210 protein-coding genes, 2 other RNA genes, 2 pseudogenes and 1 riboswitch (1 of these 215 cut by a window edge) are annotated in these 225,642 nt (G+C 64.5%); of the genes and pseudogenes, 96 read left to right on the plus strand and 118 right to left on the minus strand.

Annotated features, from left to right (window positions below; translation table 11 throughout):
• Positions 1 to 728, plus strand: partial view of a GMC family oxidoreductase gene (locus tag KUF59_RS10795; protein ID WP_258769431.1) — the 3' portion only. The gene continues 919 nt to the left of window position 1, outside the view; only the last 728 of its 1,647 coding nucleotides appear in the window; the start codon falls outside the window, past its left edge; the stop codon is at positions 726 to 728.
• Positions 729 to 859: 131 nt separating this feature from the next.
• Here the strand turns inward: KUF59_RS10795 and KUF59_RS10800 are convergent, their stop codons facing one another.
• The 4 genes from KUF59_RS10800 to KUF59_RS10815 form a co-directional block, all read right to left on the minus strand.
• Complete coding sequence (locus KUF59_RS10800; protein ID WP_212462069.1) at positions 860 to 1,483, minus strand: hypothetical protein; 624 nt, start codon at positions 1,481 to 1,483, stop codon at positions 860 to 862.
• Between the two features lie 69 nt (positions 1,484 to 1,552).
• On the minus strand, positions 1,553 to 2,206 hold the full coding sequence (locus tag KUF59_RS10805) for a hypothetical protein (RefSeq protein ID WP_212462070.1): 654 nt from the start codon (positions 2,204 to 2,206) through the stop codon (positions 1,553 to 1,555).
• A 377-nt stretch (positions 2,207 to 2,583) separates the two neighbouring features.
• Positions 2,584 to 3,426: an AAA family ATPase gene (locus tag KUF59_RS10810; protein WP_027522430.1), complete on the minus strand. Its 843-nt coding sequence runs from the start codon at positions 3,424 to 3,426 to the stop codon at positions 2,584 to 2,586.
• Positions 3,427 to 3,543: 117 nt separating this feature from the next.
• A complete protein-coding gene (locus KUF59_RS10815; RefSeq protein ID WP_212402725.1) occupies positions 3,544 to 3,789 on the minus strand; it encodes a GlsB/YeaQ/YmgE family stress response membrane protein in 246 nt (81 codons plus the stop codon).
• Between the two features lie 122 nt (positions 3,790 to 3,911).
• On the opposite strand from KUF59_RS10815, the gene KUF59_RS10820 reads away from it, so the two are divergent.
• The 3 genes from KUF59_RS10820 to sseA all read left to right on the plus strand — a co-directional run bounded on the left by KUF59_RS10820 (position 3,912) and on the right by sseA (position 6,635).
• Positions 3,912 to 5,087: a vWA domain-containing protein gene (locus KUF59_RS10820; protein ID WP_212462071.1), complete on the plus strand. Its 1,176-nt coding sequence runs from the start codon at positions 3,912 to 3,914 to the stop codon at positions 5,085 to 5,087.
• Positions 5,088 to 5,219: 132 nt separating this feature from the next.
• Positions 5,220 to 5,633 carry a rhodanese-like domain-containing protein gene (locus KUF59_RS10825; RefSeq protein ID WP_212462072.1) on the plus strand — a complete coding sequence of 138 codons (414 nt, stop codon included), beginning with the start codon at positions 5,220 to 5,222 and terminating at the stop codon, positions 5,631 to 5,633.
• Between the two features lie 141 nt (positions 5,634 to 5,774).
• A complete protein-coding gene (gene sseA, locus KUF59_RS10830) occupies positions 5,775 to 6,635 on the plus strand; it encodes a 3-mercaptopyruvate sulfurtransferase (RefSeq protein ID WP_212462073.1) in 861 nt (286 codons plus the stop codon).
• A gap of 9 nt (positions 6,636 to 6,644) precedes the next feature.
• Here sseA and KUF59_RS10835 read toward each other — a convergent pair whose 3' ends face one another.
• A complete protein-coding gene (locus KUF59_RS10835) occupies positions 6,645 to 7,481 on the minus strand; it encodes a hypothetical protein (protein ID WP_212462074.1) in 837 nt (278 codons plus the stop codon).
• 362 nt (positions 7,482 to 7,843) lie between these two features.
• Here KUF59_RS10835 and KUF59_RS10840 point away from each other — a divergent pair, with 362 nt between their 5' ends.
• Complete coding sequence (locus KUF59_RS10840) at positions 7,844 to 9,091, plus strand: L,D-transpeptidase family protein (protein WP_212462075.1); 1,248 nt, start codon at positions 7,844 to 7,846, stop codon at positions 9,089 to 9,091.
• A gap of 161 nt (positions 9,092 to 9,252) precedes the next feature.
• Positions 9,253 to 9,594, plus strand: coding sequence for a hypothetical protein (locus tag KUF59_RS10845; RefSeq protein WP_212462076.1), 342 nt, complete (start codon positions 9,253 to 9,255; stop codon positions 9,592 to 9,594).
• A gap of 53 nt (positions 9,595 to 9,647) precedes the next feature.
• Here the strand turns inward: KUF59_RS10845 and KUF59_RS10850 are convergent, their stop codons facing one another.
• Both KUF59_RS10850 and KUF59_RS10855 read right to left on the minus strand, forming a co-directional pair.
• Positions 9,648 to 10,607 (minus strand): D-2-hydroxyacid dehydrogenase family protein, encoded by a 960-nt coding sequence (locus KUF59_RS10850; protein WP_212462077.1) that lies wholly within the window; start codon positions 10,605 to 10,607, stop codon positions 9,648 to 9,650.
• 128 nt (positions 10,608 to 10,735) lie between these two features.
• Positions 10,736 to 10,948 (minus strand): hypothetical protein, encoded by a 213-nt coding sequence (locus KUF59_RS10855; protein ID WP_212462078.1) that lies wholly within the window; start codon positions 10,946 to 10,948, stop codon positions 10,736 to 10,738.
• Positions 10,949 to 11,186: 238 nt separating this feature from the next.
• Between KUF59_RS10855 and ettA the strand changes: the two genes are divergently transcribed.
• Positions 11,187 to 12,836 carry an energy-dependent translational throttle protein EttA gene (gene ettA / locus KUF59_RS10860; RefSeq protein ID WP_212462079.1) on the plus strand — a complete coding sequence of 550 codons (1,650 nt, stop codon included), beginning with the start codon at positions 11,187 to 11,189 and terminating at the stop codon, positions 12,834 to 12,836.
• Between the two features lie 7 nt (positions 12,837 to 12,843).
• A complete protein-coding gene (locus tag KUF59_RS10865) occupies positions 12,844 to 14,070 on the plus strand; it encodes a lytic murein transglycosylase (RefSeq protein ID WP_212462080.1) in 1,227 nt (408 codons plus the stop codon).
• 108 nt (positions 14,071 to 14,178) lie between these two features.
• Here the strand turns inward: KUF59_RS10865 and KUF59_RS10870 are convergent, their stop codons facing one another.
• Together KUF59_RS10870 and KUF59_RS10875 are read right to left on the minus strand one after the other, a co-directional pair.
• A complete protein-coding gene (locus KUF59_RS10870) occupies positions 14,179 to 14,460 on the minus strand; it encodes a hypothetical protein (protein ID WP_212402735.1) in 282 nt (93 codons plus the stop codon).
• A gap of 231 nt (positions 14,461 to 14,691) precedes the next feature.
• Positions 14,692 to 15,021 (minus strand): hypothetical protein, encoded by a 330-nt coding sequence (locus tag KUF59_RS10875; RefSeq protein WP_212462081.1) that lies wholly within the window; start codon positions 15,019 to 15,021, stop codon positions 14,692 to 14,694.
• Between the two features lie 143 nt (positions 15,022 to 15,164).
• On the opposite strand from KUF59_RS10875, the gene KUF59_RS10880 reads away from it, so the two are divergent.
• The 3 genes from KUF59_RS10880 (at position 15,165) to bfr (ending at position 16,555) form a co-directional block, all read left to right on the plus strand.
• Complete coding sequence (locus tag KUF59_RS10880; RefSeq protein WP_249140853.1) at positions 15,165 to 15,488, plus strand: hypothetical protein; 324 nt, start codon at positions 15,165 to 15,167, stop codon at positions 15,486 to 15,488.
• A 168-nt stretch (positions 15,489 to 15,656) separates the two neighbouring features.
• Positions 15,657 to 15,926 (plus strand): (2Fe-2S)-binding protein, encoded by a 270-nt coding sequence (locus tag KUF59_RS10885; protein ID WP_212462111.1) that lies wholly within the window; start codon positions 15,657 to 15,659, stop codon positions 15,924 to 15,926.
• Between the two features lie 140 nt (positions 15,927 to 16,066).
• On the plus strand, positions 16,067 to 16,555 hold the full coding sequence (gene bfr, locus KUF59_RS10890) for a bacterioferritin (protein ID WP_212462083.1): 489 nt from the start codon (positions 16,067 to 16,069) through the stop codon (positions 16,553 to 16,555).
• Between the two features lie 178 nt (positions 16,556 to 16,733).
• On the opposite strand, the gene KUF59_RS10895 is transcribed toward bfr, so the two are convergent.
• From KUF59_RS10895 to KUF59_RS10905, 3 genes are all read right to left on the minus strand, one after another.
• Positions 16,734 to 17,339, minus strand: a complete 606-nt coding sequence (locus KUF59_RS10895) for a pyridoxamine 5'-phosphate oxidase family protein (protein ID WP_212462084.1) — start codon at positions 17,337 to 17,339, stop codon at positions 16,734 to 16,736.
• Between the two features lie 123 nt (positions 17,340 to 17,462).
• Complete coding sequence (locus tag KUF59_RS10900) at positions 17,463 to 17,810, minus strand: MmcQ/YjbR family DNA-binding protein (RefSeq protein WP_212462085.1); 348 nt, start codon at positions 17,808 to 17,810, stop codon at positions 17,463 to 17,465.
• 15 nt (positions 17,811 to 17,825) lie between these two features.
• Positions 17,826 to 18,887, minus strand: coding sequence for an alpha/beta fold hydrolase (locus KUF59_RS10905; RefSeq protein ID WP_212462086.1), 1,062 nt, complete (start codon positions 18,885 to 18,887; stop codon positions 17,826 to 17,828).
• A 234-nt stretch (positions 18,888 to 19,121) separates the two neighbouring features.
• Here KUF59_RS10905 and KUF59_RS10910 point away from each other — a divergent pair, with 234 nt between their 5' ends.
• Both KUF59_RS10910 and KUF59_RS10915 read left to right on the plus strand, forming a co-directional pair.
• Positions 19,122 to 19,388: a DUF2277 domain-containing protein gene (locus KUF59_RS10910; RefSeq protein WP_212462087.1), complete on the plus strand. Its 267-nt coding sequence runs from the start codon at positions 19,122 to 19,124 to the stop codon at positions 19,386 to 19,388.
• An 81-nt stretch (positions 19,389 to 19,469) separates the two neighbouring features.
• Complete coding sequence (locus tag KUF59_RS10915; RefSeq protein ID WP_212462088.1) at positions 19,470 to 19,688, plus strand: hypothetical protein; 219 nt, start codon at positions 19,470 to 19,472, stop codon at positions 19,686 to 19,688.
• Positions 19,689 to 19,694: 6 nt separating this feature from the next.
• On the opposite strand, the gene KUF59_RS10920 is transcribed toward KUF59_RS10915, so the two are convergent.
• The 3 genes from KUF59_RS10920 to KUF59_RS10930 form a co-directional block, all read right to left on the minus strand.
• A complete protein-coding gene (locus KUF59_RS10920; protein WP_212462089.1) occupies positions 19,695 to 20,177 on the minus strand; it encodes a collagen-like protein in 483 nt (160 codons plus the stop codon).
• Positions 20,178 to 20,294: 117 nt separating this feature from the next.
• Entirely contained in the window at positions 20,295 to 20,543 is a 249-nt protein-coding gene (locus tag KUF59_RS10925; RefSeq protein WP_212462090.1) for a helix-turn-helix domain-containing protein, read from the minus strand.
• A gap of 193 nt (positions 20,544 to 20,736) precedes the next feature.
• Entirely contained in the window at positions 20,737 to 21,504 is a 768-nt protein-coding gene (locus tag KUF59_RS10930; protein WP_212462091.1) for an SDR family NAD(P)-dependent oxidoreductase, read from the minus strand.
• A gap of 113 nt (positions 21,505 to 21,617) precedes the next feature.
• Here KUF59_RS10930 and KUF59_RS10935 point away from each other — a divergent pair, with 113 nt between their 5' ends.
• Positions 21,618 to 21,920 carry a hypothetical protein gene (locus tag KUF59_RS10935; RefSeq protein ID WP_258769432.1) on the plus strand — a complete coding sequence of 101 codons (303 nt, stop codon included), beginning with the start codon at positions 21,618 to 21,620 and terminating at the stop codon, positions 21,918 to 21,920.
• Positions 21,921 to 22,013: 93 nt separating this feature from the next.
• On the opposite strand, the gene KUF59_RS10940 is transcribed toward KUF59_RS10935, so the two are convergent.
• Positions 22,014 to 22,706 carry a glutathione S-transferase C-terminal domain-containing protein gene (locus KUF59_RS10940; RefSeq protein ID WP_258769433.1) on the minus strand — a complete coding sequence of 231 codons (693 nt, stop codon included), beginning with the start codon at positions 22,704 to 22,706 and terminating at the stop codon, positions 22,014 to 22,016.
• 151 nt (positions 22,707 to 22,857) lie between these two features.
• On the opposite strand from KUF59_RS10940, the gene KUF59_RS10945 reads away from it, so the two are divergent.
• Positions 22,858 to 23,346, plus strand: coding sequence for a J domain-containing protein (locus KUF59_RS10945; RefSeq protein ID WP_212462094.1), 489 nt, complete (start codon positions 22,858 to 22,860; stop codon positions 23,344 to 23,346).
• A gap of 2 nt (positions 23,347 to 23,348) precedes the next feature.
• On the opposite strand, the gene KUF59_RS10950 is transcribed toward KUF59_RS10945, so the two are convergent.
• The 4 genes from KUF59_RS10950 to KUF59_RS10965 all read right to left on the minus strand — a co-directional run bounded on the left by KUF59_RS10950 (position 23,349) and on the right by KUF59_RS10965 (position 25,295).
• Positions 23,349 to 23,981 carry a hypothetical protein gene (locus KUF59_RS10950; protein ID WP_258769435.1) on the minus strand — a complete coding sequence of 211 codons (633 nt, stop codon included), beginning with the start codon at positions 23,979 to 23,981 and terminating at the stop codon, positions 23,349 to 23,351.
• 103 nt (positions 23,982 to 24,084) lie between these two features.
• On the minus strand, positions 24,085 to 24,336 hold the full coding sequence (locus KUF59_RS10955) for a hypothetical protein (protein ID WP_212462096.1): 252 nt from the start codon (positions 24,334 to 24,336) through the stop codon (positions 24,085 to 24,087).
• 198 nt (positions 24,337 to 24,534) lie between these two features.
• Positions 24,535 to 24,792 carry a hypothetical protein gene (locus KUF59_RS10960; RefSeq protein ID WP_212462097.1) on the minus strand — a complete coding sequence of 86 codons (258 nt, stop codon included), beginning with the start codon at positions 24,790 to 24,792 and terminating at the stop codon, positions 24,535 to 24,537.
• Positions 24,793 to 24,911: 119 nt separating this feature from the next.
• Entirely contained in the window at positions 24,912 to 25,295 is a 384-nt protein-coding gene (locus KUF59_RS10965) for a RidA family protein (protein WP_212462098.1), read from the minus strand.
• A 341-nt stretch (positions 25,296 to 25,636) separates the two neighbouring features.
• Here KUF59_RS10965 and KUF59_RS10970 point away from each other — a divergent pair, with 341 nt between their 5' ends.
• A complete protein-coding gene (locus KUF59_RS10970; protein WP_258769436.1) occupies positions 25,637 to 26,071 on the plus strand; it encodes a hypothetical protein in 435 nt (144 codons plus the stop codon).
• 129 nt (positions 26,072 to 26,200) lie between these two features.
• Here KUF59_RS10970 and KUF59_RS10975 read toward each other — a convergent pair whose 3' ends face one another.
• The 4 genes from KUF59_RS10975 to KUF59_RS10990 form a co-directional block, all read right to left on the minus strand.
• A complete protein-coding gene (locus KUF59_RS10975) occupies positions 26,201 to 26,656 on the minus strand; it encodes a HEAT repeat domain-containing protein (RefSeq protein ID WP_212462100.1) in 456 nt (151 codons plus the stop codon).
• Positions 26,657 to 26,665: 9 nt separating this feature from the next.
• The gene (locus KUF59_RS10980) at positions 26,666 to 28,198 is read right to left on the minus strand and encodes a PLL family lectin (RefSeq protein WP_212462101.1); all 1,533 of its coding nucleotides are present in this window, start codon (positions 28,196 to 28,198) and stop codon (positions 26,666 to 26,668) included.
• Positions 28,199 to 28,648: 450 nt separating this feature from the next.
• Complete coding sequence (locus tag KUF59_RS10985) at positions 28,649 to 29,245, minus strand: DUF6647 family protein (RefSeq protein WP_212462102.1); 597 nt, start codon at positions 29,243 to 29,245, stop codon at positions 28,649 to 28,651.
• 309 nt (positions 29,246 to 29,554) lie between these two features.
• Entirely contained in the window at positions 29,555 to 30,067 is a 513-nt protein-coding gene (locus KUF59_RS10990; RefSeq protein ID WP_212462103.1) for a mismatch-specific DNA-glycosylase, read from the minus strand.
• Positions 30,068 to 30,115: 48 nt separating this feature from the next.
• On the opposite strand from KUF59_RS10990, the gene KUF59_RS10995 reads away from it, so the two are divergent.
• Entirely contained in the window at positions 30,116 to 30,661 is a 546-nt protein-coding gene (locus KUF59_RS10995; RefSeq protein ID WP_212462104.1) for an HD domain-containing protein, read from the plus strand.
• A gap of 265 nt (positions 30,662 to 30,926) precedes the next feature.
• Here the strand turns inward: KUF59_RS10995 and KUF59_RS11000 are convergent, their stop codons facing one another.
• A complete protein-coding gene (locus KUF59_RS11000; RefSeq protein ID WP_212457421.1) occupies positions 30,927 to 31,895 on the minus strand; it encodes an IS110 family RNA-guided transposase in 969 nt (322 codons plus the stop codon).
• A 405-nt stretch (positions 31,896 to 32,300) separates the two neighbouring features.
• The gene (locus tag KUF59_RS11005; protein WP_212457420.1) at positions 32,301 to 32,693 is read right to left on the minus strand and encodes a hypothetical protein; all 393 of its coding nucleotides are present in this window, start codon (positions 32,691 to 32,693) and stop codon (positions 32,301 to 32,303) included.
• 391 nt (positions 32,694 to 33,084) lie between these two features.
• On the opposite strand from KUF59_RS11005, the gene KUF59_RS11010 reads away from it, so the two are divergent.
• Complete coding sequence (locus KUF59_RS11010; RefSeq protein ID WP_212457419.1) at positions 33,085 to 33,840, plus strand: FRG domain-containing protein; 756 nt, start codon at positions 33,085 to 33,087, stop codon at positions 33,838 to 33,840.
• Positions 33,841 to 33,860: 20 nt separating this feature from the next.
• Here the strand turns inward: KUF59_RS11010 and KUF59_RS11015 are convergent.
• The 8 genes and pseudogenes from KUF59_RS11015 to KUF59_RS11050 all read right to left on the minus strand — a co-directional run bounded on the left by KUF59_RS11015 (position 33,861) and on the right by KUF59_RS11050 (position 41,309).
• Positions 33,861 to 34,350 (minus strand): annotated as a pseudogene (locus KUF59_RS11015) (mismatch-specific DNA-glycosylase).
• Positions 34,351 to 34,408: 58 nt separating this feature from the next.
• The gene (locus KUF59_RS11020; protein ID WP_212457417.1) at positions 34,409 to 35,590 is read right to left on the minus strand and encodes an HNH endonuclease; all 1,182 of its coding nucleotides are present in this window, start codon (positions 35,588 to 35,590) and stop codon (positions 34,409 to 34,411) included.
• A gap of 98 nt (positions 35,591 to 35,688) precedes the next feature.
• Complete coding sequence (gene thiC, locus KUF59_RS11025; protein WP_212457416.1) at positions 35,689 to 37,587, minus strand: phosphomethylpyrimidine synthase ThiC; 1,899 nt, start codon at positions 37,585 to 37,587, stop codon at positions 35,689 to 35,691.
• Positions 37,588 to 37,766: 179 nt separating this feature from the next.
• A complete protein-coding gene (locus tag KUF59_RS11030; RefSeq protein ID WP_212457415.1) occupies positions 37,767 to 38,393 on the minus strand; it encodes a thiamine phosphate synthase in 627 nt (208 codons plus the stop codon).
• Complete coding sequence (locus KUF59_RS11035; protein WP_212457414.1) at positions 38,380 to 39,162, minus strand: thiazole synthase; 783 nt, start codon at positions 39,160 to 39,162, stop codon at positions 38,380 to 38,382. The genes KUF59_RS11030 and KUF59_RS11035 overlap by 14 nt, the downstream gene beginning before the upstream one ends.
• A gap of 154 nt (positions 39,163 to 39,316) precedes the next feature.
• On the minus strand, positions 39,317 to 39,514 hold the full coding sequence (thiS, locus tag KUF59_RS11040) for a sulfur carrier protein ThiS (protein ID WP_212457413.1): 198 nt from the start codon (positions 39,512 to 39,514) through the stop codon (positions 39,317 to 39,319).
• Entirely contained in the window at positions 39,505 to 40,530 is a 1,026-nt protein-coding gene (locus KUF59_RS11045) for an FAD-dependent oxidoreductase (RefSeq protein ID WP_212457412.1), read from the minus strand. Before KUF59_RS11045 ends, thiS begins: the two co-directional genes overlap by 10 nt.
• Positions 40,518 to 40,646: riboswitch (TPP riboswitch) on the minus strand. Its footprint overlaps the gene before it by 13 nt.
• Before the next feature lie 126 nt (positions 40,647 to 40,772).
• A complete protein-coding gene (locus KUF59_RS11050) occupies positions 40,773 to 41,309 on the minus strand; it encodes a lytic transglycosylase domain-containing protein (RefSeq protein ID WP_212457411.1) in 537 nt (178 codons plus the stop codon).
• A 236-nt stretch (positions 41,310 to 41,545) separates the two neighbouring features.
• On the opposite strand from KUF59_RS11050, the gene KUF59_RS11055 reads away from it, so the two are divergent.
• Positions 41,546 to 41,761 (plus strand): hypothetical protein, encoded by a 216-nt coding sequence (locus tag KUF59_RS11055; protein WP_212457410.1) that lies wholly within the window; start codon positions 41,546 to 41,548, stop codon positions 41,759 to 41,761.
• A gap of 12 nt (positions 41,762 to 41,773) precedes the next feature.
• On the opposite strand, the gene KUF59_RS11060 is transcribed toward KUF59_RS11055, so the two are convergent.
• Both KUF59_RS11060 and KUF59_RS11065 read right to left on the minus strand, forming a co-directional pair.
• A complete protein-coding gene (locus tag KUF59_RS11060; RefSeq protein WP_212457409.1) occupies positions 41,774 to 43,102 on the minus strand; it encodes an ATP-binding protein in 1,329 nt (442 codons plus the stop codon).
• 1 nt (position 43,103) lies between these two features.
• Positions 43,104 to 43,844, minus strand: coding sequence for a response regulator (locus tag KUF59_RS11065; RefSeq protein ID WP_258769437.1), 741 nt, complete (start codon positions 43,842 to 43,844; stop codon positions 43,104 to 43,106).
• A gap of 180 nt (positions 43,845 to 44,024) precedes the next feature.
• Here KUF59_RS11065 and KUF59_RS11070 point away from each other — a divergent pair, with 180 nt between their 5' ends.
• Positions 44,025 to 44,594 (plus strand): hypothetical protein, encoded by a 570-nt coding sequence (locus tag KUF59_RS11070; protein WP_258769438.1) that lies wholly within the window; start codon positions 44,025 to 44,027, stop codon positions 44,592 to 44,594.
• Positions 44,595 to 44,853: 259 nt separating this feature from the next.
• Complete coding sequence (locus tag KUF59_RS11075) at positions 44,854 to 45,384, plus strand: PRC-barrel domain-containing protein (RefSeq protein ID WP_258769439.1); 531 nt, start codon at positions 44,854 to 44,856, stop codon at positions 45,382 to 45,384.
• A gap of 68 nt (positions 45,385 to 45,452) precedes the next feature.
• Here the strand turns inward: KUF59_RS11075 and KUF59_RS11080 are convergent, their stop codons facing one another.
• The 11 genes from KUF59_RS11080 to KUF59_RS11130 form a co-directional block, all read right to left on the minus strand.
• A complete protein-coding gene (locus tag KUF59_RS11080) occupies positions 45,453 to 46,283 on the minus strand; it encodes an ABC transporter permease (protein ID WP_258769440.1) in 831 nt (276 codons plus the stop codon).
• Positions 46,280 to 47,542, minus strand: coding sequence for an ABC transporter permease (locus KUF59_RS11085; protein WP_258769441.1), 1,263 nt, complete (start codon positions 47,540 to 47,542; stop codon positions 46,280 to 46,282). Before KUF59_RS11085 ends, KUF59_RS11080 begins: the two co-directional genes overlap by 4 nt.
• A 46-nt stretch (positions 47,543 to 47,588) precedes the next feature.
• Positions 47,589 to 48,638 carry an ABC transporter substrate-binding protein gene (locus KUF59_RS11090; RefSeq protein WP_212457398.1) on the minus strand — a complete coding sequence of 350 codons (1,050 nt, stop codon included), beginning with the start codon at positions 48,636 to 48,638 and terminating at the stop codon, positions 47,589 to 47,591.
• A 70-nt stretch (positions 48,639 to 48,708) separates the two neighbouring features.
• On the minus strand, positions 48,709 to 49,845 hold the full coding sequence (locus KUF59_RS11095) for an ABC transporter ATP-binding protein (protein WP_258769442.1): 1,137 nt from the start codon (positions 49,843 to 49,845) through the stop codon (positions 48,709 to 48,711).
• 228 nt (positions 49,846 to 50,073) lie between these two features.
• Positions 50,074 to 51,642, minus strand: a complete 1,569-nt coding sequence (locus KUF59_RS11100) for a DUF4403 family protein (RefSeq protein WP_212457396.1) — start codon at positions 51,640 to 51,642, stop codon at positions 50,074 to 50,076.
• Positions 51,643 to 51,749: 107 nt separating this feature from the next.
• Positions 51,750 to 52,598 carry an SMP-30/gluconolactonase/LRE family protein gene (locus KUF59_RS11105; RefSeq protein WP_258769444.1) on the minus strand — a complete coding sequence of 283 codons (849 nt, stop codon included), beginning with the start codon at positions 52,596 to 52,598 and terminating at the stop codon, positions 51,750 to 51,752.
• Positions 52,595 to 53,116 carry a GNAT family N-acetyltransferase gene (locus KUF59_RS11110; protein WP_258769445.1) on the minus strand — a complete coding sequence of 174 codons (522 nt, stop codon included), beginning with the start codon at positions 53,114 to 53,116 and terminating at the stop codon, positions 52,595 to 52,597. The genes KUF59_RS11105 and KUF59_RS11110 overlap by 4 nt, the downstream gene beginning before the upstream one ends.
• Positions 53,117 to 53,134: 18 nt before the next feature.
• Positions 53,135 to 53,863, minus strand: coding sequence for a dienelactone hydrolase family protein (locus tag KUF59_RS11115; protein WP_258769446.1), 729 nt, complete (start codon positions 53,861 to 53,863; stop codon positions 53,135 to 53,137).
• A gap of 90 nt (positions 53,864 to 53,953) precedes the next feature.
• Positions 53,954 to 54,346 carry a c-type cytochrome gene (locus tag KUF59_RS11120; protein WP_212457392.1) on the minus strand — a complete coding sequence of 131 codons (393 nt, stop codon included), beginning with the start codon at positions 54,344 to 54,346 and terminating at the stop codon, positions 53,954 to 53,956.
• Positions 54,347 to 54,500: 154 nt separating this feature from the next.
• Entirely contained in the window at positions 54,501 to 54,851 is a 351-nt protein-coding gene (locus tag KUF59_RS11125) for a hypothetical protein (RefSeq protein ID WP_258769447.1), read from the minus strand.
• Positions 54,852 to 54,945: 94 nt separating this feature from the next.
• Positions 54,946 to 55,674, minus strand: coding sequence for a L,D-transpeptidase (locus tag KUF59_RS11130; RefSeq protein WP_258769448.1), 729 nt, complete (start codon positions 55,672 to 55,674; stop codon positions 54,946 to 54,948).
• 271 nt (positions 55,675 to 55,945) lie between these two features.
• On the opposite strand from KUF59_RS11130, the gene KUF59_RS11135 reads away from it, so the two are divergent.
• The 3 genes from KUF59_RS11135 to KUF59_RS11145 all read left to right on the plus strand — a co-directional run bounded on the left by KUF59_RS11135 (position 55,946) and on the right by KUF59_RS11145 (position 58,505).
• Positions 55,946 to 56,998, plus strand: coding sequence for a glycosyltransferase family 4 protein (locus tag KUF59_RS11135; protein WP_258769449.1), 1,053 nt, complete (start codon positions 55,946 to 55,948; stop codon positions 56,996 to 56,998).
• Positions 56,999 to 57,033: 35 nt separating this feature from the next.
• On the plus strand, positions 57,034 to 57,723 hold the full coding sequence (locus KUF59_RS11140; RefSeq protein ID WP_212457388.1) for a class I SAM-dependent methyltransferase: 690 nt from the start codon (positions 57,034 to 57,036) through the stop codon (positions 57,721 to 57,723).
• A 122-nt stretch (positions 57,724 to 57,845) separates the two neighbouring features.
• Positions 57,846 to 58,505: a hypothetical protein gene (locus KUF59_RS11145; RefSeq protein ID WP_258769450.1), complete on the plus strand. Its 660-nt coding sequence runs from the start codon at positions 57,846 to 57,848 to the stop codon at positions 58,503 to 58,505.
• A 214-nt stretch (positions 58,506 to 58,719) separates the two neighbouring features.
• Here the strand turns inward: KUF59_RS11145 and KUF59_RS11150 are convergent, their stop codons facing one another.
• Positions 58,720 to 60,384 (minus strand): aminotransferase class III-fold pyridoxal phosphate-dependent enzyme, encoded by a 1,665-nt coding sequence (locus tag KUF59_RS11150; RefSeq protein WP_258769451.1) that lies wholly within the window; start codon positions 60,382 to 60,384, stop codon positions 58,720 to 58,722.
• Positions 60,385 to 60,419: 35 nt separating this feature from the next.
• Between KUF59_RS11150 and asd the strand changes: the two genes are divergently transcribed.
• Both asd and KUF59_RS11160 read left to right on the plus strand, forming a co-directional pair.
• Entirely contained in the window at positions 60,420 to 61,283 is an 864-nt protein-coding gene (gene asd, locus KUF59_RS11155) for an archaetidylserine decarboxylase (protein WP_212457385.1), read from the plus strand.
• Positions 61,284 to 61,346: 63 nt separating this feature from the next.
• The gene (locus KUF59_RS11160) at positions 61,347 to 61,916 is read left to right on the plus strand and encodes an NUDIX hydrolase (protein WP_212457384.1); all 570 of its coding nucleotides are present in this window, start codon (positions 61,347 to 61,349) and stop codon (positions 61,914 to 61,916) included.
• Positions 61,917 to 61,954: 38 nt separating this feature from the next.
• Here the strand turns inward: KUF59_RS11160 and KUF59_RS11165 are convergent, their stop codons facing one another.
• From KUF59_RS11165 to KUF59_RS11180, 4 genes are all read right to left on the minus strand, one after another.
• Complete coding sequence (locus tag KUF59_RS11165) at positions 61,955 to 62,386, minus strand: DUF3551 domain-containing protein (RefSeq protein WP_212457383.1); 432 nt, start codon at positions 62,384 to 62,386, stop codon at positions 61,955 to 61,957.
• A 316-nt stretch (positions 62,387 to 62,702) separates the two neighbouring features.
• On the minus strand, positions 62,703 to 64,166 hold the full coding sequence (locus tag KUF59_RS11170) for a FecR family protein (protein WP_212457451.1): 1,464 nt from the start codon (positions 64,164 to 64,166) through the stop codon (positions 62,703 to 62,705).
• Between the two features lie 164 nt (positions 64,167 to 64,330).
• Complete coding sequence (locus KUF59_RS11175) at positions 64,331 to 64,645, minus strand: hypothetical protein (RefSeq protein ID WP_249140182.1); 315 nt, start codon at positions 64,643 to 64,645, stop codon at positions 64,331 to 64,333.
• Positions 64,646 to 64,912: 267 nt separating this feature from the next.
• Positions 64,913 to 65,695, minus strand: coding sequence for a DUF2147 domain-containing protein (locus KUF59_RS11180; RefSeq protein ID WP_212457382.1), 783 nt, complete (start codon positions 65,693 to 65,695; stop codon positions 64,913 to 64,915).
• Positions 65,696 to 65,912: 217 nt separating this feature from the next.
• On the opposite strand from KUF59_RS11180, the gene KUF59_RS11185 reads away from it, so the two are divergent.
• From KUF59_RS11185 to KUF59_RS11195, 3 genes are all read left to right on the plus strand, one after another.
• A complete protein-coding gene (locus KUF59_RS11185) occupies positions 65,913 to 66,770 on the plus strand; it encodes a DUF2147 domain-containing protein (RefSeq protein ID WP_212457381.1) in 858 nt (285 codons plus the stop codon).
• A 264-nt stretch (positions 66,771 to 67,034) separates the two neighbouring features.
• Complete coding sequence (locus tag KUF59_RS11190) at positions 67,035 to 67,367, plus strand: hypothetical protein (RefSeq protein WP_212457380.1); 333 nt, start codon at positions 67,035 to 67,037, stop codon at positions 67,365 to 67,367.
• A 335-nt stretch (positions 67,368 to 67,702) separates the two neighbouring features.
• The gene (locus KUF59_RS11195) at positions 67,703 to 68,896 is read left to right on the plus strand and encodes an extensin-like domain-containing protein (protein ID WP_212457379.1); all 1,194 of its coding nucleotides are present in this window, start codon (positions 67,703 to 67,705) and stop codon (positions 68,894 to 68,896) included.
• Positions 68,897 to 69,049: 153 nt separating this feature from the next.
• On the opposite strand, the gene KUF59_RS11200 is transcribed toward KUF59_RS11195, so the two are convergent.
• Both KUF59_RS11200 and KUF59_RS11205 read right to left on the minus strand, forming a co-directional pair.
• Positions 69,050 to 69,391: a DUF6665 family protein gene (locus KUF59_RS11200; RefSeq protein ID WP_212457378.1), complete on the minus strand. Its 342-nt coding sequence runs from the start codon at positions 69,389 to 69,391 to the stop codon at positions 69,050 to 69,052.
• A 63-nt stretch (positions 69,392 to 69,454) separates the two neighbouring features.
• Positions 69,455 to 70,090 (minus strand): TetR/AcrR family transcriptional regulator, encoded by a 636-nt coding sequence (locus KUF59_RS11205; protein ID WP_212457377.1) that lies wholly within the window; start codon positions 70,088 to 70,090, stop codon positions 69,455 to 69,457.
• 187 nt (positions 70,091 to 70,277) lie between these two features.
• On the opposite strand from KUF59_RS11205, the gene KUF59_RS11210 reads away from it, so the two are divergent.
• The 5 genes from KUF59_RS11210 to KUF59_RS11230 all read left to right on the plus strand — a co-directional run bounded on the left by KUF59_RS11210 (position 70,278) and on the right by KUF59_RS11230 (position 78,258).
• Entirely contained in the window at positions 70,278 to 71,570 is a 1,293-nt protein-coding gene (locus KUF59_RS11210; protein WP_212457376.1) for an HlyD family secretion protein, read from the plus strand.
• Positions 71,571 to 71,595: 25 nt separating this feature from the next.
• Positions 71,596 to 73,179, plus strand: a complete 1,584-nt coding sequence (locus KUF59_RS11215) for a DHA2 family efflux MFS transporter permease subunit (RefSeq protein ID WP_212457375.1) — start codon at positions 71,596 to 71,598, stop codon at positions 73,177 to 73,179.
• 477 nt (positions 73,180 to 73,656) lie between these two features.
• Positions 73,657 to 75,456, plus strand: coding sequence for an ABC transporter ATP-binding protein (locus KUF59_RS11220; RefSeq protein WP_212457374.1), 1,800 nt, complete (start codon positions 73,657 to 73,659; stop codon positions 75,454 to 75,456).
• A gap of 63 nt (positions 75,457 to 75,519) precedes the next feature.
• Positions 75,520 to 76,926 carry an MATE family efflux transporter gene (locus KUF59_RS11225; protein ID WP_212457373.1) on the plus strand — a complete coding sequence of 469 codons (1,407 nt, stop codon included), beginning with the start codon at positions 75,520 to 75,522 and terminating at the stop codon, positions 76,924 to 76,926.
• Between the two features lie 69 nt (positions 76,927 to 76,995).
• Entirely contained in the window at positions 76,996 to 78,258 is a 1,263-nt protein-coding gene (locus KUF59_RS11230; RefSeq protein ID WP_212457372.1) for an O-antigen ligase family protein, read from the plus strand.
• On the opposite strand, the gene KUF59_RS11235 is transcribed toward KUF59_RS11230, so the two are convergent.
• A complete protein-coding gene (locus KUF59_RS11235; RefSeq protein ID WP_212457371.1) occupies positions 78,255 to 78,998 on the minus strand; it encodes a sulfite exporter TauE/SafE family protein in 744 nt (247 codons plus the stop codon). The two genes, KUF59_RS11230 and KUF59_RS11235, sit on opposite strands and share 4 nt — an antisense overlap.
• Before the next feature lie 350 nt (positions 78,999 to 79,348).
• A complete protein-coding gene (locus KUF59_RS11240) occupies positions 79,349 to 80,725 on the minus strand; it encodes an aminotransferase-like domain-containing protein (RefSeq protein ID WP_212457370.1) in 1,377 nt (458 codons plus the stop codon).
• An 87-nt stretch (positions 80,726 to 80,812) separates the two neighbouring features.
• Between KUF59_RS11240 and KUF59_RS11245 the strand changes: the two genes are divergently transcribed.
• The gene (locus KUF59_RS11245) at positions 80,813 to 81,250 is read left to right on the plus strand and encodes a DUF983 domain-containing protein (RefSeq protein WP_212457369.1); all 438 of its coding nucleotides are present in this window, start codon (positions 80,813 to 80,815) and stop codon (positions 81,248 to 81,250) included.
• A 67-nt stretch (positions 81,251 to 81,317) separates the two neighbouring features.
• Positions 81,318 to 82,046 carry an alpha/beta hydrolase gene (locus KUF59_RS11250; protein ID WP_212457368.1) on the plus strand — a complete coding sequence of 243 codons (729 nt, stop codon included), beginning with the start codon at positions 81,318 to 81,320 and terminating at the stop codon, positions 82,044 to 82,046.
• Positions 82,047 to 82,200: 154 nt separating this feature from the next.
• On the opposite strand, the gene rnpB is transcribed toward KUF59_RS11250, so the two are convergent.
• Positions 82,201 to 82,679, minus strand: an RNA gene (gene rnpB, locus KUF59_RS11255) — RNase P RNA component class A.
• Between the two features lie 150 nt (positions 82,680 to 82,829).
• On the opposite strand from rnpB, the gene KUF59_RS11260 reads away from it, so the two are divergent.
• Positions 82,830 to 83,183: a YciI family protein gene (locus KUF59_RS11260; protein ID WP_212457367.1), complete on the plus strand. Its 354-nt coding sequence runs from the start codon at positions 82,830 to 82,832 to the stop codon at positions 83,181 to 83,183.
• A 22-nt stretch (positions 83,184 to 83,205) separates the two neighbouring features.
• Positions 83,206 to 84,438 (plus strand): RNA polymerase sigma factor, encoded by a 1,233-nt coding sequence (locus KUF59_RS11265; protein ID WP_212457366.1) that lies wholly within the window; start codon positions 83,206 to 83,208, stop codon positions 84,436 to 84,438.
• A 175-nt stretch (positions 84,439 to 84,613) separates the two neighbouring features.
• Here the strand turns inward: KUF59_RS11265 and KUF59_RS11270 are convergent, their stop codons facing one another.
• Positions 84,614 to 85,396: an N-acetylmuramoyl-L-alanine amidase gene (locus KUF59_RS11270; RefSeq protein WP_249140181.1), complete on the minus strand. Its 783-nt coding sequence runs from the start codon at positions 85,394 to 85,396 to the stop codon at positions 84,614 to 84,616.
• Positions 85,397 to 85,917: 521 nt separating this feature from the next.
• Between KUF59_RS11270 and rsmH the strand changes: the two genes are divergently transcribed.
• The 19 genes from rsmH to recN all read left to right on the plus strand — a co-directional run bounded on the left by rsmH (position 85,918) and on the right by recN (position 110,103).
• Entirely contained in the window at positions 85,918 to 86,907 is a 990-nt protein-coding gene (gene rsmH, locus KUF59_RS11275) for a 16S rRNA (cytosine(1402)-N(4))-methyltransferase RsmH (RefSeq protein WP_212457364.1), read from the plus strand.
• A gap of 3 nt (positions 86,908 to 86,910) precedes the next feature.
• On the plus strand, positions 86,911 to 87,303 hold the full coding sequence (ftsL, locus tag KUF59_RS11280) for a cell division protein FtsL (RefSeq protein ID WP_212457363.1): 393 nt from the start codon (positions 86,911 to 86,913) through the stop codon (positions 87,301 to 87,303).
• On the plus strand, positions 87,300 to 89,066 hold the full coding sequence (locus KUF59_RS11285) for a peptidoglycan D,D-transpeptidase FtsI family protein (RefSeq protein ID WP_212457362.1): 1,767 nt from the start codon (positions 87,300 to 87,302) through the stop codon (positions 89,064 to 89,066). Before ftsL ends, KUF59_RS11285 begins: the two co-directional genes overlap by 4 nt.
• Before the next feature lie 67 nt (positions 89,067 to 89,133).
• On the plus strand, positions 89,134 to 90,606 hold the full coding sequence (locus tag KUF59_RS11290; protein ID WP_212457361.1) for a UDP-N-acetylmuramoyl-L-alanyl-D-glutamate--2,6-diaminopimelate ligase: 1,473 nt from the start codon (positions 89,134 to 89,136) through the stop codon (positions 90,604 to 90,606).
• Positions 90,603 to 91,982 carry a UDP-N-acetylmuramoyl-tripeptide--D-alanyl-D-alanine ligase gene (locus tag KUF59_RS11295; RefSeq protein ID WP_212457360.1) on the plus strand — a complete coding sequence of 460 codons (1,380 nt, stop codon included), beginning with the start codon at positions 90,603 to 90,605 and terminating at the stop codon, positions 91,980 to 91,982. Before KUF59_RS11290 ends, KUF59_RS11295 begins: the two co-directional genes overlap by 4 nt.
• 157 nt (positions 91,983 to 92,139) lie before the next feature.
• Positions 92,140 to 93,243, plus strand: a complete 1,104-nt coding sequence (gene mraY, locus KUF59_RS11300; protein ID WP_212457359.1) for a phospho-N-acetylmuramoyl-pentapeptide-transferase — start codon at positions 92,140 to 92,142, stop codon at positions 93,241 to 93,243.
• A 133-nt stretch (positions 93,244 to 93,376) separates the two neighbouring features.
• Positions 93,377 to 94,777 (plus strand): UDP-N-acetylmuramoyl-L-alanine--D-glutamate ligase, encoded by a 1,401-nt coding sequence (murD, locus tag KUF59_RS11305; RefSeq protein WP_212457358.1) that lies wholly within the window; start codon positions 93,377 to 93,379, stop codon positions 94,775 to 94,777.
• Positions 94,778 to 94,779: 2 nt separating this feature from the next.
• Positions 94,780 to 95,223: a DUF4279 domain-containing protein gene (locus KUF59_RS11310; protein ID WP_212457357.1), complete on the plus strand. Its 444-nt coding sequence runs from the start codon at positions 94,780 to 94,782 to the stop codon at positions 95,221 to 95,223.
• Between the two features lie 72 nt (positions 95,224 to 95,295).
• Positions 95,296 to 96,447: a putative lipid II flippase FtsW gene (gene ftsW, locus KUF59_RS11315; RefSeq protein WP_212457356.1), complete on the plus strand. Its 1,152-nt coding sequence runs from the start codon at positions 95,296 to 95,298 to the stop codon at positions 96,445 to 96,447.
• A 113-nt stretch (positions 96,448 to 96,560) separates the two neighbouring features.
• Positions 96,561 to 97,661 (plus strand): undecaprenyldiphospho-muramoylpentapeptide beta-N-acetylglucosaminyltransferase, encoded by a 1,101-nt coding sequence (gene murG, locus KUF59_RS11320; RefSeq protein ID WP_212457355.1) that lies wholly within the window; start codon positions 96,561 to 96,563, stop codon positions 97,659 to 97,661.
• Positions 97,662 to 97,890: 229 nt separating this feature from the next.
• Complete coding sequence (gene murC / locus KUF59_RS11325) at positions 97,891 to 99,294, plus strand: UDP-N-acetylmuramate--L-alanine ligase (protein ID WP_212457354.1); 1,404 nt, start codon at positions 97,891 to 97,893, stop codon at positions 99,292 to 99,294.
• A gap of 5 nt (positions 99,295 to 99,299) precedes the next feature.
• Positions 99,300 to 100,220: a UDP-N-acetylmuramate dehydrogenase gene (gene murB, locus KUF59_RS11330; protein WP_212457353.1), complete on the plus strand. Its 921-nt coding sequence runs from the start codon at positions 99,300 to 99,302 to the stop codon at positions 100,218 to 100,220.
• A gap of 140 nt (positions 100,221 to 100,360) precedes the next feature.
• Positions 100,361 to 101,347, plus strand: coding sequence for a D-alanine--D-alanine ligase family protein (locus KUF59_RS11335; RefSeq protein WP_212457352.1), 987 nt, complete (start codon positions 100,361 to 100,363; stop codon positions 101,345 to 101,347).
• A 351-nt stretch (positions 101,348 to 101,698) separates the two neighbouring features.
• The gene (locus KUF59_RS11340) at positions 101,699 to 102,724 is read left to right on the plus strand and encodes a cell division protein FtsQ/DivIB (protein ID WP_212457351.1); all 1,026 of its coding nucleotides are present in this window, start codon (positions 101,699 to 101,701) and stop codon (positions 102,722 to 102,724) included.
• On the plus strand, positions 102,721 to 104,040 hold the full coding sequence (ftsA, locus tag KUF59_RS11345) for a cell division protein FtsA (RefSeq protein ID WP_212457350.1): 1,320 nt from the start codon (positions 102,721 to 102,723) through the stop codon (positions 104,038 to 104,040). The genes KUF59_RS11340 and ftsA overlap by 4 nt, the downstream gene beginning before the upstream one ends.
• 87 nt (positions 104,041 to 104,127) lie before the next feature.
• On the plus strand, positions 104,128 to 105,930 hold the full coding sequence (gene ftsZ, locus KUF59_RS11350) for a cell division protein FtsZ (RefSeq protein ID WP_212457349.1): 1,803 nt from the start codon (positions 104,128 to 104,130) through the stop codon (positions 105,928 to 105,930).
• Positions 105,931 to 106,281: 351 nt separating this feature from the next.
• The gene (gene lpxC, locus KUF59_RS11355) at positions 106,282 to 107,244 is read left to right on the plus strand and encodes a UDP-3-O-acyl-N-acetylglucosamine deacetylase (protein WP_212457348.1); all 963 of its coding nucleotides are present in this window, start codon (positions 106,282 to 106,284) and stop codon (positions 107,242 to 107,244) included.
• A 267-nt stretch (positions 107,245 to 107,511) separates the two neighbouring features.
• Complete coding sequence (locus tag KUF59_RS11360; protein ID WP_212457347.1) at positions 107,512 to 108,405, plus strand: outer membrane protein assembly factor BamD; 894 nt, start codon at positions 107,512 to 107,514, stop codon at positions 108,403 to 108,405.
• Between the two features lie 24 nt (positions 108,406 to 108,429).
• A complete protein-coding gene (recN, locus tag KUF59_RS11365; RefSeq protein WP_212457346.1) occupies positions 108,430 to 110,103 on the plus strand; it encodes a DNA repair protein RecN in 1,674 nt (557 codons plus the stop codon).
• 109 nt (positions 110,104 to 110,212) lie between these two features.
• Here recN and KUF59_RS11370 read toward each other — a convergent pair whose 3' ends face one another.
• Complete coding sequence (locus tag KUF59_RS11370) at positions 110,213 to 110,500, minus strand: GIY-YIG nuclease family protein (RefSeq protein ID WP_212457450.1); 288 nt, start codon at positions 110,498 to 110,500, stop codon at positions 110,213 to 110,215.
• A gap of 142 nt (positions 110,501 to 110,642) precedes the next feature.
• On the opposite strand from KUF59_RS11370, the gene ligA reads away from it, so the two are divergent.
• Positions 110,643 to 112,793, plus strand: coding sequence for an NAD-dependent DNA ligase LigA (gene ligA / locus KUF59_RS11375; protein WP_212457449.1), 2,151 nt, complete (start codon positions 110,643 to 110,645; stop codon positions 112,791 to 112,793).
• 207 nt (positions 112,794 to 113,000) lie between these two features.
• Here the strand turns inward: ligA and KUF59_RS11380 are convergent, their stop codons facing one another.
• Together KUF59_RS11380 and KUF59_RS11385 are read right to left on the minus strand one after the other, a co-directional pair.
• Positions 113,001 to 114,281, minus strand: a complete 1,281-nt coding sequence (locus KUF59_RS11380) for a multidrug effflux MFS transporter (RefSeq protein ID WP_212457345.1) — start codon at positions 114,279 to 114,281, stop codon at positions 113,001 to 113,003.
• A gap of 301 nt (positions 114,282 to 114,582) precedes the next feature.
• Positions 114,583 to 116,409 carry an aminopeptidase P family protein gene (locus tag KUF59_RS11385; protein ID WP_212457344.1) on the minus strand — a complete coding sequence of 609 codons (1,827 nt, stop codon included), beginning with the start codon at positions 116,407 to 116,409 and terminating at the stop codon, positions 114,583 to 114,585.
• Between the two features lie 185 nt (positions 116,410 to 116,594).
• Here KUF59_RS11385 and KUF59_RS11390 point away from each other — a divergent pair, with 185 nt between their 5' ends.
• Positions 116,595 to 116,780, plus strand: a complete 186-nt coding sequence (locus tag KUF59_RS11390) for a hypothetical protein (RefSeq protein ID WP_212457343.1) — start codon at positions 116,595 to 116,597, stop codon at positions 116,778 to 116,780.
• A gap of 17 nt (positions 116,781 to 116,797) precedes the next feature.
• Here KUF59_RS11390 and KUF59_RS11395 read toward each other — a convergent pair whose 3' ends face one another.
• The gene (locus KUF59_RS11395) at positions 116,798 to 117,685 is read right to left on the minus strand and encodes a 50S ribosomal protein L11 methyltransferase (RefSeq protein ID WP_212457342.1); all 888 of its coding nucleotides are present in this window, start codon (positions 117,683 to 117,685) and stop codon (positions 116,798 to 116,800) included.
• A 160-nt stretch (positions 117,686 to 117,845) separates the two neighbouring features.
• Here KUF59_RS11395 and KUF59_RS11400 point away from each other — a divergent pair, with 160 nt between their 5' ends.
• A complete protein-coding gene (locus KUF59_RS11400; protein ID WP_408918115.1) occupies positions 117,846 to 118,001 on the plus strand; it encodes a Flp family type IVb pilin in 156 nt (51 codons plus the stop codon).
• A gap of 493 nt (positions 118,002 to 118,494) precedes the next feature.
• On the plus strand, positions 118,495 to 118,665 hold the full coding sequence (locus tag KUF59_RS11405) for a hypothetical protein (RefSeq protein ID WP_212457340.1): 171 nt from the start codon (positions 118,495 to 118,497) through the stop codon (positions 118,663 to 118,665).
• Between the two features lie 86 nt (positions 118,666 to 118,751).
• On the opposite strand, the gene KUF59_RS11410 is transcribed toward KUF59_RS11405, so the two are convergent.
• The 3 genes from KUF59_RS11410 to KUF59_RS11420 all read right to left on the minus strand — a co-directional run bounded on the left by KUF59_RS11410 (position 118,752) and on the right by KUF59_RS11420 (position 123,234).
• Positions 118,752 to 119,111: a hypothetical protein gene (locus KUF59_RS11410; protein ID WP_212457339.1), complete on the minus strand. Its 360-nt coding sequence runs from the start codon at positions 119,109 to 119,111 to the stop codon at positions 118,752 to 118,754.
• A gap of 3 nt (positions 119,112 to 119,114) precedes the next feature.
• Entirely contained in the window at positions 119,115 to 121,529 is a 2,415-nt protein-coding gene (locus KUF59_RS11415; RefSeq protein ID WP_212457338.1) for a YadA family autotransporter adhesin, read from the minus strand.
• A 103-nt stretch (positions 121,530 to 121,632) separates the two neighbouring features.
• A complete protein-coding gene (locus tag KUF59_RS11420; RefSeq protein ID WP_212457337.1) occupies positions 121,633 to 123,234 on the minus strand; it encodes a phytoene desaturase family protein in 1,602 nt (533 codons plus the stop codon).
• Positions 123,235 to 123,438: 204 nt separating this feature from the next.
• Here KUF59_RS11420 and KUF59_RS11425 point away from each other — a divergent pair, with 204 nt between their 5' ends.
• Positions 123,439 to 125,718: a spermidine synthase gene (locus tag KUF59_RS11425; protein ID WP_212457336.1), complete on the plus strand. Its 2,280-nt coding sequence runs from the start codon at positions 123,439 to 123,441 to the stop codon at positions 125,716 to 125,718.
• A 5-nt stretch (positions 125,719 to 125,723) separates the two neighbouring features.
• Here KUF59_RS11425 and KUF59_RS11430 read toward each other — a convergent pair whose 3' ends face one another.
• From KUF59_RS11430 to KUF59_RS11445, 4 genes are all read right to left on the minus strand, one after another.
• Complete coding sequence (locus tag KUF59_RS11430) at positions 125,724 to 126,656, minus strand: glycerophosphodiester phosphodiesterase (protein ID WP_249140178.1); 933 nt, start codon at positions 126,654 to 126,656, stop codon at positions 125,724 to 125,726.
• Positions 126,657 to 126,817: 161 nt separating this feature from the next.
• Complete coding sequence (locus KUF59_RS11435; RefSeq protein ID WP_212457334.1) at positions 126,818 to 127,597, minus strand: L,D-transpeptidase; 780 nt, start codon at positions 127,595 to 127,597, stop codon at positions 126,818 to 126,820.
• A gap of 290 nt (positions 127,598 to 127,887) precedes the next feature.
• Positions 127,888 to 128,649: an ABC transporter permease gene (locus KUF59_RS11440; protein WP_212457333.1), complete on the minus strand. Its 762-nt coding sequence runs from the start codon at positions 128,647 to 128,649 to the stop codon at positions 127,888 to 127,890.
• A complete protein-coding gene (locus KUF59_RS11445) occupies positions 128,646 to 129,569 on the minus strand; it encodes an ABC transporter ATP-binding protein (RefSeq protein ID WP_212457332.1) in 924 nt (307 codons plus the stop codon). Before KUF59_RS11445 ends, KUF59_RS11440 begins: the two co-directional genes overlap by 4 nt.
• Positions 129,570 to 129,840: 271 nt before the next feature.
• Here KUF59_RS11445 and KUF59_RS11450 point away from each other — a divergent pair, with 271 nt between their 5' ends.
• Positions 129,841 to 130,557: a hypothetical protein gene (locus KUF59_RS11450; RefSeq protein ID WP_212457331.1), complete on the plus strand. Its 717-nt coding sequence runs from the start codon at positions 129,841 to 129,843 to the stop codon at positions 130,555 to 130,557.
• A gap of 341 nt (positions 130,558 to 130,898) precedes the next feature.
• Here the strand turns inward: KUF59_RS11450 and KUF59_RS11455 are convergent, their stop codons facing one another.
• From KUF59_RS11455 to KUF59_RS11465, 3 genes are all read right to left on the minus strand, one after another.
• Positions 130,899 to 132,026 carry a threonine synthase gene (locus KUF59_RS11455; RefSeq protein ID WP_212457330.1) on the minus strand — a complete coding sequence of 376 codons (1,128 nt, stop codon included), beginning with the start codon at positions 132,024 to 132,026 and terminating at the stop codon, positions 130,899 to 130,901.
• A 97-nt stretch (positions 132,027 to 132,123) separates the two neighbouring features.
• Positions 132,124 to 133,302: a cytochrome P450 gene (locus KUF59_RS11460; protein WP_212457329.1), complete on the minus strand. Its 1,179-nt coding sequence runs from the start codon at positions 133,300 to 133,302 to the stop codon at positions 132,124 to 132,126.
• A gap of 19 nt (positions 133,303 to 133,321) precedes the next feature.
• Positions 133,322 to 134,527: an ABC transporter substrate-binding protein gene (locus tag KUF59_RS11465; protein WP_212457328.1), complete on the minus strand. Its 1,206-nt coding sequence runs from the start codon at positions 134,525 to 134,527 to the stop codon at positions 133,322 to 133,324.
• 143 nt (positions 134,528 to 134,670) lie between these two features.
• Here KUF59_RS11465 and KUF59_RS11470 point away from each other — a divergent pair, with 143 nt between their 5' ends.
• Together KUF59_RS11470 and KUF59_RS11475 are read left to right on the plus strand one after the other, a co-directional pair.
• A complete protein-coding gene (locus KUF59_RS11470) occupies positions 134,671 to 135,138 on the plus strand; it encodes a MarR family winged helix-turn-helix transcriptional regulator (RefSeq protein ID WP_258769453.1) in 468 nt (155 codons plus the stop codon).
• A gap of 117 nt (positions 135,139 to 135,255) precedes the next feature.
• Positions 135,256 to 136,212 (plus strand): LysM peptidoglycan-binding domain-containing protein, encoded by a 957-nt coding sequence (locus KUF59_RS11475; protein WP_212457327.1) that lies wholly within the window; start codon positions 135,256 to 135,258, stop codon positions 136,210 to 136,212.
• 93 nt (positions 136,213 to 136,305) lie between these two features.
• On the opposite strand, the gene pyk is transcribed toward KUF59_RS11475, so the two are convergent.
• From pyk to KUF59_RS11495, 4 genes and pseudogenes are all read right to left on the minus strand, one after another.
• Positions 136,306 to 137,730: a pyruvate kinase gene (gene pyk / locus KUF59_RS11480; RefSeq protein WP_212457326.1), complete on the minus strand. Its 1,425-nt coding sequence runs from the start codon at positions 137,728 to 137,730 to the stop codon at positions 136,306 to 136,308.
• 3 nt (positions 137,731 to 137,733) lie between these two features.
• Positions 137,734 to 139,028, minus strand: a pseudogene (locus KUF59_RS11485) (glycerate kinase type-2 family protein).
• 6 nt (positions 139,029 to 139,034) lie between these two features.
• Positions 139,035 to 140,108 carry a tartrate dehydrogenase gene (locus KUF59_RS11490; protein ID WP_258769454.1) on the minus strand — a complete coding sequence of 358 codons (1,074 nt, stop codon included), beginning with the start codon at positions 140,106 to 140,108 and terminating at the stop codon, positions 139,035 to 139,037.
• Between the two features lie 18 nt (positions 140,109 to 140,126).
• On the minus strand, positions 140,127 to 141,425 hold the full coding sequence (locus KUF59_RS11495) for an MFS transporter (protein ID WP_212457324.1): 1,299 nt from the start codon (positions 141,423 to 141,425) through the stop codon (positions 140,127 to 140,129).
• A gap of 154 nt (positions 141,426 to 141,579) precedes the next feature.
• Between KUF59_RS11495 and KUF59_RS11500 the strand changes: the two genes are divergently transcribed.
• On the plus strand, positions 141,580 to 142,497 hold the full coding sequence (locus tag KUF59_RS11500) for a LysR family transcriptional regulator (RefSeq protein WP_212457323.1): 918 nt from the start codon (positions 141,580 to 141,582) through the stop codon (positions 142,495 to 142,497).
• Between the two features lie 63 nt (positions 142,498 to 142,560).
• Here the strand turns inward: KUF59_RS11500 and KUF59_RS11505 are convergent, their stop codons facing one another.
• Complete coding sequence (locus KUF59_RS11505) at positions 142,561 to 143,100, minus strand: VOC family protein (protein WP_212457322.1); 540 nt, start codon at positions 143,098 to 143,100, stop codon at positions 142,561 to 142,563.
• 87 nt (positions 143,101 to 143,187) lie between these two features.
• On the opposite strand from KUF59_RS11505, the gene KUF59_RS11510 reads away from it, so the two are divergent.
• Entirely contained in the window at positions 143,188 to 143,745 is a 558-nt protein-coding gene (locus KUF59_RS11510; protein ID WP_212457321.1) for a carboxymuconolactone decarboxylase family protein, read from the plus strand.
• 1 nt (position 143,746) lies between these two features.
• Positions 143,747 to 144,601, plus strand: coding sequence for an SDR family NAD(P)-dependent oxidoreductase (locus KUF59_RS11515; protein WP_249140176.1), 855 nt, complete (start codon positions 143,747 to 143,749; stop codon positions 144,599 to 144,601).
• A gap of 85 nt (positions 144,602 to 144,686) precedes the next feature.
• Here the strand turns inward: KUF59_RS11515 and KUF59_RS11520 are convergent, their stop codons facing one another.
• From KUF59_RS11520 to KUF59_RS11530, 3 genes are all read right to left on the minus strand, one after another.
• Positions 144,687 to 145,172 carry a flavin reductase family protein gene (locus KUF59_RS11520; protein WP_212457319.1) on the minus strand — a complete coding sequence of 162 codons (486 nt, stop codon included), beginning with the start codon at positions 145,170 to 145,172 and terminating at the stop codon, positions 144,687 to 144,689.
• A gap of 56 nt (positions 145,173 to 145,228) precedes the next feature.
• Positions 145,229 to 146,815: a 4-hydroxyphenylacetate 3-hydroxylase N-terminal domain-containing protein gene (locus KUF59_RS11525; RefSeq protein WP_249140175.1), complete on the minus strand. Its 1,587-nt coding sequence runs from the start codon at positions 146,813 to 146,815 to the stop codon at positions 145,229 to 145,231.
• Positions 146,816 to 146,921: 106 nt separating this feature from the next.
• Entirely contained in the window at positions 146,922 to 147,752 is an 831-nt protein-coding gene (locus KUF59_RS11530; RefSeq protein ID WP_212457318.1) for an IclR family transcriptional regulator domain-containing protein, read from the minus strand.
• 138 nt (positions 147,753 to 147,890) lie between these two features.
• Here KUF59_RS11530 and KUF59_RS11535 point away from each other — a divergent pair, with 138 nt between their 5' ends.
• Genes KUF59_RS11535 through KUF59_RS11555 form a run of 5 tightly spaced genes read left to right on the plus strand, consistent with a single transcriptional unit; the run spans position 147,891 to position 152,628 of the window.
• On the plus strand, positions 147,891 to 149,219 hold the full coding sequence (locus KUF59_RS11535) for an ABC transporter substrate-binding protein (protein ID WP_212457317.1): 1,329 nt from the start codon (positions 147,891 to 147,893) through the stop codon (positions 149,217 to 149,219).
• A gap of 22 nt (positions 149,220 to 149,241) precedes the next feature.
• Positions 149,242 to 149,958, plus strand: coding sequence for an ABC transporter ATP-binding protein (locus KUF59_RS11540; protein WP_212457316.1), 717 nt, complete (start codon positions 149,242 to 149,244; stop codon positions 149,956 to 149,958).
• A 3-nt stretch (positions 149,959 to 149,961) separates the two neighbouring features.
• Positions 149,962 to 150,663, plus strand: a complete 702-nt coding sequence (locus KUF59_RS11545; protein ID WP_212457315.1) for an ABC transporter ATP-binding protein — start codon at positions 149,962 to 149,964, stop codon at positions 150,661 to 150,663.
• 1 nt (position 150,664) lies between these two features.
• On the plus strand, positions 150,665 to 151,534 hold the full coding sequence (locus KUF59_RS11550) for a branched-chain amino acid ABC transporter permease (protein WP_258769455.1): 870 nt from the start codon (positions 150,665 to 150,667) through the stop codon (positions 151,532 to 151,534).
• A gap of 5 nt (positions 151,535 to 151,539) precedes the next feature.
• A complete protein-coding gene (locus tag KUF59_RS11555; RefSeq protein WP_258769456.1) occupies positions 151,540 to 152,628 on the plus strand; it encodes a branched-chain amino acid ABC transporter permease in 1,089 nt (362 codons plus the stop codon).
• On the opposite strand, the gene KUF59_RS11560 is transcribed toward KUF59_RS11555, so the two are convergent.
• Positions 152,618 to 153,223 carry a pyridoxamine 5'-phosphate oxidase family protein gene (locus KUF59_RS11560; protein ID WP_212457312.1) on the minus strand — a complete coding sequence of 202 codons (606 nt, stop codon included), beginning with the start codon at positions 153,221 to 153,223 and terminating at the stop codon, positions 152,618 to 152,620. The two genes, KUF59_RS11555 and KUF59_RS11560, sit on opposite strands and share 11 nt — an antisense overlap.
• 100 nt (positions 153,224 to 153,323) lie before the next feature.
• On the opposite strand from KUF59_RS11560, the gene KUF59_RS11565 reads away from it, so the two are divergent.
• Positions 153,324 to 153,935 (plus strand): glutathione S-transferase family protein, encoded by a 612-nt coding sequence (locus tag KUF59_RS11565; RefSeq protein ID WP_212457311.1) that lies wholly within the window; start codon positions 153,324 to 153,326, stop codon positions 153,933 to 153,935.
• 25 nt (positions 153,936 to 153,960) lie between these two features.
• Here KUF59_RS11565 and KUF59_RS11570 read toward each other — a convergent pair whose 3' ends face one another.
• From KUF59_RS11570 to KUF59_RS11580, 3 genes are read right to left on the minus strand one after another with little or no spacing between them, the layout of a single operon-like run.
• A complete protein-coding gene (locus tag KUF59_RS11570) occupies positions 153,961 to 155,415 on the minus strand; it encodes an HlyD family type I secretion periplasmic adaptor subunit (RefSeq protein WP_212457310.1) in 1,455 nt (484 codons plus the stop codon).
• A complete protein-coding gene (locus tag KUF59_RS11575; RefSeq protein WP_212457309.1) occupies positions 155,402 to 157,552 on the minus strand; it encodes a type I secretion system permease/ATPase in 2,151 nt (716 codons plus the stop codon). The genes KUF59_RS11570 and KUF59_RS11575 overlap by 14 nt, the downstream gene beginning before the upstream one ends.
• 30 nt (positions 157,553 to 157,582) lie before the next feature.
• Complete coding sequence (locus KUF59_RS11580; RefSeq protein WP_212457308.1) at positions 157,583 to 160,438, minus strand: calcium-binding protein; 2,856 nt, start codon at positions 160,436 to 160,438, stop codon at positions 157,583 to 157,585.
• A 327-nt stretch (positions 160,439 to 160,765) separates the two neighbouring features.
• On the opposite strand from KUF59_RS11580, the gene KUF59_RS11585 reads away from it, so the two are divergent.
• The gene (locus tag KUF59_RS11585; protein ID WP_212457307.1) at positions 160,766 to 161,587 is read left to right on the plus strand and encodes an aspartate dehydrogenase; all 822 of its coding nucleotides are present in this window, start codon (positions 160,766 to 160,768) and stop codon (positions 161,585 to 161,587) included.
• A 358-nt stretch (positions 161,588 to 161,945) separates the two neighbouring features.
• Here KUF59_RS11585 and KUF59_RS11590 read toward each other — a convergent pair whose 3' ends face one another.
• The 11 genes from KUF59_RS11590 to KUF59_RS11640 all read right to left on the minus strand — a co-directional run bounded on the left by KUF59_RS11590 (position 161,946) and on the right by KUF59_RS11640 (position 170,509).
• Positions 161,946 to 163,247: a PQQ-dependent sugar dehydrogenase gene (locus KUF59_RS11590; RefSeq protein ID WP_212457306.1), complete on the minus strand. Its 1,302-nt coding sequence runs from the start codon at positions 163,245 to 163,247 to the stop codon at positions 161,946 to 161,948.
• Positions 163,248 to 163,551: 304 nt separating this feature from the next.
• A complete protein-coding gene (locus tag KUF59_RS11595; protein WP_212457305.1) occupies positions 163,552 to 164,850 on the minus strand; it encodes a hypothetical protein in 1,299 nt (432 codons plus the stop codon).
• A 202-nt stretch (positions 164,851 to 165,052) separates the two neighbouring features.
• Positions 165,053 to 165,610: a cytochrome b/b6 domain-containing protein gene (locus tag KUF59_RS11600; protein WP_249140210.1), complete on the minus strand. Its 558-nt coding sequence runs from the start codon at positions 165,608 to 165,610 to the stop codon at positions 165,053 to 165,055.
• 43 nt (positions 165,611 to 165,653) lie between these two features.
• Positions 165,654 to 165,935: a PepSY domain-containing protein gene (locus tag KUF59_RS11605; RefSeq protein ID WP_212457303.1), complete on the minus strand. Its 282-nt coding sequence runs from the start codon at positions 165,933 to 165,935 to the stop codon at positions 165,654 to 165,656.
• Between the two features lie 271 nt (positions 165,936 to 166,206).
• Positions 166,207 to 166,371, minus strand: a complete 165-nt coding sequence (locus KUF59_RS11610; RefSeq protein ID WP_212457302.1) for a Flp family type IVb pilin — start codon at positions 166,369 to 166,371, stop codon at positions 166,207 to 166,209.
• 265 nt (positions 166,372 to 166,636) lie between these two features.
• The gene (locus KUF59_RS11615; protein ID WP_212457301.1) at positions 166,637 to 167,263 is read right to left on the minus strand and encodes a methyltransferase family protein; all 627 of its coding nucleotides are present in this window, start codon (positions 167,261 to 167,263) and stop codon (positions 166,637 to 166,639) included.
• A gap of 33 nt (positions 167,264 to 167,296) precedes the next feature.
• A complete protein-coding gene (locus KUF59_RS11620; protein WP_212457300.1) occupies positions 167,297 to 168,328 on the minus strand; it encodes an NAD-dependent epimerase/dehydratase family protein in 1,032 nt (343 codons plus the stop codon).
• A gap of 27 nt (positions 168,329 to 168,355) precedes the next feature.
• Entirely contained in the window at positions 168,356 to 168,874 is a 519-nt protein-coding gene (locus tag KUF59_RS11625; protein WP_212457299.1) for an Mpo1 family 2-hydroxy fatty acid dioxygenase, read from the minus strand.
• Positions 168,875 to 169,044: 170 nt separating this feature from the next.
• On the minus strand, positions 169,045 to 169,713 hold the full coding sequence (locus tag KUF59_RS11630; protein WP_212457298.1) for an OmpA family protein: 669 nt from the start codon (positions 169,711 to 169,713) through the stop codon (positions 169,045 to 169,047).
• A complete protein-coding gene (locus tag KUF59_RS11635; protein WP_212457446.1) occupies positions 169,713 to 170,129 on the minus strand; it encodes a hypothetical protein in 417 nt (138 codons plus the stop codon). Before KUF59_RS11635 ends, KUF59_RS11630 begins: the two co-directional genes overlap by 1 nt.
• Before the next feature lie 89 nt (positions 170,130 to 170,218).
• Positions 170,219 to 170,509 (minus strand): type II toxin-antitoxin system HicB family antitoxin, encoded by a 291-nt coding sequence (locus KUF59_RS11640; RefSeq protein ID WP_212457297.1) that lies wholly within the window; start codon positions 170,507 to 170,509, stop codon positions 170,219 to 170,221.
• Positions 170,510 to 170,586: 77 nt separating this feature from the next.
• On the opposite strand from KUF59_RS11640, the gene KUF59_RS11645 reads away from it, so the two are divergent.
• Complete coding sequence (locus KUF59_RS11645; protein WP_212457296.1) at positions 170,587 to 171,414, plus strand: hypothetical protein; 828 nt, start codon at positions 170,587 to 170,589, stop codon at positions 171,412 to 171,414.
• Positions 171,415 to 171,441: 27 nt separating this feature from the next.
• On the opposite strand, the gene KUF59_RS11650 is transcribed toward KUF59_RS11645, so the two are convergent.
• Positions 171,442 to 174,045, minus strand: a complete 2,604-nt coding sequence (locus KUF59_RS11650; RefSeq protein ID WP_212457295.1) for an ATP-dependent helicase — start codon at positions 174,043 to 174,045, stop codon at positions 171,442 to 171,444.
• 264 nt (positions 174,046 to 174,309) lie between these two features.
• Here KUF59_RS11650 and KUF59_RS11655 point away from each other — a divergent pair, with 264 nt between their 5' ends.
• Positions 174,310 to 174,483, plus strand: coding sequence for a DUF1328 domain-containing protein (locus KUF59_RS11655; protein WP_212457294.1), 174 nt, complete (start codon positions 174,310 to 174,312; stop codon positions 174,481 to 174,483).
• Positions 174,484 to 174,496: 13 nt separating this feature from the next.
• Here KUF59_RS11655 and KUF59_RS11660 read toward each other — a convergent pair whose 3' ends face one another.
• The gene (locus tag KUF59_RS11660; protein ID WP_212457293.1) at positions 174,497 to 175,006 is read right to left on the minus strand and encodes a thioesterase family protein; all 510 of its coding nucleotides are present in this window, start codon (positions 175,004 to 175,006) and stop codon (positions 174,497 to 174,499) included.
• 84 nt (positions 175,007 to 175,090) lie between these two features.
• Here KUF59_RS11660 and KUF59_RS11665 point away from each other — a divergent pair, with 84 nt between their 5' ends.
• The 3 genes from KUF59_RS11665 (at position 175,091) to KUF59_RS11675 (ending at position 178,466) form a co-directional block, all read left to right on the plus strand.
• The gene (locus tag KUF59_RS11665) at positions 175,091 to 176,515 is read left to right on the plus strand and encodes an FAD-binding oxidoreductase (RefSeq protein ID WP_212457292.1); all 1,425 of its coding nucleotides are present in this window, start codon (positions 175,091 to 175,093) and stop codon (positions 176,513 to 176,515) included.
• Between the two features lie 116 nt (positions 176,516 to 176,631).
• Positions 176,632 to 177,966 carry a Spy/CpxP family protein refolding chaperone gene (locus KUF59_RS11670; protein WP_212457291.1) on the plus strand — a complete coding sequence of 445 codons (1,335 nt, stop codon included), beginning with the start codon at positions 176,632 to 176,634 and terminating at the stop codon, positions 177,964 to 177,966.
• Positions 177,967 to 178,073: 107 nt separating this feature from the next.
• Positions 178,074 to 178,466, plus strand: coding sequence for a hypothetical protein (locus tag KUF59_RS11675; protein WP_212457445.1), 393 nt, complete (start codon positions 178,074 to 178,076; stop codon positions 178,464 to 178,466).
• Between the two features lie 99 nt (positions 178,467 to 178,565).
• Here KUF59_RS11675 and KUF59_RS11680 read toward each other — a convergent pair whose 3' ends face one another.
• The 3 genes from KUF59_RS11680 to KUF59_RS11690 form a co-directional block, all read right to left on the minus strand.
• On the minus strand, positions 178,566 to 180,245 hold the full coding sequence (locus KUF59_RS11680) for a SulP family inorganic anion transporter (RefSeq protein WP_212457290.1): 1,680 nt from the start codon (positions 180,243 to 180,245) through the stop codon (positions 178,566 to 178,568).
• 136 nt (positions 180,246 to 180,381) lie between these two features.
• Complete coding sequence (locus KUF59_RS11685) at positions 180,382 to 181,842, minus strand: caspase family protein (protein WP_212457289.1); 1,461 nt, start codon at positions 181,840 to 181,842, stop codon at positions 180,382 to 180,384.
• 123 nt (positions 181,843 to 181,965) lie between these two features.
• Positions 181,966 to 182,886 (minus strand): LysR family transcriptional regulator, encoded by a 921-nt coding sequence (locus tag KUF59_RS11690; protein WP_212457288.1) that lies wholly within the window; start codon positions 182,884 to 182,886, stop codon positions 181,966 to 181,968.
• Between the two features lie 97 nt (positions 182,887 to 182,983).
• Between KUF59_RS11690 and KUF59_RS11695 the strand changes: the two genes are divergently transcribed.
• The 5 genes from KUF59_RS11695 to KUF59_RS11715 all read left to right on the plus strand — a co-directional run bounded on the left by KUF59_RS11695 (position 182,984) and on the right by KUF59_RS11715 (position 189,574).
• Entirely contained in the window at positions 182,984 to 183,427 is a 444-nt protein-coding gene (locus KUF59_RS11695) for a DoxX family protein (RefSeq protein ID WP_212457287.1), read from the plus strand.
• Positions 183,428 to 183,808: 381 nt separating this feature from the next.
• Complete coding sequence (locus tag KUF59_RS11700) at positions 183,809 to 184,840, plus strand: TRAP transporter substrate-binding protein (protein WP_212457286.1); 1,032 nt, start codon at positions 183,809 to 183,811, stop codon at positions 184,838 to 184,840.
• 8 nt (positions 184,841 to 184,848) lie between these two features.
• Positions 184,849 to 186,702, plus strand: coding sequence for a TRAP transporter large permease (locus tag KUF59_RS11705; RefSeq protein WP_258769458.1), 1,854 nt, complete (start codon positions 184,849 to 184,851; stop codon positions 186,700 to 186,702).
• 14 nt (positions 186,703 to 186,716) lie between these two features.
• Positions 186,717 to 187,694: an NAD(P)-dependent oxidoreductase gene (locus KUF59_RS11710; RefSeq protein ID WP_212457284.1), complete on the plus strand. Its 978-nt coding sequence runs from the start codon at positions 186,717 to 186,719 to the stop codon at positions 187,692 to 187,694.
• Between the two features lie 524 nt (positions 187,695 to 188,218).
• A complete protein-coding gene (locus tag KUF59_RS11715) occupies positions 188,219 to 189,574 on the plus strand; it encodes a DUF3300 domain-containing protein (RefSeq protein WP_309500971.1) in 1,356 nt (451 codons plus the stop codon).
• A gap of 247 nt (positions 189,575 to 189,821) precedes the next feature.
• Here the strand turns inward: KUF59_RS11715 and KUF59_RS11720 are convergent, their stop codons facing one another.
• Positions 189,822 to 190,991 (minus strand): ABC transporter substrate-binding protein, encoded by a 1,170-nt coding sequence (locus KUF59_RS11720; RefSeq protein WP_212457282.1) that lies wholly within the window; start codon positions 190,989 to 190,991, stop codon positions 189,822 to 189,824.
• Positions 190,992 to 191,276: 285 nt separating this feature from the next.
• On the opposite strand from KUF59_RS11720, the gene KUF59_RS11725 reads away from it, so the two are divergent.
• A complete protein-coding gene (locus KUF59_RS11725; protein ID WP_258769460.1) occupies positions 191,277 to 193,709 on the plus strand; it encodes a bifunctional diguanylate cyclase/phosphodiesterase in 2,433 nt (810 codons plus the stop codon).
• 145 nt (positions 193,710 to 193,854) lie between these two features.
• Entirely contained in the window at positions 193,855 to 196,956 is a 3,102-nt protein-coding gene (locus KUF59_RS11730) for an ATP-binding protein (protein WP_212457280.1), read from the plus strand.
• Here the strand turns inward: KUF59_RS11730 and KUF59_RS11735 are convergent.
• Together KUF59_RS11735 and KUF59_RS11740 are read right to left on the minus strand one after the other, a co-directional pair.
• On the minus strand, positions 196,874 to 197,554 hold the full coding sequence (locus KUF59_RS11735; RefSeq protein WP_212457279.1) for a class I SAM-dependent methyltransferase: 681 nt from the start codon (positions 197,552 to 197,554) through the stop codon (positions 196,874 to 196,876). The genes KUF59_RS11730 and KUF59_RS11735 overlap by 83 nt on opposite strands.
• A gap of 3 nt (positions 197,555 to 197,557) precedes the next feature.
• Positions 197,558 to 198,025, minus strand: a complete 468-nt coding sequence (locus tag KUF59_RS11740; RefSeq protein WP_212457278.1) for a hypothetical protein — start codon at positions 198,023 to 198,025, stop codon at positions 197,558 to 197,560.
• A gap of 238 nt (positions 198,026 to 198,263) precedes the next feature.
• Between KUF59_RS11740 and KUF59_RS11745 the strand changes: the two genes are divergently transcribed.
• Together KUF59_RS11745 and KUF59_RS11750 are read left to right on the plus strand one after the other, a co-directional pair.
• Positions 198,264 to 199,565, plus strand: a complete 1,302-nt coding sequence (locus KUF59_RS11745) for an MFS transporter (protein WP_212457277.1) — start codon at positions 198,264 to 198,266, stop codon at positions 199,563 to 199,565.
• A gap of 174 nt (positions 199,566 to 199,739) precedes the next feature.
• The gene (locus KUF59_RS11750; RefSeq protein WP_212457276.1) at positions 199,740 to 202,322 is read left to right on the plus strand and encodes an EAL domain-containing protein; all 2,583 of its coding nucleotides are present in this window, start codon (positions 199,740 to 199,742) and stop codon (positions 202,320 to 202,322) included.
• Here the strand turns inward: KUF59_RS11750 and KUF59_RS11755 are convergent.
• Positions 202,319 to 202,930 (minus strand): TetR/AcrR family transcriptional regulator, encoded by a 612-nt coding sequence (locus KUF59_RS11755; RefSeq protein WP_212457275.1) that lies wholly within the window; start codon positions 202,928 to 202,930, stop codon positions 202,319 to 202,321. The genes KUF59_RS11750 and KUF59_RS11755 overlap by 4 nt on opposite strands.
• A 134-nt stretch (positions 202,931 to 203,064) precedes the next feature.
• Here KUF59_RS11755 and KUF59_RS11760 point away from each other — a divergent pair, with 134 nt between their 5' ends.
• The 5 genes from KUF59_RS11760 to KUF59_RS11780 all read left to right on the plus strand — a co-directional run bounded on the left by KUF59_RS11760 (position 203,065) and on the right by KUF59_RS11780 (position 210,291).
• A complete protein-coding gene (locus KUF59_RS11760) occupies positions 203,065 to 204,297 on the plus strand; it encodes a cytochrome P450 (protein WP_258769463.1) in 1,233 nt (410 codons plus the stop codon).
• 168 nt (positions 204,298 to 204,465) lie between these two features.
• Positions 204,466 to 208,107 carry an AsmA family protein gene (locus KUF59_RS11765; protein WP_212457273.1) on the plus strand — a complete coding sequence of 1,214 codons (3,642 nt, stop codon included), beginning with the start codon at positions 204,466 to 204,468 and terminating at the stop codon, positions 208,105 to 208,107.
• A gap of 295 nt (positions 208,108 to 208,402) precedes the next feature.
• Complete coding sequence (locus KUF59_RS11770; protein WP_258769465.1) at positions 208,403 to 209,524, plus strand: DUF2336 domain-containing protein; 1,122 nt, start codon at positions 208,403 to 208,405, stop codon at positions 209,522 to 209,524.
• A gap of 26 nt (positions 209,525 to 209,550) precedes the next feature.
• Positions 209,551 to 209,790, plus strand: a complete 240-nt coding sequence (locus tag KUF59_RS11775; protein WP_212457271.1) for a hypothetical protein — start codon at positions 209,551 to 209,553, stop codon at positions 209,788 to 209,790.
• A gap of 45 nt (positions 209,791 to 209,835) precedes the next feature.
• Entirely contained in the window at positions 209,836 to 210,291 is a 456-nt protein-coding gene (locus KUF59_RS11780) for a hypothetical protein (RefSeq protein WP_212457270.1), read from the plus strand.
• Positions 210,292 to 210,335: 44 nt separating this feature from the next.
• Here KUF59_RS11780 and KUF59_RS11785 read toward each other — a convergent pair whose 3' ends face one another.
• Positions 210,336 to 211,328, minus strand: coding sequence for an ABC transporter substrate-binding protein (locus KUF59_RS11785; protein WP_212457269.1), 993 nt, complete (start codon positions 211,326 to 211,328; stop codon positions 210,336 to 210,338).
• A gap of 87 nt (positions 211,329 to 211,415) precedes the next feature.
• Positions 211,416 to 211,940, minus strand: a complete 525-nt coding sequence (locus tag KUF59_RS11790) for a GNAT family N-acetyltransferase (protein WP_258769999.1) — start codon at positions 211,938 to 211,940, stop codon at positions 211,416 to 211,418.
• Positions 211,941 to 212,128: 188 nt separating this feature from the next.
• On the opposite strand from KUF59_RS11790, the gene KUF59_RS11795 reads away from it, so the two are divergent.
• The gene (locus tag KUF59_RS11795; protein WP_212457268.1) at positions 212,129 to 213,406 is read left to right on the plus strand and encodes an MFS transporter; all 1,278 of its coding nucleotides are present in this window, start codon (positions 212,129 to 212,131) and stop codon (positions 213,404 to 213,406) included.
• 251 nt (positions 213,407 to 213,657) lie between these two features.
• Here the strand turns inward: KUF59_RS11795 and KUF59_RS11800 are convergent, their stop codons facing one another.
• The 4 genes from KUF59_RS11800 to KUF59_RS11815 all read right to left on the minus strand — a co-directional run bounded on the left by KUF59_RS11800 (position 213,658) and on the right by KUF59_RS11815 (position 218,156).
• On the minus strand, positions 213,658 to 214,803 hold the full coding sequence (locus KUF59_RS11800; RefSeq protein WP_258769467.1) for an FAD-dependent oxidoreductase: 1,146 nt from the start codon (positions 214,801 to 214,803) through the stop codon (positions 213,658 to 213,660).
• Positions 214,804 to 214,947: 144 nt separating this feature from the next.
• Entirely contained in the window at positions 214,948 to 216,597 is a 1,650-nt protein-coding gene (locus KUF59_RS11805) for a M23 family metallopeptidase (protein WP_258769469.1), read from the minus strand.
• 23 nt (positions 216,598 to 216,620) lie between these two features.
• A complete protein-coding gene (locus KUF59_RS11810) occupies positions 216,621 to 217,328 on the minus strand; it encodes a gamma-glutamyl-gamma-aminobutyrate hydrolase family protein (protein ID WP_258769470.1) in 708 nt (235 codons plus the stop codon).
• Positions 217,329 to 217,337: 9 nt separating this feature from the next.
• A complete protein-coding gene (locus KUF59_RS11815) occupies positions 217,338 to 218,156 on the minus strand; it encodes a hypothetical protein (protein WP_258769471.1) in 819 nt (272 codons plus the stop codon).
• A 214-nt stretch (positions 218,157 to 218,370) separates the two neighbouring features.
• On the opposite strand from KUF59_RS11815, the gene KUF59_RS11820 reads away from it, so the two are divergent.
• On the plus strand, positions 218,371 to 219,051 hold the full coding sequence (locus KUF59_RS11820) for an adenylate/guanylate cyclase domain-containing protein (RefSeq protein WP_258769472.1): 681 nt from the start codon (positions 218,371 to 218,373) through the stop codon (positions 219,049 to 219,051).
• Between the two features lie 41 nt (positions 219,052 to 219,092).
• Here the strand turns inward: KUF59_RS11820 and KUF59_RS11825 are convergent, their stop codons facing one another.
• From KUF59_RS11825 to ssrA, 8 genes are all read right to left on the minus strand, one after another.
• Positions 219,093 to 219,722, minus strand: coding sequence for a glutathione S-transferase family protein (locus KUF59_RS11825; RefSeq protein ID WP_258769473.1), 630 nt, complete (start codon positions 219,720 to 219,722; stop codon positions 219,093 to 219,095).
• Positions 219,723 to 220,071: 349 nt separating this feature from the next.
• Positions 220,072 to 221,943: a ferrous iron transporter B gene (feoB, locus tag KUF59_RS11830; protein WP_258769474.1), complete on the minus strand. Its 1,872-nt coding sequence runs from the start codon at positions 221,941 to 221,943 to the stop codon at positions 220,072 to 220,074.
• An 18-nt stretch (positions 221,944 to 221,961) separates the two neighbouring features.
• The gene (locus tag KUF59_RS11835) at positions 221,962 to 222,249 is read right to left on the minus strand and encodes a FeoA family protein (protein WP_212457260.1); all 288 of its coding nucleotides are present in this window, start codon (positions 222,247 to 222,249) and stop codon (positions 221,962 to 221,964) included.
• 117 nt (positions 222,250 to 222,366) lie between these two features.
• A complete protein-coding gene (locus KUF59_RS11840; RefSeq protein ID WP_212405073.1) occupies positions 222,367 to 222,621 on the minus strand; it encodes a ribbon-helix-helix domain-containing protein in 255 nt (84 codons plus the stop codon).
• Positions 222,618 to 222,806, minus strand: coding sequence for a DUF4169 family protein (locus tag KUF59_RS11845; RefSeq protein ID WP_212457259.1), 189 nt, complete (start codon positions 222,804 to 222,806; stop codon positions 222,618 to 222,620). Before KUF59_RS11845 ends, KUF59_RS11840 begins: the two co-directional genes overlap by 4 nt.
• A gap of 269 nt (positions 222,807 to 223,075) precedes the next feature.
• Positions 223,076 to 224,506, minus strand: coding sequence for a class II fumarate hydratase (gene fumC, locus KUF59_RS11850; protein WP_212457258.1), 1,431 nt, complete (start codon positions 224,504 to 224,506; stop codon positions 223,076 to 223,078).
• An 83-nt stretch (positions 224,507 to 224,589) separates the two neighbouring features.
• Positions 224,590 to 225,111 carry an SspB family protein gene (locus KUF59_RS11855; RefSeq protein WP_212457257.1) on the minus strand — a complete coding sequence of 174 codons (522 nt, stop codon included), beginning with the start codon at positions 225,109 to 225,111 and terminating at the stop codon, positions 224,590 to 224,592.
• Between the two features lie 129 nt (positions 225,112 to 225,240).
• Positions 225,241 to 225,615: a transfer-messenger RNA gene (gene ssrA / locus KUF59_RS11860) on the minus strand.
• Positions 225,616 to 225,642: the final 27 nt, after the last annotated feature.

Consider the following 225,642-nt stretch of genomic DNA (forward strand, 5'->3'; position numbering starts at 1 on the left):
ACATCAAGACCATCAACGAGCTCAGGCGCGGCTTCTCGCTCTGGATCGAGGCGCTGAAATGGGCCACGCAGCGGCGCGGCCTGCTGTCGCTGTCGCCGACCATGGTCTATTGCTTCTGGTATTCCGGCGAGAGCCCCGACCGCTCCGACCTGCAGCTCACCTTCACGCCGGCCAGCTACAAGGAAGGCGTGCAGGGCCAGCTCGAGGACCAGCCCGGCATGACGGTTGCCTCCTGGCAGCAGCGCCCCGAAAGCCGCGGCTATGTCCGCATCCGCTCCAAGGATCCGTTCGCGCCGCCGATCATCCAGACCAACTATCTCGACGCCGAGCTCGACCGCCGCGTCGTCGTCGGCGGCATGAAGCTCGCGCGACGCCTGCTCAAGTCCGCGCCGCTGTCGCCTTACTACGCCTACGAGGACTTCCCCGGCCCCGACGTCAACACCGACGACGAATTTTTGAAGGCCGTCACCGAGCGCGGCACCACGACCTTCCACCCGGGGTGCACCTGCCGCATGGGCCCGGTGGAATCCACCTGGGCGGTCGTGGACGACCAGCTTCGTGTCCATGGGATGGAAGGTTTGCGCGTCGTCGACGCCTCCGTCATGCCGCGCATGATCTCGGCGAACCTGAACGCATCAGCGATGATGATCGCGGATCGCGCGTCGGATTTGATCCGCGGCAAGAAGCCGATGGAAGCGGCGAATGTGCCGGAAAGCGCGGTGGCATGAGCGCTTCTTCGTAGGGTGGGTTAGCCCCGCGGCTGCGCGAAGCGCAGTCCGCTCGGCGTAACCCACCTCTTTGCTCTCCGCTTCTCGCAGAATTGGTGGGTTACGCTGACGCTAACCCACCCTACGATTCCTTACGGGATCATCGTCATCGGATCGAACTTGGTCTTGATGTCGTCGAGAACGGGCTCCGCCGTCTTGCCGGTCATCCCGGTCATGAGCTGCGGGAAGTACACGCCATAGGTATGGGCCGTCTTGCCCGTCTTTTCGTTCACGGTGTCGCTCTCACCGTGAACTACGTCCAGCATACATGGACCAACGGCCTCTTTACCCGCCGATTTGAACTTGTAGCTATAGGTCGTGGTCGAGACGTCCGTGCTGCCATCCCCATAGACGGTCGAATGCGTGATGCTGTATTTGAGATCCGATCGACGATCGAACAGCCTTGGCATGCCTTCGACGGTGTACTTGATCTTTGAGGATTTGAACTTGCCGGCGTAGGCCGATGTGGTCTCGCCTGTGGCCAGGATGCCCGCAACGAAAACCCCCTTGGCGACAAACTTGCCGTCCAGGGTCTTGATCCAGACGACGGAATTCCCTGATTGGTCCCTGTAGACATGAGCGACGGACGAGTTGTCGCCGTCGTGATAGGTCAATTCCACCGGCGCCATCGTGTTCGCGATGGCGTCGCAGTCGACGGGCTCTGCGGCAGCAGCTGCGCTTGTCAGCAACGCCAGAGGCAAGACCACAAAACGCATCGTTGATCTCTCGAAATGAAAACAGGCAAGTCCTATCGATTTGCATTCGCTGACGTCAACGGTTCAGCCTTATCTGAGCCGATCGAGCTCGTCCGCTGCATCCGGCCCGGCCTGGTGATCGCCGGGTTTGCTGACCTTGTCGAACACATCCAGCCGCCCAAGCGCGGCGTAGCCCTTGTAGATGTCGTCGAACACGGCCTTGCCGTCCCGCACATGCCGCTCCCAGGCTGGCGCATCGACGGCCGCGTCCAGGAAGTGCGAATGATCATCCGCGCCGAGACCCATGACGGCAACCGTGCGGTCACCATTGGCCCAGAGATGGTTGTGCACCAGGGCAAATCCCGACTCGCGATCTCGCATGTAGCCGGCGAGGCCGCGTGCGACGACAAAGAAGAGCACGAGGTCGTTGAGGTTCTCGGAGAAGGTCAGCGTTCCGAAGGTGAAGCGCTGGGTGGCTTCGTCGTATGTGCAGCGGCCGAGCGCAGGTGCTTCGGAAAACGCCAGCACTTTTCGCACCGTGTGCCGATAGGAGGCGCCGAGCCATTCATCGACCCGGGCGAGCAGGTTTGGAAGATCGGCAGTCCAGGAAAAGCCGTACCATTGGCCACCGATCCGGGGCCAGTCCTTCCATTGCGCCGCCGACCTCGGCCGCGCGTCGAGATAACGGATCAGCGCGCCCCGCTCGATCGTCACCTGCGCAAGCGCTGCGAACGGCTCAGACATCGGCTCCCTCGGATGGCGGCCGCTCGTACAGGGATCAGCCGGCTCTGCGGTAGTCGCGGGCGCCAGCGCATCGGTTCATGCATCTGTTGTTCGAAGTGCAAGCTAGGAGCTCCGTCGTCACGCCTTGCTCCGTCATTGCGAGCGCAGCGAAGCAATCCAGAATCTCACCCGGGCAACAGTCTGGATTGCTTCGCTGCGCTCGCAATGACGGGTGGAGAGAGCAGGCAATGCTCTCGTGCCCCGGATGCAGCGCAGCGCTCCTTCAGCGGTGCGCTGCCGAGCCGGGGCCCATGTTGCAGCGATGCAATGTGTGGCCTCTGGGTCCCGGCTCTGCGCAGCAACGCTATGCGTTGCTGGGCGTCCGGGACACGAGAGCCTCAGACTTCCCTCCGGCTCAAAAACGCCAGCCGTTCGAACAGATGCACGTCCTGCTCGTTCTTCAGGAGCGCACCGTGCAGCGGCGGGATCAGCTTGCGCGGGTCGCGCTCGCGCAGTTGCTCCGGGGTCATCTCCTCGTTGAGGAGGAGCTTCAGCCAGTCGAGCAGTTCGGAGGTGGACGGCTTCTTCTTCAGGCCGGGCACCTCGCGCACCTCGAAGAAGATGCGCAGCGCCTCTTCGACCAGGCGCTTCTTGATGCCGGGGAAGTGCACGTCGACGATCCGGCCCATGGTCTCGGCGTCGGGGAACTTGATGTAGTGGAAGAAGCAGCGGCGCAGGAAGGCGTCCGGCAGCTCCTTCTCGTTGTTGGAGGTGATCATCATGATCGGGCGCTGCTTCGCCTTGATGGTCTCACCGGTCTCGTAGACATGGAATTCCATGCGGTCGAGCTCGAGCAACAGGTCGTTCGGGAATTCGATGTCGGCCTTGTCGATCTCGTCGATCAGCAGCACCGGGCGCTGCTCGGCGGTGAAGGCGTCCCACAGCTTGCCGCGCTTGATGTAGTTCTTGATGTCGGACACCCGCGCATCGCCGAGCTGGCTGTCGCGCAGACGCGACACGGCGTCATATTCGTAGAGGCCCTGCTGCGCCTTGGTGGTGGACTTGATGTGCCAGGTCAGCAGCGGCGCGTTCAGTGCCTTGGCCACTTCCTCCGCCAGCACCGTCTTGCCCGTGCCGGGCTCGCCCTTCACCAGGAGCGGGCGCTCGAGCACGATCGAGGCATTGACGGCGACCTTGAGGTCGTCGGTCGCAACATAGTCCTTGGTGCCGGTAAACTTCATCGCACGTCCTTGTTGGTCATCTTGCTTGTTTTTTCCTTGGGCGAGGCGAAGCGCGCCTCAGCCGAAACATGGAAACGGCCGCTCAAGCTGCGGCCGTCATGGATCAGGTCCAGGCTGTTAGGCCCGTTTTATCAGCGAAAGCACGACCAGCACAATGACCGCGCCGATGGTCCCGTTGATGATGTCACGGAACGTGCCGCTGCCGAGGCTGATGCCCAGTTGCGGCAACAGCCAGCTCGCGACCAGCGCGCCGATGATGCCGATCACGATGTTGCCGATCAGGCCAAATCCCGCGCCGCGGACAATTTGGCCGGCAAGCCAGCCAGCGATCGCGCCGATAACGAGTGCTGCAATAATCCCCATGGAAACCCCCTCCAGAAACGGTACAGGCGGGCGCAATTCTAGAGGAAAAACCCTCCCGGTCTAGGCCTCGGCCGGGCCCTCCGGCCCTTGACGAAGGCCACCCGAAAGGCAATCTGTCACCCATGTTCCTGCAATTCTTCACCTCATTGCGCGATGCGCAGGTCCCCGTGACGCTGCGCGAATACCTCACGCTGATGGAGGCGCTCGACGCCGACCTCGCGGACTACACGGTCGAGAATTTCTACTATCTGTCGCGCGCCTCGCTCGTGAAGGACGAGCGCAACCTCGACAAGTTCGACCGTGTCTTCGGCACCGTGTTCAAGGGGCTGGAAAGCCTGCTCGACGCCATGGAGAAGGCGGAAATTCCGGCGGAGTGGCTGAAGAAGCTCGCCGAAAAATACCTCACCGAGGAGGAGAAGAAGCAGATCGAGGCCATGGGCTGGGACAAGCTCATGGAGACCTTGAAGAAGCGTCTCGAGGAGCAGAAGGGCCGGCACCAGGGCGGCAGCAAGTGGATCGGCACGGCGGGCACGTCGCCGTTCGGCGCCCATGGCTACAATCCCGAAGGCGTGCGCATCGGCCAGGAGAAGAACCGCAACAACCGCGCCGTGAAGGTGTGGGACAAGCGCGAGTTCAAGGACCTCGACGGCAATGTCGAGCTTGGCATCCGCAACATCAAGGTGGCGCTGCGGCGCCTGCGTAAATTCGCCCGCACCGGCGCGCCGGACGAGCTCGATCTCGACAATACGATCCGCGAGACCGCCAACCACGGCTATCTCGACGTGGTCATGCGCCCCGAGCGGCGCAACGCGGTCAAGCTCTTGGTGTTCTTCGACATCGGCGGCTCGATGGATTCGCATATCGAGCAGGTCGAGGAGCTGTTCTCGGCGGCGAAGAGCGAATTCAAGCACATGGAATATTTCTACTTCCACAATTGCCTTTACGAGGGCGTGTGGAAGCAGAACAAGCGGCGCTTCACCGACCGCACGCCGACCTGGGACGTGCTGCATAAATATCCACACGACTACAAGGTCGTGTTCGTCGGTGACGCCTCGATGAGCCCTTACGAGATCATGGTGCCGGGTGGCTCGGTCGAGCATGTCAACGAGGAGCCGGGCTCGGTCTGGCTCGATCGCATCATTCGCACCTATCCGCATTCGGTGTGGCTCAATCCGGTGCAGCAGAAGCACTGGGATTATTCGGAATCGACCACCATCATCCGCCGCATCTTTGCCAACCGCATGTTCCCGATCACCATCGAGGGGCTGGAAGGCGCGATGAAGGAATTGACGCACTAGCACCCCCACGTCGTCATTCCGGGGCGCGACGAAGTCGCGAACCGGGAATCTCGGGATGGCGTGTGAGGATCGAGATTCCGGGCTCGATGCTGCGCATCGCCCCGGAATGACGAAAGAGAAGGGAGAAACAACATGCCCCAAAACATCACCCGCGGCATCAAGGCGCTGATCGACGAGGCCAACGCCGAGATCGAAACCCTGTCCGCTTCGCAGGCCATCGAGATCGCCAAGAACGGCGACGTCGTCATCGTCGATATCCGCGATCCCAGAGAGATCGAGCGAGACGGCCGCATCCCCGGCGCGTTTGCCTGCACGCGCGGCATGCTCGAATTCTGGATCGATCCGCAGAGCCCCTACGCAAAGCCGATCTTCCAGGAAGACAAGAAGTTCGTCTTCCACTGCGCCGGTGGCCTGCGCTCCGCGCTCGCTGCCAAGACCGCGCAGGACATGGGCCTGAAGCCCGTTGCCCACATCGCCGGCGGCTACGCCGCCTGGCGCGATGCCGGCGGCGCGACCGAGAAATGGGAGCCGAAGACGAAGGGGTGAGTTGGGCGCCCTGCGTACCACACGCTCCGTCATGCCCGGGCTTGTCCCGGGCATCCACGTCGAGCCGCATCGGCGGAGGCGCGTGGATGGCCGGGACAAGCCCGGCCATGACGACCGTAACAATTGCCGGAGACTGCTTCCATGACTGAGACCCCCACCGATCCTCTCGTCTCCACCGAATGGCTCGCCGCGCATATCAACGACGCCAACGTGAAGGTCGTCGATGCCAGCTTCAAGCTGCCGGGCGTGCTGCCGCTGCCGAAAGATGACTACCTCGCCGCGCATCTGCCGGGCGCGGTGTTCTTCGACGTCGATGCGGTCTCTGATCACACCAATCCGCTGCCGCATATGTTCCCAAGCGCAGAGCAGTTCGGCCGCGACGTTGGCAATCTCGGCATCGGCAATGCCGACACCGTGGTGCTCTATGATGCCGGCGGCTGGGTCGCGGCTCCGCGCGCCTGGTGGATGTTCTTGTCCTACGGCCACCCTAATGTGCGCATCCTCGACGGCGGCCTGAAGAAGTGGCGCGCCGAAGGACGGTCGATCGAGAGCGGTGAGGTCAAGCCAAGGCCTGCGAGCTTCAAGGCGAGCTACGACGCAAAGCGCGTGCGCAGCATCGAGCAGATGATCGCCAACGTCGAAAGCCGTGCCGAGCAGGTCATCGACGCGCGCGCCGCCGAACGTTTTGAGGGGCGCGCGCCGGAGCCGCGGGCGGGTATCCGCTCAGGTCATATCCCCGGCGCCCGCAACGTGCCCTACAATCTGCTGTTCGATGCCGCGACCGGCACGATGAGGCCGCTCGAGGATCTGCGCGCCGCCTTCGCTGGCGCCGGCGTCAAGCTCGATGCGCCGATCGTGACGAGCTGCGGCTCCGGCGTCTCGGCCGGCGTGCTGACGCTAGCGCTTTACCGGTTAGGAGTGACCGACACTGCGCTCTATGACGGCTCGTGGTCGGAATGGGGGCAGGCGAGCGGTCCGCCGATCGCGACGGGACCGGCCTGATCGATCGTCTCAGCGCGCACGCGCGGTGGACGCGGCTGCCATCGGCTGCTGTCGGAACGGATCGAAGGCCTGCTGCTGAACCTGCGCCGGCGGTGGCGGCGGGCTCCGCACGATCCGGCGTTTCTTGGCGCGATGCGCGCGTCGCTTGGTCGCCTTCTGCTCCGTCGCGCCGCTGTCCGCCTTGATATTGGCGACCGATTCCTTCTCCGTCGCAACGGAGGGGGCGTTCAGCGCGGCCATCCTGGCGACGGCCAGGTCGGACTCGGACAGGGTGCTCGCGGGCGCCTCGGTCGGGGCGGGCTCGCTCGTTGCGGCCGGCGCGGAAGCGTGGGTCGTCTCGGCGGCGACCTTGCTCTCAGAAACTTTGGCTTCAGAGACCTTGGGTTCAGAGACCTTGGGTTCAGAGATTTGGGGTTCGGAGATCTGCCCGGTCGTCTCCGCCGCAGCCGGCGTGGCCGGCACATCAGCCGGACTGGACGCGGTTGCTTCCGGCGGAGCGGGCTCGCTCGCTCGCGCCTCACCCGCGGGGGCGTCCGCCTCAAGTGCAAGCGCGGCTGTCTGCTCGGAGGCTGCGTCGGTCACGGGCATCGCGATGGTCGGGATCTGGTCCCGCACCGTGGGCTCGGCCTCCGAGGCCATCGGCTCGACGCGCAGAGCCGCCAGCACAGGCCGGACCGGCTCGGGGGCTTGCGCGAACACCTGCTCCTGAGGGCCGGAGCGCCAGGAGGGACTGCTGACGAACTGCTCATGGGTCGCCCGCAACAGCGCGGCTGCGCCGAGGGCGAACACCAGGAGCGAGGTTGAGATCAGGATCGCCGCAAACAGGAAGCGAACGCCGGGAAGCATCTTGTGGCGCGAATTTCCGCCTTGGCAGGTGCCTGCCGAAGGCCCTTGAGCCATCTGAACGCGGTGACGGTACTGGTTGCCGCATTCGCCGCACAGAAAAGAAGCTCAAAGCGGCGGCGAATCAGGCCGATTCGAGAATACCGCAACGCTCTCGCACGCGTTCCGTAAAAATCGGGGTGTTGGTGACAGCCGATATCAGGCAGAATGCGATTTCCGCTCCGTGATGCTCCGGAGCAACGGTGATCGGCGGATCACAAATCGGCAAATCGGGCGCAAATGGGCCTGAATTGTCTTGAATGCGCCGTGATCTTCGGTCATTTGCCGTTAACGGTCCGGTCGTGCCTGGGGTCTATACAAGAGCGATGATGATCAAGCATTTTCTGACGATTTGCACTGCCGCGACAGCCGCTGCGGCGGGAACCTCGCTCGTGCAGGCTCAGCAGAGCTACCAGGTGCAGCAGGCGCCGGGCTATTCGACGCAATATCCGCAGCAGCAGGGCTATCCGTCCGAATATCGTCCCGGCGATCGCGTGCCGAACTTTGACGCGTTTGACGACGATGACGACGCGATGCCGCCGCCGCAGCAGCCGCGCAATTCCGCCGGGCTGCCGCCGCCCGGCCCAAGCGGCCCCATCATGTCGCCCGACGATCCGCGCTACGGCCGTCCGGCCGGCGCGCCGGTGTACTCCAACGCGCCGCAGGGCCCGGTGGTGTCGCCGGATGATCCCCGTTATGGCCGCCCCGCGGGCGCGCCGGTCTATTCCAATGCGCCGCAGGGTCCCGTGATGTCGCCGGACGACCCGCGCTATGGTCGTCCCGCCGGTCCGCCGGCGGTGATCTATGCCGACCGTCCGCCGCAGCAGGGCGTCAATGACGGCCTGCGTCCGCCGGAGGCGGTTGGCGGTCCGACCGCAACCGGCGCGGTGCCGCAGCAGCAACAGCCCGCTATCGGCGCCGACGGCAAGCCGATGTCGATCGCGGCGCTTCCGCCCGAGGAGCAGCCCGACGCAGCCCCCGTGCAGTTGTCGCCGAACCTCCGCCGTCAGGAGGTCGCGTTCCAGACCAAGGAGCCCGCCGGCACGCTCGTGGTCGATACGCCCAACACCTATCTCTATTACGTGCTCGGAGGCGGCCGCGCGATCCGCTACGGCGTGCGCGTCGGCCGCGACGGTTTCACCTGGACCGGCGTGCAGAAGATCACCCGCAAGGCGGAGTGGCCGGATTGGCATCCGCCGACGGAAATGATCGAGCGCCAGCCCTATCTGCCGCGGTTCATGGCCGGCGGCCCCGGCAATCCGCTCGGCGCCCGCGCGATGTATCTCGGCTCGACCGTCTACCGCATCCACGGCACCAACCAGCCCTCGACGATCGGCAAGTTCGTCTCCTCCGGCTGTATCGGCATGCTGAACGAAGACGTCTCGGACCTGTTCGACCGCGTCAAGGTCGGCACCCGCGTGGTCGTGATGCCGGGCGGCCCGCCGCCGGGAACGGCGACGGCATCTGCCGCGCCGACGCCCGGTGGACCCGCTACCGCGCAGATGGCGCCTCCGGTCCCCGGCATGCAGCCCACGGTCGTTCCGCCACTGCCTGCGCCGGTGACGGTGCGCTAGGTCTCCTGTCTGGATACGGAGCGGTGTCCTGACCTGCTACGATAGGGCAGACCCAGGTGGCCGCAAATGGGATCACGCACCACGCCGCAAGGTCAAACGGCTCACCTTCGAACCAGGCCGCGAGAATATTGGTGGGCTGAAATGATCGCGTGGTTCGGTACGTGAAACGGACATCCCGCGCGCTATTGGCGGTTTTGTTTTCGCTGACGCCGTTAGCCTTTGCCCAGGATCTTGCATTCTCTTTGATGTTTGCAGGTTTTCCCGATAGCCATATTACCGAGTATGATACGGCGGTTGAACTTCCTCGACGGGTTTTGATCTGGGTAAGCTTCGCGGTAGCGCTCTATCTCATCTACCGCGCATTCCGTGCAAATGACCGGAGAGGCGTTGTCCATCTCGGGGTGATTCTGCTGTCGTACGTTTTGTTGTTCGTGTCGGCCAAACACGCTGTCGATTTCTATCTCAAGGACTATCTGCAACTCGACTTCGGGCAGGGCGGGTGACGGAATAGAAGAATACGTGGTTCTGTGAACCCGCCGGTGGTTGCCCATAACGCTCAGGCCAGCCGGCGCGGCGGCTCGCCCTTGAACCAGGCGTCGATCGTGTCGACCATCTGACCGTAATGGGTGCGTAGGCCATCCTCGGTGGCGTAGCCGAGATGCGGCGTCAGCACGAGATTGTCGAGCTTGCGGAACGGATGGTCCGTCGGCAGCGGCTCAATCGAGAACACGTCGATGCCGGCGCCCGCGATCTTGCGCTGCTGCAGGGCGGCAAGCAGCGCCGCTTCGTCGACGATCGGCGCGCGCGCGGTGTTGACGAGATAGCCCGTAGGCTTCATGCGGGCGATATCGGCCGCACTCACGAGCCCGCGCGAGCGCTCGCTCAGCACCACATGGATGGTGACGATGTCGGCCTTGGCAAACAGCTCTTCCTTGCTCGCATAGGTGACGCCGGCCTCATTGCATTTCTCGGCTGTGAGGTTCGGGCTCCAGGCGATCACGTTCATGCCGAACGTCTTCGCGATGCCTGCGACCTTGCTGCCGAGCTTGCCGAGTCCGACGATGCCGAGCGTGCGGCCTTCGATCTCGATGCCGGCAAAGGTCTGCCAGGGCTCGCCCGCATGCATGCGCGCGTTCTCGCGGCCGATGCCGCGGGTCAGTTCCAGAATCAGGCCCATGGTCAGGCCTGCCGTTGGATCGCGGCCATATTGCGTGCCGCAGATGACGACGCTGCGCGCTTTCGCGGCCTCCATGTCGATCGACGCGTTGCGCATGCCCGACGTCAGCAGCAGTTTCAACTTCGGCAGCGCTGCAAACAGGCTTTTTGGGAACGCGGTGCGCTCGCGCATGGCGCAGACGATCTCGAAGTCGGCGAGCGCGCTGGCCGCTGCCTGCTCGGAGGCGAAGGGATGGCTGAACACCGTCACGTCGACGCGGTCCGATATTTTCGACCAGTCGGCGACGTTGAGGGCGATGTTGAAATAGTCGTCGAGAATTGCACAGCGCAGCCGCGTCATCGGAAGGCGTCCATTCATGGCGAGAGGTGACGGCGCGAAGCCATCGTCGGAACCGGACCATGGTTGCGCGTAATCGGTGGCCCGCGCAAGCGGCCGCCATCTTCAAAACTTCGCCAGAGGAAGAAGCGTCAGAGGTCGCGGGGTTTGAGCCGGAACGGGGCGTCCATGCCGTGCTTGGCGCGCCAGGCGGGGCCGGGACCGCGCATGTAGTGCAGTTCCGGGCGGTAGGGATTGAAGGCCGTGGCGAAGAACCGAGCCCAAAACTCCTTCAGCTCGGTGAAGAAGCCTGCGTGGCCGGCTTCTGCCGGGGCGGCGATGCTGGTGGTTTCGATCATAGCCATGTTGGCCTCGCTGTTCTCCCCCGCCGGCTTCTGTCGGCGGGGTGGCGCTTTTTTCCGCGCCACGACGAGCTTTCGCCTGCTTTATTAAAAAATGGTTTCAATTGTCCGGATCGGTGGCTGGATGGTGTCCGTTCCGTATTCATCCGTGGTGAACGGAGGGAAAACGTTGCCCTTTGGGACCGGGGTCGCTACATCGGCGGCAAGCAAATTTCCTCAAATCGAAGGTTTTACGGGACCGATGGCGCGCCAGTTCGTCTACTTCATGCAAGGCCTGACCAAGAGCTACCCGACCCGCAAGGTGCTCGATAACGTCCATTTGAGCTTCTACCCGGACGCCAAGATCGGCGTGCTCGGCGTCAACGGCTCGGGCAAGTCGACGCTGCTCAAGATCATGGCAGGGCTCGACAAGGAGTATACCGGCGAGGCCTGGGTCGCCGAGGGTGCCCGCGTCGGCTATCTCGAGCAGGAGCCGCAGCTCGACCCCGCGCTCAGCGTGCGCGAGAACGTCATGCGGGGCGTCGCCAAGCAGAAGGCGATCCTCGATCGCTATAACGAACTGGCGATGAATTATTCCGACGAGACCGCCGACGAGATGACCAAGCTGCAGGACGAGATCGAGGCCCAGGGTCTCTGGGATCTCGACAGCAAGGTCGACCAGGCGATGGATGCGCTGCGCTGCCCGCCCGATGATGCCGACGTCACCAAGCTTTCGGGCGGTGAGCGCCGTCGCGTCGCGCTGTGCCGCCTGCTGCTCGATCAGCCGGAACTGCTGCTGCTGGACGAACCGACCAACCACCTCGACGCGGAGTCGGTGTCCTGGCTCGAAGGCCATCTGCGCAACTATCCCGGTGCGATCCTGATCGTCACCCACGACCGCTACTTCCTCGACAACGTCACCGGCTGGATCCTCGAGCTCGATCGCGGCCGCGGCATTCCCTATGAGGGCAACTACTCGTCCTGGCTGGTGCAGAAGCAGAAGCGGCTCGAGCAGGAGGGACGCGAGGACGCCGCGCACCAGAAGACGCTTGCCCGCGAGCAGGAATGGGTCGCGTCCTCGCCGAAGGCACGCCAGGCCAAGTCCAAGGCGCGCTACCAGCGCTACGAGGAGCTGCTCAAGAAGGCGAGCGAGAAGCAGACCCAGACTGCGCAGATCATCATTCCCGTCGCCGAGCGGTTAGGCGCCAATGTCGTCGACTTCGAAGGCCTCAGCAAAGGCTATGGCGATCGCCTGCTGATCGACGATCTCACCTTCAAGCTGCCGCCCGGCGGCATCGTCGGTGTGATCGGCGCCAACGGCGCCGGCAAGACCACGCTGTTCCGGATGATCACCAAGCAGGAACAGCCGGACAACGGCACGATCACGGTCGGCGAGACCGTACATCTCGGCTATGTCGACCAGTCGCGCGATGCGCTCGACGGCAAGAAGACCGTGTGGGAGGAAATCTCCGGCGGCAACGAGCTGATCCTGCTCGGCAAGAAGGAAGTGAACTCGCGCGGCTACTGCTCGGCGTTCAACTTCAAGGGTGCCGACCAGCAGAAGAAGGTCGGCGCGCTCTCAGGCGGTGAGCGCAACCGGGTGCATCTCGCCAAGATGCTGAAGTCCGGTTCGAACGTTCTGCTGCTCGACGAGCCGACCAACGATCTCGACGTCGACACGCTACGCGCGCTCGAAGAGGCGCTGGAGGATTTTGCCGGCTGCGCCGTCATCATCAGCCATGATCGCTGGTTCCTCGACCGCATCGCGACGCACATCCTGGCCTTCGAAGGCGACAGCCATGTCGAATGGTTCGAGGGCAACTTCCAGGACTACGAGAAGGACAAGATGCGCCGGCTCGGCCAGGACAGCATCATTCCGCATCGCGTGAAGTACAAGAAGCTGACGCGGTGATCTCGGCATGATGCGGCGGGCACTCATCGCTGCGGTGATCGCTGTCACCTGTGGCTGGTCGCCTGCCCGCGCCGCCGACGCCGCCTTCACCCAGTTCGTCGCCTCGCTCTGGCCAGAGGCGCACGCGGCCGGCGTGTCGCGCGCGACGTTCGACGAACAGACGCGCGGGCTCGAGCCCGACTACAAACTGCCCGACCTGATCCTGCCGGGCCGGCCCGCGACCGGAGCTGCGGCGCAGGCCGAGTTCGTGCAGGTGCCGGCTGATTACATCAAGGAAGCCTCGATCGCACGGCTTGCGGGCGAAGGGCAGCGTCTCCTGCAAAAATATCGCGCGGCGCTCACCGAGATCGAGAAGAGTTCTGGCGTGCCCGCCACCATCATGCTCGCGATCTGGGGCCGCGAGACCGACTATGGCCGTTACACGCTGCCCTACGATCTCGTGCGCGTGCTCGCCACGCAGGCCTATGTCGGCCGCCGCAAGGATACCTATCGCAACGAGTTCATCCTTTCGCTGAAGATCCTCGGCGAAGGGGCGGTGACGCGCAAGGAGATGCGCTCGTCCTGGGCCGGCGCCACCGGGCTCACGCAGTTTTTGCCGTCGGAGTACTACAAGCACGGCGTCGACTTCGACGGCGACGGCCGCGTCGACATCTGGCACTCTGTGCCGGACGCGCTGGCGTCGGCGGCGCAACAGCTCGTCAACAAGGGTTGGCAGAGTGGCGTGCGCTGGGCCTATGAGGTGCAGGCGCCTGCGAAGATTGATTGCACCCTCGGTGTGCCCGAGGTGACCAAGCCGATCAGCCAGTGGCTGCGCGACGGCTTTGTGCCGGTGCGCGGACAAAAACTGAGCGCGACGGAGCAGGCGCAGCCGGCTTCGCTGCTGCAGCCGGAAGGCATTTACGGTCCGTCATTCCTGACCACGAAGAACTACTTCGTGATCAAGGAATACAATTTCTCGGATCTCTACGTGCTGTTCGTCGGCCATCTCAGCGACCGCATGACGAGCCCGCAGGCATTCGCCACGCCGTGGTCGGCCTCGAAGCAGTTGCGCACCAAGGACGTGGAAGCGATGCAGCGCGGGCTGACGCAAATCGGGCTCTACAAGGACAAGATCGACGGCAAGGCCGGCATGCTGACGCGCTCAGCGCTCGGCGCCTATCAGAAGTCGGCCGGCCTCAAGGTCGATTGCTGGCCGAGCGAAGAGGTGCTGCGCTCGATCCAAACGGCGCGCTAGCGCCGGCAAAACAGAAGTGGCGCGCGAGGTCGGGGCAAAGAAAAAGGCCCGGCCGATGGTCTCGGCCGGGCCTTGATCGCGGCGCCGCGAGGCGCCGATCGGATCAACTCAGTAGCAGACGCGGACCGGGCGAACGACCCAGCCATAGCCGTCCCAATAGCGCTGGCGCTGCCAGTAGCAGGGCGGGGGCGGGGCGGGCTCGGCCACATAGACCGGACCGCCGTAAGCGGGACGGCTGGCTGCGATAGCGCCACCGACGATCGCACCGCCGATCAGGCCGGCAGCGATGCCGGCGCCAACGCCGTGTTCAGCCTTGGCGGGCGGCGTGGCGGTGACCAGCGAACCGGCGACCGTCGCAACCGTCAGGGCGGCAACAAAAGTCTTCTTCATAGTCTTGGCTCTCCTGGGAGAAGGCGCACCTCGGGGGGAAACGCCTGGGTTTGGAAGTCTCACGCAAACTCTGTTGGAATTGGCCGTGCGGCTAGGAAGCGCGCAAATGGTCAATCCGCGGTAAACGCACACGGAGCTGTGACCGGAAAAAGCGGTCTTTTTCAGGCCTTTCCCTTACGGGGACCTGTCAAAACCTTAGCCGTTCCGGCGCAATTTCGGTGGATGGCGCGATCAGCCGCAAACCCGGACGCGGCGGACGCGCCAGGCATAGCCGTCCCAGAAGCGCTGTCTCTGCCAAACGCAGCCGCCATAATAGTCGTCGGCGACATAGCCCGGACCCGGCGCGTAGTAGCGGGGCGCGTAACCGGGGCCATAATAGCCGTATCCGGGGCCAGGGCCGTAGTAATACGGGGAAGCCAGCGCGCCCCCGACGATGGCGCCGCCGATGATGCCGGCGGCCACGCCCGCGGCGACGCCGCGCTGCGCATGGGCCTGTTCGGGCGCCACGGCCGACACCGCCAGGGTGGCGACGGCGGCGAGTGCCAGGAGCGATTTCTTCATGGCTTTGACCTTTCAACACGGACTGGACGCGGACGGAGTTCCACCGCCTTAGTTCCATACTTCGCTTGAAGGATCAATGAACGGAAGGGTGGCCGCAGGCGACGAATGGGCGTCATGGACGCCAGCGGATGAGGAGCAGCGCGATGATGAACGTTCTGATCGCCATCGGGATCACCGGGATGATCGGCTATGCCCTGATGGCCCATCTGCAGAACCGCAGTCGGCGGCGGGCGCGCGCGGATAGCGGCTATGACGGCAGCAACTATTCGAGCTCGGACTACGGAAGTACGAGCAGCGGATTCTCGCTCGGAAGCTGGTTTTCCAGCGACCGTTCGGCCCTCGACAGTTCCGGCAACCCGGCTGATAGCGGCAGTTGCTCCGTCAGCAGCGATAATGGCAGCGGCAGCGATAGTGGCGGCGGCGATTGCGGAGGTGGCGGGGACGGCGGCGGCGGAGGCGGCGATTGAGCCGCCTGGCAGCGAAAATTGATCCAGCGCAAGATGGGATTTTAGACCCGTTCTAGGCTCTATCTGGGATCAGTTTGGAATTGCTTCAAACAGCGCTTTTTCCTTTTGCATCCGGCTGAGCCCTTAAATATCGATGATGGCGCATCACCGAAGGGCCTGCCGCTTTCCATGATTGTTTGTTCCTGCAACGTCATCAGCGACCACGATGTCCGAGCCGCCGTCGCTGACTCCGACGACGCTCTGCGTCACGCCAAGCAGGTTTATGGCTGCCTCGGCTGCAGCGCCGAATGCGGCCGCTGCGCCCGCACCATCAAGAACATCATCGAAGAAGCCCTCGGTCCCTGCGCCAAATCCTGCTGCTCAGGCTGCCCGCATAACGAGGTCGCGGCCAACGACGAAGAAACCGCGCCGGCCGAGTTCGCCCTCGCGGCCTGCTAAGATTCCCATCAAATCGGCTCTTTTTCCCCGGCTGCGCGCATGCGTCCGGTTGCCCTCGTCCTCAAACTATCTTAGAAGCGTTCTAAATTCGGTTTAGGGCCGAATTGGCCGCAAGAGCTGGCAAAGAGCTGGAGTGAATCATGCAGGGCGACGCAAAGGTCATCGAATATCTCAACAAGGCGCTGCGTCACGAGCTAACGGCAATCAATCAATACTGGCTGCACTACCGCTTCCTCGACAATTGGGGCCTTCGCGACATGGCCAAGGTCTGGCGCAAGGAGTCCATTGAGGAGATGGAGCACGCCGACAAGCTCACCGAGCGCATCCTGTTCTTCGATGGTTTCCCGAACATGCAGGTGCTCGACCCCCTGCGCATCGGCCAGAACGTCAAGGAGATCATCGATTGCGATCTGGCTGCCGAGATGAGCGCGCGCGCGCTCTACCAGGAGGCCGCCACCTATTGTCACAGCGTGAAGGACTACGTCACGCGCGACCTGTTCGAGAAGCTGATGAGCGACGAGGAGCACCACATCGACTTCCTCGAAACCCAGCTCGACCTCATCGCCCGCATCGGCCTCGAACTGTACACGCAGAAGCATGTCGGTGGTCTCGAGGGCGAGGGGCACTAAGCTCGCGCTTCAAGCCGCCACACACTCCAATGTCGTCCTGGCGAAAGCCAGGACCCATTACCCCAGGGAGAAGTTGTGGCGCGAACTAGCGACTATGAGCGCAAGCGCTCGCGCTGGGGTCATGGATCTGCGCTTCGCTGCGCTTGTCCAGGACGACGGTGTGATTGAAGGCTGCGCCTCAGAGCTGCGTCTTGTAGCGCTCCTCCACGATCTCCTGGGCATCGGGTTCGCCAAGACCGGTTTGATCGTGGATCACCTCGGTGATGCTCGGCATCACCGAGCGCTTCACCTGCACGTCCGGCGTCCACAGCTTCGAGCGCATCAGCGCCTTGCCGCAATGGAAATAGACCTCGCTGACCGCGATGCTCAGCACTGCGCGCGGCGGCTTGCCGAACTCGACCATCGAGGCGAGCAGATCCGGGTCGACCGAGACCTTGCCGGTGCCGCCGACGCGCAGCGTCTCGTCGATCCCCGGCACGAAGAACAACAGATGCACGAAGCCTGAGCCTTCGACGATGTTCTTGAAGCTGTCGATGCGGTTGTTGCCGGAACGATCCGGCATCAGGAGCTGGTTGGGGCCCGCGACGTGCACGAAGCCGACGCCGCCGCCGCGCGGCGAGGCGTCGACACTGCCGTCGGAGCCCGACGTCGCGAGCACGCAGAATGGCGACATCTCGATGAATTTTCGCGCATGCACGTCGATTTCGGGCCGAGCCTTCGCGATCACGCGCGGGGACGGCTTCGGATAGATGGTGGCGAGGTCTTCAGCGCAAAGGTCGGTCACCGGCGTGTCTCCGCAAAGAGTTCGACGCCAGATTACTCGATCGAAACGCCATCGGCCAACCCAATCCGGCATAGAACCTTGCTAGACCGCGTCCGCCGGCAAGAAGCAATTGGCGCCGCGTGATCAGCGCTTCGGTTTGTCGTGCAAGGCGAGGAGCGACTTGGGCGCGACGTTGCGCCACGCCATCGTCAGCGCACTCCGCAGCGTGACTTGATCGGCCTCCGCGACCAGCACATTCGTGCTGCCGTTCTTGCCCCATGCACCCGGCACTGGTCGAAAGACGCCGGGTTCAGCATCGATCAGCATCGTCTGCTGCTGAGGCGTCAGCTTCACCATGCCCCATTTGTCGTCGGGATAGCCCAGTGTCGCGAACACGCGCTTGCCGACGCGAAAGTCGGCCTTGCCGTGGTGCGAACCCTCGACGGCATTGGGCAGCGCGAGCGCAATTCGGCGGAAGCGACCGAGGGTCATTGCGCCCGCGCCGTATCACATCGTCCGCTGCGGCGCGCTCTGCAGCAATTGCCGGAGCTGCTCGACGTAGAATTTCGCGTTGCCCGTGGTGCCGTGGCCGCGCGTCTCGGTGCTGGCGGGGATGAGATACAGCTTGCCGTTCTTGACCCGCTTCATCGCAGCGTCGGTGATGCCCGTCTCGGGCGGGTTACGCTCGTCGTCGGCAGAATTGATCAGCAGCAGTGAGGCCTCGATCTGCTCGAGTTTGTCGCCGGCGTTGTAGTCTTCCGAGGAACTCCACTGGTAGAGGAAGTCGTTGGTGTCAGCCGTGATCGGAGCCGCCAGCCGGTCGTCGACGATCTTGTTCGCCTTGGACGCGGTCGGCGCCTGCTGCTGATAGGCCAGCGTGCCGCCGATGCTGGCGATACCGTAGGCGACGATGGCATATTTCATCATGCGCGGCTGTGCAGTGTAGTTGCCGCCGTTGTAGTCGGGGTCGTTGCGGATGGTGTCGAGCATGATCCGCCGCATCATCCAGTTGCGCGACGCCATTTCGGTCGGCTGCGAGGCCATCGGCACCAGCGCGTCCATCTCCTGCGGATACTTCTCGCCCCACAGCCAGGTTTGCATGCCGCCCATCGAGTTGCCGATCACGAGCCGCAGATGCTTGACGCCGAGGCCCTCCTTCACGAGGCGATGCTGTGCCTCGACCATGTCGTCGTAATTGTATTTCGGGAAGCTCGTCTTCATGCCGTCGGACGGTTTTGACGATTTGCCGTGGCCGATCGCGTCGGGAATGATGATGTAATATTTGGACGCGTCGAGCGGCTGGCCGGGGCCGAACAGCTCGCCGGCGAAAGCGGGCGACAGCATGCTCGCGCCCGAGCCGCCGGTGCCGTGCAGCACCAGCACGGGCTGGCCGGTCGGCTCTCCAACGGTGGTGTAGTGCAGCTTCAGCTCCGGCATGGTCTCGCCGGTGTGGAACTTGAAGTCTTTGGCGATCCAGTCGCCCTGCTTGGGCGCCGGATAGTCGGCGGCCAGCGCCGGCATCGAGATCGTCAGCAGGATCGCCGACAGCACCGCGCGTGAAGCTTTCATGTTGCTCTCCCCGATGCGGCCTCCTTCATCGGGCCGCTTTGGAATAGATCTTACCAGTCATCTATCTCGGATCGAGGCCGGAAGTGCCGCTGGCCTCAGAAACATTCTTGCAATGGTGCATCGCGCAATCGGAATATTGACCGGTCTGACAGGCGGCCGGATGCCATGTAGGATTTCGGCCTCGCGGATCGTCTTCCAGAGAGCCGTCGTCGCGATCGGCCACAGGAGCGCAGCATGTGTCGCAATATCAAGACCCTGCACAATTTCGAGCCGCCGGCGACGGACGCCGAGATCCACGCCTCGGCTTTGCAGTTCGTGCGAAAACTCTCCGGCTTCAACAAGCCGTCGCAGGCCAACGAGGCGGTGTTCGAGCGTGCGGTCGCCGAGGTCTCGGACGCGGCACGGCGCCTCTTGACCTCGCTGCATACGCATTCGCCGGCGCGTGATCGTGCGGTGGAGGCGGAGAAGGCGAAGGAGCGCTCGCGCTTGCGCTTCGGTTAGGGTTGCGTGACCTGGCTCACGGATTGCGGTACGCGATTGGGAGAGCATGGCACCTGGGTTTTGGAAGCCCGGAGCACAATCATGAACCGCCCCCTGATTTCCCTGAAAGCCGGCGCCATCATCTTTACGGTGCTGTGGACCGCCTGGATGATGTGGTGGAGCGGCACCTATAGCAGCGCCAATCTGGCGATCCTGACGGTCTGCGGCGCCATCGTCGGCTATGTCTGGTACCGCGCCATGCGCTGGCAGTTCGAGCGCATGGGCATGCTGCCGCGCAGCGACGACGCCTCGGCGAAATAGCTTCGGCTATTTTTGTTTCTTCTTTTTCTTCTTCTTCCTGTGACCGTCGCCATCGCTCTCATCGCTCATGTCGTCGACGATTGCGCCGCCGTCCTCTAGCACAGCTGCTTCCAGGGCCTGCTGTTCGAGAGCCTCCAGCTCGCGCTGGCGCCGCCGCTCGTCCCAGGCGTCGAAAATCTGCTCCAGCCAAGGGATGACCTGCTCGATCGAGGGCAGTTGACCCGGCGGGCCCGGTTCGCCACGCGGACCTTGTGGGCCAGCCGGCCCCTGCGGTCCTGCCTTGCCTTGCGGCCCTGGTTCGCCCTGCTTGCCTTGCGCGCCCGGCTTGCCGGCCGCCCCGGGCTTGCCCGCCGGACCAGGCTTGCCGCGTGTGCCGTCCGCTCCGCGCCGTCCGGGGTGTCCCTGCGGGCCCGGCCGTCCCGGCTCGCCCTGTCGTCCACGCGGACCCGGAGGTCCCTGTCGTCCTTGCCGGCCCTGATCGTCTGCCACGCCGCCACTCCCGCTGAAGAACGCTTTTTCTTAGCGGCGTTTGGCGACAGCAGCAATTGCGCGAGGGCGCGCGGCCCCGTGCGATCAACATCAAAGACGACGACGGGTCGTCATGCTCTAGTCATGATACGCCGGCACGTCGATGCCGTCGGCGACGTAGAGCCTGATCTTGTTGCGCAGCGTGCGCACCGACAGGCCGAGCACGCGCGCGGCGCGCGTCCGGTTGCCATCGCAGCGGGCAAGCGTCTGCACGACGAGTTCGCGCTCGACCTCGTCGATGGTCGAACCGATCAGCAGCGGAACGATCTGGTTGGGAGCAAGGGACTGCGCGACGGAGTAAGGCGCAGCGGCATGGACAGTGGTCATCGACAACCTCCCGATCAACGCCCGCTCCCAACGTTGGAAGCGGATCGAGAACAAAACGACCCCCAAGCCGTAGATCTACGGTGGGCGAAGACGGTTAATGAGTGGTTAACGGATGATGATACTCTCGAAGTGACCTCGGGATAGCCGCAAAGCGGCCGCGTTTGGCACTGAGTGCATATCGATCTGATGCCTATCAAACCGTCCGGTAGCCGCCGTCCACCATCACGATCGAGCCGGTGACGTAAGCCGACATGTCGGAGGCGAGGAAGATCGCTGGTCCCACGATGTCGTCGGCCTTGCCGGTGCGGCCGAGCGGGGTGTGATCGATGAAGGCCTGCACCAGCGCAGGATTGGTCGCGCGCACCTTGGCGTTGATATTGGTCTCGATGAAGCCGGGGCCAATCGCGTTGACGCGAACGCCTTCCTTGCCGAGTTCCGCGGCGAGCGCCTTGGTGAAGCCGAGCACGCCATGCTTGGAGGTGGTGTAGGCGGCCGAGCTCGGCGTGCGCAGATGTACGAAGGACTGGATCGATCCGATATTGACGATGCGGCCCTTGGCTGCGCGCAGCGGATCGAGGAACGCCTGCGTCATGTTGAACACGCCGTTGAGATTGAGCGCAATGATGTCCTGCCAGTCCTTGGCAACCGTGTCCTTCTCGGCAGTGAACGCATTGCGTCGCGTGATCCCGGCATTGTTGACGAGGATCGAGACCTGCCCGATCTTGTCGGCTACTTGCCTGGCCGCCGCAAAGCAGGCGTCGCGGTTGGTGACGTCGAGTACAAAACTCTCCGCCTTGCCGCCGGCGGCGCGGATCGCATTCGCGGTTTCCGCCGCGGCGCCGCCATCGATGTCGTACAGTACCACCTGCGCCCCCTCGCGCGCATAGCCCGTGGCGATCGCTCGGCCGATGCCGGAGCCTGCACCGGTGATGACAGCAATATGGTTGGCGAGTAGGGGCATGGCGTTTCCTCAGGGCACTGTTTGATGTTGCCGACAAGCTAATTCAAAACCGAACCAACCGAAACGCCAAGCCGTGTTTGCGCGTTGCTGTCATCCCCGTATGGATGACGCGCATGGATCCGCACATCGCACAATGGAAACTCGAGATCGAGCGCTGCTTGTCGGCGCCCGAGCCCGATTATGGCAAAATGGCACAGATTGTCGCCGACATCTCAGGTACGAGCCATGACGAGCCGCTGCGGCAGGCCGCGCTGCAGGTGCTGCCGAGCCTGCGCCACGCGGCGGCAAAGTCGGCCGGCCGCGGCACGCGGGAGATCGCCCGCCAGCGGCTGGGCATTGTCCAGGATGCCCTGCACGTGCTCTCCGCGCCGCGCTTCGGCAAGCGCAGCCATCATCAGCCGATCCGGCAGCATTGATGCATCACGGAGAGCATGATCCGGAAAAGTGTGCAGCGGTTTTCCGAAAGGATCATGCGCAAACAGAGAGCTAAAGTGCGATGCTATCGCGCTTTAGCTGACCATCGCGTGGATGGCGCGGCAGTGCCGGACGATGTTGTCATGCCCGGCCACGAACCGCTTTAGCGGCGTGTCGATATCATAGTAGTAGATGTTGGCGATGAAGCCGTAGATTCCGGCGTCAATGCTGGTCGGCGCCTCGCCATGCACGAAGCCGTCGTCGGCGGGGATCAGCGCGGCAATCGCCGAGAGATCGGCGAGGCCGCGTGCCATCGCGGCATCCGGATCGAAGCGGCCGATCCCCTGATAATAGTAGCGCTGCTCGTTGAAGGCCTTTGCCTTGACGAGGCCTTCCTCGGTGACGGTCGGGTGCTCCCGCAGCAGCGCGTCGCGGAAGGCGTGCCAGTAGCGCTCATCCTTCCAGCGCGAATACGACATCACCCAGTAGAGATCGTCCAGCATGCGCGTGGTCAGCAGGTTTTGCGTGCGCTGTAGCGGCGTCAGCGCGGCATCGATCGTGAGCGCATACCTTTGCGTGACGAATTGCAGAATCGTTTCGCTGTCGCCGACGACATCGTCGCCGTCGACGATGTAGGGCAACTGGCTGCGCGGCGCCTTCGAGGCATCGAAGATGTGCTCGTGGTGGAACGGCACGCCCGCGAGCTTCAGGAAGGCGAATACCTTGAGCCCGTAACCATTGTTGTCGGCAACGCCAAACAGCGTGGGATAGGAATAGAGCGTGAGCATGCGCGGCGCTCCGAAGATTGGGAAGAAACGGCAGGAAAGGTCGAATTTAGTCCCGGATTCATGTCGAAATGTCGCGAAAGGCTAACCCGAAATTAAGATGTCTGAAACGCCGAACTTGGCATAGTCGCATCTGTTGCTAAATGTGTATGGCATGATCGAACGCATCGAGTCCTGGAAGCTGGCTCTGGAACGGCTGCGGACGGCCCATTCCGTCGATTGGGACGAGGCCGGCCGGCTGGCCGCCGAGATCGCGCGCATGAGCCCGGAGGCGACGCTCCGTCAGGCCGCCGAGCAGGCGATCCCGATCTTGCGCCAGGCCGCAAGCAACGGCAACGATCACGACATCGTCGTCGCCGCACAGCGCCGTCTCGGCGTGATCCTCGATGTCGTCCACGGCCTGACCGCGCCGCGCTTCGGCCGCCGTGGCGCGCTGCCGAAGAAGCTGAGCAAGGAGGAAAGCGCGCGCAAAACGCTCGGCCTGCCGCTCGCCGTGCAGCTCACCTGCGACGACATCAACCAGGCCTACCGCCGCCTCGCCAAGACCATGCACCCGGACCTCGGCGGCAGCGAGCAGGCCTTCCTCGACCTCGCCGCCGCACGCGATATCCTGATCCATCCTGGCGCGCACAAGGACGCCTGAACTCAGCTCTTGTTCACGCAGCTCGGATAGGGCGCCTTCTCGCCCGCTACGATCGGGCAGAGATCGATCGGGCGTAGTTCGCGCAGGCGCGCGGTCCACTTTTCGTCGTCGACCTTCGGTTTGTCGCTCGCAGCACCACGTTCTGCCCACTGGATGGTGTAGTAGTCGGCCACGCCTTTCACGGTGACGAGGAGTGCGGTCTCGCTGTGCTTGGCCGGGCCGCTATCGACGTTGCCGCAGCCGATCACCGCGATGAAGGCATCAAAACTGCCGAGCTTGATGGTGCCGAGCCCCTTCGCGCCGAAGCTGTCGGGGCAGGCTGCCTTGAAGCCGCCGGCGATGTTGCCGGCGAATTTTTCCGGCGTGAGGCCGGGATTGCTTGATACGCCCTTCTCGCCGGTCACCGTGATCATCTGCGTCCAGGCCTGCGCGCTCTCGCCCCTCAGCACGGCTTCGCGGATGTAGTGGCCGCCCTTGGTATTCTCGAAGGCTGCGACGAAATTCGACGGCATCGAGAAGGTGACGAGCTGGCCGAAGATCGGCGAGATCACGCGGAAAGATTGCGGCGCTTGTGCCTGCGCCGGCGGGACAAGCGCGCCGAGCGCCAATGTGATGGCCGCCAGCCTGGATGTCATGATGCGCATCTCGTCGTCTCGTGATTTGAGTGTGGGCCGGACATGGAAGCGGGCAAGGACGACGGTGCGCCCTTGCCCGCATCTCGATCCGCCGATCGAAATCTTACCAGGTGCAGTGGCCGTTCTTCAGCGCGTGGTCCTTTAGGGCCAGCGCGTCGAGGAAGGTCGCGACCGTCGGACTTGCGCGGTGGGAGCCGGCGGGCCACGGCGTGGTCGGAATGCTCTCGTCCCAGATCTGGCACAGTCCGCTGTCCTGCCAGCGGATCAGGTGATAGCCGGCCTGGGCCGGGCTGGTCGCGACGAAGGCCGCAGCGGCAAGACCGACAGCAGCACACAGCTTGGAAAAACGACGCATGGATCAGCTCCTCAAATGAAAGTCGTGATGCGCCTCCCGGCAATGCTCGGGGAGGGGTGGTGCGGGGGTGCGGGGGAACAAGCGCCCCGGACACCAGGTGAGTAGGGCGGCGAGTGGAACAGGTTCAACAAAAAGCAGGGGCGGATGACGTTTTCCGCCATCCGCCCCCTCGAATTCAGGCCTCCGATCGGGCTCCTGTCAGAGCGTGCAGCGGCGCTCGGCGCGCATCTTGAGCTGCGCGCCATTGGCGGCGTCGAAGGTCGGCAACGGCTTGCTGACGACCTTGTAGGTCGACGGCCACTGCACCGGCTTGTAGTGCAGGTCCTCGTTCCAGATCTGGCAGATGCCGGTGTTGTCCCAGCGGATCACGTAGTAGCCGACCTTCGCGAAGGCCGGGACGGGGAGGGCCGAAGCAGCGATGCCGGCAGCGGCACAGAGGGTGAGGACGCGACGCATTCAATGTCTCCTGGCAGGCGTTTTGACGCCGAACTGGTGCTGCAAATGCGTAGGCCTTGCAAGCCGCAGCCGGGACCGTTCACGCAGATGTCAGGCGGGCGATCATCGAAAAACATCGCTCACTTCGCCAGCGACGCCACCGCCTCGATCTCGATCAGCATTTTTGGATCGGGCAGTGCCTGCACCACGCAGGTGGTGCGCGCCGGATAGGGCGGCGGGCCGAACACGCCGGCATAGAGCGCATTCATCGCCGGCACGTCGCTCGCGCGCGTCAAGAGCACGTTGACCTTGACGAGGTTGCGGAACGTGGCGCCGGCCTGGTCCAGGATGCGCTTGATGTTGACGACGACATTGCCGAACTGCGCGTCGAAGCCGTCAGGCAGGGCGCCGTTGGCGTCGAAGCCGGGAATGCCCGACACGAACACGAGATCGCCGACGCGGGTGGCGAAGGAGAGCGGCGGCGCCTTGACGTTCGGCGGCGGAGCAAAATGCTGGATGGGCATGGGTCACCTCGTCGGGGGACTGCGGGGTGCACAGCCTAGCCGCACGTCACGGACTTGCAACGGGTGGCACGGGACCGGCGCAGGCCCCGTTCCAACAAAAGGTCGAAACAACCCCATGCAAAGTAGAACGGCCGTGCCGGGATTTTGCTCGGCGACGCCGCGTAGCCGGTTGAGACGTCGAGGCAAATCGGCCGAACGGCGCAATTTTGGCGCTTGTGAGGGGCGCGCACTTCGCAAGCGGGGCGACGGGAATCTGGCTGGAACATTTTGCCGCCGCGATCCCTCGGATAAATTCGGCGCGACTGATTCGGACAATGCCTCAAGCCCCGGAGACTGCCCTCATGAAGATCTCATCCGCCTTTCGCGCCGCGCTCATTGCCCTTGCCGCCTTTGCCGGCCTCTCCACCGCGGCGCGGGCCGACAGCGGCTTCGTGACGCTCACGATCTACAAGGCAGGCTGGATCATCGGCGGCTCCGGCGGGTCGGGCGTGCTCAACTTCCGCGGCCGCGCCTATGGGCTGTCGACCGGCGGGCTCGACTACGGCCTGGTGTTCGGCGGCTCGAAGACGGTGCTGCGCGGTCGCGTCTCCAACATCAACCGTCCCTCCGATGTCGCCGGCGTCTACGGCGCCGCCGGTGCCGGCCTCGCGGTCGGCCGCGGCGCGCGTGCCATCGTCCTCACCAACCAGAAGGGCGCAGTGCTGGAGCTGACGGGCCAGCAGATCGGTCTGATGGCGAACGCGGATCTGAGCGGGCTTGCGATCACGATGCGCTGACAGCGCGTTGCAGCCGTAGTCGCGTAGGGTGGGCAAAGGCGCGAAGCGCCGTGCCCACCATCTTTCCACGATGCCAATAGAAGTGGTGGGCACGCTGCGCTTTGCCCACCCTACGGATGCCGCCACGCTCTACTGCCGCATGCGCTGATACGTGCTGGCGGCAAGACCCCGCACATGGGGATCGTGATCCTGCTCCGACATCGTCTTGACCTTTGCGGCGAGCGACGGCTCGTCGATGGTCGCGGCCGCCTTCATCGCGCGGATGCGCACGCCGGCGTCGGCATCGCCGAGCAGTTGTCCGGCGACCTTTGCCGCCTGTTGCGTCGGCAGCTTCGCGGCGGCCGCGGCCGCCGCCACCCGCACCACGTCGTGCCGGCTTTGCGCGGCCTGCGCCACGATCTCGTGCGAGGCGTCGGCCGAGATGATGCCGGCAAGATACGCCGCCTTGGGCGCGATCCGCGGCTCATCCTCGGCCACCAGCGTCTTCAGATGCGGCAGCACCGCAGGCCCCAGCGCGAGCGCCAGTTCGGGATAGTCGAGCTCGTCCTTGTCGAGTTCCTTGCGGACTTCGTCGAGCGTGGGCATTGACGCCTCCTATACGGTGAGCGGGCTTTCGAGCATCGTGTTGATCTCGGACTGGATCAGGTCCGGCGGTGGATTGGTGATGTTCCAGGTGCCGCCGCCCATCATCAGCCGGTTGGGATCGTCGACATGGGGAAGGCCGAGCACGTGCCCGCACTCATGCGCCATGGTCCAGGGCGAGGCGACGGAGGTGACGACCGCGCTCGGACGCCCCGCGGGGTGTGCCGCGCAGCCGTTCAGCGGCGGCACGGTGGAGCGGACGAAGTAGACGCAGATGTCGTTTCCACCCGCACTGTTGCGATGGCCGAACAGATCGTTCTGCTCCGCCGTGGTCGAGCCCACCACGCAGGTGCCGACGTCGAGGTCGTTCAGCGTAGGCAGATTGAGCGTTTCCTCGCTCGCAATCACGACGTCGATGCCGACGCTGGCATAGACGTCCCGCATCGACTGCATCATCGTCGCGCGCGCCACGGTGGTCGGTTCGCTCAGCACCTTCACATGCACGCGCAACTGTTCGGACTGGTGCCACCATGTCGAGTAGATGCGGCCGTCGGTGCCTGTGACGAAGAGATCGAGATGATCGGGGAAGCGCGCGATCGGTGTGATCGGCGATTTCAGCGCGGCGCGGCCGCCCGAGACGTTGAACCAGTTGGCCCAACCGCCGCTCGCATCCCACCAGGTGGAGTAGATGCGGCCGTCGGTGCCCGTCACGAACAGGTCGAGATGGTTGGGGTTGCGGGCGACCGCCGTGATCTCCGAGCCGAGTGCTGCCGCGCCTCCGGAGACGTTGAACCAGTTGGCCCAGCCGCCGCTCGCGTCCCACCACGTTGAATAGATGCGGCCGTCGGTGCCTGTCACGAACAGGTCGAGATGGTTGGGATTGCGCGCGACCGCCGTGATCGGCGATTTCAGCGCGGCCATGCCGCCGGAGACGTTGAACCAGTTGGCCCAGCCGCCGCTCGCGTCCCACCATGTCGAATAGATGCGGCCGTCGGTGCCGGTGACGAAGAGATCGAGATGGTTGGGATTGCGCGCGATCGCCTCGATCGGCGAGCCCAGCGCCGCCATGCCGCCTGACACGTTGAACCAGTTGGCCCAGCCGCTTGAGGCGTCCCACCATGTTGAATAGATGCGGCCGTCGGTTCCGGTGACGAAGAGATCGAGATGGTCGGGATTGCGCGCCACCGCCGTGATCTTCGAGCCGAGCGCGGCCATGCCGCCAGAGACGTTGAACCAGTTGGCCCATCCGCTCGATGCGTCCCACCATGTGGAGTAGATACGGCCGTCGGTGCCGGTGACGAAGAGATCGAGGTGATTGGGATTGCGCGCCACCGCCGTGATCGGCGAGCCCAGCGCCGCCATGCCGCCGGAGACGTTGAACCAGCTGGCCCAGCCGCTCGCCGCATCCCACCATGTGGAGTAGATGCGGCCGTCGGTTCCGGTGACGAAGAGATCGAGATGATTGGGGTTGCGCGCGATCGCCGTGATCGGCGATCTCAGCGCGGCCGCGCCGCCGGAAACGTTGAACCATGAATGCCAGCTCATGATGGGCTTCCTTTCATTGAAGAAGAAATCTTCGGTAGGAAACCTATCGCAGTGCAATCTAAGGAAGAGTAAGCCAGTTCACACTGGCGAAGATTTTTGCGCGGGTGTGCGGTGGTGTCGCAGTGCGCGCGCTGCGTGAAGTTCGCACTTGTTGCGTCATCAACCACCGCTGTCATTCCCCGCGAAGGCGGGGAATCCAGTACGCCGCGGCCTATCGAATCAATCACTGGCGTCTCGGCGTACTGGATCGCCCGATCAAGTCGGGCGATGACAGCAAGTGTGTGGTGCGCGCCCCAAGCACGGCGCCGCTGTGCACGATTGTCATGGAACGAGAGCGCTCGGCATCGGCCCCGTAGGCAGCGGGACAAAGGTGCCGGGTCGGCTTCGCACCATCGTGAGAAGTGCAAGCACAATCGCAGCTACTGCCAGAGATTTTGCCATGAAGTCCAATCAGTATATGCATGCAGAGGAAATCACGACCGTGAACATGTCGACATCAAATTCGTGCTCCAGGCTCAGGTCGAAGCGTTCCAGCCATTTGGCTTGGGCCAGGTAGGCCATCTTCTCACGCGCTCTGGGACATTCAAATTTGAGGCCGGCGACATTTTGCAGGTGATGGACCATTTCGTGGACGAGAACGGATTGATCCGCCGGCGAGGTCCCGGTCCAATCTTCAGAGAGCAGGATGGTCTTCGACTTGTTGTCGTACAGCGCCACGACCTGGCGCTGACTGAGCCCGTTGAGCAGATTGTTTCCCGCCGGGTTTTGCGAAGGGACTCCATCTGTAGCCCGCATCATTGCAAGTCGCATGTTTGACGCGAGTTCGATGGCCGGGTGCTCCTTGATGGCGGGCAGATCGAAGTTTTGGGAAAGCCAGGCGACGATTTCGTCCAGCAAATCCGCTGCGCGCCGCCTTGCATCGGATTCTTGCGCAAGTGAGATGGGGCGAGCAGAGAAGCTCGCTTCCAGATCCCGGCAGTGCGCCTCATAACCGGTCGGCAAAATGGAAGCTGCGACGGCTGCAATGGCAAGAAATTGTTTGAACATGAAATCCTCCTGAGAGGCTGTTCGAAACTGAAGATGCTTTGGAGCAAATGTCGGCCACTGAAGATTACCCCAATCGTAGTACTTGGGTTTGCGATGTGCGTGTGAACCCGTTCACATCCTGTTGCGCGATCTTTTCGTCGGGCAACGCAACGGGTGGTAGCACATACGCAGCGCTGCCTCGGTGGGGTAGCCGATCACAAGCGCGCTCGCTCACGCGCGACGACGCAAGGCGTAACCCACCACCTCCAGCGAACATCTTGGAGGCCAACGGGTTACGCCGCGCGGACTGCGCTTCGCGCAGCCGCGAGGCTAACCCAACGTAGCGATCCACGCCGCGAGTTCACGCCATGGCTGCAGCGTCCAATGGCCGGAGGCGGCGCCGGACGGGGAGGCGAGCACGAAGACGTCCGGAAACTCCCCGTCACCCGGCTGCCGCCCCAACGCGATTGCGCTCGACGGCCTGCCGTAGAACAGGCTCGCCGCCGTCTTGCTCGTGAACGCAATCGTCCTCGGCCGATATTTTTCGATCTTGGCCCTGAAGCCCGCAACATCGAACGACTGCCGGGCGATCTCACGATCCATCCCGGCGCCGGATTTTGAGAGATCGGTGAAGCCGATGCCGAGTTCGAGCAGCGACGCGAATTCGCCCGGCTGATAGCGCCGCGGCGTGATGCCGGCCTCAAACAGCGCGCGCCAGAAGCGGTTGCCGGGATGGGCGTAGTAGTGCCCGACAGCAGCCGACCGCGTGCTGGCCGCGGTGCCTACGAAGACGAGGCGGAGGTTTTCGCGGAGCTGGTCGGGGAGGCGGTGAGGGGTGGACATCCTGAGCGATGGCTACCATCTCCGCAGCGTTCATCCTATATCTCGGCGATGACCCGCGAAGAATTGTCCGCCGCCTATGCGGCGCCTGGCCGTCACTATCACAACCTCGCACATATCGAGGACTGCCTGGCCGCGCTCGCGCAGGTGGAGGGTCTCTCGGCCGTGGAACGCGACATCCTGACGGAAGCCATCTGGTGGCACGATGTCGTCTACGACCCGACCCGGTCGGACAATGAAGAGCTGAGCGCGCAATTGGCCGAGCAGCACGTCCGCGCCGACCTCCGGGCGGAGGTCGCCCGCCTGATCCGCCTCACCCGCACGCACGAGGTTTTGGCGGATGATCGCCTCGGTGCGATCCTGATCTCGATCGACCTCAGCATCCTCGGCGCGGAGGCCGCACGATACGACGCCTATGCCGCGGCGATCCGGCAGGAATTCATCCATGTCGGTGATGCCGACTATCGCGCCGGCCGCGCGGGCGTGCTTCGCAGGTTTGCCGCACGGTCTGTCATCTATCCGGATGCCGCCTTCGCCGCGAGGTATGACCGGCGTGCCCGTGACAACCTAGCGCGCGAGTTGGCTGCGCTGAGCTAAGCTGTCGCCGCCCCCCGCTTGCTGAGTGGGTTGGCGATCACGATGCGGTGGGGCGAGGTGCGTAGCAACCATTAAATGGCGGCTGTGCTTTACGCCGTTTGGATCGTCGGCGTCTGTCATGATGACGCCGTGCTCGCGTCCGTCAAGGCGTGGCCTGGCGGCAGATCGCGTGAAGTTGGGGCAAACGACGGCCATCCTTGACGGACGCTGCGCGCGACGTCGTGAGGGGCCGTAGGTCGGGACGAAGAAACGCGTCCCGGTCGAACTAAGAAACAGAGAATGATCCCGCCGGCGGTTCGCCGCACCATGGCGTGCCGCGAGCTACCACCGTGTTGGCGAAGATGAGCATCTTCCTGGCGCAGGCAACGAGCGCGCGCTTGTGTTCCTTTCCGGCTGCGGTCAGCCTCCGGTAGAGCTGGATGAGCTGCGGATTCCATCGAAACGATGCAGCCAGTGAAGCGGTATAAAGGGCGCGACGCAGCCGCTTTCGTCCGCCCTCGATATGCCGAACACCGACCTGGTCGCCGCTGTCGTCGTCATAGGGCGCAAGGCCGGCGAGAGCGACAGCTTGCTCCCGCGTGATCCGGCCGATCTCAGGCAGACGCACCAGGATGGCAACGGCGGTCGGCAGCCCGATGCCGGCGACGCTGTTGATCAGCGCGAGCCTCCTGGCAAGGTCGGGATGCTTGCAGATCGAGGCGACCAGAGCCTTGAGTGCGGCCTTCTCACGTTGCTCCAGGCGAGCGATATCCTCGTGCCAGAGCTGGTTAATCCTCACATTGCGGCAGCTCTCGATCCTGTTCTTGAGGCGCGCGATATCCTCGCCGATCTGATCGATCATGGTCAGTTGCTCGGCGAACGGCAGCAACCGAGGATCGGGAGCGGCATGGATCTTCCGCACCGCTGCGGTGCAGGCTGCGATAAGAGCGGCATCGATCTTATCGTTCTTGGCCCGCTGCAAGTGGAATTTGGCATAAGCCCGGACCTGGGCCGGCTGGAACACCACAACCACAAACCGCTTGCGCCGCAGTTCGGCGACGACCGGCTGTTCGTAACCGCCGCTCGCCTCGATGCCAATGCGTTTGACGCGATGCTGTCGCAGCCACGCCGACAAAGCCTCGTGACCTTCCGACGTGTTCTCCACCTGCAGCGGCTCGCGGCGGCCTTCGATCGCCACATCAAGCTTCCGTTTGCCGGTATCGATACCGGCACAGATCGTGATATGCTTGACCATCTTCGTCGATCCCTCCCTTGTTATGCGAACCTAAAGTTCGTTCAACCATTCGGGTCCCGATGAAGTGCCGGTCGCGATCTCGCTACGTCAGACAGCCCTCAAGGCTTCGATGGGTACCGATCCGATCGAACGGCGACCCAGCTCGGGCGGCCACCCGGGCTGGGCCATTCCTCACGGAACGGCTCAATATAAGCGATCGGGCTAATACAAGGGTGGGTTAGCCGATCCCATATGCGGTCGTTCCGCAAGCAATGGCGAGAGGCGTAACCCACCATGCCACAAGCGAGGATGAAGTTGCGGAAGCCAAGCGGTGGGTTACGCCGAGCGGACTGAGCTTCCGCCTTCGCTCTTCGAGCTTCGGCGGACAAGTCGCGCAGCCGCGGGGCTAACCCACCCTGCGAGCTGCTAGCGCGTCGGCTCCTTGATCCCTTCTTCGGTCGTGACCGCCTGCGCAGTTCTGGTCGCGCGGACCATCAGAAACGTTCCCGAGTAGCCCGGCAGCCGCCAGCGACCGTCGATCTCCGTCGCGTCGGCGTTCACCGTGCCCTCATAGACGACGGTGTCATAGCCGTAGCCGGGCGGCTCGTAACGCTTGACGAAGGAGACCCGGCTTCCGGACCGATGGCCCGCGATCGATGAGTTGTGAGTGCTCAGCGGGCAATCCCGCATCATGCAAGGCTCGGTCACGCTGCCTCCAAGCGCACCGCAGGCCTCGATAAGCGTCGCCGTGAACGTGACCATTCCCGCGCCCGGTTGAACGAAGGTGCCGTCCCAGACGCCGGTCAGATTGTCGGTCATTGCAATCCGGGTGAGTGCAGCAAGGCGTAGCCCGCATGAGCGTAGCGATATGCGGGCCGGATGCAACCCGGATGTCGATTCCGCCTTCGCCCTTCGAGCTACGGCGGACAAGTCGCTTATCCGGGCTACGCTTGCTACCAATTGCGTAGGGTGGGTTAGCCGATCACAAGCGCGATCGCTCCACAAGCGACGGCGCGAGGCCCAACCCACCACGACACGGCACGCTGTTCAAGAGAAGTGGTGGGTTACGCTGCGCTAACCCACCCCACGAGCTGTGATTTGCCCCATGGGCAACGCAAGGTCTGGCAGTCCATGGAGCGATACGGCAGTATTCCAGGATGTGTAGCGTGCGCCAACCGTGTAGGATCGGCCCGGTCGTTAGGGCAGGGAAATGATAAAGACCATTGAAAAGTTCATCGAGGCAGTACGCCAAGGTTCAGCGGGATGGCATTGCCAAGAACCGAAATGGTTCAGGGGGGAGCCGTTATGCGATACGCCCCTAATTCCGTCGCTTTACCGAAGTGCAAGCCGAGATCGTGAGAACGAGTTGCTTCAAATGTTTCGCGCCAGAGGAGCTGGCTACTCTGAATTTGCGCCACATCGTGATCACACGGACCAATGGCTTTTCCTCGCGCAGCATGTTGGGCTGCCTACTCGATTGCTTGATTGGTCCGAAGGCGCGTTGATTGCGCTGCACTTTGCCCTAAAGAAGCACACCTCTGCTGTGGTGTGGATGCTCAACCCGCTCGAGTTGAATGCTCTCTCGGCCGGTCAGCCGAAGCGGCCGGATGATTTGCCCAGGCAATTTCCTCTGCCTTGGTACGGAGATCAAAATCCTGCATTCAGGAATCTTCGCGCTGCATGGGAAGAGTCTGATGAGCTTGGGGTCGATCTTCCGATCGCTGTCTATCCGACCTATGTTCATCCCAGATTGCCAGGACAGCGAGCATGTTTCACCGTGCATGGCAAACGTAAGGAGGGCCTTGGCGCACTGGTTTCTGACGACAGAATTTTACAGTGCTTAGAACTTGATCCCGCTTACCATGATACGATGCGTCGAGAACTGAAACTTTTGGGCGTTACGGATTCAGTCTTATTCCCGGACTTGGACGGATTGGCCGAAGAGCTGAAACAGCGATTCTCGTGAGGCACTCGTGAGCCTGCAGGCTAGATCATCGAAGAACCATTGACGCGGCTGCCAACGACTAGAAGTCGTCCCGAGGGCACGAAGACGTCGGGAACCCCTTCGTCCAGCCTGCTGCCACCTCAGCGAGATCAAGCCGGACGGCCCGCCGTAGAACAGGCTCGCCGCCTTCTTGCTTGTAAAGGCAATCGTCTTCGGGCGATACCTTTCGATCTTGGCCCGGAAGCCCGCGACATCGAAGGATTGTCTGGCGATCTCGTGATCCATCCCGGTGCCGGGTTTGGAGAGGTCGGTGAAGCCGATCCCGAGCGCGAGCAGCGCTGTGAACTCGCCCGGTTGATAGCGCCGCAACGTGATGCCGGCCTCGTGCAGCGCGCGCCAGAAGCGGTTGCCGGGATGGGCGTAGTAGTGACCAAGCGCGGCCGAGTGCGTGCTGGCGGCGGTGCCGACGAAGAGAAGGCAGAGGTTTTCGCGGAGCTGGTCGGGGAAGCCGTTGAACGTGGTTTCGGGCAAATCACGCGTCCGCAGGCTTGTCAGTTCCGCAAAGTGGGTTGGCCAAACAGGCTGTGCTTCACGGACAATGAAACCCAAATCTCAGTCGGTGATGGCGGATGTTCTCTTCCGACGGGCGCTCGCTCTGTGGTTGCGATACTTCCCTTGTTCGCAGGAAATCGTATGTGGTATCTGAAAGCCTACTGCTGATTTCGACTCGGCTTCCATCCAGCGTCAGGGCAATCAGACCTTCATCGAAAAGCGCATGAACATCAGCCCGAAGCAAGAGTCCATTTCGTAGGTTATTATCGTCTTGCCCTTTTTCGACCTTGATATGGGCCGCTTCAAGCGCTTCGGCTGTGGTGCAGCCAGTAAACGCACATTTGCCTTGATAGGCTCGTCGAATCCTTACGCTAAACTTTGCCTGATCGGGGCGCAATGCCACGTTCCCGAGCCGCTTCAAGCGAGCAACTTCATTATGTCCATCGGCTTCGAAATCATGAGCGTCGAAGAGAGGCATTAGCCTGCCGACCTCATCACGTTCGATCCGCCTGATGCCGCGATGCGAGTATCCCTTTAGTTTTTCGTACAGGCTTGCCTCATAGACATCAGTTGAGTGTCTAAATTCATCGAGTTCTCGCGTCCCAAAAAGGGAAGACGTTTTACGTAGATCGGCAAGTTGGATGTGATAGTCGTTTGTGCGTTGCTTATCTAAGTTCCGTACTGAGCCGTACCACGTAATTCCTTGTCCGCCATCCTCTTCAAGCAGCCACACGAAGACTCGATCCCCCACAGAGATGTCACCTCCTTGCATCTTTGCGATCGGCCGTGCTTGAAGCGAGAGCAGTTTGCCACTTTGCTCGATGGAGTCAGTCTTGATAACAAAACCTCGTTGATCTTCGCTTTCCTCGTAGTCTTCTTCCAGCCAGACTGGGGGCGGGTCTGGGACAACGAACGTTGCGTCTCCCTCGTCTTGCCATTCGATGCGGCGCACGACCTTCCTTTCCGCCGTCTCAAATAGGATGCGGGTGACGCCCGGCCAGATCGATTTTGGGTCGTTGTTGCTCAGCCGATAAGTAAGCGTTGCAGTGTTTCCTTTAATCCGAATTATAGTTCTGACAGCAAAGGTTGAACCATTCGGCTTCCTTGTATCGTGCTCAATCTCCTTGTCCCCTACTTCCGCATCGAACAGGCTCGTGGGGATAAGGTCGACATAGTTCTTAGATTCTTTGTTCTTCCAATGAATTGCTAGAGTTGTCATTTGCAACGTCGCTTCTTGAAATGAGTTGAGAAAAAGGGGCCGAATTTTCGTTCGGCCCCTTGCATGCTCAAAGCGCTAGCGAAATGTGTCGCGAATTCTCACAGCACCCGATTACTCTCCTTCACCTTCTCCGCATCCAGATAGACGCTGCTTCCCATCTCCTTGAACTTCGCGCTCATCTGCTTCATGCCGTCCTCGACCGTCCCGCTCATCGACATGCCGACGCTGTTCGGATCATTCAGCGTTGCGGCGTAGTCGCGGACGTCCTGGGTGATCTTCATCGAGCAGAATTTTGGGCCGCACATCGAGCAGAAATGCGCGACCTTGTGGGCTTCCTTCGGCAGGGTCTCGTCGTGGAAGTTTTTCGCGGTGTCGGGGTCGAGGCCGAGGTTGAACTGGTCGGTCCAGCGGAAGTCGAAACGGGCGCGGGAGAGCGCGTCGTCGCGGAGCTGGGCGGCCGGGTGGCCCTTGGCGAGGTCGCTGGCGTGGGCGGCGATCTTGTAGGTGATGACGCCGACCTTGACGTCGTTGCGGTCGGGTAGCCCAAGATGCTCCTTCGGCGTGACGTAGCAGAGCATGGCGCAGCCGAACCAGCCGATCATGGCCGCACCGATCCCTGAGGTGATGTGGTCATAGCCCGGCGCGATGTCGGTCGTCAGCGGTCCGAGCGTGTAGAACGGCGCCTCGCCGCACTCCTTCAACTGCTTGTCCATGTTGATCTTGATCTTGTGCATCGGCACGTGGCCGGGGCCCTCGATCATGACCTGGCAGCCCTTGTCCCACGCGATCTTGGTGAGCTCGCCGAGCGTCTCCAGCTCCGCGAACTGCGCGCGGTCGTTGGCATCGGCAATCGAGCCCGGACGCAGGCCGTCGCCGAGCGAGAACGAGACGTCATACTTGCGCATGAGATCGCAGATCTCGTCGAAATGCGTGTAGAGGAAACTCTCCTTGTGATGCGCCAGGCACCACTTTGCCATGATCGAGCCGCCGCGCGAGACGATGCCGGTGACGCGGTTGGCGGTGAGGTGGATGTAGGGCAGGCGCACGCCGGCGTGGATCGTAAAGTAGTCGACGCCCTGTTCGCATTGCTCGATCAGCGTGTCCTTGTAGAGCTCCCACGTGAGCTTCACGGGATCGCCGTTGCACTTCTCCAGCGCCTGGTAGATCGGCACGGTGCCGATCGGCACCGGCGAGTTGCGCAGAATCCATTCGCGGGTGGTGTGGATGTTGCGGCCCGTCGAGAGGTCCATCACGGTGTCGGCGCCCCAGCGGATCGCCCACACCATCTTCTCGACCTCTTCCTCGACGGAGGACGTCACGGCGGAGTTGCCGATATTGGCGTTGATCTTGGTCAGGAAGTTGCGGCCGATGATCATCGGCTCGAGTTCGCTGTGGTTGATATTGGAGGGGATGATGGCGCGGCCGCGCGCGATCTCGGAGCGCACGAACTCCGGCGTGATGAAGGCGGGGACCGAGGCGCCGAAGCTTTCGCCGTCGGCAAGGGCTGCTTCCGCGCGCTCGAGCTGTTCTTTCCGGCCGAGATTCTCGCGCGCCGCGACGTAGATCATCTCCTTGGTGATGATGCCGGCACGCGCGAATTCGAGCTGCGTGATTTTGTGGCCGTCCAACCCGCGCAGCGGATTGTGGTAGGCGGAGAAGGCGCGCGCGGCGTTGTCAGCGGAGACACTGCCATTGTCCTCCGGCTTGATCTGGCGGCCCTCATATTCCTCGACGCCGCCACGCTCCAGCACCCAGGCCTTGCGGTTGCGGGCGAGGCCGGCGTTGACGTCGATGGTGACGGAGGGATCAGTGTAGGGGCCCGAGGTGTCGTAGACCGGCAGGTTCGGTTCGCCCGCACCTTCCGAGAGGATGATCTCGCGCAGCGGCACGCGCAGATCGGGCGCGGCGTCGGGGGAGGCGAAGATTTTTCGCGAGGAGGCGAGGGGGCCGGTCGTGACGGCGGGAACGGTCTTTTCGGGGTTGGAGCGAATGTTCATGGGGTCCTCCGTTTAATTCGTATGCGTGCTGTTGCTCTCGTCATCCTGAGGTGCGCGCCGTGCGGTGTAACCGCAGGGCGCGCCTCGAAGGATGAACGAGCCGGGCCGTCGCCCTTCGAGGGCCGCTGAAGAAGCGGCCACCTCAGGGTGACGGAGTGAAAAGGGAGCGAGGGGCAGCATCACGCGGCCTCCTTGCGGTAGCCGAGCCACTGGCGCACGCGGGCGTCAGGGTCGGCGTTCTGGGTGACGTCGCTGACGACAGCGATGGAATCGGCGCCGGCGGCAAAGATCTCCGCGGCGTGCTCGAACTTGATGCCGCCGATCGCGACCAGCGGAATGCTGCCGATGCGCTTCTTCCATTCGGTGATCTTTGGAATGCCCTGCGGCTCAAATCGCATCGATTTGAGCGTGGTGAAGAAGATCGGGCCGAGCGCGATGTAGTCCGGCTGGGCGGCGAGCGCGGTTTCGAGCTCTGCGTCGTCATGGGTGGAGATGCCGAAGGTCAGGCCGGCCTCGCGGATCGCGTTGAGGTCGGCATCGAGCAGATCCTCCTGGCCGAGATGCAGATGCTTGGCGCCGGCGACGATCGCCGCGCGCCAATAGTCGTTGACGACGACCTTGGCCTGCGTGCCCTGAACCGCGGCGAGCGCGTCGGTGACGATCTGCAGCGCTTCGGCGTCGTTCAAATCCTTGGCCCGCAACTGGATGGTGCCGACGCCGAGCTTTGCGAGGCGCGCGACCCAGTCGACGGTGTCGACGACGGCGTAGAAGGGATCAGGATACGCGTTGCGATCAGGATACGGCATGCCAGAACGGGGTCCCAACGACAGGGGTTGACGGGGAGGCGAAGTCACGGGCTTCCATCAGCCCGGCCTCATAAGCGGTGCGACCAGCCTCGACGCCGAGACGGAAAGCATTTGCCATCGCGACGGGATCGGCCGCCTTTGCGATCGCGGTGTTGAGCAGCACGGCGTCGTAGCCGAGCTCCAGCGCCTGCGCGGCGTGCGAGGGCGCGCCGAGACCGGCGTCGACCACCAGCGTGATATCGGGCAGCCGCTCGCGCAGCAGTTTTAGCGCGTCGCGGTTGGTGATGCCCTTCGCGCTGCCGATCGGCGCCGCCCAGGGCATCACGACCTTGCAGCCGGCATCGACGAGGCGCGTCGCGACCGAGAGATCCTCGGTGCAATAGGGGAACACCTCAAAGCCGTCCTTGATCAAAATGGCGGCGGCTTCGACCAGGCCGACGACGTCGGGCTGCAGCGTGTCGTTGTCGGCGATCACTTCGAGCTTGATCCAGGCGGTGCCGAACAGCTCGCGGGCGAGCTTTGCGGTCGTCACGGCCTCGCGCACGCTGCGGCAGCCGGCGGTGTTCGGCAGCACGGCGACGTCGAGCTCGCGGATCAGATTCCAGAACGCGTCGCCCGACTTGCCGCCGGCGGCCTCGCGCCGCAGCGACACGGTGACGATGCTCGCGCCGGATGCGCGGATCGCCGCCTGCATGATCGCGGGCGAAGGATACAGCGCGCTGCCGATCAGCAGGCGCGAGGGGAAGGTTTTGCCGTAGAAGGTCACCATGTCGGTGTTTCCTCAATTGACCCTGTCATCCCCGCGAAGGCGGGGATCCAGTATTCCAGAGGCCGTGCCGTGACACTGCGAGGCCGCGGCGTACTGGATCGCCCGGTCAAGCCGGGCGATGACAGCGGAGTGTGGGGCACGCGCGTCATCCCCATCACCCTCCCTGCCGCGGTGTGATGATCTCGATCTCGTCGCCGGCTTTCAGTTGCGTCTCGGCCCAGCGGCTTTTCGGCACCACGTCATAATTCACGGCAATCGCGAAATGCGTGCCCTCATAGTCGAGCTCGCTGAGCAGCGCGCTGACGCATCCTGCATTGATCTCGCGATGCTCGCCGTTCACGATCACGCGCATTGCATCACCTCATTGTCGATCTGGCCGCGCTCGACATAGGCGAGCGTCAGCTCGGCGAGCGCCGGCGCGATCAGGAAACCGTGGCGGTAGAGCCCGTTCACGCTGATCTTGCTGCCGCGGATGCCGATGCGCGGATGGTTGTCGGGGAAGGCGGGCCGCAGGCCCGAGCCGAACTCGACGATGCGGGCCTCGCCGAAGGCGGGGTGCACCGCATAGGCCGCGCCGAGCAATTCAAGCGCCGAGCGCACGCTGACGCCGGTGTCCTCGGCCTCGATCGAGGTCGCGCCGAGCATGAAGAGGTTGTCCTCGCGCGGGATCACGTAGAGCGGCCAGCGCGGATGGATGAGACGCACGGGGCGCGCAAGCTGCACCTCTGATGTCTCGATCAAAATCATCTCGCCCTTGACACCGCGCAGCTCCGGCTGCTCGTCGCGTGCGGAGAGGCCGCGGCAGTCGATCACGATGCCTTTGAAATCAAGGTCTGCGAGATCCTTTGCGGTGACGTCGCTATTGAACTTGATGGTGCCGCCGGCGGCACGGATGCGCTCATGCAGCTTGGGCAGCACGCGCCGCGGCTCGACATGGCCTTCGCTTGGGAAGAACAGCGCATCGCGGAAGCGGCCCTCCAGCGACGGTTCGAGCTGCGCGAGGCTCGCGGCATCGAGCCGCTGGTGCCCCTCGGTCATCCTGGCAAAGCGCTCAAAATCGTTGCGCTCGCGGGCATGGGCCACGACCAGGGAGCCGTTGAACGGCGTATCCGGCAATTCGCGCCGCCAGATATGAAGCGAGCGCTCGCCGAGCCGGCTGATGATGGGTTCGGCGACCTCGGCCTCACAATAGGGCGCGAGCATGCCGCCGGCCCAGTGGCTGGTGGCGTCGGTCATGTCAGCGTCACTGCGCTCGTGTAGCGTGACCGCGTGGCCCGCCTGAGCGAACAGCAGCGCCTGCCAAGCGCCTGCAATGCCTGCGCCGATGATGGATATCGCGGAATCCGGTCGTTTTGTCGTCTGGTACATCCCTGTCCCTTCGCCGGCATGACCCGGATCAGGTTCAAAGGGTCACCGCGGTCTTGGGCCTTCTGACCCATTTAGCGGTATCTCAGCTCCTCCTCGGAGCACCCCTCGGAACGGCTCTAATGTATGCCAGTGGCGGGATGTGTCAACGCATCGTCCACTGTCATTCCGGGATGGTCCGAAGGACCAGACCCGGAATCCTTGGATTCCGGGTTCGATGCTGACGCATCGCCCCGGAATGACGATCACCTTGATGGAACCTGCGCCCGCGCGTTCCGCACCCTCTGCGCCAGCTTTTTCCGCGGTGGCGCGCCAAACGCCGAGACCGGATTGCCGTTCGGCTCGAGCCAGGCCTGGTTCAAATCGCCCTGCTGGGCGATCTCCTGACGTTGACGCTTTGCGACGTAGTAATACCCGCCCGCATAATAACGAATGGCTCGGCCGTGATCGCCGTTCGCGGCATGGTAGGCGCCGGCAAGGTATTTCACGCCATAGGTGAGATTGGTGGCGGGATCGCGCAGGCCGGCGGCATCGCCGGTGTAACCGAGGCCGCGGGCGGTCGCGAGCTTGATCTGCATCAGCCCGATGGTGCCGCCACGGCCGACGAGATGCGGCTGATAACGGCTCTCGCGCATGATGACGCGGTGCACTAGCGCTTCCGGCACGCCGTTGGCGCGCGCCTGCGCGGCCGCCATTTCGGCATATTCGGTTTCGCCGGCGATGGCGGATTGCGGCAGTGCGAGTGCGGCCGCAACTGCGGCTGCGATGAGCAAAACTTTCATCAAATATCCTTTCGACGCTAGATAACCTGCGCCCGGGATGCGTTAGGCCAAGCGAACACGGCGATGATGTGGCCAAACGCCGCCATCAGCGATTTTGCGGCGCGGCGTCGTCTTTACGACTCAAAGCTCTCTTAGAGTTCACGCAAACGATCCGAGCGCGCTCGCGACAGAAGGCCTGTCCATTGGCGCTTGGAGCAAAAAGCGACTATCAGAAGGCCGCTACTCGGGAGGGTGCCATGACAAAATCTGACATGACCAGATCCGACATTGGCGAAATTCCCATGCAGAACCCGTGCGCACAATGCGGCACGCCGATCCCGCTGCCCGACTGGATCGAGCCGGGCGTGGGACGCATCTCCTATCTCTGGAAATGTCACGCCTGCGGCTATCGCTTCGAGGCGATCGCGATCTTCGATCACGCCGCCGACGAGCACCAGCCGCTCGCAGCTTAGCCTAAATCAGCATCACGCCGCGAGCCGCGGCTGCTGCCAGACTGGCAGTTGCATGCGCACGATCAATCCGTGCGGTGTGCGGTCGTGCAGCGACAGCTCGCCGCCATGAGCAAGTGCAATCGCGCGCGCGATCGAGAGGCCAAGGCCAAAGCCTGCGGTGTCGTCCATGTTGCGCGCGTCGTCGCCGCGCACGAACGGCTCCAGCATGGCTTCCTTGCGCTCGTCGGAGATGCCGGGACCGTCGTCCTCGACGTCGATCGTGAGCTTGGTGCCTGAGACGTCGAGGCGGATCGTCACCTCGGCGCCGAAGCGCACCGCGTTCTCCACGAGATTGGTGATGCCGCGATGCAGATCGTCGGGCCGCGCGACGGCGGTCGCCTGCGCCGGGCCCTCATAGTGCACGGTGTGGCCCATGTCGGCGAACTGGTCGGCGATCAGCTGCAGCGTGCTGGCGATGTCGACCAGCGTCACCGCCTCGACCTTACGGTCGTTGCGGAGCAGCGACAGCACGGATTCCAGCATCGTGCGCATCTGGTCGAGATCGATCAGCATGCGCCTGCGATTGGTCTCGTCCTCGATGAATTCGGCGCGCAGCCGCAGTCGCGTGATCGGCGTGCGCAGATCGTGGCTGATCGCCGCCAGCATCTTTGTGCGGTCCGACATCAGCCGCGCGATGCGCTCCTGCATGCGGTTGAGCGCGCGCGCCACCGAGCGGATCTCCTCAGGCCCACGCTCCGGCAGCGGCTCCGCGGTGCCGTCGAGGCTGAAACCTTCGGCGGCCCTGGCAAAGGACGACAGCGGCTTGGCGAGCGCGTAGGCCGCCCACAGGCCGAGCATGGTAACGCTGATCAGCACAAACAGCAGCGTCATCATCCATGGGCCGCCCCAGAACCGCGGCTGGCGCGGGCCCGGATCGACGCGGCCCGCGATCATGCTGCCGTCGGGCAGGGTGATGCCGACCCGGTGCGCGTCGGCGTTCGGCGCCAGTGCGGCGACCTTGTATTGATGGCCGAGACGCCAGCGCATGCCGTGGAGGTGCTGGCCGTCGCCGTCGTCGACGATTAAGGCCGCACCGGGCGCGAGCTCCTCGATCTCGAGCTTCGGGAAGGCGCGCTTGACGTCGGCGATCAGCCGCGGCCGTTCGCCTGGCTCGGCGCTGCCGAGCAAGAGCGCGGCGTTCGCCAGTTGGTGCGCGCCATCCGGCGGCGGCTCGACGCGATCCGGCCGGCTGATCAGGAAGCTCAAGGTGAGGATCAGATGCAGCGCGATGATCGACGCCACGACGAGGGCGGCGATCTGGCCGCCGATGCCCTTGAGGTGGAAGAACCCGAACAGCCTCATGTCAGCTACTCAAGGACGACGTCACTGCTTCCGTTCTCGGTGTGAACAGATAACCACCGGAGCGCACCGTCTTGATGATGGTGGGGTCCTGCGGGTTGGGCTCGATCTTGCGGCGGATGCGGCTCACCAGCACGTCGATCGAGCGCTCGAACGAACCGGTCGCGCGTCCCTGCGTGAGGTCGAGCAGGCTGTCGCGCGACAGCACGCGGCCGGGACGCTCGCAGAAGGTGCGCAAGAGGTCGAACTCGGCGCTGGTCACTGCGACACGCGCCCCTTCCGGATTGCGCAATTCGCGCAGGCGCAGGTCGATGCGCCAGCCCTCGAAGGCGAGCGTGCTCGCGCCCTCGATCGAACTCGCCGCGTTGGCGGCCTGCTGGCGGCGCAGCACCGCGTTGATGCGCGCGAGCAGCTCGCGCGGGTTGAACGGTTTTGGCAGGTAGTCGTCGGCGCCCATTTCGAGGCCGACGATGCGGTCGATGTCCTCGCCGCGCGCGGTTAGCATGATGATCGGCGTCTGCTGCTCCGCGCGCACCTTGCGGCACAGGCTCAAGCCGTCCTCGCCGGGCAGCATGACGTCGAGGATGAGCAGGTCCACGCGCTGGTCGGCCATGGCGCGCGCCATCTCGCGGCTGTCGCTGACGGCGGTGACGTTGCAGGCGTTGTTGCGCAGATACTTTGCAATCAACGTCCGGGTTTCGCGGTCGTCCTCGACGACCAGGATGTTGGGCGAGGGATTAGCCATGTGCTCTGTTTGTCGAAGATTCGGGCGAAACGGCGAAGATTTTTGTTTCCGAATGTTTCCGGCTGCCGGTCGGGCAACGTCCGGCAACAGCTGGAAAGGGTGTCGGCAAGGTCTCGTTAAGTCCGTTAACCATACCGTGGCGTGGTCTTTCAAGGAACCCCGCAAACCCACGGAGCCCACATGACCACGATCTCGGCGGCCTCCGCCGGCACCTACCAGTCGCCGCTGCAGCGCCTGCAGCAGGAATTGCAGTCCGAAGTCTCGGCCGGCACGATTTCGTCGTCGGATCAGTCGGCGCTGTCCACCGCGCTCACCGATATCGACACCGCGCTCCAGCAGAGCCGTGCCAGCGACCAGTCGAGCGGCACGCGGCCTTCGCCGGATGAGATGAAGTCGAAGATCGACGACCTCATCTCCAACGAGGTGTCTAATGGCACGCTGACCTCCGACCAGGCCGAGGAGCTCAAGGGCGTATTCAAGGCCGCCTTCGCCAACGGACCCGGCGGCGCCGGCGGGCCGGGCGGCCCGCCCCCGGGGCCTCCGCCCTCGGACGACAGTTCGTCGAGCACGTCATCCACGGATTCGGCGAGCAGCTCGAGCGACAGCACCACGGCAGAAATCCTCCAGCAGTTCCTCCAGGCGTTGCAGCAATCGCTGTCGTCGTCGACGTCCTACGGTTCGTCGGGCAATTCGACGAACGCGTCCAGCAGCTCGCAAATCTCCGCGCTTCTCATCGACTACAAGACCTGACCACGCAGGACCTGTTTCAAGGCGACGCAGGTCGGCACGTTCCTCGCGAGGTCAGCGCTTCTCCCAGGAAGCGCGAAGCTCGCGGGGAACTGTGTGCTTGTGCACGTAGCGATGCTTCGTGCGTAACGTGGTTCGCTGCGGAACTGCGAGCGCAGTGCAACGCATGCAAAACTCAGCGCAACGAAATTGCCGCAGCTTAGGAACTGCGGATGATCATCGCGGTTTTCTCCGTACGAGTCTTCGTCAAGGAGAGGACATCATGTTGATGAAATCGATCGCGGCCGGCCTGGCCGGTTCCGCGCTAATCGCGACTGTTGCGTTTGCGCAAACGCCGCCTGCTGCTACCGACAAGGCCCCGGCTGCTTCCACCACGACAACGACATCGGCCTCGGGTGAGTGGCGCGCGTCGAAGCTGGTCGGCCTGAAGATCTACAATGACGCCAACGAGAGCGTCGGTTCGATCAACGATCTCTTGATGGACAAGAGCGGTGACATCAAGATCGCGGTGATCGGCGTCGGCGGTTTCCTCGGCATGGGCGAGCATCTGGTTGCCGTGCCCTTCGACAAGTTGAAGTTCGTCAATGAGGCCGTCGCCTATAGCGGCGCAGCCACCACCCCGGCGAACCGTCCGGCGTCGACCACGACCACGGGCGCTGCGGCTGATCGCCCGACGACGATGAACGAGAAGACCACCACGACAACCACGACGTCGAAGTGGTATCCGGACCACGCCGTGTTCAACGCGACCAAGGACGATCTGAAGAAGATGCCGGAATTCAAGTACGACTAACGGACCTCGGATCGGCCAAGCGAGGCGCCCCGGTTTGTCGCCGGGCGCGCTGTCGTGCCTTTCTGGTGTCAGGCATTGCCGCCCTTGAGCCGTTCATTGCGACGGCGCAGGCCTTCCATGGTGGCGAGCAGGATGACCGAGACTGTCGTCAATATCACCGCCGCCGCCGTGATGGTCGGGCTGATGTTCTCGCGGATGCCGCTGAACATCTCGCGCGGCAGCGTGCGCTGCTCGGGACCCGCCATGAACAGCACGATCACGACCTCATCGAAGCTGGTCGCGAAGGCGAACAGCGCGCCCGAGGCCAGGCCGGGTAGGATCAGTGGCAGGATCACGCGGCGGAACGCGTAGAGCGGCGAGGCGCCGAGCGAGGCGGCGGCGCGCGCCAAATTGGTGTCAAAACTTTGCAGCGTCGCGCCGACCGTGATCACCACAAACGGCGTCGCCAGCGCGGTGTGGGCCAGGATCAGGCCGAGATAGCTGCCGGTCAGACCGATCGGCGCGAAGAAGAAATACAGGCCGACCGCGGTAATGACACCGGGTACGACGACCGGCGACAGCACGAAGGCCAGCACCAGTGGCTTGAGCCGGCTCTTCCACTGCGCCAGACCGAGTGCGGCCAGCGTGCCGAACACCATGGAGAGCAGCGTCGAGGCGACGCCGATGATCATGCTGTTCTTCAGCGAATTCATCCAGCGCGGCGAATTGATGAAGTCGTCGTACCAGCGCAAGGAGAGGCCGGGCAGCGGATAGGTCAAATAGGAGCCTGAGCTGAAGGACAGCGGCATGATCGCCAGGATTGGCGCGATCAGGAAGATGAACACCAGCGTCGAGACAATGATGGTCGCGGCCCACGCGATGCGCTGGCTGGGCGTGCGGAGGGAGGGATTGTCGCTCAATTCTTCATCCCTCCCGTGACCTGCTGTCCCTGCACCAGCTTTCCGTAGACGAGAGCCAGCAGAACGGTGGCGAGCAGCAGCACCGCCCCCAGCGCCGAGGCAAGGCCCCAGTTCGCGGTCTCGGTGGTGTAGAGCGCGATGAAGTAGCTGATCATCTGATCGGCGGCGCCGCCGACGAGTGCCGGCGTGATGTAATAGCCGAGCGCCAGGATGAAGACGAGCAGGCTTCCCGCGCCGATGCCGGGCAGCGTCTGCGGTAGGTAGATCCGCAGGAAGGCGGTGACCGGTGGCGCACCGAGCGAGGCGGCCGCCCGCATATAGGCGGGCGAGATCGCCTTCATGCTGCTGTACAGCGGCAGGATCATGAACGGCAGGAGCACGTGCGTCATCGCCACGCAGACGCCAAAACGGTTGTAGATCAGGCGCAGCGGCTCATCGATGATGCCGAGCCAGTGCAGGCTGTCGTTGACCACGCCCTTGCTCTGCAACAGCACGATCCAGGCGCAGGTGCGGACCAGAAGCGAGGTCCAGAACGGTAGCAGGACGAAGATCATGAGCAGGTTCGACCGGCCCGGCGGCAGCGTCGCGAGCAGATAGGCGACCGGGAAGCCGAGAATCAGGCAGAGCACCGTGACGCTGAGGCTGATGATGAAGGTGCGGGTGAATACGTTGCGGTAGATGGCCTGATCCGCCGGGGCCGCGACGACCGCGCCATCCACGTTCCTGACAAGGTCGAGCGCCCCCAGCAGGTAGAAGCCGGTCACCGGGCCACTGGCGTCCTTGATCGTCGCCCAGGTGGCGCGGTCGCGCCAGGCCGGGTTGATCTTGCCCAGCGTCTCCCTGGCCGTGCCGGGCTCAGGCACCGCCTTCAGATTGCGTGCGGTGCTGGTCAGGATCGTACGAAAACCGTTCAGGGCGTAGTTCAGCCGCTTGGCCGCAATCGCGATGGTGCCGGAGGTGCGCGCCGCCAAAATGTCGCCTGCCAGCGCCGCAAAGGCCTTTTCGTCCGGCAGGTCCTTGCCGTCCCAGTCGGCCAGAGCAGCAACCGTTTGCGGCAGGACCTGACGAACCTCCCGGTCGTCGACGGCACGCCAGAGCATGCCGGCGATCGGGCCTGCGAAGGTGAAGAGCAGGAAGACGAGAAGCGGCAGCACCAGCGCCAATGCCTTGACCTGGCGTGTCCGCTCCGCACGCCTCAATCGGCGCTTGAGCGGCACCTCGGTCGACGCATCGGCGCCGGTCAGAAGCGCATCCGTCATTGGTCGAGCCTTCGGTCGATCTTTGGGTCGAGCCTTGCGTGGCGCGTTATTTCGCGGCCCATTTGTTGAAGCGCTCGGTCAGGCGGTCGATGTTCTCGAGCCAGAAGGCAACGTTGATCTCGACCGCGTTCTTGATGTTGTCGGGCGCGGTCGGCAGATCCTTCAGAACGGCCGCCGGGATCAGGGCGGCGGCATCCTTGTTCGAGGTGCCGTAGGCAATGTTCTCCGACAGTTTTGACTGATTCTCTGCCTTGCCGGCGAAGTCGAGGAACTTGTAGGCCGCGTCCTTGTTGGGGCTACCCTTCAGGATGACCCAGCTATCGAGGGTGAAGAGCGCGCCGTCCCACACCATGCCAAAATTCTTCTTCTCCTTCTTGTTCGCGGTGTCGATGCGGCCATTGTAGACCGAGGTCATCGCCACCTCGCCGGAGGCGAGCAATTGCGGCGGCTGGGCGCCGGCCTTCCACCAGACGAGGTCACCCTTGATGGTGTCGAGCTTCTTGAACGCGCGCTCGACGCCCTCGTCGGTCGCCAGCACCTTGTAGACGTCCTTCGGCGCGACGCCGTCGGCCATGAGGGCAATCTCCAGCGTGGTCTTCGGACCCTGACGCAGGGCGCGCTTGCCCGGAATCTTCTTGGTGTCGAAGAAGTCAGCCCAACCATTGGGGGCGTCCTTCAGCTTGTCCTTGTCGTAGCCGAGAACGAAGTCGTACACGATGGCGCCGACGCCGCAAGGATTGACCGACGGCGGCATGTAGGCGGATTCGCCGCCGATCTTGGAATAGTCCAGCTTCTCGAACAGGCCTTCCTCGCAGCCCACGGCCAGTTCGTCGCTCTCGACCTGGACGAGGTCCCAGGTGGCGGCGCCACCCTGCACCTTGGCGCGCAGCACGCCGATGCCGCCGTCCCAGGACTCGTCGTTCATGGCAACGCCGGCCGCCTTCTTGAACGGCTCGAAATAGACCTTCTTCTGGGCGTCCTGATAGGCGCCACCCCACGATACGACGGTGAGGTCACGTGCCTGTGCGACCGTCACCAGCGCGGCGCTGGCGGTGAGCGCTGCGGCGAAACCCAGAACAATCTTGCGCTTCAGCATGGTCTTCGTTCCTTCTTGATGTGAGCTGCGTTGAGATCGATGTCCGCTTGCATTGGAAAAAGAGATTGGATCAGACCGGATCGAGAGCCAGGCAGTCCTCCGGGCGGAAGGTGATGAACACGCTTTCGCCATGTCTCATTCCGTCATGCGCACCCGGTTGAAGCTTGACCATGAACTCGGCGTTCCCAGCGACATCGAGCACGGCCAGCGCGTGGTCGCCGAGATAGATGGTGTTCTGCACCGTGGCCGGCAGGCGGTTCGGAGCGTGGCTGGCCGCGCCGTCCGTCAGGATGGAGACCCGCTCGGGCCGCACCGACAGGGAGGTGGCGGTGCCGATGCCGCCGATGTTGACCGCACGCGCCAGGACGGAGCCGCCCGCGGCAAGCGCGACGCGGCAATGATCCTTTTCGATCGTCTCGACCGTGCCGGCCAGCACGTTGTTCTCGCCGACGAAGTTGGCAACAAAACTGTTCACGGGATGCTCGTACAGCGCGTCGGGCTTGTCGATCTGCTGCACGATGCCGTCGTTGAACACGGCGATGCGGTCCGACATGGTGAGCGCTTCGCTCTGGTCGTGGGTGACGTAGACGACGGTGATGCCCATCGTCTCGTGCAGTTGCTTGATCTCCAGTTGCATCTGCTCCCGCAGGCGCTTGTCGAGCGCACCCAAGGGCTCGTCCATCAGCACAAGCTGCGGGTTGAAGACCAGCGCGCGGGCCAGCGCCACGCGCTGCTGCTGGCCGCCGGACAGTTGCCCGGGCCGCCGCTGCGCCAGGGTCTCCATCTTGATCATGCGCAGCGCCGCTTTGACGCGCTCCTGCGCTTCCGCCTTGTTGACCTTGCGAACGGAGAGCGGGAAGGCGACGTTCTCCTCGATCGTCAGGTGCGGAAACAGGGCATAATTCTGGAACACCATGCCGATGTCGCGCTTGTGCGGCGGCATGTTCTTGATCGGCCTGTCAGCGAGGTAGATCTCGCCATGGGTTGGCACCTCGAAGCCGGCCAGCATCATCAGCGTGGTCGTCTTGCCCGAGCCCGACGGTCCCAGCAGGGTGATGAACTCGCCCTTCCGGATGTCGAGATCGAGGTTCTTCACCACGAGGTGCTCGCCATCATAGGTCTTCTGGATGCCGGCAAAGCGCACCAGCGCCGGCGCGCCTATGCCGTCCTCGCGCCCCGTCGATGAGCTCCGACCCGGGACCAACATCAGCCTAAACACCAACGATGAACATCTGACACGGTCGAAACTTCTTTGCCGCCGCTCCTGTGCAGCGTCTTCGCCAAGGGTACGCCGAACAGCTTAGCACCCTCCGACGAGAATGCCAGCGGCGGAAGCCACCATGTGTTCGTTGCGGCGCTCTCTTCTCGTGTCGGGCCATGCAATATGCTGCTTCGTCAGCTCTCCCCAAAGCGGGAGAGGGAGAGAACTCACAACTCACATCCCCGACAGCTTCGTTACATGGACATTCAGCGTGCCGCCGGCTTCGGCGATAATGCGCAGGGTTTTGGAGTCGAAGGCGATGTCAGCGAGCGTCAGGCTGCTGATGTTGGCCTCGACGCGCAGGCCGTCCTCGTTTTTCTGGTAGTCGGCGATCGCGGCCGCGATCTTCTCGCGCGCATTGGCCGCGATCGGCTTCAGGTCGAGCGTCGCCTTTTGCACCAGCGCCTGCTGCATCTGGGGCACCACTGCGCGCGCCGCAGCGCCCAGGAGCCCGAATGCGGCCTCTGACTCCACCGCGAGCTGGATGTCGGCAAGCCGCAGCGTCTGCTGCGCCTGGTCGAGCATCGGCCGGCCCCAGATGTGCACGGTTGCTTCGGCGCCGAGCCCCAAAAAGCTCTTCCTCTCCTTGGCGCGCACCAGCAGCGAGATCAGGAGACGCTCGCCTGAGGGGACGATGTTGACGCTCTTGACGGTGACGTCCACCGGGCCGGAGCCGTCCTCGGGATAGGTGTGGCCGACCATCTGCGCGGCGACGAGCTTGTTGATCTCGGTGAAGGGCACGTCGATGGGAACGCCGATGCTGACGCCGGTTCCGCTCGGCGGCCCGATCGAGATTTTTTCGGGGAATGGGCAGTCGGGCTTGGTCGGCGTCGAGGTGACGCGGGTCTCCGCTTCGATGCCGAGCAGCAGCGTGACGGCGGCCGCATCGACGCGCGGCTGCGCCGCAATCGCCCGCACCGGCTTCAACTCCAGCCAGAGCGGCGGCAGCGCGGCGGAGGTGCCCGAGCCCTGCAACGGGATCGAGCGGCAGGCTTTTGCCCATTGTGCCTTGGCATTGTCACGCAGGCTCGGGTCGTTGCGAATGCGCTCGCCAACCGCATTGAGCTGTTCGCCGACCGTCTTGTCGATCAGCGGCTTGACCTGCGCCGGCACGTTCACCTTGGCGCCGGCGACGTTGACGTTGGTGTCGCCGAGATTGACCTGCGCGCCGAGATTGGGCTCGAGATGCCAGTTGGCCGCGAGCTTCGGCCGCGAGGTGATGACGACATTGCCCTTGATCTCGGCGCTGGCGTTCAGGTTCTTGATGTTGACGGCGCCGATCTGCTTGGCGGCGTTATTGCCGAGAACGCCGCCGAGCGCATCGCTGAGCGCGCCGGTGGCCTTCGACGACAGCGACCCCGTCACGTTCAGCTTGCCGGTCAATGGCGTCGACAGCGTCAGCACGTCCTTGTCGCCGCTGGCGGCAATCGGCCCGCGCGAGGCGGTCCAGCCGATATCGGCGTTCTGGAGGATTTGCGAGATCGGGTTATCGGCCTTGCCGGCAAAGTTGCGCGCCGCGCTCTTCTCCGCGGCTTCCCGGATCGCCGACAGCGTAATCGCCACAGGAGCGATCACGACCGAACTGCGCGCGGCCGGCGGCAGCGGCGGCAATTGCGCCACGGCCGGCGCAGGCCCCGTGCCGCGCGGCGACAGCCAATCCATCGCCTTCAGGCTGATGAAAAACGACACCGCGATCACGGCGGCCGCGATCGGCACAGTCTTCAAGTTCAACGTCAGACGCATCAATCCCCCGGCCGGCCCCAGCTCGCGATTTTACAGGGCGGGCGAGGGCGGCGCTAGAGCGCATGGATGGGGTGGAATTGGGGCGGGTTCGTTCACGTCTCGGGGACTTATGGATACCCCGATCCCGGCGTCTCGACTTCGGCGCCATCGAGGCGCGCGGATGATTTGCGCTGCCGCAGCTCTTCCGGAGAGGTGGCCGCGCTGATGCAGTACAGCGTCTTCCTGTCAGCGCCGCCGAACGCGCAGGCGATGCCGCGGCGGCCGGGGACGTGGATCCGCTGCCGCTCCTGTCCGTCGCGATCGATCCGGATGAAGGCGTCTTCGCCGTAGGATGCGACCCAGACCGCGCCGTCGCGGTCGAGGCAGATGCCGTCGGGCTCCTTGCCGCAGGCGAGCTTGCGGCAAAAGTGCAGGCTGCCGTCGTCGGCGACGTCATAATCGGCGAGGCATTCGCCGTCCATCTCGGCGACGACGAGCCGCTTGTGATCGGCGGACACCGCAATGCCGTTGGGAAAGCGCAAGCCCTCGGCAACGACGCGCTTCGCTCCGTCAGGCGTCACCAGAATGATGCGGCCGTCAGCGCCGCGGCCTGGCGGAGGCGGCAAGTTGAAGCCGAGATCGCCGACATAGGCGCGGCCGAGCCCGTCGACGATCATGTCGTCGATCGTGCCGGTCGCGATGTCGGAGAGGTCGGCATAAAGCGAAAGCTGCCCGTCGGCGAAGGCGAGCAACTGCTTGCGGAACATGGTCAGCACGATCAGCCGGCCGTCAGGCAGGATTCCGGTGCCGCAGGGCGTGTCGTCGAAGGTCGCGTGCTCCTGGCGGTCGCCCGCCGGGCCGATGCTGAGCAGCGTGCGCGCCATGCAGTCGACGAACCACAGCCGGCCCGCATGCCAGCGCGGCGCCTCGAAATATTTGCCGCCGTCGAGAACGGTCTTCAGTTGGGTTCGGCTCATGAGCGCTTCCCGGCGAGAAACATCGTCATCAATATCTCATCGAAGTAGCGGCCGTTCTGCTTGAGGCCTTGCACCTCGCGGCCATAGGCGACGAAGCCCGCGCTTTCGTAGAGACGCAACGCGCTGGCGTTCTCGCTGACGACGGTCAGTTGAAGCTGTTCGACGCGCGGGGCGGCATGCGCCACGACGGCCTCGACCAGCGATTTACCGACGCCGGCACCTCTCGCCGTGGGCTGCACGTACATGCCCCACAGCACGGCCTTGTGCGCGATCTTCGTCCCGTCCTGCCGGCGAAAGCCAGCGACGCCTACGAGGCGTTGCCCGATGAAGGCGCCGAACACCTCGGAGGTCGCAAGCCGCTCCTCGAACCAGGTGACAGGCATGTCGCGCTCGCGTTCGAGCGTGCTTCCGAAGGCTTCCGGATTCGCTGCGAGCGCTTCCAGCCGGATCTCCCGGTAGAGTGGGGCGTCGGCCTGCGTGAGGAGCCGGATGGTTGTGCTGTCGGGAGCTTGCGGCATGTCCGATTGCTTTTCACGTCAACGCAGCGTGACCGCAAAGACGTCTTCGAGCAGGCCGAGCATGGCGGCCCATGAGCGGCGGTCGGCGGCCTCGTGATAGGCGAGGTCCGGGAGCCCCGCGCCGATGAGCTCGGGATTGGTGAAGCCGTGCGCCGCGCCGCCATAGACATGGACTTGCCAGTCCACGCCGGTCCTGCCCATCTGCTGCTCGAAGGCGGCGAGTTGCGCCATCGTGACCAGCGAGTCCGCGGCGCCGTGACAGACCAGCACCTTTGCCTTGATGTTCGCGGCATCTTCAGGCCGTTCGCTCGTGAGCCCGCCGTGAAAGGCCACGACCGCAGCCAATGCTGCACCGGTTCGCGCCAGCTCCAGCGCCGTCGTTCCGCCGAAACAATAGCCGATCGCGGCGAGCCTCGAAGGATCGACCGCGTCGTGTTGCGCCAGCGCCTTGCGGGCGGCTTCTGCTCTTTCGCGCCAACGCGCGGTGTCGGCGCGTAAGCCGTTCATCAGCTCGCGAGCCTGCGGCACGTCGGGCGCCGTCCTGCCTTCGCCGTAGAGATCGGCCACGAGCACGACGAGGCCAAGCGCTGCCAACCGCTCTGCGCAGGCGATGGAATGGGTGCCGATGCCGCGTGCATCCGGAAACAGGATTACGCCGGGCCGCTTGCCGGAGGCGGCGTCAGTACTGACGAGGATGCCCTGGAGCGCGGTGACGCTGTCGCGATATCTAAGGATCGTCTTGTTCATTCTGTCGTCCTTCGCCGGACGAGCAGACCATAGGGTGTGTCTCGAAGCAACCTTCGATTGTCGCCCTGGCCCTTGCTCCCGCAATGGCGCTCAGGGCTGCCCGCTCGCGGATTGCAGATACGCGATGACCTTGCCGGCTTCATCGGCCGAGAGGCCGGTGTACGGCTTCATCCTGTTGCCGGAGACGACCTGATCCGGATTGGTGATGAATTGGGTGAGCTTGTCCTGGTCCCAGGCGAAGCCCGCGTCCTTCATGGCGGAAGAGTAGGCGTAGTCGGACAGCGAGCCGGCTTTCCTGCCGATGATCTTGTGCAGATTGGGGCCAAGGCGGTTGTCACCCTCTTTCACGGTATGACACGTCCGGCAAGAATTGTTGAAGGCTTGCTGCGGAGCGCCATCGGAGGTCGCTTGCTGGGCCAGTCCCGCGGACGCGGCGAGGATCAGCGCAAGTCCACTCGTGCCTGCTGTCAAAAGCCGTCGCATGTGCGTCTCCCTCGCGTCGCGCTCGCACCGTCAGGCGCAAGGTCGCCCACGCACGCTGCAAACGAAAGCGGCCCCGGCAGGTTCCGGAACCGTACGCGACACAATGCCCCTCGCAATCAGCGCGGCGGCCCCTCGCGTCCGGCCGGGCTTGTCGCTAGGGCGCGTCACAGAAGACGTCGATCTTCTGGGTCATGACATCAGTTGGATATTCCTGAATGTCGGACCCGCCGCAACTAATCCGGACGGAGAAGCCTTTCTTGCACTGCCATGTCGACAGGTCTGCGGACGCATAAAGCTGGGTTGGACCGACGCTGCACTGCGTCTTGCCTTCGCAGGATCGCTTCACGTGGGCAAGGAAATCCGATCTGATATTGGGTGGAGCCTTGTCGCAGCCCGCGATATCGGCCTTTAGCACCTTCTGGATCTTCTTCTCGGCGAATGCATCTCGAGTGGCTGCGGTCGTCGCAAGGACGATCGCAAGCGCAGAAATTAGAGCCCGTCGCATCAGCTTCTCCCGAATTCAAAAAAGCAAACGGCCCCGGCGAATGTCCGGGGCCGTTCGTATGACGATGTCTGTCTTTGCAGGCCTGCGCGTGAGGTCAGCGCGCGAGATCGGCGCGGCGATCGGTCATCGGCAGCACCACGACCTTGGTGCCGACGTTGACGCGCGAGTAGAGGTCGGTGACGTCCTCATTGGTCAGGCGGATGCAGCCGGAGGAGACGCGCTTGCCGATCGTGTCGGGGGCGTTGGTGCCGTGGATGCGGTAGATGGTGCCGCCGAGATACATGGCGCGGGCCCCTAACGGGTTGCCGGGGCCGCCGCTCATGTGACGCGGCAGATAGGGCTGGCGGGCGATCATCTCCGGCGGCGGGGTCCAATCCGGCCACTCGGCCTTCTTGGTCACCGACTGGACGCCGGACCAGGTGAAGCCGTCGCGGCCGACGCCGATGCCGTAGCGGATCGCCTGGCCGTTGCCGAGCACGTAATAGAGATAGGTGTTGGGCGTATCGATGACGATGGTGCCCGGCGCTTCGCGCGTGGCGTAGCTCACGGTCTGGCGGCGGAAGCGTGCCGGCATCTCGACCGAGTCCTGATCCTCCGACGGCGCAACCTGATAGGGCTGCTGGTAAGCCGGCTGATAGGGCTGCAGGGGTTGGAAGGGCTGAAACTGCGGCTGCGGCGCGGCGTAGCCGGGCGGCGGCGCGAAGAGCGGGAAGAGCTGCACGGGCGCGGCCTTGGCTTGACCTGCGAATGCGATCGCGGAAACCGCCACTGCGCCGAAGGCAAAGGCGCGCGAAAACGTCTTGAACGTGTCCAGATTGAACATTGATCGCCCCTGTATGGATCGGATTTTTGATCACCGCGGCCCGCGCGGTGTTCCGTTGCCTAAATCCCTAACGACAAAAAGTTTCGGGACGTTTGCGAGAGCCGGCGAAAAAGGTTTCGTCGCGGCAAGGATTGTTTCATGACGGTTTCATGGCTGGCCGGCCGCCGGGCCAACGAAAAAGCTGTGCCGACACTTATGTGACGTCACACGCCTGAAATATCCATGGTTGAACGTCCAAAACCGAGAATCATCAAACTCTCGGGATTTTCCCATGCGGGTATTAATCGCAACCGACGCCTGGCATCCGCAGGTCAACGGTGTCGTCCGGACGCTGACCTCGCTCGCCAAGGCCGCCAAGGCGCTCGACGTCGAGATCGACTTCCTGACGCCCGACGGCTTTCCGTCGCTGCCCTTGCCGACCTATCCGGGCCTGCGGTTCGCGCTGCCGAACCGCGGCGAGATCGCGCGGCGGATCGAGAAGGCCGCGCCCGAGGCCCTGCACATCGCGACCGAAGGCCCGATCGGCTGGGCCGCGCGCGGCTATTGCCGCCGGCACAAGCTCGCCTTCACCACCTCCTATACGACGCGCTTTCCAGAGTATGTGTCGGTCCGTACGGGCATTCCCGATAGCGTCGGCTACGCCGTGCTGCGGCACTTCCACGATGCCGCCGCGATGACCATGGTCGCAACGCCGTCGCTGCGGCAGGAGCTATCCGGCCGCGGCTTCAAGCGGCTCGGCTTCTGGACCCGCGGCGTCGACACGACGTTGTTTCACCCCGACGATCCAGCGCAGCTCGATCTGCCGCGGCCGATCTTCATGACGATGGGGCGCGTGGCGGTGGAGAAGAATCTCGACGCGTTTCTCTCGCTCGACCTGCCCGGCACCAAAGTCGTCGTCGGTGACGGGCCGCAGAAGGCGCAGCTCGAGAAAAAATATCCCGACGCCGCGTTCCTCGGCGAGAAGAAGGGCGCGGACCTGACCGCGCATCTCGCGGCTGCCGACGTCTTCGTGTTTCCGAGCCTCACCGACACCTTTGGCGTGGTGCAGCTCGAGGCGCTGGCCTGCGGCACGCCGGTTGCGGCATTTCCGGTCACGGGTCCCAAGGACGTCATCGCCGACCATCCGATCGGCGCGATCGACAATGACCTGCGCGCCGCGTGCCTGCGCGCGCTCACCATGTCGCGCGAGACCTGCCGCAATTTTGCGCTGGCGCGCTCCTGGGAGAACAGCGCGCGCCAGTTCGTCGGCAATCTCACCTCACTGCAGCCCAGCCGTGTGCTGCGCCCGGCACCCGTGCTGGCACGGCAGCCGGCGCGCGGCTGAAACCACTTAACCGAACCACAGCGAGAACCTCAGCGATGGCCAAGACCTTGAACCTTGACGGCACCCAGCAACTCGACCTCGACCGCGGCACGGTCGAGCAGGCCTATGACCGCTGGGCGCCCGTCTACGACCTCGTGTTCGGCGGCGTGTTCGCCAAGGGACGCCAGGCGGCGATTGCGGCCACCAACAAGATCGGCGGCCGCGTGCTCGAGGTCGGTGTCGGCACCGGCATCTCGCTGCCGATGTACGCGGGCAATGTCCGCGTCTTCGGCACCGACATCTCGGAAGCAATGCTCGACAAGGCGCGCCGCCGCGTCAGCGAGCTCAAGCTGAAGAACGTCGAGGGGCTTGCGGTGATGGACGCCGAAAAGCTCGAATTCCCAGAAAACTCGTTCGATGTCGTGATGGCGCAATATGTCGTCACCGCGGTGCCGAACCCCGAGATCGCGCTGGACGAGTTCGCCCGCGTGCTGCGGCCCGGCGGCGAGCTGATCATCCTGACCCGCGTCAGTGCCGATGCCGGCATGCGCCGCTTCATCGAACAGCGGCTGCAGCCTGTGGTGCGCCCGCTCGGCTTCCGTACCGCCGAGTTCGCATGGTCGCGCTATGCAAAATGGCTCGCCGGCGCCAATGGCATGGAGCTCGCCGAGCGCCGCCTGATTCCGCCGCTCGGCCATTTCTCGCTGGTTCGCTTCCGCAAAGTGGACGTCGCCAAGGCCGCGTGAGCCGCGTTGGCTGCGTGTGCGTCAGCGCGTCGCTGCAATCAGTCATATGACATGATGATGATGTCACACCAGCTACATCGAATCCCTGTAGTCCCGTACCCGAACCTGATTTGGGGGAGAGAATGATCAAGAATTACCTTGAGCAGTTGCGGATCCAGCGCTGGGACGACCATCGCTACTATCACCACAGCCGCATCAATCAGAGCCTGCACTTCATCAGCGCAGCCAGCTTCCTGTTCGCCTATGTCTGGCTGTTCATCGACCCGGTGGTGTCCGCGCTGGTCGGTTGGCTGGTGTCGATGACCTCGCGCCAGGCCGGTCATTTCTTCTTCGAGCCGAAGGGCTATGACCACGTCAACCAGGCGACCCATGAGCACAAGGAAGAGATCAAGGTCGGCTACAACCTGCAGCGCAAGGTGGTGCTGATGGCGATCTGGGCGCTGTCGCCGCTGGTGCTGTTCGCCGATCCCACGCTGTTCGGCCTGTTCACGCCCTGGGCTGGTGCCACCGACTTCATGCGTCAGGTTGCAAAAATCTGGCTCGTGGTCGGCGGCGGCGGTCTCCTGTTCCGCACGGTGCACCTGTTCTTCATCCGCGACGTCGAGACCGGGCTCGTCTGGATGACCAAGATCCTCACTGATCCCTTCCACGACCTGATGCTCTATCGCAAGGCCCCGCTCGCGCTGCTCCGCGGCGAGCTGATGGACCCCGGCCTGCATCTGATGCAAGAGCACACCCTCGGCATCATCCCCGAGCACGCGCTCGAAGAGCAGCACGCCTGAGCGCGTGCTGCACGATCAAAGTACTCCGATGTTCCATGGTTACGTCATGCCCGGGCTTGTCCCGGGCATCCACGTCTTGGGCGCCGCTATGTGCACCGTCATTCCGGGGCGGCTCGAAGAGCCGAACCCCAATTCGCAATTGCGAATTGTGGAATCTCGAGATTCCGGGTTCGATGCTTCGCATCGCCCCGGAATGACGGTGGAAGGAAACGCTTCAGCGCCCGAAGCGCTTGGCGAACATCTCCCACAAAATCTGCCGCTTGATCTGCTTGTTGGTGAGCGCGCCGTCGTGCCACCAGAAGCCATCGGCCTTCATCTTCTCGGCGGCGCGGACGAAGCGCTCGCTGACTTCGGCGAAGTCGGCATCGCTGTAGTTCAAGCTGAAGATCAGCCGTCCGGTGCCGACCCAGCTCAGCGACAAGCCTTCGGCGCGCAGATAATATTGCAGCATCCAGTTGTAGCGGGACGGGGTGGTGTATTTCACGGTCCAGATCGAAGAGAGGTTGGCGAACCGAACCGGCAGGTCGGCGTCGGTCATCATCTGGTTGAGCTTTTGCGCGCGGCCGTTCCAGGTCGCATCCAGCCCGTCATAGACTGCGCGAAAATTCGGGCTGGCCAGCCGGCTCAAGAACTCGTCCATCGCCGTCATGACATAGGGGTGCGAGTTGAAGGTGCCGCGGGCAAAGCAGATGTCGGCGGGACGGTCGTCGCGGAAGCGGCGCATCAGCTCCTTCCTGCCGCAGACGACGCCTACCGGAAGGCCGCCGGCAAGACTCTTGCCGTAGGTCACCATGTCGGCACGAACGCCGAAATATTCCTGCGCGCCGCCGGCGGCGAGGCGGAAGCCGACAAAGACTTCGTCGAAGATCAGCACGATGCCGCGCTCGGTGCAGACGTCACGCAACTGCTTCAGCCAGTCGGTGTAGGCCTGACGGTCGAACTTGCCGCCGCGCGACGAGTCCACCAGCGAGGAATCGCCGGGCGCGTTGGCGTTCGGATGCAGCGCCTGCAGCGGATTGACCAGCACGCAGGCGATGTCGCGGCGCGTCTTCAGGACGTGCAGCGTCTTCTCGGACATTTCGGCGAGCGTATAGGTCTCGTGCGCGGCGATGGGATTGCCGACGCCGGGCTGCACGTCGCCCCACCAGCCATGATAGGCGCCGGCGAAGCGGACGAGATGCGTGCGCTTCGTATGATAGCGCGCGAGCCGCACCGCCTGCATCACGGCCTCGGTGCCGGACATGTGGAAGGAGACTTCGTCGAGGCCCGAGATCTGGCAGAGCCGCGCAACGTTTTCGAGAATGACCGGATGATAGGGACCAAGTACCGGCCCCAGCGCATGCGCGCGCTTCTCGGCTCCCTCGATGCATTCCTTGTAGAAGTCGTTGCCAAAGATGTTGACGCCGTAGGAGCCGGTGAGGTCGTAGGAGACGTTGCCGTCGACGTCGGTCACGGTGACGCCGTCGGACGACTGCACGAAGGTCGAGGTGCCCAGATTTTCGCGCACCAGGCGCGAGAACTGGAACGGCACGCGGTAGCTCTCGGTGAAGTGCAGGTCGGAGATCTTTTCCGCCGCCTCCCTGGTCATCTCGCGGCCCTTCGGGTAGCGCTCCGCGTAGAGGCCTTTGAGCCGGAAGAAGCCGTCCTGGCGCTGCGCGGCGATGTTCGCCGGCGCGCCGTCGCAGGCGAAGTATTGGTCGCCCTCGAATTCGTAGAACGGGAGCAGTTTTGCCACCCGGCGCGACATCTTGGAATGCCCGGCGAGCGAGCGGTGCTTGGCGCGGGAGAGTTCGATCCGCGCTTTCAGCTTCGGGAAGGCGGCGGCGGCGGACGCTGCGGCGGCCACGGACAATGAGAGAATCGGGAGTGTCGTTTCCATGACAACAAGCGCTAACCCTGCGAGCTGACAGATTCATGACAGTCAAAGCCCTCATCGCCTCTTTCACCCAGCAGGAAGACCTCAATTTCCTGCTCACCAACCGCATCCCGCGCGCGGGCCTGACCCGCTTCATGGGCTGGTTTTCCAAGATCGAGAATCCATTCGTGCGGGATGCCTCGATCGCGCTGTGGAAATTGTTCTCCGACCTGGATTTGTCGGAGGCGCGCAAGACTGAATTCAAAAGCCTGCACGATTGCTTCACCCGCGAGCTCAAGCCGGGCCTGCGTCCCTTCGACATGGACCCAGGGATCGTCGCCAGCCCCTCGGACGGTATCGTCGGCGCTCACGGCAAGATCGCCGACACCGAGCTGTTTCAGGTCAAGGGCGCGCCGTACTCGCTGCTGGACCTCGTCGGCGATCCCGCATTGGTCGAGCAGCATCGTGACGGCACCTTCCTCACGGTACGGCTGACGTCGAGCATGTATCACCGCTTTCACGCGCCCTATGACGCGCATGTCGCGCGCGTGACGCTGATCCACGGCGATGTCTGGAACGTCAACCCGATCGCGCTGAAGCGGGTCGAGCGTCTGTTCTGCAAGAACGAGCGCGCGGTGATCCGCACGCATCTCAGCTCCGGCGAGGCCGTGACGCTGGTGCCGGTCGCGGCGATCCTGGTTGCCAGCATCCGGCTGCATTTCCTTGACATGGTGCTGAACTCGCAGACCCGGGGCCCGGTCAATTTTCCCTGCGACGTCAATGTGAAGAAGGGCGAGGAGCTCGGCTGGTTCGAGCACGGCTCGACCATCATCATCCTCGCGCCCGGCGATTTCGCCTTCTGCGACGGCATCGCGGAGGGCATGCGCATCCGCGCCGGTCAGCCGCTGCTTCGCCGAAGGTAGCCTTCATTCCGCCGCTTGGGCTGCCTATATCGTCGCGGGGACGATATTGCAGGACATCAAGCGATGGCGCGGGCGCCGGTTCTGGCGGCGGGTGGGATTGTGTTGCGGCGTGGTGCTGCGCCGCTGATCGCGGTCGTGCGTCAGCGCAAGCGCAATGAATGGGTCTTGCCCAAGGGCAAGCTCGACGACGGCGAGACGCCGAAGGAAGCCGCGCATCGCGAGGTGCTGGAAGAGACCGGCCATGACGTCGCCGTGCACGAGTTTGTGGGCACGCTGGCCTATCAGTCCGGCGGCCGCTCCAAGATCGTGCATTTCTGGCGCATGGAGGCCAATGGCGCGCCGATCCGCAAGCTGATGAACGACGTCAAGGCGGTGGATTGGCTGACGTTGGAGGAGGCGGTGAAGCGTCTCTCGCGCGAGTATGAGCGTGCGTTCCTCAGCAATGTCGGCCCGATCGCGCTCGCGGCTTCCGGCATCGCGCCCGCGATCGAGACCGAGGCAACGCCGCCGCTCGCGGCCGACGACGTCGACGCCGCCATGCAGACGCTGACGCCCGCCGAAGCCGCCTCCGTCGAGGAATTGCGGCACGGCCTGTTGCAGAAGGTCAAATCCTGGCTGCGCGGGGAGGCGTGAGCCTCAGTGAGACGAGCGTCGTTCTGCACCGGGTGCGTCTAGAGGCTTTGTCTCACACTTTGGAGAAATTGTTGTTTTTCGCCGGGCGCGTAACCTTGGGAAGCTCCATAATACGGTTCGTATTGATTGTACGGTGCGGCCCGATAGTGGATCGGCGGCTTAGGTGACGCGTACGATCGGATCTCAGCGTGCGCGGGCGATCTAGATCCGACTTGGCGAGAATAACGCCGATTGTCCCGTCTCGCCGGCGCCGTCGCACCAGCGTAATACGGGTTGAGGACGCACATCTGACCGTTGGCCGACGCCCTGCATTGGTCCATCGTCGTGTAGCTGCATCTATAGTAGGGGCTGGCTCCGAAAGAGACGACGTACAAGCAAACGGGAAAAGCCGGATCATATCTCTGAGCCAGGGCGTCCCCGGCTGTTAAGACGATACCCATTGTCAAAATCGTCATGGCCAATGTGCGCATTGGAACGTCCTCCAACTCGGCACAACACCGCTGCACTCAGCCCGTGGGCAGTATTGATCCAAGTCAATGTTCACGGAATAGGTTCATGCGCGTGCGCGGAGAGGCGTGAGGTCCTTCACCTCGCCCCGCGTGCGGGGAGAGGTCGAAATTCGCGCGAGCGCGAATTTCGGGTGAGGGGGAGTCTCCGCGAGCCGGTCTGTCACCGATTTTGCGGAAGCGGCCCCTCACCCCAACCCTCTCAGCGCGAGCGTAGCTCGTCGCGGCCCCGTAAGAACGGGGAGAGGGAGCGCACCGCCGCTGCGGATCTCGTTGATCGCTAACGCCGCTCCTTCTCCTTCGGCGCGGGCGCCGGCTTTCTTGGCGCAGTTGCCGGCCGTTGCGCAGCCGGCAGTCGCGGCTGCAATCCGGGCTGGCGCTGCATGCCGCCCTGTTGCGGCGGGAGGGCTGCCGGTGCGCCGGGTTGTCCGGGCTGCAATCCCGTGCGCGGTGTTTGCGGCGGAGGCGTCACGCTCGGCTGCGCCGGCGTGGTGCCGCCTTGTTGCGGCGGCGTCTGCCCGGTGCGCGGCGGTCCGCCCGCCGGCTGACCGGTGCCTTGCGGTTGCCCCTGACGTCCGCCTTGCTGCTGACCTTGTCCCGCGCGCGGCGCTCCCGGAGTTTGTCCCTGTCCCGCGCGCGGCGTGCCCGGCTGCACGGCGCCGCCCTGCCGCTGCGGGGGCTGAGCGCCTTGGCGGTTAGGCGTAACCGGCGGCGTCTGCTGACCCGGACGGTTCTGCCCCGGCTGGCCGTTCGGACGCTGCGGCTGTTGCGGCTGTCCCGGCACGGCGTTCGGGCGCTGTTGCTGCTGCGGCGGCTGACCCGGCTGACCCTGCCGCTGCGGGCGATTCGGGTTCAGCACGCCCGGATTGGCGCGGCGGAAATCGCGCTGCTCGGTGACGATCTGCCGTCCCGTGGTCTGGGCCAAATGCACCTGGCGGACAAAACCCTGGTCGCGCGCGATCTGCTGCGGCGGGATGGTGATGGGCACGGCGGCAAAGCGCATCCCTCCGGTGCCGGGGCGGATCGCAAAACCGCTGGAGGCCTGCGTCAGGAATCCGAGCCGGCCGCCGCTGGTGCGGTCGTTGACCTCGATGCGTCCAACCCGTCCGTCGGCGTCGGGATAGAGCTTGATGTTGACGTTGTTGGCCGCCGCAGCGCCGGCGCTCGTGCCTTCCGGCACCTCGACGACGCCGGTGGTGCCGCGGATGCCGAGCGTCGCGGTCGGCGTCGTGATCGTCATGTCGCCGGTCTTGGCCACCGCCGCGGCAACGAAGGCGACCGTGCCCTTGCCGACGTCGAAGATCGCCGCGTTCTGCTTGCCGCCGTCCTCATAGACGTAGTTGTCGATGGTGATCTTTGCGGACGCCGAGAGGTTGAACGTGGTGGAATCGTTGAAGGTGATGCTGAGCGACGAGCTCGACGCGGTCTGCACGGTGTCGTTGAGATAGATGTCGTCGCGGACTTTCAGCGAGATCGAGTTCTTGTTGCGGATCACGGTCGCGATCCCCGTGACCGCCGCGACGTTGCCGATCGGCTCCTCGACAGGCTCGGCCGCCGGCGTTGCTGGAGCCGGCGCTTGCGGCGCGGCCGGTGTTGCCTCAGGCGTCGGCTGCGCCTGCGGTTGGGCTTGTGCGAACTCGATTCGGTCGGACGCACGGGCATCGCTTGCGCCGGCCATGAGAGCAGTCAGCAATGGAAGCGCCAACAAGAGAAGCGCAGAGGCGCAGCGGCGCCAGGCCAGCATCAATGCCACGAGGGGAGTCCCGGTCGGAAACAGGCGAGGTCGTCGGATTTCAGCCGGGGCTGGCTGAATGGCGGATGAACACTTGTGTCACAAGCACCCATCACGAGCAAACGCCACGCCCCGATTTTCGGAGCGTGGCGTCATCATCAAACCAAAATCTTGGATCAGCCGCGCTTGTGCGGATTGATGTTCATCGGCTTCGAGGTCTTCGCCGGCGAATAGTTGGCGGGCGTCGCCGCGGGCTCGGGCCGGAAGACCGCCTTGCAGCCGTCGCTGAGCTGCGCGCGGTTGCGGATCATGCAGGCGGTGACGCGGTCGACGTCCGGGATCTCGGTGCTGCACAGGCGCATCGCATCACCGGTGCACATCTGCTCCTGCTCCTGCGTATAGGCGTAAGACGCCGTTGAGAGCGTACCCAGCACGAAGGTTGCGGCTGCGAGCATGGTGCAGTTGCGGATCGTCGATGCGATGAAAGTCATTTCCGTTGTCCCCTCAAGGAATGTCGTGAGCGCCGGAGTGGCGCGTCGTCGGGCGGGACAACTAGGGCAGGGTCGTTTCCGGAATTTGTCGTGCGAACCCAAAATGGTTTCGTCGCACGCGGGATTTGTTTCGTTAACTGTTTGTTTGTCATTCCGGGCGCGCGAAGCGCGACCCGGAATCTCGAGATTGTGTTGCGAGATCCCACATTGCGCACTTGCGCAATGGGGTTCGATGCTTCGCATCCCCCCGGGATGATGCCTTCGGCATCAGCTCACGCGCTTCCAGGTCTGGCCGCCGCAGAACATGCCGCCGAAGGCGCAGCCCTGCACGCGCAGCGCGTTCGGGCCCTTCATCGCGATCGTCGAGTCGTAGTTGCGGCCGGAGTCGGGGTCGTGAATGCGGCCGGTCCACTTGGCACCGTCAGGACGCATGTTGATCAAGATCTTCGCGTTGGTCTTCTCGGCGTAGCCGCACAGATTGGTACCGCACTGCTCGACGCGGACGTTGCCCTTGTTCTCTTCGGTCGCCCAGATGCCGATTGGCGTGGTCGGGGCCGGCGCAGGCGCGGCGGCAACCTGAGCCGGAGCGGGAGCGGTCACGGCGGGCGCAGCAACGGGGGCCGGAGCAGCGACGGGCGCAGTCGTCGTCGACGTGTCGAAGCCGACGCTGGGTGTCGCGGCGGCAACCGTGGTGGAGGGCGTGGCCGGCGCCGTCACGGTCGGCGCGACGGGAGCCGGCGCCTGAACCTGAGTCTGCGGCGCGGGTTGCGGAGCGGCCGGCGCGGGAGCGGGCGTCGTTGTCGTGGTGCTCGACGCAACGTCGTCGTTATCCTTGGAGCCAAAACCGTTGAGGTCGATGTTCTTCAGCGTGATCGGCTTGTTCGACAGGCCCGGCGCCACGATGGTGACGCAGTCCAGCGAGGCGCAATTCTTCGGCGCCTGGATGTGGATCTTCTGTCCTTCGATTTCGAAGGAGATCGCGCTGCCGGCATGCGCGACGGCGGTCGAGGCAAGGAAAAGAGCGGTGGCGGCGAGACAGAGCTTCTTCATGACAGCCTCCCAAGATGCTCGTGAATTCGATATGGCCTGAAGTCTGTGGAACCCTCAGCGTGGTTCGACCCTACGCCGTGCGGCGCGCGCCTTCTGTGATTGACGTCACGACGCTCGACTCGCATCCCTGAATGCAGGGTGAGCCAAGGGTGAGCAAAGTCACATTCAGCCTGCATGACGTTCTCGTAACGTTTGAGCCATCCTCTGGGAGGCTCCGATGAAACGACTTGGAATGCTCCTCGGATTGTTCATCGTCCCGATGGCGATCAGCTCGTCCGCCGAAGCCGGCTCCTACTCCTTTGTGATCGGTGGCCGGCACATCCATATCGAGGCGCCGCGAAACTGCAGGTCGAGCTCCTGCGTCTCGGTCTCGTCGTCCGGCGCGTTCGAGCGCAAGCGCGACTCGAGCGATGATGCGGTGACGGCGCCGGTCGCCGCGCCAGCGAGCCCGCCCGCGCCAGTCGCCGCACCCGCTCCGGCCTGCGCGCCTGCACCCGCTCCGGTCAAACCTCTCGCGCCGATCATTGCCGCAGCGCCACCGCCTCCGCCGCCGGCCGCGCCGGTGCTGGCGTCCACCGCTGCGCAAGATGTCGTGTTGCCGCCCTTGCCAAAGCTCGAGCCGCCGAAAATCGAGCTGCCGAAGACGTCATCCCTCGAGCCTCCGCCATCAGCCAAACCGGATATCACGCCGGTCCTGCAACGGACCGAGGATGATCCCGTCGACGCGCCGCTCGGCCAATGGGAAACCGAGGGCGGCAAGGGCACCGTCCGCATCGAGCGTTGCGGTATCGCGCTCTGCGGCTACGCGCTGACCGAAGCTGCGTCGGACAAGGGCGAGAGCGTGCTCGTCAACATGAAGCCGAAATCGGCGTCGGTCTGGAGCGGCAGCGTCTACAGCCGTGATACCGGCAACACCTATTATGCGACGATGACGCTGAAGAGCCAGAATAGGCTCCACGTCGAAGCCTGCGCCCTCGGCCGCTTCTTCTGCTCCGGCAACGACTGGACGCGGATCGAGGAGCCGCGAGGCAAGCTGCTGACGACACAACGGCAGGGGAGCGGCGCGCGGTCGTAGCCTCTTACCCTCCCCTGGAGGGGGAGGGTCGCTCGCGCGCAGCGCGAGCGGGGTGGGGTGATCTCTCAGCTCGGGCAGTGTGCAATTTGGAGAGACTGTCACCCCAACCCCGCCACGCATTCCGCTGCGCTTCATGCGTAGCGACCCTCCCCCTCCAGGGGAGGGTAAGAAATCTCTGTCCAATTTGTAATCGCCATTCATCGAACCGCTCCCTTCCTTGCGTGCGACCGATCATCGTGGGCGCATGCAAGAGGAGAGCGATTGATGAAACGTCTCAGCCTGATCGCCGCGCTGCTGATCTGCGGCACCGTCGCGGCGCATGCCGACACCGACATCTGGACCAACATGCTGAAGCAGCCGCGCGGCGACGACGCGCTGCACATGGACAGTGCGGTCTGCGACGCGCAGCTCGGCAAGCCGCAGAACGGCAGCGCGACATCGAGTGCCTACAAGCGCTGCATGCGGGCACACGGCTGGCGCTTCAGCCGCACCGTTCATGAAAAGGACGATGGCTATCCCGATCCCGACAATCCCGGCCTCGTGTGCCACGACTTCAAGATCGGCGGCATCACCGGATCGTCGTGCTCCAATTTCTGATCACAAAGCGAAACGCCCGGCTGCGGAACGAGCGGCGCGGCCGAGCGAACTGTCGATACGGCAATAACAATCTGGCTAGATCACGCCGAGCACGATTGCTCCGACAAAGGCCATTGCGAGGTAGGCGGTAACAACGCTCAGTCTGCTGCCGAACGTCATGCAAAGCTCCCTCTGTTGCGCGGCTTTCGCGCAATTCCGATGGTTAACAGAGAGTCTCTGTCCCAAAAAGCCAGCGTTGCTGTCGCGGGTTCCATTGCGGTGCAGCAAACGTGGTTAAAGAAGCGTGAAATCAACGCGTTGAAGAGTCCTTAAATAAATTCGCCGAACGTGCGTGCATGACGCGCGGAGTTCGTTTGTATCTCGTCGGCTCCATCGTCCTTGTATCGCTAGCGGGTTGTGGGCGCGGCCTCTTCCAGGCCGAGCGCGAGCCGTGGCGGGGCGAGGCGGAAGCCGCTTGCCTGAAATCGGGCGCGGTGAAAGAGAGCGCCGACATCGTCCGCATCGAGCCGATCTCCGGCCCCGGCATGTGCGGCGCGGACTATCCCTTCAAGGTTGCAGCGCTCGGCGAAGCCAGTGGCACGTTCGGCTTTGCCGACGAGACCCTGCGTCCGCCGGGCGCGATCGGCAATCAGCCACGCTGGCCGACGGCGCAGCCGCAATCCGCCTATCCGCGCACGTCGAACTATCCCGAAGCCGCGGTGCGCCAGCCGTCCGGTTACGGTAACTCGTCGGGCCCGATCTCGCTCAGCGCGCCCGGCGTCCCCCCGCAGGAGGACGAGATCGACCTGCCGGCTGACGGTACGGACGCTGCGGGCGCCGCGCGCTACATGAATGCGCCGAGCTATCCGACGCGTCCGGCCGCTTCGTCGCCGCCCTCCTATTCGCAACGTCCCGAGCAGCAGCCCTTGCCGCGCCTCGGTCCCGCGCAGGGCTCACCCGTCAGTGCGGTCGGGCCCGTCGCGATGAAGCCGACGGCGACGCTGGCCTGTCCGATCGTCTCGGAACTCGACCGCTGGCTGGCCGACACCGTGCAACCGTCGGCGATGCGCTGGCTTGGCCAGCGCGTGGTCGAGATCAAGCAGATTTCTGCCTATTCCTGCCGCGGCATGAACGGCAATCCGCACGCCCACATCTCCGAGCACGCCTTCGGCAACGCGCTCGACATCGCTGCTTTCACGCTCGCCGACGGCCGTCGTGTCACCGTCAAGGACGGCTGGCGCGGCATGCCGGAAGAGCAGGGGTTTTTGCGCGACATCCAGGCCGGGGCCTGCGCGCATTTCACCACCGTGCTCGCGCCGGGATCCAACGTCTATCACTACGATCACATCCACGTTGACCTGATGCGCCGCGCCAGCCGCCGCCTGATCTGCCAGCCGGCCGCCGTCTCCGGCGAAGAGGTCGCCGCGCGGGCAAACTCGCGCAATCCTTACGCTTCGCGCGCGCCCTACGTGACCGGCTCGCTCGGCCGCAAGGACACGCACCACAAGCGTGACCGGGTGAACGAGGAAGACGAGTTCGCGGACGATTGAGGCACTAATGTCGTCCTGGCGAAAGCCAGGACCCATTACCACCACTCTCTGCGATGATGCGTCGCTCTTGCTTCAGCTTGCTTCAATAATCTGCATTTGGGGTACTGGGTCCTGGCTTTCGCCAGGACGACACTGTGACCCGAACTCAACACATCACGTCGTGGCTCGCTTCGACGGCGAGGGGGCGAGCCCCATGCAGAGTTGCACCTCGCCTGGGACGTTGTAGGTGCGCATGATGTGACGGCTGTCGCGCAGGCCGGTCGCCTCGCGCTGAACCACGAACATCCAGAGCGCGTGCCCGGCTTCCAGCACCAGCTCGCGCCGGGCCGGCTGCGCCGATGCCGGCGTCTCCGAAGCTGCATGAGCGGCATCGAACTCGCGCAGACGCGCAAGCGCCTGCTCGAGCGCGCTGCCCATCCGTCCAAGCGCAGCGGCCTGTTCCTGGACGATCTCATAGTGGAGGATGTCGACGGGCGGGCGAAGGTCGCGGGACATGGCGTGAATATAGTGTCACTCGGTGCGCCTTCGCAACGCGTGGAGCCTGTTCCGGCGCTGCCGCTATTTTGCGCGATAGGTCGCCAAAAACATCCGCGTCGCGCTGTCGACCACGTTTGCGATGCGCTCTTCCGACGGTGCCGGCTCGGCCTGGAAGACGAAGGGCAGGAACAGCGTCGCCTTGCACACCTCCATGAACTGGGCGGCGGCAAGCCGGCAGTCGTCGATGGTGAGATCGCCGGGGGCGACATGCGCGCTGAGGTAATCCGCGAGGCGGCCAATGCTCTTGTCCAGCACGCGCTCGTAGTAGCGCCGGCCGACCTCGGGCATCCGCTCGGCAATCGCCATCACCGTCCGGATCGCGGATCCTCCGCCGGGCCGGCAGATCAGATGGACATAGGCCCGGCCAAACTCCTTCAGCGTGGTCTCGACGTCGCGCGCCGGATCGAAATTGAAGACGACCTGGCCGTGCTGCAGCGACTCCTCCTCGACGATGGCTTCGAACAGGGCGCATTTGTCGGCGAAGTAGACGTAGAGCGTGCCCTTGGACACGGCCGCCGCGCGCGCGATCTCACCCATGCTGGCGCCGTCGAAGCCGAGGTCCATGAACACCTTGCGGGCGCCGTCCATGATCTGGCGGCGCTTCGAGCTGTCCTCTTCCGAGACGACGTGGAGGGTGTGACGATCGGCTGCAACCATTGGTTTAGGTTTTCGAGAGGTTTTCAGGCGTGGAAACCCAAAGAAAGGAATCAGCCCCCTAGGGTCCGCTGGGGAACAATGTATATTGACCGAACCGTTCGGTCAATGATACTTCTGGGTTAGCGAGGGGGAGCGGCCGCCAGGTGCGGCCCGCTTCGGTTCGCGAGTTTTCAGCGGGGAGGCCGTAATGGCCGTATCGAGAGACCAGGCTGCGCGTGTCCTTCGCGAATCGACCGACGCGGAAGACGCGAGCGACAACGCAGCTTTGGGCGAGCAGCTTCGTTCGCACGTGGCTGAAGAGACCAAGCGCCGCACCAGTGAGGCGCCGGACAAGCCCGTGACCGATAAGCCCGCGCCCGGTGCGCCTCCCGCCGCGGCCGGCGCAGCAAAATCCGGCAAGCGCAAATTCGTCATGATGGGGATCGGCGTGCTGCTCGCGCTCGCGACGGCAAGCTATGCCGGCTACTACACGTTTGTCGGCCGCTTCTACGTCTCGACCGACGACGCCTATGTGCGCGCCAACAACACCATGCTCGGCGCGCGCGTCGCAGGCCACATCTCGTCGATCCTCGCCGGCGACAATACCGTGGTGCGCGCGGGCGACATCGTCTTCCGCATCGACGACGGCGACTACAAGATCGCGGTCGAGGCGGCCGCGACCCGGATCGCGACCCAGCAGGCGACCATCGATCGCATCGGCCGTCAGGTCGCAGCGCTCGAAAGCCAGGTTGGGCAATCCAAGGCGCAGCTCGTGTCCGCGGAAGCGGGATTGAAGCGCGCCGATCTCGATTTCGAGCGTCAGCAGGCGCTGAACACCAAGGGTTTTGCCTCGCGCGCCACCTACGAAGTGTCGGAAGCCGGACGCGACCAGGGCGCGGCTGCCGTCAAGGCCGCGCAGGCCGCGTATGACGCGGCGGTCAGCAATGTCGACGTCGCCAAGGCCCAGCAGGCGGAAGCCAAGGCGCAGCTTGCCGAGCTGAAGACCTCGCTGGCCAAGGCCGAGCGCGACCTCAACTTCACCTCGGTGCGCGCGCCGGTCGACGGCATCTTCTCCAACCGCCTCGTCAACACCGGCGACTTCGTCGCGGTGGGGCAGCGGCTCGGCAACATCGTGCCGCTCGACGAGGTCTATATCGACGCGAATTTCAAGGAAACCCAGTTGAAGCGCATCCGTCCCGGCCAACCGGTGACGATCAAGGTCGATGCCTACGGCATGCGCAAATTCTCAGGCGTCGTCGACAGCATCGCGGCGGGCGCTGGCTCGGTGTTCACGCTGCTGCCGCCGGACAATGCGACGGGCAACTTCACCAAGATCGTGCAGCGCGTGCCGGTCCGCATCCGCGTGCCGAAATCGGTCGCCAAGCAGAACCTGTTGCGTGCAGGCATGTCGGTCTACGCCACCGTCGACACCAACAAGGGTGCGGAGAACGCCGACAGCGACGTTGACCTCGACGACCCCACCATGATCCATCCGCAATAAGCCCGTCAGTGCCCGGGATCAGACGATGGCGAACGCCACGACCGCTCCATCAGCCATGATGGCGAACCCGGCCGATGAACGCATCGCGCCGAAGCGGCTCGCCGCGTTCATCATCATGGTGTTCGGGATGTTCATGTCCATCCTGGACATCCAGATCGTCTCGGCCTCGCTGAGCGAGATCCAGGCCGGTCTTTCGGCGAGCCAGAGCGAGGTCTCCTGGGTCCAGACCTCCTATCTGATCGCGGAGGTGATCGCGATTCCGCTGTCGGGATTCTTGTCGCGCGCGCTTGGCACGCGCTTGTTGTTCGCGATCTCGGCGGCCGGCTTCACCATTTCGAGCTTCCTGTGCGGCTTCGCCTCCACGATCGAGGAGATGATCCTCTGGCGTGCGTTCCAGGGATTTTTGGGCGCCGGCATGATCCCGACGGTGTTCGCCTCGGCCTATACCGTGTTTCCGCGCACCAAATTCCACATCGTCGGCCCGATCATCGGCCTCGTCGCGACGCTGGCGCCGACCATCGGGCCGACCGTCGGCGGCTACATCACCGACGCCACCTCGTGGCACTGGCTGTTCTTCATCAACATCGTGCCCGGCATCGGCATCACCATCGGCGTGCTGGCGCTGGTTGATTTCGACGAGCCGCATTTCGAGCTGCTCGACCGCTTCGACTGGTGGGGCCTCCTGTTCATGGCGGCGTTTCTCGGCACGCTCGAATATGTGCTCGAGGAAGGTCCGCAATATGAATGGCTCCAGGACACCTCGGTTGCGGTGTGCGCGTGGATCTGCGGCATTGCGGCAATCGCCTTCTTTTGGCGCGTGTTCACCGCGGCCGAACCGATCGTCAACCTTCGTACCTTCAGCAACCGCAACTTCGCCGTCGGCTGCGTGCTGCAATTCTGCATCGGCATCGGCCTCTACGGCCTGACCTACATCTATCCGCGCTACCTCGCGGAAGTGCGCGGCTACAGCGCGCTGATGATCGGCGAGACCATGTTCGTCTCCGGCGCCACCATGTTCCTGATCGCGCCGCTGGTCGGCCGGCTCATGCTCAAGATCGACATGCGCTACATGATCGCGTTCGGGCTGATCGTGTTCGCGATCGGCTCCTACCAGATGACCTGGATCACCCGCGACTACGATTTCTACGAGCTGCTCGTGCCGCAGATCCTGCGCGGCATCGGCATGATGTTCGCGATGGTGCCGACCAACAACATCGCGCTCGGCACGCTGGCGCCCGACCGGGTCAAGAACGCCTCGGGTCTGTTCAACCTGATGCGCAATCTCGGCGGCGCGGTCGGGCTTGCGGTCATCAACACCGTGCTCAACCAGCGCACCGACCTGCACATCACCCGGCTGCAGGAGCGCGTGAACTGGGGCAACGCCACGGCGACCGAGACGCTCAACATGTTCATGCAGAAATTCCAGGGCATGGGCGACGCTGCGCTGATGGCGATGAAGCAGCTCTCGCAGATCGTCCACCGCCAGGCCGTGGTCATGGGCTATGGCGACGCCTTCTTCATGCTGACGCTGTTCTATTTGAGCCTGAGCCTGCTGGTCATGCTGCTGAACAAGCCCGTTTCGATGACGGGTGGCGGCGACGCGCATTAAGACTCGGAGTCATCGCCCGGCTTGACCGGGCGATCCAGTATCCCAGAGGCCTGCGTTGGAGAGCTCGCTCTCACCATCGCCGCTGCGGCGTACTGGATGCCCCGGTCAAGCCGGGGCATGACAGTGGAGACCGGCGCGGCGACGCGCACTAATTTGCAACACTTGCGCGTGATCTGCGCGAGCCCCGTTGCAAATCGAAGGCGATACATCTATAAAGCGCGCCTTCATTGCTCGAACCGGGAGGGATTTGCATGATTTGGTCGCTTTCGCAAATCGCGCGCTCGCGTTCGATGTTTAAGCTCGGTGCGTGCTCGGCCGTATAAAGGCCACCTCCGACGGCTCCGCCCGGGCCTGATGCCCCGGTCGCTTCGCTTCCCAAGTCAAGATCAGTTTTAACGACGCCGCTTTCGGCTGTTTTGGCCGGCGTGCGTCCATCGATGGAGCCGGACCGCGCCCGAGGCGTGGCCGGATAACGCCATGACCGCACTATCAAAAAAGCCCGCCGCGATCCGCGTGGTGCTGCCCTTCGTCTTCCGCCACTGGCTGAACCAGCCGGCGCGCGGCCTCACGGTCGTGAGCGGCCTGTTGGGGGCGACGGTCGCCGATCTGTTCATGCCGGTCTATTCGGGCCACCTGATCGATGCGCTGACGCTGGGACCATCCGATCCGGCGGCACGTCGCGCCGCGCTGGTCGCGTTCGGTGCGATCGTCGCGCTCGGCGCGGTCTCGGTGGTGCTGCGGATGATCGGCCTTCAGGCGATCGTGCCATTCACGCTGAAGATCATGTCCGACGTCGCGCAGGACGCATTCATGCGCGTGCAGCGCTTCTCGACCGACTGGCACGCCAACTCTTTTGCCGGCTCCACCGTCCGCAAGGTCACCCGCGGCATGTGGGCGCTCGACCTGTTGGACGACACCATCCTGCTGGCGCTGCTGCCGTCGCTGGTGGTGCTGGTCGGCTCGACCGTGTTGCTGGGCGCGCACTGGGCCTCGCTGGGCCTGGTGATTGCGTTCGGCGCGATCGTCTATGTCGCGATGATGGTGGTGTTCTCCACGCGCTACATCGCGCCGGCGGCGCGTGTCTCCAACGCCTGGGACACCAAGGTCGGCGGCACGCTGGCGGACGCGCTGACCTGCAACGCGGTCGTGAAATCCTTCGGTGCTGAGACCCGCGAGGACGCGCGGCTGGCGCGTGTCGTTGGTCGCTGGCGCGTGCGCGTGCGGCGGACCTGGCTGCGCTACAACGCCACGGCGGCGACGCAGTTCGCGGTGCTGCTGTGCCTGCGCTCGTCCGTGATCGGCGGCTCGGTGCTGCTGTGGATGGCGGGACGCGCCTCGCCGGGCGACGTCACCTATGTGCTGACGAGCTATTACATCATCCACGCGTACCTGCGCGACGTTGGCATGCACATCAACAACCTGCAGCGTTCGGTGAACGACATGGAAGAGCTGGTGGCGATCCATGACGAGCCGATCGGCATTGCGGACGCGCCCGACGCATGGCCGATCGTGATCGAGGGCGGCCGGATCGAGTTCGACGATGTCACGTTCCATTACGGCGGCCATCGCGCGCCGCTGTATGAAGGACTGTCGATCGACATCCGCGCCGGCGAACGGGTCGGACTGGTCGGTCGCTCCGGCTCCGGCAAGACGACCTTCGTCAAGCTGGTGCAGCGGCTCTACGACGTCTCGGATGGCCGTATCCTGATCGATGGCCAGGACATCGCCGAGGCGACGCAGCAATCGCTGCGCAGCCAGATCGCGATCGTGCAGCAGGATCCGATCCTGTTCCATCGCTCGCTCGCCGAGAACATCGCCTATGGGCGGCCCGGCGCGAGCCTGGAGGCGATCGAGCAGGCGGCGCGGCTGGCGAATGCGCACGACTTCATCCTGCGCCTGCCCAAGGGCTACGGCACGCTGGTCGGCGAGCGCGGCGTAAAGCTGTCGGGTGGCGAGCGGCAGCGCGTCGCGCTGGCGCGCGCCTTCCTGGCCGACGCGCCGGTGCTGATCCTGGACGAGGCGACCTCGAGCCTCGACTCGGAGTCCGAGGCGCTGATCCAGCAGGCGATGGAGCGGCTGATGAAGGGACGCACCTCGATCGTGATCGCGCACCGCCTGTCGACGGTGCGCAGCCTCGATCGAATCCTGGTGTTCGACCGCGGCGAGATCGTCGAGCAGGGCACCCACAAGGCGTTGACGGCGCGACCGGGCGGCATCTATCGCGGACTGTTCGAGCGTCAGGTGATCGAGTTCGATCGCAGCGCCGCAGCAGGATGAGCAATGGCGCGTGGCTGCCGGACGAAGAATCCGGACAGCCACGTAGCCTGAGGATGGAATGACATGAAAGACCTGACACACGGCTCCATCGTGAGACACATCCTGGCCATGGCGCCGCCGATCATGCTCGGCATGGTCACGATCATGATCTGCCAGCTGGTCGATCTGTACTTCGTGTCCGGATTGGGCGATGCCGCTGTCGCGGGCGTGGCCGCGGCCGGTAATGCCGGCTTTCTCGTCAACGGACTGATGCAGGTGCTCGGCGTCGGCACGGTCGCGCTGATCGCGCATGCCGTCGGACGCAAGGACAGGCCTGATGCCAATCTGATCTTTAACCAGGCGATCGTGCTGTCGGTGCTGTTCGGCGTGCTGACCCTGGTCGCAGGCGCCGTGCTGTCAGGCCCCTACATGCGTTCGATTGCGGCGGATCAAGCTACGATCGATGCGGGGACAACCTATCTGCTGTGGTTCATGCCGGCGCTCGCGCTGGAGTTCGTTTTGCAAGTGACGGGGTCCGCGCTGCGCGCGACCGGCAGCGTGCAACCCGCCATGTTGGTGCGGGTGCTTGCGGTCGTCATCAACATTGCGTTGGCACCGGTGCTGATCTCGGGTTGGGGCACGGGCTACGCGCTCGGCGTTGCCGGCGCGGGGCTGGCGAGCACGATCGCGGTTGCGATCGGGGGTTTGGTGCTGCTTGCTTATTTTTGCAAGGTCGAACGCTATGTCGCCTTCGATCCGGCGCTGTGGCGTCCGCAGCCCGGCCACTTGAAGCGCATTCTCAACGTCGGTCTGCCGGCCGGTGGCGAATTCGCGATGATGTTCATCTTCATGGCGGTGGTCTATTACGTGCTGCGCGATTTCGGCGCGGCGGCGCAGGCGGGATTCGGAATCGGGCAGCGGGTGCTTGGCCTGATCCAGATGCCGGCACTCGCGATCGCGCTCGCCGCCGGCCCGATCGCCGGCCAGAATTTCGGCGCTGCGAACGGCGCGCGCGTCAAGGAGACCTTCGTCAAGGCGGCGCTGATTACCACCGCGGTGTCGATCGGCTTCATGCTGCTTGCACAGTTGAAGCCGGAGCTCCTGCTCGCCGGATTCTCGAACGACCAGGAGACCATGGCGATCGCCTTCCTGTTCCTGCGGATCATCTCGCTCAACATGGTGTCGCAGGGCCTGATCTTCACCTGCTCCAGCATGTTCCAGGGCCTCGGCAATACCAAGCCGGTGCTCTTGAGCTCGGCAACGCGCGTCTTCACCTATTCGCTGCCGGCGATCTGGCTGTCGACGCGTCCGGGTTTTCGCATCGAGTACGTCTGGTACATCTCGATCGCGGCGACCACGCTCCAGGCCGCGCTGAGCCTATGGCTGCTGCGCCGCGAGTTCAGAAAGCGTCTGGTGCCGCGGGAGGTCGCTGCAATACAGGTCGAACCTGAGCCGGAGGCGCCGTCCGCGCGCGCGGCAGCGGCGGAATAGGTTCATGCGCTTGTCCCTTGCCCACGGCTCGGGCTAGTTTGCATGAGCCGTGGGAAGGCGAGGGGCGGCATGAGCGAAACGTTGAACGGACGGGTGGCGTCATGGCTCTCCGCCATTTGGGCGGCGCGCTATCGTACTCCCGCCCGTTTCGTCGCGTTGGTCGCGCTGCTCCTGCCGTGGTCGACGACCGGCGTGATCTTCGCGCTCCTTGCCTGGCTGATCGCCTTCGCGTTCATCGACCTCAGGGAATTTCCGCGCTCGCTGCTGCGCCCGATCTGCCTGCTGCCGATTGCGCTGTTCGTCCTCGCCCTTGCTGGCACGCTGTGGTCGGATGCGCCCTGGCCGGTGCGGCTGCATGCGATCGCCCCAGCGGCGAAGCTCCTGGCGCTGCCGCTCCTGATCTACCAGTTCGAGCGCTGGCCCCATGGCAACTGGGTGTTCGCGGCGTTCCTCGTGTCCTGCGGGCTGTTGCTGCTAACGTCCTTTGCCGTCGCGATCGAGCCCAGCCTGTCGCTTAAACTCTATCTGTCGCGCGGACCCTACAAGGTCGAGAGCGGGATCGCCGTACGCAACTATATCGACCAGAGTCAGGAATTCGCGCTCTGCGCGCTCGCGCTGGCCTATCCGGTCGCCGCGCAGTTTCGCGCCGGCAAGCTTCGGATGGCGGCGCTGCTCGGGCTGCTCGCGCTCGCATTCCTCCTCAATATGATGTTCGTCGTGGTCTCCCGCACCGCGCTGGTCACTCTGCCAATCCTGATCGTCGTGTTCGCGCTCATTCATCTGCGCCTGCGTGCGACGCTGATGGTTGTCGGAGTGATCCTGCTCGTTGCCGGCGGCGCCTGGTCGGCTTCGCCGAATTTGCGCAGCACGGTGGACAAGTTCTTCGGGGATTACGAGGACACCTGGGTGGAGAACAAGGCGAGCGGCATGGGCTCGCGCCTGGAGTTTTGGCGAAAGTCCCTCACCTTCTGGGCGGCTGCGCCGCTGATCGGCAACGGCACTGGCTCTACGGGCGGGCTGTTCGAGGGGGCAGCGCAAGGCGAAACCGGCCTGCGCGCCGAAATCGTCGCCGATCCCCACAACCAGACCTTCGCTGTCGCCGTGCAGTGGGGCGCGTTCGGCGTCATCATCCTCTACGCCATGTGGCTGACGCATCTCCTGATGTTTCGCGGCGAAGGGCTTGCGAACTGGGTCGGCATGCTGGTCGTGGTGCAGAACATGCTGTCTTCGCTGTTCAACTCGCACCTTTTCGATTTCAGCGAGGGCTGGCTCTACGTGCTCGGTGTTGGCGTCGCCGGCGGGATGACGTTGGCCCGGAGACTCCAGAGCTAATGCGCGCCAACACTATTCCAGACGAGCGCTGCGCCTGACAGGAACAGAAGCCCGAGCACGACATCGCCAAAATGCTTGTCGTTCAGCGCGTGATAGACTCGCGCACCCAGCCAGGCGCCGATCAGCGTTCCCGGAAAGGCGATGAGCGCGAGCCAGATCACCCTGGTCTCGACGAGGCCGGAGGCCGTCTGCAGGACCAGTGCGGCCGCGAGCACGGTGAAATTGAAGAGCTGGAAGATGCCGCGGCGCTCGTGCTTGTTCCAGCCGCGGATGTTGGCCCACAGGATCGGAAGCGGGCCGGAGAGGCCGGCGAGGCCGCCCAAAATGCCGCCGGCGAATCCGATCGCGCCATCGGCTGCCTTGCCACCGAAGGTGACTTTGAGGGGACGCTTGTTGAGATAGAGCGCGGTTGAAAAGATCAGGATCAGGACGCCGACGCTGAGCTTGAACACTTTTGGATCGGCCGAGGCGACCATCATGGTGCCGAGCGGCACGCCGAGGAGGCCGCCGATCAGGAACGGCCAGACCAGCGTGAGATCAAAACGCTTCCACATCGAGGGCAGCGTCGATGCTTGCGCGATCACCGAACAGATCAGGACCAGCGGCACCGCGAGCGAGGGCGGCAGGACGTAGAGCCAGATGCCGAGCGCCATTAGCGCCGTGCCGAAGCCGGCGAGGCCCGAAACGAAGCCTCCGGCCAGCGCGCCAAAAAGCAGCAGCGCGTAGGTGAGCGTTTCCACCGATTATTCCTTGTCGTTGTCGGCGTGGCACCGGGCGATCCCTGATGTCGATCGCCTCGCACGGCATAGAACAGGCGCGGCGATTGAGGTCAATGCGTACCAAGCGCAGACGCGATCCATGCCTAGAGCATGATGGCGGTTTGTTCGCGGGACGCTTACCCTCCCCTGGAGGGGGAGGGTCGATCGCGCGCAGCGCGAGCGGGGTGGGGTGATCTCTCCACTCGGGCAGTGTTCGACGCGGAGGGACTTTCACCCCACCCCGTCTCACATTTCGCTACGCTCAATGCGAGCCGACCCTCCCCCTCCAGGGGAGGGTAAGACTCACGCCGCTAAATGGCGTTCGCGTCGCTCTAAACTATCTGCCTGGTGTCGGCGGGCTTTTGCAACGCGCCGACCACGATCTGTAACGCCTGCGTCAGCTCGGCGCGATTGCGGGCCGCACCGAGCGACAGGCGCGCGGCATGCGGTGCTCGTCCATCGGCGACGAACGCATCGCTCGCGATCACGGCGAGGCCATTGCGCAAGAGGTGCGCGGCGAGATCCTGCCGGCCCCAGCTCTCCGGTAGCCGCAGCCAGAGATGATGCGCGGCCGGCCTTGCCAGGAACGGAAATCCCTTGAGGACGCGTTGCGCGAGCTGCTGCCGTCCGACCGCTTCGTTGCGGATCGCGGCGATGATGCGATCGGCAATGCCGGTCTCGAGCCAATGCGTCACCAGCGCGACCATCAGCGGTGCGGGCATCTGCACCGCCGCCTGCAAATAGGTCCGCATCTGTTGTTGCGCGGTGTTGTCCGGCGTCACCAGATAGGCGACGCGCAGTGCCGGCGCGATGCATTTCGAGAACGTGGTCGCAAGCCAGGTTCGCTCCGGAATGAGGTTCGCGATCGGCGAGGCCGCGCGGTCGAGCAAGCCATAGGCGTCGTCCTCGATCAGCATGGTGTCGGCACCGCGCACGATTTTTGCGATGGCGCTGCGGCGCTCGGCCGAAAGCGTCGCGGTGGTCGGATTGTGCAGCGTCGGAATCAGATAGACGGCCTTCGGCCTGTGCTCGCGGCAAGCTTTTGCCAGCGCGTCCGGCAAAATGCCGCCCTCGTCCATGGCGACGCCGACCAGCCTGACGCCGAGGCGTGCGGCGACCGCCTTGATGCCGGGGAACGTGAGTGCCTCCGTCAGCACGACATCGCCGGGCTGCACGAGATAGGCGAGGAGGTTGAACAGGATCGTCTGCGTGCCTGGAAAGATCACGAGACGGTCGGGGCGAACATGCGGAACGCGGCCGCGCATCCACTTCGCGGCGATCTCCAGCTCGCGCGCGCTGCCGCCGGGTGGCTGATAATTCAGGAATGCCGTCAGCCCGGATTGCTGGCGCAGGGCCTCCATCCCGGAGAGGATGCGATCGTCGAGCTGCGCTTCCAGCGGATGCGGCGGCACGTTCATCGACAGGTCGATCGCGACGGGATGCGGCAGGTCGACGGCGCGCCGCGCTGATGTCTCCGAGACGAACGAGCCCTGGCCGACCCGCGCCTCCAAAATCCCGCGGCGGCGCGCCTCGCTATAGGCGCGCGTCACCGTGGTGAGGTCGATGCCGAGCGCCTTGGCGAGCGCGCGCTGCGTCGGCAATTGCTGTCCGCGCACCAGCCTCCCCGCGGCGATGTCGGCCTCCATGGCATCGACGATGCGCTGATAGCGGGGCCCCGAGAGCTCCGAGATTGTAGGAGTCCAATCCATGCAATTACGGTCCATATCCTTTGAATGTATGGATGCAAGATAGTATTGTATGGATCGTGAGGCAAGAACAGAGAAAGAGGTGCGGTCATGACGAACAACGGTTCGATTTCGCTGGCGAAGGCGATGTGGCGCGGCTTCCGCGGCAAGTGCCCGCATTGCGGCGAGGGCCATCTGTTCGCCCGCTTCCTGAAGGTCGCCGATCGCTGCGAGGCCTGCGGCGAAGAATTCTTCCACCACCGCGCCGACGATCTTCCGGCCTATCTCGTGATCGTCGTGGTCGGCCATCTCGTGGTGCCGGCGATCCTCGCGATCGAGACCGCCTATGCGCCGGCCGTGTGGTTGCAACTCGCGGTCTGGCTGCCGGTGACGTTGATCGCTTCGATCGCATTGCTGCAGCCCACCAAGGGCGCGGTCGTCGGGCTGCAATGGCAGGTCGGCATGCACGGCTTTGAGGACAGCAAGCATCGGCGCGAGGCAGGTGAGCTCGCGCTGGCCAGGGCCGGCACGACGGCACGCGCGGCCTAAAGGAGTTTTCCGCGGCGTTTACATCGCGCGTTCGGCGGCTACACTCCGGCGAACGCAACAAAAAAAGATGGAAACGCCGATGACCGCAAGCTCGCCGAAGACCTTCCTGCTTTGCCATGGCGCCTGGTCCGGCGGCTGGGCCTGGAAGAAGATGCATCCGCTGATGGCGCGGGCCGGCCACCGGCTGATCGCGCCGACCTATACCGGGCTCGGCGAGCGCTCGCATCTGGCCAATCCCTCTGTTGATCTCGATACGCATATCCAGGACATCCTCAACGTCATCAAGTATGAGGATCTCCACGACTTCGTGCTGCTCGGCCACAGCTATGGCGGCATGGTCGCAACCGGGGTCGCCGATCGCGCCCGCGAGCGCATCACGCAAATGATCTATCTCGACGCCTTCGTGCCGCGCGACGGCCAGTCGCTGTTCGATCTCAACGAGGGCGGGCGCGAGCCGATGCGCAAGGCGGCCACATCGGGCGACGGTTATCGCATCCCGCCCAATCCGCCGCCGCCGGACACGCCGCCGGCCGATCTCGACTGGCTCAACGCCCGCCGCGTCAACATGCCGATCAAATGCTTCGAGACGAGGTTGAAGCTCGAGCATGGCGAGCCGCAAATGCCGCGCAGCTATATCTATTGCGCGCGCATTCCGCCGGGCGATGTGTTCGGGCAGTTCGCCGGGCGCGCGAAGAGCGAGGCGGGCTGGGGCTATTTCGAGCTCGATGCGAGCCATGCGCCGAATGTGACGGCGCCGGAGGCGCTGATGCAGGTGCTGCAGGAGATCGTGGGATAGTCTCTCGGTCATTCCGGGGCGCGACGAAGTCGCGAACCCGGAATCCGGAGATTGCGGCGCGAGATTCCGGGTTCGCGCTAACGCGCGCCCCGGAATGACGGAGCGGGAAATGGTGAGGGGTCCGACGCGATCAACGTCGAACCCCTCGTTTGCAGATATCAGCCGGCCTGTAAGCCGGGTTCTGTAGGGCACCGCCCGTTTGCACGAACGATACGTGACGGCCATTCCTCTGGGACCATGTTTGCACATGGCCTCGAGCAACCTACCCGGACGGCGGGCCTGACATCGCCCCGCGGCGTTATCGCTTTCGCGAACAGCCCGCTTGTGCCGTCCCTATTCGGTTTTGCTCCCGGTGGGGTTTGCCATGCCGGCTCCGTTGCCGGAACCGCGGTGCGCTCTTACCGCACCTTTTCACCCTTACCTGCCTTCGCAGCTTGCGCTGCTACGGCACGGCAGGCCCGAGGGCTTGTCGCGCCGAAGCCCAAAGGGCGGAGGCGGGCGGTTCGTTCTCTGTGGCACTTTCCCTGAGGTTACCCTCGCCGGACGTTATCCGGCACCGCATGTCAAGGGAGCCCGGACTTTCCTCCCCGGCGGCCTTTCGACACTTGCAGGGGCGGCCGTCCGGCCGACTGACGCCTTAACGCATGGGCATTTATGACGCTTTCGTCAAGGCGATATCGCTCCCGCGGGACGTGCGAAAATAATTTATCCTGAAGATGTCGTTTGGTGCGGGCCCCGTTCGACTGGATGTCGGCGATCAAGCCAAAGCAACAGGAGTGAGCGATGCAATATTTGCTGCTGATCTACCAGAACGAGGCCGAGTACGCGAAGATTGACACGGGAACCACCCAGAAGATGTCGGCGGAGTATGAGACCTTCACACAATCCATCATCCAGAACGGCAATTTCAAGGCCGGCGACCGGCTGCGGCCGACCACGACAGCGACCACGGTGCGCGTGCGCGATGGCAAGACGCTGACGACCGACGGTCCGTTTGCGGAAACGCGCGAACAGCTCGGCGGCTACTATCTGGTGGAGGCCAAGGATCTCAACGCGGCGATCGAGATTGCGGCGCGGATCCCGAGCGCGCGCGTCGGTTCGATCGAGGTGCGGCCGATCTGGGTGTACGACAAGTGACGGCGACGCGCGCAGCCGCCGCATGACCCCGGCCGAGATCGAAAAGATCTTCCGCGACGAGGCGGGGCGGGCACTGGCCACGCTGATCCGCCTCGTCGGCGATTTCGATCTCGCCGAGGACGCGCTGCAGGACGCGTTTGCCGTGGCACTGGAGCGCTGGTCGCCGCGCGATGTTCCCGACAATCCGCGCGCCTGGCTCGTGAACGTCGGGCGCAACAAGGCGATCGACCGCATCCGCCGGCAGGCTGCCTTCCGCGGCAAGCTGCGAGAGCTCGTGCATGAGCTCGAGATGAACGCGCAGGCGGTGGACGAGCCGAGTGCCGTGCTCGACGACGACATGCTGCGGCTGATCTTCACCTGCTGCCATCCGGCGTTTGCAGCGGAAGTTCAGGTCGCACTTACGCTGCGCACGGTGTGCGGTCTCACCACCGCGCAGGTCGCGCGCGCCTTCCTCGTCAGCGAGGAAGCGATGGCGCAGCGGCTCGTGCGCGCCAAGCAGAAGATCAGGCTCGCCGGCATTCCCTATGAGGTGCCCGAGCGCGACGCGCTGGAGCCGCGGCTGCGCGGCGTGCTTGCCGTGATCTATCTCGTCTTCACCGAAGGTTATGTCGCAACATCAGGCGCGGATCTGATGCGACCCGATCTCGCGGTGGAGGCGATCAGGCTCGGCCGGCTGCTCGACCGCCTGATGCCGGATCGCGGCGAGATCAAGGGGCTGCTCGCCTTGATGCTGCTGCACGATGCGCGCCGTGCGGGCCGCGAAACGGCAGCCGGCGACATCGTGCTGCTGGAGGAGCAGGACCGCTCGCTGTGGGACCAAGCGCAGATCGAGGAGGGGCTTTGGCTTGTGGACGATGCGCTGCGCGTGCCCGGTCGGCCGCAACCCTACACGGTGCAGGCCGCGATCGCCGCGTTGCATGCGCGCGCGCCGAGCTACGATCAGACAGATTGGCCGCAGATCGCCGGCCTCTACCAGGTGCTGCTGCGCATCAGCCCGTCGCCGGTGATCGAGCTCAACCATGCCGCCGCCGTATCGATGGTCGACGGCCCCGCGCGCGCGCTCGATCTCGTCAACGCGATTGCCGCACGCGGCGGGCTCGATGGCTATGAGCTGCTGCCTGCGGTGCGGGCGGATTTGTTGCGAAGGCTGGGCCGGAAGGACGAAGCGCGCGCGGCCTACGTCACGGCAACGGCGGCGACGCAGCTCGAGCCGTTGCGGAGGCTGTATGCGCGGCGGATGAGAGAGATGGGATGAGCAGGAGAGCGTTGAGTCTCGACCCGTCATCCTGAGGTGCGAGCGGTGCGGCGCAAATGCGACGCGCGGCGAGCCTCGAAGGATGAACGGCCGGGATGCAGCCGGGCCGTCGCCCTTCGAGGGCCGCTGAAGAAGCGGCCACCTCAGGGTGACGGGGATGAAGTGGCTTTGGCCGTCACTTCGCCGCCACCGCCGTCGGCTCCTGCGGCAGGCTCGCCAGCAGCGCCTGCAGCGTCGACAGCGTCGAGTGATCCGCAACGCCATCGAGTCGCGCGGGGCGGAAGTGGCGCTGGAAGGCGGTGACGACTTCCATGGTTGCGGCGTCGTACTTGCCGGTGAGTGGCACGCCGTAGCCATATTTTGCGAGCGCCTGTTGCAGGCTCAGCACTTCGTCGCTGATGGTGCCGAGCATCAGGCTCTCGCCGCGCACGACGGGCGCCGGCGTCACCCAGTGACCGACGCCGGAGTTCGCCAGCGAATGCCACGGAAACTTCTCGCCGGGATCCTTCTTGCGCGCCGGCGCGACGTCGGAATGCGCCAGCACGCGATGCGGCGGCACTTTGCGGCGGAGCATGATGCCACGGCATAGCGCGATGACGGCCGCGATCTGGCGCAGCGGAAATTCCGGATAGCCCCAGTCATGGCCGCGGTTGACGATCTCGATGCCGATCGAGCAGGAATTGATGTCGTCCTCGCCGGCCCAGGAGGAGACGCCGGCGTGCCAGGCGCGCTTGGCCTCCTGCACGCATTGCACGATGCGCCCGTCTTCGAGCACGACGTAATGCGCCGACACTTCGGTACCGGCGGTGCACAGCCGCGCCAGCGCGCCCTCGACGTCAGGCATGCCGGTGTAATGCAGGACGATCATGTCCGGCAGCCGGCCCTTGTTGCGCTCGCCGTAATTCGGCGACGGGATGATGTCGGAGACGATGGAGGAATCGGGGTCGAACGTCCGCATGCTCGCCGCGGCCTTCGGAACCGGGAGGACGCGTTGGCGCTTCGAATCAGATCCAGGTGACGCGGGCGAACCGGACGACATAGGGCAGCTCGGGAACAGAGGACGATGGGCCCTTCAAGCCCTTATCTTTACTATTCCTTTACCCCTGCACCCGCGCAATCGCGCAACGTGCCTAACGGGTGCATTTTGGCCCGACTGTGTGGATGACGCATCACCACCTGGCGCCACTTGGCCGCCTTTTCGACTTGTAACCAAGCTATCAACGCTTTCTTAACGCTAAGGGCCGTTACTGAGTGGTGAAATGCCGACCCGTGTCCGGAGGCGGCTGAAAGCGCTTTTTTGCTCGAAATCCCATGGCTGCCCGACAAATTCCACTGGGAAAACAGGGTTTGCGGCCTGGGTTGCTCGGGCCAGGCAAGCGCGCTGTGCAGGGGTTGAGCCGTGGAACCGCCGCGACGCGGAGCTATTTTGGGCGTTGTGGGCTCGTCCGCCATCGGCTTCGTGTCGATCGGGCGTGGCGCATGACCTCGGCTGCCCATATTCCCGTTCTCGGCCGTGAAGCGGTCGACCATCTCGCGCCGCGCGCGGGCGGCGTTTATGTCGACGCGACCTTCGGCGCTGGCGGCTACAGCCGCGCCATCCTCGACATCCCGGGAACCCGCGTCATCGGCATCGACCGCGACCGCACGGCGATCGCCGGCGGATTCGATCTGGTCGATCGCTCCGAGGGGCGGCTGACGCTGGTCGAGGATCGCTTCTCGAATCTGGCCGAAATCTGCGCTGCGCAAGGGCTCGACGAAGTCGACGGCGTCGTCATGGATGTCGGCGTCTCCTCCATGCAGCTCGATCAGGCCGGCCGCGGCTTCTCTTTCCGTCTCGACGGTCCGCTCGACATGCGCATGGGGCAGTCCGGGCCGACGGCGGCGGACGTGGTTGCAACCGCGTCCGAAGGCGATCTCGCCGACGTCATCTATCTCCTCGGCGAGGAGCGCCATTCGCGCAAGGTGGCGCGCGCCATCGTCGCCGCGCGCAAGGACGCGCCGATTACGACCACGCGGGCACTCGCCGACATCGTTGCGCGCGTGGTGCGCGCCAAGCCCAACGAAATCCATCCGGCGACGCGAACGTTCCAGGCCCTGCGCATTCTCGTCAATGAAGAGCTCGACGAGCTCGAGAGCGCGCTTGCCGGCGCTGAGCGCATGCTCAGGCCCGGCGGCCGGCTCGTGGTGGTGTCGTTCCATTCGCTGGAAGACCGCATCGTCAAGAATTTCCTCAACGCACGCGCCAAGACCGGCGGCGGCTCGCGGCATCTGCCGGAGGTCGCGCAGGCAGCACCGAGCTTCCAGCTCCTGACGCGGCGGCCGGTCATCGCCGGCGAAGAAGAGGTCGCGCACAATCCGCGCGCGCGTTCGGCAAAGCTGCGCGCCGCCGAGCGAATCGCCGCGTCAGCGCATGCCGGCGGCGAAGAATCGTCCTGGCCTGGTCTCTCCGATGTCATGAGGGGCGGCTAGCGCATGCGCATCATCCACCTCCTGGTCATCGGCGCGCTGATCTTCGCCGCGGCCTATGTCTACCGGATCAAGATGGAATCCACAGCCCGCACCGAACGCGTGCTGCGCCTGCACGCGGAAATCCGCGAGCAGCGCGACGCGATCGCGGCGTTGCGCGCCGAATGGTCCAAGCTCGATGCGCCGCTGCGGCTGCAGGGGCTGGCCGAGCGGCATCTGCCGCTCAAGCCGCTCAACGGCACGCAATATGATCAGCTCAAGAACCTGCCGGAGCGCCCGCCGCGGCTGGTGAAGCCGGGCGAGCCCGATCCGATCGGCGCCATGATCAACACCATCGAAGCCGTGGTCAACTCCGATACCGTGACCGGATCCGTGCCTCAGCCGGGGAGCAAGCGATGAGCGCCAAGACTCCGGCCAACGCTCCGGCCAAGCGCACTGATAAGCCCACCGAGCCCTGGAAGCAGCGGCTGATCCGCAGCCTGCTCTACGGGCGCAACGTCGATCGCGCCGCGAAGGCGCGCGTGCGTGTCGGCTTTGCCATCCTCGCTTTCGCGGCGATCTATTCGGTGATCGGCGGCCGGCTCGTCATGTTCGCGATCGGCGCCGACAGCCACGGCGCACGCCGCGCCGCGTCGCAGGACGTGATCGCGACCGCGCGTCCCGACATCATCGATCGCAACGGCGAGATCCTCGCCACCGACGTCAAGGCATCGAGCCTGTTCGGCGAGCCGCGCCGCATCATCGACAAGGACGAGGCCATCGAGCTCTTGACCGCGACGGTGCCCGATCTCGACACCGGCGAGGTGCGCGAGCGGCTGTCGTCGCGAAAAGGCTTCGTGTGGCTGAAGCGCGAGATCACGCCGAAGCAGCAGCAGGACATCCACAAGCTCGGCATTCCCGGCATCGGCTTCCTGCGCGAGAACAAGCGCGTCTATCCGACCGGCAACGAGGTCGCCCACCTCATCGGTCTCGTCAACATCGACAACCAGGGCATCGCCGGCATGGAGAAGTGGCTCGACACCAACGGGCTCGCGGATCTCCACCGCGCCGGCTTTGCCACGGATCGCCTGCAAAAGCCGATCGAGCTGTCGGTCGATTTGCGCGTCGAGCATGCGCTGCGCGACGAATTGCTGCGAGCCAAGGAAAAGTACAAGGCGAAGGCGGCCTCCGGCCTCGTCTCCAACGTCAAGACCGGCGAGATCGTCGCGCTGGTGTCGCTGCCGGATTTCGATCCGAACAACCCGAAAGAGGCGCACGATCCCGATCGCATCAACCGTCTCACGACCGGCGTGTTCGAGATGGGCTCGACCTTCAAGACCCTGACGCTGGCGATGGCGCTGGACTCCGGCAAGGCCTCGCTCAACACGCTGTACGACGCACGCGGCGCGCTGCATTACGGCAAGTTCGCGATCCACGACACCCACCCGCTTGGACGCTCGATCTCGCTTGCGGAAGTGTTCACCTTCTCCTCCAACGTCGGTGCGGCGCGCGTTGCGCTGAGCCAGGGCGTCGAGGCACATCGCGCGTTCCTGAAGAAGGTCGGGCAGCTCGACCGCCTCCGCACAGAGCTGCCGGAGAGCGCTTCACCGATCGTGCCGAAACGCTGGGGCGAGCTCAACACCATCACCATCGCGTTCGGTCACGGTATCGCGGTGGCACCGCTGCAGGCGGTGATGGGCATCAATGCGATGGTCAATGGCGGCTATCTGATCCCGCCGACCTTCCTCAAGCGCTCCGAGGAAGACGCCAAGGCGGTGGCCAAGAAGGTGATCCGGCCCGAAACGTCGGAGAAGATCCGCTATCTGATGCGGCTCAACGCCGAGGTCGGAACCGCCAAGAAGGCTGACGTCGCCGGCTACTATATCGGCGGCAAGACCGGCACGTCCGAGAAGGTGGTCGGCGGCCGCTATTCCAAGAAGCAGGTGCTCAATTCCTTCACGGCGATCCTGCCGGCGGACAATCCGCAATTCCAGCTCCTGGTCATGCTGGACGAGCCGAAGGCGATCCCGGAGACCATGGGCTTCATCACCTCGGGCTGGAACGCGGTGCCGACGGGCGGCAAGGTGATTGCCCGGATTGCGCCGCTGCTCGGGATCGAGCCTCGCTTTAATCTGCCGCCGTCCGACCGCCTTATTCTTGCGACATCCAGGACAACCCAGTAAGCCGTAACGGTGCTGCCCTGAGTCGGTTTTCGCTGGATTTCCGGCTTGGCGTCCGGACTGGAAGACCATGAAACTGCGCGACCTCCTGGGTCAGGATTTTTTGGGCAATGATGCCGCAATCGAGCCTGCTGCCGCAGCGCTCGATGTGACGGGCATTGCGCTGGACAGCCGCGTGGTCAAGCCGGGCGATCTGTTTTTCGCGCTCGCAGGCCACAAGACCGACGGCGCGCGTTTCATCGAGGCTGCGATTGCGGCCGGCGCCGTTGCGGTGGTGGGTGATCATCCGCCACAGGGCGGCTGCAAGGTGCCGTTCATCGTGGTCTCCAATCCGCGCCGCGCGCTGGCGCTGGCGGCGGCCAAATTCTTCCCGCGCCAGCCCGCGACGATTGCGGCGGTGACCGGCACCAGCGGCAAGACGTCGGTCGCCGCCTTCACGCGGCAGATCTGGGAGCGGCTCGGGCACAACTCTGCGAGCATCGGCACCATCGGCCTCGTCTCGCCGAAACGCACGGTCTATGGCTCGCTGACGACGCCGGATCCGATCGCGCTGCATCGGCAGATCGACGAAATTGCGCGCGACGGCGTCACGCATCTGGCGTTTGAAGCATCCTCGCACGGGCTCGACCAGTATCGGCTCGACGGCGTACGCGTCTCCGCCGGCGGTTTCACGAACCTCACGCGCGATCACATGGATTATCATCCGACTGTCGCGCACTACCTTGCTGCCAAGCTTCGGCTGTTCCGCGATCTGATCCCGCAAGGTGGCGCAGCCGTGATCTCCGCCGATCATGAATGCTCGGCGGAAGCGATCAAGGCGGCACGCGCGAAGGGATTGCGCGTGATGGCGGTCGGCCGGAACGGCGATGCAGGCGAAGGCATTCGCCTTGTGAGTGCTGAAGTCGACGGCTTTGCGCAGAAGCTTGCTGTTGAGCATCGCGGCAAACGGTATTCGATCCGGCTGCCGTTGGTCGGCGAATTCCAAATCGAGAACGCGCTCGTGTCGGCCGGCCTTGCCGTCGGTACCGGCAGCGATGCGGCAAATGTGTTTGCGTGCCTCGAACATCTCGAAGGCGCCAAGGGCAGGCTGGAGCGCGTCGGAGAGCGCAATGGCGCGTCGATCTTCGTCGATTACGCCCACAAGCCCGATGCGCTCGCAAAAGCGCTTCAGGCGCTCCGACCCTATGCCAAGCGAAAGCTGATCGTCGTGTTCGGCGCGGGCGGGGATCGCGATGCCGGCAAGCGCCCGATCATGGGCGCGATCGCGGCCGAGAATGCCGACGGTGTCATCATCACCGACGACAATCCGCGCAGCGAGAAGCCGGAGGCCATTCGCGCCGCGATCCTCGCGGAAGCCAAGGGCGCCAAGGAAATCGGCGACCGCGCGGAGGCGATCCGCGCCGCAATCGATGATCTCCAGCCGGGCGATGCGCTGTTGATCGCCGGCAAGGGCCACGAGAGCGGGCAGATCGTCGGCGACCGCGTGCTGCCGTTCAGCGATCACGAGGCGGTCGCCGCCGCACTAACGACGAGGGGTGCATGAGCGCGCCATTGTGGACGGTTGCCGAGGTCGCGCGTGCGCTGGGGCTGACGGGATCCTTTCCGGACACGCCGATCGATTTCGTGACCCAGGACAGCCGCCTGGTGAAGCCGGGCAGCCTGTTCGTTGCGCTCAGCGGCACGCCGAGCGGCGGCTTCATCTCCAGCTTCGCCAGCGCGCGCGACGGCTGGGAGTTTGCCGACAAGGCGGAGGCGGCCGGTGCCGCCGCGATCATCGTCCCGCACGAGATCGCGGGCCTCCGCATTCCCCAGCTCATCGTCAAGGACACGCTGATCGACGGCCTCTGGGGCCTCGCGCGCGCCGCCCGCGCGCGCTTCAAGGGCGAGGTGATCGGTCTCACCGGCAGTGCCGGCAAGACCAGCACCAAGGAATATCTCGCGGCCTATCCGAACGCCTATGCGAGCCCGTCGAGCTTCAACAATTTCTGGGGCGTGCCGCTGACGCTGGTCAACGCAAGGCCCGACGCCAGCCTCTGGGTCGTCGAGATGGGCATGAACCAGACCGGCGAGATCGCGCGGCTCAGCGAGTTGACGCGGCCGACGGTCGCGCTGGTCGTCAATGTGCAGCCGGTGCATCTGGAAAAGCTCGGCTCGCTCGAAGCCATCAGGCGCGAGAAGGTCAGCATCGCGCAGGGCCTGCCGAAAGACGGCGTGCTGGTGCTGCCGGCGGATATCGCCGCACCCGAATGGAGCGGCAAGGTTGTGCGCTTCGGCGAGGGCACTGCGGTGCGCGAACTGACGCATACCCCTGAGGGTGAGAGCTGGCGCGTGAGCGCCGAAATTGCAGGCAAGACCATCGATTTCAGCCTCACGCCCGGCGCGCCGCATCGCGTCCAGAACGCACTTGCCGCGCTCGCCTCGATCCATGGCGCGAGCCTCGACGCATCAGTGCTTGCAGCGCGGCTCGACGGCGTCGGCATCATGACCGGACGCGGCGTCGAGCAGACCGTCGGCGGCGTCACCGTGATCGACGACAGCTTTAACGGCAATCCCGCCAGCATGGCGGCGGCGCTGGAAAGCCTGAAAGCGCGCCCGGTGACCGGCGGTCGCCGCATCGCAGTGCTCGGCGACATGCTCGAGCTCGGCAGCGATGCGCCGGCCTATCACAAGGAGCTCGCCAAATATCTTTCCGGGATTGACGGCGTCTACTGCGTCGGTCCCCTGATGCACAACCTCCATGGCCTGCTGCCGGCGGATAAGGACCTCGGCTGGCACGACGACCCTGCGACACTGAAGCCCCAGGCCGTAGCAGTGCTGCTGAAGGCAGGCGATGTCGTGGTTGTCAAGGGCAGCAAGAAGATGTTCTGGGTCAACAAGTTTGTGCCGGCCCTAGTGGCCGCGTTGCAGGCAAAGGCGTAAACTGCGTGTTGCGTCGCCGCCTGATCCTGCTTCCCGCAACGCCTGGTGCGGCGCGTTCGGTTTATTGGGGTCGCCTGACCGCCAGACCAAGATTGAACGATGCGCCGCGAGGCGCTTCCGAAATAGCCGCGAGCAGAAGCGGTATGGGACTGTTTGAATGTTTTACTGGTTGATCGAACTCTCCAACACGGTTCCTGGCTTTGGTGCGTTTCGCACGCTCCTGAACGTCTTCCGCTACATCACGTTCCGCACAGGTGGCGCCGTGGTCACCGGTGCGCTGTTCGTGTTCCTGTTCGGGCCCTGGATCATCGATCATTTGCGCATCCGCCAGGGCAAGGGTCAGCCGATCCGCACCGACGGCCCGCAATCGCATCTGGCCAAGAGGGGCACGCCCACCATGGGCGGGTTGATGATCCTGTCGGGTCTCACCGTCGGCACCGTGCTGTGGTGCAATCCGCTCAACCCCTATGTCTGGATCGTTCTCGCGGTGACGCTCGGTTTCGGCTTCGTCGGCTTCTATGACGATTACCTGAAGGTGACCAAGCAGACGTCGAGCGGTTTTGGCGGCAAGCTCCGCCTCTGCATCGAGGCCATCATCGCGCTGGTGGCCTGCTACGCCCTGGTGCGGTTGAACCGCGATCCCGCGTCCACCGCGCTGACAATTCCCTTCCTGAAAGACACCGTGCTGCATTTCGGCTGGTTCTTTGTCGTATTCGGCGCCTTCGTCATCGTCGGCGCCGGCAATGCGGTGAATCTCACCGACGGTCTCGACGGCCTCGCCATCGTGCCCGTGATGATCGCGACAGCGAGCTTTGCCATGATCGCCTATCTCGCCGGCAACGCCGTGTTCGCCGACTATCTCCAGATCAAATATGTCGCCGGCACCGGCGAGCTCGCCGTGCTGTGCGGAGCGCTATTGGGCGCGGGCCTCGGCTTCCTCTGGTTCAATGCGCCGCCGGCCTCGATCTTCATGGGCGACACCGGTTCGCTCGCGCTCGGCGGCATGCTGGGTGCGATCGCGGTCGCGGTGAAGCACGAGATCGTGCTCGCGGTCATCGGCGGCCTGTTCGTGCTGGAGGCCGTCTCCGTCATCGTGCAAGTCGTCTCGTTCAAGCTCACGGGAAAACGCATCTTCAAGATGGCCCCGATCCATCACCACTTTGAGCAACTGGGCTGGACCGAGCCGCAGATCGTGATCCGCTTCTGGATCATCTCGGTGATGCTGGCGCTCGCCGGCCTCTCCACGCTGAAGCTGCGGTGATGATGGCGATGGCCGCTGATTGCTGTCATTCCGGGGCTCGCGCAGCGAGAACCCCATTGCGCAATTGCGCAATGTGGAATCTCGAGATTCCGGATCGCCGCTTCGCGCCGTCCGGAATGACGGGTGTTGGGCCATGATCCCCGTCACGTCCTTCGCGGGCAAGACCGTCGCCGTCTTCGGCCTCGGTGGCTCGGGGCTCGCGTCATGCCACGCGCTCAAGGCCGGCGGCGCCGAAGTGATCGCCGGCGATGACAGTGCTGACAACGTCGCCAAGGCCGCGCGGGCGGGCTTCGTCACCGCGGATCTGCGCAGCGTGTCGTGGGCGAACTTTTCAGCCCTCGTGCTCGCGCCCGGGGTGCCGCTCACCCATCCGGCACCGCACTGGAGCGTGCTGAAGGCGCGCGAAGCCGGCGTCGAGGTGATCGGCGACATCGAATTGTTCTGCCGCGAGCGTCGGCGCCACGCGCCCGATGCGCCATTCGTCGCCATCACCGGCACTAACGGCAAGTCGACCACGACGGCGCTGATCGCGCATCTCACAAAGGTTGCCGGCTACGACACCCAGATGGGCGGCAATATCGGCACCGCGATCCTGTCGCTGGAGCCACCGCGGATGGGCCGCGTCCATGTCATCGAGATGTCGTCCTACCAGATCGACCTCACGCCCTCGCTCGATCCGTCCGTCGGCATCTTGCTCAATGTCAGCGAAGACCATATCGACCGCCACGGCACGCTTGCGCATTATGCCGCGGTGAAGGAGCGCCTCGTCGCCGCTGTGCAGGCACGGGGCACCTCAATCGTCGGCGTCGACGACGGTTTTTGCCGCGACATCGCCGATCGGCTGGACCGCGGCGGCAAGAATGTCGTGCGGATCTCCGTGAAGAATCCGCTCGCGAGCGGCATCTATGTCGAGCACGGCACCGTCGTGCGCGCCTCCGGCGGCGCGAAGAGCGAGGTCGCAAAGCTCGGCGGCATCGGCTCGCTGCGCGGCTTGCACAATGCGCAGAACGCAGCCTGCGCTGCCGCTGCCGCACTCGCGATGGGCATCGGCCTCGACGTCTTGCAAAACGGCCTGCGCAGTTTTCCGGGGCTTGCGCACCGCATGGAGCAGGTCGGTCGCCGCGACAACGTGCTGTTCGTCAACGATTCCAAGGGCACCAACGCGGATGCCGCCGCGCACGCGCTGTCATCCTTCGCCGACATCTTCTGGATCGCCGGCGGCAAGCCGAAGATGGGCGGCATCACCAGTCTCACCGGTTTCTTCCCGCGCATCCGAAAGGCCTATCTGATCGGCGAGGCCGCGCAGGAGTTTGCGGGCACGTTGGGCACGCAGGTCGCTCACGAGATCAGCCAGACGCTCGACGTTGCCGTCGAACACGCCGCGCGCGACGCGGAAGCGTCCGGCTTGCAGGAGGCAGTCGTGCTGTTGTCGCCGGCCTGCGCCTCCTTCGACCAGTACCGCAATTTCGAGATCCGCGGCGCGAAGTTTCGCGAGCTGGTGCAGGCGCTGCCGGGTGTGAAGCCGGCGGTGTAATCATGAACCGGTATCGAGCCCGGCTTCATCTCAGATTGAATCATCCGACGCGCGATCTATCGATCGTCTGCAATAGGCTGGGATTGAAGCCGGCGCGTATTTGGAAGAGGGGGGATGAGCGACGGACACCAAAGGGAAATTCACTCGGAGGTAGGCGGGCTAGCTCTTCCTGTGCGATTGATTTCGGGCCGACGTCGCGAAAAACCGTGGCCAAGCAGATCGCGGCCGCGCTGGAGCGGCTTGAGCCTCATCGCGCAATGCTCCGGAGGCTGTCATCCACGGGCGGGACGGCTAGCTTTTCTGTCGGCTGGTTCCTCGATGAAGATTCAGGCGAGACATTCAGCAGCGATTTGCTTAGAGCGATGACGCGCCTGCAAATTGCGTTGGATCTGCATGCATACCTCCCTGATGCCGTCGAGCCGCCAGAGGGGATTTTGGAAAGATAACGGTCCCATTAACCTCCCGTAAACCAACCTCGGCGACCAATGGTCTGACCTCTGTCCGAAGGCCGCCCGCCCATGCTCTCCCGCGAAGAACGCACCCCCTTTTCCGAGTGGTGGTGGACCGTCGACAAGCTGCTGCTCGGCGCCATCATGGCCCTGATGCTGTGCGGGGTCATCCTGTCGCTGGCGGCGAGCCCGCCGGTCGCGACCCGGATCGGGCTCGATCCGTTCCATTTCTTCAGCCGGCACGTGATGTTCCTGGCGCCGTCCTTCATGGTGCTGATCGGCGTCTCCTTCCTGTCGCCGCGTGCGATCCGTCGCTCTGCGCTGGTCATCTTTGCGGTCAGCATCGTCCTGATCGTGCTGACGCTCGCCATCGGCCCCGAGGTCAAGGGCTCGCGGCGCTGGATCACGCTACTCGGCGTCAACATCCAGGCCTCTGAAGCTGCAAAGCCATCGTTCGTCGTCATCGCGGCGTGGCTGTTTGCGGAGTCCACCAAGCGGCCGGAGATGCCGGCGACCTCGATGGCGATGGTGCTGCTGCTGATGCTGGTCTCGCTGCTGGTGATGGAGCCGGACTTCGGCCAGACCATGCTGATCCTGATGGTGTGGGGCGCGCTGTTCTTCATCGCGGGCATGCGCATGATCTGGGTGGCGGGCCTTGCCGGTGCGGCGGCAGCCGGCCTGTTCAGCGCCTATCTCTTCGTTCCCCACGTTGCGGGCCGCATCAAGCGCTTCATGAACCCGGCCTCCGGCGACACCTTTCAGGTCGATACCGCGATGGAAGCTTTCTACAACGGCGGCTGGCTAGGGCTGGGGCCGGGCGAGGGCATCGCAAAACGCAGCCTGCCGGACAGCCATACCGACTTCGTGTTCGCGGTCGCCGCCGAAGAGTTCGGCATCGTCCTGTGCCTTGCCATGCTGGCGCTGTTTGCCTTCGTCGTGATCCGCACGCTGTCGCGCGCCTATGCCAACGAGGACATGTTCTCGCGCTTTGCGGCCTCGGGCCTGGCGATCCTGTTCGGCGTGCAGGCCGCGATCAACATGTCGGTGAACTTGCAGCTCATCCCGGCGAAGGGCATGACGCTGCCCTTCATCTCCTACGGCGGCTCCTCCATCGTGTCGCTCGCCTATGGCGTCGGCATGATGCTGGCACTGACGCGGCTGCGACCGCGCACCGAGGTCGAGTCGATCGGCCGCGCCGAGGCGATGCGCAGCTACGCGTAGTTCTTCGTCATTGCGAGCGCAGCGAAGCAATCCAGGCTGTCCCCGCGGTGGGATTCTGGATTGCTTCGCTTCGCTCGCAATGACGGGGGATACCCTGTAAAAGGGGCCCCGCCATGGACACATCCCCCTTGATTCTTCTCGCCGCGGGCGGCACCGGCGGCCATCTGTTTCCGGCCGAGGCGCTCGGCGTCGAATTGATCCGCCGCGGCTTTCGCGTGCGGCTGGTGACGGACGAGCGTGCGCTCAAATACAGCGGACTGTTCACAAAGGACATGATCGACGTCGTGGCAAGCGAGACGGCGCGCGGCCGTAACCCGCTTCAGCTTGCGCATGCCGCCCTTACGCTTGCCACCGGCACCTTGTCCGCGTTCAACCTGATGCGCCGCCTGAAGCCGGTGGCGGTGATCGGTTTTGGCGGCTATCCGACCCTGCCTCCGTTGATCGCGGCGCGGCTCGCCGGGGTGCCCGGTATCATCCACGATGCGAACGCGGTGCTCGGTCGCGCCAATCGCTTCCTGTCGCGCCATGTGCGCGCCATCGCGACCTCCTTGCCGGGCGTGCTCGATCGCGATCCCGCCTTGGCCGGCAAGACCACGACGGTCGGCACGCCGATGCGGCCCGCGATCCTAGCCGCGGCTGCGGTGAAGTACGCGGCGCCCGAGACCGGCGGGCCGTTCCGGCTCCTCGTCGTCGGCGGCAGCCAGGGCGCGCGCATCATGGCCGACATCGTGCCAGGCGCGATCGAACGCCTCGAGCCAGTGCTGTGGAGCCGGCTGGTCCTGACCCAGCAGGTGCGCGAGGAGGACATGACGCGCGTCCGCGCCGTCTACGACAAGCTCAAGATCAAGGCCGAGCTTGCGCCGTTCTTCACCGATCTGCCGGCGCGGCTCGCTTCGAACCATCTGGTGGTGTCGCGCTCCGGCGCCGGCACGGTCGCCGAGCTCGCCGCCATCGGCCGGCCCTCCATCCTGGTGCCGCTGCCGGGCGCGATCGACCAGGACCAGTTCGCCAATGCCGGCGTGCTGTCGCAGGTGGGCGGCGCGCTGCGGATACCGCAGACCGAGTTCAGCTCCGACCGGTTGGCCGCCGAGATTTCCACATTGGCCGCCGAGCCGGCGCGCCTCGCCGCGATGGCGGAGGCCGCCCGCAGCGCCGGTCGGCTGGATGCCGCCGAGCGTCTGGCCGATCTGGTGGTCAAAGTCGCGGGAATCTGACGCGAAACCCGCAAATTCCGCACTTTTGCCGTCATGGCCGGGCTTGTCACACCAAGTCGGATTTATCCGACTTGGTTCTTTAAAAAATGACGGCACTCGGTATACCGAGTGCCTATGCATCCACGTCTTGCAAGAAGGACGCTGGGATTCGTGGATGCCCGGGGCGCCTTGCGCTAGGACGCGCTTCGCGCTTATGCCCGGGCATGACACCGGAACGACGGGATAGAGCATGAGACTGCCGCGCGAGATCGGACCCATCCACTTCGTCGGGATCGGCGGCATCGGCATGAGCGGCATCGCCGAGGTGCTGGCCAATCTCGGCTACACCGTGCAGGGCTCGGATGCCTCCGACAACTACAACCTCGATCGCCTGCGCAAGAAGGGCGCAAAAGTTTCGGTTGGCCACAAAGCGGAGAATGTCGACGGCGCCGACGTCGTCGTGGTGTCCTCCGCGATCAAGCGCGACAATCCGGAATTGATGGCTGCGCGCGAACGGCGCATTCCGGTGGTGCGCCGCGCCGAGATGCTGGCCGAGCTGATGCGGCTCAATAGTTGCGTCGCGATCGCCGGCACGCACGGCAAGACCACCACGACGACGATGGTCGCAACGCTGCTCGATGCCGGCGGGCTCGATCCGACGGTGATCAATGGCGGCATCATCAACGCCTATGGCTCCAACGCGCGGTTAGGGGCCGGCGACTGGATGGTGGTGGAGGCGGACGAGAGCGACGGTACGTTTTTGAAGCTGCCGACTGATGTCGCTGTTGTCACCAATGTCGACCCCGAGCATCTCGACCACTTCAAGACGTTCGAAGCCGTGCAGGACGCGTTCCGACTGTTCGTCGAGAACCTGCCGTTCTACGGCTTTGCCGTGATGTGCATCGATCATCCGACCGTGCAGACCCTGGTCGGGAAGATCGAGGACCGCCGCATCATCACCTATGGCGAGAACCCGCAGGCCGATGCGCGGCTGCTCGACCTCACGCCGATGGGCGGCGGATCGAAGTTCAAGGTCGCGATCCGCGATCGCAAGACCGGCCGGATGCACGAGATCGCAGACCTCATGCTGCCGATGCCCGGACGCCACAACGCCTCGAACGCGACGGCGGCGATTGCGGTCGCGCATGAGCTCGGCGTGTCAGACGAGGCGATCCGAAAATCGCTCGCGGGCTTTGGCGGCGTCAAGCGCCGCTTCACCAAGACCGGCGAGTGGAACGGCGTCACTGTCATCGACGACTACGGCCATCACCCTGTCGAGATCGCGGCCGTATTGAAGGCGGCGCGGGAATCCAGCAACGGCAAGATCATCGCCGTCGTGCAGCCGCATCGCTTCACCCGCCTGCAATCGCTGTTCGAGGAATTCTGCACCTGCTTCAACGACGCGGATGCGGTCGTCGTCGCGGAAGTCTATGCCGCGGGCGAAACGCCGATCGAAGGCATCGACCGCGATCACTTCGTCGCCGGCCTGCGCGCGCACGGCCATCGCGAGGTGGTCCCGCTGCCGCAGTCGTCGGAGCTCGCCGGCATCGTCAAGGGCCTCGCGAAGTCAGGCGATCTCGTCGTGTGCCTGGGTGCCGGCAACATCACGCAATGGGCCTACGCGCTGCCCGGCGAATTGAAGGCGCTGGGATGAGGGCGGTGAGCTTTCCCGACATCACGCCCGAGCTCAAAGCCGCGATGCCCGATCTGCGCGGGCGGTTGCTTGCAAACCAGTCGCTGGCGGAGCTGACCTGGTTTCGCGTCGGCGGGCCGGCACAGGTGCTGTTCACGCCGGCGGACGAAGACGATCTCGCTTACTTCCTCGCGCATCTTGCGCCCGATATCCCCGTCTATGTCGTCGGCGTCGGCTCCAACCTCATCGTGCGCGACGGCGGCATTGCGGGCGTGGTGATCCGCCTGTCGCCGCGCGCCTTTGGCGATGCAAGCGCAAGCGGCGATGTCGTGGCGGCAGGGGCTGCCGCGCTCGACAAGCGCGTGGCGGAGGTCGCGGCGAGCGCCAATATCGGCGGGCTCGAATTCTTCTTCGGCATTCCCGGTACGATCGGCGGTGCGCTGCGCATGAATGCCGGCGCCAATGGCGGCGAGACCAAGGACGTGCTGATCGAGGCGACCGGAATCGGCCGCGACGGCAGCAAGCACATCTTCTCAAACGCGGAGATGAAGTTCGTCTACCGCAACAGCGGCGTCGATCCCTCCATCATCTTCACCTCAGCGCGGTTTCGCGGGGCGATCAGGGATGGGGAGGCGATCCGCGCGCGGATGGCCGAGGTGCAAAGCCATCGCGAGACCGCGCAGCCGATCCGCGAGAAGACCGGCGGCTCGACCTTCAAGAACCCGCCCGGCAACAGCGCCTGGAAATTGATCGATGCCGCCGGCTGCCGCGGCCTGCGCGTCGGCGGCGCGCAGGTGTCGGAGATGCACTGCAATTTCCTGATCAACACGGGCGAGGCCACCGGCCACGACATCGAGACATTGGGCGAGACGGTGCGCGAGCGCGTGAAGGCGAATTCCGGAATTGAACTGCACTGGGAAATCAAGCGGATCGGGATTCCCATTTGATTGTCATTCCACATTGCGCAATTGCGCAATGGGGGGCGCGAAGCGCAACTACGATGCGCAATTGTGCATCTGAGAATCTCGAGATTCCGGGTCTGGTCCTTCGGACCATCCCGGAATGACGGAAGGCGAGGCAGCGAAGCATGCGCATCACCATTCTCTTCGGCGGCTCCAACAAGGAGCGTCTGGTCTCGGTCGCGTCAGCGCAGGCGCTGCATCAGGCGCTGCCCGAGGCAGACCTCTGGTTCTGGGACGTCGAGCACAACGTCCATGTCATCAAGTCAAAACAGCTTCTCGAGCATGCCCGCCCGTTCGAGGACGAGTTCGAGCCGGGCACGCGCGGCAAACCGCTCGCGCAGGCGCTCGACCAGGCCAGGGACGAAGACCGCGTGCTGGTGCTGGGGCTGCATGGTGGTCGCGCCGAGAACGGCGAATTGCAGGTGATGTGCGAATCGCGCGGCGTTCCTTTCACGGGCTCCGGCTCCGCCTCGTCGCATCTCGCCTTCGACAAGATTGCCGCCAAACGTTTTGTCGCGCTCGGCGGCGTGACGCCGCCGGACAACATCGCGCTGGAAAATCTCGACGACGCCTTCGCCGAGTACGGTCGCCTGATCGCAAAACCGGCACGCGACGGATCGAGCTACGGCCTGATCTTCGTCAACGCCAAGCAGGATCTCGTCGCGGTCCGCAACGCCGCAAAACTCGAAGAGTATGTCATCGAGCCCTTCATCGCGGGCGTGGAGGCGACCTGCGGCGTGCTGGAACGGTCCGACGGCTCGATGATGTCGCTGCCGCCGATCGAGATCATTCCGGGCGAGGGCAACTTTGACTACGCCGCGAAATACCTGTTGAAGTCGACGCAGGAGATCTGCCCCGGCCGGTTCTCGCCTGATGTGACCGCGGCGCTGCAGGAACAAGCGATGCGCGCGCATCGCGCGATGTCCTGCACCGGCTATTCGCGCTCGGACTTCATCGTCTCCGCCAAGGGCCTCGTCTATCTCGAGACCAACACCTTGCCAGGACTCACGAAATCCTCGCTCTACCCCAAGGCGCTGAAGGCGGAGGGGATCGAATTCGTCGACTTCCTGCGCGACCTGATCGTGCTGGCGGGGCGGCGGGCGCGGAAATAGTTGGCGGTGGTTAACGGCCGGACGCGCGAAACAGCCCGTTTTGGAACCAAAACCGGTAAAATGCCGGGGATTGCGGCATAAATACCTCACAGCACGGGGCAAAAAGCGCCGGCCGTTAACGAAGTTTACCTTTTGTTTACCAGGAAGTCCGAAGGTTAACGCTGGCGGCGCATATGGCGTTTTGGCTGCCGGCGCGTGAGCTGTCGCGGATGTTCCCGCGGCAAACCCTGCGCCCGTTGAAGGGGAGAGGCTTCTTCTGCTGAAGACCAGGACCCGGCCCGGCAAGTCCAAGACGTCATGGGCGCCAGACCCCGCGCGATTTCGCGGGCAAACTGTTGACGAGCTCGTGCAATGGATGGTGAAGGCAGCCTCGTTCGATCGGCACAGCGATCGCTGAGGCCCCAAGCTGATCTGAAGGCGGCCGCTATTGGAGCGGTCGTGCTTCTGCGCGAGTGGTTCGAACAGAAGCGTGACGAGACACGCGCCCGCGCCGAGAGCAAGGCCAAGAGCAGGGCAAAGGCCGTTCCCGAGCGTGAGCCGCCGCCGCGTGTCGTCGCGCTGGTCGAGCGCTATCTGCCGCGCCGCGTCGGCATCAGCATGACGTTGCTCCTGCTCGTCGCGAGCGCCGGTTTTGGCGTCGTCAAGGGCGGCCATCTCCAGGATTTCATCGTAGCCGTCAGCGACGCCCGCAACGCGCTGGCCAATTCCGCGGGTTTTCGCATCACCACGGTTGCGATCAACGGCCGCAAGCAGCTGACGCAGGACGAGATCCTCGCGATCGGCGGCGTCAGCGGCCGCTCCTCGCTGCTGTTCCTCGATGCCGACGGCGTTCGCGATCGCCTCAAGGCCAATCCCTGGATCGCGGACGCCACCGTGCTGAAACTCTATCCGGGCCAGCTCCAGATCGACATCACCGAGCGCACGGCATTCGCGCTGTGGCAGGCGGCCGGCCGGCTCTCCGTCATCGCCGACGACGGCGCCGTGCTCGAACCCTATGTCTCGCGCCGTTTCCTCAACCTGCCGCTCGTGGTCGGCAAGGGCGCCGATACCCGCGCGCGCGATTTCCTGGCGCTACTGGCGCGCTATCCGCAGGTGCAGTCGGTGACCAAGGCCGCGATCCTGATCGGCGAGCGGCGCTGGAATCTGAGGCTCAAGGACGGGCTCGACGTCCGCCTGCCGGAGCAGGACGTCGGCAACGCGCTCGCTGCGCTCTCCAAGCTCGACAAGGACGAAAGGCTGTTCTCCCGCGACATCATCGCGGTCGACATGCGCCTGCCGGATCGCCTGGTGGTGCAATTGTCCGACGAGGCGGCCAAGGCCCGCGAAGAGCTGTTCAAGGACAAGAAGTCCAAGAAGAAGTCCGGTGAACCCGCATGACCGGCCTCGATCGCAACCAGACCCCGAAGACGCGCCAGATGCCGCATAAGCGCGGCGGCCTCGTCGCGTGTCTCGACATCGGCACCAGCAAGATCGCCTGCATGATCGCGCGGCTGAAACCGTCGCAGCCGAGCGAGGCGTTGCGCGGCCGTACCCATGCGGTCGAGTTGATCGGCTACAGCCAGATCCAGTCGCGCGGCATGAAGGGCGGCGCGGTGATCGATCTCGCCCAATGCGAGCAGGCAGTGCGCCAGGCCGTTGGTCTTGCCGAGAAGATGGCCAAGGTGCGGGTCGAATCCGTGCTGCTGTCGGTCTCCGGCGGCAGGCTTGCGGGCCAGCTCGTCGAGGCCGCTGCCGACATCCGCGGCGGCGCCGTGACGCCGGCCGACGTCTCCCGCGTCACCTCCACCGGCATGCACCACGCCACCGGCGAAGGCCGCACCGTGCTGCATGCACTGCCGGTCGGCTACACGCTCGACGGCGTCAAGGGCATCCGCGATCCCCGCGGCATGGTCGCGCGCCAGTTCGGCGTCGACATGAACGTCGTCACCTGCGATGCGACGGTCGCGCGCAATTTGATGCTGGCGGTGGAGCGCTGCCACCTCAACGTCGAAGCGATGGCCGCGAGCCCTTATGTCGCGGGCCTCTCGGTGCTCACCGACGACGAAGCCGATCTCGGCGCCGCCGTCGTCGAGATGGGCGCGGGCACCACGACGATGGCGATCTACTCCGCCGGCCGGTTCGTCCACGCCTCGGGCTTTGCCGTCGGCGGCCAGCACATCACGATGGATCTCGCGCGCGGCCTGTCCGCCACCATTGCGGACGCCGAGCGCATCAAGACGCTGTACGGCACGGTGATCACCGGCGGCTCCGACTCGCGCGAGCTGATGTCGGTGCCGACTGCGGGCGACGAGCAGGATCTTCCGCAGATCGTGTCGCGTGCCACCATCGCCAACATCGTCAAGCACCGCGCCGAGGAAATCTTCGAAATGGTGCGCGACCGCCTGAAGGACTCGCCCTTCGCGGCCGAGCCCAAGGGCCGCGTCGTGCTCTCAGGCGGCGCCTCGCAGCTCACCGGGCTCGTCGAACTCGGAACGCAAATTCTCGGCCGGCCTGTGCGGATCGGACGTCCGCTCGGCTTCGGCCGTTTGCCCAATGAGGCGAAGAACGCCGCCTTCGCGGTGCCCGCCGGACTCCTTGTCTACCCGCAATATGTTCACCTCGAACATGTCGAACCGCGGCATACGCGGCAGGTCAAGACAGGGACCGGCGGCTATTTCGGAAAGGTCGGACGATGGCTTCGCGAGGGCTTTTGATGACTCATTTCCGCAATCCCCGAATTTCACCAACTCCCGCGGCCGCCGGCCGGGGCGAAACCACGCGCGCGTGATCGAGAGGCAACCATGACCATCAGCATCAATGTTCCTGACATTCACGAATTGAAGCCGCGGATCACCGTATTTGGCGTCGGCGGCGCCGGCGGCAACGCCGTCAACAACATGATCACGGCGGGCCTGCAGGGCGTCGACTTCGTGGTCGCCAACACCGACGCGCAGGCGCTGACGATGTCGAAGGCGCAGCGCATCGTGCAGATGGGCACGGCGGTGACGCAAGGGCTGGGCGCCGGCTCGCAGCCGAACGTCGGCGCAGCGGCGGCCGAAGAGGTCATCGACGAGCTGCGCGATCATCTCTCGGGCGCCAACATGGTGTTCGTCACCGCCGGCATGGGCGGCGGCACCGGCACCGGTGCTGCTCCCGTCATCGCCAAGACCGCGCGCGAGATGGGCATCCTCACCGTCGGCGTCGTGACCAAGCCCTTCCACTTCGAAGGCGGCCGCCGCATGCGCACCGCCGAGGCCGGCATCAACGAGCTGCACAAGGTCGTCGACACGCTGCTGATCATCCCGAACCAGAACCTGTTCCGGGTCGCGAACGAGAAGACCACCTTCGCCGACGCCTTCGCGATGGCGGACCAGGTGCTCTATTCGGGCGTCGCCTGCATCACCGACCTGATGGTCAAGGAAGGCCTCATCAACCTCGACTTCGCCGACGTCCGCGCCGTCATGCGCGAGATGGGCAAGGCGATGATGGGCACGGGCGAAGCCTCCGGCGACAAGCGCGCGCTGACCGCAGCAGAGGCTGCGATCGCCAACCCGCTGATCGACGATAGCTCGATGAAGGGCGCCAAGGGCCTGCTGATCTCGATCACCGGCGGCAAGGATCTCACCCTGTTCGAGGTCGACGAAGCCGCGACCCGCATCCGCGAGGAAGTCGACCAGGACGCCAACATCATCGTCGGCGCGACGTTCGACGAGGCGCTCGACGGCCTGATCCGCGTCTCGGTCGTGGCGACCGGCATCGAGCAGGCTGCGATCGCCCGCAACAGCCAGGCGACCAGCACGCCGGTGGCTGCCGTCGCGGCCCCGCCGCAGGCTCCCGCCGCGGTCGCGGAAACCCGCCTTGCCGATCTCACCGCACGCCTGCGTGCCGACAATCAGCGTCTCGCCGAGCGCGCCCAGAAGCTGGAAGCGCAGGGGGCTCCTGCCGCGCTCGCGCCGGTCGCTGCCGCCCCGGTTGCGGCGCCGCGCGCCAACGTCGAGCGTGCCGCGCTGGCGGCGATTGCCGCGGCCGTTGCCCCCGACGTGCCGCAGGCGCACGCGCCGTTGCAGCCCGCCTCCTATGGCGACGTCACCGTGCGTCCGATCGCGCAGAAGCCCACGCTGTTCCCGGAACCGGAAGCAGCGCCGGTGGCGATGAACGAGCCGATGATGCCCGAAACCTTCATCCCGCCGCAGCCTGATCGCCCGCCGGTACGCGCGCCGCGGATGCCGAATTTCGAGGACCTGCCGATGACGGCCCAGGCCGAGATCCGCCAGGCCCGCGGTGAGACGGAGGAGGAGACCCCGCAGAAGCGCCTGTCGCTGCTGCAGCGGCTCGCCAATGTCGGCCTCGGCCGCCGCGACGAGGAGCATGAGGCGCCGATCGCAGCCCGCGCTGCGGGTCCCGCGATGCCGCCGCTGCCCGACCGCAAGCCGCAGCGCTCCGTCGCCCAGCAGATCGCAGCGCACGATCCGGTATCAGAGTATGCTCGCCGGCCCGCGCCGCAAGGCTTGGACGCCCACGGCCGTCCCGCACCTGTTGCGCCGACGCCACAGGGTGACGACCATCTTGATATCCCGGCCTTCCTGCGGCGGCAGGCGACCTGACGATTGTTACAATTGCGGTTGTGGATAAGGTCCCGGCGAGACGATCGTCGGGACCTTTTCTTTTGCCCCCGTACAATCCCGGATCGTTGCTCCAACCAACTGATTTTAAACGATTAATTATGGGCTTGGTGGTGGAATAAAGTTACCAAAAACCGCCTCGACCGCGGCGCAATTTGGTTAAGCCTTGGCGCGAATGCGGCAGAGTTGGGGTAACAATCGGTAAAAAAGCGTGAGTTGGCGCTGTTTGGGGCAGTGACTATGGTCTGCCGTGACTTGGGGATACAGAGATTCGAACGGGCGATCTCGGTCGGTTAGTTGAGTCCTGTATAAGTCGTAGTGGGGCAGTTCCTGATGAAATTCAGCCGGCAAACAACGCTTCGCGCGCAGGCCAGTGTGGCTGGCGTCGGCGTTCATTCCGGTCTCCCCGTCACTCTGACCTTGGGGCCTGCACCAATCGATGCAGGTTTTATTTTTGTCCGCACCGGTCTCGATGGCTGTGACCGTGAGGTGCAGGCAACCGCCGAGCAGGTGATCTCGACCGAATTCGCGACCGTGCTGGGCGATAGCGCCGGCCCGCTGGTCTCTACCGCGGAGCACGTGCTCGCTGCGTTGCGCGGCATGGGCGTGGACAACGCCACCATTGAAATCGACGGCCCGGAAGTTCCGATCATGGACGGCAGCGCGGCGGCCTTCGTCGCGGCGATCGACCAGGCCGGCATCGTCAGCCAATCGGCGCAGCGCCGGTTCATCCAGGTTTTGAAGCCGATCTCGGTTGCGATCGGCGACTCCTTCGGCGAGCTCAAGCCCAACGCCAACGGCTTCCGCGCCGAGGTCGAGATCGACTTCACCAATCCCGTCATCGGCAAGCAGAGCTATACGTTCGACCTGAGCCCGGAGCGGTTCCGCCGCGAGGTCTCTCGCGCCCGGACCTTCGGCCTGATGGCCGATGTGGCGCGCCTGTGGGGCGCGGGCTTTGCGCTCGGCGCCTCCTTCGAGAACACCGCTGTCTTCGACGACGAGCGGCTGCTCAATCCCGAAGGCCTGCGCTTCGCCGACGAATGCGCCCGCCACAAGGTGCTGGACGCGGTGGGCGATCTGGCGCTGGCCGGCCTGCCGCTGCTCGGCACCTATCGTTCGGTTCGCGGCGGCCACAAGCTCAACCATGCCGTCCTGACCGCGCTGCTCGCCGACCGCACCGCCTGGCGGGTGGTCGAGGGCGAGCCGGTCCGCCGGCCCGCGCGGCCCGTGGCCGAGGTCGGCAGCGGCATCGTCGGCGGCCGAATCGCCGCCGCCTACGGCCCGGACGTGTCCTAAGGACCTGTTGTCGCGGGCCGTTTCGGGCCTGCTTTGGCCACATGCGAAACTCTTGGTAACCATGATTGGCTAGCATCTGCCTGCTGCCGCCTTAATCCGGGCGAAATGCCTGCCTATCCCACTGGTTAACGATTGTTTTTTGGATACACCGGCCTCGTCGCAGGCAGCGCGCCGCGGCTCGGTGATTTTGCACGGGATATTCTCGCGTCCATGACCGGGGGTCATAAGGGGCGGGCACCGCATCACAGGGCGTCAGGTCTTAAACTCATGTCGGCACAGCGTATGACGCGCGAACTCTCCAAGGAGCTAGCCAAGGCTTCGGCTCGGCGGCTGCTGCAGGCGGCTGCTCTGTTCGTGTTCGCGCTGCCGCTGGGCGGCTGCGGCACCGGCGAACTCTGGGACAAGTTCACCGCCAAGGACGACACCTTCGTCGAGGTGCCCGCCGACAAGCTCTACAATGAGGGCTTGTACCTCATGAACGAAAAGAAGGACATGAAGGCGGCCAACAAGAAGTTCGAAGAGGTCGATCGTCAGCATCCCTATTCGGACTGGGCCCGCAAATCGCTTCTGATGTCCGCCTATGCGTCCTATCAGGGCGGCGACTATGACGGCTGCATCGGCGCTGCGACGCGCTACGTGACGCTGCATCCGGGCAGCCCGGACGCCGCCTACGCGCAGTACCTGATCGCGGCCTCCCACTACGACCAGATCCCGGACATCAGCCGCGACCAGGGCCGGACCGAGAAGGCGATCGCCTCGCTCGAGGAAGTGGTACGCAAATATCCGAACTCGGAATACGCCACCTCCGCCAAGGCCAAGATCGAGGGCGCGCGCGACCAGCTCGCCGGCCGCGAGATGAATGTCGGCCGCTACTACATGCAGAAGAAGGACTACACGGCCGCCATCAATCGCTACAAGGCCGTGGTCACGCAGTATCAGACCACCCGCCACGTCGAAGAGGCGCTGTTCCGGCTGACCGAGTCCTATATGACGATCGGCATCGTCGGTGAGGCCCAGACCGCGGCTGCGGTGCTTGGCCACAATTTTCCTGACAGCCGCTGGTACAAGGACGCCTATAATCTTGTAAAATCCGGCGGTCTCGAGCCGAGCGAGAATCAGGGTTCCTGGATGAGCAGGGCCTTCAAGAAGATGGGCCTCTAGGTCTCGGCTAGGAAATTTGGTTCCATGCTGGCGCGTCTGTCGATCCGTGACATCGTCCTGATCGAACGGCTCGATATCGAATTCGCCCGCGGGCTTGCGGTTTTGACCGGCGAGACCGGCGCGGGAAAATCCATCCTGCTTGATGCCTTTGCGCTGGCGCTCGGCGGCCGCGGCGACGCGGGCCTCGTGCGCCATGGCGTGGAGCAGGGGCAGGTCACCGCCGTGTTCGACGTGCCCAAGGCCCATCCGGCGATCAAGATCCTCGCCGAGAACGGGCTGGACGATACCGGAGAGATGATTCTGCGCCGGGTGCAGCTCGCCGACGGCCGCACCCGCGCCTTCATCAACGACCAGTCGATCAGCGTGCAGACGTTGAAGGCGGTCGGTACCGCCCTCGTCGAGATCCACGGCCAGCATGACGAACGCGCGCTGGTCGATGCCTCCACTCACCGCCGCCTGCTCGACGCCTTTGCGGGCCTCGAAAAGGACGTCGCCGCGGTTGAGGACCTCTGGGAGGCGCGCCGGACGGCGAACACCGCGCTCGAGGAGCATCGCGCCGGCATGGAACGCGCCGCGCGCGAGGCCGACTATCTTCGCCATGCCTCGGACGAGTTGAAGCAGCTCGCGCCCAAGGACGGCGAGGAGACCGCGCTCGCCTCGCGTCGCACCACGATGATGCAGGGCGAGAAGATCGCCTCCGATCTGCGCGAGGCGCAGGAGGCGGTCGGCGGCCACCATTCGCCGGTCGCGGCGCTCTCCGCAGCGGTGCGGCGGCTGGAACGCCGCGGCGTCAATTCGCCGGCCCTCGTCGAGCCTGCCGTGAAGGCGATCGATGCCGCGATCAACGCGCTGGAGGAGGCCGACCAGCATCTCCAGGCCGCGCTCGCCGCCACCGATTTCGATCCCGCCGAGCTCGAACGCATCGAGGAGCGCCTGTTCGCGTTGCGCGCGGCCTCCCGCAAATATTCGACGCCGGTCGATGGGCTGGCCGCGCTTGCCGCCAAATACGCCGCCGATGTCCGGCTGATCGATGCCGGCGCCGAGCAGTTGAAGAAGCTGGAGCGGGCCGCCATCGAGGCGGATGCGCGGTACGGCGCTGCCGCGAAGAAGCTGTCGGCGGGGCGGCAGAAATCGGCGGAGAAGCTCAACAAGGCGGTCAATGCCGAGCTTGCCCCGCTCAAGCTCGAGCGCGCAAAATTCATGACGCAGGTCGATACCGACGAGACCGCGCCGGGGCCGCAGGGCTTTGATCGCGTCGAGTTCTGGGTGCAGACCAACCCGGGTACCAAGCCGGGTCCGATGATGAAGGTCGCCTCCGGCGGCGAGCTGTCGCGTTTCCTGCTCGCGCTGAAGGTCGTGCTGTCCGACCGCGGCTCCGCGCCGACGCTGGTGTTCGACGAAATCGACACCGGCGTGGGCGGCGCCGTGGCCGATGCGATCGGCGGACGGCTGGCGCGCCTTGCCGGCAAGGTCCAGGTGATGGCCGTGACCCACGCCCCGCAGGTCGCCGCCCGCGCCGACCAGCATCTGCTGATCTCCAAGGACGCCCTCGACAAGGGCAAGCGCGTCGCCACCCGCGTCAACGCACTCGCCGCCGATCACCGCCGCGAGGAAATCGCGCGGATGCTCGCGGGCGCGGAGATTACTGCGGAGGCGAGGGCTGCGGCGGAACGGTTGCTGAGGGCTGCGACGGCTTGACACCGTCATTCCGGGGCGATGCGAAGCATCGAACCCGGAATCTCGAGATTCCACAATTCGCAATTGCGAATTGGGGTTCGGCTCTTCGAGCCGCCCCGGAATGACGGTGCTAGTTGCAGATCGATTCGTAGAGATCGTCCCAGTTCGGGTTGTCCTTTTCGATCAACGCGGCCTTCCAAGCCCGCTTCCACTTCTTCAGCTCCTTCTCGCGCGAGATCGCGGAGATTGGATCGTCATAGGTCTCGAACCACACCAGCCGCGCAATGTTGTATTTGGCCGTGAAGCCCGGGACGGCCTTGATTCGGTGCTCGTAAACGCGCCGCACGAGGTCATTGGTGATACCGACATAGATTGCTCCGTCTCGTCGGCTTGCTAGAATGTAGACGTAGTACGCCACGATCCTTAGCCCCCTCATTTTGTCATTCCGGGGCGCACGAAGTGCGAACCCGGAATCTCGAGGTTCCGGGTCTAGTCCTCCGGGCCGCGCTTGCGCGGCCCGGAGGACCATCCCGGAACGACGAGCTAGAACCTTCAGTATGATGGCAAGAGCAGCAAAATCCAGACCGCTTCCCGATGTCGCCGGCCTCACCAAGGCGCAGGCCAAGGTCGAGCATATGAGGCTCGCGCTGGAGCTCGAAGGCCACGACAAGCGCTACTATCAGGACGACGCGCCGACCGTGACCGATGCGGAGTATGACGCGCTGCGCCAGCGCTTCAACGCGATCGAAAAGCGCTTTCCCGACTTGGTCAGTGCGGAGTCGCCGTCGCAGAAGGTCGGCGCTGCGCCGTCCGGCCGCTTCAAGAAGGTGCGGCACGCCATTCCCATGCTGTCGCTCGACAACGCGTTTGCCGAAGAGGACGTGCGGGATTTCGTCGGCCGCATCGTGCGCTTCCTGAAGCTCGACGACGACAAGATCAATTTCTCCGCCGAGCCGAAGATCGACGGCCTGTCGATGTCGCTGCGTTACGAGGGCGGCGAGCTGGTAACGGCCGCCACCCGCGGCGACGGCGCGGAAGGCGAGGACGTCACTGCCAACATTCGCACCCTCGAAGACGTGCCGCAGAAGCTGAAAGGCCGCAACGTCCCCGACATCTGCGAAGTGCGCGGCGAGGTCTACATGACCAAGAAGGCCTTTCTCGCGCTCAACGAGCGGCAGAAGGCTGAAGGCAGCACGATCTTCGCCAACCCGCGCAACTCGGCCGCTGGCTCCTTGCGGCAGAAGGATCCGACCATCACCGCCTCGCGCCCGCTCGGCTTCTTTGCCTACGCCTGGGGCGAGATGAGCGAGATGCCCGAGGGCACACAGAGCGGCATGATCGGTTGGTTCGAGCGCTGCGGCTTCACCACCAATCCGCTGACAAGGCTCTGTCACTCGATCGAAGAACTGCTCGCGTTCCACCACAAGATCGAAGAGCAACGCGCCACGCTCGACTACGACATCGACGGCGTCGTCTACAAGGTCGACCGCATCGACTGGCAGGAACGGCTCGGCTTCGTCTCGCGCACGCCGCGCTGGGGCATCGCGCACAAATTCCCGGCCGAGCGGGCCATGACGGTGCTGCGCGACATCGAGATCCAGGTCGGCCGCACCGGCTCGTTCACGCCGGTCGGCAAGCTCGAGCCGGTCGGCGTCGGCGGCGTGATCGTGCAGAACGTGACGCTGCACAACGAAGACTACATCCGCGGCATCGGCAACAAGGGCGAGGAGCTGCGCGAGGGCCGCGACATCAGGATCGGCGACACCGTCGTGATCCAGCGCGCCGGCGACGTCATTCCGCAGGTGGTCGACGTCGTGATGGACAAGCGGCCGAAAGGCGCGAAGGAATTCCAATTTCCGAAGAAGTGCCCGTGCCCGCTGCACACCGACGTGGTGCGCGAGGAGACGGCGGCCGGCGAGGAAGGTTCGCGCGCCCGCTGTACCGGCGAATTCGCTTGTCCCTATCAGAAGACCGAGCACTTGAAGTTGTTCGTGTCGCGGCGCGCCTTCGACATCGACGGGCTCGGCGAGAAGCAGCTCCAGTATTTCTTCGACGAAGGTTTTGTGAAAGAGCCCGCCGATATCTTTACGCTGCAGAAGCGCAACGCCAAGCTGAAGCTGGAAGAGATCGAGGGCTATGGCGAAACCTCGGTGCGCAATCTGTTTGCTGCGATCGAGAGCCGGCGCAAGATCGCGCTCGAACGTTTCGTCTACGCGCTCGGCATGCGCCATGTCGGCGAGACCACCGCGCTGGCGCTCGCCCGCGGCTACGGCTCCTGGGACGCCTTCCACGATGCCTGCCTCAAGGTCGCGAAGGGCGACGAGGAGGCCATCGCCGAGATGGACGCGCTGGACCAGATCGGCGACACCGTGATCAAGAGCATCGCCGACTATTTTGGCGAGAGCCACAACCGCGGCATTGTCGAACGGCTGGTGAAGGAGCTCGACGAGATCGTCGACGCCGAGAAGCCGAAGAGCAATTCGGCCGTCGCCGGCAAGACGGTCGTGTTCACGGGCTCACTTGAGAAGATGACACGCGATGAGGCAAAGGCCACGGCCGAACGGCTCGGCGCCAAGGTTTCGGGCTCGGTGTCGAAGAAGACGGACCTGGTCGTCGCGGGCCCGGGTGCCGGCTCAAAACTTGCGGATGCCAACAAGCATGGCGTCAAGGTGCTGACCGAGGATGAGTGGCTGAAGCTGATCGGGGAGTGAGGCGCGTTCGCGCCTCTCGCTCCTTGGTCCTCCCCGGCATCCCCTCGGAGCGACAATGGCGCCGCGCTCCTGATTTGCGCCGCCGTATCAATGCCTTCGTACAATCCACCCCCGCGTCATGCCGGAAATCACGGGCTACTGTGCATGGGGTTGTTTCGATAGTTTGGTACGGGCCTTGGGCATGCCCCCGAAATTGGGAGACGCCGCTCACAACATCCCGCTCTCTTCCTCCTCCGCCTGCTCGATCAGCTCTTCGCTCACCACCACCTCGCGGCGCGGGACGACGAAGATCATCACGGCGGCGCAGAGGAGCGAGATGGCAGTTATCGCCGAGGTCAGGGGCAGTGTCGTCGTGGAGTGGCCGCCGAGATAGGCGCCGAACTGCGACATCAGCGCGCCGAGGCCCTGTTGCAGAAAGCCCATGGCGCCGGAGGCGGTGCCGGCGGCTTCGGGACGGACGCTGATGGCGCCGGCCGCGGAATTCGCCATCACGATGGCGTTGCCGGCCATCACGATCATCTGGGTGCCGAACAGCCAGCCAGGAGCAGCGTTCAGTCCCGTCAGACTCCAAGTCAGGTTGAACAGGCTGCCGCCAAGCTGCAATGCGAGACCGAACCAGATCAGCTTCTCCAGCGAGTGACGCGGCGCAAAGCGCACGCAGAGCAGATTGCCGACGAGAAAGGCGAGGCTGCTGGTCGCAAACCACGCGCCGTATTCGACGGTGGTTCGGCCCATCTGCGTTACCACGATGTACGGACCGCCACCGGCGAAAGTGAAGATGATCTGCGAGGCCAGTACCTGGCACAGCACGTAGCCGACGAAGGCGCGGTTCCTGATCAGGCTGCCGACGTCGCCGCGAAAGCCGCTGCCGGCCGCGCGGTCGCGGCGCGTCTCCGGCAGCGCCAGCGCGATGCCGACCGCGACCGCAAGCGAGCCTGCGGTGATCGCATAGAAGATCGCGCGCCAGCCGAATGCGGTTTCGATCAGGCCGCCGGTCAGCGGCGAGAGCATCTGCGCGATCATCATGACGGCGATGACGAGGCTGATCATGGCGCCGACGCGCTCACGCTCGTAGAGATCGCGGATGATGGCGCGGCTCACCACCATGCCGGTGGCCCCGCCGAGCGCCTGGAAGAAGCGTGCAGCGATCAGTTGCGGCAGGCTCTCGGCGAAGACGCAGGCGATGCTCGCCGCAACCATCAACGCGAGCCCGGCGAGCAGCACCGGGCGCCGCCCGAATTTGTCGGACAGCGGACCCATGATCAGTTGCGAGCAGGCGATGCCGACCATGTACAGCGACACCGTCATCTGCGCGACCGAGATGTCGCTGCCGAACGTCGTCGCCAGCACGGGGAGCGCCGGAACCAGCATGTAGAGCGAGATGGGCGCGACGCCCGTCATGCAGACGAGCAACAGCAACATCACGCGCGAGCTCGCGATGCTCTTTTCCGTGGCCGTCGACGGCGGCTTGCCCATCATGCCGTGCATGCGATCGACACTAGCCGCTTCGCGAAGCCTGCGAATACGGACGTTTCGGCATGCGGCTATGCGCGATGCTCTCAACACAGGAGGTGTCATCGACCGGCTTGACCGGGCGATCCAGTACGCTGCGGCTTCTCCGTATCCTTGCACCGCCTCTGGAATACTGGATGCCCCGCCTGCCGCCTACGCTAAAGCTTCGGCGCCCCGAGACCGCAAGCCCCGGCGAAGCCTTGGCGTAGCCGGGTCGCGGGGCATGACGGCAGTGGTGGAGTGAGAGCCTTGCGCGGATCGCGTAGCGCTATGCGTGCTACCTCAACTCCGCAGTCGCCTGATCGAGCCACGCCCTGGTCGCATCATCCAGCGCCGGCCGCACCTCGGCCCTGACGCGGGCGTGATAGGTGTTGACCCAGTCGAGCTCCTCCGTACTCAACATGCGGACGTCGATCAGCCGCCGGTCGATCGGCGCGAGCGTCAGCGTCTCGAACGCGTTCATCGATTTCTCGGCGCCGGCAATGTCGGCGGCAACCACGAGCTCGAGGTTCTCGATGCGGATGCCAAAGCCGTCGGTCTTGTAGTAGCCGGGCTCGTTGGACAGGATCATGCCGCGCTTCAGCGGCGTGGTGCCGAGCTTCGAGATCCGCGCCGGGCCTTCATGCACCGAGAGATAGCTGCCGACGCCGTGGCCGGTGCCGTGCTCGAAATCGACGCCCGCGGCCCACAAGAATTGCCGCGCCAGCGTGTCGAGCTGCGCGCCGGTGGTGCCGTCCGGGAAGACTGCGCGCGCGATCGCCATATGGCCACGCAGCACGCGGGTGAAGCGGTCGCGCATTTCCTCCGTCGGCTCGCCGACCGCCATGGTGCGCGTGACGTCAGTGGTGCCATCCTCATATTGCGCGCCGGAATCGATCAGCAGGAGGTCGCCGCGGGCAATGCGCCGGTTGCTTTTGCGCGTGACGCGGTAGTGCACGATGGCGCCGTTCGGCCCCGTGCCTGAAATGGTCGGGAACGAGACGTCCTTGAGCGCGCCGGTGTTGCGGCGGAACGTTTCCAGCGCTTCCACCGCGTCGATCTCGGTGAGCTTGCCCGAGGGCGCCTCGCGATCGACGAAGGCGAGGAAGCGCGCCAGCGCCACCGCATCGCGCTGATGTGCGGTCTTGGTGCCAGATATCTCGGTGGCGTTCTTGACGGCCTTGAGCAGCGCGACCGGATCGCTGCCGCGCACCGGCTTGCCGCCGGCACTCGCAATCAGCCGGCTGAGCGCATCGGCCGCGGTTGCGTTGTCGAGTGCGATGGAAGCGCCGCTCTTGGCGAGCGCCATCAGCGTCGGCGCCAAGGCATCGGGCTCGCGGACGTCGCCGGATTGCTCGAGATGGTCGCGCGTCAGGTTGGAGAGTTTTCGGTTGTCGATGAAGACCGTCGGCCGGCCGTCTTTCGGCACCAGCGCGTAGGACAGCGGTAGCGGCGTATGCGCGACGTCGCCGCCACGAATGTTGAAGGTCCAGGCTACTGCGTGGCTGTCCGAAAGCACCAACGCGTCGACGCCGAGCCGCTCGATCTCGCTCTTGATCTGCTTCAGCTTCTCGGGCTCGGCGATACCGGCATATTGCAGGCCATGCACGGCGACCGGTGCGATCGGGGCCGGCGGCCGGTCCGGCCACACCGCATCGACCGGGTTGCTGTCGACCGCCACCAGCTCCGCGCCCGCCTTGGCGCAGGCGGCAGCCAGACGCTCGGCTGCCGAAGAAGTGTGCAGCCACGGGTCAAAACCGAGGCGATCGCCGGGCTTGAGGTGTGCGGACAACCAGCTCTCCGGCGGCGGATCGATCAGCGACTCAACCGCCCAAGCCTTGCCGTCGATTTGCTTCGCCGCCTGGAGCGTATAACGGCCGTCGACGAACACCGCCGCCTCCCGGGGCAGGACGGCCGCGAGCCCCGCGGAGCCGGTAAAGCCGGTCAGCCAGGCCAGCCGCTCCTCGGACGGCGCGACATATTCGTTTTGCTGCTGATCCGCGCGTGGAATCACGAAGCCGGTCAGCTTGCGGCGGGCGAGCTCCTCGCGAAACGCCGCGAGCCGCGCGGTAAGCGCAACGCCGGCCTCCGGCTCCTCGAATGTCTGGAAGTGTGCATCGAACATGTTGTGGCTAGTTTAGGATCATGGGGATGAGTCCGCAATGTCGGCGCAATCGCAGTGCATCTGGCATGGACCGTGCTTGAATTCATTCCATTCGCGTTGAGTGGATACGGATGCGGCGTCCAGCCGTGTCCGGATAACAGGGAAATACAAGCAAGTGTTTCATCTCAACGGCGAGGGGACACACGATGCCTGCGTTCACGTTTGAAAAGATCTCGCCTCCGGTCCGTTCAGGCTCCGCCAAGGCCGCGCCCAAGAAGCCGCGCGGCATGCTCAGCCAGATGATCGAACGTTTCGCCGAGCGCCGCGCCAAGCGCAGCCTGCGTGATGAGCGCGGCAGCAGCACGCGCCGCGACGACAAGCCGGCGGAATAACGCGCCACATCGGCAGATTAACTCACTTTCTTCAGCAGCAGGCTGCTCCACCCCTCGATCCGCAGATGCCTGAGCGGCACGAGCCCGCGCGCGCGGTAGGCCGCGATCACGGCCGGGGCCTGCGGGGTCAGGAGGCCCGAGAGGATCACCTCGGCGCCCGGCGCCAGGTGCTGCGCCATCGGGCCCGACAACTGCCGCAAGGGATTGGCGAGGATGTTCGCCAGCACCAGGTCGAACGGGCCACGCCGTGCGAAGTCGGGCGCGGCAAAGCCGGTGGCGCGGATCATCTGCACGGCGTTGCGCACGCCGTTGAGCGCGGCGTTCTCGCGCGCCACGCGCACGGACGGTGCGTCGATGTCGCTGCCCAGCACCGCGCGGTGCAGCGCCTTGGCGGCGGCGATGGCCAGCACGCCGGTGCCGGTGCCGAGGTCGAGCACGTTCGCAGGACGCCTGCCTTTCAGGACATGGTCAAGGAGAAGTAAACAGCCACGCGTCGTGCCGTGGTGTCCGGTGCCGAAAGCCAGCGCCGCCTCGATCTCGATTCCGAGCTTGTTGTGGGGCACGCGGGCACGGTCGTGGCTGCCATGGACGACGAAGCGTCCGGCGGGGACGGGGACGAGATCCTCGAGGCTCGCCTTGACCCAATCCTTGGCCTCGACGGTGTCGAAGGTGAGCGTCGCCGCGATCTCGCTGCTCGCATTTTTCGCTACGATTTCCCGCAAAAAAGCCTGATCCGGCGCGTCGGCGAAATGCAGGGTGACGTCCCAGCGACCGTCCGGCTGCTCGAATGCGGCAACCGCCGCGTCGCCGTCGAAGAACACCTCGGTGAGCACGTCGACGACGCGCTTGGCTGCGGCTTCGTCGCCGATCGAGAAGGTCGCGCGATGGGTGGGAGAGGGGGGCATTGGATGCGGTCCGGCTCGGCTCTTGGCTTCAATTTTTGGAACCTTTGTCCCAAATCTAACGAGAAAATTGTGGTTCTAGAATTAACTTAACTGCAGGTTGTGCTCCGTACATTCACGGATGTTGGAAACAACCTGGAAATGGAGGCGAATCTTGAAGAACATGCTCACGAAGTTCTGGTCGGATGAATCGGGCGCGACCGCGATCGAATACGGCCTGATTGCCGCCGGCATTGCGCTGGCGATCATTACCGTGGTCAACAGCCTCGGCACCACCCTGAATGACAAGTTCGGTTCGATTAGCAGCTCCTTGAAGTAATTTCGCCCCCGTCCCGGCGGGGGGCCCGTTCTCTTCATAGATGGCTATTTTGGCTGCGCCCGCGGGGGAGCGATCCCCTCGCGGGCCAAGTCGTTTTTGGTGGCCGCGCGTCCACCGGCTTTCAACCAGGTCTTCAGCCCGGGTCCACAGGCTTATTCACAAGCTTAGGACCCAGTTCTCCACAGGTTGTCCAGTGGAGAGAAACGGCAGGCCACAGCGCTCGCGTCAAATTCGTCAGCCGCGAAGCTCACCGTTCAGCATCCTTGCGTCTCCGGTCGCTGATCACCGGCTTGTCCACAGTACATCCTCACCTTTCTCCACAGGCTCGCTGCCGCGATCCACAGGCAGCTCGTTCGCGGCCGGTTAATTCTCGGTCGCTCTCGCAGTGGATTCATCGTGGATTCACCCCGCCGACAGATCGCGCCCAGTATGGAACCGGGCCTTAAGCGCCGTGCGCGATGATGGCCGCTACCAAAAAACAAGGGGAGGTCAAATGACCAAGTTCATTTTGATTATTGCCTGTGTTTGCATTCTCGGAACCTTCGCCGGTGCGCTCTCGGCCAGCACGCCGAAACATGCGGCGGTGGAGACGCTTTCGCCGCTCGCGATGATGATGGAGATGGATTTGCGTTCGCTGCCGGTCGAATCCTGCGACGCGGTCTGAACTTGACGACATGACGGCCCGTCCCGCGCAACCCGCAGGGCGGGCCGTTGCCTATCCGAACAGGACTTGGCCCGATCGCTAATTTTTTACGGCCGGTTGGCGGAGGGAAATGCGGCGGGGTGACAACTGATCGTGCCGATCGTGTTGGCGCCATACCGCACGAAGCCGCCTGGCGTCGGCTGCGAATGTTCGGCGCTGATCGGCAGGTAGATGTAGCAGACCGTTCCGTCTATCGGGTCGCGCCAGCGCTGCACGATCGTGTCTTGCAGCGGGCCGGCAAATTGCCGCTCCAGGTGCATGCGCGGCATGTTATCCCAGCTCAGGGGTTGCTGGGCAAAGGCATCGCTCGCGGTGGCGGTCAGGCCAACGGCGAAAGATAACGTCATCAGCCTCGTCACGCTGCTTCCTTCATCCGTCGCGCCGGCGCTCGCGATCGCAATGGCCACCGCTCAGTTCAGCGTCCAGGACGCGCCACCCGTCACGCCATAATCATTCTGGCTCGCGACACCCGACACCGACACGTTGAAGCGCAGCCGGTTGTCATGGGCATATCCGACACCTAGCGCGAGGCCGGTCTGGCCTTTGTAGCTGCCGACGCCGCCGGCCATCGAGACCTTGCCCGGGCGGTCGTCGTAACGCAGCCCGGTGGCAGCGAGCGCCAGTGCCGTGCCGGCGTTGGCCTGAACGAGGTTGGTGCTGATCTGATTTTGCAGGCTGGAGATCTGCGTCTGGACGCCGGTGGCGATGCCGGAAAGCTGGCTCACATTCACGGCATCGGTCGGCGCGATGCCGGCCGCCACATTGCTGACGCGCCGTTCGTTGCCGGCCGAGCCGAACGACACGGTGTTGGGCGCGCTCGCTACCGAGCCTTGTCCGATCGCCACCGAATTGGTGGCTGCCGCCTGCACGACGGCGTTAGCGCCAATGGCCGTGCCGTTCGCCGCCTGCACGTTGGCGCTCTGGCCGACCGCCACTGCATTGACCGTGGTGGCACTCGCGGAATTGCCGATCGCCGTCGACGAAGACACGTTTGCGACGCAGCCCGGGCAGGTGGCATTGGCGAAATCACCGAACGCCGATCCGCCGTTCGAAGCCGAGGCGGTGTTGCCCACCGCGATCGAGCCGGTCGCGATCGCGTTGGTGCCGACTGCAATCGAATTGACGCCGGTGGCCTGGGCACCAAAACCCTGCGCGATGGCGTTGGTGTTGGTAGCCTGAGCGCCGTTGCCGATCGCGATCGCGTTGCTGGCGCTGGCAAAGGCGGCGTTGCCGGCGCCATTTGTCACATTGCCGCCGATCGCGATTGAGTTCGCTCCGCTCGCCTTGGCATTGGTGCCGAATGCCGAGCTGAAGGCACCGTTCGCGTTGGCCGCCGCACCGACGGCGGTGCTGGAGATCCCGGACGCCAGGCTGTTGTTGCCGAATGCCGAGGCACTTGTATTGCCTGCGGTGCTGGCGGCGCCGAAGGCCGAGCTTGATGTTCCCGCCGCCGAACTGAGGAAGCCGTAGGCCGAGCTGTTGAGGCCGATCGCTGTGCTCATGGACCCATAGGCCGAACTGGAGATGCCACTCGCGACGGACTGATTGCCGGCGGCGGTGCTGTCGTTGCCGCTCGCACTGCTGGAGAAGCCCAAGGCGACGCTGTTGGTTCCGCTCGCCGTGCTTCCCGTCCCAACCGCCGACGCATTGAAGCCGGACGCTGCGCTGTTGACCCCATACGCCGACGCACCGGAGGCGGTCGCCGTGCTGCTGAACCCATACGCCGACGCAGCAGTGGCGGTAGCCTGACTGTTGATCCCAAAAGCCATGGCAGCGATGCCGGACGCGTTGCTGGCGGCGCCGAATGCCAAAGTGTCGAGGTTGCTTGCCTGCGCACCTGCGCCGAGAGCGATCGAATTGAGACTGGTGGCACTGGAGCCGGAGCCGATTGCGATCGCGCTGGGGCCACTGGCAAGGGCGCTGTTGCCGGCGCTGTCGCCGCCGATGGCGATGGATTTGCTGCCTTGGGCCTGGGCGTTGGCGCCGATTGCGGTTGAATACGTCTGGGTCGGATCGAGGCTGCTGGCCAGCGCGCCCGTGCCGATCGCGGTGGCGCCGAGAGAACTCGCCGTGGCGAGGTCGCCGACTGCCGTGCTGCTGAAGCCGCTCGCGTTGCTGTTGTGGCCGGAGGCGACGCTGAAGTCGCCGGCTGCCTGAGCGCCGACCCCAAACGCCGCCGAACTGGTGCCTGAGGCCGCGCTGTTGACACCGTAGGCCGAGCCGAAATTTCCAATGGCCGTGCTGTTGAAGCCGTAGGCCGAGCTCGATGCTCCACTTGCCGAGCTGAAGGATCCATAGGCTGCGCCGCCAGCGCCACTCGCGGTGGATTGTTCGCCGGCCGCGATGCTGCCGCCGCCGCTCGCAGTGCTGCTGAGGCCAAGCGCGACGCTGTTCGCGCCGGAAGCCGAGTTGCTGACGCCGACAGCAACGCTGGTACCGCCGCTGGCGCTGTTGCCGAGGCCGCAGGCCATGTCGTTGGCGGAGGTCGCCGCGCTGCCGCCACCGCCCAGACCCGCCGTTCCGTTTTGATTGCAGACGAACTGCGCCTGGGCCGCGCGCGGCACCAGCAGGCCGAACGTCATCGCGATCACCGTCAGGCCGATAAGCAAGGCCCGATTTTGCCTCGTGCGCATTGCGCCGCCGATGTGTCCGAATGGGAGGTTCGAATCCCCATGACGCGAGTCACGCTTGCCAACTCTCAACATGAATGTCCCCCAACCAACGGCAGCAGTGTGCAAGAAATCAAATAAAAGGCTGCGCGGCAGCACGCTGTCCGCGACAGGCCTACATCCCGGCATTGTCCTGCGGCAGCGGTGCCCGCGCAATCAGCGGTTTAGGGATTTATTCCGCACGTTGCAGAACCGCAACATTCGTTGCTTCTGCGTTTCCGTACATGACATCCGTGTCATCTGGCCACGGTCCGTTCGCTCAGCCGAACAGGGCCCGGTGATCCCGCAGAATCGCCTGCGCCGCATTGTGGCCGGGCGCACCGGTGACGCCACCACCTGGATGCGCGCCGGAGCCGCAGTGATAGAGGCCTCTTACGGGGCCGCGGTAATCCGCGTGTCCCAGCATCGGCCGCGCCGAGAAGAGCTGGTTCAGCGTCAGCGCGCCGTGAAAAATGTCGCCGCCCAACAGGCCGAACTGCCGCTCGAGGTCGAGCGGTGAGAGAATCTGGCGGCCGAGCACACTAGTGGTAAAGCCAGGCGCATAGCGGTCCACCGTCGCGATCATGAGATCGGCGACCTCCTCGCGATGGTCGTCCCAGGATCTGCCGTCCGGCAGCTCGGGAGCGACATGCTGGCAGAACAGGCTCGCGACATGCTGGCCCGCCGGCGCGAGCGTGTCGTCGAGCGTCGAGGGGATCAGCATCTCCACGACTGGCTCCCGGCTCCAGCCATGCGCGCGCGCGTCGAGATAGGCGCGGTCCATATAGGTAAGGCTCGGTGCGAGGATGATGCCCGAGCTCAGATGATCGCCTTTGCCCGGCAGCGCGGTGAAGGAAGGCAGGCGATCCAGCGCCACGTTCATGCGGAACGTGCCCGAGCCGTTCTTCCAGTGGCGGATGCGGCCGAGGAAGTCCGCGGGCAAGGCCTCCGGTGCGACCAGCCGCGTATAGAGCAGTTTTGGATTGACGTTGGAGGCGACGTATTTTGCGCGAATGGTCGTGCCATCGTCGAGCACGACGCCGGCGGCGCGGTCGCGCTCGACGATTACCTCGCGCACGGGCGCATCCGTGTCGATGGTGACGCCGTGCTTGCGCGCGGCTGCCGCCATCGCCTGCGTGATCGCGCCCATGCCGCCGATGGCGTGGCCCCAGACGCCCTTCTTGCCGTTCACCTCGCCAAAGGCGTGATGCAGCATGACGTAGGCCGAGCCGGCCGCGTAGGGGCTCGCATAATTGCCGACGATCGCATCAAAACCGAACAGCGCCTTGACGAGATCGTTCTCGAACCGCTCGTCCAGCATCTCGCCGGCAGAGCGGGTGAAGAGATCGAGCAGGCTGCGGCTTTGCTCCAGCGTCAGCTTGCGCAGGATGCCGGCGCTGCCGAGCGCATTGACGGCTTCGCGGATCGCGCCCGTGCCAAAATGATCGAGCAGGTTCGGCGGCGCGCGCAGCACGAACTGCCGGAGCACGTCGGCGATGGCTTCGAGCTCGCGCGAAAATCCGTCGATTGCCTCGGCATCGTGCGCGCTGAGCTTCCGCACGGACTCTTTCGTCCGGCCTTCGCCGGTGAGGAGATAGCTGCCATCCGGGGCGGGCAGGAAATTCTGCGCGCGCCGCTCGACGACGCGCAGTCCGTGCTCGGGGAGTCTGAGGTCGGCGATGACCTTCGGGTTGAGCAGGCTGACCGTGTAGGCCGCCACCGAATTGCGGAAACCCGGGTGGAACTCCTCGGTGACGGCGGCGCCGCCGACCACCTTGCGGCGCTCGACGACATGCACGCGCAAGCCCGCCATCGCGAGATAGGCCGCGCAGGTGAGGCCATTATGGCCAGCGCCGATGATGACGACGTCGGTTTCGGTCATGAGGTTTCCAGTGTCATTCCGGGGCGCGCGACAGCGCGAACCCGGAATCTCGAGATTCCGGGTTCGGTGCTGCGCACCGCCCCGGAATGACGCCTGTATATCAGGCATTCGTCATTGCACCACACCACACCATTTATTGCCCGTTCATGTCGCATGTGCTCCATTGCGGCGCGCCGGCGCCCGCCGGGGTGAGCCGGAGTTTTCATGGATTCCATCGTCCAATCTGCCGCCGCAGAGCAGCCGTCGTCGTCGCGAAACCGGCTGGTGCTGACGGTCTATACGGCCGCGATCTTCGTCAGCGCGCTCTTGCTGTTCTCGGTGCAGCCGCTGTTCACCAAGATGGTGCTGCCGCGGCTCGGCGGGTCGCCTGCGGTATGGTCGGTGGCGATGGTGTTCTTCCAGTCGCTGCTGCTGGCCGGCTACGCCTATGCGCATTTCCTGATGCAGATCAAAAACCGCCGGATTCCCGTGGTCGTGCATCTCGTATTGCTGGCACTGGCCTTCACCACACTGCCGCTCGGCATCGCAACCTCCTTCGGTGAGCCGCCGAATTCGGGATATGCGTTCTGGCTGCTCGGTCTGTTCGCGGTGTCGATCGGGTTGCCGTTCTTCGCGCTTGCCGCCAACAATCCGCTGCTCCAGGCCTGGTTCGTCCGCACCGGCCATCCCGACGGGCCCGATCCTTACTTCCTCTACTCGGCGTCGAACATCGGCAGCTTCCTGGCGCTTCTGTCCTACCCGGTGCTGCTGGAGCCGATGTTCACGCTTCGCACGCAAAATCTGCTCTGGAGCGGCGGCTATGGCCTTCTGATCCTGCTGATCGCCGCGTGCGGCGTGCTGCTGTTGCGCTCGCCAGCGCTCGCAGTGGCCGATGCGCGGACCGAGGACACCGATGCGCCGGCCCCGAGCCTCGTCACGCGCGCGCGCTGGATCTTCCTCGCCGCGGTGCCCTCGGGCCTGCTGATTGCGGTGACCGCGCACATTTCGACCGACGTCGCGGCCGCGCCGCTGCTGTGGGTGTTGCCGCTGTCGCTCTATCTCCTCACCTGGGTGCTGGTGTTCCAGTCGCGGCCGCTGTTGCCACACAAATGGATGCTGCTGCTCCAGCCGCTCGCCATCGCCGGCGTCATCTTCCTGCTGGCTTTCGGCGGCGAGCAGAACCTGCTGCTGACGCTCGGCGGGCACCAGCTCTGCTTCTTCGTGATTGCGATGGCCTGCCACGGCGAACTGGCGCGCACGCGTCCGGCCGCAAAGTACCTCACCGGATTCTATGTCGCGCTGTCCTTCGGCGGCATGGTCGGCGGGCTGTTCGCGGGCCTGCTCGCGCCCTTCACCTTCTCCTGGATCGCCGAGTATCCGATCCTGATCGCGCTCGCCGCGCTCTGCCGTCCCTCGGCCGACGAGCGGCTTGCGCGCGTCATGAATGGCTACTGGCTGCTGCTGATCGTGCTCGTGATTGCACTGATCGCGCCGTCCTATTCAACGGGCGAGGTCGCGACCTGGTTCGAGGATCATCGCGTCTGGGTCGCCAGCGCGGTCGGCGTGCTGGCCGCATTGCTCGCGCTGGCGCTCAACGCCAACCGTTGGAAGATCTTTGCCACCGTCGTGCTCGCGCTGGCGCTGACCCGGGTCTATCCGGCGGACGATGGCCGCGTCGAGACCATCCGCAGCTTCTTCGGCGTGCACAAGATCGTGGTGACGCCCGGCGGCTATTTTCACGTGCTTATGCACGGCACCACGATCCACGGCGCCGAGCGTTTCCGCAACAATGACGGCACGCCGGTCGAAGGGCGGCCCGAGCCGATCACCTATTACCACAGGGATGGCGGCATCGGTCAGGCCGTCGCCGCGATCCGCGAACGCAAGGGCGGCCCCTTGAAGGCCGCCGTGATCGGTGTCGGCGCCGGCACGCTCTCCTGCGCCTCCGAGCCCGGCGAGAACTGGAAATTCTTCGAGATCGACCAGACCATGGTCGATACCGCGCGCGACCCGAAATATTTCCGCTACATCAATAGCTGCGCGCCGGACATCAAGCCCGTGATCGGGGACGCACGCCTCACCTTTGCCAAGGAGCCGGACGGCACCTACGACCTCATCATCGTCGACGCCTATTCCTCGGACGCCATCCCGATTCATCTGGCGACCGAGGAAGCGATGAAGATCTACAAGGACAAGCTCGCGCCGCATGGTGCGGTGGTGATGCACGTCTCCAACCGTCATCTCGATCTGGAAACCGTCGTGGTCGGCATTGCTGATGCCAACGATCTCAAGAGCTGGGTCTTCAACGAGGACTCGGGGCGTGACTCCGACTATATCTTCTCGACCGACGTCGTGATCTCCGCGCGCGAGGAGGCCGATATCGGCAAGCTCGCCGCCTCCAAGCAATGGGAGGAGACCGAGTTCGACGACAAGCAGCGGGTCTGGACCGACGATTATTCCAATATCGTCGGCGCGCTCTTTCGCCGCCTGCGTGACGGCGAATAGAAGACTCAAGGGCTGACTGGCGTTCCCTCAGGTAATGCAATGCCCTTCTCGCCTGCGACCTGGCGCAACAAGTCGGGACGGTCGGAGATGATGCCGTCGACGCCGAACTCGATCATGCGCGCGATGTCGTCGGCCTTGTTGACCGTCCAGACCACGACGCGCAGTCCGAGCGCATGGGCTTCGGTGATCAGCGCCGGAGTGACGTCGCCGAAATAGGGTGACCAGATCGCGCCGCCCGCCGCCTTGATCGTATGCGGCAGCGAGCCGCCATGGTCGGCCGGGTTGAAGCCCGCCATCCAGCTGGTCGCCTTGTCGAGTGCGATGGTCGGTGCGGAGCCGCGCTGCAGGGTCAGGTACACCGTCGGAATCTTCGGTGCCTGCCGCTGCACCAGTTGCAGCGTCCGCCAGTCGAACGACTGGATCATGACGCGATCGGAAAGTCCCTCAGTGTCGATGACGCCAAGGAGTTTTGCGACGAACGTCTGGGGATCAACCGTCTCGTCCGGGCGGTTCGGATCGATCTTGGTCTCGATGTTGAAACGCACGCGCGTGTTGCCGGACTTGCGCACCAGTGCGAACACCTCCTTCAACGTCGGGATCCGCGTGCCCGGCAGCGCGCGCTGGTCCGGAAACGATTTTGCGTAATTGCTGTCGGGACGGATCTGGCCGACGTCGTAGCTTCTTGCCTCATCGAGCCGCAGCTTCACGAAGGGCGTACCGGGCGGGGCGATGTAGTTGCCGGCGGCGTCGCGGGTGAGGTCGGGGTTGAGGGTGCGCTCATGCGACACGATCACCTCGCCATCCGCAGTCACGCCGGTGTCGAGTTCCAGCGTATCGACGCCCATGGTCAAGGCATTGGCGAAGGCAGGCAGGGTGTTTTCGGGCAACAGCGCCCGCCCGCCGCGATGCGCCTCGAGATCGAAGGAGTCCAGGGCCATGGCCTGTCCTGCAATGAGAACGCACAGTGCCGTCAAAAGTGTCGAAGCAGGGGAGGGCATCGGAGGTTTCCATGTCGGTTGCCCCGGCCTGTCCCGGGCGGCCGCTCAGGCCGCGGAGCGCGTCGCGCGCTGCTGCTCAGTTGGGGGCGACGGGGCGGCGGTCAGTTCTGATAGTAGTAATAACCGCCGCGCGGCTGGTAGTACGGCTGCGGCTGCCGGTAATAGTAGCCTTGCTGGCCGTAGCTCGGATCGTAGGACTGATACTGCCGCGACTGCTGCTGCTGATAGACCTGCGCATCGTACAGGCGGCGGTTGTCGCGCGGCGCGGGATACCGTGCGCCGGTATCAGTGCCGTCGGCCGGATAGATGTAGCCGTCGTTCTGCGGCATGTAGTTACGGCCAGGCTGCGCCTGCGGCGTCAGGTCAACGGGATCACCGGCGGCGCTGTATTGATCCTGCGGAACGGTACCGCGGCGGGCAACGTTGCTGCCGCGCGGATTGCGCGCCATCGCCACGCTTGCCGAGCCGGTCAGGGTCACCGTGGTGTTCAGCACGCCCTGCTGCTGGACCAGTGCATAGAGCGTCGAGGCATTCGCACGCGACAGCCGCACGCAGCCATGCGAGGCGGGCGAGCCGAGCCGACCGACGGAGTCGGTGCCGTGGATCGCGTGCCCGACCTTGGTGAAGAAGATCGCGTGCGGCATCGGCGCGTCGTCGAATTCCTTCGAGTAGTGGTCCTCTTCCATGCGGAAGGCACGGAAATTTCCGCTCGGCGTTTCGCGCGACGGGATGCCGGTCGAGACCGGCCAGTGATAGCGCTCGACGCCGTCGATCGCGACGGTCATCGCCTGGTTGTCCTTGTCGACGGTGATCTCGACCTTGGCCTGCGCGACGCCCGCGCTCAAAAATATCAATGAAAAAGCGATGAAAAAGGAACGCATTTGACTGTTGGCCTCCGGCCTGTTCGAGCAAGCGCCGCGGCTCTCCGTCCCCCGGCCTACACTATGCCAGATTGGGTGATGGTTCCAGCGACCCGCGATCCGATCGTTAACGCGGAGCCGGGCGTAAGCAAGGCCGCCAATTGCCCGATTCTCGCTCGCAGCGCTGACATTTTCGCGAGCAGCGCAACTCACCGTCATTCCGGGGCGCCCGAAGGGCGAACCCGGAATCCAGAAGTTGTGGCGCGAGATTCCGGGTTCGCGCTTCGCACGCCCCGGAATGACAGCAATCGTCAGTTCTTCAGCCGATAGCCGGTCCTGAAAATCCACCAGATCAAGACCATGCAGATCACGAGGAACGCGCTGATCATGAAGATGCTCAGGCCCACGCTGACGTCGGCGATCTCGAAGAAGCTCCAGCGGAAGCCGCTGATCAGATAGACGACCGGGTTGAGCAGCGCGACGGTGCGCCAGCCCTGGGGCAGCATGTTCACCGAATAGAAGCTGCCGCCGAGGAAGGTCAGCGGCGTCACCACCAGCATCGGAATCATTTGCAGCTTCTCGAAGCCGTCGGCCCAGATGCCGATGATGAAGCCGAACAGGCTGAAGGTGACGGCGGTGAGCACCAGGAAGGTCAGCATCCAGATCGGATGGTGAATGTGTAAGGGAACAAAGAGTCCCGCGGTCGCCAGGATGATGAGGCCCAGAATGATCGACTTGGTCGCGGCCGCTCCGACATAGCCGAGCACGATCTCGAAATAGGAGATCGGCGCGGAGAGGATCTCGTAGATCGTGCCGACGAATTTCGGGAAGTAGATGCCGAAGGAGGCGTTGGCGATGCTCTGCGTCAGCACCGACAGCATCACGAGGCCTGGCACGATGAAGGTGCCGTAGCTCACGCCTTCGACATGATCGATGCGTGAGCCGATCGCGGCGCCAAACACCACGAAGTAGAGCGAGGTCGAGACCACTGGCGAAACGATGCTTTGCAGCAGCGTGCGCCAGGTGCGCGCCATTTCGAACAAATAGATGGCGCGAACGGCGCGGAAATTCATGACGTCCTCACGAGGTCGACGAAGATGTCCTCGAGCGAGGATTGGCTCGTGTCGAGGTCGGAGAAGCGGATGCCGGCGTTGCGGAGGTCGCCGAGCAGGCTGGTGATGCCGGTGCGCTCGCCCTTGGTGTCGTAATCGTAGACCAGCGTCGCGCCGCCGTCGCAAAGCTCGAGCTTGTAAGGGCTGAGGCTTTCGGGCAGCGAACTGATCTTGTTTTGCAGATGCAGCGTCAGCCGCTTCCTGCCGAGCTTCTGCATCAGCGTGGCCTTGTCCTCGACCAGCACGATCTCGCCTTTGTTGATGACGCCGATGCGATCGGCCATCTCTTCGGCTTCCTCGATGTAGTGGGTGGTGAGGATGATGGTGACGCCGGACTGTTGGAGCGTGCGCACCACCTCCCACATGCCCTTGCGGAGCTCGACGTCGACGCCGGCGGTGGGTTCGTCCAGGAACAGGATCTGCGGCTCGTGCGACAGCGCCTTTGCGATCATCACGCGGCGCTTCATGCCGCCGGAGAGCGTGAGGATCTTGTTGTCCTTCTTGTCCCAGAGCGAGAGGTCCTTCAGCACCTTCTCGATATGGGCCGGGTTCTTCGGCTTGCCGAACAGGCCGCGGGAAAAGCTGACGGTCGCCCACACGCTTTCGAAGGCGTCGGTGTGCAGTTCCTGCGGCACCAGCCCGATCAGCGAGCGCGCCTTGCGGTAGGAGGTCTGGATGTTCTCGCCGCCGACGGTGACCGTGCCCTCGCTTGGATTGGCGATGCCGCAGATGATCGAGATCAGCGTAGTCTTGCCGGCGCCGTTGGGGCCGAGCAGCGCAAAGATCTCGCCGCGCCTGATGTCGAGATCGATGTTCTTCAGCGCCTTGAAGCCGGACCCATAGGTCTTCGACAGGTTGGAAACGGAAATGATGGAAGACATGAACAGCCGGCAGGATGGGGGAAGGGGTGCTGGAACCGCTCGGGGCAGGCGGGCAGCGGAGCCCTGAAATAGGAATGCGATCCCCCGCCTGCAATTCCCCGGAGAAAAATGGTCTCAAAACAGGCTGTTACATGGCCGGTTCCGGGCAACTGTTGCACGCAAGACACGCAGGCGGGCTAAGATCGCCGCTCACGCGCCTCCTTGTTGCGTGTGCGAGCAGGGGGAGGCTACGATTCCGCTATCGCGAAGCGTGTGCTCCCAGGGAAGATCGATGAGACCTCACGGCCTTAAAGCAGCCGGCGCAAGCCACTTGTCCACCATCCGCATGTGGGCGCTTTGCCTTGTGCTGCTCTCCGCAGTTGCCATCAGCCCGACGGCTGTGAAGGCCGCGCCGACGGCGCCGGGCGCCGCGACCACGCATGTCTATCTGCTCCGTGGCGTGCTCAACATCTTCTCGCTTGGGCTCGACACGATCGGTGCTCGCCTCCAGGCCCAGGGCATCCCGGTCACGGTTGCCAATTTCGTCTCCTGGTCCTCGCTCGCCGACGAGGCCGCGACCGCCTACAAGGCTGGTCGGCTGAAGACCATCATCCTGGTCGGGCATTCCTCGGGCGCGACCGCGCTGCCCGATATGATTGCAAAGCTCAATCAGCTCGGCGTTCCCGTGAAGCTCGCGATCGGGCTCGATTCCGTGTTCAAGACCCGGCTCGCGACCGGCGCCGAGCGCTACATCAACCTTTATATCGGCGACGGTCCCGGCGAGCCGGTCAGGGCCGCCAACGGTTTCCGCGGCAAGCTCGATAATGTCGACGTCCGCGGCACCGGTGCCGGCCACATTTCGATCGACAAGAACGAGCTGATCCAGCGCCGGGTGATCGCCGAGATCGATGCGGTGGTGCTGCGCTCGCGTGCGCCGGCCGCGCCCGCCGATCCGAACGCGCCGAAGCCCGCACGCTCGGCGGCTGCAACTGCGGCACCGGCGCGCTAGCGCCGAACAGCGACGATCATCGAACGAAAAAGCCCCAGTGTCCCACCGGGGCTTTGCTTTTGTGCCAGTCGTTGTCGTGGGAATCGCTGGCTGCGACAGTTCATTCCCTGGGAACCTGCACCAAGCGTCGGACATGCTGGCCAATCGCGGGGGTCTGCGAACGTTTCCGTTGCGCGATAAGCGACCGGGAAAAAATGGAACGATTTGACCGGTGCGGAGTCAACTCCAGGCTCCCGGCACACTCCGACCCCAAGAGAGCCCCCAAACCGGGAGAAAACCTTCCCACAAAGGTTGGCGACCTCGAGAGCCCCCCGCTCGGAGGTCGTTTGGGTCGCGCGCCGCTAGCCGAGGATTTCGGCCATCACCGACGCGGCCTTGATCCCCGTACCCGTGATGACGACGACGGTGCGTTCGCTCGATCGGATTGCGCCGCGTTGCGCGAGTTCGTCCAGTGCCGCGGCGGCGCTGGCCGAGGTCGGCTCGGGAAACAGGCCGGTCGCGGCCAGCTTCTTCAGGCCGGCGATGATGCCTTCCTCGGGAATGGCGACCGTGCCGCCGCCGGTCTCTTTCAGCGCCGCCACCATCTGCCGCAAGCGCAACGGGTGCTTGATGGCCGTGCCCTCGGCGATGGTCTTGCGGACCTCCCGCGCCACCGGCGTGTCGAGGCCGGCCGTGAAGCTTGCATCGAGCGGTGAGCAGTTGAGTGGCTGCGATGCGAACAGCTTTGGCATCCGCGTGATCTGGCCCGCCGCGAGCAGTTCCTTGAAGCCGAGATAGCAGCCGAGCAGACTGGAGCCGGCGCCGACGGGCACGATCACATTGTCGGGGGCGGTATAACCAAAATCCTCCCAGATCTCGTAGGCCAGCGACTTCGTACCCTCTAGGAAGAAGGGCTGCCAGTTGTGGCTGGAATAGAAGGTCTCGTTGGACTGACGGATCGCTTCGGCTTCCGATTCCTCGCGCGGTCCCTCCACCAACTGGATATCCGCGCCGTAGGCGCGAACCTGCGCGATCTTCATCGGCGAGGTCGATGCGGGCGCAAGGATTTTGATCTTCATTCCGCCTGCGGCGCCATAGGCGGCAACCGAGGCGCCGCCATTGCCCGAACTGTCCTCCAGAACGGCGTTCACGCCGAGCTGGCGGATGAAGGAGAGCATCACCGTGGTGCCGCGATCCTTGAAGCTGGCCGTCGGGTTGAACCATTCGAGCTTGAAGTAGGGCCTTAAGCTCCCCCATTGCTTCTGTACGACCGGCGTGCAGCCTTCACCCATCGAGATCGGCCTTGCGATATCGACCGGCAGGGACGCGCGATAGCGCCACAGCGAACGCTGGCTGCGATCGATGTCGTCGCGGGAGATGCCCTTGAGCGGCGTCATCATCAACGGCTTGCGGTCGTCGGAGCACCAGCGGGGGATATCCAGCGGGTAGAGCGTCCCGCTGAGCGGTTCGATGTAGGATGGTGTCGTCATCTCTCTGTGCCGGCTGGAGCTCGATGATTCTAACTGCCGAAACGGAATGAGGGTGTCAATTCCGGCGTTGCAGGGCTCGCAGGACGGCGGCGCTGTCTCAGGCCGCCGTTACGCGTACCGGCATGCTCGTCAGTCCGCGCAGGGAATTGTTGAGCAGCCGCTTCGGCTCGCCCGCGAGCTCGATGGTCTTCACCCGCCGTGCAAGCTCGCCTAGAATCAATTCGCCTTCGAGGCGCGCGATCATCTGGCCGACGCAGGCATGGATGCCGGCGCCGAATCCAACATGCCCGGTCGCGCTGCGTTCGACGTCGAAGCTTTCAGGATGATCCCACCTCAGGGGATCGCGGTTGGCGGATGCCATGAACAGCAGCACCTTGCGATGCGCCGGGATGACCGCGCCGCCGATCTCGACGTCGCGCGAGGTCGTGCGGAAGAACGTCTGCACCGGCGAATCGTAACGCAGGCCTTCCTCGAAGGCGTTGCGCGCCAGCTCCGGCCGTTCGCGCAGCTTGCGATATTCGTCGGGATGGGTGGCGAGCGCCAGCACCGCATTGCCGATGCCGTTGACGGTGGTGTCGACCCCGGCCGTGAGGAACGGCCGCACCAGATGGGTCGCTTCCTGCTCGGTGATCTCGCCCTCGTCGGCGGCCTCGTAGATCATCATGCCGAGGCTGTCGGGCTGCAACGCACTGCGCGCACAGCACTCCATGATCCAGCTCTGCGCTGCGAGACCGGCTTGCCGTGTTGCGGCGAGCTGCTCGTTGTCGGGGCCAAAACTGTTGAAGACGAAGGTGCTCCAGGCCAAAAGCTTTTCGCGCCCGTCGGGGCGGATGCCGATGGCGTCCGGAAACACCTTCATCGGATAGGCTTCCGCGAGATCGCGCATCGCATCGAATGTGCCCCTGTCGAGCAGCTCCGACACCTTGATCACGGCCTCCTTCTGAAACGTCTCGCGCAGCTTCCTGGCGATGCCCGGTGACAGGGTGCGGCCGAGCACGCGGCGGCCCTTGTCGTGATCGGGAGGGTCGATCTGGAGCGTCAGCGGTTTTGGTAGCGCCGGGTTCATCCCATTGAGGCCGACGCCTTCGCCGCTGATGAAGGTGCGCCAGTCCTTCAGCGCGGACTCGACCTCGGCATAGCGCGCCATCGCCCAGATGTCGTAGCGCTCGATCCGGAACACGGGGCCGAGCGCGCGCAGGGCCTCATAGGCGGGATAAGGGTCCGCCAGGAAGTCCGGAGCGAACGGGTCGCCGGCGTAAGATGCGATGCTGCTCATCGTCATCTCGCCCGTCTTGCTACTTCACCAGCGGGCATTGCCCGTCGGTTTCGGGGCGGAATGCGTCTTCGCCCTTGATGGTACCGACCACCTTTAGCAGATCCCAGGCCGACTTCGACTCGTCGGGCGACTTGACCTGGAGCAGGTAGAGCGGATGGATTTTTCGGCCGTCCTTGCGGACGTAGCCCTTGCCGTACAGCGGATCGTCGGTCGGCATGTCCTTCATCGCCATCACCACGGCCTTGCCGTCCCTGGCCCCGCCGACCTTATCGACCGCCTTGAGATAGTGAATGACGGAGGCGTAGACGCCGGCCTGCATGTCATTCGGATAGGCTTTTGACGGAATGCGCTCGGCGAAGCGCTTTGCGAAGGCGCGGGTGTCGTCGTTCAGGTCCCAGTAGAACGGATTCATGATCTGGGCGCCTTGCGCGAACCGCAGTGTGAGGGCAGGGAGCCCGTTCATGCCGAGGATCAGCCCGGCGAGCTTGTGGTCCTTGGTCAGTCCGAACTCGGCGGCCTGCTTCATCGAGGTGATGGTATCGTCGCCGGCATTGGCGATGCCGATGATGTCGGCGCCCGAAGCCTGGGCCTGAAGCAGGAACGAGGCGTAGTCCGCCGTCCCGAGCGGGTGACGGACGGCGCCGAGCACCTGACCGCCCGACGCCTTCACGGCTTCGGACGCCTGCTTCTCGAGGTCGTGGCCGAAAGCATAGTCGGCGGTAATGAAGAACCACTTCTTGCCGCCCTGCTGGACGATCGCCTTGCCGAGGCCGCGGCCATAGGCATAGGTGTCGTAGGTCCAGTGTACGGTGTTCGGCGTGCACTTCTCGCCGGTCAGCAGCGCGGTGCCAGCGCCCGATCCCACGAACACCTTGTTCTTCTCGGCGCTCATGCCGGCGACCGCGAGCGCGATCGAGGAATTGGGGACGTCGAAGATCGCGTCGACGCCGTCGTTCTCGTACCATCGCCGGGCGATGCCGATACCGATGTCGGTCTTGTTCTGATGATCGGCGGCCACGACCTCGACGGGCTTGCCGCCCGCCTTCCCGCCATAGTCCTCGACCGCCATCTTGGCGGCCACGACGGAGCCGATGCCCTGATAGCTCGCGAACGGACCGGACTGGTCGTTCAGGATGCCGATCTTCACTGCGTCCTGCGCGAGTGCCGGCACGGGCGCCAGCAACAAGGTCCAGACGCACGCCTTCCGCAGCAACGTGATGCTCATTGTCTCCTCCTCCTCCTGCGGTCTTGGCCGGTCTTTGGGCGCCGCCGATGTATAATAGTTATATTTTATATCTATTTTCCGCAGTGTCAATTCGCCTCGCGCAGGTAGACTGGCGGCGACGGCAAAACCGGAGCCTGTGAGTCGTGAGACCAATTCAATCGGAACGGAAGAAATCGCTGGATTTGCGGGCACTTCGGGCAACGCCGGGCTTCATGCTGCGGCTCGCGCAACTGAAGTTCTTCGAGGGCTTTTACGAGCATTTTGCCGCGTTCGGCGTGACGCCGGCGACCTATGCGATCCTCACGCTGATCCGCGACAACCCCGGCATTCCCCCGAGCAGCCTCGCAAGCCTGCTCCGGCTCAAGCTGCCAAACCTGATCAAGATCCTGAACGAGCTGGAGTCATCAGGCTCCATCAAGCGCAACCGCTCCAAATCCGACCGCCGTGCCGTCGAACTGGTTCTCACCGCAAAGGGCACCAAGCTCATCAACGACGCCGCGCGCACCACGGAGCCCTACAACCGCCTGATGCTCGCGCCGCTCACCGAAGCCGAGCGCGGCACGCTGCTCGCGCTGCTCGACCGCATGGTGCCGCTCGAGAGCGGCGGGTGAAGGATCAGCGGCGCTGGCCTATCAGGGCGAAGATCCCGCCCCAAAATCCGCCAATTCGGCGGTCAGTAAGCCCTCCGGGAAGCCATTCGTGGCTCCCTTGGGCTCGTATGGGGACGCATGGTCGATCCGAGGCGAATTGTGGTGCTTGCAGCGGGAATGCTGCTCGCCTTTTGGTCCACGACTGCGGTGGCCTCGCCCGCGAAGTCGAAGCCGAAGCCGGTCGCGGTCGAGACCGTTGCGCCGGCTCCGCCCGCGGATACCGAGCCCATGCCGCAGCCGCGCGTCTATCTGTTCCGTGGCGCGATGGGGCCGCTGTTCTCGACCGGCATGGACAGGCTTGCCGAGAAGCTCTCGAAGGCCGGTCTTTCCGCCGATGTCTACGAGTTCACGATCTGCCGGTTCGTCGCCGAGCGCGCGCTGACGAAGTATCGTGAAACGCCGGCGCCGATCGTCCTGATCGGGCACTCCATGGGCGGGCTTTGCTCGATTGTCTTCTCCGAGATGGCGGCGAAGGAGAACATTCCGATCAGCCTCGTCATCACCATCGATCCCGCGCACGCGACCGGCAAGGTGCCGCTCAATGTCGAGCGCTTCATCAACATCTTCCTCTCCGACGACGTGCTCGGCGGCGGCGACGTCGTGGCCGAGCCCGGCTATCGCGGCCATTATGCGAGCTTCGACCTGAAGGAGAACAAGCGCGTCACCCACATCAACATCGAGAAGTCCGACGACATCCACCGCCAGATCGTCGAGATGGTGTTGCAGCTGCCGCGCGTTTCGGTGCGAACCCAGGCCGATGCCGTGCCGTTGCGCTATCTCGTGCCCGCAAACACGCTGGTGGAGCTGTGGGACTCCGGAGTTCGCCTCCCTGTTCGCGCCGGCGACACGCTTGAGAGCATTGCGGCGGTCCATCGCGTTCCCGCCTGGTCGATCGCGCAGATCAACGCTTTGCCTGAAAATGCGCCGCTCACCGTCGGCCAGGCGATCATCGTGCCGCGTCATCTGCAGCCGGCTGACGCGGTCGCCGCGGCGCCGCCGCCCGCGTCATCGCCAAATCCGGCGCGGAGACCCTAGAGCGTTTTTCCAGCGAACCGGATCGCGTTCAAGAAAACGCGTCAAAGCAAGATCTAGAGCTTCCGTTCCGATTCCATCGGAACGGAAAAAGCTCTAGTCCGGTGCGCCGACCGTGACGACGCGAAGATTGTTGGTAGTACCGGCTTGCGCGAAGGGAATGCCGGCCACGACGACCAGCAGATCGCCCTGACGCGCAAATTCCTCCTGACGCGCGAACGTGGTCGCACGCTGGACCATTTCCTCGTAGCTCTGCACGTCCGGCGACAAGACGCTGTGCGCGCCCCAGAGCAGGCAGAGGCGGCGCGATACCTCGCGGCTCGGCGTGATCGCCAGGATCGGAAGGCTCGGCCGCTTGCGCGCGACGCGCGCGGCCGACGTGCCGCTCGACGTATAGGCGACGATCGCGGCGGCATGGACGACGGAGGCGAGGTCGGCGGCCGCGGTCGCGACCGCATGCGGCGGCGTCTGCTCTTCGCCCGGCTGGGTCGCCTCGACGATCGAGCGATACATCTTGTGCTGCTCGGTGCTGCGGATGATGCGGTCCATCATCTCGACCGCCTCGCACGGATAGCGGCCGGTCGCCGATTCCGCCGACAGCATCACCGCATCGGCGCCGTCATAGATCGCGGTCGCGACGTCGGAGACTTCGGCGCGCGTCGGCGTCGGGGCCGCAACCATGGAGTCCAGCATCTGCGTGGCGACGATCACGGGCTTCACCGCGAGCCGGCAGGCACGCACCAGCTCCTTCTGGCGGCCGGGCACGTCCTCATGCGGAATCTCGACGCCGAGATCGCCGCGCGCCACCATGATGGCGTCGCACAACTGGATGATGTCGTCGATGCGATCGAGCGCTGCGGGCTTTTCGATCTTCGCCATCAGCCCGGCGCGCTCGCCGATCAGGCCGCGCGCCTCGAGAACGTCGGACGGCTTCTGTACGAAGGACATCGCGACCCAGTCCACACCGAGCTGGAGACCGTATTCGAGGTCGGCGCGGTCCTTTGCGGTCAGCGGCGACAGATCGAGCACGGTGCCCGGCAGGTTGACGCCCTTGTGATTGGAGATGGTGCCGCCGACGATCACCTTGGCGTCGATGACGTCGTTGCCGAGCCCGGTGACGCGCACGCGGACCCTGCCGTCGTCGATCAGGAGGTCGTGACCGGGCGCTACGGCTGCAAAGATCTCCTTGTGCGGCAGCGGAATCGAGCTCCGGTCGCCCTCCGACCCTGACAGCACGAAGCGGATCGTCTCGCCGGCCTCGACCGCGATCTTGCCGTCGTGCAGCGTACCGACGCGGATTTTTGGACCCTGGAGGTCCATCAAGATTCCGATCGGACGGTTGACGTCCTGCTCGAGCTTGCGGATCGCGGCATGGACCTTCGCGTGGTCCTCCTGCTTGCCATGGCTGAAGTTGAGACGGAAGGTGTCGACTCCAGCGAGAAACAGCGCCTTCAGCATTTCCGGCGATGAGCTCGCGGGGCCGACGGTTGCAACGATCTTGGCCCGTCGATGACGACGCATGGATCACCTCGTCCTAGGTTTGGTCGTGCGAATCAGCACGGCGCGAATGTCGTTGACATTTGTAAGCGTTGGCCCGGTGCGCACAAGGTCTCCAAGATGGTCGAAGAATGTGTAGCTATTATGTGCAGCCAGAAAGGCGCGCGCATCGAGGCCGTTGGCGCTCGCGCGCTCCAGCGTATCCGGGGCGATCAAGGCGCCGGCAGCATCCTCGGTTCCGTCGATGCCGTCGCTGTCGCCGGCAATAGCCCAGATATCGGGCACGCCTGACAGCGCGACGGCGAGGGCGAGCAGGAATTCGGTGTTGCGCCCGCCGCGGCCCGCAGGGCCCCGGCCGATGCTCACCGTCGTTTCTCCACCTGACAGCAGAACGGCCGGCGCCGCGGTTGGTTGCGCATGCCGGGCGATCGATTGCGCAATTCCGGCCATCACGGTTCCAAGCTCACGCGCCTCGCCCTCGATCGCATCCCCAGGATGACCGGCGTCAGGCCTTCGTCGCGCGCGATCCGGGCGGCCGCGTCGAGCGCGAGGACGGGAGCGGCGATGATACGGACGTCGGTGTCGAGCTCGCCGGGTTTTGGCGTTTCGTCTGCTGTCTCGAGGACAAGCCGCGCGGCTTCGGGCAGCTCGATCCCAAAACGGTTGATGATCTCGCGCGCATCGTCGCGGGTGCTGACATCAGGCAATGTCGGGCCCGAGGCGATCGCCGCGGGATCATCGCCTGGGATGTCTGATATTACCAGCGTGACGAGGCGCGCGGGACGCGCGGCGAGCGCCAGCCGACCGCCCTTGATCGCGGAGAGATGTTTGCGGACGATATTCATCTCCGCGATGGTCGCGCCGCTCGCCAGCAATGCGCGGTTGATCGCCTGCTTGTCGGCGAGCGTCATCGGCGGCGCGGGAAGCGTCATCAGCGCCGAGCCGCCTCCGGACATCAGCGCGATGACGAGATCATCCGCGGACAGGCCCTGCACAGCGGCGAGCATCCGCCTTGCCGCGGTTTGGCTCGCCGCATCCGGCACCGGGTGCGAAGCCTCCAAAATTTCGATGCGGCCCGCGGGGACCGCATGGCCGTGACGGGTGACGACGGCACCCGACACGTCAACATCGGGCCAGGTGGCGTCGAGACCGGCGGCCATCGCCGCCGACGCCTTGCCGGCGCCGATGACGATGCATCGGCCCTTCGGCTTCGCCGGCAATGCGCCCGCGATCGTCAGCCTGGGATCGGCGTTGGCGATTGCGGCGTCGAACATCCGCCGCAACACGAGGCGTGCCCGCGCGTCCGTCCATTCGGCGCGCATCGCAGCTCAGACGTTGGAGCCGTGGATGGCGTCGATCACGGCGTCGGTCACCTCCCTGGTGGTGGCTTTGCCGCCGACGTCGGGCGTCAGCACGCCGGCCGCGCAGACCTTCTCGACGGCCGACATCAGCCGTGCGGCGGCGTCCTTCTCGCGGAGATGCTCCAGCATTTGCGCACCGGTCCAGAAGGTCGCGACCGGATTGGCGATGCCCTTGCCGGTGATGTCGAAGGCCGAGCCGTGGATCGGCTCGAACATCGAGGGGAAGCGGCGCTGTGGGTCGATGTTGCCGGTCGGCGCGACGCCGAGACTACCAGCGAGCGCGCCGGCGAGATCGGACAGGATGTCGGCGTGTAGATTGGTCGCGACGATGGTGTCGAGGCTCTTCGGGTTGAGCGTCATGCGCACGGTCATGGCGTCGACCAGCATCTTGTCCCAGGTCACGTCGGGAAATTCCTGCGCGACCTCGGCCGCGATCTCGTCCCACATCACCATGCCGTGGCGCTGCGCGTTCGACTTGGTCACGACGGTGAGGAGTTTGCGCGGACGCGACTGCGCGAGCTGGAAGGCGTAGCGCATGATCCGCGTCACGCCGACGCGGGTGAAGACCGCGACCTCGGTGCCGACTTCCTCGGGTAGACCCTTGTGAGCGCGGCCGCCCATGCCGGCATATTCGCCTTCCGAGTTCTCGCGCACGATCACCCAGTCGAGATCGCCGACGCCGACATTGCGCAGCGGCGAGGCCACGCCGGGCAGAATTTTTGTCGGACGCACATTGGCGTATTGGTCAAAGCCCTGGCAGATCGGCAGCCGCAGGCCCCACAGCGTGATGTGATCGGGCACGTCGGGCGCGCCGACCGCGCCGAAGTAGATGGCGTCGAACTTCTTCAGTTCAGTGAGGCCGTCCGACGGCATCATGACGCCGTGCTTCTTGTAATAGTCCGAGCCCCAATCAAAGGTCTTGAAGTTGAAGGCGAGGTCGCCGCTGCGCTTGGCAAGTGCTTCCAGCACACGGATGCCGGACGAGATGACTTCGGGGCCGATGCCGTCGGCGGGAATGGCTGCGATCGAGTGGGTGCGCATGGGAATGCTCCTTTGGGATTAGCGGGGTTGGGTCGCAGGTTCAGTGCGGGTGGCTTGCGAGCGGGAGAGCAGCAAAGTCAGGACTGCGGAGAGAACGAGCAGGCCGCCGACGAAGTAGAGGCCGCCGACAAAGCTGCCGGTCTGCTCCTTGATCCATCCGATCATGGCCGGTCCGACGAAGCCGCCGAGATTGCCGATCGAGTTGATGGTGGCGATGCCGGCCGCGGCCGCCGAGCCTGACAGGAACATGGTGGGCATGCTCCACAGCGGCGGTTTCGAGGAGGAGATGCCAATGTTGACCAGTGTGAGCGCCATCAGCACCGCGACGACACCCGTCGCCATGCCCGCAAGGCCAAGCCCGATCGCCGCGAGCACGCAAGCCAGCACCACATGCCAGGTGCGCTCGCCGGTGCGGTCGGAGTGGCGGGCCCACAAGATCATCGCGATCACGGCGACCGTCGGCGGGACGGCGTTGAGGAAGCCGACCTGGAGCGCCGACAATCCGAACTGCTTGATGATCTGCGGTGCCCAGACGCCGAGCGTATAAAGGCCGGCGGAGGTGCCGAAATAGACCAGGGACAGCGCGAGCACGCGGATGTCGGCGAGGCCCGCCCAGATGCTGTGGCTTGCGGTCGCCGCCTTCTGTGCGTTCTCGGTCGTCATGGTCTGGACCAGCCAGTTGCGTTCGTCGTCGGCGAGCCACTTGGCCTGCTCGGGCCGGTCGGTCAAGTAACCGAGCACGACGAAGCCAAGCGCGACCGCGGGCAGTGCCTCCAGCACGAACAGCCATTGCCAGCCCTTGAAGCCGAGCAGCCCGTCCATCTCGAGCAGCGCGCCCGAGAGGGGCGAGCCGAGCACGGTGGAGAGCGGCGCCGCCGCCATGAACAGGGCGGTGACGGCCGCGCGCTGCTGCGCCGGGAACCAATAGGAGAGATAGAGGATGATGCCCGGGAAGAAGCCGGCTTCCGCCGCGCCGAGCAGGAAGCGCAGGATGTAGAAGCTCGTCGCGCCCTGGACGAAGGCCATGGCGGCGGAGACCAAGCCCCAGGTGATCATGACCCGGGCGATCCAGATGCGGGCGCCGACCTTGTGCAGGATGATGTTGGAGGGAACCTCGAACATGAAGTAGCCCCAGAAGAAGATGCCGGCGCCAAAGCCGTAGACCGCGGGCGACAGGCCGAGGTCCTTGTTCATGGTCAGCGACGCGAAGCCGATGTTGACCCGGTCGATGAAGGCCACGAAGTACAGGAGCATGATGAAAGGAACGATGCGCAGGGTAATCTTGCGCAGCACGCGCGTCTGAAGCTCGCTTGCCACCTTGGCCTCCATGGATCTTGGTCTTTATTAGTTGGCGGCCATGTCTGGTTACGCCACGGGGAAGCCTAGGCGGGTGGACCAGGTGGACTCAATTGGCTCGGGTTTATACAAAAAAATGATATAATCGCCCCTGATACGAGGAGGACGGCCGACCATGGAATTGCACCAGCTCCGATGCTTCGTGGCAGCCGCCGAGCAGTTGCATTTCGGCCGCGCCGCGCAGCAGGTCCAGATGCTGCCGTCCGCGCTCGGGCGTCAGATCAAGCTGCTCGAGGAGGATCTGGGGACACGGCTGTTCGCCCGGACCACCCGCGCGGTATCGTTGACCGATGACGGCGCGTCGCTGCTCCGCGACGCGCGCGCCATTCTTGCTCGCGTGGAGGCCGTCGAGAGCAGCCTGCGCAACCGCTCGCGCACGCAAGGTGCGCGGCGCCTGCGCGTCGGCGCGATCGACAGCGCCGCCGCGGGCTTGTTGCCGTCCCTGCTGCGGGATTTTCGCGCAAAGCATCCTGAAGTCGCCGTCCAGCTCCTGGAGGAGAAGACCATCCGGCTCTTGCCAAAAATCCTGTCCGGCGCACTCGATCTTGCCTTCGTTCGTCCGCCCGATCGGGCGGACAAGCGGCTCGAATTCCAGCCGCTGCTGATGGAGACCGCCATCGTCGCCTTTCCGCAGCGGCATGCGCTCGCCAAGCGGAAATCGGTGTCGCTCGCTGACATCGCCGATGAACCGATGATCGTGCCCGACCGGCGCTCGCGCCCGCACAGCCACGATCTGACGATGAAGCTGTTCGAGGAGGCCGCGCTCGCGCCGCGTGTCGTGCAGGTCGCGGATGAGAAGCAGACCATCATCAATCTCGTCGCGACCCGGCTTGGCATCGCCATCGTGCCGCGCTGGACGACGCGGATGGCGATCCCGGGCGTCAAATTCCTGCCGCTCAGGTTGAAGGGAAGCGGTCCCGCCGGCCGGTTGCCGCTCGCGGCCGCGTGGCTGCGCGGCTCGCGCGACCCCGCGCGCGACGCGATGCTGTCGGTCCTCGAAGCGAAGCTTCGCAGTTACGCGAAGGACGCTTGATCCCCTTTTTGTTTTGACGCGTTTTCTTGACGCGAACCGGTGCCCACTTCGCTTGAAAACGCTTTACCGCTTGGCGCCGCCGACCTCGCGGATCGGCCGCGAGCCGTCCCACCCAAGCGCGGCCTGCCGGACGTGCTCGAAGAACCGGCCCTTGGCGCCGCTGATGTCGGAGATCTCGATCACCGTGCCGGGATGCGCCTCTGTGTCGAAATAGGCAAAGCGTCCCTGCGGCCCACCGATCTGGCCCTCATGGCCGACCTTGTAGCCGAGCGACAGCGCGCGGTCGTAGAGCGCCTGGTAGTCCGTGCTCCAGTAGGACATGTGTTGCAGCCCTTCGCGCCCGCGATCGAGGAACTCCTTGTACATCGACGGCGCGTCGTTGCGCTGCTGGATCAGCTCGATCTGGAGATCGCCGGAATTGGCGAGCGCGATGCTCATCTCGACGGGCGAGTCCACGCCGCGATGCCGGAAATAGTCGGTCTTCACCCGGTCCATGTAGTACCAGGGACCAACGCCCATGATCTTGATCCAGTGCTCCATCGCGGCATGGATGTCGCGGACGATATATCCGTTCTGGCGGACGGCTCCGAAAATGCGGCTCATGGCTTGATTACCTGGGTTCGCCTAGTCTTGACTAGCGGACGGGTAAGGGCGATGCAACGAACAACAAACCAAAAAAGGGAGAGACGTGTGGCAAGGCTGCCCCTGATTGACCCGGAGGCGACGAGCGGCGACATCCGCGCGTCCTTCGACCGCATGCCGGTCAAGCTCAACATTTTTCGCATGATGGCGCATGCCGAAGCCAACATGATCCCGGCGATGCGGCTCGGCAATTCCATCCTGCACAAGCAGAAGCTCAGTGCCGTCAATCGCGAGCTCCTGATCCTGCAGGCCGCGCAGCTCGAAGGCGGCGCCTATGAATGGCGCCAGCACGTGCCGATCGCGCTCGGCGTTGGCGTCACCCAGAGCCAGATTGACGCTGTGGAGCGCGGCGACTATGCCGACGCGTCGTTGAACGCCGCCGAGCAGGCGCTGCTGGTGTTCGGCCGGGAGGTCGTCGAGAAGGTGCGGGTGCAGGAGACCGCCTTTGCTGGCATGCGCAAGCACTTCAGCGACCAGGAGATCGTGGAATCGATCGTCGCGCTTGGTTTCTACATGATGATGGCGCGCCTCACCGAGGCGACCGAGACTGATCTCGATCCCGCCGCGGGCATGAAGGTGTATGACGGCGGCAAAAAACGGAGCTGAGATGGCGGAGAGCTCACACGACGACGGCAAGCCGGAACGCTATGTGCGTCCGCTCAGCGCGGAATCGTCGGGCACCGCGCCGGGCCGGGGCCGGCTCAACGGACGTCGCATCCTGATCGTCGGCGGCGGTCAGCGCGTCTTCGATGCGGCGACCGATCCGATCGGCAATGGCCGTGCCATGAGCGTTCTCTGCGCCCGCGAGGGCGCGCATGTCGCGGTTGCCGACGTCAACCGCGCGTCCGCCGAGGATACGGTTGCGCGCATCGCGGCTGAAGGCGGCCGCGCAACGGCTGTGGCGGCCGACGTCACGGCGGAGGCCGACGTCATCAGCATGATCGACGAAGCCCATCGCGTCATGGGCGGTCTTGATGGCATGGTCCTCAACATCGGCACTTTCGGCAAGATCGGGCTCGATAATGTCAGCACCGACGAGTGGAACAGGATCTACGACGTCAACGTGCGCGGGCCGATGCTGTGCTGCCGGGCGGCGCTGCCAAGATTCGAGAAGGGCGGCTCGATCGTGTTCATCTCCTCGATCGCGGCACTTCGCGCCGGCTCCCAGATGGCGGTCTACGATTCGTCCAAGGCGGCGCTTGGCGGCCTGATGCGCAACATCGCCCATCTCGGCGCGCGCAACGGCATCCGGGCGAACCTCGTCTATCCCGGCCTCGTGGACACGCCGAACGGCCGCGAGGCCGGCGCCGGCCGTCCCTCGCGCGGCAAGGGCCATATTCCCTTCGGCCGCCAGGCGACCGGCTGGGAGATCGCCTATGCCGTGCTGTTCTTCCTGTCGAATGAAAGTGTCTATGTCACCGCGCAGACGCTTGCGGTCGACAGCGGGCTGAGCGGGATGTAGGCCTGCGCATGATCCGGAAAAGTGCGCGGCGGTTTTCCGAAGAGATCATGCGCCAAACAAAAAAGCTAAAGCGCGATGACGCGCTTTAGCCACGCTGGAAACCGCCGTAGCTGCCCTTGTGAAACACCAGCGGATTGCAGGCGGCTTCCTCGCCCGACAGCACCTCGCCCAAAATGATGTCGTGATCGCCCGCCTTGTGGACGGCCGCGACCCGGCAGCAGAGTTGGGCCGCGGCGCCCTGCAGCAGCGGCAGGCCGTCGGCGCTAAAGGCAATGGATAAATCGTCGAACCGGCTCTCGAGCTTCCCAGTGAAACGCGCCGACAGCTCGGACTGATGCTGGCCGAGGATGTTCACCGAGAACAATCCGCGCTGCCGGATCGCCGCGCCCGTCGCGCTGCCTTCATTGGTACAAACGAGCAGCATGCAGGGTTGCAGCGACACCGACGTCAGCGAGTTGATGGTCGCGCCGAACAGGTCGCCCTCCCACTCCGTCGCGACGATGGCGACGCCGGTCGGGAAGGTGCCCATCACGGAGCGGAAGCGCTTGGGATCGATGGTCTGCATGTTCATGTTGCCACGGCCCCGCACCAGCGGACGGAGCGGCGTCGCCGCTCCGTCGACAAAAGTTACTTCTTCATCATGTGATAGCTGAGCTCGCCGGGGTCGGTGAGATCAGGCACCTTCCAGCCGTCGAGGTCGTATTCGGCCATGCAGTCCTCGGCAAAGCCCTTGAAGCGGTCGGCATTGCCGGAAGCCTGTGCGCCGAACAGGCAGTAGCGGCGGATCTCTTCCGTCGAGCCGCCATAGTTGATCTCGTAGAGCTCGTGACGGCCGCCGAACTCGCTGCCGAGACAGTCCCACAACAACTTGAGCAGCTTCACCCGCTCTTCGGCCTTGTAGCCGTTGGAGCCGCGCAGATAACGATCGAGGTAGGGGCGGATCTCGCCGTTCTTGAAGTCGCTGGAATGGCTGTTGAGATAGATCAGGCCTGACGCCACGGTTTGCTCGATCAGGTATTTCACCTTGGTGTAGGCCATGGTCGCGATGATCTGATAGGCATTGCCGGGATCCATGTTCGGCAGCACATAGTCGCCGATCCAGGGCTTTGGATCCCTGACCATCGCATCCGACAAGCTCCAGAACAGGTTTCGCCAGGCGATGACCTCGCCGACATTGGCCTGCACGCCGCGATAGTCCTTGGTGCCGGCGGCTTCCGTCGCCTTCAGCAGAAGCCCGCTGATGAAGTCGAGCTTGACCGCAAGCCGCGTGCAGCCATGCACGACGAAGCGCGGCAGAAAGCCGGTGCGCGGGAAGAAATTGTTGGCCTTCTCGATGTCGCCATAGACGAAGACGTTCTCCCAGGGCACCAGCACCTTGTCGAGAATGAACACGGCATCGTTTTCGTCGAGCCGGCTCGAGATCGGGTAGTCGAACGGACTGCCCATCACGCTCGCACTCATCTCGTAGGAGGTGCGGCAGATGAACTTCACGCCGGGCGCATTGGTCGGCACCATGAACACGACCGCGAATTTCTTGTCCTGCAGCGGGATCAGGCCGTGATGCGCGACAAAAGTGTAGTTGGTCAGCACCGATCCGGTCGCGACAACCTTTGCGCCTGACACGATCAGGCCGGCATCGGTCTCCTTCTCGATATGACAGCAGACGTCGGCGACTTCGTTCGGCGGACGATCGCGATCAACAGGCGGATGAATGATGGCGTGGTTGATGAAGGGCACGCGCTCCTGGCTGAATTTGTACCAGCGTTTTGCGTTGTCCTGGTACGGATCGTAGAAATCGGCATTGGCGCCCAGCGTTGCCAGGAACGCGGCCTTGTAGTCGGGCGCGCGGCCCATCCAGCCATAGGTGATCCTGGCCCATTCGGCGATCGCGCTGCGACCGGCGAGGAGGTCGTCCATGGTCTTGGGTGCCTTGAAGAAGGCATGCGTCACGCCGCCATTGCCGGTGTCGGTCGGCACCAACAGCTTGTCCTTGCGCTTGTCGTCGTGCAGCGCGTCGTAGAGGCGCGCGGTCATGCGCGCGGTGTTGCGGAAGGCCGGGTGCGTGGTGACGTCCTTGACCCGCTCGCCATAGATGTAGACGGCGCGATCGTCGCGCAGCGACTCCAGATATTCGGCGCCGGTTTGCGGCTTCGTCACTTTGACGTTGCCCGTGTGCTCCGGCGGGATCGCCATTGCCGCTGCCTTGCCAGCCATCGCATCATCTCCCCATCCATGTTCGATTATCGAACTAGTGTCCGTATTCCGAACTTGGCAAAACGATACGGCTGGTCCCGCCGATTGGCAAGGGGAGGGGCGCCGATCACACCGTCATCGAGGAGACCTGCTCGGCGATGCGGTTGAGCTCGGGGAGAAAGTGCTCGCGCATTTCGTTGCGCGTCGTTCGCGTCGAATGCGTCGACAGATTGATCGCGCCGACCGCCTGGCCGCTGCGGTCGAGCACGGGGACGGCGAGCGCGCGCAGGCCGCGCTCGAGCTCCTCGTCGACAATGGAGAAGCGCTGGGCGCGGTCGGCGCGGATGCGATCGAACAGCGCCTGCAGGTCGGTGATGGTCTGCGGCGTGTAGGCCTCGATGCGCTGCGACTTCAGCCGCCGCCAGATCTCGGCCTCGTCGAGATAGCCGAACATGATCCGCCCCAGCGCCGTGTGCAGTGCCGGCAGGCGGCTACCGACCGACAGCGCCGCAGACATGATCCTGCGGGCCGGGACGCGTGCGACGTAGACGATGTCGTTGCCTTGCAGGATCGCCGCCGAACAGGATTCGCCGAGCCGTTCGCTGAGCTCGCGCATCAACGGCGTCGCGCGATCGATCCAGCTCTGCGTCGAGAGATAGGCAAAGCCGAGGTCGAGGATCTGCGGTGCCAGCGAGAACGAGCGGCCGTCCTGCTCGACATAGCCGAGCTGGGTCAGCGTGCGCAGCACGCGCCGCGCGGTGGCGCGCGAGAGGTCCGTGACCTCAGCGGCTTCCGACAAGGTCATGGTCGGCCGCTGCCGCCCGAACGCGCCGAGCACCGCGAGCCCCTTGGCAAGGGTGGTCATGAACTCCTTGTCGTCGGGCTCGCCCTTGCGATGCCCAGGCTCGCCTCTGCGATGCCCGGGATCGCCCTTGTGGTGCTGCGGAGACTGCGTCATGCGCGGGCCTGTTGACTCCATCTGGGGTCTGGCGGACACTGGTCGACATACGAACGTATGTTCGAATATCGAACGCCGGCCCGTGTGTCAATCGATCCACGATGAGAATCCGGCGCATCCAGAGGGGAGGACGCGCAGATGACCTGCCACAAGATCAGCTCGACTCATCGTCATTCCATCGACCGCCGCACGCTCCTGAAATATTCGGCCGCAACCGGCGCCGCGCTCGCGGTGGGACTGAAGGCGCCCGCGATCGCGCAGACGCGCGCGATCAAGCTCGGCTATGTCTCGCCGCTCACCGGGCCGCTCGCAGCTTTCGCCGAAGCCGACAACTTCATCATCACGAATTTCAAGGAAGTGGCGAAGGCCGGCCTCAAGATGGGTAACGCCACCGTGCCGGTCGAGGTCATCGTCAAGGACAGCCAGTCCAATCCGAACCGCGCCGCCGAGGTCGCAAAGGACCTGATCGTTCAGGACAAGATCGACCTGATGCTGGTGGCATCGACGCCGGAGACGACCAACCCGGTCTCGACCCAGTGCGAGATCGAGGAGGTGCCGTGCATCTCCACCGTTGCGCCGTGGCAGCCCTGGTTCATCGGCCGCCAGGCCAATCCCGGCGGCGGCCCGCCGGCGTGGAAAGGCTTCAACTACACCTATCACTTCTTCTGGGGACTCGAGGACGTCATCGCGGTCTTCACCAACATGTGGAGCCAGGTCGCGACCAACAAATCCGTCGGCGGCTTGTTTCCGAACGACGGCGACGGCAATGCCTGGGGCGACAAGGCCGTGGGCTTTCCGCCGGTGCTGGAGAAGGGCGGCTACAAGCTCACCGATCCCGGCCGCTACCAGAACCTCACCGACAATTTTTCCGCGCAGATCGGCGCGTTCAAGGGCGCCAGTTGCGAGATCATCACCGGCGTTGTGCTGCCGCCGGACTTCACCACCTTCTGGAAGCAGTCGCTGCAGCAGGGTTTCAAGCCGAAGGTCGCCTCCATCGGCAAGGCGATCCTGTTCCCCGTCGCGGTCGAGGCGCTGGGCAAGGATGGTCACAATCTGTCGTCAGAAGTCTGGTGGTCGCCGAGCCATCCCTTCAAATCGTCCTTGAACGGCATGAGCGCAAAAGATCTCGCCGGCGCCTATGAGGCCGCGACCAAGAAGCAATGGACGCAGCCGATTGGCTTTGCCCACGCGCTGTTCGAGGTGGCCGTCGACGTGCTCAAGCGCACGCCGGATCGCGACGGCAAGGCGATCGCCGCGACGATCGCCGCCACCAATCTCGACACCGTCGTTGGCAAGGTGCAGTGGGGGGCTGCGAACCTGCCGCCCTTCGCCGCCAAGAACGTCGCGAAGACGCCGCTGGTCGGCGGCCAGTGGCGGTTCAAGGACGGCAAATACGATATCGTCATCACCGACAACAAGACGGCGCCGGCGATTCCCGTCGGTGGCCAGATGGAGGCCATCGCCTGATCGCGCGGCGCGTTGATCCCTCATGCTGCTGGAAGTCGCCGGCCTGAAGAAAAGCTTTGGCTCGATCGTCGTCGCCGACGATCTCGATCTCGTGGTTGCGCCCGGCGAGGCGGTCGGCATCATCGGGCCGAACGGCGCCGGCAAGACCACGCTGTTCAACCTGATCGCCGGCGGCCTGACGCCGACCGCCGGCCACATTCGTTTTGACGGCCGCGATCTCGCGGGCATACCGCCGCCCCGCCGCTGCCGCGCCGGCATCGGCCGCACGCATCAGATCCCGCAGCCCTTTGAAAAGCTCACCGTGTTCGAGAACCTGCTCGTCGGCGCGGTCTACGGCCGGCAAAAATCCGAGCGCGAGGTCACCCAATCCTGTGGCGAGATTCTGGAGCGGCTTGGCCTGCTCAAGCGCGCCAACGTACTCGCAGGCTCGTTGACGCTACTCGAGCGCAAGCGTCTTGAAATGGCGCGCGCGCTCGCGACCGCGCCAAAACTCCTGCTGCTCGACGAGATCGCCGGTGGTCTGACCGAAGGGGAGTGCCTCGAACTCGTCGCCACGATCAGGGATATCAGCAAGACCGGCGTCGCGATCCTCTGGATCGAGCATATCGTGCACGCGTTGCTCGCCGTGATCGACCGTCTCGTCGTGCTCAATTTCGGCCGCAAGATCGCGGAGGGCGTTCCGAAGGAGGTGATGCGGCGGCCGGACGTGCATCAGATCTATATCGGCATCGAGGCCTGACCCATGCCGCTGCTGGAGACCCGCAACCTCAAGGCCTTCTACGGCGACTTCCAGGCGCTCTATGGCATCGATACGACGCTCGACCGAGGCGAGACGATCGCCATCATCGGCGCCAACGGAGCGGGGAAGTCGACCTTCCTCAAATCCATCGCAGGGCTCATTCACGGCTCGGCCGACAGCGTGCTGCTCGACGGCATCCCGGTCGGCGCGCGACCGGCGGCCGAGATCGTCAAGCTCGGCATCGCGCTCGTGCCGGAGGGGCGGCGGCTGTTTCCCTCGCTCACGGTCGAAGAGAATCTGCTAATCGGCGGCTATGGCCGCAAGGCGAGCAGCGCGTGGACGCTGGATCGCGTCTATGCGTTGTTCCCGATCCTGCGGGAGCGGCGGTCCTCCGCGACGCCGACCCTGTCCGGCGGCCAGCAGCAGATGGCCGCGATCGGCCGCGCGCTGATGTCCAATCCCCGCATTCTCCTCTGTGACGAGATCAGTCTCGGCCTCGCGCCGATCGTCATCGCCGACATCTATGCGGCGCTGCCGCAGATCAAGGCAGAGGGGACCAGCGTCGTGCTGGTCGAGCAGGACATCGTGCAGGCGATGAAGGTCGCCGATCGGGTCTACTGCTTCCAGGAGGGCCGCCTGTCGCTCACCGGGCGTCCGCGCGATCTCACGCGCGACCAGATCCACCGCGCGTATTTCGGGGTGTGAGATGACCGGCTGGCTCGATGCATTGATCCAGGGCGTGTTGCTCGGCGGCCTCTACGCTCTGTTCGCGGCCGGGTTGTCGCTGATGTTCGGCGTGATGCGGCTGGTCAACCTCGCCCATGGCGACCTCATCGTGCTCGCCGCCTTCGCGATCCTGGTCGTCGCAACAAAACTCGGCCTCGATCCCTTCGTCGCGGTGCTGGTGGCGATCCCGATCCTGTTCGTCATCGGCTTCGCACTTCAGCACGTGCTGTTGAACCGCACGCTGGGGCGCGATCTGCTGCCGCCGCTGCTCGTCACCTTCGGCCTCTCCATCATCATCCAGAACGGCCTGTTGCAGCTCTTCTCGGCCGACAGCCAGCGTCTCCGCTCCGGCGCCATCGAGACCGCCTCGATTCCGCTTGGCGGTGGCATTGCGGTCGGGGTCGTGCCGCTGTTGACACTTTTGTCCGCCATCGCCGTGATCGTGCTGCTCAACTTTATTTTTTACCACACCCCGATCGGCCGCGCCTTCCGCGCCACGTCCGACGATCTCGAAGTTGCCCAGCTCATGGGCGTGGATCACCGCCGAATCTTCGCCGTCGCGATGGGGCTTGCCTCCGTCGTGATCGCCATCGCAGCGCTCTATCTCGGGCTGCGGGCGAATTTCGATCCGACCATCGGTCCGGCGCGGCTGCTCTATGCCTTCGAGGCCGTGATCATCGGCGGCCTCGGCAGTTTTTGGGGCACGCTTGCCGGCGGCATCGTGCTCGGGCTTGCGCAAACCATCGGTGCGCGCATCGATCCGGAGTGGCAGATTTTGGCGGGCCATCTTGCCTTCCTGGCGGTACTCGTGGTGCGGCCGCGCGGCCTGTTTCCGCGGGCACAGGATTGACCGCGATGGATGACGCCGCAGCCAGGCCACCGCAGACCTTCCGCATCGAGACCGCCGGGCGCGCTGTGCGAGTGACTATCGTTGCCGCCATCGTTGTCCTGCTGGCGCTGGCGCTGCTTCCGATGTTCGCCGGCCGCACCCTGATCCAGGATCTGATCTTCCTGTTCTACATGCTGGCGCTGGCACAGTGCTGGAATCTCCTTGCCGGCTATGCCGGGTTGATCTCGGTGGGACAGCAGGCCTTCGTCGGCCTCGGCGGCTATCTCCTGTTCGCGCTCACGCTGATCGGCGGCCTCAATCCCCTGCTTGCGATCCCTCTTGCGGGCATCATCTCCGCACTGTTCGCGCTGCCGACGGCCCTGATCGTGTTCCGCCTGCGCGGCGCCTATTTTGCGATCGGCACCTGGGTCGTGGCCGAGGTCTATCGCCTGGTCTTCGCGCAAATTAAGCCGCTCGGCGGGGGCACCGGGACATCCCTGACGCCGTCGATCACCTCGTCTGTCCCCGGCATCGACTGGGTGAAGGCATTGCTCGACGTGCGCACGCCGGCGGCCCGTGACATCGTCTCCTATTGGGTGGCGCTGGCGCTGGTGGCCTGCACGCTTGCCGCCGTCTATTTCATCCTGCGCTCGCGCCGTGGCCTTGCGCTCGGCGCGATCCGCGACCAGGAGGCTGCAGCCTCAGGTCTTGGCGTCGACATCTACCGCATCAAGCTCGCCGTTTATGTCGCGACCGCCGCCATCACCGGCATGATCGGTGCGCTCATCTATCTCCAGAAGGCGCGCATCTCGCCCGACGCCGCCTTTTCGGTGCTGGACTGGACCGCGTATGTCATCTTCATCGTCGTCATCGGCGGCATCGGCACGATGGAAGGCCCGGTGATCGGCGCCATCATCTTCTACCTGATGCAGCGCTACCTCGCCGATTTCGGCGCGTCCTATCTCATTCTGCTCGGCACGCTTGGCATCGTCGTCATGCTGTTCGCGCCAAGAGGCCTCTGGGGCCTGGTTGCCGAGCGTTACGGCCTGACGCTGTTTCCGACCCGGCGCCGGCTCGTCACTGAGGCTGACAAGCGCGTCCAGCTCAACCCTTGAAGGTCGGCTGGCGCGGGTGGATGACGTCCTTGAAGTCGGTAAACTCCTTCCACTTCGGCTCCAGCGCGGCGCACCCGGCCTGCGGCGTGTAGACCGACGGTTCGGTCATCTGCATCGCCGGAATGTAGCGCGGGCAATTCGGGAAGATCGCGCGTGCGGTGACGCGCACGATGAGCTGCGCGCCGACGGTCTCGGCAAGCAGCGGATCGTTGTCACTGACGCGAGCCTCGCCGTTGACGCGCAGCCGCCGCGGCTTGCCGTGCATGGCGATGAAGAGCAGGCCGATGCTCGGATTGACCGTGACGTTGCCGAGGCTCTTGAACATCCCGTTGCCGTCATAGTCCGGGAATGCAATCTCGGACGCGCCGGTCACGCGCACGAAGCCGGGCGGGCCGCCCTTGAACGAGCAGTCCGGCCGTCCGTCCGCGTCCGCCGTCGCCAGGAAGAAATAGGGCAGGCTCTCGATGAAGAGCTTGTCGTCCGCCGAAAACTCCTTGCGGGTGAGCTTTTCCTCCAGCCGGTCCGAGATGCGGCGGCTGTCGAAGCGGTCCTGCAACTGCCGATTTCCATCGTGAAACATCACGGTCTCTGGCATGGCTTCCTCCCGGGGGCGCGCGCCTGCGAGACTACGCCTTTCGCGCCGGCTCGGATATGGTTCTCTTTGTCCGCACCTCGTCCAACACCGGGAGGCCCAGATGCTCACGCTCTACGGAAACCCAAGGTCGCGCGCCATGCGCTGCATGTGGATGCTCGAGGAGGTCGGGCAGCCCTATCAGCTCATCGAAAAGAGCGTGCGCGCCGACGACCTGCAGACCGCCGAATACCGCAAGCTCAACCCCAATGCCCGCATTCCGACGTTGGTCGACGGCGACCTCGTGCTCTGGGAGTCGATGGCGATCAACCTCTATCTGGCGCAGAAGTACGATGGGCCAATGCGCGCCGGTCCCGAAGTGTACGGCCTCGCCGCTCAATGGAGCTTTTGGGCGATGCTCGAGACAGAAGCCCTGCTTTTCGATCTGCTCCTGCATCGCGCCTTGCTGCCGGAATTCACGCGCGATGCATCGCATGCGGAGCGCGCCGAGCTCCTGCTCGGCAAGCCGCTTCATATCTTGGACGATGCACTGGCGCGGCAGGGGTATCTCGCAGGGCCGGACTTCACGGTCGCCGACCTCAACGTCGCCGGCATTCTCGCGTGGGGCAAGATGGCGAAGCTTGATCTGTCGGTGTATCCGCGCGTGCGGGAATGGCTGGATCGCTGCATGGCGCGGCCTGCCTACAAGCGCGTGCGCGAGCTCGCGAGGGCGTAGTCCGCCAAGCGTTCGCGGCCTAAGCTCACCGTTCGTGCAAAACCTCCTGGCTGTAGCGGCGCAGCGGCGACAGCAAATAGCTCAGGATCGTGCGCGTACCGGTCTTGATCTCGGCCGTCACGGCCATGCCGGGCGACAGATTGACCGCCCGGCCGTCGACCTGCATCTGCGTACGATCGAGCGAGATGCGCGCGCTGTAGCTCAGTTCCTGGCCGTTCGGCTCGCTGCTGTCACGCTCGGTGCCCAGCGCACGGTCGCTCGGCCGATCCATCGGCCGTTCGCGGATGATGGCATCCTGGGAGACGCTGAGCACGGTGCCGCGCAGCAGCCCGTAGCGGGTGAAGTTGAAAGTGTCGATCTTGACCTCGGCGCTCTGTCCGGCTTCGACGAAGCCGATATCGCGGTTCGGAATCATCGCCTCGATCTCGAGCTGGCTGTCGCTCGGAACGATCACCAGTAGCGACTGCGCCGGGGTGACGACGCCGCCGACCGTATGGATCGTGAGTTGCTGCACGACGCCGTCCACTGGAGCGGTCAGCCGTTGCAGGCTGGTCCTCTGCTGGGCCTTGATCAGGTCCATGGCGAGGCCATTAGCCTTCTGCTCGCTCTTGGCAAGATCGTCCGAAAGCGAGCGCCTGAATTCGGCGACCGCCTGGGCCCGCGTCTCCTGGATCGCCGCGACCGCGGCGTCCGTCTCGCGCAGATGGCTTTTCTGGATGCTCAGCTCCTCCTGCTGGTCGACCAGCAGTTGCAGCACCTCGTAGTAGGTCAGCTTGGAGCCGATCTCCTTCTCCATCAGCGTTTTGCGGATATCGACGCGCTGCTGGATCACAGGGATGAGCTGCTCGAGCTTGTGAATCGCGGCAAGCGTGGTTTGGTGCTCGGCTTCCTTCTGGCCCTGCTGCCGTGTCAGCGCGGCGACCTTGGCGCGATGCTCGTTGATCTGGCTGAGCAGAAGCTGGCGTTGGGTTGCCACCAGCGCGGGATCGGCATCGGCGGGTGCGACGAGATCGACGCTCCCTCGTTCGCTGCTTGCGAGTGCTGCGCGCAGACGGGCGATGTTGAGCTGCTCGGCGCGCAGATCGTCGCGCAAATGATCCCGATCGGCGGCGTTGGCCGTGGGGTCGAGCTCGATCAGCACGTCGCCGGCCCTAACCGTCTGTCCGTCCTGAACGCGGATGGCCCGTACCACGCCGGTCTCGAACGGCTGAACCACCTTGCTGCGTCCGTTCGATACGATCTTCCCCGGCGCAGAGGCGACGATATCGATGGTGCCCCACGCCGCCCACGCGAGGGCCGCGCAGAACAATGCGATGACCGTTGCCGCGATGCCGTGGCCGATCGGCGAGGGCGGGGTGTCCATGACCTCGATAGCAGCGGGCAGGAAGGCCAGCTCTTGGGTTGGTCTGCCGCTCGTCTGGCGAAACGCGACGACGTTTGGTTTGATCGCCGCGGCTGCCGCAGGATTAGCCGACCTCATGGAGCCCTCCCTGGAGACGATAGAGCGCGGAATAGGGACCGCCGTTCCTGATCAGCACCTCATGGGAGCCGTCCTCGACGAGACGGCCACGCTCGAGCGTGAAGATGCGGTCGGCACCACGCACGGTGGAGAGACGATGGGCGATGATCAGAACGGTGCGTCCCCGCGCGATCTCCTTCATGTTCTGCTGGATGATGCGCTCGCTCTCGTAATCGAGTGCGCTGGTGGCTTCGTCGAAGATCAGGATCTTTGGATCGCTCACGAGGGCGCGGGCGATCGCCAGCCGCTGCCGCTGGCCGCCTGATAGTGTCGAGCCGCGCTCGCCGACTGCGGTGTCGTAGCCCTCGGGCAGCTCCAGGATGAAGTCGTGCGCGCCGGCAAGCCTTGCAGCGGCAATGACGCGTTCCATCGGCATGGCGGGATCGCTCAGGGCGATGTTGTCGCGAACGGTGGCGTTGAACAGCACGTTTTCCTGGAGCACGACGCCGATCTGCCGCCGCAGCCAGGCGGGGTCGGCCATCACGACGTCCATGCCGTCGATCAGGACGCGGCCGCCTTGCGGCACGTAAAGCCGCTGCACCAGTTTTGCAAAAGTGCTCTTGCCGGAGCCCGACGGGCCGACGATGCCGACCGTCTGTCCCGCCGGCACCTCGAACGACACGTCGTTCAACACCTCCTGGCCGTCGACGCGGTAGCGAAACGTGACATGGTCGAAGTGGATTCGGCCCTGGAGGGCGGGCAGTGCCGCGCGCGCGGTCGCATAGGTCGGTTCGGGCGTGGTGTTGAGGATGTCGCCGAGCCGGGCAATCGAAAGCCGGGCCTGATGAAAATCCTGCCAGAGCTGCGCCAGCCGCAGCACCGGCGTGCTCACCCGGCTGGCCAAAATGTTGAAGGCCACGAGTTCGCCGACCGACATGCTGCCGCCGATCACCAGCCTCGCACCGAAATAAAGGATCGACGCCGTGACGACCTTGCTCACGAACTGCACGAGCTGGCTCGCGGTGTTGCCGAGGCTCAGGACGCGGAAGCTCGATGTGACGTAGCCGGCAAGCTGCTCCTCCCAGCGCCGCTGCATCTGCGGCTCGACCGCCATGGCCTTCAGCGTCTCGATGCCAGTCACGCTTTCGACCAGAAACGCCTGGTTCTCGGCACCACGGCGGAACTTTTCGTCGAGCCGCCGGCGGAACAACGGTGCCGCTATGGCGGAGATCGCGATGTAGAACGGGAACGAGGCAAGCACGATCGCGGTCAGAAGCGGCGAATAGGCGAACATCACCGCGAGGAAGACCGAGGTGAAGAGCAGGTCGATCACGAGCGTCAACGCCGAGCTGGTCAGGAAATTGCGGATGTTCTCGAGCTCGCGGACCCGCGCCACGGAATCGCCGACACGCCGCGCCTGGAAGTAGGACATCGGCAGCGCCAGCAAATGCCTGAACAGCCGCGCGCCGAGCTCGACGTCGATCCGGTTGGTCGTGTGCGCGAACAGATAGGTGCGCATGATGCCGAGCACCGTCTCGAACAGCGAAATGGTCACGAGGCCGATCACCAGCACGTCGAGCGTGGTCACCGAGCGGTGCACCAGCACCTTGTCGATGACGACCTGGAAGAACAGCGGCGAGACCAGGGAGAAGAGCTGGAGAAAGAACGAGGCCACCAGCACCTCGCCGAGCAGGCGCCGGTATTTGCCCATCGCGCTCAGGAACCAGGTGATGCCGAAGCGCCTGGAGAGGTCGGAGAGGCCGGCCCGCCGCGTCATCAGGATGAGGCCGCCATCCCAGATCGCGGTGAGCTCGGGGCGCGTCATCAGCCGGGGACGCGGCCCGTGCGGTGGCTGAACCAGCACCTTCTCGATGCCTGCCTCGTCGCCGGCCTTGGCGATCACCATGAAGCTGCCGTCGCGCAGCAGGGCGATGGCGGGCAGGGGCGTCTTCATCAGGCGCGACCAGTCGCTGCGGCAGGCGCGCGCCTTCAGCCCGAGATCCCCAGCGCACCGGAGGATATCCGATGCGCCGAGGGTGGCCGATCCCAGCCGATGTCTGATCTGTTCGCGATCGGCCGGGACGTTCTGGAGGTGCAGTAACGTTAGGAGTGCGTTGAGCCCAGACTCATCGCTCCCTGTCTCACGATCGGTCGTCATCTGGTTCCTCCGGAACGGCGGCGTGCGTGATCAGGCGTGCTGCGGCGGTGCCAGCACCGGCGCTTCCATCTGATGCGGCTCGACCATCGGCATTCCGCCGGGGCCACCGTTTGCGACGAAGCTGCCGGCCATCGCCTGGCTGAGGAGGGCTGCGCCGACGATCGGGGCGATTGCGCCGCCGCCGTTGATCACGACGTTGCTGCCCGGCCCGCCGTCGAGAACGTCGGTTCCGCCGCCGCCGATCAGCACGTCGTCGCCGTTGCCGCCGCTCAACACGTCATTGCCGGTGCTGCCGATCAGGATGTCGTCGCCATCGCCGCCATTGGCCGTGAGCTGAAGACCGCTGTTGCCGAGTCCCGACGCCGTGATGACGTCGTCGCCGCCGAGCCCGTTGATGACGAGACGATCGCCGGCGCCGAAGTTGGAGATTTTTACCTCCTCCTTGAGGCCGGTCACGGTGACAACGCCGTTGTTGTTTGTGACGGTGATGACGTCGTCGCCAGCGGTCGCGTTGAGGACAACCGTATCCGGCTGGCCGTCGCCGGCACCGAGGTCGAGATCGACCTCGTTGACATTGGTGCCGGTGAGGTCATTGACGTTGATGGTGTCGGCTCCGCCGAGCGCATTGAACTGGATGCGCTCGACACCGTTCAGGTCCATGGTGATGTTGGCGACGTCCCGGGTGAAGAGTGCCCGGCTGCCATTGGCGGAGATGTTGATGGTCTCCGCGATGTTTGCACCATTGAACCTGAGCGTATCGAGGCCGGCCTGGCCTTCGACGATGTCGTTGCCGTCGCCCGGATTCCAGACGAAGGTGTCATCGCCGGCACCGAGGCGGGCAACGTCGTTGCCGCGACCGCCGAACACGGTGTCGTTGCCGGCGCTGCCGATGATGCTGTCGTCGCCGTCGCCGCCGTTGATCGTGAGGTTGGCGAGTTGCCCCGCTTTGATCAGCGACGCGTCGATGACGTCATTGCCGGCGAGCCCGTTGACGACCATCGAGTCTTCGGCGCCGACATTGGCGACCGTGACCTGTTCGGACAGGCCCTGCACCAGCACCGAATTGCCGCTGCTGACGAGATTGAGATGATCATCGCCGAGCGTGCCGTTGATAGTAACGGTATCCGCCGCCCCATCGGAGCCGGTGCCGCCGATCGTACCCGCGAGATCGACGGTCACGCGCTGGACCCCGGTGCCGGTGAGGTCGTTGAGCGTGATCTGGTCCGCGCCGCTGGTGGCGTTGACCTGAAGGCGCTCGACGGCGTTGAGGTCCATCACGATATTGCCGACGTCACGGAACAGGCGCACCCGGCTGCCATTGGCCGAGATGTCCATGCTCTCGGCGGCATTGGAGCCGTTGAACACCAGCGTGTCCGTTCCCGCGCCGCCCTCGACGGTGTCGCTGCCGTCACCGGGATTCCAGGTGAAAGTGTCATTGCCGGCGCCGAGGTCGGCAAAATCGTTGCCCATGCCGCCGTTGACGTTGTCGTTGCCGTCGCCGCCGATCAGGATGTCGGCGTCGCGGCTGCCGGTGATGGTGTCGTTACCCGTGCCGCCATCGATGGTCAGACCGATCACGCCGGCCGAAACCGTCGAGGCGTCGATCACGTCGTTGCCGCCAAGACCCTGGATCACCAGGCGATCGCCGGCCTCGACATTGGTCAGCGTGACGACCTCGGGCAGGCCGCTGACGGTCACCGTGGTCCCGGTGGCAGTCACCTGGATGTGGTTGGCACCACCAGTGCCGTTGACGGTCACGGTGTCGCTCGAACCGTCGCCCTGCGTGCCCCCGCTCGCGCCGAGGTCGATCCCGACAGTGGTCACGCCGGTGCCGGTGAGATCGTCGACCAGGATGTTGTCTGCGCCGCCGAGTGCGTTGAACTGGATCTGCTCGACCTTCGTCAGGTCCATCGTGATATTGGCGACGTCGCGCGTGAACCTCACATGACCCTGGTTCGCCGAAATCGCGATCTTCTCGCTGATGTTCGCGCCGTTGAACACCATCCTGTCGGTGCCGTCGCCGCCGTCGACGATGTCGCTGCCGTCACCGGGATTCCATATGAAGGTGTCGTCGCCGCTGCCGAGCTGCGCGGTGTCATTGCCGCGTCCGCCGGCAACGATGTCGTTGCCATTGCCGCCGATCAGAAGGTCGTTGCCATCACCGCCGGTGATCCTGTCGTTGCCGTCGCCGCCATCGAGTGTGAGCTGGATGAGGCTTGCAAGACCGTTGCTTGCGGTGATGACGTCGTCGCCGCCATTGGCGTGGACCACGAGATTTTCGGTGGTGCCGATGTCGATAGAGAACGGCGCCGGGCTGAGGCGATCGAAGCGCACGCGCGTGCCGTTCGGGGTGATCGTGAAAGTCTCGGCGCCGTTGCCGCCATTGACCTCGGCCGTGTCGGTGCCGTCGCCGCCTTCGAACAGATCGGTGCCGCCGCCGGGATTCCAGATCATCCGGTCGTTGCCGGCTTCGCCAAAGAGCTGGTCGTCGCCGGTGCCGCCATCCATGACGTCGTTGCCGGCGCCCCCGAACAGGAGATCGTTGCCGCCCTGGCCTCTGATTGTATCGTTGCCGGCCTGGCCAAACAGCATGTCCGCGCTCGAGCCGCCGATCAGCGTGTCGTTGCCCGTGCCCCCGAACAGATGTGCCGACGGCAGCGCGCCATTGGCTTCATTCAGCGCGATGGTATCGTCACCGGCCTGACCGAACACGTCGATCTCGGTGGTGTTGGCAACGGTCGGCTTGTCGCCGAGAATGGACACGGCACCGCCATTGACGAGAATATTGCCGGCTGCGTCGCGGCTGGTCACGATGGAGTTACCGATGCTGTCGCCGAACTCCGTCAGCAAGCCGGTGTTCTTGGAAAATACTGCCGTGGTCGCCATTGCATTTCATCCTTCAAACAAATCGAGCCCCGTGCCTTGATGCTAGGCGGCGGCCAATGGCGGCGTCCTCACGCTAAGCTTGAGAGAGGCGTGATTTTTCGGAAGGAAGCTGTCCAGATTTTCTGACGATGCCGTGCAGCATCACGACCGCGTCATTCGCGGTCGGGACCGGTTCGCGTCGGCGTGATGCGCGAGGTCGCGAGGGCGGAGCGCTCGCCGCCGTCGTTGCAGTCGCGCTGCGATGTGGGCCGGTTCGATCCCGCGCGATGCTTTGCGCGACCGCGATAGCTGAGCTATGGAATATTCCGGGCGAAGAGGGGTTGTGCCATGGCTGACGGTCAGCGGAAGAACTTGCGCGTTGCGATCGCGGGCCTTGGCTCGATCGGCTCGAAGATCGCGCGCGAGCTTGATCGCGGCATCGAGGGGCTGGAGCTGTCCGCGGTCGCGGTTCGCGACGCCGGCAAGCATCAAGCCTTCCTGAGCGGCCTGCGCCACCAGCCCTCCGTCCTGCCCATCGACCAGCTCGGCGAAGCCGCGGACATCGTGGTCGAGTGCGCGCCGAGCAGCCAGCTCCGTGCCATCGTCGAGCCGGCAGTGAAGCGCGGCAAGATCGCTGTCGTCGTCAGCGTCGGCGCGCTGCTCGACAACGGCGATCTGATCGACATCGCGCGGGCCAGTGGCGGCCGCATCGTCGTGCCCACGGGCGCGCTGATCGGGTTGGATGCGGTGGCGGCCGCTGCCGTCGGCACCATCCATTCGGTCAGGATGGTCACGCGCAAGCCGATCGATGGCTTGAAGGGCGCCCCCTTCATCGTGCAGAACAACATCGACATCGACGGGCTCCGCGAGCCGCTGAAACTGTTCGAGGGGACCGCGCGGGAAGCTGCCAAGGGTTTTCCCGCCAATCTGAACGTTGCGGTTGCGTTGTCGCTCGCCGGCGTCGGCCCGGACCGAACGTCCGTGCAGATCTGGGCCGACCCGACCGTGACGCGCAACGTGCACCGCATCGAGGTCGAATCGGATTCCGCGCGCTTCTCGATGTCGATCGAGAACATCCCCTCGGAGAATCCGAAGACGGGCCTGATCACCGCACTGTCCGTCATCGCGCTGCTGCGCAAGCAGCGCGCCACGCTCAGCGTGGGGACCTAAAGCATGATCCGGAAAAGTGCGCAGCGGTTTTCCGAAAAGATCATGCTCAAACAAAGAGCTAAAGCGCGATCATGATTCGACCTGAAGCCATCGCGCTTTAGACGAACGCCATAGCCGGGCCGCGCACTTGCGCAGTGCACCCCGCAATCATACGGGCCGCATTCATACGGGCGATTTTGCCACGGCATGGTCGCACTTGGCCGGCTACAATGGGCTTCATGAGTAGCGAGTACGATCCTCAAGCATTGGCCGAGGCCGCGATGAAGCTCGCCGTGGCGTCCGAAGGTCTCGAACGCCATCGACTGATCCGTTTCGCGCAGGCCTGGCACGAGATTGCGCGTGAGCGCGGCGGCCGCGGTCAGGCGCCGGTCACGCGCCAGATGACGTTGCCGACGTCGTCAGCCACCAAGAGCGAGCCGTCGGGCCCGAGCGTCACGCCAACGGGTCGTCCGTAGGACTCCTCCTCGTCGGGCGCGAGGAAGCCCGACAGGATGTCGCGCGCCGGGCCGGACGGGCGCCCGTTCTCGAACGGCACGAACACCACCTTGTAGCCGCTCAGCGTGCTGCGATTCCACGAGCCGTGCTGGCCGATCACCATACCGTCGGGGAAGCCGGGCAGGGTGCCGGCCGGCATCCAGCACAGGCCGAGCGAGGCCGTGTGGCCGCCGAGGGCATAGTCCGGCGTGATCGCCTTGGCGACCATCGCGGCATCCTGCGGCACGCGATCGTCCACGGTCTGCCCCCAATAACAATACGGCCAGCCGTAAAAGCCGCCGTCGCGGACCGAGGTAAGATAGTCCGGCGGCGTCTCGTCGCCGAGCCCGTCGCGTTCGTTGACGACGGTCCACAGCGTGCCGGTATTCGGCTCCCAAGCGAGGCCGACCGGGTTGCGCAGGCCGCCGGCGAAGATGCGGCTCGTGCCATCAGCGAGATCGAGCTCGTAGACGGCGGCGCGGCCCTGTTCGACCTCCATGCCCATCTCCGCGATGTTGCTGAGCGAGCCGACGCCGGCATAGAGCTTCTTGCCGTCCGCGCTCGGCAGCAGGCTTCGCGTCCAGTGTCCGGAGGGCTTGAACGTGACGAATTTCTTGCCCTGCGCGCCAATGCGGTCCGCGCCCGCGATGTAGGGGAAAGCCACCACGCCGTCGGTGTTTCCGACATAGAAGGTGTTTTCGATCAGCGCCATACCGAACGGCTGGCTCAGTCCTTCCATGAAGATGCCGCGGTGCTCGGCCACGCCGTCGCCGTCCTTGTCGCGCAACAGCGTGATACGGTTGGCGCTGACGCCGAGCGCTGCCGCGCGCCGCATCGTCGCCTGCATCGCATAGTGAAACATGTTGCGGACCGGGCCGGGGATCTGCGTCGCTTCGGCGATCAGCACGTCGCCGTTCGGCATGACGTTGATCCAGCGCGGATGGTCGAGCCCGGTCGCGAAGGCGTTGACCTTGAGACCGGGTGCCGCGCTCGGCTTCTGCCCCTCGCTCCAGCCGCGTGCCGTCGGCATCTTCAGCGTCGGGACCGCGCCTTGCGGCTTGGCGGCCGGAATCTCCGGCGCCTGACCCCAGGCCGCCTTTTGCGGGACGCCCTGCATGCGCCGCCACAACACGGCGCAAGCGCCGATGAGCGCGACGATACGCGCGAAAATGCTCGAGAAATTCATGGTGTTCCCCTGTTGGACGCACGCGCAGGCGTTTTGGCAGGCGTTTTGGAGAGGGCAGGGCGCCGGCGCGGATGACCGTAATCATACGATCTTACCGCGCGCAACCGAATCACCGAGATTGCATGGGCGCTCCCTTGTCAGAGCGTTTCCTCCCTGAACAATCCTTAGCCCGCCCAGGTTGGCGGGCTTCCTTTTCGCCGGCCGGCATCCGTCGGCCCGGTGCAGACGAACTCGCTCCCTGCGTAACAGACGTCGCGAGAGGAGGCCGCAGGCGGCAGCCTCCTCCTGTTCGCGATCGCCGGCCTTACGGCTTCCTGGTCCAGACCGAACCGTTGGACCAGCGGATCTGGTTCGGCGGCTGCAGCTGTGCGGTGTAGGTCTTGTCGTCCGGGAAGGAGACTTGGATCGTCGAGGCGTTGACGATCGAGCCTTGTGCGTTCGGACGGTCGTAGTCGGACATGTCGACCTTGATCGCGGACGGGCCTTCGGAGATCGCCGCGCTGCGGGCGCTTCCGTCGGTCCAGTTGCCGTTCAGATCCATCACGGTATTGATGATCTTGGTCCAGGTCGATCCGTTCGACCAGCGGATACGGTTCGGCGCGATGAGCTGACCCGCATAGGTCTTGTCGTCCGGGAACGTCACGGTGATCGACGATCCGTCCTGCACGGTGCCGTGCGCGGTTGGGCGGCCGAACGCGGACATGTTGACCGTGATCGCCTTGAAATCCACCGAGATGACGGCGCTGCGCGAAGAGCCATCGGTCCAGTTGCCGTTGAGGTTCGGCACCGTGCTGATCGTGTTCCAGTCGGCAGGGAAGCCGATCGGCCAGTTGTCGTTCCTGAAGATCTCGCAGCCGCTGCCTGCGGTCACGAGGTCGGCGAACTTCATGCCGTGCCAGACCGCACGACAGAGCGAGGCGACGCGCTCCGGCTGCTGCGAATTCCAGCCCCACTCATATTCGTCGACGTAGCTGTCGTGGCGATCGGAGTCGGAATCGACCTTGACCACCTGGCAGGGCGCATCGACCGACATGTAGTAGTGCGACGTGATGTCGGCGACCTGGAAATTGGCGGGCGTGTTGCTGACGGTGATCTCCGCACCCATCGACCAGTACTGGGTGATGGAGCTCTTCTTCCAGGCGTGGAAGGTGAGCCGTCCCTTGCCCAGTCGATATTCGACGGTCGAGCCGTCGTCGGAGGCCCAGCGTTCCGCACCGTTGACCATGCCGGTGAACTTCAGCGCGGGAGAGGCGAGAATGACGCCGCCGGGCGCTGTATCGTCCATCACCTTGTCGAGGAAGTCGCGAAGATCAAATGTCTTGTCTCCGATCACAAGCGAGCCGGTGGACGACGAGATCGCATCGAGCACGGGATCGCCGAACGTCACGCCGCTGCGCGTGTACTGTCCCTTGCGCGCCATCGTTCCGCGCACGCCGCGGCCCGAGCTGCGCCCGCCGAGTTCCTTCAGGTAGGCGGTGAACTCGTCGTAGTTGGCAAAAGAGTAACGGCCCGGCGCAAGCGAGGCGTTGTGCGTCACGAGTTCCACGCTGCCATCCTTGCGGACGGTCGCGGCCTGCTTGATCGTGAGTAAGTCCTGAGACATTGGGATTCTCCAAGCATCACACGAGCGTCATCCGCGCTCGGATGGACGGCCGATCCGTCCACGCATCGGAGAATAGGCGCACGACGCCGCCGCGTTCGTGAGGTAGCTAACACAAGGAAAGAACACTCCGAGTTGAGTTCCATTTGACGCTTGCGGAACTCGGTGCGTATCAGTCGCGATGCGCGACGTGTGCGCGTGCGGATTATTTTCCGCCGACGTGGCGCCGCTTGCGTCCCGTGATCATCGCGCGCGGCAGGTTCTCCCGCTGGAGAATGCTCATCAGGATGGTGCCGAGCACATGCACGATCACGAGCACGATGACTGCATCCGACGCGTAGGTGTGCGTATCCTCGACCCACCAAACGCCGAAGAAGGTGACGGTCACAGCCATGGCACCGGTGATCGCCGAGACGGAGAGCGCCAGCAGCAGTGCGACGAGCATCGCGGCGCCCGCGGGATTGAGCCCGAGATAGCGTCCGGTCTTGCCGTGACGCAGCTCCCACAGATAGGAGGGCATCGCGCGCAGCCGCGGCATCAGCCGCTTGAAGCGCGAATAGCGCGTGCCGAAAAAACCCCATGCGAGGCGGAAGACCAGCAGCGCGATGACGGTGTAGCCCGCGATGCGATGCATGCGGTCATAGACGGTCGGCGTGAACCAGGCGACCAGCACGAAGAAGGCGAGCGCCCAGTGCCAGGCGCGCAGCGGCCGGTCCCAGACCGGCACCGAATTTTGCGCCTCCGCACGATCCGGCGCGGCCAGATCGGTGCGGAGGGTTTTGACTGCGTCAGGCACGTCCGCGCGATTACTTCGCGATGGTGTGCTTCAGGCTGAGATCTTCGGGGCTGTAGAACAGCTCGAACAGCTTGCCTTCCTTGACGCCGTACACTTCGTAGCAGGAGCCCTCGATCTTGGTGCGGCGGACTTCGTAGCCGGCGGCCTTCGCCTTGGCTTCGGCTTGATCCACCGACTTCCAGGAAGCCTTTTCCAGCTTGGTGCAATTCTTAAAGCCGTCGGCCGATGCGGCGGATGCGCCCAACACCACCATCGACACCACGAGCAACGACTTCCCGACGAGGCCCTTCATCAAGTTCTCCCTTTGGACAATGGCCGCGCGACAGCGGCGGCTGACCTGCTAGGAGACGACGGGGTGCGGAAAGTCAACAGCACGGGCCGCGACTGCGTCTTAGAGAACTTCTAAGAAGCCGACGCCCGTGCAATTAGAAGATTTCTAACAAGACGAAAACGTCAGGACGCAGCCGAAGATAGCGCGATCCGACGCGTCGTGCGGCTTTAGGTCTCAGCGCGGCCTGCCGGATGCCTGAAAAGAGCGCCGGAGGGCGACCGGCCGGGGCTGTTTACTTGAGGCTGGCGCTGACCGAGGCGAACTTGTTGTTCAACAGGACGGTGCCGAGATTGTTGACCGTCGCGATGATCGCCAGCGCGATGCCGGCTGCAATCAGACCGTACTCGATCGCGGTGGTCCCACTTTCATCGATCAGAAAACGCTTCAATACAGACATCTGGGTAGCCCCTATCAAACGCTGTCTTTTAGCGCGGACGACCTATGAATGCGTAAAGCGGATAGATTCAATTTTCATAAAGCATGCGGTCTCCGCTTCGACCCCGGGACAGCGATGCGTGCAGAGTGAAGATGGTGCCTCCCCTCCGTCATTGCGAGCGCAGCGAAGCAATCCAGAATCCCGCCGAGGAGGCAGTCTGGATTGCTTCGCTGCGCTCGCAATGACGAGTGCGGAAATAGCTTCGATTGGGTGCTATGCGCGCGCTTCAGCGCGGCGACAGGAACGGGATGATCATCGGCACCCGACGGCAATAGGCGCCATAGGCGTCGGCGCCGAGCTCCTTCGACAAAAACACCTCCTCCATGCGCCCCTTCTGCCACATGCCGAAGGAGATCAGGATGGCGCCGAGGATCGCCGTCACCGTACCGACCGCGATGCCGGTCGCGAGCATGCCCGCGATCAGCCCGGTGTAGATCGGGTGACGCACGATGCCATAGGGACCCGTGTCGATGACGCGGTGGTCTTCCTTGTGGGTGATGGTGTTGGACCAGAATTTTCCGAGATGCAGCCGTCCCCACCAGGTGAAGGAGATACCGGCCAGCACGATCAGGGCCGTGATGTAGACACCGGTTTCGCCGAAGACCCACAGCGGCTTCTCGTTCAGCACTTCCGCCGTCCATGGCGTGAATAGAATACCGCCGATCAGGATCGGCAGGCGGTAGCGGCCGGACTCCAGCGTCATGACCTGCTTCTGGGTGCGGCCCTGCCAGAACGAGGCCCCGACCCAGCTTGCGAGCCAGGCGAGCCAGATCAGCGCCAGCAGTTTGGTCGGCCAGGTCGTGGTCCAGCCACCCCAGGCGAATGAAAGAAGCTTGCTGAAATCAAAGGACATGAGGACCGTTCTTAAGCGGATCGCGGCTGCAAGTCAGCCGGCGCGTGAACTGAGGGCGGGACGTTCGAGCCCGGCCGATGCCGGTCGGCCCCCCCGGGCGAGCAGATAGTTGATGGTGTCGCGCAGCACCGGCTCGATCGGGCGGGGCGCATAACCAAGCTCGGTTCGCGCCTTCTCGATCGAGAGGTCGCTGGCGTGGAGCGCGATGCGCACGCCCTCGCCGGTGCCGTCAGGCGCGCGGTGGGTGACGCGGTCGGCGAGATATTCGAGCATGGTCGCCGAGAGCTCGGCCATCCGGCCGGGGACCTCGATCGGGCGCTGCCGCCGGCCTGACATCGCCGACATCATGCGCAGGATCTCGCGCAGGCGCACGCATTCGCCGCCGAGGATGTAGCGTTGTCCAAGCCGTCCGCGCTCCATGGTGAGCACCAGGCCGGTGGCGACGTCGCGCACGTCGACGAGGTTGACCAGGAAGTTGATGTGCGGCTGCAGGCGCTGCTGCAGGAAGCGCCACAGCATCGCGGTCGGCGGCGTCAGATTGTGGTCGGTCGGGCCGATCGGCATGGTCGGCGTGCCGATCACGATCGGAAATCCGGCCGCCGCGGCGCGGGCCGCATGATGCTCGGCGAGTGCCTTCGATCGCGTATAGGCACCGGGCATCACATCTGCCGGCTGCAGCGCCTCTTCGGCGCGGGCATTGCCCAGGTCGGAGTAAGGAAACAGGATCGATTCCGTCGAGCAGTGCAGGAAGCGCGACACGCCGCGCGACTGCGCCGCCGCGAGCACGACCTCGGTGCCGCCGCAGTTGACGTCGTGAAAGTCCTGCTTGTTGGCGACCCACATGCCCGGCAGGCCGGCGAGGTGATAGACCTGCTCGATTCCCGCAAGCGCGCGATCGACCGCGGCGCGGTCGAGCACCGATCCCTGCACGAAGTCGATGTCCGGACTGAGCGCGGTCGGCGGGCGGACATCAAGAATGCGGACCTCGTGCCCCCTATCGTGGAGCGCCGCTACAAGATGCTGTCCGATGAAACCGCTGCCACCGGTAACGAGTACACGCGTCATGAATAAAGGTGCTGCTCCCTGAGAAGCCTATCGAGTCGAAAGGGAATTTGCCGGAACAGGCGCGAGGATCGCGGCAAGATCGCGACGAAAGCCCAAAGCAATAAACAATTTTGCCATAACAAACATGGGTCCAAGGAAAAGATGGGACGGAAATGTGAATAACGAGGCCTCGCGGCCCTCGAAAACCTTGTGACCGATCGATTGCGCGGCAAGGCCGAGCGCGATCATCACGCCGCAGATCGACCACATCATGGCGGTGCTCGTCTGATGGGCGACCGTCGTGGCGATCGAGAACAGCGCGACTGACGTCGCGAGGATGCCGAGGCCGAGCGGAATGTCGAGCAGCAGCCAGTAAATCAGCACCGGCAGCGCCAGAATCACGGCAAGGCTGACTTCGAAGCCGAACAGGGGAACATTGACCAGCGTCAGCGGCATCACGGCGCCGGTGAACAGCAGCAGGATACCCACCACGTGCATCGCGGTATTCCGCGGGTCGCGATGGTATTCGACGTAAACGGCAAGTTGGCGTTGAAAATAGCCACCCATCTCGGTCTCGCGCTGCGTTCAGGTTGGGAAGATTGAAAAGCCTATAGCATCAGGATGCCCCCCGCACAAACCTGCACAATTGTCGCGCGACACAGTGCGGCGCGGCGCGCATGGCAAGCAAAACATGCGGGAGTTCAAGGGGTTCCGCGTTTGACGCGAGCTGCGATTGATTATCGTTTTTTGGCAGGCTTCTTCGCCGGCGCGGCCGGCTTGGCTGGCGCCGCCGGCTGCTCGTCCGGGACCTTCGCCAGCGTCATGATCTGCGTCTGGCCATTGACCGCCGAGGTCGGCTTCGCCCGGTCGAGGAACTGCTCCTCGCCAAGTCCGATCGAGTGGAGCCGCTTGGCGGAGATCTTGAACGTGTTCACCAGCACGTCGCGAATCGCATCCGCCCGGCGCTGGCTCAGGATCGCATTGGCTTCGCGCGTCTTCGCGTTGGACTCGACATGGCCCACGATCACGAATGTGTAGGGCAGCAGCGAGGCGTGGACCAGCGCATCCGCGAGGCGGCCGACGGTCTGATACGACGCGGGCTGGATGATCGGCGTGTCGGCGTCGAACTGGATCGCCGCGTTGAAGGCCGGCAGCTTGGCGAGGTCGGGCGCGATCAGCGGACGGTTGACCGGGCCCGGATCGTTCTTGATCCGGGTCTTGGCCCGCTCCATCACCTGCTGCTTCGTCGCAGGCAGATCGAGCTCGCCATCCTGCTCGTAGTGATTCAGCTTGGCGACGATGTCGTCCCGGGTCGGCGGCGTCGTCTGCGCGCGGGCGGTTGCCGCGGCGAGCGTGAGCGCGACTGCGAGACCGATTCGGGACAGGCTGACCAGGGCCGCGCGCATCAGCGATATCCCGCGTCGTCAACCGCCTTCAGGCAGTTGTTGCTGATGCCCTTGGGCGTCGAGATCAGGCAGGGGATCGACTTAGAGGTCTCCTTGGTCGAGCCGCCGCAGACCTTGACGATCTCACGACTGCAGGCGTTCGCCACGGTGACGCGCGCGGCGACCCGCTTCTGGATGGCGTCGAAGGCTGCGAGGTAGTCGGTCTGGCACTGCGGCGTCAGCACGTCCCGGTTACGGGATAAGCATTCCTTCAGGCGGGTCGAATCCGGGTTCACGCCGCGGCAATTGGCGACGATTTCCGCGCCGCAGCTTTTCGCCAGCATCCCGATCGAATCGCCAAAGCTCATGGTCTCGGCCATCGCCAGCTGTGGCATGACCAATGCAAGCACGATTGATGTGACGAAGCCCCGGAGCATGGGTGCATCTGATACGGGGAAGTTCGCGGTGGTCAAGGGCTGTGGACGGGAGAATTGTCGACGGCTCGGGAGGGTGCGACGAACCGTCCTCACTCCGCGGCGTCGAGTTGGGGTGGCCACTCGATCAGGGCGACCGTGTAATTCTTGAGGTCATCGGCGAATTCTGGATCGGCCTTGAGCTCGTCCAGCGTCCGGGGAGGGGGAAGCTGGCGGCCGTCCGCAATCAGATCTTGCACGTAGAATTCGAGAGCCTCAGGCGCATTCTCCAGGGCCTCGTCAACGTCATCGCCGCCGGAAATGCAGCCGGGCAGGTCCGGAAACCACACGCCGACGGCTTCGTCCGGGCCAGCGTCTTCGATGATGGCGATATAGTGAGCCATGACAGGATTGGTGGCCTCGAAGGTTGTGCCGCTAAGTTTGATTCATTTATGAATACCCCACCGTTGGAGGTACGCAATTGGGAAAATTGACTCTGGCTGAGGGGGCCGGCTCGTTCGTGTTTCGTGATGAGGGTGCCGCCCCTCCGCCGCGTTCGATGCGGGTCTTCTCGTTTCGCCCCCGATCGAGCACTCGGCACACGCGCATCATCATGGCAATGCATGGCGTTGATCGTGCTGCTGCCGAGTTTCGCGATCTTCTCGCGCCGCAAGCCGAACGCAACGGGCAAATCGTGCTGGTACCGGAGTTCGATCCGGACCAGTTCCCGGGCGTCCACGCATACAATTTCGGCGGCGTGCGATTGCCGCCGCCCGACAACACGGTCTTGCCGCGCGATCACTGGAATTTCGGGGTCATCGACCGGCTGTTTCATGATGTTGGACATGCGATCGGGTCCAGCCGGGAGACGTTCGGCCTGTTCGGCAATTCCGCGGGTGCCCAATATGTCCTGCGCTATCTTGCGCTCAACGAGGCCGCCTCCGTTGACCTTGCCGTTGCCGCCAACTGCGGATGCTACATGCTGCCGAATCTCACCATGGAGTATCCAGATGGCATGGGAGGGATTGGTCTCAACGCAAGTCATTTGCGGAGGTATCTGGGGCGCTCCCTTGTTATCTTGCTAGGCGACGCCGACAACGACCCGGACGATCCCCACCTGCCCCGCTGGGACGAGGCGATGGCTCAAGGCCCTCATCGTCTTGCGCGGGGTCTCTGGCATTTCCAGCACGCTACGGAGCTAGCCAAAAGCCAGGGTGTGGCGCTGGGCTGGAGGCTCGAAATTGCGCCGGGCGCCGGGCATGTGGACCAATTGATCTACGATCAGGGGGCGAACATCTTGAACCGCTGACTGGACGGCATTGCTCGCAAGGCCTGGTCACGCCCTCTGCACAAAGCTGTCCACGACCTTCTTCTCGCCGGCCTTGTCGAAGGCGATGGTGAGCTTGTTGCCGTCGATCTTGACCACGCGGCCATAGCCGAATTTTTGGTGGAACACGCGGTCACCCAGCGCAAATTCCGAGGTCGTGCCGGTCGATTTGGCGACCAGTTCGCCCTCGATCGTCATCGGCCCGCGGCGGCGCGAGCCGAAGCTGCCGCCGAAGTCGGGCGAGGATGAGAACGACGAGGCCTCTTCCGCAAAGCTGCCGCGCCCGCCGCCACCACCTTGGCCGCGGTTGCGATTCGCCTGCGCCCGCTGCCAGCCCGGCGTCGTATAGCTGGAGCCGAAGGCCTCCATGTCGTCGAAGCGCGAGGCTCCGTAGCCGCCGGTGCCGCCCCAGGCCGAGCCGCCCTTGGATTCGGTGATCTCGACATTGGCCGCCGGCAGCTCGTCGAGGAAGCGCGACGGGATCGTGGTCGACCAGGTGCCATGGATGCGGCGGTTGGTCGCAAAATAGAGCTTTGCACGCCGCCGGGCGCGGGTCAGGCCGACATGGGCGAGCCGGCGCTCTTCCTCCAGCCCCGCGCGACCCTGTTCGTCCAGGGTGCGCTGGCTCGGAAACAGGCCTTCCTCCCAGCCCGGCAGGAACACGTTGTCGAATTCGAGCCCTTTTGCCGAATGCAGTGTCATCAGCGAGACGGCGTCCTCTTCGGAGCCGCCGTCGCGGTCCATCACCAGCGCGATGTGCTCGAGGAAACCTTGCAGGTTCTCGAACTCCTCCATGGAGCGAACGAGCTCTTTCAGGTTTTCGAGCCGGCCGGCGGCATCCGCCGAGCGGTCCTTCTGCCACATCTCGGTATAGCCGCTCTCGTCCAGCACGATCTGGGCGAGGTCGGTATGCGCGGTGACCTCGCGCTGGGCACGCCAGCGGTCGAATTGCGTCACGACTTCGCGCAAAGACCCGCGCGCCTTCGGCTTCAACTCGTCGGTCTCGACCACGGCGCGCGCCGCCTCGAACAGCGGGATGCGGCGCTTGCGAGCGTGGTCGTGCAGCATCTGCACGGTGGCGTCGCCCAGGCCGCGCTTGGGCACGTTGACGATGCGCTCGAAGGCGAGGTCGTCGGCCGGCGAGTTGATGACGCGCAAATAGGCCAGCGCGTCGCGGATTTCCGCCCGCTCGTAGAAGCGCGGGCCGCCGATCACGCGATAGGGCAGGCCGAGGGTGACAAAGCGGTCTTCGAACTCGCGCATCTGGTAGGACGCGCGCACCAGGATGGCGACCTCGTTGAGCTTGTCGCCCATGCGCTGGATCTGCTCGATCTCCTCACCGATCGCGCGCGCCTCTTCTTCCGAGTCCCACGCGCCGGTGACGGTGACCTTCTCGCCGTCCTCGTCTTCGGTGCGCAGCGTCTTGCCCAGCCGGCCTTCATTATGCGCGATCAGATGCGAGGCGGCGGCGAGGATGTGACCGGTCGAACGGTAGTTGCGCTCCAGGCGAATGACTTTTGCGCCGGGAAAGTCGTGCTCGAAGCGCAGGATGTTGTCGACCTCCGCACCGCGCCAGCCATAGATCGACTGGTCGTCATCGCCGACGCAGCAGATGTTTTTGGTGGGAGCGTTTGCGCCAACCGTCATTGCCGCGTGCTCCGTCATTCCGGGGCGATGCGCAGCATCGAACCCCATTGCGCTATCGCGCAATGTGGAATCTCGAGCTGTGGACTCATCTCCAGATTCCGGGTTCGGCTCTTCGAGCCGCCCCGGAATGACGGCCTTGGGTGAAGGCGCCTGCGACAACAGCCGCAGCCACAGATACTGCGCGACGTTGGTGTCCTGATATTCGTCGACCAAAATGTATTTGAAGCGCTGCTGATACTGCCGGAGAATGTCCGGATGCTCGCGGAAGATCCGGATGTTTTCCAGCAGCAGATCGCCGAAATCGGCGGCGTTCAGGATCTTCAGCCGTTCCTGGTAACTCGTATAGAGCTTGCCGCCCTTGCCGTTGGCGAACATTGCGGCTTCGCCCGAGGGCACCTGCGTTGGGCTCAGCCCGCGGTTCTTCCAGCCGTCGATCAGGCCGGCGAGCATGCGCGCGGGCCAGCGCTTGTCGTCGATATTTTCGGCCTGCAAGAGCTGCTTCAGCAGCCGGACCTGATCGTCGACGTCGAGCACGGTGAAGTTGGATTTGAGCTGCGCGAGCTCGGCATGGGTGCGCAGGATGCGGCCGCCGATGGAGTGGAAGGTGCCGAGCCACGGCATGCCTTCAACCGCCTGTCCCAGCATCTGGCCGAGGCGGTGCTTCATCTCGCGCGCGGCTTTGTTGGTGAAGGTCACCGACAGGATCTCGCCGGGGCGCGCGCGGCCCTGGCTCAAAATGTGCGCGATGCGCGTCGTCAGCACGCGCGTCTTGCCGGTGCCCGCGCCCGCCAGCACCAGCACCGGTCCGTCCAGCGACTCGACCGCCTCGCGCTGCTCGGGATTGAGGCCGGTGAGATATTTCGGGCCCACCGAGGCGCGGGCACGCGCGGCGATGCCGCCGGCCGCGGGATGGTGGTCGGGTACGCTGTGGTTGGTGATCTTGCTCGGCTCGGTCATGCGAATCATCGGCCCCACGATGGCACCGCGGGGGTGTGGAAGGGAGCCTTCATAGCAGGGATTACCGCCTATATGGGGCGGCGGGGAGGGTTTTTACAGACTTATCCGGCCGCGCAATCCCGCATCAAAGGCGAAATTTGTTCCTGCGCCGCCGGCAAATTTCCCGCACGCCCCGCTCGGAACCATCGTTTCGCAGTCGAGATTGTCTCAGCAAGCAAGGCGTGGCCTCAAGGTCGCGCCGATCGCAGACGAAATCGAGACGGAGGTGTGGCCATGCTAGGCTGGGTTGTGACGTTTCTGGTGATCGCGCTGATCGCCGGTATTTTGGGTTTTGGCGGGATCGCCGGCGCGTCCATCGAAATCGCCAAGATCATCTTCTTCATCGCGGTCGTGCTGTTCCTGGTGGCGGCCGTGGTCGGACTCGCGCGCGGCCGCACTAGAATTTAGCGCGGCTGACGGCTTATCGCTTCGAGGGCATCGCGATGTTTCGGCCGATGCCCTCGGGTCGCGGCACGGCGCCATGGGCTTTGACAACGGCTCCGATGCGCTCGCGAATGTCTGACGGGAAGGGCGCGACCTTGCGCGAGTTCATGTCGATGTGGAGCGACATGTTCTCGGAGGTGGCGGAGATCCAGCCCTCGCTGGCATGCCGCAACTCCTGGAAGGTGTGCAGCCGCTTCTCGTCGGCTTCCAGCAGCCAGACCGACACCTGCACGGGATCGCCGAGATGGATCTCGCGCAGATATCGCACATGGCATTCGGCCGTGAAGGTCGATCCGCCCCGCTCCTTCATATAGGTCGGCCCGATCCCGAGCTTGAGCCAGAGCTGGTCGATCGCCCGGTCGAACATCACGTTGTAATAGGCCATGTTGAGATGGCCGTTGTAGTCGATCCATTGCGGCTCGATCTGCATGATCGACGCGTGGAACGGCTCGGGCTTGATCGAGGAATCGGCGGCTGTCTCCGTCATCTTTCCTTCCTGCTATGCGTCCGATCCCTTGACTTGACCGGCTATATATCCTTTGCCACGGTCCTCTGTCGGGAGGAATTTTCCGTGGCTACGACAATCACCAATAATCCGCAGCGGCCGGCGCCGAAAGCCCTCGCAAGCGCGCTTGAGCAACTCACCGCACGCTTCGGCAACCGCCTCATCACCTCGCAGGCCGTGCGCGAGCAGCACGGCCACACCACGACCTGGCTCGCCAATCAGCCGCCGGACGGGGTGGTCATGGCGCAGGAGACCAAGGACATCCAGGATGTGGTGCGGATCTGCGCCAAGAACGGCGTGCCGGTGATCGCGTTCGGCACCGGAACCTCGCTCGAGGGTCAGGTCAACGCGCCGGCGGGCGGCATCTGCATCGACCTGCGCGACATGAACAAAGTGCTCGCGGTGCATGCCGAGGATCTCGACTGCGTGATCGAGCCCGGTGTCACCCGCAAGGCGCTCAACGAGCATCTGCGCGACCAGGGCCTGTTCTTCCCGATCGATCCCGGTGCCGACGCCTCACTCGGCGGCATGGCCTCGACGCGCGCCTCGGGCACCAATGCGGTGCGCTACGGCACGATCCGCGAGAGCGTGCTCGCCTTGAAGGTCGTGCGCGGCGACGGCGAGATCATCACGACCGGCACGCGCGCGAAGAAATCGTCGGCCGGCTACGACCTGACGCATCTCTTCATCGGTGCCGAGGGCACGCTCGGCATCATCTCGGAGCTCACGATCCGCCTGCGTGGCATTCCCGAGACCATCGCCGCCGGCGCCGTTTCCTTCGAAACGGTGCACGGTGCCTGCCAGGCCGTGATCCTGGCGATCCAGACCGGCATTCCCGTCGCGCGCATCGAGCTGCTCAATGCGGCCCAGGTGCGCGCCTGCAACTCCTATTCGAAGCTGACCTTGCCGGAGACGCCGCTGCTGCTGCTCGAGTTCCACGGCAGCGAGATCGAGGTGGCCGAGCAGTCCAAAGCATTCGCTGAGATCGCCAAGGATTGCGGCGGCGGCGACTTTTCGTGGACCACCAAGCCGGAAGATCGCACCAAACTGTGGCAGGCGCGGCACGACGCCTATTGGTCGGTGAAGGCGATGCGGCCCGGCGACAGCATCGGCGTGGTTGCAACCGACGTCTGCGTGCCGATCTCGCGGCTCGCCGACTGCGTCACCGAGACCGAGGAAGATCTGAAGCGGCTCAACCTGCTGTCGCCGATCGTCGGCCATGTCGGCGACGGTAATTTTCACTGCTCGCTTCTGTGCGACGTCAACGATCCCGGCGAAATGGCGCGCGGCGAGGAATTTATGCATCGCCTCGTCGAACGTGCCCAGTCGATGGACGGTACCTGCACCGGCGAGCACGGCATCGGCCAGGGCAAGCAAAAATATCTCAAGGCCGAGCTCGGCCCGGAGGCGCTCGATGCGATGCGGGCGCTGAAGAAGGCGCTTGATCCCCAGAACATCCTCAACCCCGGCAAGATCGTACCGGAGGCGTAGGTTTCGGCTGTCGCCGTCCGGTTGGCGCGGGGCGTGCGGAACTTTCGTTCCGCGCGCGGGTTCCAATTCCCGACAAATTTCCAATGCCTCAATGCTGCGGATTGCGGGAGGATCAGATGTTGCGACCGGTCATTGGAATTGTTGCGATGGCGCTGGCCTGTGTGCTTGCGGGTGGCGCGCTCGCCAAGGGCGGCCATGGGGGTGGTCATGGGGGTGGTCATGGTGGCGGCCACGGCGGTGGTCGTCATGGAGGCGGACATCACGGCGGTGGGCACCATGGCGGCGGCCACCGCGGTGGGGGCCATGGTTTCGGCCACGCGCATTTCGGTGGCGGCCATCATGGCGGGCCGCGATTCGTCGCCGGTGCACGGCGCGGTGGCCCAAACTTCGGCCAGATCCGCAACGCTGCGGTGCGCCCCGCCAACTTTCGCAACGCGTTCAACGCGCACGCCTTCCGCAACGGCCGCCTGATCAGCAATCCTGCGGCGCGCGCCCAGATCGTGGCTGCCGCCGCCCTGGTCGGCTGGCATGGCACAAGCAGCGGATGGTGGCAGCATCCCGGCGGCTCTTACGGTTGGGTCGGACCGTTGTTCTGGCCCTTCGCCTATAACGACCTCTACGACTACACGATCTGGGGCGATGGCCTCGGCTTCTGGGGCTACGGCTATCCGGACATCTATGCCGGCATTTTCGGTCCCTACGGCTATGACGGTCTCTCCACCTATCTGCCGCAGCGTCCGCAAGGGCGGCGGCAGGCGCGGGGCGTTCCGCTCGATCAGCTCTGCGGCAGCGACCGCCGCGAGATCGCCGGTCTGCCGATCGACCAGATCGCGTCCGCGGTGCAGCCGACCGAGGCGCAAGGCGCCAGCCTCGACCAACTCGGCAATGCGTCGCTGCAGGCGGCCGACATCATCCGCACATCCTGTCCAACGCAAGTCGCGGCGACGGCGCCGGGCCGGCTCGCCGCCATGCAGCAGCGTGTCGAGGCCTTGATCAATGCCGTGAATCTCGTCCAGCCGGCGCTGGAGAGATTCTACGGTTCGCTCAGCGACGAACAGAAGGCGCGCTTCAACGCGCTCGCCGAGGATCAGCGGCGGGCGGTCGCCGGCAATTCCAACGCCTCGCTCGTCCAGGGTTGTGGCGCGCAATCCGCAGTGCCGGCGTGGCCGGGCAGCGAGATCGAAGCGAGACTTCACCCCAACGACACGCAACGCGCCGCGCTCAGCGTGCTCCAGGACACGAGTGCGAAGGCCAATGATGCGCTCAAGGCGGCTTGCCAGCCCAGCGACGTGATGACGCCGCCGGCGCGCATGGCCGCTGTCCGCGCGCGGCTTGGTGTGATGCTTGATGGCGTCAAGTCGGTGCGCGCCGCCCTTGACGATTTCTATGCCACGCTCAACGACGAGCAGAAGGCGCAGTTCGAGGCGATCGGGCCGCGGCGAACGTCGTGAATGAACCATGCGGGATCGGCGCGCCACAAATAGTGGGGGCCTCGCCGATGTCGGGACTTTTCCTCTAAGCTGCGCGTTCGGTGGACAATGCCATGGTTCTTGGGGCGATGAAGTGGTTCGTGCGAGAAGAGCCGCAGGACATCTGGGATGAAGTCGTTCCGGGACCGCTCGGCGACATCGAGGCGGCCGATCGCATTCGCGGTATCTGCGAGTCCGCGGCCGGATGTGCCGATGCAGTCGGTCGCGCGGATGGCGGTGACAAGAGGTCGGACGAACGGCGCAAGCGCGAAACCGAACGCTATGAGCGCGCGGCGCGCAGCGCTATGGAAATCGCCATGAAGATCTCCGACGACCTGATGCGCGACGATGCCGTGCGCCGGATCGTCGATCTCTGCATGAAGGCGAACGACATCAAGACGGCGCAGATCCTGTTCCGCGCGATCCAGGCCACCTGGATCCGGGAAACGGTGCAGCGGGACTACCCGGCGCTCGCTGGGTAGGTGCTCAGCTAGAGCACGATCCGGAAAAGTGTGCAGCGGTTTTCCGAAAAGATCGTGCTCAAACAAGGAGCTAAAGCGCGATGACGATTCAACCTAAATTCATCGCGCTTTAGCGAGCGCGCGGACGGCCTCATCCACACTGTGAAAGACGCGATCCTTCGGCAGCACGTCGTGCAGTCCGAAGCGGTCAAATGCGTTTTGCGCGCGCACCGATTCCAGCCGCGCGACCGCAATGGTCACGCCTTGCTCGGCGCACATCTTGAAGACGTCCAGCAGCACCTGCGCGGCCGTGAAATCGATCTCGACCATACCGCTCGCTTCCAGCACCAAAAGTTTTGGTGACGCGGCCTTGAGCGCGTTGGCGACGTCGTTGCGGAAGCCGGGGGCGTTGAGGAACGACAGCGGCGCCTGGAGCCCAACCACGGCGACACCCGGGATGCGCTCGCCCGCGATGTGCGGATGCGCCGGCCACCAGATCGTGGTGCCCGGCACGCGGTCGAATTCGATGAGCTTTGCGCGCGTCGTGCTCCAGATGCCGTGCAGCAGCGACAGCACGATGCCGAGGAACGCGCCCTGCTGAATCGGCAGCACGATGATGAGGGCGGCCGTTGCCAGGATCAGCAGGAATTCGCTCGGGGATTGGCGATAGATCGTGGCGATCTGCTTGACGCGGACGATCCTGAGCGCGACGAACAGCAAAATGCCGCCGAGCGCCGCATCGGGGACGTGTTGCAGCAGCCCCGTGCCGAATGCGAGCAGCGCCAGCACGATGACAGCAGCAGCAAGCCCCGAAAGTTGCGACTGCCCGCCCGTCTCGGCGACGATGCCGGTGCGCGGCGGGCTGGCGTTGACCGGAAACGCGCCGATCAGGCCGGCCAGCACGCTGCCGGCGCCGGCGCCGAGAAAGTCGCGGTCGACGTCGGCGGGTTTATCGGGATCGGACGGGAAGGAACGCGTCGTCGCGGCCGTCTGCACCATGACGACGACGGTGATGACGAAGGCCAGCGGCACCAGGCGCACCCATTGCTCGGGTGCAAGATCGGGCAGGGTCAGTCGCGGCAGCGTGCCGGGCACGGCGCCGACAACCTTCACGCCCTTGGCTTCGAGGCCCGCGGCGATGACCGCAAGCGTCGCAGCGACCAGGCCGATCAGCGCGCCGGGAATTTTGGCGCTGATCATCTCGGAGATGACAACCACGGCCAGCACGCCAAAACCGATGCAGAGTGTGTACGGATTGGTCCGGCCGAGCTCGGTCGCGAGCACGCCGATACGATCGAGCATCGGTCCGCTCGGTGAGGCCAGCCCGAGCACACCGGGCATTTGCGACACGATGATGTGGACCGAGATGCCGGCGAGGAAGCCGACCATGACAGGCACCGACAGGAGATTGGCGATGCCGCCGAGGCGGAAGGCGCCGCTGAGCAGCAGCATCGCGCCGACCATCAGTGCAAGCGCGATCGCGAGCGACTGATATTCGGGCGATCCCGCGGCGGCGGCAGCCGCCAGTCCGCCGGCAAAGATCGGGGTGATCGTGGAGTCGGCGCCGCAGGACAGGAAGCGGTTGCTGCCGAGCATGGCGAAGCCGAGCGAGCCCGCCATGAAGGCGAAGAAGCCGATCTGTGGCGCGAAGCCGCCGAGCCGGGCGGTAGCCATCTGCTCGGGGATGGCGATCGCAGCGAGCGTCAGGCCGGCGATGAGGTCGCCGGGCAACAGGCTGAAGCGATACGCGGCCAGCGAACGGAAAAGCGGCCAGGATCGCGCGGCAGCGTCATGCGCCATCGAATGATGTCTCCTGCTTGTGACACCGACGTATCAGACCGCCTGATGTCGCGCGAGCGCATCTGCTGCTCATGCGCAAGAAAAAGCCCGCAGGGCGCGTTGCACACCTGCGGGCCATTCGTTGGTCCGGGACGGACTATCTGCGGTAATCGCCGTGTCCCATGTCTCCGCCGCGGCCGCCGCCGCCCATTCCCATGCCGAGGCCGATACCCACGCCGATGCCGATGCCTTGCATGATGGCGCCGGGCGGGGGACCGCTCTCCTGTGGCGGCGGGCGGCGATCGACCACGACCTGCTCGGTCGGCTTGCGCTTGGGCGTGTCGACCACCTTCCGCTTCGGCGGCGTGTCGTCCACGCGCTTGTTGATCGGCAGCACTTTTGGGTTGACCGGGCTCGCCGGCGTCGACGGGCTCGAGCACGGGCAGGTCGGTGCCATAGCCACATTGATCGGCGCCGCGACCGCGGCCGCGATGCTGCGGTTCTGCACGCGGAGCAGCATCCGGCGCGCGGTGATTGCGAGATCGCTATTGCCGTAGCTTGCCAAAAACGCCTCGAACGAGGCGCGGGTGTTGACCGCATTGGCTTCGCTCCAGGCCTGCATCATGCGCCGGCGCTCCAGCATCGAGCGCACGCGCGGGGCTTGGCTTGCCCGCGCGAACAGCTCGACATAGGCCTGATAGGCCGGGATGGTGTCGTCGGCGATCACGAGATCATAGGCGGCCTTGGGCTCGCGGCCACGCAGTTCCTTGCGCCAGTCATCGACGCTGCGCGTGCCGCTGGCGAGCGCGAATGACGATGCGCCGGCCGGTTGCTGGCCGCCGGAATCGCCGAAGAAGCGGAAGTCCGCCGTCAGCGACGAGCTCTCCCAGGGAATCTGCCGTCCGTCGGTCGATTGCGCGACGGCGACGCGGATGCGCTTGAACACCTCTTCGATCGGCAGATTCGGCTGCTTGGCGACGGACAGCACCGCCGTGGTGTAGGGGCTGTCGACGCCAGAGCCGTCTTCGGCCTCCGCGCCGGGCGAGGTCGAGTAGGAGATGAAGGTGCCGGGCGCGCCGGCCTTGGTGTCGACGATCGCAAGCCCGTGGCCGGCGCCGCTCAGCGCCGGGAACGGATTGTTGCGGCAGGCATCGAGCATGAAGATGCGCGACCGTGTCGGCAGCGCGCCGAGCGTGTTGAGGAGGTCGTTCAGCCGCACGCCCTGCACGGGAATGTCGGTTTCGCGCTTCGGATCGAGATCGACCGGCACGAGATAGTTCTCGCCGTCGATCTGCAAGCCGTGGCCGGCATAAAACACCAGCGCCACCGTGTCGGCACCGGCGGCGCTGACCTTGCTGGCAAAATCGGAGATCGCCTGGCGCATCTCGTTCTGCGCAAGGTTCGGTGCCGTCGTGACGTTGAAGCCGGCGCTGCCGAGCAGCTCCGTTATGCCCTCGGCGTCGTTGGCGGCGTTGGGCAATTCAGGGACCGCGCGATAGGCTGATTGTCCGATCACGAGCGCGAGGCGCGCTTCGGCATGGGCATCTGGTGTGAAGAGTTGCGTGAGAGCGAGCAGGCTGGACGCAAGGAACAAATTGCAAAGGACTGGACGGCGCATGGTGTCACCTCCATCAGCAATGCGCGTGAGGGATGACAGCTTTTCTAGGCGCCGGCGATGTTCCCGTCTGTGCGCTGGCTCACATTTAACGATGGGGCAGCACACCTGCCGGAGCTTGCGCCGTCAGAACAGCCCGCGGTCCCAGGGCGGCTCCGGCGCAAAGCGCATCGCGAGAAAGTCGATGAAGGCGCGGACCTTGGCCGGCGGCCGGCGGTCGGGCAGGTACACCGCATGCACCGCCGAGGACTGGATCTCCGGCTGGTCGAGCGGCAGCGCGACCAGCGTTCCCGCGCGCAAATCGTCGGCGATGATGAAGGTCGGCTGCCGTGCCAGGCCCTGGCCGGCCAGCGTCGCGGCGCGCAGCACGTCGCCATTGTTGGCGCGCAGATTGCCCTTCACCTGGACGCGGATTTCGCCCTCGGTGCCGAACAGCCACTCTTCCGCGCTCGCCTGCTGTGAGAGCGTGTAGCCGAGGCAATTATGCGCGGAGAGGTCGGCGACGGTGCGCGGCGTTCCGTGTGCGGCGAGATAGGCGGGCGCGGCGCAGACCACCAGCCGGTTCGGCGCCAGCCGCCGCGCCACCATGCTGGAGTCACGCAGCTTGCCGATGCGGATCGCCAGATCCCAGCCCTCCTCGGCGAGATCGACCAGCCGGTCATTGAGGCCGAGCTCGGTGGTGACCTTCGGATAGCGCGCGGCAAACTCCGCGAGCAGCGGCGAGATCTGCCGCGTGCCGAACACGACCGGCACGTTGACCCGGAGCAGCCCGCGTGGCTCGACGCGCTCGGCGGCGACCGCAGCGTCGGCCGCCTCCATGTCGGCGAGGATGCGTTCGGAGGATTCCAGATAGCTGCGGCCGGCCTCGGTGATCGACAGCTGCCGCGTGGTGCGGTGGAACAGTTTGATGCCGAGCCGCGATTCGAGCGAGGCGACATGCTTGGTCACCATGGTTTGCGACAGGCCCATCGACCGTGCGGCCCCTGACAGGCTGCCGATGGCGGCGACCTTGGCAAAAACTTCCAGGCTGGTGAGCCGGTCGAGCATGGTATTTCACTCCATGGGTGTGAAGTGTTTTTCCAAAATACCGGATTATCATTCAATAGAGAATAGATCATACGGCGCCAAACCATTGGAGACAGCCATGATCGATTCCCGTACCGCCCCGTACGCCGCGCTGGTGCTGCGCGTAGCGCTGGGCGTGCTTTTCCTCGCCCATTCCAGCCTGAAACTGTTCGTCTTCACCCCCGCCGGCACGGCAAAATTCTTCGGGAGCATCGGCCTGCCTGGCGAGCTCGCCTACCTCGTCATCGCCGTCGAGGTTTTGAGCGGCATCGCGCTGATCCTCGGCGTCTGGACCCGCTACGCGGCGCTGGCCGGCATCCCGATCCTGCTCGGGGCCATCTTCACCGTGCACGGCGCGTCCGGCTTCTTCTTCTCGAACCCGAAGGGCGGCTGGGAATTTCCTGCGTTCTGGGCGATCGCGCTGCTTGCGCAGGCGCTGCTCGGCGACGGCGCCTACGCGCTGCGTCCCTCGCGCAGTTCGGACGCACTCGGCGGACAATTGAGCGGCGCGGCTTCGCACTGATCACCGCGCCACAAGTTGGCCGACATCAACAGGCTGCGGAACTCCGCAGCCTGTCTTGCGTCTGAAGCCCCGCGTTGCAGGGCCGCAGTCAAACCATGCGATCGATATAGCTTCGGCATTGATCCATACCCGAATTGGATCGATCCGCGCTCGCTCCGCGCCACCGGCGATCCACCGCATCGTCGCCATGCGCGCTGACGAAAACCATCGGAAAACATAGGCATTTCTCGCGGTCGTCGCGGCTTCCTGCGTTGCCGTGACGGCAGCCATGCGGCGCGGCTGCGACCCTTGCCTGCTTCTTCGCTTTCGCCCTAGAGTTTGCACAACAACGCCGCGACAACGTTCGCGGTCACAACAAGAAGCACTTGGGGAGAGAAGCACATGAAAATCGTGCCTGTAAGCCGCCGTGCCTTCATCCGATCGTCGACGGCCATCGCCGCCGGGTTCATCGCCTCTCCCGCCATCATCGGCCGCGCCGAGGCGGCGACCATGAAGCTGAAATGCTCCTCGTCGCTGCCCAACGATCCCAAATTCGCCAACGGCCGCGTCTACTACGACAATCTGGTCAAGAGCCTGAAAGCGAACGGCCTCGGTGAGCAGGTCGAGGTCGCCTTCTTCCCGGACAACCAGCTCGGTCAGGAAATCGACGTCATCAACTCGGTCAAGCTCGGCGTCATCGACCTCATGGTGTCGGGCTCGTCGATCTCGGCCAATCTGGTGCCGCTGGTCGGCACCTTCGACCTCGGCTTTCTGTTCTCGAGTTTCCCGCAGCAGACCAAGGCATTTGAGGCCGGCGCCGCCAAGCCGATCGAGGACGCGCTGCTCAAGGGCGCCAACATCCGCATCATCGCCTGGGCCTATAATTTCGGCTCGCGCAGCGTGCTGGCGAAGAAGCCGGTGAAGACGCCGGAGGATCTCGCCGGTCTCAAGATCCGGACGCTGCCCAATCCCGTCATCACGGAGTGTCTGCGCCTGATGGGTGCGGCCGCGACGCCGCTGGCCTTTGGCGAAATCTACACGGCGTTGCAGGCCGGCGTGCTCGATGGCCTGGAGCACGATCCGCCGACCATCCTCGCCAGCAAGTTCTTCGAAACCTCAAAATTCTATGGGCTGACGCAGCACAATTTCTCGCCGCTCGCGATCTACTTCAGCGACATGACGTTCAACCGCATGGATCCGAAGCTGCGCGAGGGGTTTCTCGACGCCGCGAAGAAGGCCGCGGCCGACACGCGTGCCCATGGGCTCGCGGTCGAGAAGGACGCGCTGGCGGCCTTGACCGAGAAGGGCGTGACGGTGGCCGCATGCGACCGCGAGGCCTTCATCAAGCGCGTGGCGCCGCAGGCCGAGAACTTTGTCAAGGCGCGGCCTGAGGCGAAGCCCGTCATCGACATGATCCGCGCGACCCAGGCCTGAGGTTTGACATGACAGGCGCGGCGTCCCTTCCGGGCGGCCGGCACGGGAGCATCATTCTTCTGCTTCGCTTGAGCGACGCGATCGCGGCCATTCTGCTGGCCGCCGATCTCGTCGTGGTCTGCGTGTCCGTGCTGCTGCGGTTCCTCTTCAATGCGCCGGTCGAATGGTCGGACGACGTCGCGCGCGGGCTGATGGTCGGATCGGCCTTCTTCGGCGCAGCGAGCGCACTGGCGCGCGGCGAGAATGTCGGCGTGTCCTTTTTCCGCGACATGCTATCGGCGAGATTGCAGGCCGTGGTCGACGCGACGAGCGCGCTGCTCGTGGTGCTGATCTCGTTCTATGTCGCCTTCAACGCCCTCAAGCTGGGTGCGCTGACGGCCGGCCAGACCACCGGATCGGGGCTGCCGCTGGAATTGACCTTCTACCCGATGGGCGTCGGTGCGCTCTTCATGACGGTGTTCGCGCTCGATCATTTCCGCAGCCGGCCACTCCTGAACATGATCAAGGGCGTCGTTGCGATCGCCGCCGTGACCGGCATCTACCTCGCCTGGGACTATCTGCTGCCATCATCGATGCCATCATCGGGCACGCTGATGTTCATCGGCTTCTTCGTCACGCTGTTCGGCGGCCTGCCGATCGGCTTTGCGCTCGCACTCGCCGCGCTGATCTTCATCTGGGTGGAGGGCGCGTTTCCCGGCGTGATCTTCGCGCAGCAGATGGCGCGTGGCATCGACAATTTCGTGCTGCTCGCGATTCCCTTCTTCATTCTCGTCGGCTACCTCATGGAAGCCAACGGCATGTCGGTGCGCCTGATCGAGCTGCTGCAGCGCGCGGTGGGGCGCATGCGCGGCGGATTGAACGTGGTGATGGTCGCCTCGATGGTGCTGTTCTCGGGCATCTCGGGCTCCAAGATGGCTGACGTTGCGGCCGTCGGCTCGGTGCTGATCCCGGCAGCGCGCCGTTCGAAGCAGAATCCCGGCGGCGCGGTGGCGCTGCTCGCGGCGTCCGCGGTGATGGCGGAAACGATCCCGCCCTGCATCAACCTCATCATCCTCGGCTTTGTCGCGAACCTGTCGATCGGTGGCCTGTTCATCGCGGGGCTCTTACCCTCGGCGCTGATGGCCCTGGTCCTGATCGCGGTGTCCATCATCTTCGGAAGGCGACCGGCGTCGGCGGAAGAGACCGAGCCGCGAGTCCCGGTCTCCGGCCTGTGGAGCGGGGCGATCGCGGCGTTCGGCCTGATCTTCATGATCTTCTTCGGCTTCAAGACCGGCTTTGCCACCGCGACCGAGATCTCGGCCTTCGCGGCCGCCTATGCGATCTTCGTCGGTAGCCTCGTGTTCCGCGAGCTCAGCCTGAAATCGGCCACGCATAGTTTCGTGCAGGCCGCGACCAGGGCGGGGCTCGTGCTGTTCATCGTCGCCGCGGCGCAGTCGCTCGCCTTCACGTTGACCTTGCAGCAGGTGCCGCATGCGGTCGGCGATTTCATGCTGGCGCTGTCGAAGACCTCCGGTGTCTGGCTGTTCATGCTGCTCGCCATCGTCGTGCTGATCGTGATGGGGTCGGTGCTGGAGGGCGCGGCGGCGCTGATCATTTTCGGACCGCTCTTGATGCCGGTCGCGGTGCAGCTCGGCATCGATCCCCTGCATTTCGGCGTGGTGCTGGTCATCGCGATGGGTGTCGGGCTCTTTGCTCCACCCCTTGGATTAGGCCTCTACGGCGCCTGCCTGATCGGCAATGTGCCGATCGAGCAGACGGTGAAGCCGATCATGGGCTATCTTGGCCTCTTGATGCTCTGCCTGCTTGTGATCGCCTTCGTGCCGGCGATCTCGACCGCGCTGCCGCGCGCGTTCGGCTATTAACGGATGGCTTCGCCATGAAAGTCCTGCTCGCCCACACACCCGAGATGCGGCGCAACTATTATGGCGAACGCAGCCTGAAGGGTCTTCAGGCCGCCGCCGAGGTGATCCTGCACCAGGGCGACGCGCCGCTCGATGCCGCCGGCCTCATCGCCGCCGCTGGTGATGCCGACATTATCGTCGCCGACCGCATGACGGAGGGACGCGGCGAGATCTTTGCGCAACTACCAAAACTGCGTGCCTTCGTGCGCTGCGCCGTCGACATCCGCAACGTCGATGTCGAGGCGGCGTCGCAAGCCGGCGTGCTGGTGACGCGCGCCGGTCCGGGCTTCGTGCAGGCCGTGGCCGAGCTCGCGCTCGGCTTCATGGTCGATTTGTCGCGCGGCGTGTCGCGGACCACGGCGGATTATCACGCCGGCCGCACGCCGGAGGCGCGGATGGGACGGCAGCTTGCCGGCAGCCGGATCGGCATTATCGGTTTTGGCAGCATCGGGCGCCACCTTGCCGAGATCGCAAAAGTGCTGCGCATGGAGATTCTTGTTTCGGATCCCTTCGTGACAACAGACGATCCCGCGGTCCGGCAGGTCGCGCTCGACGAACTGCTCGCGGCATCCGACTACGTCGTCTGCCTCGCGATCGCCAACGCGCAGACGGAAAACCTGATCGGGCAGGCGGCGCTGGCGCGGATGCAGCGGCACGCGTTCTTCATCAACCTCTCGCGCGGAAATCTCGTCGACGAGGCCGCGCTTGCCGCGGCCCTGCGCGAGAACCGCATCGCCGGTGCCGCGATGGATGTCGGCCGTGCGCCGGACCAGATGCCGTCGCCGGAGCTGGCAAATCTTCACAATGTCATCGCCACGCCGCATGTCGGCGGGCTGACGCCGCAGGCGATCGAGTACCAGTCGCTGGAGACGGTGCGTCAGGTCGAGGCGATCATCAGGGGTGAGGCCCCGCAAGGCGCCGTCAACGCCGATCGCTGGACGCGGCGGCCCTGAATTAGGGCGTGAATTCATTAGCACGCAGCGAAACTGGAATTGATGCGAGTTTGACTTACGCCAGATAGTAGGCGGCGAGTGATCCGAAGCGGACATGATCCAATTCTGGCGACTTCGGCTTTTGATCCTTCGCAAGGCCAGCTCAATCACCTCCGGACAGGAGACGAAATCAGCGCCTATGCAACGCCGCACTGGACTGCGGCAGGGGTTCCATTGATTTGGATCAACGTGAACCACTGCAGTCAATGAGGGTGGTGAGCGTCCAAGGCGTGGGTGGGAGGACGCGGATGGTTTTGCCTCGGACCGTGAGGTTTGCGTCGCTAATTCTTTGGCTTTCTGTGCTCGCGCCGATAGCTCTGGCGCAAGATAAGCAGGCGCCCAATGTTGCGCCGCCAAACCAATCGACCCCGGAAGCTTCACCGGCCCAGCCGGCTCCGCCTCCTGCAGTTCCGCCAGCGCCGGCCGCGACTCCTCAGCCGACGCCCGCCGCAAAGCTGCTCAAGCCCGAAGAGCTCGAAGCTCTGGTGGCGCCTATTGCGCTCTATCCAGACAACCTGCTCTCCCTGGTCCTGATGGCTTCGACCTATCCGGTCGACGTGGTGCAGGGCGATCGCTGGGCAAAGGAAAACAGGAAGCTGAAAGGCGAACGGCTGAAGGCTGCGGTTGATAAGCAATCCTTTGACGACAGCGTGAAGTCGCTGGTCGCTACGCCAGACGTCCTTGCAATGATGAGTTCGAAGCTCGATTGGACCGTGAAGCTGGGCGAAGCGGTACTGGCGCAGCAGGCGGACGTCATGGACGCCATTCAGCGCTTGCGTGCGAAAGCGGATGCCAACAACAAGCTGACCTCGACCAAGCAGCAGACGGTCACAAAGTCCGAGGAGGGCGGCAGAACGATTATCGCGATCGAACCGACCGATCCGGATATGCTCTATGTCCCGTACTACGATCCCGCCGTGATGTATGGCGCGTGGCCGTATGCGGACTATCCGCCTTATTATTGGGGATACCCGGACTACATCCCCGGCGGGCTGATCGCGGCCGGACTAGCGTTCGGCGCAGGCTGGGCTCTCAGCAACTGGGGCTCGAGCGGAAGTTGGTGGGGCGGCGGCGTCAACTGGGGCAGGGCCGGCATCATCGCCAATCGGCCACGCGTGAATCCGCTCGGCGGCAACAACTGGCAACACCGGCCAAACGCGCCAGGAGCAGGTTTGCGGCCCGGTGGCGGACAGCGGCCAAGCATAGGGCAACTTCCTGCTGGTGGCAGACCCGGAGCAGTGGGGCCCGGTGGTCGTCGACCGAGCGCAGGGCAACTTCCCGCCCGTGGCAGACCCGGCGCAGGACAACGGCCTGGCGGTGGCAGGCCAATCGCAGGACAACGCCCGTCGGGTGGCCGCGTCGCGCAGCGACCTTCCTATGGACGGGGTGGGCTGGCGAGGCAGGGCCGAGTGGGCAACCGAGCGAACATCGGACGCGCCGGCTTCCATGGCGGCGGTGGTCGGGCCTTTCGCGGCGGTGGCGGCGGTGGTCGAGCCTTCCGCGGTGGCGGCGGCGGCTTCCGCGGTGGCGGTGGTGGGCGCGGCGGTGGCGGTCGTGGTGGCGGACGGCGATCCGACATCATGGTCAAACACGACGTCGTGCTGCTCGGCCATCTCTCAAACGGCCTTGGTTACTATCGCTTTAGTTACAACGGCAGCGATCGTGCTTATGTCGGCGTCATCGCACAGGAAGTGCAGCAGGTGATGCCGCAAGCGGTAGTTCGCGACCGCGACGGGTACTTGCGCGTCTACTACGAAAAGCTAGGAGTTAAGTTTCAGAGTTACGAACATTGGCTTTCCTCGGGCGCGCGGCAGCCAGGCGCAGTCCCTATTTCACGGTGATGTTCGCTCTCAATGCGAGCGGCGGGCCGTCGCATCGAAGTCAGGTCGTCCCTTCGAATGCCAATAGACCAGAGGAAGTTGAGAGCGCAGTGCGAGCGCTGGCGACCAAACGTGTGGACGTCGTGATCGTGCAGCGATGTCCGCCTCTGGCCATCGGGTCATTTCGCTGCGTTTCAGAATTTGGTCGCTATTGCGGCATAGCGGACTCGGGCAAGCCGTCCCCCCGGCAGATTTATGGGTTCACGGTCTAGAGCCGGTCGACCGCCCTAAACGTCCCGTCCTTCTGGATGACGGTCATGAATACCTTCGGCGGCGTGTCGATCATGCGGGTGCCTGTCGTCACGAGAGTGCCGCTGATGTCGAAGCGGCCGACCTCGTTGATGAGGCGCAACAGGCCTGCGCGCGTCGGGTTCGGTCCTGCCTTCTCCAGCGCGGCGGCGGCGAGGCGAGCGGCGAGGTAGCCCTCCAGCGACACGAAGTCCGGCGTCAGCGTCGGGTCAAAGGCCTTCTGCGCCGCCTGGTAGTCGGCGACGAGCCGGATCGATGCGTCCCACGGAAACGGCACGACCTGCGAGACCACGACGCCGTCGCCGTCGGGGCCGAGCTCCTGGGCCAGCGCATTAGCGCCGACGAACGAGATGTTGACGAAGGTCGGATGCAAGCCGCTGCGGCGCGCGAGCTTGATGAACTCCGCGCAGGGACCGTAGGTCCCGACCATGACGATGGCTTCGGGCTCGACGCGTCGCAGCATCCGCCAGGCCGAGGCGACCGCCCGCGTGTTGCGCTCGAACGTACCTTCCGCTGCGAGCTCGAGGCCGCGCTTGGCGAGCGCGCGCTTGACGCCGGCAAGCCCGTCGCGGCCGAAGGAATCGTCCTGGTAGAAGATGCCGATCCGGGTGTAGCGGCGGTCTTCGGTAAGGTGCTTGATCCAGGCCTCGGCTTCCGCGCTGTAGCTTGCGCGGATGTTGACGACGTTGGACAGCTCGGGGTCGCGCAAGAATTCGGCGCCGGTGAACGGGCCGATGAAGGGAACGTTATGCGCGCTCGTGATCGGGATCGTCGCCATCGCGGTCGGCGTTCCCACCGCGCCGATCAGCGCGAACACCTTGTCGTGGTCGATCAGGCGCAACGTCTGCGCCACCGAGCGGTCGGGATCGTAGCCGTCGTCGCGGCTGATCAGCCGAAGCTTGCGGCCGTGGACCCCGCCCTTGGCGTTGATCTCGGTGAAGGCGGCAACGATGCCTTGCCGCATGCGCTGGCCGAGCGCGGAGGAGGGGCCTTCGAGGGCTGCGGCCTGGCCGAACAGAATCCCGTCCGCGCTGATACCGACTTCGTCGTCGCTCCTTGCAGCGACTGCAGCTACGGCCGTCAGCGCGATGGCCAGGACGATGCGTGTCGCGAGTCGGGATCGTGTCATGACGGCGCTGATGCGGGATGAGGCAAATGCCTCCACGAACAATAGTTCGGCGGGCTGAAGATGTCGCTAATCTCTTGGATGCAGGAGGCCCGTATTACTCCGGGGAAAAGCAACAGATTGTACAGATGGCGCGGCGGATCGCAGCCTAATCGTTAACTAAGCCGCGCAATGCAGCGAAGTCGGGCTGCAAAATTGGGCAGTTCTTAACCGCAAGGCTTGTCCGATCGCTCACGTCACGGTGCGGCCAGAGATCTGCTCCGCGACACGAGGGAGACGACGACCAAGATGGACGATCGCGATCAGAATGATCAGGATCGAAAGCGCATGATCGGACGGTGGCGCGTGGCGCCCTTGCTCCGGCTGTACCGTCCTGCGCTCGTCGCTGCCGGCATCGGCATTCTGCTGTCGCTCGCCGCGGCATTCGCCGTCGCCCAATGGGAGGACCGCGTCAACAAGGTCGAGTTCGAAAGCGCCGCCGATACCGAAGCCATCGTCATGCAGAACGGCATGAACGAATATATCTCGCGGCTGATGGCGCTGCGCACGCTGTTCGAGTCGGTCAACGAGGAAATCACCCGCAGCGAGTTCGAGACGTTCAGCGGCCGCCTGTTCGAACATCACCCGGGCATGCTGCGCATCGCCTGGCTGCCGCGGGTCAACCGCAAGGAGCGCGCCGAATATGAGGCCGCGGCGATCGCCGACGGCATCTCCGGCTATCGGATCAAGTCGCTGCAGAGCGACGGCGGTTTCGCGACCGCGCCGCAGCGCGAGGAGCATTTTCCGATCTTCTATTCCACGCAGCCGAAGACCTCGCCCGTCTACGGCATGGACTATGCGAGCATCCCGGACCGCTGGCCCGCGATCGAGCGCGCCCGCGACAACGACCGGATCGCCGCGCTGACTGCGCGTCTCTACGAGCCGAGGGTAGGCGGCGAATTGCCGAACGCGATGGTGATCGTCCCCGTTTACGCCAAGGGGACGTCGCGCGAAACGGTCGCCGACCGGCGGCGCAATCTCGCCGGCGTCATCGTCGGCATATTCGATCTGCCGCTGCTGTTGCAGGCGATCCGGGCGACGACGGCCGCGAGCCCCGCGATCAGCGTCAACGTCTATCCGCCGTTCACGGGACGGATCGTCAGCCTGGAGCAATCGCTTCCGGATTTCTCGTCATCTCAAAGCGCGCCGCAGTCGATGCGCGACGTCGCGCAAGGCAGGCATTGGTCGGGAAGCCTGCGGATCGGGGATACCGATTGGCAGGTCCGCGCCGTGCCTGCGGCCGGCGGCCCGCTGGTCACGGCCTACGATCGTGCGCTCACGGTGCTGGCCGTGGGCCTGCTTCTGACCGGATTCCTTACCGCCTATCTGGTGCTGGCAAGCCGCAACTCGCGACGGCTGTCGTTGGCGAACCGGCGCGTGCTCGAACTCGCCCAGACCGACATCCTGACCGGGCTGCCGAACCGTGCGTTCTTTCTCGGGCGTCTGGACGAGATCAATCGCGAGATGCGCGAGGGCGGAATGACCTTCGCGATCCTGATGCTCGACCTCGATCGCTTCAAGAACGTCAACGACTCGCTCGGCCATGGCGCGGGCGACCTGCTGCTGCGCCAGGTGGCGCAACGCCTGAAGGCCGCCTTGCGCGAGCACGACGTGCTGGCGCGGCTCGGCGGCGACGAATTTGCGATCATCCAGGAGGGCTGCGACGATCAAAGGGTCTGCTCGGTCGAGCTGGCGAGCCGCATCGCCAAGCTCGTGGCCGAGCCGTTCTTCCTGCCGGGACATCGCCTGGAGATCGGCACCAGCATCGGGATCGCGATCGCGCCGCAGCACGGCGACGATCAGGAAGAGCTTTTGAAGAAGGCCGACCTCGCGCTCTACCGCTCGAAATCCGCGGGGCGCAACTGCTTCACGATCTACGACGAGGCGATGTCGGCCGAGCTCGAGGCGCGCAACACGCTCGAAGGCGATCTTCGCGACGCCATCGCGCGCTGCCAGCTCGAGGTGCACTATCAGCCGTTCTTCGACGTCACCAGCACAGAGCGGCGTGGCTTCGAAGCGCTGGTGCGCTGGCGGCATCCGGCGCGCGGCCTGATTCGGCCCGACCAGTTCATCCCGCTCGCGGAAGAGACCGGGCTGATCGTGCCGCTCGGCGAATGGGTGTTGCGTCGCGCCTGCGAGGACGCCGCCGCCTGGCCGTCCGGGGAGCGCGTTGCCGTCAATCTGTCGCCGGTGCAGTTCAAGGAGGCGGAGCTGTTCGACGTGATCTGCGCGGCGCTGGAAGATTCCGGCCTGCCGCCGGAGCGGCTGGAGATCGAGATCACCGAGTCCGTCCTGCTGGAGCGCGGTGTCGAGAACCTCGCCTTTATGGAGCGGCTCAAGAGCATCGGCGTCGAGCTTGCGCTCGACGATTTCGGCACCGGTTATTCGTCGCTGAGCTATCTGACCGCGTTTCCGTTCGACAGGATCAAGATCGACAAGTCGTTCATCCGCAGCCTGACGCTTCGTCCGCACTCCGCAGCCATCATCTCCTCGATCGTCACGCTGGCGCGCGGCCTCGACATGTCCGTTACCGCCGAAGGCGTCGAGACCCAGGAGCAGTTCGATCGCCTCAAGACGCTCGGCGTGAATTTTGCGCAAGGCTATCTGCTCGGCCGCCCGCAGCCGATCGCGCAGATCGGGCCGGAAATGGCGGCTGTCCGCGCGCGCCTCGACGCCGCCTGAGACGATTGCCCGCGTTTTCGCCCCCTGCGCGGCCGGCGAGGGCCGTCTTTCGTTTTGCTCCTACTGAGGTTACCTTCTGGGTCGGAAAACCGGCTGTACCTGGAAAGGTGTGCTGATGTTGTGCCCGGCGTGTCAGACGGAGACGTTGCCAGACGACAGGGTATGCAGGTCCTGCGGCATCAGTTTTGCCCTGGTCTGCCCAAATTGCCGGCACCCCAATCTCGATGCGGCGCGCTTTTGCGGCGCTTGCGGCGAACGGCTCCATCAGCCGGCACCGGTCGGTGAGCGGAAGGTCGTCACCGTCCTGTTCGCCGACATCGTCGGCTCGACCGAAATGATCGGCGCCGGCGATCCTGAACTGGCACTCGATCGTCTGCCGCCCGCGCTCGCCCGCATGGGCGAGGCCATTCAGCAATATCAGGGCACGATCACGCGCAGCATGGGCGATGCGCTGCTGGCGATCTTCGGCATGCCGCAAGCGCAGGAGGATCATGCCTTGCGGGCCTGCCAGGCCGCGCTCGCCATGATTCAGTCGTCGCATGCGAACGGCATCACGCTGCGCGTGGGCATTCATGCCGGCGAGATCGTCGCGGGCCTTCCGGACAAATTCACCAAGGAGCAGAGCGTCTATGGTCCCGCCGTGCACCTGGCGAGCCGCCTCGAGCACATGGCCCAGCCCGGTGAAATCTGCATCACTGAATCGACCTTTCGGCTGGTTCACGCCGCCTGCGAGGCGCGGTCGCTGGGGCATCAGGACGTCAAGGGTTTCCCGCGCCCGATCGTCGTCTATCGATTGCTTGGTTTGAAGCACGCCGGCGCGGCCTTCCCGGAAGCGCTTGCGGGCATGTATCGCGGGAGGGAGAAGGAGCTTGCCGTCCTTCACGAGGCGTTCGCCGGGGCCGAGCGCGGAGCGGGCAAGGCGATCGGCATTTGCGCGGCGCCTGGCTTGGGAAAAAGCCGGCTGTGCTTCGAGTTCGCCAAGGCCGCCAGGAATCGGCTGGTCCCCGTGCTGGAGGCGAGAGCGTCGCCATACGATCATTCCGGCCCACTGCAACCGCTCGTGGAGTTCTTCCGCAGCTTCTTCAGGATCACCTCGACCGACGATACTGAGACGGCACGCGCCAAGATTGCGTCCAGGATCGAGACTGCAGTGCCGCATCTGATGGATGACGTGCCGCTGCTGTGCGATTTTCTCGGCATCAGCAGCGGCAAATCTTCGCTCGACCCGAAGGCCAGGCGTGGTCGTCTCGTCAATCTGGTCTGCAGCCTCGTCAGGGACGGAACCCGCACGCCGTCGGTGATCGTCATCGAGGACATTCACTGGCTGGATGAAGCCAGCATCGAATTCGTATCGGCGCTCGTCGACGTGGTGGCCCAGAGCCGCGTCGCGCTGATCCTGACCTACCGCCCGACCTATCAGGCGCCGTGGCAGGAAGGACCGAACTTTCACGAGATCCGCCTCGACGAGCTCAGCGACGGCGACGTGGCCTCGCTCGCGGTCGATCTGATGGGCGATCACCCGTCGACCCGCGCGGTCCGCCAGCGCATCATCGAGCGAAGCGGAGGCAATCCTTTCTTTGCCGAGGAGCTGATCCGGTCCCTGGTCGACAGCGGCGAACTCGGCGGCCATGCCGGTCACTACGAGGCGGCGCAGGAGCCGTCGATGGAGATGCTGCCCCCGACGGTCCAATCCGTAATCGCGGCGCGTATCGACCGTCTCTTGCCCCGTGACAAGGAGGTGCTTCAGGTCGGTGCGACGATCGGGCGGGAATTCCCGTTGGCCGTGCTGGCCGAAGTGACCACCGCAGCGGCGGACGATCTCGCCCCGATTCTCGACCGGCTGTCGCAGCTCGAGCTGGTGCAGCCGGGCGACGACCAAAGCGCGCCTGACAGGTTCGCGTTTCGGCATCCCCTGATCCAGGAGGTCGCCTACGCCACGCAACTGCGTTCACGCCGCGTCGAGCTTCACGCCGCCGTGGCCAAGGCGCTCGAGAGCTTCCATCACAGCCAGCTCAGCGAATATGCCGATCTGATCTCCTATCATTTCGAGGCGGCCCGGGACTTTCTCCCGGCGGCGACGTATGCAGCGCGCGCCGCAGCGTGGATCGGCACGCTCCACTCGATGGTCGCGCTCAAGTCCTGGAAGAGGGTTCGACTGCTGCTGCAGGCCGTGCCGCGCTCCGCCGAAACCGACAGGCTGCGCGTGCGGGCTTCGGGGCAGATCGTCGGCATGGGCTGGCGCGAAGGGACCAGTGCCGAGGAGGTCTCGCCCTTTGCCAAGGAGGCGCTGGAGCTCGCGCGGGAGTCGAAGGACGCGGTCTCCGAGGTGCTGATCCTTGCCACCTACGGCCGGGTGCTGGCGTGCACGGGCTCGGCGGATGATTACGTGAAGCAGGTCCTGCAGGCTATCGAACTGACCAGTGCGCGCGACCCAAGCCTCAACACCATGCTTCAGGTCTTCCTCTGCCAGGCCTACGGCTACGCCGGAAAGCTGCGCGAAGCATTGCAGGCGAGCGATACCGCACTCGCCCACATCATGAACATCTTGCCCGCGCACGAGGCGCTGATCGGCTTCAACGTCAAGCGCTGGGTCGAGAGCCTGCGCGCCCGGGTGCTGGTGCGCATGGGCGACTTCGCCGCGGCGCGACAAAGCATCGCGGACCTGATCGCGACCGAAAGCGAGTTTCCGGACCCTGCCGTTCAGTTCATCCCGCATCTCGCCGGCGTCGAGCTCGCCTGGCTCTTAGGTGATGCCGAGGAGGCCGAATTCCACAGCCGGTACATCGAGAAGGTCGGCGCGGCGAGCGGGTTGCCCTACCTCGCGGTCTACGGCGCGGCTTGCGCTGCGCTGGCGCTTTCGCTGGCCGGCGATCATGTCGGTGCCATCCAGCGGCTCGAGGCGACGGTTCGTCTGGCGCGAGAGGCCTATGCCGGCCTCGAATATGAAAGCGAGATGCTGACTTATCTTGCCGAGCTCTATCTCAGGAGCAACAGCCCTGCGGCCGCGGTGAGCGCGGCCGAAAGGAGTCTCGCTATCGCGGTCGAACGCAGCGCTCGCCTCGCGGAATGCCGTTCTCTCATCTTTCTGGGACAGGCGCTGGATGCAGGCCAGCTCCGGCATCCGCTGCATGACGCGGACGCGCTGTTCGCCCGCGCGCGGCGCCTCATCGACGAGACGGGCGCGAAGGCCTACGAACCGCTGCTTTCGGTGCAGCAGGTTTGCGCGGGCAGCGAGCGAGAAGCGTGAATTCGCGAAGGCCGTAATCGGTCAGCACTTCCACCTCGCAGCCGAGTTGCTTGCGGCAAAAGTCGATCCATGGCTGCGGCCTGGTGCGATAAAGCGCTTGCTCCGTCCGTCCCTTGTCGTGCGGCAGCATGAAGTTGGCGGCGAAGCCGACCCGGCTGTTGCGCTGCATGTCGGCCAAAATCGTCTCAACATAGCGCTTCCACTCCGGCACCGGCCGGCCAAGCCTGACGTTCAGGGTGCCGCTGGTCAGAACGTAATCGGAAACCTGCGAGCAGCGCGAGCCGATCGCGAATGTGGTGTCCGGGCGCTTGCTCCAGCGTTTCTGCGCTGCCGCGACCATGGCCGGCGAGATGTCGATGCCGCGATATCTGACGGGGCAATCGGCGTGCCGCATGGCCAGGAATTCCAGCAGGGCGCCATAGCCGCAGCCGAAATCGGTCAGGCTGAACGGTTTTGTGAAGTCGCACAGCCTCAGGAGCTGTACGAAACGCAGATATTGCGAGATCGCGTTCGGCCAGTCGACGCCGAGCGGCGTCGACCCGTAACGTTCGATCTTTCCTGAGTAATAGGAGCGAACCTGCGCGCGGATTGCGCGCATGACCTAGTACTTCTTCTTGCCCTTGGGCTTCACGGTCGGAACGCTGATGGTCAGGTAGTTCGTGCTGGAAAAGATGAAAGCCTGATCGCGCGACACCACCAGGACCTGTCCCTTCGGCTTTTCACCCGGATGCCATGTGAAATAGACCGGCAGCGGGGACTTGCTTTCGAGGTTTCCCTTCAGCGAGACGATGATCTGATCGTGCCCGGTGTATTTGGTCTGCTGGCCGTCCACCTGAGCGCCGGTCTTCTTGAGCATTTCGAGATACTTCAGGAAGCCCTCCCGGTCCTTCTCGCCGACGGGGGCGATATTGAGCAGGGTGAACGCGCTTATGAGCGAATGCTCCAGAGAGAACAGTTTGAATTCCTTTTGAAACCCGGCCATCTCCTTGATGGCGTCGCCTACGGCAAATCTTGAATTGATCTGGTCCTGAACATGCGGAACGTATCCATCGGGAACGAATGCACCCATCACTCCACCTCCTGAAAATCCGGCACTGAAAGCGAGATGTTAGCCTGCTTGTTTGACTTCGACCAGATGCAAGTGGCGAAGGTGGAGGTTTTATCATTGGGGTTGTGCGGCGTGCCGACCGGCGGCCGCGTCGCTTTCGCGCTCGAGACACTGGCATGCGCGAAAAGCGCTTGACCCGGAGAGGTCAGGATGGTCCGAAGGATCGTCCAGGGATGTAACGAACATAATCATTCACAAGATGCGGCTTCCCTTCTTCTACGGCTGGGTCGTGGTCGCGGTGATCTTCGTCACCATGGCGATCGGGGTGAATGCACGCACCGCGTTCTCGCTGTTCTTTCCACCCATCATCGCCGAGTTCGGCTGGGAGCGTGGTCTCACCGCAGGCGCATTCTCGTTCGGCTTCGTGGTCTCAGGCGTTGTCAGCCCGCTGATCGGCCGGCTCATGGATCGCGCCGGCCCGCGCGCGGTGATGGAGGTCGGTGTCGCCTTGATGGCAGGTGGCCTGCTGCTGGCGCCGCTCACCAGCGCGCCCTGGCATCTCTACGTGACCATCGGCATCATGGTCGGCGCCGGCAGCGTCTGCCTCGGCTATTCCGGCCAGTCGCTGTTTCTGCCGAACTGGTTCATCCGCAAGCGCGGCTTTGCCATCGGCATCGCCTTCGCCGGCGTCGGCATCGGATCGGTGACGCTGCTGCCCTGGGTGCAGCATTTGATCGAGCACACCGGCTGGCGCACCGCCTGCACCGCGATGGGCCTGATGGTCCTGATCGTGCTCGCGCCGATCAATCTCTTTCTGCGCAAGCGCCCCGAGGACCTCGGCCTGCTGCCCGACGGCGATGCCGCGCCGTCGGCGACATCGGCAAAGCCCGTCTCCAACGTCGTCGATCCGGTCTGGGTCGCGACCGACTGGACGCTGCAGCGCGCGTTGCGCACGGCGCGCTTCTGGTGGATCGCGCTCGGCTATTTCTGCGGCCTGTACATCTGGTACGCGGTGCAGGTCCATCAGACCAAATTCCTGCTCGATATCGGCTTCAGCCCGAACGTCGCGGTATGGTCGCTCGGCGTCGTCAGCCTGCTCGGCATTCCCGGCCAGATCCTGCTCGGCCATGTCTCCGACAGGATCGGGCGCGAATGGGTGTGGGTGGCGAGCTGCGTCGGTTTTGTGATCTGCTTTGCGGCGCTGGTGGGGTTGAAATTCTGGCCGTCGCTGCTGCTGGTCTATGTGATGGTGTTTGCGCAAGGCGCGCTCGGCTACGGGCTCACCTCCGTCATGGGCCCCGTCGTGCTCGAGATCTTCCAGGGCAAGCACTATGGCAGCATTTTTGGCTCGATCATGCTGGCCGCACTTGCGGGCGGCGCGGCCGGGCCTTGGGTCACGGGCTTTCTGTTCGACCTGACCGGCGGCTACACGTTGCCTTTCGCCATTGCGATCGCCGTGTCCGGATTGTCGGCGCTGTCGATCTGGCAGGCCTCGCCGGGCAAGGTGCGTGCGGTCGCCGGCCGCCTGCCTAAGCTTCAGTCGGGAACCGGCACCGGTTAGAGCACGGTGCTGCGCTTAAGGTTCCAACTGCATTTACATACCTCGCCGGCTTCGCAGATTCTTAAGCATGTCGCGTCTTGGCGGGGCCTCGCCCGGTTGCAACGAACGTCTTGGACACCATCGCAGCGTTAGCCTCGGCGCCCTCATCGCAATCCTGCGACGCCAGGTCCAACCATGTCCGCCCACGATTGCGCTGCGATCGGAACTCCGGAACTTCTGCTGGCTGCATTCGAGCAGGCGGACGATGGCGTTGTGATCGTCGACGGCGCCCGCCGGATCGCCCATTTCAACGCCGGCGCCGAGCGGCTATGGAAGTGCGCGCGGGCCGACGTGCTCGGGCAGGATGCCTCTGTTCTCGGGCTCGACTGTTTTCGCGCCGATCGGTTTGCACCGTTCCGCGACGAGGTCAGCCTGACGCGGCCCGACGGCAGCCGGATCAGGGCGACCGTGTCGCTTTCATCCGTGGGATCGGAGCCGGGTCACCACGTGGCCTTCGTCCGCGACGTCACCGAGGACGCCGAGCGCCGCGTGCGGATCGGGCTTCTCAATGCGGTGTCCGATCAGACCAACCGCGCCGTCATCATCACCGATCCCGAGCTGAACATCCGCTACACCAACGCGTCGTTCAGCTCGATGTTCGGCTATTCCTGCGACGAGGCCCAGGAGCGGCGCGTGACCGACCTGCTGGCTGGTCGTCACACCAAAATCAAGGCACTCGCCAAGCTCAGGAAGCGCCTGATGGCGGGCGGCGAGAGCGGCGAAGCCGAGGTTCTTGTCTACAGCAAGGACGGCGACGAGATCTGGGTCTCCGCCCGCATCGACGCGTTCCGCGATCGCAAGGGCCGGGTCAAGCACATCTTCGCGCTGCTGGACGACATCACCGAGAGCAAGCAGTTGCGCTCGCTCCAGCAGTTGATCATGGGCTCGCTCGCCGACGAGGTGCCAATTGCGCAGATCGCGGACCGGCTGTGCCGCCGTGTCGAGCAGATCGCGCCCGACGTCGTCTGCTCGCTGCTGCATGTCGATGCCGGCGGGAAGATCCATCCGCTTGGCGGCCCGAGCCTGCCTGAGGACTATTCGCGGGCGCTCGACGGCGCCGTCATCGGACCCGATGTCGGCTCCTGCGGCTCGGCCGCCTATTACGGCAAGCCGGTGCTCGCGATCGATCTCGCCACCGATCCGCGCTGGCTGCCCTACAATGCGATGCCGCTCGCGATCGGCCTGCGCGCCTGCTGGTCGACGCCGGTCAAGGCCAAGGATGGCCGGGTCATCGCCACCTTCGCGTTCTACTACCGGGAGTCCCGCGCGCCGAGCCGCTGGCACCGGCGCATCGTCGATGCCTGCGTCAGTCTCGCGGCGCTTGCCATCGAGCGCAAGGAGGCGCGCGCCGAGATCGCGCGGCTGGCCTATCACGACATCCTCACCGGCCTGCCGAACCGCGCGCAGCTCCGGCACCTGATCATGTCGGCGATCGATTCCTGCCAGGCCGGCAGCCACATCGCGCTGGCCTTCCTCGACCTCGATCATTTCAAGGACGTCAACGACACGCTGGGACATGCGGCCGGCGACGAGCTTCTTGTGCTGCTGGCGCAGCGGCTGCGGGCGCAGCTTCGCCCCTGCGACATGCTGGGCCGGCTCGGCGGCGACGAGTTCGTGATCCTGCTACCGGATCACGATGCCGAGGCCGCCGCAAGCGTTGCCGAAGGGATCACGCAGGCACTGGCATCGCCGCTGCAACTCGGCGCAAAACAGGTGCAGATGTCGGCGAGCATCGGCATCAGCCTCTATCCGGACCACGCCACCGATATCGACACGCTGATGCAGCAGGCCGATGCTGCCATGTACAAGGCCAAGCTCGCGGGGCGCTCGACCCATCGCTTCTTCAGCGCCGACATGAGCGGGCTGACCGAGCAGCGGCTGGAGCTCACCGCCGCGCTTCGCCGCGCGATTGCGGAAGATGCGCTCAATTTGCGCTACCAGCCGCAGATCCGCACGGTGGATGGCGCGATCCACGGCGTCGAGGCGCTGTCGCGCTGGCACGATGCCGTGCTCGGCGAAGTCTCGCCCGCAAAATTCATTCCGCTCGCCGAAGAATGCGGCCTGATCGAGCAGATCGGACTGTGGTCGATCCGCGAGGCCTGCCGGCAGATGGTGAGCTGGCGCCGCGCCGGGCTGAACATCCCGAGCGTGTCGGTCAATTTGTCGCCGATCAACTTCCGCGATGTTCATCTGGCGACGCGTTTGGCCGCGATCCTCGCCGAACACGATCTGCCGCCGAACGCCCTGATGCTCGAGATCACCGAAGGTGCCTTCATGCAGGAGCGGGCGGTCGCGCTGGAGACGATGCGGGCGATCCGCAAGCTCGGCGTCGGATTGTCGCTCGACGATTTCGGCACCGGCTTCTCGAGCCTGAGCCGGCTTGCGCATCTGCCGATCCGCGAATTGAAGATCGACCGCAGTTTCATGCGCGACATCGAGAGCGATGCGGGCGCCATGGCGATCGCGACCGCCGTGGTGCGGGTCGGTCAAAGCCTCGGCATGACCGTCGTTGCCGAAGGCGTCGAGACCGAGGCGCAGCGCAAGGTGCTGGCCGAGCTCGGCTGCGACGTCGTGCAGGGCTTCCTCTACGCGCCGGCGCTGGCGCCTGTTGCCTTCGAGCGCTGGCTGATCGACCATTGCGCGGAGCAGGCGAGGGCGATACTCGGTCGGCTCGCGGTCGCACCGTCGGAGCCGAAGTCGGCCAAGCGCTCCACCTAGCTGGAGGCCAGTCCCGTCGCCCGCCGCAGATCGGTGATGGCGCGCAAAAAGCTGTCGGCCGGCGTCGTCTCTGGATCGATCAGCCGGTGCAGTCGAAAACCGTCTTCGAGCGCCAGCAGCACGGAGGCCATCCAGGACGGGTTCCGAGCATGGTTCCTGGGGTTGGTTTGCTGCGTCGCCTGGATGATGTCGGCGATCAGCTTGCGCCGCGCGCGCAGCCGTTTGGCGAGCTCCGGCCGCCGCTTCTCGGCGCGCGCGACATAAAGGATCATCTCCATATGAAGTAGCGGCGAACGGCCGAGCGGATCCTGCTTGCTGCGATCCATCGCCTTCAGCGCAGCGAGGAATTCGTCGAGATCGGTATGCTCCGCCAGCAGGTCGAGATTGCGCTTGATCGACTGCTCGACATGGTCTTCGAGCATGGCGATGATCAGCTCGTCCTTGCTCTTGAAATTGGAATAGAACGCGCCGCGCGTGAAACCGGCGGCGGCCGCGATCGCCTCGATGCTGGCGCCGCCGATGCCCTCTGCCTCGAACACGCGGGCCGCCGCCTCGAACAATTTGTCGCGCGTGTCGTCCCGGGTCGGTCTGGTCCTCAGCCTTGACATCGATGCATTTTAGTTCAGAATGCAACTCGATACAACAATGTATCGAGTTTAAGAGTTTCAGGGATGACACGCCGCGCGTTTTCCGGGAGGGAAATAGCGTGTTCGCTTTGATGCGGCAACCGATTGAGGTCACCATGAACGAGCATGTCCAGCCCGCAGGCAGCGGTCCGCTGTTCAACCCGCTTGCGCCGGATTTCATCCGCGATCCCTATCCGCATTACGACCGGCTGCGCGTGCTCGATCCCATGCACGTGACGCCGTTCGGCAATTTCGTCGCCAGCCGTCATGCCGAGGTGAGCCTCGTGCTGCGCGACAAGCGCTTTGGCAAGGACTACGTCGAGCGCACCAAGCGCCGCTACGGCCCGAAGATCATGGACGAGCCGGTGTTCCGCAGCATGAGCCACTGGATGCTGCAGGCCGATCCGCCGGACCACACGCGCCTGCGCGGCCTCGTGGTCAAGGCCTTCACCGCGCGCCGGGTCGAGGACATGCGCCCGCGCATCCAGGAGGTCGTCGACCAGACGCTCGACGCCGTGATCGAGCACGGCCACATGGACCTGATCGAGGATTTTGCCTATCGCCTCCCGGTCACCATCATCTGCGACATGCTCGGCCTCCCCGCGGATCATCGCGAGGTCTTCTACAAGGGCTCGCGCGACGGCGGCCGGCTGCTCGACCCCGTGCCGCTGACGGCGGAGGAGATCAAGCAGGGCAACGCCGCCAACCTGATGGCGCAGATGTACTTTCAGCAGCTCTTCGAGCTGCGCCGGCGTAATCCCGGCGACGACCTCACGACCCAGCTTGTGCAGGCGGAGGAGGACGGCAACAAGCTCACCAATGAAGAGCTGACCGCCAACATCATCCTGCTGTTCGGCGCCGGTCACGAGACCACCGTGAACCTGATCGGCAACGGTCTTCTCGCGCTCCACCGCAATCCCGACCAGCTCGCGCTCCTGAAGGCCAAGCCGGAGCTGATCACCAACGCGATCGAGGAATTCTTGCGCTACGATTCCTCGGTGCAGCTCACCGGCCGCGTCGCGCTGGAGGACATCGACGACCTCGGCGGCAAGAAGATCCCGAAGGGCGAGACCGTGCTGTGCCTCCTGGGCTCGGCCAACCGCGATCCGGCGGTCTACCCTGATAGCCCGAACCGGCTCGATATCACCCGTCCGAACGTCAAGCCGCTGTCCTTCGGCGGCGGCATCCATTTCTGCCTGGGGGCCCAACTGGCGCGCATCGAGGCCGAGATCGCGATCAATACGCTGCTGCGGCGGCTGCCGGATTTGCGGATCGACGACGTCGAGAACCCGGAATGGCGGCCGACTTTCGTCCTGCGTGGCCTGAAGCGGCTGCCGGCGAGCTGGTAAGTGCGTCCTCCGCGTTAACCCCCGCGCGCAACAGCCGCTGTGACTTCGCCACACTTGCTCCTATATAAGGGGCTGTTCCGGCGCGGCTTGGGCTTGATATCGGCTTGAGTCGAGTTCGAGTAAGTCCTGGGGTTCGGCCCGGGAGCCGGTTTGGCCGAGGGGAGACCCGTGCAGACGACGCTGCTCGGACTGGCGATTGCCTTCATCGTTGCGCTGCTCGCCGCGTTGATCGGGCCCTACTTCATTGACTGGAACCAGTTTCGGCCTCAGTTCGAGGCTGAGGCGACCAGGATCATTGGTGTCCCGGTCCGCGTCGCGGGCGAGCTGGACGCGCGCCTGCTGCCGGCGCCGACCCTGCGCCTGCGCTCTGTGACGTTGGGCGGCAATAACGACCTCGGCAAGCTGCGCGCCGACAAGCTCGACGTCGAGTTCAGCCTGGGCTCGCTGATGCGCGGCGAATGGCGGGCCACGGACCTCACCGTCAACGGCATGGCGGCCGATATCGGGCTCGACGCCAAAGGGCGCGTCGACCTGCCGTCCACCGCCAGCGGCAGCTTCAACCTCGCCTCGCTCGCCATCGAACGGCTCAACCTGACCGGCCGGATCGCGTTCCATGACGCCGCCAGCCGCGCGACGCTGGAGCTGAACGACATCGCCTTTGCCGGCGACGTGCGCTCGCTCGCCGGTGCGGTGCGCGGCGACGGCAATTTCACCGTCTCCGGCACGCGCTATCCGTTTCGCGTCTCGTCGGGCCCAAGCGCGGACGGCACCGCCACCCGTCTTCACATAAATATCGATCCCGGCGAGCGCGCCATTTTGGCCGATCTCGAAGGCGTGCTCGCCTTCGAGGGCCGGCAGCCAAGGTTCGACGGCGCGATCACGCTGGCCGTGCCGCCGCCGAAAGCCAAGGAAGCGGGGCCGACGCCCTGGAAGCTCATCGCCAAGGTGAAGGCGGATCCCGCCGGCGCCCGGTTCGACCAGATCGACGCAAATTTTGGCGCCGAGGATACCGCGCTGAGGCTCGCAGGTGTCGGCGATCTCAAATTCGGCACAGCGCCGCTTCTGCGTGCCGCGCTCACGGCCCGGCAGCTCGATGCCGACAAGCTGGCGGGGCAGGGCAATGGCGCGGAGCCGACCCGCATCCTGCCGGCGTTGCGCGCAGGACTCGCGGCCATTCCGCAGGCGCCGATCCCGGCGCAGATCGAGTTCACCTCCGAGCAGATCATGCTGGGCGGTCGTCCCCTCCAGAACATCGCCGCTGAGCTGCGCACCGACGGCAAATCCTGGACCTTTCAGCGGCTCGACCTGCGCGCCCCCGGCATGACGCAGGTCGCGCTCAATGGCGCAGCACCGGGATCCGATCGCTTCAGCGGCCGGCTCAGCATCGAGTCCTCCGATCCCGATACGTTGGTCGCCTGGCTGCAGGGCCGCAGCGAGATCAACCGGCGCAGCACCAAGCCGGTGCGGCTGACCGGCGACGTGACGATCGCGGCCAATCACCTCTCGATCGAGAAGCTGAACGCCGAGATCGAGGGCGGAGCGGTCGCGGGCCGGATCGATTTCGTGCAGACAGCGGCCAACAAGGGCTCGCGGATCGAGGCGGAGCTGAAGGCCGACCGGCTCGATCTCGACGCGGCCTCGAGTTTCCTGCGTGCGCTGGCCGGTCCGCAAGGCGAATGGCCCGACGAGGCAAAGCTGTCGCTCGAAATCGGCCGCGCGGTCTCGACCGGCCAGGAGCTGCGCTCGTTCCTCGCGCGTGTCGAATACAGCCCGACCGGCTTCATCCTCGACCAGTTGAAATTCGGTCAGGCCAACGGCGTCAGACTGGATGGCGGCGGCAATTTCGACCGCGCCAATCTGCAGGGACGGATGGCGTTCAACGCGGCAGCTAGCTCGCTCGGGCAGATGGCGGCCCTGGTCGCGCCGTTTGCGCCGGCCCTGTCGTCGCGGCTTGCCGCCGTCGACACCGGCGGCGGCCCGGCCAGCGCAAACTTCACGCTCGATCTCTCCGGCAACAAGGCTGCTACCACTACCCGGCTTGCGCAGGCGCAGTTCGACATCCAGACACCGCTGTTGCGCGGACAGCTCCATGCCACTGCGACGCCTGCGGCATCGGCGCTCGGCGAACTCAATCTCGATGCGCTTGTTGGCAGCGAATTCAACGTGCAGGCAAAGCTCTCGTCGGAACGCTCCGGTGCGTTGCTGGCGCTGTTCGGCCTCGACCGCGCGGTTGCCGGCGGCGAGGGGCTGGCGCAATTCGAGGGCAAGGCAAGCGGCGCATGGCGCAAGCCGTTTCAGGTGAATGCAAAAATATCCGGCGGCGGATTGGATGCGGACGCGCAGGGCAGCGTCGACCTGTCGGCCGCGGAGCCGAAGGCCAATGTGAATTTGCGCGTTCGCAACGCCAATTTGGCGCCGCTGTTCGGCATCTCCACAAACGAGAAAACGGCGCAGACCGTCAACCTGTCGTCACGCGTGACTTTGTCGGGCAACAAGCTGACGTTCGACGATCTCGACAGCACGGCCTCCGGTTCGCGCCTGCGCGGCCATCTCGCGATGACGCTGGACGCCGAGAAGAGCGTCGATGGCGAAGTCGGGCTCGACTCCCTCGACGTCACGCCGGCGCTTGGCGTCGCGCTCGGCGCGGCCGGGCGCGATGTGGGCGAGGCGCTTGGCGCGGGCCTTCGCAGCGGCTGGCGCGGCCAGGTTGCATTCCAGGCGCTGCGTGGCGTGCTGCCCGGCAATATCGAGATGCGGCCCTTCAGCGGCACGCTCCGGAGCGACGGCCAGTCGCTGGCGCTTGATGGCCTGAAGGGCGGCCTTGGCGGCGGTACGATGACGGGAAGTTTTGACGCCAGGGATAATGCGAAGGACGGCGCCAACGGCGTGTCGCTCAACGCGCGCATCGAGCTTGCCGGCGTCGATGCGGCTTCGCTGCGCTATCGCGATCTCGCGCTCCCCAAGGGACGTCTCTCCGTGCAGATGGCGCTGTCGAGCCAGGGCCGCAGCGTGACCGCGCTGACCGGCGCGCTCGCGGGCAACGGCACCGTCACGCTCGAGTCCGCGGAGATCGCCGGGCTCGATCCGCGCGCCTTCGAGATCGCGATCCGCGCCAGCGACGGCGGGCAGGTCGCCGACGAGGCACGGCTGCGCCAGCTCGTCGAGCCCGCGCTTCTTGCGGGGCCCTTGAAGATCGGCTCGGCGCAAATTCCCTTCACCATCCGCGACGGTCGTCTGCGGGTCGGCGCCACCACGCTGGAGGCGAAGAATGCCCGCGCCATCGTCTCCGGCGGCTACGACATTCCCGCCGACCAGGCCGACATCCGCGCCAGCCTGACCCCGATCATGATCAATCTCGCCGGCAGCCCGCCGGAGATCCAGTTGTTCGCCGCCGGCCCGCCCGACAGGCTCAACCGCACGGTCGATCTCACGCCGCTGTCGTCGTGGCTTGCGGTGCGCACGATCGATCGCGAGACGCGGCGGCTGGATGCGATCGAGCGCGGCGAGCCGCCGCCGGCGACCGCCGCACTGCCGACGTTGGTGTCCCCCGATCCGGCCCCTGACCAGCCCGCAACCGACGTGCCGTTGCCGGGCCGCGATCCGCGCCGTGCACCGCCGCCGAAGGCCAAAGCGTCGCCGACGCCGCGCCCGCCGCAGGCCGCGCCCGCTGCACCCAGCCCGCCGGTCGCGAGCCAGCAGATCGCCCCGCTGCCGCCGCCGATCGAGGTCAGGCCCGCGCCTGGTCCCCCGCCGGCAAAGCCAAAGCCGCCGCCGCGGCCGCCGATGGTGATCACGCCGTCGAATCCGTAACAGTACGGATACCTACACATCGTCATGGCCGGGCATAGCCGTCCGAAGGACGGCGTCACTTCCGCTCGCCTATGTCCCGGCCATCCACGTCCTTCGCCGCGGCATTAAGATCGTGGATGCCCGGGACAAGCCCGGGCATGACGGTGCTTGTCGCGACAGTGAACACGATCGCTCGCATTTTAACGAAAATTGGCGAGCAAAACTGAGTTCCCGATTTTACCGAATTCTCGCGTTTGACGACTAGCGTTGACCCCAGAGGAATTTCGGCGTCTGCCGTAAACTGGGGTTATTCGTCATGGACGGAGCGAAATCGCTTCTGCAGGATCTGGACGACGCGATCGCGCGCGGCACCGATGAGAGCCGTGCGCGCGCGTTGTGGCACGCGACCGATCTGTTGATCACCGGCCGCTACAGCGACGACGAGATCTCTACGTTCGGCGAGGTGATCGGCAAGCTCGCCGACGAGATCGAGGTCGCCGCGCGTGCGCAGCTCTCGGAGCTGATGGCGGCCTGCGACCACGCACCGCTCAGCGTGATCCACCAACTCGCCTTTGACGACGAGATCGAGGTCGCAGGCCCCGTGCTGCGCGACTCCACCCGGCTCGACGAGCAGACGCTGGTCGAGAACGCCAGGACCAAGGGCCAGTCGCATCTGCTCGCGATCTCGCAGCGCAAGTCGATCGGCGAAGCCGTGACCGACATGCTGGTCAAGCGCGGCAACGACGAGGTCGTGACCTCCGTGGTCAAGAACGAGGGCGCGCGCTTCTCGGGCTCTGGCCTCTTGCACATGGTGCGGCGCGCCGAAGGCGATTCGATCCTCGCCGAGCAGCTCGGCCTGCGCAAGGACGTGCCCCGCCACGTCTTCCAGCAGCTCATCGCCAAAGCGTCGGAGGACGTCCGCCGCCGGCTCGAAAGCGAGCGCCCGGAGATGGTGACGCAGATCTCCAGCTCGGTGACCGACGTCACCGGCGATTTGCAGTCCAAATTCGGCCCGTCGTCGCGCAGCTATTTCGTCGCCAAGCGTGTGGTGACGACGCAGCACCGGCAGGGCAACCTCAACCAGGATTCGATCTCCAACTATGCGCGTCAGCACCGTTTCGACGAGGTGCAGATCGGCCTGTCGCTGCTGTCAGCGCTGCCGGTCGATGTGATCGAGCGCGCGCTGATGGACCGCAACCGCGAGATGCTCCTGGTGCTGTGCAAGGCGCTCGGCTTCTCCTGGGACACGACGATGTCGCTGTTGTTCCTCGGCGCCAAGGATCACCTCATCACCGCGCGTGAGCTGAAGGACAATGAGCGCGACTTCGGCCGCCTCAAGATCGAGACGTCGCGCAGCATCTTGAAGTTCTACCAGTCGCGCAAGAACAGCGCGGCTGATCCCGCAGCGGGCCGTCAGCCCGAAATGCAGATGCACTGAGCAAGAAGTGTAGGGGAGTCATGATGATGTTGCCACAATTCGGCACTGCAGTTCGCAAGAACCTCAACAAGGGCGTCAGCACTGACACGAGTGGCGGTGTGCCGGACAAGGCCTCGGTGGACGCCGCCTGGCTCGTGCTCGAAGCCGCCAACGACCTCGGCGACCAGCCCGCGATCGCCGCCTGCCGCCGCGTGATCGACGCCGAGCTCAACGGCACCGTGGCCGGCCGCGCCGACCTCGACCTCGTGCTGGATTATTTCCGCTGAGCCTGCAAGCGCGTCAGGCTCACGATACTATCGCCTGAGAAGCTTGTGTCTGAAATGCTCGGATTCGGAGGCAGTGTTGGTCAGTCCAATCCGAGTCAGGCAGCTCGCCTGCTCTGGTTTCTTGCATTTTTCCTGTCGCCCATGGCGGGCGTAGCTTACGTATCGACCTACGAGCACGGGAGCGGCGGCAAAGAGGCTCTAATCCATCTCGCGTTGATCCTCGTCGTCTCGCTCATTGTCAGCGTCGTATCCATAGTCACTGCCCCACTCCAACCGATTGATGAAGATGGCATCAAGAAGATTGCGCGCGGCAACTTGTTCTTTGCCATTGTTGACACGATCATCTTTGCGGTGCTCCTGCACGATCCGTCTTCGGCGACGCTAGGTTGCCACTTTGATCCAGCGTGTCGCGCCTATCCTCTCGGATGGTTGGCTTTGGCAGGAATGCACTATGGCTACGCCATTGACGCGTACATCATCAAGCTGCGATCAGCATATTGATGATGGGCTTTGCAAGCGCGCGCTAACAGGCGACTTCGAGCGCGTCATTCGATCACCTCATCTGCGCGCGCGATCAGATTGACGGGCAGATCAAGGCCCATGGCCTTCGCAGTTTTCAAATTGAAGATCAGAAGGAATTTGCTCGGCTGGTAGAACGGAATGTCACCAGCCTTCGCGCCGTTGAAAATCTGATGCACGTCATCAGCCATGCGCACGGCGAGTTCGCCGAGGTCGGGTGCCAGCGCCATCAGCCCGCCTTCCTCGACATAGTCGCGAAAGGGGTAGATGACGGGAATTCGATGCTTCGCTGCAAGTGCGGTCAGAGTCGCGCGTGCCGCAAGGAAGCTGCCTCCTTCGTCGGGGATGACGCCGTCGAGCTTCTGCTCGGAAATGTCGGCGAAGGTACGGGCAAGCTCCGTTTCGTCGACGACCGGCATTGCGATGCGCGTGATGGAGACACCCAAACGCGCACTCGCGTCAGCCAGCGTCACGCCGCTGCTCGGCGCCCAGTTGCCGGACAGCAGGTGGCCGATCCGCGTGGCCGATGGAAGAGCCTCCTTGATGATCTGAAGCCGCTTGGCATAGATCTCGACCCCCGCATTGATGCTGACCCCGGTCAGGTTGGCGCCGGGGCGCGCGAGGTTGGTGACGAGACCTCCAGCAAGGGGATCGCCGACCACCGCAACGATAGGAATCGAGGTCGTCGCAGCCATGAAGCCCTTCACGAGATCGTTGAGATTGGTCACGATCACCTGAGGTTTGCGGGCAACGACCTCGGCAACGAGCGGCCCGAAGCGATCGGAGCGGCCTTCGGCGGAAAAGCGCTCGACGATCAGGTTCGTGCCCTCGACATCGCCGAGCCCACGCAGCGCTTCGTAGAAGCGGCGTACCCAGAACGGTCCTCTGCTCTCCGTCAATCGATCAGCCGGAATGCCGGAATGCACGAAGGCGAGCCGGCGCGTGCTCTGTTGCGCGAGCCCGACACCAGGCCAGACTGACGCCGCACAGATCCCGGCAAGGACGTCCCGCCGCTTCATGATTGCCCGCCATATCCGTTTTCCGGCGCGATCTGATCACAACAAGCGCAACTGGGCCAGTGCGGCCAAATGCTCTGATATGTGCGATTAAGCCCTGGCGGGAGGCGACGACTGATCCCGCAGGGCACGATAAATCACCATCTCTCCGCCACGGCGCATCGCGCTCCGTTCGAGCGTGAAGCCTGACTTTTCGAGGACGCGGCGGGATGCGCTGTTGTCGGGGTAGACGAGGCCGACCAGGGATGGCAGCGCGAGCCTGGTCAATCCGATGCCTGTCAGCACATCAGCGATCTCGCTCGCCAGCCCCTGGCCCCAAAGTGTGCGCTTGAAGGCATAGGCAATCTCGACTTCATCCAAATCGTCGACGGCGATATGCCGGATGCCGGCACGCCCGGCAAAATCCCCGTCCTTCGTTCTCAGTGCCCACAGCCCAAAGCCATATCGATCCCAGTGGCCCATGTTGACCGCCAGATAGACCTTCGTCACCTCGGCCGAACGCACGCCGCCGAGATAGCGCGATACCTCGGCGTCGAGGTGCAGCGCGACGAGGTCCGCGAGGTGATCTTCGTGAAGTCGCTCGGCGGTCAGTCTGCTGGTGGTGAAGTGATCCATATTGCGGCGGTAGTCCGGTGAGCGGAGGTGTGACAGCGCCGCGAACTTGCGCACGATGCCGGGAATAGGGCTGTGTATCCCATGGACGCGTTCCGGGCGCCATGCCATTAATTCCCGATTGGGTTGCAAAGCGGGCTTTCGACCGGCCCGGTAGATTTTCGCAAATTTCATTTCTTGAAGGACAGGCGATGCTTGCTGAGTACGTTGCAGCGCGCGCAGCGGCCCGGAATATCCACTACGGCTGGATCATGGCCGGCCTGGTGTTTCTGTATTCCCTTTTCGCCAGTTCTGCGCTCGGTGTGCCGAGCGTGCTGATGCGTGAGATTGCGGCTGACGTGAACGTCAGCATGGGTGAGCTGTCCGCATCGCAAGGTCTTCGCTTCGCCCTCTTCGGGCTAGCTGCGCCGTTCGCGGGCGGTCTGATGCTGCGCTATAGTCCGCGGAAGATGCTGACGATCGCGGGCAGCCTGGCCTTGGCGGGCCTGCTGCTCACCGCGCTCATGACCAGCCGCATCGAGATGTGGTTCGGCCTGGGACTGCTGCTCGGCATCGCGCCGGGGCTGACGGCGCTGCAACTGGCGGCGGTCGTCTCCGTGCGCTGGTTCACGACCCATCGCGGGCTGGTGGTCGGCCTCCTCAACGGCTCGATCGCAACCGGCACGTTGATCTTCATGCCGCTGGGCGCATGGATCGCCGAGCACTGGGGCTGGCGCGTCGCGCTGATTCCGTCGGGCCTTGGCCTTTTGATCATGCTCATTCTGTATCGCCTGCTAGGGAAGGATCGTCCCCAGGATCTGGGACTGGCGCCGTTCGGCGAGACGGTCGTTGCTCCGGTGACGCCCGCGCCGACGCAGAACTTTGCGGCGATCAGCTTCAGCGGGTTGAGAACGGCCTCGACCCGTCTTGTGTTCTGGGTGCTGGCGTTGACGTTCTTCGTCTGCGGCATTTCCAGCTACGGGCTGACATCGACGCACTTCGTGCCGTTCTGCGGCGATCTCGGCTTTCCGCTGGTGACGTCGGCAAGCCTGCTCGCCATGATCGGCATCTTCGACCTGGTCGGAACGATCGGCTCGGGATGGCTGTCCGACCGGTTCGACAACCGCCTCTTGCTCGCGATCTACTACGGCTTCCGCGGACTGTCCCTCATCTGGCTGGTGGAATCGAATGCCAGCCTGTGGGCGATGAGCGCCTTTGCCATCCTGTATGGACTGGACTTCATCGCGACCGTTCCTCCGACGGTGAAGCTGACGGTCGGCACCTTTGGTCGTGACATGGGCCCGGTCGTGTTCGGCTGGATCTTTGCCGCGCATCAGCTCGGCGTCGGCATGATGGCTTTCGGCGCGGGCGTCAGCCGCGACGCGTTGGGGACCTACGGCCCGGCATTTTTGCTCGCGGGCGTCATGTGCCTCGTCGCGGCGGCGGCGTTTGGATTGGTCAAACGGCCGGCGGCGACGGTGCCTGCGTAGCTCGGCCAGTAGCCGGAGTGTCCGGGCAGTCCCTATCCGGGGTGGTCCGCCGAAATCCGCCCCGATCCGACGCGGGACCGGGGGATGTGACCATGCGGACAGGGATATCCCTGGTTTGATTTTCCGGACGCGCCGGCAACGTGCGGGCCCGTCCACGCCAATCACATCGAACAGCGGATTTCGGCAGGAGGCTTGCCTATTGCTTCGGCGCCCCAGGCGAGATCGAACGCGTACGACAAGCCGTCTATCCGTCACTCATCCTGAATCATCCATCTCGGAGCGATTGTCGTGACGCCATCGAATACGTCTTTCAGGTGCTGTACCAGGGCCGCGCAGCGTTGCGGATCGGGGTCATCATCCGTGTAGCTGGTTTCCTCAGTTCCGCCTATCACCACGCAGTCCGCGCGCGGAAACACGTAACCGCTCCCACTAAACAGGTATTGAAGTCGGGGCTGCGCCGGCAACCATACCAGTTGTCCTTTGATCGGCGTCAGATCAGGGTCGGGCCAGATAGCGTCTGAGCCCGCGCCGGCACAGTTGATAATGATGTCCGGCGCAAGTGCGCGAACTTGATCTTCATCGAAGAATTCCTGGTAGACGAACTGCACGCCATTCTTCTGCAGTTCCTGCTGGAGCTTGGTCAGAAATATCGGAGGTTCCACCAGCAGGGTCGCATATTTCCACCCTGATCGATTCATCGGTGAAAACGGCAGCCGGTACAGTTGAGTCCGCGGAACGAGATCGGGCGGGACTTCCGCGAACGATGGCAGCTCAATGAGAGAATAGTTGTCTCGAGGGGAGACGCCATAGGCGCTACCGCGCAACCCGTGCTCCTTGTGTGAGCGGCGCAGGATACGGACAAACTTGTCTTTTTCGCTGGCCTGAAATGCAACTTTCGAAGCAGCGAACTGGCCGCCGGCGATGCTCGAGGTCGTGTGCGGGATCAAATGCTTGGAATACACCGTCACTTGCATTCTCAGCTTTTCGGTCAACCATGTCGCCGCCGTCAGACCCATGACTCCGGCCCCCAGGACCGCAACCGGCTTTCCTGCCGGGTTTGGATACTGCGCCATCAAGATGTCTGCGACCTCCTGTGCACACCCCCAGCTCATCGTGATGCCGGCGCCGCCATGCCCGTAATTATGAATCACGAGCTTGCCGCCGCTCAGCACTTGCTTCTCCAACCGGTACGTTTTCTTGCGGTATGGCCGCAGTGCCGCCTTAAGCGGAGTGAGCCCGGGGACGTAAGTGAAGTCAGGATTCGGCTCGTAGGCCGCGAACGCATCCGCGGGCGGGGAACTCCCCGAGGATTGGCTCCAAGCCGCGCCGCCCGATAGCGCCGGTGTTGCGAGTCCTCCCCCGATCACACGTAAAAAGCCCCGACGTGCAAGCTTCATCGCACATTCCCTTTGCCATAAGGGAGCGCCGCGCCCCAAAGCCAACCACGCTGAGGGCGGATTGCTCCGACAGTCGTTGAACGGACTCACAATCTTGGGCAGCAGAAAATCAAAATCGAACGCACTCCTCGCACCATCTTGATCTCAGGGTACTTCCGTTCCTTGCATGCCAATCAGCGCTTCATACGTCCGAATAAGTGTCCAGTACGGGGAGGAAGTGCAGCCAAAGCCCCCGCATGTTTCGGTCTGAGATCGGATTTCGAAGTGCAGATGTGCCGTCGTGCCGTTCGGGTCGGTGTGCATCCAATTCCCGACCTCACCTATCTTTTGCCCTCGATCGCGGTGGACCAACTGGCCTTGCTTCAGGCCGGCGCCCCTGAGCGCATCGGGGCTCATGTGCAGGTACACAAAATAGACGCCGGTATCGTCTTCTGCGATGAACTTCACGTTGTTATTGGGTTTCCAGAGTGCGCTACCCTTGGTCACGGCGACGACGTTGAACAGGTTGATCCTGCAACGGGTGCCGTCATATCGACACTCACGGGGGCGGATGTCCTGGCCTTCGTGAGCCTTTTTCATGGCCGGACAGTCCTTGGGCTCCCGCGAATTGTCATTTCGCTCCTCGCAATAATTATCGCGCCACGGATAGGCGTAGTTCTCCGCGGTGTCTTCGCGAGGCTCGAGTATCTTGCCTGGATTTTCCTGGCATTTGTAGCGACCGTGATCCAGAGGGATCTTGTGACCATAGCAATCGCCGCCATGCATGAAGGTTTGTGAATTTGCGTAGGCCGGATTCTCCGCTATCGGGAAACGCAAATTGCCCCCACCCCACAGGATTTTCTGCGTCACGCCTCCGAGGCCATCCTGGCTTGTCCCCGGCAGGAGATTGCCCGGCGCATAGTACGTGAAACTGGGGCTTTTCTTGACGGGACGCGGCGATACGCTTCCTGTCGCATGAGGAATGGCGAGTGGCAGGCCACCAATGAGGCGGAGATCGCGAAGCACCGTCCGGAGAATTCCCTCGACGTCCGCACAGGGGAAATCCGCAACGAACGGCGGATCGTTGGCACAGGATATGTTTGCGAAGTAGAAAACGCCGTATTTGACGAAAGTGTACGTCAGACCATCGTCGCTGACGTTGCGTCGAAGCCGCGGATACATGTCCTGCAGTGTCTTGTCCTCGACAACATCGCCCCGCCGCGCATCTCCGCCGCTCTTGTCCTCATCGTTGACGTCATACAGCAGGCCGGTCCCGCCGAGATGAATCTGCACGAGATTTGCGTTCACCTTGTAGCCGCGGGGGAGCAGAGACGGTTTGACGGTGAGTATGGCGTCATAGCCGGTCGTCTTGCCGAGGAACTGCATTCTGCTGATTGCAGGGCTGAGAAAGTCACTCGTGGTTTTCGGCTTGAGGCCACGCAGGCGTACAATCGCGGATACATATCGAGAGCTGTCGATCGGTGCCAGCACCGGAATCGGGACCTTCGCAATGCGCGGATTGACGCCAGCCGTCATCGCATTGAGCAACACCAGCGGCCGCAACGCCTCCTTGTCTGGAAAGACAAGGCCCTCAAGTTGCCGATCGACGTCGGGTAACAGCTTCGCTGCAAGGCTCTTCGGCAGTGCCCCGAGCTCAGGTGCAACCGCCAGAACGCCGCGAGCCACCTCCGGCCAATCGATGTTCACAACCCTTGCGGTCGGGACCGTTTCGTCTTGAGCCATGACAGGGACGTGATGGCCGAAGACCGCGAGTCCCAGCCCTATCGCCACCATCCGGGAATACCAGCTTCGCACGGCGTTCCTCCGTTAACTGTCAGTCAGCCGCTTTTGCTCGGTACACAGGCCTTCACGAAGCCTCGAAACACCCGGTTGCCAGGGTGATCGGCCGCGGCAAACTGTTCTTGATGCCACTGAACGCCGAGCGCAAAGGGGTGCGCCGGAATCTCGATCGCCTCAATGACCCCATCATCGGAATGAGCGCTGGCGATCACTGAGGAGGACAACTCTCCAACGGCCTCCCAGTGGAACGTATTGACGAGCATTGCGGGGACTTCCACCAAAGCCGCCAACTTCGTACCGGGGGTGAGCGTCACACTGTGCAGCGAACCCTTCTTGTCATGTTCGATGATCGAGGTGCCCGAAGCCTGGACGTCAGACCACAACCGACAGCCATGAAGACCAGCGAGCAACTGCATGCCTGCGCATATCCCGAGAATGGGCTTTTCACGGCGCAGAAATTCGCTGGTGACTTCGCTTTCAATGGCCAATCTCTCCGAAGGCGGAGCCCTCGATGGCTTGCCGTGGAGATACCAGTCGTCGGGGTAGGAAAACCGTCCCCCAACGCAGAGCAGGCCATCAAAGTCCTCAGCGACCGGCCCCACGATTTCAGGGAGGTAGGGGATGCCGAAGGGCAGGCCGCCGGCATCCCGGATCGCCGCAAAATAGCTCTTCGAGGCCTCGTAGCGGCTTCCATCGCCGCTGGTATTCTCGTCGAGGATCACCGCGATGCGTGGCGTGCGCGCCATGAGGATTTCCTAAGCGACTGTAGCTCCGGCCTGTAGCTTGGCCCACATCAAGGGGGTCATGATCGTTGCATGTTCTTCAACGCGGGCCATTTCGGCGGAGAGAGTTGCATGCTCCTCCGATCCTTCGAGAATAGTCCTGCAAAGATTCCTTGGATGCGCAACCTTGACCTCGACCGGTCCATCGACGAAGACGCAGGAGACGGTTGGCTGCCAGTAGCCCTTTGGATTTCCAAACGTCAGAACCGCGCCACGCATCTTGACCTTGGATTTGCCGAGTCGTTCCGGCTGCACGAGTGTCAGCCTCACCTGGCCCTCAAAATGCGCAGGCATACTGAGAACATTGCGCTCCTGGTTCATATGGACATATCCGGAATAATGGATCTCGTCTCGCGCGCCTGAGTCAGAGACGTAGTAGTGCAGTTCATTGAATGCCAGGCAGTCGTGGCTCTCGCTCGGCCGGATGTCAAGGACGCTACAGGTGATGTTACGGGCGGTCAGAAAGGAGCGCCGGTAGAGAAAAAATCGACCGCACAGATGGTCGTAGTCGCTCACATGATATCCCCCGAATGGCGACGATTGACTCGGAAGAGCAATAGAAAGTCCGTAGTCTCGCGGATTCAACCCTGCGTTGGCAAGGATATTCAGCAGGGTATGCCGCTTAAGTGAAAGCGTATCACTGTCCGGCTGGACGCATTTCTTGAAGGTGTTGAGCGAAATCTTGAGGATCTGATCCGCGTATTCGGCATCATTGAGTGAAAACGTAGCCCGATGGGCCCGCAAACCCGCGCTGAAGCGGACGAGATGGCGTCCGGAAAGACTGGTCGTCATGGGACTGCTCCAGCACCTGTCGAGCGCGGGGATTGTGACACAAGCTAACACAACTTGATAGAACTTGATAGCGCAATGACAATACTTGGTCAGCGAGTTGCTGATGGCGATTGCAAGATGCTGTTTCTACTCGAGGGCTGTCCGCTCAATCTGCGGGTACAGGCTGATCATCTGACCAGCTGAATTTTGAAACCGGACCCAGAGAGGTTACGCCATGGGCGCCGCAAATTTGAATGGTATTCCTTTGATCAAAGACGTTTGGGAGCCTGCTTGCCGGACTTCCCTTCCGCGGGAAGTCGTGCGGGTCGAGCGCGCGGCAATCCTTTTCGCCGACATAATCGGGTTCACCTGCATGACAGAAGAATGGTCACCCGCAGAGCACATGAGCTTTCTGCGCAACTACCAACAGCACATGGCGACACGCGTCATTCAGCATGAGGGCAAGGTTGTACAGTACCAGGGCGACGCTATCGTGGCTATGTTCGGTGACTCCCATGATATGCGCTACGCGGCCGGTCAGGCCCTCTCCTGTGCCTTCGGAATGTTGGACACGATTGCGGCTTGGAGTGCTGACCGCAGCGCTCGCGGAGAATTGCCTCTGAGCATCGGCATCGGCGTACATTTGGGCTCGGTTGGCATGGGCCAAATTGGCGTGGAAGGACATCTGGAACAAACAATCGCCGGAGACACCGTAAACGTGGCGCGCAAGCTCGAAACGCTCACTCGGAGGCTTGGCGCATCCCTCATTGTGAGTGACGAGCTATTTGCCGCAATCCCGCAAGACGCCCATCGGTTAGCAGTTGATAAACTGAAGCCACATGGCTGCTGCCGAATTGCCGGCCGAGCAAATCCAATTTCGATTTGGCTGTCACCGCGAGAACCGCTCACGGCCTGACGCGGTCGTTCATCGGAGAGGGGCTGATGCATTTGCCAGGATCAGCTCTTGGCGCTCGGGCGCGCTGAAACGTCCTTGTACCATCTTTGCAGATGGCCGAGATGTTCGGGCGGTGTGAGCTTCGCCCGGGCCGCAAGGTCGACGGCGATCAGGCCGCTGATGTCGGCAATCGTAAAGTGTGGTCCGCAGACAAACTCATTGTCGGCGAGCCGTGCATCGAGCCACGCAAAGAAATGCTGAAGCCGAAGGCGTCCGCGCTCCGCGAGCGCGGGAATCTGGTCCAGGTCCACAGGACCGGGCAGGGCTCTGCCCGTCAGTCCGGGCGCGCCATTTCGAAACGCCTCCTGGGCTGCGTAGATTCCGTCCCACTCGATCCGCCGCAGCCAGGATTCGATGACGGCTCTTTCCTCCGCGCTCCTGCCCATCAGCGGAGGATCGGGATGGAGCTCCTCGAGGTAGCGGCAGATCGCAATGACGTCGGTAATCGCCGCGCCGCTGTCGAGCTCCAGGACCGGGACCGTGCAACCGGGATTGAGCGCGCGGAACGCCGGCGTGAACTGCTCGCCGTTGCGCAAATTGACCTGCACGGTCGGTAAGGTCAGCCCTTTCTCGGCAAGAAAGATACGCACGCGGCGCGGACTCGGCGCCGTTGTGCAGTCGTAGAACTTCATGACGTTCTCCCTGGCTTTTTCGGTTGCGGGATCGTTGTCGCGGCAGGAGGCCCCGTCGCGGCGGTCGTCAGTCTGTAGGGTGAGGAGAAATCGGGCCGGTTACGAGATCGTCGGCTCCAAGGCGGAGGGCACCAGCCGCTCGTGCTGAAGCTTTATCCAGCCTCTCGCATCAACAGATGCAAATCACGCCATCCGAGCTAGGCGTGGGCGGCTTGCGAATTCTCCGATGATGCCATCTTGCCACCGATTTGCCCGACGTGTCAACTGATTTTCCGAAATTGACCCCATGGCGCCGGCCGCCCCGCCGGCTACTGTGCATGGGGTTGTTTCGATGCTTTTGTTGGAGCGGCTAGCCCGCGCCGAGCGCGACGGCGATATTGTAGGTCGCAAGGCTCGCCAGATAGGCCAGCGCCAGCATGTAGACGAAGGTCGTCGCCATCCAGGCCCAGCTTCCGGTCTCGCGCTTGATGACCGCCAGCGTGGAGGCGCATTGCGGGGCGAAGATGTACCAGGCGAGCAGCGACAGCGCGGTCGCCAGCGACCACTTTGTTGCCAGCACCTGGCCGATCTGCTCCGCCGCTTCCTTGCCGCCCTCGATCGCATAGACCGTGCCGAGCGCCGCGACCGCGACCTCGCGCGCCGCCATGCCCGGGATCAGGGCCACCGCGATCTGCCAGTTGAAGCCGACGGGCGCGAGCAGCGGCTCCAGCCACTTGCCGATCACCGCGGCGAGGCTGAAGTCGATGGCGGGCTCGGTGGCGCCTGCGGGCGGCTGCGGGAACGAGGCCAAGAACCAGATCAGCACCATCATCGAGAAGATCGTGGTGCCGGCGCGCTGCAGGAACATCTTTGCGCGGGTGAAGATGCCGATCGCGATCGATTTCAGGCGCGGCATCTTGTAGTCGGGCAGTTCGAGCATGAACGGCGCCGGCGCGTAGTCGCGCAGCATGAAGAACTTGATCGCGAAGGACACGAGAAGCGCGCTGACGATGCCGGCGGCGTAGAGGCCGAACATCACCAGGCCCTGCAGATTGATGAAGCCCCAGACGTCGGTGTCCGGAATGAAGGCCGAGATGATCAGCGTGTAGACGGGGATGCGCGCCGAGCAGGTCATCAGCGGCGCGATCAGGATCGTGGTCAGGCGGTCGCGCTTGTCGTCGATCACGCGCGTCGCCATGATGCCGGGAATGGCGCAGGCAAAACTCGACAACAGCGGAATGAAGGCGCGGCCGTGCAGGCCGGCGCCGCCCATGATGCGGTCCATCAGGAACGCGGCGCGCGCCATGTAGCCAAAATCTTCCAGGAGCAGGATGAACAGGAAGATGATGATGATCTGCGGCAGGAACACGATGACGCTGCCGACGCCTGAGATCACGCCGTTCTGGAGGAAGCTCTGCAACAGGCCGGCGGGTAGCGTAGCGTGCACGAGCTGCCCGAGCCCGTCGAACCCGCCGGAGAGCAGCTCCATCAGCGGTTTTGCCCAGGCGAACACCGCCTGGAACATCACGAACAGGATCAGCGCCAGCACCAGCAGGCCGCCGACGGGGTGCAGCACCACGGCATCGATCCGCGCGGTCCAGGTGTCGGGACGGCTCGGCAGGCTGACGCTCGCGGCGATGATCCGGTCGGCTTCGCGTTGCGTGGCGCGCAGCTCGGACACGGTCAGCGCCCGCCACGTGTTCGCCTGGGCCTGCGGCTGAACCTGCGCGGAAATCTCGTCCGTGTGCTTCAACAGCTCGGCGGTGCCGCCCTTGCGCACCGCGATCGAGGTGACCACGGGCACGCCGAGCTCTTGCGCCAGCCGCTCGACGTCGACGGTGATGCCACGGCGCGTGGCGATGTCGAACATGTTGAGCACCAGCACCAGCGGCCGCCCGGTGCGCTTGAGCTCGAGCAGCAGGCGGATGGTGAGGCGCAGATTGGTGGAATCGGCGACGCACAGCACGAGATCGGGCTTGATCTCGCCGGATGCCTTGCCGAGCACGAAGTCGCGGGTGATCTCCTCGTCGGGACTGCGGCCGCGCAGCGAATAGGTGCCGGGCAGGTCGACCACGGAGACCTGACGTCCCAAGGGCGTGACGAAGAAGCCTTCCTTGCGCTCGACGGTGACGCCGGGATAGTTCGCGACCTTCTGCCGGCTGCCGGTCAGCGCGTTGAACAGCGAGGTCTTGCCGCTGTTGGGCGTGCCCACGAGGGCCAGATGCAGCAAGGGTGCTTCCATGGGGCAGATCCGGTGGCGTCAGGCGACGAAGATGGCCATGGCCTCGCGCCGGCGAACGGCGACGGTGATGTTGTCGACGCGCACCGCAATCGGGTCGCGGCCGACGATGCCCTCGTGCAGAATCTCGACCTTGGCGCCCTCGACGAAGCCGAGCTCGATCAGGCGGCTTTCGAGTTCGATGTCGGATAGGGCGGAGCCGGCCTGGCCGGCGGACAGATGCTGGATGGTGCCCGAAAAGCCGCGCCGGGCGAGGCCCAGCGGGAGGGAAGCGGGCGCCTGCGAGCGCGGGTCATTATCTTCGGTCATGACCTGTATTTTCAACCGCAGGCAGGCAGGTCAAGCGCGCGCGCCCTATCGAGGCTGCACCTTAGAGTGATTATAAAGTGCGCGCAGGGTTTTGCGCACAGGTCAGGCTTTTGCGCCCTATTCGGCGGCCGCTTTCGCCTCGGCCTGGCCCGATCCGGCGCGGTGCTTGAAGTAGTCGAGCACGAACAGCCGGATCGCGGACGACAGGTTACCCTGCTGGCGATTGTTATCGATCTCGCCGACGAGCTCCGACAGCGTCATGTTGCGCAGGCCCGAGATCTCCTTCATCCCGTTCCAGAACGCCTCTTCCAGGCTGACGCTTGTCTTGTGGCCGGCGACGACGATCGATCGCTTGACGACGGGTGACTTCATGGCAGTTCCTCGCGATCGATCCGATGCTGGTCCAGGCGCTCCTTCGCCTGCTCCTGGCGCTTCTCCTCCGACATGCGCTCGGCCTTGGTGCGGCCGAACTTCGCTCGGTTGGTGTCCGCCTGCTTCGCCGAGGCTTCGCGTTCCGCGCGCTTCCGGAAGCGGTTCAGATTGATGACGTTCCCCATGCCGCGTCTCCATCACCCGATCCTCGCCGGGCGGGATGAAACCCTCAGAAACAAGGCGCAGAATTGCACCGCAATAGACTTGATCGCCATTCGATCGTCCTCGTCAATCGGCCTCTGGTACCATCAAACATGAATTTGCCCCCCTGGAGGGGTGAACATTGGCTAGCACCTGCCGGGCTGCAAACATTGACGGTAATCAAAGCCCGTCATTTAAGCCCCATATTTCATGAGGCTTAGGCCTCCGTATGATTACGGAGGCCTATCGGAATTCAGCCCGGACCGGTCATTTTCTCAGGCCTGACCAGGCGGTCGAACTCGTCCGGGGAGACGAAACCGAGCTGGACCGCCTCCTGTTTCAGCGTCGTCCCGTTGGCATGCGCCGTCTTGGCCACCTTGGCGGCGTTGTCGTAGCCGATCTTGGGGGCCAGCGCGGTCACCAACATCAGCGAGCGCTCCATCAGCTCCCGGATCCGCTTCTCGTCGGCGCGGATACCGTCGACGCAATGCTCTGTGAAGGAGCGCGCGGCATCGGCCAGGAGCCGGATCGAATGCAGCATGTTGTAGGCGAGCACCGGCTTGAAGACATTGAGCTCGAAATGGCCCTGGCTGCCGGCCACCGTGATCGCGGTGTGGTTGCCGAAAACCTGGCAGCACACCATGGTCATCGCCTCGCACTGGGTCGGATTGACCTTGCCGGGCATGATCGAGGAGCCCGGCTCGTTCTCCGGCAGGATCAATTCGCCGAGCCCGGAGCGCGGGCCGGATCCCAAGAGGCGGATGTCGTTGGCGATCTTGAACAGGCCGGTCGCGACCGAATTGACGGCGCCATGCGCCAGCACATAGGCGTCGTTCGAGGCCAGCGCCTCGAATTTGTTGGCGGCGCTGGTGAAGGGCAGCTTGGTGATGCCGGCGACATGCTTGGCGAACAGTTTTGCGAAGCGCGGCTTGGAATTGAGGCCGGTGCCGACCGCCGTGCCGCCTTGCGCCAGCGGATAGAGATCCTTCACCGCCACCTTCAGCCGCGCGATGCCGCTCTCGACCTGCGCGGCATAGCCGGAGAATTCCTGTCCGAGCGTCAGCGGGGTTGCGTCCTGGGTGTGGGTGCGACCGATCTTGACGATCTTGGCGAATGCCTTCTCCTTCTTGCGCAGCGCGCGGTGCAGCTCGCTTAAGGCAGGGACGAGATCGGCGATGATACGGTCCGCGGCGGCGATATGCATCGCGGTCGGGAAGGAGTCGTTCGAGGACTGGCTCATATTGACGTGATCGTTGGGATGCACCGGCTTCTTGGCGCCGAGCTCGCCGCCCAACAATTCATTGGCGCGGTTGGCGATCACCTCGTTCAGATTCATGTTGGACTGCGTGCCCGAACCGGTCTGCCAGACCACCAGCGGAAAATGCGCATCCCAGTCGCCGGCCACCACCTCCCGCGCGGCGCGGATGATGGCGTTGGCTCGCCGTTGATCAAGGAGCCCGAGTTCGCGATTGGTCATGGCCGCGGCGAGCTTGACGATGCCGAGCGCATGCACGAGCGAGATCGGCATGCGGTCTTCACCGATCCGGAAATTCTGGCGGGAGCGTTCGGTCTGCGCGCCCCAATAGCGATCGGCGGGGACCTCGATCGGACCAAAGCTGTCGGTCTCGATGCGGGTGGCGGGGCTTCGCGCAGCGCTGGTCGTCTTGTCCATGAGCATATCCATCCTGCCGCGCGGGCGCGCGACCTCTTATGCTCATTTATATAGGCAGTTCGGCCGGGCTTAGCGCTGCAAGGCCCGGATCTGGATCATTTCTTGCGGAAACGATCGAGGCGAACGACCTCGGCGCCGCCGCTCTGGCTCGGCGCAGCCGGCTCTTCCTCGGCCTCCGCCTTCTCGGCGGCCGGAGCAGGCACCGACACGGCCGACGCTGCGGGCGCTGCCGGCAGCGTCGCCGGCGCAACCTCGGCGACATCAGACGTGTCGAACTGGAGGCCGAACTTCACGGAAGGATCGAGGAAACTCTTGATGGCGCTGAACGGCACCACCAGGCGCTCCGGGATGCCGCCGAAAGACAGGCCGACCTCGAAACGATCCTCGAGAATCGTTAGGTCCCAGAACTGGTGCTGAAGGATGATCGTCATCTCTTCCGGATATTGCGCCAGCAGCCGCGGCGAGAGCTTTACGCCCTCGGCCTTCGATACGAAGGTGATGAAGAAATGATGTTCGCCCGGCAATCCGTGCGCTGCAGCATCGCTCAGCACCTTTCGCAGCACGCCGCGCAACGCGTCCCGTGCCAGCACGTCGTATCGGATATGATCGGTCGCCATTGTGGATCCTGACTATCGGTCCTGTCGCAATCTGCCGGTCCGAACCGCCGCTCGCGGCCCGACTCGCCAAGCGTCCATGCTACCGCGCCTACGGGAGTAGCTGGAGTCCCCGCTGGGGAGAAAAAAGGAAGTGGAGGCTTCTGTTGCCAGGTGCCTCCGAACCCCGCCTAACGGAGCTTAACCCGTTAGGGCTTTAAGATGGTCTTTCAAACTGCGTTACGCAGCCTGAGCAACCGGAGCATAGTTGTCGTTTGCAACTATTGCAGTAGCCCGATAACGGCGGAACCATACCGAGAAAAAGTACGCCCTTTACGCCCTCGTCGATCCTATTTCGCCCCCGCCAAAGCCCGCCTTTCGGCGGCAAAAAACCCAATCTGGTGGGCTTTGGTGGAGGCGCCGGGTACCGCCCCCGGGTCCGAATGGTTTATTGCGACGACCGTTTATTTCCATAGCCGGCGAACCGGCACCTCCAATATAGGGGGCAAAGGATTAGAAAAACAGGGGTTTCCCACCGGCCGGGACCGGTTCCTT

Origin of the sequence: Bradyrhizobium arachidis, from assembly GCF_024758505.1 — a bacterium.
Classification (GTDB): domain Bacteria; phylum Pseudomonadota; class Alphaproteobacteria; order Rhizobiales; family Xanthobacteraceae; genus Bradyrhizobium; species Bradyrhizobium manausense_C.

Bases quoted from the DNA above. Each gene is read 5' to 3' on its own strand.
- KUF59_RS10800 (WP_212462069.1), bottom strand. From the start codon at position 1,483: ATGCGTTTTGTGGTCTTGCCTCTGGCGTTGCTGACAAGCGCAGCTGCT.
- KUF59_RS10805 (WP_212462070.1), bottom strand. From the start codon at position 2,206: ATGTCTGAGCCGTTCGCAGCGCTTGCGCAGGTGACGATCGAGCGGGGC.
- KUF59_RS10810 (WP_027522430.1), bottom strand. From the start codon at position 3,426: ATGAAGTTTACCGGCACCAAGGACTATGTTGCGACCGACGACCTCAAG.
- KUF59_RS10815 (WP_212402725.1), bottom strand. From the start codon at position 3,789: ATGGGGATTATTGCAGCACTCGTTATCGGCGCGATCGCTGGCTGGCTT.
- KUF59_RS10820 (WP_212462071.1), top strand. From the start codon at position 3,912: ATGTTCCTGCAATTCTTCACCTCATTGCGCGATGCGCAGGTCCCCGTG.
- KUF59_RS10825 (WP_212462072.1), top strand. From the start codon at position 5,220: ATGCCCCAAAACATCACCCGCGGCATCAAGGCGCTGATCGACGAGGCC.
- sseA (WP_212462073.1), top strand. From the start codon at position 5,775: ATGACTGAGACCCCCACCGATCCTCTCGTCTCCACCGAATGGCTCGCC.
- KUF59_RS10835 (WP_212462074.1), bottom strand. From the start codon at position 7,481: ATGCTTCCCGGCGTTCGCTTCCTGTTTGCGGCGATCCTGATCTCAACC.
- KUF59_RS10840 (WP_212462075.1), top strand. From the start codon at position 7,844: ATGATGATCAAGCATTTTCTGACGATTTGCACTGCCGCGACAGCCGCT.
- KUF59_RS10850 (WP_212462077.1), bottom strand. From the start codon at position 10,607: ATGACGCGGCTGCGCTGTGCAATTCTCGACGACTATTTCAACATCGCC.
- KUF59_RS10855 (WP_212462078.1), bottom strand. From the start codon at position 10,948: ATGGCTATGATCGAAACCACCAGCATCGCCGCCCCGGCAGAAGCCGGC.
- ettA (WP_212462079.1), top strand. From the start codon at position 11,187: ATGGCGCGCCAGTTCGTCTACTTCATGCAAGGCCTGACCAAGAGCTAC.
- KUF59_RS10865 (WP_212462080.1), top strand. From the start codon at position 12,844: ATGATGCGGCGGGCACTCATCGCTGCGGTGATCGCTGTCACCTGTGGC.
- KUF59_RS10870 (WP_212402735.1), bottom strand. From the start codon at position 14,460: ATGAAGAAGACTTTTGTTGCCGCCCTGACGGTTGCGACGGTCGCCGGT.
- KUF59_RS10875 (WP_212462081.1), bottom strand. From the start codon at position 15,021: ATGAAGAAATCGCTCCTGGCACTCGCCGCCGTCGCCACCCTGGCGGTG.
- KUF59_RS10880 (WP_249140853.1), top strand. From the start codon at position 15,165: ATGATGAACGTTCTGATCGCCATCGGGATCACCGGGATGATCGGCTAT.
- KUF59_RS10885 (WP_212462111.1), top strand. From the start codon at position 15,657: ATGATTGTTTGTTCCTGCAACGTCATCAGCGACCACGATGTCCGAGCC.
- bfr (WP_212462083.1), top strand. From the start codon at position 16,067: ATGCAGGGCGACGCAAAGGTCATCGAATATCTCAACAAGGCGCTGCGT.
- KUF59_RS10900 (WP_212462085.1), bottom strand. From the start codon at position 17,810: ATGACCCTCGGTCGCTTCCGCCGAATTGCGCTCGCGCTGCCCAATGCC.
- KUF59_RS10905 (WP_212462086.1), bottom strand. From the start codon at position 18,887: ATGAAAGCTTCACGCGCGGTGCTGTCGGCGATCCTGCTGACGATCTCG.
- KUF59_RS10910 (WP_212462087.1), top strand. From the start codon at position 19,122: ATGTGTCGCAATATCAAGACCCTGCACAATTTCGAGCCGCCGGCGACG.
- KUF59_RS10915 (WP_212462088.1), top strand. From the start codon at position 19,470: ATGAACCGCCCCCTGATTTCCCTGAAAGCCGGCGCCATCATCTTTACG.
- KUF59_RS10925 (WP_212462090.1), bottom strand. From the start codon at position 20,543: ATGACCACTGTCCATGCCGCTGCGCCTTACTCCGTCGCGCAGTCCCTT.
- KUF59_RS10930 (WP_212462091.1), bottom strand. From the start codon at position 21,504: ATGCCCCTACTCGCCAACCATATTGCTGTCATCACCGGTGCAGGCTCC.
- KUF59_RS10935 (WP_258769432.1), top strand. From the start codon at position 21,618: ATGGATCCGCACATCGCACAATGGAAACTCGAGATCGAGCGCTGCTTG.
- KUF59_RS10940 (WP_258769433.1), bottom strand. From the start codon at position 22,706: ATGCTCACGCTCTATTCCTATCCCACGCTGTTTGGCGTTGCCGACAAC.
- KUF59_RS10945 (WP_212462094.1), top strand. From the start codon at position 22,858: ATGATCGAACGCATCGAGTCCTGGAAGCTGGCTCTGGAACGGCTGCGG.
- KUF59_RS10950 (WP_258769435.1), bottom strand. From the start codon at position 23,981: ATGACATCCAGGCTGGCGGCCATCACATTGGCGCTCGGCGCGCTTGTC.
- KUF59_RS10955 (WP_212462096.1), bottom strand. From the start codon at position 24,336: ATGCGTCGTTTTTCCAAGCTGTGTGCTGCTGTCGGTCTTGCCGCTGCG.
- KUF59_RS10960 (WP_212462097.1), bottom strand. From the start codon at position 24,792: ATGCGTCGCGTCCTCACCCTCTGTGCCGCTGCCGGCATCGCTGCTTCG.
- KUF59_RS10965 (WP_212462098.1), bottom strand. From the start codon at position 25,295: ATGCCCATCCAGCATTTTGCTCCGCCGCCGAACGTCAAGGCGCCGCCG.
- KUF59_RS10970 (WP_258769436.1), top strand. From the start codon at position 25,637: ATGAAGATCTCATCCGCCTTTCGCGCCGCGCTCATTGCCCTTGCCGCC.
- KUF59_RS10975 (WP_212462100.1), bottom strand. From the start codon at position 26,656: ATGCCCACGCTCGACGAAGTCCGCAAGGAACTCGACAAGGACGAGCTC.
- KUF59_RS10980 (WP_212462101.1), bottom strand. From the start codon at position 28,198: ATGAGCTGGCATTCATGGTTCAACGTTTCCGGCGGCGCGGCCGCGCTG.
- KUF59_RS10985 (WP_212462102.1), bottom strand. From the start codon at position 29,245: ATGTTCAAACAATTTCTTGCCATTGCAGCCGTCGCAGCTTCCATTTTG.
- KUF59_RS10990 (WP_212462103.1), bottom strand. From the start codon at position 30,067: ATGTCCACCCCTCACCGCCTCCCCGACCAGCTCCGCGAAAACCTCCGC.
- KUF59_RS10995 (WP_212462104.1), top strand. From the start codon at position 30,116: ATGACCCGCGAAGAATTGTCCGCCGCCTATGCGGCGCCTGGCCGTCAC.
- KUF59_RS11000 (WP_212457421.1), bottom strand. From the start codon at position 31,895: ATGGTCAAGCATATCACGATCTGTGCCGGTATCGATACCGGCAAACGG.
- KUF59_RS11005 (WP_212457420.1), bottom strand. From the start codon at position 32,693: ATGACCGACAATCTGACCGGCGTCTGGGACGGCACCTTCGTTCAACCG.
- KUF59_RS11010 (WP_212457419.1), top strand. From the start codon at position 33,085: ATGATAAAGACCATTGAAAAGTTCATCGAGGCAGTACGCCAAGGTTCA.
- KUF59_RS11020 (WP_212457417.1), bottom strand. From the start codon at position 35,590: ATGACAACTCTAGCAATTCATTGGAAGAACAAAGAATCTAAGAACTAT.
- thiC (WP_212457416.1), bottom strand. From the start codon at position 37,587: ATGAACATTCGCTCCAACCCCGAAAAGACCGTTCCCGCCGTCACGACC.
- KUF59_RS11030 (WP_212457415.1), bottom strand. From the start codon at position 38,393: ATGCCGTATCCTGATCGCAACGCGTATCCTGATCCCTTCTACGCCGTC.
- KUF59_RS11035 (WP_212457414.1), bottom strand. From the start codon at position 39,162: ATGGTGACCTTCTACGGCAAAACCTTCCCCTCGCGCCTGCTGATCGGC.
- thiS (WP_212457413.1), bottom strand. From the start codon at position 39,514: ATGCGCGTGATCGTGAACGGCGAGCATCGCGAGATCAATGCAGGATGC.
- KUF59_RS11045 (WP_212457412.1), bottom strand. From the start codon at position 40,530: ATGTACCAGACGACAAAACGACCGGATTCCGCGATATCCATCATCGGC.
- KUF59_RS11050 (WP_212457411.1), bottom strand. From the start codon at position 41,309: ATGAAAGTTTTGCTCATCGCAGCCGCAGTTGCGGCCGCACTCGCACTG.
- KUF59_RS11055 (WP_212457410.1), top strand. From the start codon at position 41,546: ATGACAAAATCTGACATGACCAGATCCGACATTGGCGAAATTCCCATG.
- KUF59_RS11060 (WP_212457409.1), bottom strand. From the start codon at position 43,102: ATGAGGCTGTTCGGGTTCTTCCACCTCAAGGGCATCGGCGGCCAGATC.
- KUF59_RS11065 (WP_258769437.1), bottom strand. From the start codon at position 43,844: ATGGCTAATCCCTCGCCCAACATCCTGGTCGTCGAGGACGACCGCGAA.
- KUF59_RS11070 (WP_258769438.1), top strand. From the start codon at position 44,025: ATGACCACGATCTCGGCGGCCTCCGCCGGCACCTACCAGTCGCCGCTG.
- KUF59_RS11075 (WP_258769439.1), top strand. From the start codon at position 44,854: ATGTTGATGAAATCGATCGCGGCCGGCCTGGCCGGTTCCGCGCTAATC.
- KUF59_RS11085 (WP_258769441.1), bottom strand. From the start codon at position 47,542: ATGACGGATGCGCTTCTGACCGGCGCCGATGCGTCGACCGAGGTGCCG.
- KUF59_RS11090 (WP_212457398.1), bottom strand. From the start codon at position 48,638: ATGCTGAAGCGCAAGATTGTTCTGGGTTTCGCCGCAGCGCTCACCGCC.
- KUF59_RS11095 (WP_258769442.1), bottom strand. From the start codon at position 49,845: ATGTTGGTCCCGGGTCGGAGCTCATCGACGGGGCGCGAGGACGGCATA.
- KUF59_RS11100 (WP_212457396.1), bottom strand. From the start codon at position 51,642: ATGCGTCTGACGTTGAACTTGAAGACTGTGCCGATCGCGGCCGCCGTG.
- KUF59_RS11105 (WP_258769444.1), bottom strand. From the start codon at position 52,598: ATGAGCCGAACCCAACTGAAGACCGTTCTCGACGGCGGCAAATATTTC.
- KUF59_RS11110 (WP_258769445.1), bottom strand. From the start codon at position 53,116: ATGCCGCAAGCTCCCGACAGCACAACCATCCGGCTCCTCACGCAGGCC.
- KUF59_RS11115 (WP_258769446.1), bottom strand. From the start codon at position 53,863: ATGAACAAGACGATCCTTAGATATCGCGACAGCGTCACCGCGCTCCAG.
- KUF59_RS11120 (WP_212457392.1), bottom strand. From the start codon at position 54,346: ATGCGACGGCTTTTGACAGCAGGCACGAGTGGACTTGCGCTGATCCTC.
- KUF59_RS11125 (WP_258769447.1), bottom strand. From the start codon at position 54,851: ATGCGACGGGCTCTAATTTCTGCGCTTGCGATCGTCCTTGCGACGACC.
- KUF59_RS11130 (WP_258769448.1), bottom strand. From the start codon at position 55,674: ATGTTCAATCTGGACACGTTCAAGACGTTTTCGCGCGCCTTTGCCTTC.
- KUF59_RS11135 (WP_258769449.1), top strand. From the start codon at position 55,946: ATGCGGGTATTAATCGCAACCGACGCCTGGCATCCGCAGGTCAACGGT.
- KUF59_RS11140 (WP_212457388.1), top strand. From the start codon at position 57,034: ATGGCCAAGACCTTGAACCTTGACGGCACCCAGCAACTCGACCTCGAC.
- KUF59_RS11145 (WP_258769450.1), top strand. From the start codon at position 57,846: ATGATCAAGAATTACCTTGAGCAGTTGCGGATCCAGCGCTGGGACGAC.
- KUF59_RS11150 (WP_258769451.1), bottom strand. From the start codon at position 60,384: ATGGAAACGACACTCCCGATTCTCTCATTGTCCGTGGCCGCCGCAGCG.
- asd (WP_212457385.1), top strand. From the start codon at position 60,420: ATGACAGTCAAAGCCCTCATCGCCTCTTTCACCCAGCAGGAAGACCTC.
- KUF59_RS11160 (WP_212457384.1), top strand. From the start codon at position 61,347: ATGGCGCGGGCGCCGGTTCTGGCGGCGGGTGGGATTGTGTTGCGGCGT.
- KUF59_RS11165 (WP_212457383.1), bottom strand. From the start codon at position 62,386: ATGCGCACATTGGCCATGACGATTTTGACAATGGGTATCGTCTTAACA.
- KUF59_RS11170 (WP_212457451.1), bottom strand. From the start codon at position 64,166: ATGCTGGCCTGGCGCCGCTGCGCCTCTGCGCTTCTCTTGTTGGCGCTT.
- KUF59_RS11175 (WP_249140182.1), bottom strand. From the start codon at position 64,645: ATGACTTTCATCGCATCGACGATCCGCAACTGCACCATGCTCGCAGCC.
- KUF59_RS11180 (WP_212457382.1), bottom strand. From the start codon at position 65,695: ATGAAGAAGCTCTGTCTCGCCGCCACCGCTCTTTTCCTTGCCTCGACC.
- KUF59_RS11185 (WP_212457381.1), top strand. From the start codon at position 65,913: ATGAAACGACTTGGAATGCTCCTCGGATTGTTCATCGTCCCGATGGCG.
- KUF59_RS11190 (WP_212457380.1), top strand. From the start codon at position 67,035: ATGAAACGTCTCAGCCTGATCGCCGCGCTGCTGATCTGCGGCACCGTC.
- KUF59_RS11195 (WP_212457379.1), top strand. From the start codon at position 67,703: ATGACGCGCGGAGTTCGTTTGTATCTCGTCGGCTCCATCGTCCTTGTA.
- KUF59_RS11200 (WP_212457378.1), bottom strand. From the start codon at position 69,391: ATGTCCCGCGACCTTCGCCCGCCCGTCGACATCCTCCACTATGAGATC.
- KUF59_RS11205 (WP_212457377.1), bottom strand. From the start codon at position 70,090: ATGGTTGCAGCCGATCGTCACACCCTCCACGTCGTCTCGGAAGAGGAC.
- KUF59_RS11210 (WP_212457376.1), top strand. From the start codon at position 70,278: ATGGCCGTATCGAGAGACCAGGCTGCGCGTGTCCTTCGCGAATCGACC.
- KUF59_RS11215 (WP_212457375.1), top strand. From the start codon at position 71,596: ATGGCGAACGCCACGACCGCTCCATCAGCCATGATGGCGAACCCGGCC.
- KUF59_RS11220 (WP_212457374.1), top strand. From the start codon at position 73,657: ATGACCGCACTATCAAAAAAGCCCGCCGCGATCCGCGTGGTGCTGCCC.
- KUF59_RS11225 (WP_212457373.1), top strand. From the start codon at position 75,520: ATGAAAGACCTGACACACGGCTCCATCGTGAGACACATCCTGGCCATG.
- KUF59_RS11230 (WP_212457372.1), top strand. From the start codon at position 76,996: ATGAGCGAAACGTTGAACGGACGGGTGGCGTCATGGCTCTCCGCCATT.
- KUF59_RS11240 (WP_212457370.1), bottom strand. From the start codon at position 80,725: ATGGATTGGACTCCTACAATCTCGGAGCTCTCGGGGCCCCGCTATCAG.
- KUF59_RS11245 (WP_212457369.1), top strand. From the start codon at position 80,813: ATGACGAACAACGGTTCGATTTCGCTGGCGAAGGCGATGTGGCGCGGC.
- KUF59_RS11250 (WP_212457368.1), top strand. From the start codon at position 81,318: ATGGAAACGCCGATGACCGCAAGCTCGCCGAAGACCTTCCTGCTTTGC.
- KUF59_RS11260 (WP_212457367.1), top strand. From the start codon at position 82,830: ATGCAATATTTGCTGCTGATCTACCAGAACGAGGCCGAGTACGCGAAG.
- KUF59_RS11265 (WP_212457366.1), top strand. From the start codon at position 83,206: ATGACCCCGGCCGAGATCGAAAAGATCTTCCGCGACGAGGCGGGGCGG.
- KUF59_RS11270 (WP_249140181.1), bottom strand. From the start codon at position 85,396: ATGCGGACGTTCGACCCCGATTCCTCCATCGTCTCCGACATCATCCCG.
- rsmH (WP_212457364.1), top strand. From the start codon at position 85,918: ATGACCTCGGCTGCCCATATTCCCGTTCTCGGCCGTGAAGCGGTCGAC.
- ftsL (WP_212457363.1), top strand. From the start codon at position 86,911: ATGCGCATCATCCACCTCCTGGTCATCGGCGCGCTGATCTTCGCCGCG.
- KUF59_RS11285 (WP_212457362.1), top strand. From the start codon at position 87,300: ATGAGCGCCAAGACTCCGGCCAACGCTCCGGCCAAGCGCACTGATAAG.
- KUF59_RS11290 (WP_212457361.1), top strand. From the start codon at position 89,134: ATGAAACTGCGCGACCTCCTGGGTCAGGATTTTTTGGGCAATGATGCC.
- KUF59_RS11295 (WP_212457360.1), top strand. From the start codon at position 90,603: ATGAGCGCGCCATTGTGGACGGTTGCCGAGGTCGCGCGTGCGCTGGGG.
- mraY (WP_212457359.1), top strand. From the start codon at position 92,140: ATGTTTTACTGGTTGATCGAACTCTCCAACACGGTTCCTGGCTTTGGT.
- murD (WP_212457358.1), top strand. From the start codon at position 93,377: ATGATCCCCGTCACGTCCTTCGCGGGCAAGACCGTCGCCGTCTTCGGC.
- KUF59_RS11310 (WP_212457357.1), top strand. From the start codon at position 94,780: ATGAACCGGTATCGAGCCCGGCTTCATCTCAGATTGAATCATCCGACG.
- ftsW (WP_212457356.1), top strand. From the start codon at position 95,296: ATGCTCTCCCGCGAAGAACGCACCCCCTTTTCCGAGTGGTGGTGGACC.
- murG (WP_212457355.1), top strand. From the start codon at position 96,561: ATGGACACATCCCCCTTGATTCTTCTCGCCGCGGGCGGCACCGGCGGC.
- murC (WP_212457354.1), top strand. From the start codon at position 97,891: ATGAGACTGCCGCGCGAGATCGGACCCATCCACTTCGTCGGGATCGGC.
- KUF59_RS11335 (WP_212457352.1), top strand. From the start codon at position 100,361: ATGCGCATCACCATTCTCTTCGGCGGCTCCAACAAGGAGCGTCTGGTC.
- KUF59_RS11340 (WP_212457351.1), top strand. From the start codon at position 101,699: ATGGATGGTGAAGGCAGCCTCGTTCGATCGGCACAGCGATCGCTGAGG.
- ftsA (WP_212457350.1), top strand. From the start codon at position 102,721: ATGACCGGCCTCGATCGCAACCAGACCCCGAAGACGCGCCAGATGCCG.
- ftsZ (WP_212457349.1), top strand. From the start codon at position 104,128: ATGACCATCAGCATCAATGTTCCTGACATTCACGAATTGAAGCCGCGG.
- lpxC (WP_212457348.1), top strand. From the start codon at position 106,282: ATGAAATTCAGCCGGCAAACAACGCTTCGCGCGCAGGCCAGTGTGGCT.
- KUF59_RS11360 (WP_212457347.1), top strand. From the start codon at position 107,512: ATGTCGGCACAGCGTATGACGCGCGAACTCTCCAAGGAGCTAGCCAAG.
- recN (WP_212457346.1), top strand. From the start codon at position 108,430: ATGCTGGCGCGTCTGTCGATCCGTGACATCGTCCTGATCGAACGGCTC.
- ligA (WP_212457449.1), top strand. From the start codon at position 110,643: ATGGCAAGAGCAGCAAAATCCAGACCGCTTCCCGATGTCGCCGGCCTC.
- KUF59_RS11380 (WP_212457345.1), bottom strand. From the start codon at position 114,281: ATGCACGGCATGATGGGCAAGCCGCCGTCGACGGCCACGGAAAAGAGC.
- KUF59_RS11385 (WP_212457344.1), bottom strand. From the start codon at position 116,409: ATGTTCGATGCACACTTCCAGACATTCGAGGAGCCGGAGGCCGGCGTT.
- KUF59_RS11390 (WP_212457343.1), top strand. From the start codon at position 116,595: ATGCCTGCGTTCACGTTTGAAAAGATCTCGCCTCCGGTCCGTTCAGGC.
- KUF59_RS11395 (WP_212457342.1), bottom strand. From the start codon at position 117,685: ATGCCCCCCTCTCCCACCCATCGCGCGACCTTCTCGATCGGCGACGAA.
- KUF59_RS11400 (WP_408918115.1), top strand. From the start codon at position 117,846: ATGCTCACGAAGTTCTGGTCGGATGAATCGGGCGCGACCGCGATCGAA.
- KUF59_RS11405 (WP_212457340.1), top strand. From the start codon at position 118,495: ATGACCAAGTTCATTTTGATTATTGCCTGTGTTTGCATTCTCGGAACC.
- KUF59_RS11420 (WP_212457337.1), bottom strand. From the start codon at position 123,234: ATGACCGAAACCGACGTCGTCATCATCGGCGCTGGCCATAATGGCCTC.
- KUF59_RS11425 (WP_212457336.1), top strand. From the start codon at position 123,439: ATGGATTCCATCGTCCAATCTGCCGCCGCAGAGCAGCCGTCGTCGTCG.
- KUF59_RS11430 (WP_249140178.1), bottom strand. From the start codon at position 126,656: ATGGCCCTGGACTCCTTCGATCTCGAGGCGCATCGCGGCGGGCGGGCG.
- KUF59_RS11435 (WP_212457334.1), bottom strand. From the start codon at position 127,597: ATGCGTTCCTTTTTCATCGCTTTTTCATTGATATTTTTGAGCGCGGGC.
- KUF59_RS11440 (WP_212457333.1), bottom strand. From the start codon at position 128,649: ATGAATTTCCGCGCCGTTCGCGCCATCTATTTGTTCGAAATGGCGCGC.
- KUF59_RS11445 (WP_212457332.1), bottom strand. From the start codon at position 129,569: ATGTCTTCCATCATTTCCGTTTCCAACCTGTCGAAGACCTATGGGTCC.
- KUF59_RS11450 (WP_212457331.1), top strand. From the start codon at position 129,841: ATGAGACCTCACGGCCTTAAAGCAGCCGGCGCAAGCCACTTGTCCACC.
- KUF59_RS11455 (WP_212457330.1), bottom strand. From the start codon at position 132,026: ATGACGACACCATCCTACATCGAACCGCTCAGCGGGACGCTCTACCCG.
- KUF59_RS11460 (WP_212457329.1), bottom strand. From the start codon at position 133,302: ATGAGCAGCATCGCATCTTACGCCGGCGACCCGTTCGCTCCGGACTTC.
- KUF59_RS11465 (WP_212457328.1), bottom strand. From the start codon at position 134,527: ATGAGCATCACGTTGCTGCGGAAGGCGTGCGTCTGGACCTTGTTGCTG.
- KUF59_RS11475 (WP_212457327.1), top strand. From the start codon at position 135,256: ATGGTCGATCCGAGGCGAATTGTGGTGCTTGCAGCGGGAATGCTGCTC.
- pyk (WP_212457326.1), bottom strand. From the start codon at position 137,730: ATGCGTCGTCATCGACGGGCCAAGATCGTTGCAACCGTCGGCCCCGCG.
- KUF59_RS11490 (WP_258769454.1), bottom strand. From the start codon at position 140,108: ATGCGCACCCACTCGATCGCAGCCATTCCCGCCGACGGCATCGGCCCC.
- KUF59_RS11500 (WP_212457323.1), top strand. From the start codon at position 141,580: ATGGAATTGCACCAGCTCCGATGCTTCGTGGCAGCCGCCGAGCAGTTG.
- KUF59_RS11505 (WP_212457322.1), bottom strand. From the start codon at position 143,100: ATGAGCCGCATTTTCGGAGCCGTCCGCCAGAACGGATATATCGTCCGC.
- KUF59_RS11515 (WP_249140176.1), top strand. From the start codon at position 143,747: ATGGCGGAGAGCTCACACGACGACGGCAAGCCGGAACGCTATGTGCGT.
- KUF59_RS11520 (WP_212457319.1), bottom strand. From the start codon at position 145,172: ATGAACATGCAGACCATCGATCCCAAGCGCTTCCGCTCCGTGATGGGC.
- KUF59_RS11525 (WP_249140175.1), bottom strand. From the start codon at position 146,815: ATGGCTGGCAAGGCAGCGGCAATGGCGATCCCGCCGGAGCACACGGGC.
- KUF59_RS11530 (WP_212457318.1), bottom strand. From the start codon at position 147,752: ATGACGCAGTCTCCGCAGCACCACAAGGGCGATCCCGGGCATCGCAGA.
- KUF59_RS11535 (WP_212457317.1), top strand. From the start codon at position 147,891: ATGACCTGCCACAAGATCAGCTCGACTCATCGTCATTCCATCGACCGC.
- KUF59_RS11540 (WP_212457316.1), top strand. From the start codon at position 149,242: ATGCTGCTGGAAGTCGCCGGCCTGAAGAAAAGCTTTGGCTCGATCGTC.
- KUF59_RS11545 (WP_212457315.1), top strand. From the start codon at position 149,962: ATGCCGCTGCTGGAGACCCGCAACCTCAAGGCCTTCTACGGCGACTTC.
- KUF59_RS11550 (WP_258769455.1), top strand. From the start codon at position 150,665: ATGACCGGCTGGCTCGATGCATTGATCCAGGGCGTGTTGCTCGGCGGC.
- KUF59_RS11555 (WP_258769456.1), top strand. From the start codon at position 151,540: ATGGATGACGCCGCAGCCAGGCCACCGCAGACCTTCCGCATCGAGACC.
- KUF59_RS11560 (WP_212457312.1), bottom strand. From the start codon at position 153,223: ATGCCAGAGACCGTGATGTTTCACGATGGAAATCGGCAGTTGCAGGAC.
- KUF59_RS11565 (WP_212457311.1), top strand. From the start codon at position 153,324: ATGCTCACGCTCTACGGAAACCCAAGGTCGCGCGCCATGCGCTGCATG.
- KUF59_RS11570 (WP_212457310.1), bottom strand. From the start codon at position 155,415: ATGAGGTCGGCTAATCCTGCGGCAGCCGCGGCGATCAAACCAAACGTC.
- KUF59_RS11575 (WP_212457309.1), bottom strand. From the start codon at position 157,552: ATGACGACCGATCGTGAGACAGGGAGCGATGAGTCTGGGCTCAACGCA.
- KUF59_RS11580 (WP_212457308.1), bottom strand. From the start codon at position 160,438: ATGGCGACCACGGCAGTATTTTCCAAGAACACCGGCTTGCTGACGGAG.
- KUF59_RS11585 (WP_212457307.1), top strand. From the start codon at position 160,766: ATGGCTGACGGTCAGCGGAAGAACTTGCGCGTTGCGATCGCGGGCCTT.
- KUF59_RS11590 (WP_212457306.1), bottom strand. From the start codon at position 163,247: ATGAATTTCTCGAGCATTTTCGCGCGTATCGTCGCGCTCATCGGCGCT.
- KUF59_RS11595 (WP_212457305.1), bottom strand. From the start codon at position 164,850: ATGTCTCAGGACTTACTCACGATCAAGCAGGCCGCGACCGTCCGCAAG.
- KUF59_RS11605 (WP_212457303.1), bottom strand. From the start codon at position 165,935: ATGAAGGGCCTCGTCGGGAAGTCGTTGCTCGTGGTGTCGATGGTGGTG.
- KUF59_RS11610 (WP_212457302.1), bottom strand. From the start codon at position 166,371: ATGTCTGTATTGAAGCGTTTTCTGATCGATGAAAGTGGGACCACCGCG.
- KUF59_RS11615 (WP_212457301.1), bottom strand. From the start codon at position 167,263: ATGTCCTTTGATTTCAGCAAGCTTCTTTCATTCGCCTGGGGTGGCTGG.
- KUF59_RS11620 (WP_212457300.1), bottom strand. From the start codon at position 168,328: ATGACGCGTGTACTCGTTACCGGTGGCAGCGGTTTCATCGGACAGCAT.
- KUF59_RS11625 (WP_212457299.1), bottom strand. From the start codon at position 168,874: ATGGGTGGCTATTTTCAACGCCAACTTGCCGTTTACGTCGAATACCAT.
- KUF59_RS11630 (WP_212457298.1), bottom strand. From the start codon at position 169,713: ATGCGCGCGGCCCTGGTCAGCCTGTCCCGAATCGGTCTCGCAGTCGCG.
- KUF59_RS11635 (WP_212457446.1), bottom strand. From the start codon at position 170,129: ATGCTCCGGGGCTTCGTCACATCAATCGTGCTTGCATTGGTCATGCCA.
- KUF59_RS11640 (WP_212457297.1), bottom strand. From the start codon at position 170,509: ATGGCTCACTATATCGCCATCATCGAAGACGCTGGCCCGGACGAAGCC.
- KUF59_RS11650 (WP_212457295.1), bottom strand. From the start codon at position 174,045: ATGATTCGCATGACCGAGCCGAGCAAGATCACCAACCACAGCGTACCC.
- KUF59_RS11655 (WP_212457294.1), top strand. From the start codon at position 174,310: ATGCTAGGCTGGGTTGTGACGTTTCTGGTGATCGCGCTGATCGCCGGT.
- KUF59_RS11660 (WP_212457293.1), bottom strand. From the start codon at position 175,006: ATGACGGAGACAGCCGCCGATTCCTCGATCAAGCCCGAGCCGTTCCAC.
- KUF59_RS11670 (WP_212457291.1), top strand. From the start codon at position 176,632: ATGTTGCGACCGGTCATTGGAATTGTTGCGATGGCGCTGGCCTGTGTG.
- KUF59_RS11675 (WP_212457445.1), top strand. From the start codon at position 178,074: ATGAAGTGGTTCGTGCGAGAAGAGCCGCAGGACATCTGGGATGAAGTC.
- KUF59_RS11680 (WP_212457290.1), bottom strand. From the start codon at position 180,245: ATGGCGCATGACGCTGCCGCGCGATCCTGGCCGCTTTTCCGTTCGCTG.
- KUF59_RS11685 (WP_212457289.1), bottom strand. From the start codon at position 181,842: ATGCGCCGTCCAGTCCTTTGCAATTTGTTCCTTGCGTCCAGCCTGCTC.
- KUF59_RS11690 (WP_212457288.1), bottom strand. From the start codon at position 182,886: ATGCTCGACCGGCTCACCAGCCTGGAAGTTTTTGCCAAGGTCGCCGCC.
- KUF59_RS11695 (WP_212457287.1), top strand. From the start codon at position 182,984: ATGATCGATTCCCGTACCGCCCCGTACGCCGCGCTGGTGCTGCGCGTA.
- KUF59_RS11700 (WP_212457286.1), top strand. From the start codon at position 183,809: ATGAAAATCGTGCCTGTAAGCCGCCGTGCCTTCATCCGATCGTCGACG.
- KUF59_RS11705 (WP_258769458.1), top strand. From the start codon at position 184,849: ATGACAGGCGCGGCGTCCCTTCCGGGCGGCCGGCACGGGAGCATCATT.
- KUF59_RS11710 (WP_212457284.1), top strand. From the start codon at position 186,717: ATGAAAGTCCTGCTCGCCCACACACCCGAGATGCGGCGCAACTATTAT.
- KUF59_RS11720 (WP_212457282.1), bottom strand. From the start codon at position 190,991: ATGACACGATCCCGACTCGCGACACGCATCGTCCTGGCCATCGCGCTG.
- KUF59_RS11725 (WP_258769460.1), top strand. From the start codon at position 191,277: ATGGACGATCGCGATCAGAATGATCAGGATCGAAAGCGCATGATCGGA.
- KUF59_RS11735 (WP_212457279.1), bottom strand. From the start codon at position 197,554: ATGCGCGCAATCCGCGCGCAGGTTCGCTCCTATTACTCAGGAAAGATC.
- KUF59_RS11740 (WP_212457278.1), bottom strand. From the start codon at position 198,025: ATGGGTGCATTCGTTCCCGATGGATACGTTCCGCATGTTCAGGACCAG.
- KUF59_RS11745 (WP_212457277.1), top strand. From the start codon at position 198,264: ATGCGGCTTCCCTTCTTCTACGGCTGGGTCGTGGTCGCGGTGATCTTC.
- KUF59_RS11750 (WP_212457276.1), top strand. From the start codon at position 199,740: ATGTCCGCCCACGATTGCGCTGCGATCGGAACTCCGGAACTTCTGCTG.
- KUF59_RS11755 (WP_212457275.1), bottom strand. From the start codon at position 202,930: ATGTCAAGGCTGAGGACCAGACCGACCCGGGACGACACGCGCGACAAA.
- KUF59_RS11760 (WP_258769463.1), top strand. From the start codon at position 203,065: ATGAACGAGCATGTCCAGCCCGCAGGCAGCGGTCCGCTGTTCAACCCG.
- KUF59_RS11770 (WP_258769465.1), top strand. From the start codon at position 208,403: ATGGACGGAGCGAAATCGCTTCTGCAGGATCTGGACGACGCGATCGCG.
- KUF59_RS11775 (WP_212457271.1), top strand. From the start codon at position 209,551: ATGTTGCCACAATTCGGCACTGCAGTTCGCAAGAACCTCAACAAGGGC.
- KUF59_RS11785 (WP_212457269.1), bottom strand. From the start codon at position 211,328: ATGAAGCGGCGGGACGTCCTTGCCGGGATCTGTGCGGCGTCAGTCTGG.
- KUF59_RS11790 (WP_258769999.1), bottom strand. From the start codon at position 211,940: ATGGATCACTTCACCACCAGCAGACTGACCGCCGAGCGACTTCACGAA.
- KUF59_RS11795 (WP_212457268.1), top strand. From the start codon at position 212,129: ATGCTTGCTGAGTACGTTGCAGCGCGCGCAGCGGCCCGGAATATCCAC.
- KUF59_RS11800 (WP_258769467.1), bottom strand. From the start codon at position 214,803: ATGAAGCTTGCACGTCGGGGCTTTTTACGTGTGATCGGGGGAGGACTC.
- KUF59_RS11810 (WP_258769470.1), bottom strand. From the start codon at position 217,328: ATGGCGCGCACGCCACGCATCGCGGTGATCCTCGACGAGAATACCAGC.
- KUF59_RS11815 (WP_258769471.1), bottom strand. From the start codon at position 218,156: ATGACGACCAGTCTTTCCGGACGCCATCTCGTCCGCTTCAGCGCGGGT.
- KUF59_RS11820 (WP_258769472.1), top strand. From the start codon at position 218,371: ATGGGCGCCGCAAATTTGAATGGTATTCCTTTGATCAAAGACGTTTGG.
- KUF59_RS11825 (WP_258769473.1), bottom strand. From the start codon at position 219,722: ATGAAGTTCTACGACTGCACAACGGCGCCGAGTCCGCGCCGCGTGCGT.
- feoB (WP_258769474.1), bottom strand. From the start codon at position 221,943: ATGGAAGCACCCTTGCTGCATCTGGCCCTCGTGGGCACGCCCAACAGC.
- KUF59_RS11835 (WP_212457260.1), bottom strand. From the start codon at position 222,249: ATGACCGAAGATAATGACCCGCGCTCGCAGGCGCCCGCTTCCCTCCCG.
- KUF59_RS11840 (WP_212405073.1), bottom strand. From the start codon at position 222,621: ATGAAGTCACCCGTCGTCAAGCGATCGATCGTCGTCGCCGGCCACAAG.
- KUF59_RS11845 (WP_212457259.1), bottom strand. From the start codon at position 222,806: ATGGGGAACGTCATCAATCTGAACCGCTTCCGGAAGCGCGCGGAACGC.
- fumC (WP_212457258.1), bottom strand. From the start codon at position 224,506: ATGGATATGCTCATGGACAAGACGACCAGCGCTGCGCGAAGCCCCGCC.
- KUF59_RS11855 (WP_212457257.1), bottom strand. From the start codon at position 225,111: ATGGCGACCGATCATATCCGATACGACGTGCTGGCACGGGACGCGTTG.